168 protein-coding genes, 2 tRNA genes, 2 rRNA genes and 2 riboswitches (2 of these 174 only partly in view) are annotated in these 202,157 nt (G+C 50.9%); of the genes, 143 read left to right on the top strand and 29 right to left on the bottom strand.

Features of this window, described 5'->3' with window-relative positions; all coding sequences use genetic code 11:
- From ACX1C1_RS06130 to ACX1C1_RS06070, 13 genes are all read left to right on the top strand, one after another.
- Nucleotides 1-440 (top strand): 23S ribosomal RNA (locus tag ACX1C1_RS06130); it begins 2,497 nt to the left of the window's first position.
- Between the two features lie 91 nt (nt 441-531).
- Nucleotides 532-648: ribosomal RNA gene (gene rrf / locus ACX1C1_RS06125) — 5S ribosomal RNA — on the top strand.
- Between the two features lie 342 nt (nt 649-990).
- On the top strand, nt 991-2,193 hold the full coding sequence (locus ACX1C1_RS06120; protein WP_458956244.1) for a GNAT family N-acetyltransferase: 1,203 nt from the start codon (nt 991-993) through the stop codon (nt 2,191-2,193).
- Between the two features lie 143 nt (nt 2,194-2,336).
- The gene (gene guaB / locus ACX1C1_RS06115) at nt 2,337-3,794 is read left to right on the top strand and encodes an IMP dehydrogenase (RefSeq protein ID WP_458956243.1); all 1,458 of its coding nucleotides are present in this window, start codon (nt 2,337-2,339) and stop codon (nt 3,792-3,794) included.
- A gap of 213 nt (nt 3,795-4,007) precedes the next feature.
- Nucleotides 4,008-5,306 carry a D-alanyl-D-alanine carboxypeptidase family protein gene (locus ACX1C1_RS06110; protein WP_458956242.1) on the top strand — a complete coding sequence of 433 codons (1,299 nt, stop codon included), beginning with the start codon at nt 4,008-4,010 and terminating at the stop codon, nt 5,304-5,306.
- Nucleotides 5,307-5,445: 139 nt separating this feature from the next.
- Complete coding sequence (pdxS, locus tag ACX1C1_RS06105) at nt 5,446-6,327, top strand: pyridoxal 5'-phosphate synthase lyase subunit PdxS (RefSeq protein ID WP_458956241.1); 882 nt, start codon at nt 5,446-5,448, stop codon at nt 6,325-6,327.
- A gap of 61 nt (nt 6,328-6,388) precedes the next feature.
- Complete coding sequence (gene pdxT / locus ACX1C1_RS06100) at nt 6,389-6,979, top strand: pyridoxal 5'-phosphate synthase glutaminase subunit PdxT (protein WP_458956240.1); 591 nt, start codon at nt 6,389-6,391, stop codon at nt 6,977-6,979.
- Between the two features lie 76 nt (nt 6,980-7,055).
- Nucleotides 7,056-8,336 carry a serine--tRNA ligase gene (gene serS / locus ACX1C1_RS06095; protein ID WP_458956239.1) on the top strand — a complete coding sequence of 427 codons (1,281 nt, stop codon included), beginning with the start codon at nt 7,056-7,058 and terminating at the stop codon, nt 8,334-8,336.
- A 97-nt stretch (nt 8,337-8,433) separates the two neighbouring features.
- Nucleotides 8,434-8,522 (top strand) — tRNA-Ser (locus ACX1C1_RS06090).
- Nucleotides 8,523-9,337: 815 nt separating this feature from the next.
- Nucleotides 9,338-9,685 carry a hypothetical protein gene (locus ACX1C1_RS06085; protein WP_458956238.1) on the top strand — a complete coding sequence of 116 codons (348 nt, stop codon included), beginning with the start codon at nt 9,338-9,340 and terminating at the stop codon, nt 9,683-9,685.
- Between the two features lie 11 nt (nt 9,686-9,696).
- Nucleotides 9,697-9,873, top strand: a complete 177-nt coding sequence (locus ACX1C1_RS06080; RefSeq protein WP_458956237.1) for a hypothetical protein — start codon at nt 9,697-9,699, stop codon at nt 9,871-9,873.
- Between the two features lie 66 nt (nt 9,874-9,939).
- Entirely contained in the window at nt 9,940-10,092 is a 153-nt protein-coding gene (locus ACX1C1_RS06075; RefSeq protein ID WP_458956236.1) for a small acid-soluble spore protein P, read from the top strand.
- A 194-nt stretch (nt 10,093-10,286) separates the two neighbouring features.
- Nucleotides 10,287-11,348 (top strand): hypothetical protein, encoded by a 1,062-nt coding sequence (locus tag ACX1C1_RS06070; protein WP_458956235.1) that lies wholly within the window; start codon nt 10,287-10,289, stop codon nt 11,346-11,348.
- 87 nt (nt 11,349-11,435) lie between these two features.
- Here ACX1C1_RS06070 and ACX1C1_RS06065 read toward each other — a convergent pair whose 3' ends face one another.
- Genes ACX1C1_RS06065 through ACX1C1_RS06050 form a run of 4 tightly spaced genes read right to left on the bottom strand, consistent with a single transcriptional unit; the run spans nt 11,436 to nt 15,734 of the window.
- Nucleotides 11,436-12,203: a PHP-associated domain-containing protein gene (locus ACX1C1_RS06065; RefSeq protein WP_458956234.1), complete on the bottom strand. Its 768-nt coding sequence runs from the start codon at nt 12,201-12,203 to the stop codon at nt 11,436-11,438.
- Nucleotides 12,203-13,051 (bottom strand): energy-coupling factor transporter transmembrane component T family protein, encoded by an 849-nt coding sequence (locus ACX1C1_RS06060; protein ID WP_458956233.1) that lies wholly within the window; start codon nt 13,049-13,051, stop codon nt 12,203-12,205. The genes ACX1C1_RS06065 and ACX1C1_RS06060 overlap by 1 nt, the downstream gene beginning before the upstream one ends.
- Complete coding sequence (locus ACX1C1_RS06055; RefSeq protein WP_458956232.1) at nt 13,039-14,967, bottom strand: ABC transporter ATP-binding protein; 1,929 nt, start codon at nt 14,965-14,967, stop codon at nt 13,039-13,041. The genes ACX1C1_RS06060 and ACX1C1_RS06055 overlap by 13 nt, the downstream gene beginning before the upstream one ends.
- Entirely contained in the window at nt 14,859-15,734 is an 876-nt protein-coding gene (locus ACX1C1_RS06050) for a cell division protein FtsQ (RefSeq protein ID WP_458956231.1), read from the bottom strand. Before ACX1C1_RS06050 ends, ACX1C1_RS06055 begins: the two co-directional genes overlap by 109 nt.
- Before the next feature lie 201 nt (nt 15,735-15,935).
- On the opposite strand from ACX1C1_RS06050, the gene ACX1C1_RS06045 reads away from it, so the two are divergent.
- The 3 genes from ACX1C1_RS06045 to ACX1C1_RS06035 all read left to right on the top strand — a co-directional run bounded on the left by ACX1C1_RS06045 (nt 15,936) and on the right by ACX1C1_RS06035 (nt 19,219).
- On the top strand, nt 15,936-16,793 hold the full coding sequence (locus ACX1C1_RS06045) for a MurR/RpiR family transcriptional regulator (RefSeq protein WP_458956230.1): 858 nt from the start codon (nt 15,936-15,938) through the stop codon (nt 16,791-16,793).
- A 288-nt stretch (nt 16,794-17,081) separates the two neighbouring features.
- Entirely contained in the window at nt 17,082-17,768 is a 687-nt protein-coding gene (locus ACX1C1_RS06040; RefSeq protein WP_458956229.1) for a hypothetical protein, read from the top strand.
- Nucleotides 17,768-19,219 (top strand): polysaccharide deacetylase family protein, encoded by a 1,452-nt coding sequence (locus tag ACX1C1_RS06035; RefSeq protein ID WP_458956228.1) that lies wholly within the window; start codon nt 17,768-17,770, stop codon nt 19,217-19,219. Before ACX1C1_RS06040 ends, ACX1C1_RS06035 begins: the two co-directional genes overlap by 1 nt.
- A gap of 383 nt (nt 19,220-19,602) precedes the next feature.
- On the opposite strand, the gene ACX1C1_RS06030 is transcribed toward ACX1C1_RS06035, so the two are convergent.
- Both ACX1C1_RS06030 and ACX1C1_RS06025 read right to left on the bottom strand, forming a co-directional pair.
- Nucleotides 19,603-19,679: transfer RNA gene (locus ACX1C1_RS06030), tRNA-Arg, on the bottom strand.
- A gap of 94 nt (nt 19,680-19,773) precedes the next feature.
- The gene (locus ACX1C1_RS06025) at nt 19,774-20,316 is read right to left on the bottom strand and encodes a hypothetical protein (protein ID WP_458956227.1); all 543 of its coding nucleotides are present in this window, start codon (nt 20,314-20,316) and stop codon (nt 19,774-19,776) included.
- Between the two features lie 113 nt (nt 20,317-20,429).
- On the opposite strand from ACX1C1_RS06025, the gene ACX1C1_RS06020 reads away from it, so the two are divergent.
- The 4 genes from ACX1C1_RS06020 to ACX1C1_RS06005 all read left to right on the top strand — a co-directional run bounded on the left by ACX1C1_RS06020 (nt 20,430) and on the right by ACX1C1_RS06005 (nt 23,333).
- Nucleotides 20,430-21,011 carry a TetR/AcrR family transcriptional regulator gene (locus tag ACX1C1_RS06020; RefSeq protein WP_458956226.1) on the top strand — a complete coding sequence of 194 codons (582 nt, stop codon included), beginning with the start codon at nt 20,430-20,432 and terminating at the stop codon, nt 21,009-21,011.
- Nucleotides 21,012-21,093: 82 nt separating this feature from the next.
- Complete coding sequence (locus tag ACX1C1_RS06015; protein ID WP_458956225.1) at nt 21,094-21,426, top strand: PadR family transcriptional regulator; 333 nt, start codon at nt 21,094-21,096, stop codon at nt 21,424-21,426.
- Nucleotides 21,423-22,784 (top strand): FtsW/RodA/SpoVE family cell cycle protein, encoded by a 1,362-nt coding sequence (locus ACX1C1_RS06010; protein WP_458956224.1) that lies wholly within the window; start codon nt 21,423-21,425, stop codon nt 22,782-22,784. The genes ACX1C1_RS06015 and ACX1C1_RS06010 overlap by 4 nt, the downstream gene beginning before the upstream one ends.
- 165 nt (nt 22,785-22,949) lie before the next feature.
- Nucleotides 22,950-23,333 (top strand): nuclear transport factor 2 family protein, encoded by a 384-nt coding sequence (locus ACX1C1_RS06005; protein WP_458956223.1) that lies wholly within the window; start codon nt 22,950-22,952, stop codon nt 23,331-23,333.
- 555 nt (nt 23,334-23,888) lie between these two features.
- Here ACX1C1_RS06005 and cuyB read toward each other — a convergent pair.
- Both cuyB and ACX1C1_RS05995 read right to left on the bottom strand, forming a co-directional pair.
- Entirely contained in the window at nt 23,889-24,608 is a 720-nt protein-coding gene (cuyB, locus tag ACX1C1_RS06000) for a cysteate racemase (protein ID WP_458956222.1), read from the bottom strand.
- Nucleotides 24,609-24,672: 64 nt separating this feature from the next.
- The gene (locus ACX1C1_RS05995; RefSeq protein ID WP_458956221.1) at nt 24,673-26,163 is read right to left on the bottom strand and encodes a UDP-N-acetylmuramoyl-L-alanyl-D-glutamate--2,6-diaminopimelate ligase; all 1,491 of its coding nucleotides are present in this window, start codon (nt 26,161-26,163) and stop codon (nt 24,673-24,675) included.
- Between the two features lie 332 nt (nt 26,164-26,495).
- On the opposite strand from ACX1C1_RS05995, the gene ACX1C1_RS05990 reads away from it, so the two are divergent.
- Complete coding sequence (locus ACX1C1_RS05990; protein ID WP_458956220.1) at nt 26,496-26,693, top strand: Spo0E family sporulation regulatory protein-aspartic acid phosphatase; 198 nt, start codon at nt 26,496-26,498, stop codon at nt 26,691-26,693.
- Nucleotides 26,694-26,700: 7 nt separating this feature from the next.
- On the opposite strand, the gene tadA is transcribed toward ACX1C1_RS05990, so the two are convergent.
- Complete coding sequence (tadA, locus tag ACX1C1_RS05985) at nt 26,701-27,165, bottom strand: tRNA adenosine(34) deaminase TadA (protein WP_458956219.1); 465 nt, start codon at nt 27,163-27,165, stop codon at nt 26,701-26,703.
- A gap of 207 nt (nt 27,166-27,372) precedes the next feature.
- On the opposite strand from tadA, the gene ACX1C1_RS05980 reads away from it, so the two are divergent.
- The 3 genes from ACX1C1_RS05980 to rluF all read left to right on the top strand — a co-directional run bounded on the left by ACX1C1_RS05980 (nt 27,373) and on the right by rluF (nt 30,694).
- Complete coding sequence (locus tag ACX1C1_RS05980) at nt 27,373-29,193, top strand: PAS domain S-box protein (protein WP_458956218.1); 1,821 nt, start codon at nt 27,373-27,375, stop codon at nt 29,191-29,193.
- Nucleotides 29,194-29,273: 80 nt separating this feature from the next.
- Nucleotides 29,274-29,951, top strand: coding sequence for an NAD(P)H-binding protein (locus tag ACX1C1_RS05975; RefSeq protein ID WP_458956217.1), 678 nt, complete (start codon nt 29,274-29,276; stop codon nt 29,949-29,951).
- A 41-nt stretch (nt 29,952-29,992) separates the two neighbouring features.
- Entirely contained in the window at nt 29,993-30,694 is a 702-nt protein-coding gene (rluF, locus tag ACX1C1_RS05970; RefSeq protein ID WP_458956216.1) for a 23S rRNA pseudouridine(2604) synthase RluF, read from the top strand.
- A gap of 109 nt (nt 30,695-30,803) precedes the next feature.
- Here rluF and ACX1C1_RS05965 read toward each other — a convergent pair whose 3' ends face one another.
- Complete coding sequence (locus ACX1C1_RS05965) at nt 30,804-31,649, bottom strand: flagellar motor protein MotB (RefSeq protein WP_458956215.1); 846 nt, start codon at nt 31,647-31,649, stop codon at nt 30,804-30,806.
- Complete coding sequence (motA, locus tag ACX1C1_RS05960; RefSeq protein WP_458957604.1) at nt 31,633-32,433, bottom strand: flagellar motor stator protein MotA; 801 nt, start codon at nt 32,431-32,433, stop codon at nt 31,633-31,635. The genes ACX1C1_RS05965 and motA overlap by 17 nt, the downstream gene beginning before the upstream one ends.
- Before the next feature lie 239 nt (nt 32,434-32,672).
- Here motA and ACX1C1_RS05955 point away from each other — a divergent pair, with 239 nt between their 5' ends.
- Both ACX1C1_RS05955 and ACX1C1_RS05950 read left to right on the top strand, forming a co-directional pair.
- Nucleotides 32,673-32,966: a hypothetical protein gene (locus ACX1C1_RS05955; protein WP_458956214.1), complete on the top strand. Its 294-nt coding sequence runs from the start codon at nt 32,673-32,675 to the stop codon at nt 32,964-32,966.
- 141 nt (nt 32,967-33,107) lie between these two features.
- The gene (locus ACX1C1_RS05950; RefSeq protein ID WP_458956213.1) at nt 33,108-34,349 is read left to right on the top strand and encodes an EAL domain-containing protein; all 1,242 of its coding nucleotides are present in this window, start codon (nt 33,108-33,110) and stop codon (nt 34,347-34,349) included.
- A 28-nt stretch (nt 34,350-34,377) separates the two neighbouring features.
- On the opposite strand, the gene ACX1C1_RS05945 is transcribed toward ACX1C1_RS05950, so the two are convergent.
- Nucleotides 34,378-34,911, bottom strand: a complete 534-nt coding sequence (locus tag ACX1C1_RS05945) for a GNAT family N-acetyltransferase (RefSeq protein WP_458957603.1) — start codon at nt 34,909-34,911, stop codon at nt 34,378-34,380.
- Between the two features lie 64 nt (nt 34,912-34,975).
- Here ACX1C1_RS05945 and ACX1C1_RS05940 point away from each other — a divergent pair, with 64 nt between their 5' ends.
- Complete coding sequence (locus tag ACX1C1_RS05940) at nt 34,976-36,226, top strand: MFS transporter (RefSeq protein WP_458956212.1); 1,251 nt, start codon at nt 34,976-34,978, stop codon at nt 36,224-36,226.
- 128 nt (nt 36,227-36,354) lie between these two features.
- Here the strand turns inward: ACX1C1_RS05940 and ACX1C1_RS05935 are convergent, their stop codons facing one another.
- Nucleotides 36,355-36,840: a C40 family peptidase gene (locus ACX1C1_RS05935; RefSeq protein WP_458956211.1), complete on the bottom strand. Its 486-nt coding sequence runs from the start codon at nt 36,838-36,840 to the stop codon at nt 36,355-36,357.
- 4 nt (nt 36,841-36,844) lie between these two features.
- A riboswitch (cyclic di-AMP (ydaO/yuaA leader) is annotated at nt 36,845-36,996 on the bottom strand.
- A gap of 293 nt (nt 36,997-37,289) precedes the next feature.
- On the opposite strand from ACX1C1_RS05935, the gene ACX1C1_RS05930 reads away from it, so the two are divergent.
- The 5 genes from ACX1C1_RS05930 to hisC all read left to right on the top strand — a co-directional run bounded on the left by ACX1C1_RS05930 (nt 37,290) and on the right by hisC (nt 41,923).
- Nucleotides 37,290-38,963, top strand: a complete 1,674-nt coding sequence (locus tag ACX1C1_RS05930) for a glutamine--tRNA ligase/YqeY domain fusion protein (protein WP_458956210.1) — start codon at nt 37,290-37,292, stop codon at nt 38,961-38,963.
- Between the two features lie 145 nt (nt 38,964-39,108).
- A complete protein-coding gene (gene mobA / locus ACX1C1_RS05925; protein ID WP_458956209.1) occupies nt 39,109-39,768 on the top strand; it encodes a molybdenum cofactor guanylyltransferase in 660 nt (219 codons plus the stop codon).
- 71 nt (nt 39,769-39,839) lie between these two features.
- Nucleotides 39,840-40,358, top strand: a complete 519-nt coding sequence (locus ACX1C1_RS05920; protein WP_458956208.1) for a GNAT family N-acetyltransferase — start codon at nt 39,840-39,842, stop codon at nt 40,356-40,358.
- 27 nt (nt 40,359-40,385) lie between these two features.
- Nucleotides 40,386-40,856, top strand: coding sequence for a VanZ family protein (locus tag ACX1C1_RS05915; protein WP_458956207.1), 471 nt, complete (start codon nt 40,386-40,388; stop codon nt 40,854-40,856).
- On the top strand, nt 40,853-41,923 hold the full coding sequence (gene hisC, locus ACX1C1_RS05910) for a histidinol-phosphate transaminase (protein ID WP_458956206.1): 1,071 nt from the start codon (nt 40,853-40,855) through the stop codon (nt 41,921-41,923). The genes ACX1C1_RS05915 and hisC overlap by 4 nt, the downstream gene beginning before the upstream one ends.
- Nucleotides 41,924-42,178: 255 nt before the next feature.
- Here hisC and ACX1C1_RS05905 read toward each other — a convergent pair whose 3' ends face one another.
- Nucleotides 42,179-43,414, bottom strand: a complete 1,236-nt coding sequence (locus tag ACX1C1_RS05905; protein ID WP_458956205.1) for a nitrate/nitrite transporter — start codon at nt 43,412-43,414, stop codon at nt 42,179-42,181.
- Between the two features lie 250 nt (nt 43,415-43,664).
- A complete protein-coding gene (locus tag ACX1C1_RS05900; protein WP_458956204.1) occupies nt 43,665-44,231 on the bottom strand; it encodes an ANTAR domain-containing response regulator in 567 nt (188 codons plus the stop codon).
- A 361-nt stretch (nt 44,232-44,592) separates the two neighbouring features.
- On the opposite strand from ACX1C1_RS05900, the gene nirB reads away from it, so the two are divergent.
- From nirB to cobA, 4 genes are read left to right on the top strand one after another with little or no spacing between them, the layout of a single operon-like run.
- Nucleotides 44,593-47,043, top strand: coding sequence for a nitrite reductase large subunit NirB (gene nirB / locus ACX1C1_RS05895; protein WP_458956203.1), 2,451 nt, complete (start codon nt 44,593-44,595; stop codon nt 47,041-47,043).
- Nucleotides 47,044-47,064: 21 nt separating this feature from the next.
- Nucleotides 47,065-47,397, top strand: a complete 333-nt coding sequence (gene nirD / locus ACX1C1_RS05890; protein WP_458956202.1) for a nitrite reductase small subunit NirD — start codon at nt 47,065-47,067, stop codon at nt 47,395-47,397.
- Between the two features lie 27 nt (nt 47,398-47,424).
- Nucleotides 47,425-48,309 (top strand): uroporphyrinogen-III synthase, encoded by an 885-nt coding sequence (locus ACX1C1_RS05885; RefSeq protein ID WP_458956201.1) that lies wholly within the window; start codon nt 47,425-47,427, stop codon nt 48,307-48,309.
- A 2-nt stretch (nt 48,310-48,311) separates the two neighbouring features.
- A complete protein-coding gene (gene cobA, locus ACX1C1_RS05880; RefSeq protein ID WP_458956200.1) occupies nt 48,312-49,079 on the top strand; it encodes a uroporphyrinogen-III C-methyltransferase in 768 nt (255 codons plus the stop codon).
- Nucleotides 49,080-49,264: 185 nt separating this feature from the next.
- Here cobA and ACX1C1_RS05875 read toward each other — a convergent pair whose 3' ends face one another.
- Both ACX1C1_RS05875 and ACX1C1_RS05870 read right to left on the bottom strand, forming a co-directional pair.
- On the bottom strand, nt 49,265-50,479 hold the full coding sequence (locus ACX1C1_RS05875) for an acyltransferase (protein ID WP_458956199.1): 1,215 nt from the start codon (nt 50,477-50,479) through the stop codon (nt 49,265-49,267).
- A gap of 296 nt (nt 50,480-50,775) precedes the next feature.
- On the bottom strand, nt 50,776-50,985 hold the full coding sequence (locus tag ACX1C1_RS05870; RefSeq protein ID WP_458956198.1) for a hypothetical protein: 210 nt from the start codon (nt 50,983-50,985) through the stop codon (nt 50,776-50,778).
- Nucleotides 50,986-51,247: 262 nt separating this feature from the next.
- Here ACX1C1_RS05870 and ACX1C1_RS05865 point away from each other — a divergent pair, with 262 nt between their 5' ends.
- The 15 genes from ACX1C1_RS05865 (at nt 51,248) to prmC (ending at nt 69,645) form a co-directional block, all read left to right on the top strand.
- Nucleotides 51,248-51,667, top strand: coding sequence for an RrF2 family transcriptional regulator (locus tag ACX1C1_RS05865; RefSeq protein ID WP_458956197.1), 420 nt, complete (start codon nt 51,248-51,250; stop codon nt 51,665-51,667).
- Between the two features lie 73 nt (nt 51,668-51,740).
- Nucleotides 51,741-52,052: a thioredoxin gene (trxA, locus tag ACX1C1_RS05860; RefSeq protein ID WP_458956196.1), complete on the top strand. Its 312-nt coding sequence runs from the start codon at nt 51,741-51,743 to the stop codon at nt 52,050-52,052.
- Between the two features lie 551 nt (nt 52,053-52,603).
- On the top strand, nt 52,604-54,658 hold the full coding sequence (locus ACX1C1_RS05855) for a glycosyl hydrolase (protein ID WP_458956195.1): 2,055 nt from the start codon (nt 52,604-52,606) through the stop codon (nt 54,656-54,658).
- A 338-nt stretch (nt 54,659-54,996) separates the two neighbouring features.
- Nucleotides 54,997-56,328 carry an ABC transporter substrate-binding protein gene (locus ACX1C1_RS05850; RefSeq protein WP_458956194.1) on the top strand — a complete coding sequence of 444 codons (1,332 nt, stop codon included), beginning with the start codon at nt 54,997-54,999 and terminating at the stop codon, nt 56,326-56,328.
- A gap of 124 nt (nt 56,329-56,452) precedes the next feature.
- The gene (locus ACX1C1_RS05845) at nt 56,453-57,313 is read left to right on the top strand and encodes a carbohydrate ABC transporter permease (RefSeq protein WP_458956193.1); all 861 of its coding nucleotides are present in this window, start codon (nt 56,453-56,455) and stop codon (nt 57,311-57,313) included.
- Nucleotides 57,314-57,336: 23 nt separating this feature from the next.
- A complete protein-coding gene (locus tag ACX1C1_RS05840) occupies nt 57,337-58,215 on the top strand; it encodes a carbohydrate ABC transporter permease (RefSeq protein ID WP_458956192.1) in 879 nt (292 codons plus the stop codon).
- A gap of 293 nt (nt 58,216-58,508) precedes the next feature.
- The gene (locus ACX1C1_RS05835; RefSeq protein WP_458956191.1) at nt 58,509-58,769 is read left to right on the top strand and encodes an acyl carrier protein; all 261 of its coding nucleotides are present in this window, start codon (nt 58,509-58,511) and stop codon (nt 58,767-58,769) included.
- A gap of 3 nt (nt 58,770-58,772) precedes the next feature.
- Nucleotides 58,773-59,972: an aminoacyl--tRNA ligase-related protein gene (locus ACX1C1_RS05830; RefSeq protein ID WP_458956190.1), complete on the top strand. Its 1,200-nt coding sequence runs from the start codon at nt 58,773-58,775 to the stop codon at nt 59,970-59,972.
- Nucleotides 59,962-60,444, top strand: coding sequence for a GNAT family N-acetyltransferase (locus ACX1C1_RS05825; protein ID WP_458956189.1), 483 nt, complete (start codon nt 59,962-59,964; stop codon nt 60,442-60,444). The genes ACX1C1_RS05830 and ACX1C1_RS05825 overlap by 11 nt, the downstream gene beginning before the upstream one ends.
- A 13-nt stretch (nt 60,445-60,457) precedes the next feature.
- The gene (locus ACX1C1_RS05820) at nt 60,458-61,330 is read left to right on the top strand and encodes a hypothetical protein (RefSeq protein WP_458956188.1); all 873 of its coding nucleotides are present in this window, start codon (nt 60,458-60,460) and stop codon (nt 61,328-61,330) included.
- A 97-nt stretch (nt 61,331-61,427) separates the two neighbouring features.
- Nucleotides 61,428-62,597 carry an MBOAT family O-acyltransferase gene (locus ACX1C1_RS05815; RefSeq protein ID WP_458956187.1) on the top strand — a complete coding sequence of 390 codons (1,170 nt, stop codon included), beginning with the start codon at nt 61,428-61,430 and terminating at the stop codon, nt 62,595-62,597.
- Between the two features lie 47 nt (nt 62,598-62,644).
- Nucleotides 62,645-65,725 carry an FG-GAP repeat domain-containing protein gene (locus ACX1C1_RS05810; RefSeq protein WP_458956186.1) on the top strand — a complete coding sequence of 1,027 codons (3,081 nt, stop codon included), beginning with the start codon at nt 62,645-62,647 and terminating at the stop codon, nt 65,723-65,725.
- A gap of 140 nt (nt 65,726-65,865) precedes the next feature.
- The gene (gene ychF / locus ACX1C1_RS05805) at nt 65,866-66,966 is read left to right on the top strand and encodes a redox-regulated ATPase YchF (protein WP_458956185.1); all 1,101 of its coding nucleotides are present in this window, start codon (nt 65,866-65,868) and stop codon (nt 66,964-66,966) included.
- A gap of 553 nt (nt 66,967-67,519) precedes the next feature.
- The gene (gene prfA, locus ACX1C1_RS05800; RefSeq protein ID WP_458957602.1) at nt 67,520-68,596 is read left to right on the top strand and encodes a peptide chain release factor 1; all 1,077 of its coding nucleotides are present in this window, start codon (nt 67,520-67,522) and stop codon (nt 68,594-68,596) included.
- A 116-nt stretch (nt 68,597-68,712) separates the two neighbouring features.
- On the top strand, nt 68,713-69,645 hold the full coding sequence (gene prmC / locus ACX1C1_RS05795; RefSeq protein ID WP_458956184.1) for a peptide chain release factor N(5)-glutamine methyltransferase: 933 nt from the start codon (nt 68,713-68,715) through the stop codon (nt 69,643-69,645).
- A 194-nt stretch (nt 69,646-69,839) separates the two neighbouring features.
- On the opposite strand, the gene ACX1C1_RS05790 is transcribed toward prmC, so the two are convergent.
- Together ACX1C1_RS05790 and sigJ are read right to left on the bottom strand one after the other, a co-directional pair.
- Nucleotides 69,840-70,280, bottom strand: a complete 441-nt coding sequence (locus ACX1C1_RS05790; RefSeq protein ID WP_458956183.1) for a carboxymuconolactone decarboxylase family protein — start codon at nt 70,278-70,280, stop codon at nt 69,840-69,842.
- A gap of 53 nt (nt 70,281-70,333) precedes the next feature.
- The gene (gene sigJ, locus ACX1C1_RS05785) at nt 70,334-71,290 is read right to left on the bottom strand and encodes an RNA polymerase sigma factor SigJ (protein WP_458956182.1); all 957 of its coding nucleotides are present in this window, start codon (nt 71,288-71,290) and stop codon (nt 70,334-70,336) included.
- Nucleotides 71,291-71,428: 138 nt separating this feature from the next.
- On the opposite strand from sigJ, the gene spoIIR reads away from it, so the two are divergent.
- The 12 genes from spoIIR (at nt 71,429) to ACX1C1_RS05725 (ending at nt 84,000) form a co-directional block, all read left to right on the top strand.
- Nucleotides 71,429-72,166, top strand: coding sequence for a stage II sporulation protein R (gene spoIIR, locus ACX1C1_RS05780; protein WP_458956181.1), 738 nt, complete (start codon nt 71,429-71,431; stop codon nt 72,164-72,166).
- A gap of 196 nt (nt 72,167-72,362) precedes the next feature.
- A complete protein-coding gene (locus tag ACX1C1_RS05775; protein ID WP_458956180.1) occupies nt 72,363-73,427 on the top strand; it encodes an L-threonylcarbamoyladenylate synthase in 1,065 nt (354 codons plus the stop codon).
- Nucleotides 73,428-73,581: 154 nt separating this feature from the next.
- Nucleotides 73,582-74,142: a manganese efflux pump MntP gene (locus tag ACX1C1_RS05770; protein ID WP_458956179.1), complete on the top strand. Its 561-nt coding sequence runs from the start codon at nt 73,582-73,584 to the stop codon at nt 74,140-74,142.
- A gap of 78 nt (nt 74,143-74,220) precedes the next feature.
- Nucleotides 74,221-74,811 (top strand): low molecular weight protein arginine phosphatase, encoded by a 591-nt coding sequence (locus ACX1C1_RS05765; protein WP_458956178.1) that lies wholly within the window; start codon nt 74,221-74,223, stop codon nt 74,809-74,811.
- A 73-nt stretch (nt 74,812-74,884) separates the two neighbouring features.
- A riboswitch (ZMP/ZTP riboswitch) is annotated at nt 74,885-74,965 on the top strand.
- Between the two features lie 260 nt (nt 74,966-75,225).
- Nucleotides 75,226-75,684 (top strand): ribose 5-phosphate isomerase B, encoded by a 459-nt coding sequence (gene rpiB / locus ACX1C1_RS05760; protein WP_458956177.1) that lies wholly within the window; start codon nt 75,226-75,228, stop codon nt 75,682-75,684.
- Nucleotides 75,685-75,711: 27 nt separating this feature from the next.
- Entirely contained in the window at nt 75,712-76,320 is a 609-nt protein-coding gene (locus tag ACX1C1_RS05755) for a TIGR01440 family protein (protein WP_458957601.1), read from the top strand.
- A gap of 30 nt (nt 76,321-76,350) precedes the next feature.
- A complete protein-coding gene (locus ACX1C1_RS05750) occupies nt 76,351-77,598 on the top strand; it encodes a serine hydroxymethyltransferase (protein WP_458956176.1) in 1,248 nt (415 codons plus the stop codon).
- A 720-nt stretch (nt 77,599-78,318) separates the two neighbouring features.
- A complete protein-coding gene (locus ACX1C1_RS05745) occupies nt 78,319-80,001 on the top strand; it encodes a peptide ABC transporter substrate-binding protein (protein ID WP_458956175.1) in 1,683 nt (560 codons plus the stop codon).
- Between the two features lie 116 nt (nt 80,002-80,117).
- On the top strand, nt 80,118-81,050 hold the full coding sequence (locus tag ACX1C1_RS05740; RefSeq protein ID WP_458956174.1) for an ABC transporter permease: 933 nt from the start codon (nt 80,118-80,120) through the stop codon (nt 81,048-81,050).
- A gap of 3 nt (nt 81,051-81,053) precedes the next feature.
- On the top strand, nt 81,054-82,010 hold the full coding sequence (locus tag ACX1C1_RS05735) for an ABC transporter permease (protein ID WP_458956173.1): 957 nt from the start codon (nt 81,054-81,056) through the stop codon (nt 82,008-82,010).
- 29 nt (nt 82,011-82,039) lie between these two features.
- Complete coding sequence (locus tag ACX1C1_RS05730) at nt 82,040-83,041, top strand: ABC transporter ATP-binding protein (RefSeq protein ID WP_458956172.1); 1,002 nt, start codon at nt 82,040-82,042, stop codon at nt 83,039-83,041.
- Entirely contained in the window at nt 83,038-84,000 is a 963-nt protein-coding gene (locus ACX1C1_RS05725; RefSeq protein ID WP_458956171.1) for an ABC transporter ATP-binding protein, read from the top strand. Before ACX1C1_RS05730 ends, ACX1C1_RS05725 begins: the two co-directional genes overlap by 4 nt.
- Before the next feature lie 112 nt (nt 84,001-84,112).
- Here ACX1C1_RS05725 and ACX1C1_RS05720 read toward each other — a convergent pair whose 3' ends face one another.
- Nucleotides 84,113-86,326: an Ig-like domain-containing protein gene (locus tag ACX1C1_RS05720; protein WP_458956170.1), complete on the bottom strand. Its 2,214-nt coding sequence runs from the start codon at nt 86,324-86,326 to the stop codon at nt 84,113-84,115.
- 301 nt (nt 86,327-86,627) lie between these two features.
- On the opposite strand from ACX1C1_RS05720, the gene upp reads away from it, so the two are divergent.
- The 31 genes from upp (at nt 86,628) to murA (ending at nt 119,119) form a co-directional block, all read left to right on the top strand.
- Nucleotides 86,628-87,257 (top strand): uracil phosphoribosyltransferase, encoded by a 630-nt coding sequence (upp, locus tag ACX1C1_RS05715; RefSeq protein ID WP_458956169.1) that lies wholly within the window; start codon nt 86,628-86,630, stop codon nt 87,255-87,257.
- Nucleotides 87,258-87,309: 52 nt separating this feature from the next.
- Entirely contained in the window at nt 87,310-88,458 is a 1,149-nt protein-coding gene (gene wecB, locus ACX1C1_RS05710; RefSeq protein ID WP_458956168.1) for a non-hydrolyzing UDP-N-acetylglucosamine 2-epimerase, read from the top strand.
- Between the two features lie 191 nt (nt 88,459-88,649).
- Nucleotides 88,650-88,883, top strand: a complete 234-nt coding sequence (locus tag ACX1C1_RS05705) for an AtpZ/AtpI family protein (RefSeq protein WP_458956167.1) — start codon at nt 88,650-88,652, stop codon at nt 88,881-88,883.
- A 65-nt stretch (nt 88,884-88,948) separates the two neighbouring features.
- Nucleotides 88,949-89,242 carry an ATP synthase subunit I gene (locus ACX1C1_RS05700; protein WP_458956166.1) on the top strand — a complete coding sequence of 98 codons (294 nt, stop codon included), beginning with the start codon at nt 88,949-88,951 and terminating at the stop codon, nt 89,240-89,242.
- Nucleotides 89,243-89,268: 26 nt separating this feature from the next.
- On the top strand, nt 89,269-90,042 hold the full coding sequence (gene atpB / locus ACX1C1_RS05695) for a F0F1 ATP synthase subunit A (RefSeq protein WP_458956165.1): 774 nt from the start codon (nt 89,269-89,271) through the stop codon (nt 90,040-90,042).
- A 107-nt stretch (nt 90,043-90,149) separates the two neighbouring features.
- A complete protein-coding gene (gene atpE / locus ACX1C1_RS05690; protein WP_308095994.1) occupies nt 90,150-90,368 on the top strand; it encodes a F0F1 ATP synthase subunit C in 219 nt (72 codons plus the stop codon).
- A gap of 169 nt (nt 90,369-90,537) precedes the next feature.
- Nucleotides 90,538-91,020: a F0F1 ATP synthase subunit B gene (gene atpF, locus ACX1C1_RS05685; protein WP_458956164.1), complete on the top strand. Its 483-nt coding sequence runs from the start codon at nt 90,538-90,540 to the stop codon at nt 91,018-91,020.
- Nucleotides 91,017-91,556 carry a F0F1 ATP synthase subunit delta gene (locus ACX1C1_RS05680; RefSeq protein WP_458956163.1) on the top strand — a complete coding sequence of 180 codons (540 nt, stop codon included), beginning with the start codon at nt 91,017-91,019 and terminating at the stop codon, nt 91,554-91,556. Before atpF ends, ACX1C1_RS05680 begins: the two co-directional genes overlap by 4 nt.
- A gap of 25 nt (nt 91,557-91,581) precedes the next feature.
- Complete coding sequence (atpA, locus tag ACX1C1_RS05675) at nt 91,582-93,087, top strand: F0F1 ATP synthase subunit alpha (RefSeq protein WP_458956162.1); 1,506 nt, start codon at nt 91,582-91,584, stop codon at nt 93,085-93,087.
- A 168-nt stretch (nt 93,088-93,255) separates the two neighbouring features.
- Nucleotides 93,256-94,116 carry an ATP synthase F1 subunit gamma gene (atpG, locus tag ACX1C1_RS05670; RefSeq protein WP_458956161.1) on the top strand — a complete coding sequence of 287 codons (861 nt, stop codon included), beginning with the start codon at nt 93,256-93,258 and terminating at the stop codon, nt 94,114-94,116.
- Between the two features lie 44 nt (nt 94,117-94,160).
- A complete protein-coding gene (gene atpD, locus ACX1C1_RS05665) occupies nt 94,161-95,564 on the top strand; it encodes a F0F1 ATP synthase subunit beta (protein WP_458956160.1) in 1,404 nt (467 codons plus the stop codon).
- Nucleotides 95,565-95,588: 24 nt separating this feature from the next.
- Nucleotides 95,589-95,984 carry a F0F1 ATP synthase subunit epsilon gene (locus tag ACX1C1_RS05660; protein ID WP_458956159.1) on the top strand — a complete coding sequence of 132 codons (396 nt, stop codon included), beginning with the start codon at nt 95,589-95,591 and terminating at the stop codon, nt 95,982-95,984.
- 296 nt (nt 95,985-96,280) lie between these two features.
- Nucleotides 96,281-98,509: a methyl-accepting chemotaxis protein gene (locus ACX1C1_RS05655; protein WP_458956158.1), complete on the top strand. Its 2,229-nt coding sequence runs from the start codon at nt 96,281-96,283 to the stop codon at nt 98,507-98,509.
- Between the two features lie 173 nt (nt 98,510-98,682).
- The gene (locus tag ACX1C1_RS05650; RefSeq protein ID WP_458956157.1) at nt 98,683-100,359 is read left to right on the top strand and encodes a spore germination protein; all 1,677 of its coding nucleotides are present in this window, start codon (nt 98,683-98,685) and stop codon (nt 100,357-100,359) included.
- Nucleotides 100,356-101,621, top strand: coding sequence for a Ger(x)C family spore germination protein (locus ACX1C1_RS05645; protein WP_458956156.1), 1,266 nt, complete (start codon nt 100,356-100,358; stop codon nt 101,619-101,621). The genes ACX1C1_RS05650 and ACX1C1_RS05645 overlap by 4 nt, the downstream gene beginning before the upstream one ends.
- Before the next feature lie 13 nt (nt 101,622-101,634).
- On the top strand, nt 101,635-101,874 hold the full coding sequence (locus ACX1C1_RS05640; RefSeq protein ID WP_458956155.1) for a hypothetical protein: 240 nt from the start codon (nt 101,635-101,637) through the stop codon (nt 101,872-101,874).
- A gap of 2 nt (nt 101,875-101,876) precedes the next feature.
- A complete protein-coding gene (locus ACX1C1_RS05635; RefSeq protein ID WP_458956154.1) occupies nt 101,877-103,019 on the top strand; it encodes a GerAB/ArcD/ProY family transporter in 1,143 nt (380 codons plus the stop codon).
- A gap of 174 nt (nt 103,020-103,193) precedes the next feature.
- Complete coding sequence (locus tag ACX1C1_RS05630) at nt 103,194-103,559, top strand: NADH-quinone oxidoreductase subunit A (protein WP_458956153.1); 366 nt, start codon at nt 103,194-103,196, stop codon at nt 103,557-103,559.
- Nucleotides 103,550-104,068 carry a NuoB/complex I 20 kDa subunit family protein gene (locus ACX1C1_RS05625; RefSeq protein WP_458956152.1) on the top strand — a complete coding sequence of 173 codons (519 nt, stop codon included), beginning with the start codon at nt 103,550-103,552 and terminating at the stop codon, nt 104,066-104,068. The genes ACX1C1_RS05630 and ACX1C1_RS05625 overlap by 10 nt, the downstream gene beginning before the upstream one ends.
- On the top strand, nt 104,065-104,691 hold the full coding sequence (locus tag ACX1C1_RS05620; RefSeq protein WP_458956151.1) for an NADH-quinone oxidoreductase subunit C: 627 nt from the start codon (nt 104,065-104,067) through the stop codon (nt 104,689-104,691). The genes ACX1C1_RS05625 and ACX1C1_RS05620 overlap by 4 nt, the downstream gene beginning before the upstream one ends.
- A gap of 7 nt (nt 104,692-104,698) precedes the next feature.
- Entirely contained in the window at nt 104,699-105,799 is a 1,101-nt protein-coding gene (locus tag ACX1C1_RS05615) for an NADH-quinone oxidoreductase subunit D (protein ID WP_458956150.1), read from the top strand.
- Complete coding sequence (gene nuoH, locus ACX1C1_RS05610; RefSeq protein ID WP_458956149.1) at nt 105,799-106,809, top strand: NADH-quinone oxidoreductase subunit NuoH; 1,011 nt, start codon at nt 105,799-105,801, stop codon at nt 106,807-106,809. Before ACX1C1_RS05615 ends, nuoH begins: the two co-directional genes overlap by 1 nt.
- An 11-nt stretch (nt 106,810-106,820) precedes the next feature.
- Complete coding sequence (nuoI, locus tag ACX1C1_RS05605; protein WP_458956148.1) at nt 106,821-107,279, top strand: NADH-quinone oxidoreductase subunit NuoI; 459 nt, start codon at nt 106,821-106,823, stop codon at nt 107,277-107,279.
- Nucleotides 107,280-107,798: an NADH-quinone oxidoreductase subunit J gene (locus ACX1C1_RS05600; RefSeq protein ID WP_458956147.1), complete on the top strand. Its 519-nt coding sequence runs from the start codon at nt 107,280-107,282 to the stop codon at nt 107,796-107,798.
- 4 nt (nt 107,799-107,802) lie between these two features.
- The gene (nuoK, locus tag ACX1C1_RS05595) at nt 107,803-108,105 is read left to right on the top strand and encodes an NADH-quinone oxidoreductase subunit NuoK (protein WP_458956146.1); all 303 of its coding nucleotides are present in this window, start codon (nt 107,803-107,805) and stop codon (nt 108,103-108,105) included.
- 7 nt (nt 108,106-108,112) lie between these two features.
- Nucleotides 108,113-110,002, top strand: coding sequence for an NADH-quinone oxidoreductase subunit L (gene nuoL / locus ACX1C1_RS05590; protein WP_458956145.1), 1,890 nt, complete (start codon nt 108,113-108,115; stop codon nt 110,000-110,002).
- Nucleotides 109,999-111,627, top strand: coding sequence for a complex I subunit 4 family protein (locus ACX1C1_RS05585; RefSeq protein WP_458956144.1), 1,629 nt, complete (start codon nt 109,999-110,001; stop codon nt 111,625-111,627). Before nuoL ends, ACX1C1_RS05585 begins: the two co-directional genes overlap by 4 nt.
- A gap of 3 nt (nt 111,628-111,630) precedes the next feature.
- Nucleotides 111,631-113,184 (top strand): NADH-quinone oxidoreductase subunit N, encoded by a 1,554-nt coding sequence (locus tag ACX1C1_RS05580; RefSeq protein ID WP_458956143.1) that lies wholly within the window; start codon nt 111,631-111,633, stop codon nt 113,182-113,184.
- Nucleotides 113,185-113,898: 714 nt separating this feature from the next.
- Complete coding sequence (locus ACX1C1_RS05575) at nt 113,899-117,093, top strand: S8 family serine peptidase (protein WP_458956142.1); 3,195 nt, start codon at nt 113,899-113,901, stop codon at nt 117,091-117,093.
- A 44-nt stretch (nt 117,094-117,137) separates the two neighbouring features.
- Entirely contained in the window at nt 117,138-117,389 is a 252-nt protein-coding gene (locus ACX1C1_RS05570) for a DUF1146 domain-containing protein (RefSeq protein WP_458956141.1), read from the top strand.
- Between the two features lie 287 nt (nt 117,390-117,676).
- The gene (murA, locus tag ACX1C1_RS05565; protein ID WP_458956140.1) at nt 117,677-119,119 is read left to right on the top strand and encodes a UDP-N-acetylglucosamine 1-carboxyvinyltransferase; all 1,443 of its coding nucleotides are present in this window, start codon (nt 117,677-117,679) and stop codon (nt 119,117-119,119) included.
- A gap of 118 nt (nt 119,120-119,237) precedes the next feature.
- Here murA and ACX1C1_RS05560 read toward each other — a convergent pair whose 3' ends face one another.
- Nucleotides 119,238-120,272, bottom strand: a complete 1,035-nt coding sequence (locus ACX1C1_RS05560) for a response regulator transcription factor (RefSeq protein WP_458956139.1) — start codon at nt 120,270-120,272, stop codon at nt 119,238-119,240.
- Nucleotides 120,269-122,044 (bottom strand): sensor histidine kinase, encoded by a 1,776-nt coding sequence (locus ACX1C1_RS05555; protein WP_458956138.1) that lies wholly within the window; start codon nt 122,042-122,044, stop codon nt 120,269-120,271. Before ACX1C1_RS05555 ends, ACX1C1_RS05560 begins: the two co-directional genes overlap by 4 nt.
- Nucleotides 122,045-122,281: 237 nt before the next feature.
- Between ACX1C1_RS05555 and ACX1C1_RS05550 the strand changes: the two genes are divergently transcribed.
- The 13 genes from ACX1C1_RS05550 (at nt 122,282) to ACX1C1_RS05490 (ending at nt 146,113) form a co-directional block, all read left to right on the top strand.
- Nucleotides 122,282-123,187 carry a carbohydrate ABC transporter permease gene (locus tag ACX1C1_RS05550; RefSeq protein ID WP_458956137.1) on the top strand — a complete coding sequence of 302 codons (906 nt, stop codon included), beginning with the start codon at nt 122,282-122,284 and terminating at the stop codon, nt 123,185-123,187.
- A gap of 41 nt (nt 123,188-123,228) precedes the next feature.
- Nucleotides 123,229-124,122, top strand: coding sequence for a carbohydrate ABC transporter permease (locus ACX1C1_RS05545; RefSeq protein ID WP_458956136.1), 894 nt, complete (start codon nt 123,229-123,231; stop codon nt 124,120-124,122).
- A gap of 122 nt (nt 124,123-124,244) precedes the next feature.
- Nucleotides 124,245-125,642 carry an ABC transporter substrate-binding protein gene (locus tag ACX1C1_RS05540; RefSeq protein WP_458956135.1) on the top strand — a complete coding sequence of 466 codons (1,398 nt, stop codon included), beginning with the start codon at nt 124,245-124,247 and terminating at the stop codon, nt 125,640-125,642.
- 97 nt (nt 125,643-125,739) lie between these two features.
- Nucleotides 125,740-127,188, top strand: a complete 1,449-nt coding sequence (locus tag ACX1C1_RS05535; protein ID WP_458956134.1) for a sulfatase family protein — start codon at nt 125,740-125,742, stop codon at nt 127,186-127,188.
- 32 nt (nt 127,189-127,220) lie between these two features.
- The gene (locus tag ACX1C1_RS05530; protein ID WP_458956133.1) at nt 127,221-130,505 is read left to right on the top strand and encodes an alpha-mannosidase; all 3,285 of its coding nucleotides are present in this window, start codon (nt 127,221-127,223) and stop codon (nt 130,503-130,505) included.
- Nucleotides 130,506-130,547: 42 nt separating this feature from the next.
- A complete protein-coding gene (locus ACX1C1_RS05525; RefSeq protein WP_458956132.1) occupies nt 130,548-135,782 on the top strand; it encodes an S-layer homology domain-containing protein in 5,235 nt (1,744 codons plus the stop codon).
- Between the two features lie 133 nt (nt 135,783-135,915).
- Nucleotides 135,916-138,717 carry a CBM96 family carbohydrate-binding protein gene (locus ACX1C1_RS05520; protein WP_458956131.1) on the top strand — a complete coding sequence of 934 codons (2,802 nt, stop codon included), beginning with the start codon at nt 135,916-135,918 and terminating at the stop codon, nt 138,715-138,717.
- Nucleotides 138,718-138,911: 194 nt separating this feature from the next.
- Nucleotides 138,912-140,366, top strand: coding sequence for a sulfatase-like hydrolase/transferase (locus tag ACX1C1_RS05515; protein WP_458956130.1), 1,455 nt, complete (start codon nt 138,912-138,914; stop codon nt 140,364-140,366).
- A 38-nt stretch (nt 140,367-140,404) separates the two neighbouring features.
- A complete protein-coding gene (locus tag ACX1C1_RS05510) occupies nt 140,405-142,330 on the top strand; it encodes an ADP-ribosylglycohydrolase family protein (protein ID WP_458956129.1) in 1,926 nt (641 codons plus the stop codon).
- A gap of 11 nt (nt 142,331-142,341) precedes the next feature.
- Nucleotides 142,342-143,745 carry a sulfatase-like hydrolase/transferase gene (locus ACX1C1_RS05505; RefSeq protein WP_458956128.1) on the top strand — a complete coding sequence of 468 codons (1,404 nt, stop codon included), beginning with the start codon at nt 142,342-142,344 and terminating at the stop codon, nt 143,743-143,745.
- The gene (locus tag ACX1C1_RS05500; RefSeq protein WP_458956127.1) at nt 143,742-144,716 is read left to right on the top strand and encodes an aldose 1-epimerase; all 975 of its coding nucleotides are present in this window, start codon (nt 143,742-143,744) and stop codon (nt 144,714-144,716) included. The genes ACX1C1_RS05505 and ACX1C1_RS05500 overlap by 4 nt, the downstream gene beginning before the upstream one ends.
- Before the next feature lie 338 nt (nt 144,717-145,054).
- On the top strand, nt 145,055-145,417 hold the full coding sequence (locus ACX1C1_RS05495; protein WP_458956126.1) for a hypothetical protein: 363 nt from the start codon (nt 145,055-145,057) through the stop codon (nt 145,415-145,417).
- Nucleotides 145,418-145,681: 264 nt separating this feature from the next.
- Entirely contained in the window at nt 145,682-146,113 is a 432-nt protein-coding gene (locus tag ACX1C1_RS05490) for a DUF3459 domain-containing protein (RefSeq protein ID WP_458956125.1), read from the top strand.
- Here the strand turns inward: ACX1C1_RS05490 and ACX1C1_RS05485 are convergent.
- The gene (locus ACX1C1_RS05485; protein WP_458956124.1) at nt 146,098-147,648 is read right to left on the bottom strand and encodes a sensor histidine kinase; all 1,551 of its coding nucleotides are present in this window, start codon (nt 147,646-147,648) and stop codon (nt 146,098-146,100) included. The two genes, ACX1C1_RS05490 and ACX1C1_RS05485, sit on opposite strands and share 16 nt — an antisense overlap.
- On the bottom strand, nt 147,645-148,319 hold the full coding sequence (locus ACX1C1_RS05480; RefSeq protein ID WP_458956123.1) for a response regulator transcription factor: 675 nt from the start codon (nt 148,317-148,319) through the stop codon (nt 147,645-147,647). The genes ACX1C1_RS05485 and ACX1C1_RS05480 overlap by 4 nt, the downstream gene beginning before the upstream one ends.
- A gap of 219 nt (nt 148,320-148,538) precedes the next feature.
- Here ACX1C1_RS05480 and ACX1C1_RS05475 point away from each other — a divergent pair, with 219 nt between their 5' ends.
- The 10 genes from ACX1C1_RS05475 (at nt 148,539) to ACX1C1_RS05430 (ending at nt 158,540) form a co-directional block, all read left to right on the top strand.
- Nucleotides 148,539-150,104 carry an efflux RND transporter periplasmic adaptor subunit gene (locus ACX1C1_RS05475; RefSeq protein WP_458956122.1) on the top strand — a complete coding sequence of 522 codons (1,566 nt, stop codon included), beginning with the start codon at nt 148,539-148,541 and terminating at the stop codon, nt 150,102-150,104.
- On the top strand, nt 150,104-150,880 hold the full coding sequence (locus ACX1C1_RS05470; protein WP_458957600.1) for an ABC transporter ATP-binding protein: 777 nt from the start codon (nt 150,104-150,106) through the stop codon (nt 150,878-150,880). The genes ACX1C1_RS05475 and ACX1C1_RS05470 overlap by 1 nt, the downstream gene beginning before the upstream one ends.
- Nucleotides 150,822-151,994, top strand: a complete 1,173-nt coding sequence (locus ACX1C1_RS05465) for an ABC transporter permease (protein WP_458956121.1) — start codon at nt 150,822-150,824, stop codon at nt 151,992-151,994. Before ACX1C1_RS05470 ends, ACX1C1_RS05465 begins: the two co-directional genes overlap by 59 nt.
- Nucleotides 151,995-152,282: 288 nt before the next feature.
- The gene (gene spoIID, locus ACX1C1_RS05460) at nt 152,283-153,623 is read left to right on the top strand and encodes a stage II sporulation protein D (RefSeq protein ID WP_458956120.1); all 1,341 of its coding nucleotides are present in this window, start codon (nt 152,283-152,285) and stop codon (nt 153,621-153,623) included.
- Nucleotides 153,624-153,802: 179 nt separating this feature from the next.
- Nucleotides 153,803-154,534 (top strand): peptidoglycan DD-metalloendopeptidase family protein, encoded by a 732-nt coding sequence (locus ACX1C1_RS05455; protein WP_458956119.1) that lies wholly within the window; start codon nt 153,803-153,805, stop codon nt 154,532-154,534.
- Between the two features lie 176 nt (nt 154,535-154,710).
- A complete protein-coding gene (gene spoIIID, locus ACX1C1_RS05450) occupies nt 154,711-154,998 on the top strand; it encodes a sporulation transcriptional regulator SpoIIID (RefSeq protein WP_458956118.1) in 288 nt (95 codons plus the stop codon).
- Between the two features lie 149 nt (nt 154,999-155,147).
- Nucleotides 155,148-156,137 (top strand): rod shape-determining protein MreB, encoded by a 990-nt coding sequence (mreB, locus tag ACX1C1_RS05445; RefSeq protein ID WP_458956117.1) that lies wholly within the window; start codon nt 155,148-155,150, stop codon nt 156,135-156,137.
- Between the two features lie 187 nt (nt 156,138-156,324).
- On the top strand, nt 156,325-157,188 hold the full coding sequence (locus ACX1C1_RS05440; RefSeq protein ID WP_458956116.1) for a flagellar hook-basal body protein: 864 nt from the start codon (nt 156,325-156,327) through the stop codon (nt 157,186-157,188).
- Between the two features lie 33 nt (nt 157,189-157,221).
- The gene (locus tag ACX1C1_RS05435; protein WP_458956115.1) at nt 157,222-158,061 is read left to right on the top strand and encodes a flagellar hook-basal body protein; all 840 of its coding nucleotides are present in this window, start codon (nt 157,222-157,224) and stop codon (nt 158,059-158,061) included.
- A 20-nt stretch (nt 158,062-158,081) separates the two neighbouring features.
- Nucleotides 158,082-158,540 carry a DNA-directed RNA polymerase subunit beta gene (locus ACX1C1_RS05430; protein ID WP_458956114.1) on the top strand — a complete coding sequence of 153 codons (459 nt, stop codon included), beginning with the start codon at nt 158,082-158,084 and terminating at the stop codon, nt 158,538-158,540.
- A 467-nt stretch (nt 158,541-159,007) separates the two neighbouring features.
- Here ACX1C1_RS05430 and ACX1C1_RS05425 read toward each other — a convergent pair whose 3' ends face one another.
- Nucleotides 159,008-160,465 carry an MDR family MFS transporter gene (locus tag ACX1C1_RS05425; protein ID WP_458956113.1) on the bottom strand — a complete coding sequence of 486 codons (1,458 nt, stop codon included), beginning with the start codon at nt 160,463-160,465 and terminating at the stop codon, nt 159,008-159,010.
- A 53-nt stretch (nt 160,466-160,518) separates the two neighbouring features.
- On the bottom strand, nt 160,519-161,118 hold the full coding sequence (locus tag ACX1C1_RS05420; RefSeq protein WP_458956112.1) for a TetR/AcrR family transcriptional regulator: 600 nt from the start codon (nt 161,116-161,118) through the stop codon (nt 160,519-160,521).
- Between the two features lie 204 nt (nt 161,119-161,322).
- Here ACX1C1_RS05420 and ACX1C1_RS05415 point away from each other — a divergent pair, with 204 nt between their 5' ends.
- The 17 genes from ACX1C1_RS05415 to ACX1C1_RS05335 all read left to right on the top strand — a co-directional run bounded on the left by ACX1C1_RS05415 (nt 161,323) and on the right by ACX1C1_RS05335 (nt 192,681).
- Complete coding sequence (locus ACX1C1_RS05415; RefSeq protein WP_458957599.1) at nt 161,323-161,850, top strand: CDP-alcohol phosphatidyltransferase family protein; 528 nt, start codon at nt 161,323-161,325, stop codon at nt 161,848-161,850.
- A gap of 286 nt (nt 161,851-162,136) precedes the next feature.
- Nucleotides 162,137-162,568 carry a 3-hydroxyacyl-ACP dehydratase FabZ gene (gene fabZ / locus ACX1C1_RS05410; RefSeq protein ID WP_458956111.1) on the top strand — a complete coding sequence of 144 codons (432 nt, stop codon included), beginning with the start codon at nt 162,137-162,139 and terminating at the stop codon, nt 162,566-162,568.
- 39 nt (nt 162,569-162,607) lie between these two features.
- Nucleotides 162,608-164,317 (top strand): phospho-sugar mutase, encoded by a 1,710-nt coding sequence (locus ACX1C1_RS05405; RefSeq protein ID WP_458956110.1) that lies wholly within the window; start codon nt 162,608-162,610, stop codon nt 164,315-164,317.
- Nucleotides 164,318-164,354: 37 nt separating this feature from the next.
- Nucleotides 164,355-166,475: a DUF5693 family protein gene (locus tag ACX1C1_RS05400; RefSeq protein WP_458956109.1), complete on the top strand. Its 2,121-nt coding sequence runs from the start codon at nt 164,355-164,357 to the stop codon at nt 166,473-166,475.
- The gene (gene csaB / locus ACX1C1_RS05395) at nt 166,439-167,698 is read left to right on the top strand and encodes a polysaccharide pyruvyl transferase CsaB (RefSeq protein WP_458957598.1); all 1,260 of its coding nucleotides are present in this window, start codon (nt 166,439-166,441) and stop codon (nt 167,696-167,698) included. Before ACX1C1_RS05400 ends, csaB begins: the two co-directional genes overlap by 37 nt.
- A 7-nt stretch (nt 167,699-167,705) precedes the next feature.
- Complete coding sequence (locus ACX1C1_RS05390) at nt 167,706-168,464, top strand: WecB/TagA/CpsF family glycosyltransferase (RefSeq protein WP_458956108.1); 759 nt, start codon at nt 167,706-167,708, stop codon at nt 168,462-168,464.
- A 231-nt stretch (nt 168,465-168,695) separates the two neighbouring features.
- On the top strand, nt 168,696-169,838 hold the full coding sequence (locus ACX1C1_RS05385) for a glycosyltransferase family 4 protein (protein WP_458956107.1): 1,143 nt from the start codon (nt 168,696-168,698) through the stop codon (nt 169,836-169,838).
- A gap of 315 nt (nt 169,839-170,153) precedes the next feature.
- Entirely contained in the window at nt 170,154-174,320 is a 4,167-nt protein-coding gene (locus ACX1C1_RS05380; protein ID WP_458956106.1) for an S-layer homology domain-containing protein, read from the top strand.
- Between the two features lie 548 nt (nt 174,321-174,868).
- On the top strand, nt 174,869-177,658 hold the full coding sequence (locus ACX1C1_RS05375) for an S-layer homology domain-containing protein (RefSeq protein ID WP_458956105.1): 2,790 nt from the start codon (nt 174,869-174,871) through the stop codon (nt 177,656-177,658).
- A gap of 177 nt (nt 177,659-177,835) precedes the next feature.
- Nucleotides 177,836-180,337: a hypothetical protein gene (locus ACX1C1_RS05370; RefSeq protein WP_458956104.1), complete on the top strand. Its 2,502-nt coding sequence runs from the start codon at nt 177,836-177,838 to the stop codon at nt 180,335-180,337.
- 69 nt (nt 180,338-180,406) lie between these two features.
- Complete coding sequence (locus tag ACX1C1_RS05365) at nt 180,407-180,943, top strand: hypothetical protein (protein ID WP_458956103.1); 537 nt, start codon at nt 180,407-180,409, stop codon at nt 180,941-180,943.
- A 163-nt stretch (nt 180,944-181,106) separates the two neighbouring features.
- Entirely contained in the window at nt 181,107-181,385 is a 279-nt protein-coding gene (locus ACX1C1_RS05360) for a small, acid-soluble spore protein, alpha/beta type (protein WP_458956102.1), read from the top strand.
- 384 nt (nt 181,386-181,769) lie between these two features.
- A complete protein-coding gene (gene metK / locus ACX1C1_RS05355) occupies nt 181,770-182,978 on the top strand; it encodes a methionine adenosyltransferase (protein ID WP_458956101.1) in 1,209 nt (402 codons plus the stop codon).
- Between the two features lie 173 nt (nt 182,979-183,151).
- Nucleotides 183,152-187,582, top strand: a complete 4,431-nt coding sequence (locus ACX1C1_RS05350) for an Ig-like domain-containing protein (protein WP_458956100.1) — start codon at nt 183,152-183,154, stop codon at nt 187,580-187,582.
- 237 nt (nt 187,583-187,819) lie between these two features.
- A complete protein-coding gene (locus tag ACX1C1_RS05345) occupies nt 187,820-190,537 on the top strand; it encodes a stalk domain-containing protein (protein ID WP_458956099.1) in 2,718 nt (905 codons plus the stop codon).
- A 253-nt stretch (nt 190,538-190,790) separates the two neighbouring features.
- Nucleotides 190,791-191,978 (top strand): sensor histidine kinase, encoded by a 1,188-nt coding sequence (locus ACX1C1_RS05340; RefSeq protein ID WP_458956098.1) that lies wholly within the window; start codon nt 190,791-190,793, stop codon nt 191,976-191,978.
- Complete coding sequence (locus ACX1C1_RS05335) at nt 191,959-192,681, top strand: response regulator (RefSeq protein ID WP_458956097.1); 723 nt, start codon at nt 191,959-191,961, stop codon at nt 192,679-192,681. The genes ACX1C1_RS05340 and ACX1C1_RS05335 overlap by 20 nt, the downstream gene beginning before the upstream one ends.
- A 291-nt stretch (nt 192,682-192,972) precedes the next feature.
- Here ACX1C1_RS05335 and ACX1C1_RS05330 read toward each other — a convergent pair whose 3' ends face one another.
- Entirely contained in the window at nt 192,973-194,064 is a 1,092-nt protein-coding gene (locus tag ACX1C1_RS05330) for an LPXTG cell wall anchor domain-containing protein (RefSeq protein WP_458956096.1), read from the bottom strand.
- A 348-nt stretch (nt 194,065-194,412) separates the two neighbouring features.
- Here ACX1C1_RS05330 and ACX1C1_RS05325 point away from each other — a divergent pair, with 348 nt between their 5' ends.
- Complete coding sequence (locus tag ACX1C1_RS05325) at nt 194,413-194,874, top strand: hypothetical protein (protein WP_458956095.1); 462 nt, start codon at nt 194,413-194,415, stop codon at nt 194,872-194,874.
- Nucleotides 194,875-195,024: 150 nt separating this feature from the next.
- Nucleotides 195,025-196,983 carry a hypothetical protein gene (locus ACX1C1_RS05320; protein WP_458956094.1) on the top strand — a complete coding sequence of 653 codons (1,959 nt, stop codon included), beginning with the start codon at nt 195,025-195,027 and terminating at the stop codon, nt 196,981-196,983.
- A 57-nt stretch (nt 196,984-197,040) separates the two neighbouring features.
- On the opposite strand, the gene ACX1C1_RS05315 is transcribed toward ACX1C1_RS05320, so the two are convergent.
- On the bottom strand, nt 197,041-198,228 hold the full coding sequence (locus ACX1C1_RS05315) for a site-specific integrase (RefSeq protein WP_458956093.1): 1,188 nt from the start codon (nt 198,226-198,228) through the stop codon (nt 197,041-197,043).
- A gap of 156 nt (nt 198,229-198,384) precedes the next feature.
- Complete coding sequence (locus ACX1C1_RS05310; RefSeq protein ID WP_458956092.1) at nt 198,385-198,888, bottom strand: helix-turn-helix domain-containing protein; 504 nt, start codon at nt 198,886-198,888, stop codon at nt 198,385-198,387.
- A 160-nt stretch (nt 198,889-199,048) separates the two neighbouring features.
- Between ACX1C1_RS05310 and ACX1C1_RS05305 the strand changes: the two genes are divergently transcribed.
- From ACX1C1_RS05305 to ACX1C1_RS05275, 7 genes are all read left to right on the top strand, one after another.
- Nucleotides 199,049-199,270 carry a helix-turn-helix domain-containing protein gene (locus tag ACX1C1_RS05305; protein ID WP_458956091.1) on the top strand — a complete coding sequence of 74 codons (222 nt, stop codon included), beginning with the start codon at nt 199,049-199,051 and terminating at the stop codon, nt 199,268-199,270.
- Nucleotides 199,271-199,322: 52 nt separating this feature from the next.
- Nucleotides 199,323-199,568 (top strand): helix-turn-helix domain-containing protein, encoded by a 246-nt coding sequence (locus ACX1C1_RS05300; protein ID WP_458956090.1) that lies wholly within the window; start codon nt 199,323-199,325, stop codon nt 199,566-199,568.
- Between the two features lie 87 nt (nt 199,569-199,655).
- Nucleotides 199,656-200,078 (top strand): hypothetical protein, encoded by a 423-nt coding sequence (locus tag ACX1C1_RS05295; protein ID WP_458956089.1) that lies wholly within the window; start codon nt 199,656-199,658, stop codon nt 200,076-200,078.
- A gap of 13 nt (nt 200,079-200,091) precedes the next feature.
- Nucleotides 200,092-200,484, top strand: a complete 393-nt coding sequence (locus ACX1C1_RS05290) for a helix-turn-helix domain-containing protein (RefSeq protein ID WP_458956088.1) — start codon at nt 200,092-200,094, stop codon at nt 200,482-200,484.
- 37 nt (nt 200,485-200,521) lie between these two features.
- On the top strand, nt 200,522-201,475 hold the full coding sequence (locus tag ACX1C1_RS05285) for a replication protein (RefSeq protein ID WP_458956087.1): 954 nt from the start codon (nt 200,522-200,524) through the stop codon (nt 201,473-201,475).
- Complete coding sequence (locus ACX1C1_RS05280; protein WP_458956086.1) at nt 201,393-201,866, top strand: hypothetical protein; 474 nt, start codon at nt 201,393-201,395, stop codon at nt 201,864-201,866. Before ACX1C1_RS05285 ends, ACX1C1_RS05280 begins: the two co-directional genes overlap by 83 nt.
- Nucleotides 201,853-202,157 carry the 5' portion of an RNA polymerase sigma factor gene (locus ACX1C1_RS05275; protein ID WP_458956085.1) on the top strand. The gene runs 370 nt beyond the window's last position, so 305 of the gene's 675 nt are visible here — the first part of the coding sequence; the start codon lies at nt 201,853-201,855; its stop codon lies off the right edge, out of view. Before ACX1C1_RS05280 ends, ACX1C1_RS05275 begins: the two co-directional genes overlap by 14 nt.

Raw genomic sequence — 202,157 nt, 5'->3', positions numbered from 1 at the left:
CAGGCTTATCTCCCCCAAGAGTCCACATCGACGGGGAGGTTTGGCACCTCGATGTCGGCTCATCGCATCCTGGGGCTGAAGTAGGTCCCAAGGGTTGGGCTGTTCGCCCATTAAAGCGGTACGCGAGCTGGGTTCAGAACGTCGTGAGACAGTTCGGTCCCTATCTGTCGCGGGCGCAGGAAATTTGAGAGGAGCTGTCCTTAGTACGAGAGGACCGGGATGGACGTACCGCTGGTGTACCAGTTGTTCCGCCAGGAGCACCGCTGGGTAGCCAAGTACGGACGGGATAAGCGCTGAAAGCATCTAAGCGTGAAGCCCCCCTCAAGATGAGATTTCCCAGTATGTAAGACCCCTTGAAGACGACGAGGTTGATAGGTTCGGGGTGGAAGCACAGCAATGTGTGGAGCTGACGAATACTAATCGGTCGAGGGCTTATCCTACACGCTTATCTGTTCATACAAACGGTAAGCAACAGCTTTAAGGTTCAGCAAACCTTTCGTATCCAGTTTTCAGCGTGCAACACACGCTACGTTTGGTGGCGATGGCGGAGGGGAACCACGCGTTCCCATACCGAACACGACCGTTAAGCCCTCCAGCGCCGATGGTACTTGGACCGCAGGGTCCTGGGAGAGTAGGACGTCGCCAAGCACGAATGACCAGCCATATGATATGGCTGGTTTTTTGTTGTGCCTGGCGACGTTCCTCTCCCTATTGGGAGAGTGTATGAACCTTGTTATCGAAGCAAATCGGTGATGTTGGCCCGGCATTAGAGGTAGGTTCAGACGCCGACCGGCGAAGCTGATGCTAACGAAGCGAATTCAAAGCCGGTGCGGTATGGCCATCGCCAAGCACGAATGACCAGCCATATTTGATGGCTGGTTTTTTGCAAAGCCGGTGCGGTTTTTAATCGTTTGCGGTTGATCCGGCTTCGTGGTACATTAGCGTGTACAAACATACATACAGACTTTTACATTAGCGGAGGGATTACGGATGGAACAGAAGGTAAGGATAGACCGACTCGGTCCTGATCGATTCGATGAGAGCATGGAACTTTCGCAGTTTGCGTTCCAATACATTCGTTCAAAGCAGGAACTTGAAGAGACCAAAAAGAAGCTAGAGGACGAGCCTGCCGACCGCTGGGTTGTACTCGTAGACGATAAGCTTGCGGCACAAGCAGGTGTACTAGAGCTACAGACGTATATTGGGGGCAAAGCCTATGCGACGGGTGGCCTTGCCGGAGTTGCAACGTGGCCGGAATATCGCAGGCAAGGATTTGTTGGCCAACTGCTTCTTCATTCACTAGAAGCGATGAAGGAGAAGGGGCAGACGGTATCATTCCTGCACCCGTTCGCGTTTGGTTTCTATCGGAAATTTGGCTGGGAGACGTACACGGAGTATAAGAAGTATACGCTGCAATCACATCAGCTGCCGCCTCGTATTGTGAGTCCGGGACGTATAGAAAGGGTAAGCGACTACTCTCTTTTATATGATGTCTATGAAACGTTTGCTTCCAGATACAACGGAACGTTGAAGCGAGACGAGAAGTGGTGGAAGTATCGGATTAACGTTCAAATGCCGACTAAGATGGTGATTTATCGGGATGCGGCAGGTATTGTGCAAGGGTATTTGATCTATAAAGTAGCTCAGAAGGAATTGAACGTACGTGAACTCATACATTTGAATGATGACGCTAGAGCTGCCTTGTGGAGCTTTATCGCTCAACATGATTCTATGATCGAGACGGTTACGTTAAACGCCCCGATCGACGATCATTTAACGGACCATCTGATTGATCTTCGGATCAAGCAAGAGATTGTGCCGTATTTCATGGCGAGGATCGTCGATTTGCAAGCGTTTATTAAAGATTATCCGTTCTTGCCGGGGGCAGAATCGCTGACTCTGTCGATTCATGTGACGGATGAGCAGGCGGCATGGAACCACGGGACGTTCCTATTACGTATTGAGGAGTCCGGCCAAGCATCTGTTGTGCAACAATCGGATGGGAATACTAGTGAGAATGATGCCGATAATGAAATAACAATTGGAATTGGCGCGCTGACTATGCTGCTTATGAGTTACCGTTCCGGTCTTCAATTATCGGGTTCAGGGCGGATTAAGGGCTCATCCAAACTAATAAATCGCTTACAAGCGCGTATACCCGAACGAACAACGTACCTCCCTGACTTTTTCTGAAGATTGGGAACTTTCGGTATTCGGAAAAAGGCAGGAAATGTGGGATTTATCGCCGTTCAGCTAACCTTGACAGCCCCTACCCCCTCTGCTAATATTGCAATAATATATTTGAGAGGCACTGAAAATAAGGGAGGAAATTAGTCGTGTGGGAAACGAAATTCGCTAAAGAAGGGCTAACGTTTGACGACGTATTGCTTGTTCCGCGCAAGTCCGAGGTACTACCAAGAGAAGTGAACATCTCCGCTCGTTTAAGCGCAGGCATCAAGCTTAACATCCCGCTAATCAGCGCAGGCATGGATACCGTAACGGAAGCAGCTTTGGCGATTGCGATTGCTCGTGAGGGCGGAATCGGTATTATTCATAAGAACATGTCCGTAGCGCAACAAGCCGAAGAAGTAGATCGCGTTAAGCGCTCGGAGAGCGGAGTCATCACGAACCCGTTCTCGCTCACTCCCGATCATCATGTCTATGATGCTGAGGAGCTTATGGGCAAATACCGTATCTCCGGTGTACCAATCGTAGATGCAGACAAGAAGCTTGTCGGTATCTTGACGAATCGCGACCTTCGCTTCGTTCATGACTACTCGATCAAAATTAGTGATGTCATGACACGCGAGAACCTTGTTACGGCGCCAGTCGGAACGACACTGCAAGAAGCCGAAGGCATTCTGCAGCGCCACAAGATCGAGAAACTTCCTTTGGTTGACGAAGAGAATACACTCAAAGGTCTAATCACGATCAAGGACATCGAGAAGGCGATTCAATTCCCTAACGCAGCGAAGGATTCGCAGGGCAGATTGTTGTGCGGCGCTGCTGTAGGCATCTCGAAGGATACGATGGATCGTGCCGAAGCACTTGTGAACGCTGGTATCGATGTACTGGTTGTTGACTCCGCTCACGGTCACCATATCAATATTCTTGAAGCGGTTCGCAAACTGCGTTCGGTCTATCCGGATCTGACGATTATTGCGGGCAACGTAGCAACAGGCGAAGCGACACGCGACCTGATCGAAGCTGGCGCTTCCGTCGTTAAAGTAGGTATCGGCCCGGGCTCCATCTGTACAACTCGCGTAATCGCGGGTATTGGCGTACCGCAAATTACGGCAATCTACGATTGCGCTTCGGTAGCTCGTGAATATAATATTCCGGTTATCGCGGATGGCGGAATCAAGTATTCTGGCGATATCACCAAAGCGATCGCAGCCGGCGCAAGCGCAATTATGATTGGCAGCTTGTTTGCAGGAACTGCAGAGAGCCCAGGCGAGACGGAAATCTTCCAAGGTCGCAGCTTCAAGGTATACCGTGGTATGGGTTCCCTCGGTGCTATGAAGGAAGGCAGTAAGGACCGTTATTTCCAAGAGAACGAAAACAAACTTGTTCCAGAAGGTATCGAAGGTCGCGTTCCTTACAAAGGACCACTAGCTGACACTGTACACCAGTTGCTTGGGGGACTTCGTTCCGGTATGGGCTATTGCGGAACATCTTCTTTGGAAGAACTGAAGAATGATACACAATTCGTACGCATTACGGGATCCGGACTTCGTGAGAGCCATCCGCATGATGTACAAATTACCAAAGAAGCACCTAACTACTCGTTGTAATTCGATTGAATACCCGTCGAACGGGATTCCGAACCAGACAGAGCGGCTGCAACAATCGGCTGCATTGTCTGGTTTGTTGTTTTGTCAGCATATTGAGCTAGCTGCGGGATGAATGAATCCTAATTTTGCCCCCCCATGACAAAGGTTTAACTGAGCAGCCATCCTATGTTACAATTATGAACGGATAAACCAATGGGAAATGGGGAAAAGAGTGTGAAAGTATTGGGAAGGCCGATTCGATTGTTGACAATCGTTGCAACTAGCCTGGCAGTAGGTATCTCGTCGTTGTCGTTAGGCGCATCCACTGCATTAGCCGTAGGGTTCGATAATAGACCAAGTACAGAGAATTCACTTGGACTGCAGGTTAAGTCTGCGATCCTGATCGAAGCGGAGTCGGGTCAAGTCATGTACGAGGTTAATCCGGATCAACCTTTGCCTATTGCGAGCATGACCAAACTCATGACGGAATACATCGTACTCGAGGAGATTACAGCTGGTCGTCTTAAATGGGATCAAATGGTTACAGTTACACCGGAGGCGGCTGATACGGATCCATCGGAATCTCAGATTTATTTGGCAGCTGGCGATCAGCATACGGTTGAGGAATTATATCTTGCTATGGCGGTTGGTTCCGCTAATGACGCTACAAAGGCGTTAGCTTCTATCGTCGCGGGCAGCGTGGCTGCTTTCTTGGAGAAGATGGATGAGACGGCAGATAAATTGGGACTCGACAGCGCAGTATTCACGAGCGTAACAGGTTTCGAGGATACGACGGTCATGTCTGCGGCGGATGTAGGCAAGCTGGCAAGAACGATTCTGCTGGAGCACCCCGAATTTCTGAAGTATTCGAGCATTCAAAGTTATAAATTCCGTGAGCGCGACACACAGCCGATGATTAACATTAACTATATGCTAGGATCTAATGTCAACGTGCAGAACTTCAAGAGCATGGCTTATGAAGGCGTAGATGGCATGAAAACGGGCTTCATTAATGCGGCAGGCTATAACTTTACGGGAACGGTCAAACGCGACGATCTGCGTTATATCAGCGTTGTAATGGATACAAGCTCCAAGAATACACGTTTCTATGAGACGGCTAAGCTGTACAACTATGCGTATGCCACATTCGAGAAAAAGACGGTATTGCCTCCGAAATCTGTGGTAGAAACGCTCGAATCGGTCAAGATTAAGAAGGGTGTTCAGAAGTCCGTTCCAATCGTGACGGAAAAGGATATTACGTTCATGGTTCAGAAGGGCGTTGAGCCTGAAATTACGATGACGAAGTCTGAGCTGCTGCCCGAGGCTGAGCTGGTAGCACCGATCGAGGCAGGTACGAAGGTCGGTACTGTGACTTATACGTACAAGGACACGTTGACGAATAAGGATCTTAACTATACCGTGAATCTGATCACAACCGAGGAAGCGGAGAAGGCAGGTTGGTTCAAGTTATTCTTCCGCGCGATCGGCGATTTCTTCGCAGGTTTGTTCAATAGCATATTGGATTTGTTCTAAGTGTATTAGCGGCGTTATTCCGACCTATTGGCAAGGAATAAATGCTTGTCGATTGATCGGCATTCCTGTAAAATAAATGGTTAGTACTACTACGGTATCATACATTCCAGAATGGATGACTAATAGGAGGAAGAAACAAATGGAAACAGGTACTTCGCGTGTTAAACGCGGTATGGCAGAGATGCAAAAAGGCGGCGTAATCATGGATGTCATGAACGCTGAGCAAGCGAAAATTGCGGAAGCGGCAGGCGCAACAGCGGTTATGGCTCTTGAGCGCGTACCTTCGGATATTCGTGCAGCAGGCGGCGTTGCCCGTATGGCTGACCCGACGATTGTTGAGGAAGTTATGAAAGTTGTTTCCATCCCGGTTATGGCGAAAGCTCGTATCGGTCATATCGTGGAAGCAAGAGTTCTTGAATCGATGGGCGTTGACTACATCGACGAGAGCGAAGTTCTGACACCTGCGGACGAAATATTCCATATCAGCAAGAACGAGTTCACAATTCCATTCGTATGCGGAGCCAAGGACCTGGGTGAGGCGCTTCGCCGTATCCAAGAAGGTGCGGCTATGCTTCGTACGAAGGGCGAGCCTGGAACAGGCAATATCGTAGAGGCTGTACGTCATCTCCGTATTATCAACGGTCAAATCCGCAAGGTACAAGCCCTGTCGAAGGACGAGCTGTACCACGAAGCGAAAGTGCTGGGCGTGCCATACGAGCTTCTGCTCGGCGTACACGAGAGCGGCAAGCTGCCGGTTGTTAACTTCGCTGCAGGCGGCGTAGCAACACCATCCGACGCAGCGTTGATGATGGAGCTGGGTGCTGACGGCGTATTCGTAGGCTCCGGTATCTTCAAGTCCGACAGCCCTGAGAAGTTCGCACGCGCAATCGTAGAAGCGACAACTCACTACCAAGACTACAAGCTGATCGCGGAAGTATCCAAAAACTTGGGTACACCGATGAAAGGGATCGAGATCTCTAAGTTGGATGCCGCATCCCGTATGCAAGACCGCGGAATTTAATTTATGCAACCGGCCAAGCCATTAGGCTTGGCTGGTTCTCTAAAGGAAGGCGAGAAAAGGTATGAAAATCGGCGTACTGGCGCTGCAAGGCGCTGTGGCGGAACATATTCGCAGCCTGGAAGCGGCAGGTGCGGAAGCAGTAGCAGTTAAGCGCGTCGAGCAGCTCGATGAGCTTCATGGTCTTGTCATTCCCGGCGGCGAAAGCACGACAATCGGTAAGCTGATGCGCAAATACGGATTTATGGATGCCATCCGTGCTTTCTCGGCACAAGGCAATCCGATCTTTGGCACGTGTGCAGGACTGATTGTGCTCGCGAGTGAAATCGAGGGGCAAGAAGAGGCTCATCTGCAGCTGATGGATATGACGGTTGCACGCAACGCATTCGGCCGTCAGAGAGAGAGCTTTGAGACCGATCTCCCGGTCAAAGGCATCAACGAGACGGTGCGCGCCGTCTTTATTCGCGCCCCGCTGATCAAATCGGTGGGTCCTGACGTCGACGTCTTGTCCACGTACAATGACGAGATCGTTACAGCAAGACAAGGTACATTGCTTGCGGCATCCTATCATCCCGAGTTGACGGATGATTATCGTCTGCATGCTTATTTTGTCGAAATGGTCAAGGAAGCAGCCGCTGCAGGCTCCAAGATATAACATCATCGTATACTTATAGCGCGATATGGGTAATACTCGGTAGACGAGACTACTCCTACGAGGGGAGCAACAGAACGTGTTAGATGTTAAGATATTGCGTTCGGACCTTGCGAAGGTCGAACAAGCACTTACGAATCGTGGTGCATCGCTAGAGCTGGTATCGGGATTCACTGAGCTTGATGTGAAGCGCCGCGAAATGATCGGTGAAACGGAGCAACTTAAGAATCGCCGCAACGTCGTATCTACCGAAGTCGCTAAGCTTAAGAAGTCGGGCGGCGATGCAGAATCGCTTATTCTGGAGATGCGTGAAGTCGGCGACCGGATTAAAGCGATCGATGAGGAGCTGCGCGAGATGGATGCAGCGGTAGAGCAAGTACTGCTATCCATTCCGAACATCCCACACGAAAGTGTGCCTGTTGGCAGCTCGGAAGAAGAAAATGTAGAGATTCGCCGGATAGGCGACGTGCCTGCATTTGGTTTCGAGCCCAAAGCACATTACGATATAGCTGCTGAGCTGGGCATTCTCGACTTTGAGCGTGCGGGCAAAGTGACGGGCTCGCGCTTCACCTTCTACCGCGGGCTTGGCGCACGTCTCGAGCGTGCACTGATCAGCTTTATGATGGATCTTCATAGCGACAAACATGGTTACGAAGAGATCTTGCCTCCTTATATCGTCAACAGAGACAGCTTGATTGGTACGGGACAGCTGCCTAAGTTCGAAGAGGACTTGTTCAAGCTGAAGGATACGGAATATTATTTGATCCCGACAGCAGAGGTACCGGTAACGAACATACATCGCGATGAGATTCTGGATGCTGAGACGCTTCCCAAGAATTTTGTGGCTTACAGCGCATGTTTCCGCTCTGAAGCAGGTGCTGCGGGACGGGACACACGCGGCCTGATTCGCCAGCACCAATTCAATAAGGTCGAGCTGGTGAAGCTGGTGAAACCGGAGGAGTCGTACGACGAGCTCGAGAAGCTCACGACCGAAGCCGAGAAGGTGTTGCAGCTGCTTGGGTTGCCATACCGTGTTCTGACGTTGTGTACGGGCGATATGGGCTTCACATCGGCTAAGACTTACGACATCGAAGTGTGGATCCCAAGTGCGAACACGTACCGTGAGATTTCCTCATGCTCGAACTTCGAGGATTTCCAGGCGCGTCGTGCGGCTATTCGTTTCCGCAGAGATCCGAAGAGCAAACCGGAGTTTGTGCATACCCTTAATGGATCGGGACTAGCGGTAGGTCGTACGGTCGCGGCTCTTCTGGAGAACTTCCAACAAGAAGACGGCTCTGTCGTTATTCCTGAAGTGCTTCGTCCTTATATGGGCGGGGTAGCCGTCATTCCAGCACCATAATTTTAGTACGAGAAGGAAGATTCGTGCCACGGGGCAAAATAGAAGTTGATATTGGATTTTGTCCTGTGGTACAATATCTTTTGTTACGCTTATATGTGGAGAGGTACCGAAGCGGTCATAACGGGGCGGTCTTGAAAACCGTTAGAGCGCAAGCTCACAAGGGTTCGAATCCCTTCCTCTCCGCCAGTATATAAAATTAGCAGCCGCTTGGACGAGTCATCGTTTAGGCGGCTTTTTATATACTGGCGAGGATGGGATTCGAACGGGCCGTTAAGCGAAGATGCCCAAAGGCATGTTCGTAGGCCCCGGCGTGATAGTCGCATAGCCATGACCGTTTATACGGTCATTGTGCGACGGAGCGAATCCCTTCCTCTCCGCCAGTATAAACAATCTCAGCCGATTCCTGTTCACAGGGATCGGCTTTTTATATACTTGCGAGGAAGGGATTCGAACGGGCCGTAAAGCGAAGATGCCCTAAGGCATGTTCGTAGGCCCCGGCGTGATAGTCGCACTACCGTGACCGTGTATACGGTCATTGTGCGACGGAGCGAATCCCTTCCTCTCCGCCAGTATAAACAATTTCAGCCGATTCCTGTTCACAGGGATCGGCTTTTTATATACTTGCGAGGAAGGGATTCGAACGGGCCGTAAAGCGAAGATGCCCTAAGGCATGTTCGTAGGTCCCGGCGTGATAGTCGCACTACCGTGACCGTGTATACGGTCATTGTGCGACGGAGCGAATCCCTTCCTCTCCGCCAGTATAAACAATTTCAGCCGATTCCTGTTTACAGGGATCGGCTTTTTATATACTGGCGAGGATGGGATTCGAACGGGCCGTAAAGCGAAGATGCCCAAAGGCATGTTCGTAGGCCCCGGCGTGATAGTCACATAGCAATGACCGTATATACGGTCATGGTGCGACGGAGCGAATCCCATCCTCTCCGCCAGTATAAAAGGTGATCCAACTTCGCATCTTAACGAGTGTGGAGGTGTTATCAACCATGGCCAAATCAAATGAGCTTCGTGTCGATCCGCATCAGCTTGCGGAAGCTTGGAGTCGCACACTGCCAAAGACAATGAATGCCTCTGACCGATGCGAAGTGTATGAAGACGAATCAGATGCAAGCGCATTACGTGTAACCATTCATTCGGCAGGACATCAGATGTACGAATTCGACTTTAAAGTGACGTATGTAGACAGTCGCGAGGTGCGGGTGGAGTTAATCGACGTTGAGAAGGACAATGTGGCGATCGATGAACGGCCGGATTCGATTCAGCAATTGATTCATGATTATAAGCGGCATATCCATGAGTGCGCGCAAGCACTGCAGTCGTTAACTCACGCATAGGAGTGATGGGGATGACCAAAGCGAAGGGTTCTGTCGACAAAAACCTGTCGAATGTTGTGGAGGCTCTTGAAGTTGAGCCGGTCAACAGCCACCATGCGCAACAGCTTCAGCAAGACAAGAATGACCGCAGGCATCAGGATTCGCTTAATTTCGACCAACCGTCAGACTTAAGCCATCCGCGCAGCTGATTGGTAGTTGATCCGTAGTGCCAGACCAGGCCTAGTGCCATCTAACCTTCTAGGAGGTAATTAGCCATGTCAAAGCCGGATTCGTATCCAAACCCTGACAGTGTGCCTCATAATCAGAAAAATCGTAAGGAGCATGGCGGTGGTGGTCAAGCGCCCCTGTCCGGCTCCAAGAAGACGAAGCAGCGTAATCATGTGGATCATCACAATCCGCAGGGTTAGCCGCATGACGATGTATTAAATTAAACGCGAAAGCCCGGTCCGGCATGTTGCTGGATCGGGTTTTTGTTGCGGGACATAGCAGATTGCAAATCTGTGTCTTCGGAACGAATTATCGATGATTGCTTCTAAACTTCCTTATTTTCGTATAAAATGGAGGTGCTGTAAAAAATATATATGATTTATGGAGGGGAACCATGAAACAAGTACAACGTTTAGGGGTCATCGCACTACTTTTACTTACTATGATAATTGCTGGATGCACCAACAATACGCCGCCCAAAGAAGCGCTTCAGCTAGCCATGGTCAAGACGATGGAAGCCGATTCTTACAAGCTGTCCATGAACATCCAGATCGATGAGCTGGAACTGCCTTCCGTTCCAGAAGCCGAAGCGAGTGGATTGCCGATTTCTAGTCTGAACGGCATGTTCCAGGATGCTATCATTAAAGTAGACGCTATCTATGCCAAAGATCCCATGCGAATCGATATGAATATGGAATTTGTGCTGCCGGGCATGATGGAGATGAAGCTCAACTTGCCCATGATCATGACGAAGGATGTACTGTACGTGAAGCCGCCGGAAATTCCGATGCTTCCGTTGCCCGAAGAGACGAAGGGCAAGTTCGTTGCCATCGATCTCAAGGAGCTCGCTGCGCAACAAGGCGCAGAGCTCAATATCGACCCTGCTGCACAACAGAAGCTTGGACAGGATCTGTCCAAAGTTGTACTTGAGGGCTTCGACGAGAAGACTTATTTCAGCGAAGTGAAAGCATCGGATGCGGGATTGCCGGAAGGCGTAAAGGCTGATCAAATCGTGAAGTTTGCGATTACCGAGGAGAACTACCCTCAGACAGTTGAAACGATCGTTAATGATGTGTTGCCACAGGTGCTTGATGTTCTACTTGCCAACGAAGCATATCTGACGGCACTGCAAATAGATAAAGCCGATCTGGAAGCAGCTAAGGCTGACTGGGAGACGAACAAGACAGAATTGCTGAATTTCCTTCAGAACGATCTTAAGGTAACGACGTTAGAGATGACTGGCGCTATCAAGGACGATTACATGGTATACCAAAGCGGTAAGATTGGTCTTGATGTCAATGATACGGATAGTGGACAGAAGGCGAAGGTAGGCGTTTCGTTCAGCGGTACGTATTCAGAGGTAGGCAAGTCGCCTGCATTCGAGCAAGAGTTGCCGACGGATACCGTGACGTTAGAGCAATTAATGGGCTTGTTCGGGGCTCCGACAGGTTTGTAATCATTCATCAAAAAAGCAACCCCGCCTCGGCGCGGCGGGGTTGCTTTTTTTCGTTGAAGGACTTACGGCTCGGCCCGGGTCAAGCCATCAAGCCACCACCATCGATTGCTTCAGCAGCTCCTTCATCATCTGGGCGGCCCTTACCTTGACGGCAAGGCAAGGAGAGATCTCTAAAGAGCAGCGATGACTGCGAATTAGCTCTCGAAGCTCTTCGGCCGTCTCGCAGGTTTCGGGCAGCGTATTCGTCACGCTGCCGAACTGGAGCGGCTGATGGGAATCGCTGCCCGCGGTAACGGGCAGCTCTAATTCAAGCGCCAGTTGGCGCACCTGATCGGCCATATCGAGGCCGAATTCATACAGATCCTTGGCGTTGACGTCGAGACTGTCCAGACGGCGGAGCAGCTCGGGAGGATGCTGGGTCAGCGGCGTGCTGGCGCGTTTCGGGTGAGCGCCGATGCGAAGGAAAGGCGCTCCGTCCGTATGATCGAGCAGTTCGGCAAGGGAAATGAACGAATCCTTGTCGACATGGGCATCCAGGTCGCGCCGCAAGGAACGGACGAGCTCTCGATTGCCGATCGCGAGAATATGGCCACGATCCCGTATGTCGATTTCCATGCCGCTGAATACGCGAATGCCTTCTACGACATAATAGTCTCCGCGATATTCAAAGCTGGCGTCGAGCACGTCCATCATATCGAAGAAGTTGCGCGTGTTAAAGTGTTCCGTGAGCGCAATGGCGTCCAGCCCGTTGCTCTTGGCTTCGAGCGCCATGGCCGTAAAGTAGTCTAGCGAAAACTCGGTTTTTTTGGACAGCTTGCCATGCGTATGCAAATCGATCGTCATCTGTTTCGTCATCAATGTCCCATCTCCGATCCGTTGAACTGAATATAATGTCCCAAAACAAGCAAGCCTGCCATATAGACAGCGGATACGAGCAGGAACGCGTAGTCCGCCCTGGCGATTTTCAAGTAAGCCAGCTTCAGCCGCTTCGCTTCGCCGCTGACCATGGAATACGTGAACCCTCGCACCTCCAGCGCCTCGACGGTCGTTCTCGTGCGCTTCGCCGTATTCAGCATGAGGGGGTAAAAGGCGATCATCGACAGCTTGATCATGTACAAAAGCGAATGGACGCGCAGCGGTCCCTTGCGTTCCGGCGCCTTGCCCCGAAGCCGGTACGAGTGAATTAAATTGTGGTATTCCTCGATTAATATGGGCAGCATCCGGTAGCCGTACGAGACGCCGAAGCTGAACTGTGCGGGCATGCCCAGGCTGAGCATCGCGTCGCTTAGCTTCTCGGGATCCATGCTCGAGAAGACGGCGATGCTTGCGAGCGAGATCACGAGAATTTTCATGGTCAAGGTCAGCAATGCAAATGCTCCGGCAAGGCTGCCGCCGAACAATAGCGATGTGAGCACGATGTACGTCATTTCGCTGAGCAGCCCGATGCCCATAATGATGAGGACCAGCGGACTGACCTTGGAGGTGATGGTCAGCACGATCATCGGAACGAGCATGCCGAGCAGCACAAGCTTGTTGTCGATAAACCAGGGAGCGACGGCGAAGAAGCAATACCAGACGATGAGCATCCGCGGGTCGAAGCGGGACAGAAACGTCGATTGCCTTCCGAAAGCGGTCCTCATGAGCTCGAGCTTGATCTGCTCGACGCTTAGCTTGTCGAGCATGGATTGTTTTAAGGCCTCCATGCGGACTCCTCCTTTATCACCGATGCGGCGGTGATGTCATGGGCCGCCCCGGCTAGTTGTAGTTGCGAGACAAATTGGTCGACGGACAGCGGAGCGGGCATCATGCCCAGCTCGGCGGCCATCGTCGTGATTTGCGGCGGCACGAGCCCCGCCCGGCGCAGCAAGACCGGCTGGGCGAACAACGTTTGCGGATCCGTATCCATTAAGATGCTCCCTTGATGCAGCACGATGACGCGCGTCGCCCATTCCGCGACAAGCTGCATATCGTGCGTGGCGATCACGCTAAGCTTGACGCGTCCCTGCAGCTCGGTCAGCATGACGCCAAGCTCGCGGCGGCTCGAGGCGTCCAGGCTCGCGGTCGGCTCGTCGAGCAGCATGACCTGAGGCAGCGTGGCCAGACCGATCGCCATCGTTGCCCGACGCTGCTGGCCTCCGCTGAGCAAACGTCCGTCTCTATCCTGCAGATCGACGAGCCTCATGCGATTCATAATATCGTCAATAAAGGCGGCATCCTGCGGCGAGAGCGACTTTTTCCGGGCTTTCATGAAATATTCGACGTCCTTGCGGACGGTATCTTCGATAAACATCTCTTCGGGGTTCTGGTGGATAAACGAAACGTAGTCCGCCAACTTCTCGGGGCCGGCTTTGGACGTCTGAAGTCCGCATACTGTCACCTCTCCGCCGCTCGGCTTGCGAAGTCCAGAGATAAGCTTGAGCAGCGTAGACTTGCCGGCGCCGTTGTTGCCAACGAGCGCTACGCGTTCGCCTTCGCGCAGAATGAGCGATAGCTTGCGGAGGACGGGATGATGATTCCGCGAGATCGTTTTGTAGCCGCAGGAGACTTCGTCGAGCGTAACGAGAGAACCCGAGGCTGATTCCTCTTCGACAGAAGCTTGCGGTTGGATTGATTCATTGAGAGCTCCTCGATCCGTCCGATTACGAAAATAATCGATGCCCTCCGCAATCGTTACCGGATGGATCGCGGCTTGCGGATGCACGGCGTACGCGGCCTGGGTCACCTGTGGCGGCAAAATATGGAGCGCGGAAAGCTCCTCCACGGCGGACAGGGCTTCCTGCGCGGGCTTGACCCATCGAATCTCCCCGCGGTCCATCAGCACGACTTTGTCGCAGTAATCCGCGATAAATTCGGTGTGATGCTCGATCACGATGACGGTGAGGCCGTGCCGCTCGTTCAGCATTTTAAGTTTGTCGTAAATCAGCCTGGCATGATAAGGATCCAGTTGGGCGACAGGCTCGTCGACGATCAGAATGTCTGGACTCAGCGACAAGGCGCCTGCGAGTGCCGTTAGATGCTTCTGACCGCCGCTCAGCTGCCAGATCCATTGATGCTTTAAGTGCTCGAGCTCAAGCAGTTCAAGCGCCTTTTCGCCGCGGTCCTTGTAGTCCGAGAAACCGAAGTTCAGCGGTGCGAAGATCGCTTCGTCGTAAACGGTTGGTCTGACGAGCTGATTCTCGAAGTCCTGAAAGACATATGCCGCCTTCCGCGACAAGGTCGAGACCGTCTCGTCTTTGGCCTTAAGGCCAGCTACCTCGATTTCGCCTTCCAGATCCCCGACATAATAATGGGGAATAAGGCCGTTGAGGAGCTTGCATAACGTCGATTTGCCGCTGCCGTTGGTCCCGGCGATCGCCACGAAATCCCCGGCCTCGAGTGTGAGATTGACGTTGCGCAGAGAAGGCTGCTCGGCGCCGGGATAGCAGAAGCTGACCTGCTCCAGCTTCACGATGGGAGCCGCGCGGAGCGGCTCCTCTCCGATGGATGAAGCCTGCGTTGCCATGGCGCTTCTCATGGGGTTACGTCCCGTGGAGCCGTCTTCTTCTTGCTTCGCATCATGGCGAACAAAGTGGCCACTAACACAAGCGCCGCCGCCCCGGCCGACACCCAGATGAACCATCCGCCGAATTGCTCCAGGAACTCGGGCTCCCACACGGCGAAGTTAATGTCGGATTCCGCCATAAATTCCGCCGCCGCCGCAATGACCATAAGCAGCACGGCCGCGATAAGAAGCCGCGGACGCAGCAGCTCTCCCAAGGATAACTGGATGCGGCTGTCGCGGGGTTTCATGCCGAGAAGCGGCTCCAGCTTGCCGTATAGCCGAGGCACGAGATACAGGACGGGAAGCAAGGAGAAGAAGATGCCGGTAATCAGAAGAGCGTTCAGGAAGCCGATCCCTTCGATAAGCAGAATGCTCTCGGGAATGCCCGGCAGCGCTTCGAGATCCTCAATGCCGATCCATACCTTGCCCATATCCACGAGCGCGCCAAGCAACTGGTCGATGCCTACCGCCGTGAATGCCGCAAGCGCTAGCTGTTTCGTATTGCGCGGATTCGTGACTAGCATGCCGGCGATGTACATCGCGAGTGTAAATTCGATGAATTTCTCCAGCTCGCCGATACCTCCGAACTGACCGAGCAAAAGCTCGCCGAAGATCACCTCGCCAAAGGAGGCGCCGATCGCGGCATACAGCGGGTGGAACAGAATGCAGAGCGTCAGCGGAATAAACGCGAAGTATTCTACCTTCAGCTCCATCGGCCCGACCTGAATGGATGGGATCAGCTCGGAGAACATGTTGGAGATTCCGTACAGCGACATCGACAAAATAAAGACCATCAGTTTCTGGGATTGCGTAAGTTCGTACCGGCGCTTCTGCGCAGCGAGCATTGAAATTCCTCCCTATCGGCTTGTTATTCTTCTCCAATATAGGGGCGGACTGTTATGCGACGATCAACGTTTCGTATCGATATTGTAAAATTTATTTCATAATATTAATAATGAAATATAAATTTCATATTGTTTCATCGTATGGTATACTGACACCGACTAAGAGAGCGAGGCATTACGCACACGGAGGCTGAAGCACATATGAATGGATTTCAATTGCAAGTGGAAGTAGGAGGATTGTCGAAGAGTCAACAAGCGATCGCCAACTATATCGCGGGATCGTTGCAACGCATTCCGTATTGCACGGACGAGGAGATCGCCGGGCAGGTAGGCGTCAGTAAGGCTACTCTGTCCCGGTTTTGGCGGGCAATCGGCTATCGCAATCTGAAGGACTTCAAGAAGGCGCTTCAGCTAAGCGGGCAGAACGGGACCGCGGCGACGCCCGCGGGCAAGATGGAGCAGATTCTGAGCCAGGTCGAGGAGCGCGAGGCGGACATCGTGGACGAGCTGACCGGGCTGGCCTCCTCCAATCTGACCGAGACGGCGAAGCGAATGGATCGGAAGCAATTCGCGGGGGCGGCCGAGACGATCCACCGGGCGGGCACGATCTATATTCATGGGGGCGGCGCGGCGGCGTTCCTAACGGAGTTGTTCGCGTTCCGGCTGGCTCGGATCGGCTTGCAGGTTAGGACGCTCGCGGCGAGCGGCAGCAACATGTTGGAAGGACTGCTCCATATTGGCGCGGGGGACTGCGTGGTGTTGTTCGCATTTGTGAAACGGACGCCGGAATTGACGGTGCTGCTGGAGCATAAGAGGGAAGCGGGATATACGATCGTCATGCTTACGGATCTGTTGCTGTCGGACATGCTGGAGGAGAGCGACTATGTGCTGCAATTGGACCGGGGAGCGTTAGAGGGCTTTCACTCCATGACGGCGCCGGTCGCGATCGTCGAAGCCTTGACCGTTGCCGTGACGCAGCTTCGGGGGAAGGACGGCATGGCCAAGCTGGAGAAGCTGCATGTTTTGCGAAGACGTTATGCCGCACAATTGCCGAAGTGACATAGATGGAGCAAAGAGGATGCAGACCTTCCTGTGTTGGCGGAGGTCTGTTTTTTGCCGTATTTGAGCTAGTCGTTCAAGTCCACTACCGCAGCTGACAGGAAGATGGCGAGCTTTTAATAGGGACAATTACCCATAATATTCTCTATATATCCCGACGATAGTCCAAAAGTTCGGTTTCTTGAAATTGGATATATAGTCCCACTAATAAAAGGCCGTAATCTTTTATAATAGACTAAAATAGTTCGACATTTTCCAACATAATCCTTGAAAAGGTGATGATAATCTATGATTTCCCCTTTTTTTCGCAAGAAGGGTACCCAAGAAAGTCAGGAGGATCGGTCGCAAGAACTAGCGAAGCAGGAAGTCGCAGCGCCTAGTCCCGAAGAGCCTTCCTCGCCTCCGGCCCAATCACCTCAGGATTCGATCTTTATTCAGAAGTCCCGCATGGACAAAAAGTCTCTGGATCTGGTGCTCGCCGTAGAACAAATGATTCAGGCCAAACAGCATACGGAGATGCAGAATAGCGAGCTGCAAGATCGTCTCACGCATTCCGGCGGCAACATCGATCGGCTGAATCGCGATGTCAAGCATTTGACGCAGGTGATCGACGAGCGGGAGAAAAGCATCCTGGATCTGGAGCAGAAGATCGTCGACAAAAACATGAAGGTCGATCAAGTGGCCGAGGATTATCGGGAGCTGGAACGGCGGCTGACGTCCGAAATCGAAGAGCTCAAGAGCGTAATCGAGCTGGAGAAGCAGAAATACATATCGCTGCAAAACAAACATAACGATGTCTTGGCGGACAAAAACAAACGGGTGCACGAGCTGGAAGAGAAAGTGAACCGTCAGGAGGTCGAGCATCAGCATCTCAAGCAGAAATACGAGTCTACGCATCAAGAGAAGGTTTATCTCGCCAATATGATCAGCGACTTCACGAACCGGATGTCGGCGCCGATCGGAAGAGAAGGTTAATGATGAGAATCGACTCCTTGCAGACGATTGAGCTATTGTCGCTCGAAGACAGACATGACCGCTACGTCATGAAGCTTGGCGTAGGCCTGGATAATGGACAGAAGGGAGCGCTGACCGAGCTCGAAGCCGAGCTGGACGAGGCGACCTATCTGCAGCTTCAGCAGCTTGCTCCGCTCTCCGATGGGCGAGTAAGATTATCGCTATATACCAAATATGATCCATTCCGCCGTACGTACTTCGGCAGCATCGTGAAACTGGATAAGTCGGGGGGCCGGTTATATTATTTTGACTGCTCTGCGGAATTTGAAACTATGCTGGCCCGTTTCAGGAACTGTGAGTGGATGGAACTCACTAGCGCCGAGACTCCTGAGTCTGCAGTACCATCGGTCCTCGTTAATGGATCTGTGGAGACGACTGTTATGTGGAGTTCGGTCTCGCACGTCGTGAATGCCTATGTACGACCGCGGATGATTCGCTATTCGCTCAGTGCGCTTCGCTTACTTGTGTTGTCACTTGTTCTTCTTCTGGTGTGGTTCGAGGTAGAGGGGCAAATCTATATTGATGATGCCAAAGCACTCAGCGAAAATCAGCCCGTCGTGGTGGAAGGCGCTGGTGAAGGTGCGAAACAGGCAGGATCCCTTGCAGATTCGGCCTTCCTGACCACGGGCGCGGGTATCGCCACAAACGGCGGGCAGGACTTAGCAGTGGTTGCGAAAGCTGATTTGTCTGTCACGCAACCAAGCGACCATGCTCAACAAGCGAAAGCGAAAGCGGAAGCGGGAGCGCCGGAGCAGGAGAAACAACCGGAAACGGGTATGCTGAAGGAAGAAGAAACGGCTGCATCGTTTGATGAAGAAATCGTAGAGCTGATCACATTAGATGGAGATACGCCCCTTTATAAGCTGCCGGACGGATATGTGGCACTCACATTCGATGATGGTCCATCCGATTACACGAAGGCTATTGTCGATTTGCTCAAGGAGCGGGGAGTTGCGGGTACCTTCTTGTTCATTGGGCGGAATGCCGAACATTATCCAGAGGAGGCAGCTTACGCGGCCGAACACGGAATGGCTGTCGGCAATCACTCTTGGGATCACAGTAAGCTGACGAAGTTGCAGGTCGATGATATTTCCGCGAACCTGGAGAAGGCTAATCAGGTTATCGCCAAGCAGAGCGCAGCACCAGTATCGGTATTCCGTCCCCCTTATGGCGCGACGAATGATGATGTGGAGATTGCGACGGCAGAGCTTGGGATGAAGACGTTAATGTGGAACCGGGATCCGGAGGACTGGAAGGCGGACACTTCGGAGGATATTGTTGCGTACTTCAAGCAGCTTAGCAACTCAGGCGGCATCTACGTGATGCACGAGAAGAAGGCTACGCTGGATGCGCTGCCGGAGATTATCGATTATTTGCTGGAGCAGAAGCTGAAATTTGCTGTTTTTCAATAGGCAGGGTGAGGGTCGGAGCCGTTATGGTTCCGACCCTTGTGATGTTATAGGCGGTTCGTTTTTTCATTGATATAGATATCGAGTGCTTTGATTCCGCGATGAGCGAGCTTGATAAAGAGGACTAGGCAGTAGATGCTGATCCCGAACAATATCAAGTAAAAAAAGATTAATAAAATTGAGAATATGGAAAACGTAGACGATATGTCCATAATCGGCGAAGGCTCCTTCTAGAATAGATTATTAAACCATTATAGAATACCAAAAAATCCTAAAAATGAAAACCGTATATAATATCTTGCAGATCATTTATTAATGCAATGTGTTTAATAAGATATTGGCAACAAAAGAACCACACATTTGTGTGGTTCTGGGCTTTCTATATTTGGCGCGCCCGATACGATTCGAACGTACGACCTGCAGTTTAGGAAACTGTCGCTCTATCCTGCTGAGCTACGGGCGCGCAACGGTGTTTATTATACCATCGATGTCTTTTGTGGTGCAACATGGAAAGAGTATACAAGATCTTTGACGCCATCGGAAGGAAGACAACGGGTCTAAACAATCTTCTCCTTACGGGGCCACAGGCTGAAGCTGAAGCTGTACGCGAAATCTATGGCGACAATGATCGACCATAGGTGTATCGTACCTGAGAGAGCTTCTGTGCGAGCGACGTCGTCGACATAGCTGATCATGCCATAAAGCGAGAGACAGCCAATTGCCCATGCGAGCAAATGATAGAACCACATGCGGCGCTCGTAGGCGGCATGCGCCGGGCCGTGCTTCGGCTTGTGAGCCGGCGCTGGTCCTCCCGCAAATCGAAAAGCAAACCGTTCGTCCGCCCAGCGGATCATTTTGTGGCCGTAGGCGATGGATACGCCTATATAAATCGCCGAGAGGCTGTGAACGAGACTAGCGGTGGCGCCGTCACGCAGGTCGATCACCGTAGCAACGATGAGGATGAAATCTACAATTGGCGTCAGGATGAGGAGGAAGCCTCCCAACTTCTTTTGTCTCAGCAAGTAACGGCAAGCGAGGCCGGCCAGCACGAGCACCCAGAAGCCGATTTCGCAGCAGATAATGATGGCGGTTAGAAGCATCAAAGTCAGTCCTTTCTCATTAAATAATACAGTCGTGCTAAAAAGATAATGTTATTTTCGCACAACTGTATTAAAAAATCAATCCGTGCTACACTAAGGACATGCCTAAAATTGTGAATCATGAAGAACGTCGGAAACAGCTGGCAGAAGCGGCTTGGCGCGTTATACGCCGGGAAGGGCTGGAGGGAGTGTCGGTGCGAAGTGTTGCAGACGAAGCCGGGATGTCGCTCGGCTCGCTGAGACATTATTTCGTAACGCAGTCGGAGCTGCTTGCTTTTTCCATGCGGCTTGTTTCCGAACGTGTCGAGAAGAGAATTCGAAGCAAAACGGGGAGCGGGGACCCTTTTAAGGATATTGAAGTCATCATTCGCGAGCTTGTGCCGCTGGACGAGGAACGTCTCGCGGAGTGCGAGGTATGGCTGGCGTTCATGGGCGGCTCTATGGCCTATCCAGAGCTTCGTGCGCTTTGCGAGGAAGTGCATGACGCTCTATTGTCCGTGTTCCGCGAGATCGCTTATGCGCTGCAGCATCTCAAGCTGGCTAAGCCGGGAATCGATCCGGATCTCGAAGCACAGCGGCTGCATGCGCTGATCGACGGACTGGTTGTGCACGGAGTCACTCGGCCAACGAAAACTACTCCTGATGAGCTGCTGCGAGTGGTGTTCTATCATTTGAATTCAATAACCATTCATTGACAGTTACCTAGATTTCCGATACATTAGTATACAACGCTATTATACATAGATAATCGATGTATAGGGAAACGAGGTATACGTAATGATCATTAACAAGGAGTTAATGAAGGGCAGCACGGTTATCCTGATCTTAACGCTGCTGGACCGCAAAGCGATGTATGGCTATGAGATGACGAAGGAAATCGAGCGGAGCTCCGCGGGCGTATTCTCGTTTAAGGAAGGCACGCTGTATCCGATCCTGCATGCACTCGAAGCGGACCGTCAGGTGGAAGCATATTGGAGCGAGGAAGGTGCGCGCAAACGCAAGTACTATCGTATTACGGATCATGGCCGCAAGCAGTTGGAGCATAAGCGGGAGGAGTGGACGTTGTTCCGCACCTCGGTGGATCGAGTAATTGGGGAGGGCGGCGTATGAATAAGCCGAAGTATCCGATTATGGAGCACCCTGCCGTCCTGCGTTATTTGGACGATGTATGCGCACCGGTAAAGGCGAAGAGCGTCCACGAAGATATTCGACTGGAGATGGCGGGGCATCTGGAGGAGATTGTAGAGGAGTATATGGAACAAGAGGGGCGCGGATTGGACGAGGCTGTCGCGGCGGCGCTGAGGCAGATGGGCGACCCCCATGTCGTTGGCGAAGGGCTTCATGCCGCGCATCGGCCGCGTACGGAGTGGGGCATGATTGCTATGCTTACTCTACTGGTAGGTGTTGCTCTTGTCTCGATGTTCTCGCTTCAATCGTCCTCCATGGAGCAGAACACACTAGTAGTGAAGTTGATTTCGGGATCGCTGGGGCTTGTCTTCTTGGTTGTCATATACTTCACGGATTACCGCAAGCTGCTTCGCTTGTCATGGCCATTATATGGGGGGACGTTGCTTCTGCTGGTCATAGCACAGGTTCAGGGAACTCAGATCAACGGTGCAGACCAATGGATTGTTGTCGGGAATATGGGCCTCAATGTATACAGTATGTCGCCGTACTTGTTCCTCATTGCATTTGCAGGTATCCTTCAGCTGGATAAGGAGCGGCAGGCCCCTACACGATGGGGCAGGAGGTTATGGTTGCTGCTGAGAGATGTAATTGTATACGGGAGCCTGCCAGTGTATTTCTATATCATTGCGCCATCCATGGCGCAGTTCATGATATATGCAGCGGGCTTCATGATTTTGATGGTTTTCTCGGGTCGCATGAAACAAGTAATCGTTGTACTGTCCGGTCTAGCGGCAACAGCAGCGATACTGATCTACTCATTTAATTACCATCAATACGTGTACATATGGGACCGGCTATTCGGCGCTCTCAGCAAGAGCTCCGCGGGATACTATGCGAGTGGGCAAATGCTCGAGGCTATCCAATCCGCGGGACTATGGGGGCATGGATTCGGGAGTCACACCATCGATATTCCGTTCGCTAATTCTGATATGATGTTCGCCTATTTGATCTACAGCATGGGGTGGGTGTTCGGGACGGGATTAGCTGTCTTGGCTCTACTGTTAGCATACCGGATGATAGGGATCGGTCTACGCCTTAAGGATGGTTATGCGAGCAAGCTTGTGATCGGGATAACAGCTGTGCTCGCGCTCAGACTCGTCTGGAATATCCTGATGTGCCTCGGCTTGCTTCCTATACTTGGAATATCCATGCCGATTGTCTTATGGAGTTCGGGGTCTATCGTGGAATTTGCCGCCATTGGACTCGTATTAAGTGCCTACCGAAGGAAGGATATGATGAGCTCCCGCGATTATACAGGCTCGGCGACGGTGCTTCACTGAGAACTGATACGTACAAGTGTTAAAAGAAAATACAGTTTAGACTGAGAAAATAAAGTGTTAGACAGGCAACGCTCCATTAAACTAACTGGAATTAATTCCCATTATGTGGTAGTATTGTGTTGGGAATAAATCTTCTATATAAGGGTTAAGGAGAGGATTATGGTAATGGGTAACAAAGAAATAAGAGATTTAATTGATAAGTATCTTGAGGCATACAATTCATTTGAAATTGAAGGCATGGTTAAGCTCGTAAACGAAGATATAATATTTAGGAATATTTCTAATGGAGAAATCACCACGGAAACCAGAGGAATACAAGATTTTAGAGAATTGGCAGAACAGTCGTCATCGATGTTCTCCAGCCGTCGTCAGATAATCAACCAGTACAGCGTCATAAATGACAAAGTAGAGGTTGGAATTGATTATGAGGGTATTCTTGCTATTGATTTTCCTAACGGCTTAAAAATGGGGGATAAGCTTCAACTGAATGGAAAGTCAGTATTCGAGATTAAGGAAGGTAAGATATCATTAATTGAAGATTATAGTTAAGTAACATTCTAACGGGTACGTTAATTTAACAACGAACCACTCATATTGAGCGGTTTGTTGGCTATATTCATCTCAGCAGTCTCTCATTCGTTCTACGGTCGTAAAACTCACCCGCTTGCAGGTATCCAACAGCATTTTCTTCTGTTTGTCGGCATGTCGAGATCAGCATTTACAAATTTATACATACAATGCACTCCGCCCCGATCATGTGGCCTTAACGTAAGAAAATGGTTGTTACATATTCAGACCTTATTGATAAGGGGACCACAACCGAATTGGCTAGGTTTTTAAACCCCGACGATGTTGACGTTCCGGATTGGGTTGCAGATGATTTAATACGCAATTATAAACAATTATAAAAATTTCTTTAAACCCGATAACATGCCAGTCCATAATAATAATCGGTTTAATTTCGTAATAGAGGACTGCAATGGTAAAACACACGAAATTGAAGTGATTTACGATGCTGTCTAACTGGGAAATTTAGTTAAATAAAACAGCGGCAGTCTAACACTTGTTTTTCTTATGACAACAAGAACAAGAAAACCATCGACGCTATCCGTCGATGGTTTTTATTTGTTTGCCCGATAATGTTATGGCCTTCTCCACCAGCACTTGCATGGCGTCGACGCTGACTTCGGCCGCTCGGCTGCTCAGCTTGATGCAGGAGAGCTCCGTGCACGCCAGGATCACGCAGCGGCAGCCATGCTCGGTGACGAGCTCGTCGATCAGCGCTTCTAGTTCGTCGGGTGAGAAATCCATGTTGCTTTTGACGTTGGTGTAAATAATTTTCATCGCTTGGTCTTGAATACGATCATCGTGAGCGAATAACTCCATGTCGTATTGTTGACATACTTTGGCGTAGATGCCAGTGCGCATCGTACCGTTTGTTGCAAGAATGCCAATGCGACTGCCTGCACCGTAGCGTTCGCGGATGAGCTTAATCGTCTCTTCGACCATATGAATGATCGGAACGTTGGTCATCGCTTGCATGTCGTCATAGAAATAATGGGAGGTATTGCACGGAATCGCGATATGAGACACCCCGGCGAGCTCAAGCAATCGCAGATCCTTGGTAATGGCCTCGAGAAACAGCTCCTCTTTGCCCTCCAGGATGACGCTCGTACGATCAGGTGCGGTTGCGTGGTTCAGGATGACCATATCGATATGCTCCTGATCGCGGTCCGCTTTGGTGTTCTCGATCACTTTATCAAAAAAAACAGCGGTAGCTTTGGGTCCCATTCCCCCGAGCACGCCTAAGCTTGTATATTTCATAGGAGGTTGACCTTCTCTTTCGTCAAATAGCCCGAACGGGCGGGCACGCGGGGCAGCGACCGCATTAGGCTCTGCTGCTCATAATGTCGCATACGATCTCAGATTCGTTGAAGGGGATCTCCGTCTTGCCGATGACTTGGGTCGTCTCATGGCCTTTGCCGGCGATGAGAATGACATCGTCCTTCTGGCTCATCTCAATTGCGAATTCGATCGCCTCGCGACGGTCGACAATACCGCAATAAGTGCCGCCTGCCGCTTCGACAGCTGCGGCTACTTCGGCAATGATGGCGTCGGGATCCTGGTTCTTCGGATTGTCCGACGTGATGATGCAATAGTCAGCGTGCTCTGCGGCGATCTTGCCCATCGCTTCACGCTTGCCGCTGCCATCCTTGCCCGGTGCCGCATAGACGCCGAATACGAGGAGGAGCCGTCCTTTGGTAAATGGGCGCAGCGTCGAGAGCGCCTTCTCGAGACTGTCCTCGGTATGGGCGAAGTCGACGACAATCTTGCGATCAGCATCCTGGTAGACGACCTCAAGCCGTCCCTTGATACGCTCTACAGCACGGATGCCAGAAGCGATTCTCTCCAAGGAGACGCCTTCGCAATAGGCGCACGCAATAGCGGCGAGACTGTTATACACATAGATGAGGCCGGGCAAATTAACGCGAATATCAACGGTTCCTGCAGGCGTATGAGCGACATACGTGGTGAAGTCTGCTTCGTATTGAATATTTGTCGCGTACACGTCCGCCGAGCTTTCGCCTACGCTGTACGTGACAAGCTTGGCATCATAATGACGAACCTTGTCCGCCAACCGTCTTCCGTACTCATCGTCGACGTTGATGACGTTGTAGTCGCTAGTCAGGTCGAACAGCATAGCTTTCGCTTCGTAATACTCCTCCATCGTGCGGTGCAGCTCCAGATGATCCGGCGTCAGGTTGGTGAATACGCCAATGCGGAAGCGGGATGACGCCGTCCGGTGCAGACTCAGCGCATGCGAAGAGACCTCCATGACGCAGTAGTCCACGTTAGACTCCGCCATATCCGCGAACATATGCTGCAGATGAAGCGCTTCGGGAGTAGTCGGCGTGGTCGACTTCGTCGCCATCGCTTGATCGCCGATCATGGCGCCAATTGTTCCGATGACCCCAACGTTCGAGCCTAAGCCTTCTAATATCGATTTGACAAAATAAGTGGTCGACGTCTTCCCGTTAGTGCCCGTAATGCCAATCAGGCTCAGCTTCTCTGTCGGTTTGCCGTAGAATCGCGAGGATAAGAGCGCCAGCGCCTTGCGGGTATCCGGCGTCTTAAGCACCGTAACCGAAGGAGGGAAGTCCGCGAGCGGGATGTCGCGTTCCACGAGAATAGCAGCGGCGCCGCTCTCCGCGGCCTTGTTAGCATAACTATGGCCATCAACGGTGAAGCCTGCGATCGCGACAAACAGACCGCCTTCTGCGGCCTCGCGGGAATCGAAGGCGATCGACGTGATGTCGACGTCCAGTGTGCCCTGAAGGGCGACATAGTCCAGTTCTTCCAATAAGGAACGAAGCAGCATGTAATCAGCCCCTTTGTATACTTTTATATTACCACATTGGCTTTTATGAATAATTTAAGGTTTTCTAATCCGTTTCCGTATGTATATGAAGTCATTTTACTGCATCGCTTCTTATAATACAATTGCGAACGGACCCAGGGGGCCGAAGGTACGGTGTTGAGTAGGTCGAAAGTGCTATCTTGAAGACGAATCAGCCCTTAGCTGTCGAAATGTGCATGAAAATTATTGCCATTCGTCGACAAGTTTTTACAAACTCCTTGGTAATCAAGGAGTATAATGGAACTATTCCCTTGCCAAGTCTTCTAAGATAAGGAGTGTGCCTCGAAGCGAGTATGGATAAACAACTTCTGCTGACTCAGTTGCAATCGCTTAGGCTCAAGCTTCACGAGATTGCCGAAGCGCGAGGCAGTTTAACAGATCCGGCCGTGATAGCCATTAGCGAAGAGGCCGATCAACTCATCGTGGCGTTGCAATATTTGCAACGAGATGAGATTCAACACACGTCCAATCTAACAGATATAAAGAAATAGATGCTTCTCAACGATTTCGTAACCTACGGAAGAACCGGGTAAGCAGCATAGCGCATTCCGCATGCAGGACGCCGCTTGTGAGCTCCGTTTCGTGATTGAAACGGGGCTCTTGTAGTAGGTTCATAAGTGTCCCAGCGCAGCCTGCCTTGGGATCTGTTGTTCCGTAGACAACGCGTTTGATGCGCGATTGGACAAGCGCTCCGGCGCACATGGGGCAAGGCTCCAGCGTGACGTATAGCGTACAGTCCAGCAGCCGCCAGGCGCCGATGTTGTTACAGGCATCGCGAATGGCGACGAGTTCCGCATGGGCGGTAGGGTCGTGAGTCGTTTCTCTGAGGTTATGTCCGCGCCCGATAATTTCGTTATGCCGGACGATAACCGCGCCGATGGGAACTTCGCCGATCGCCTCCGCCTTCTCGGCTTCGGCAATAGCTTCCATCATCCAGTCGCGATCTTCTAATTCTCTTCTCATATTTAGTCTCCTATGCTCGGTTTATACAACGAACAAATATTCTTCTGTTAACAGGTAGTGGATAACAATGTGGATAACTAGCGTGTTATCAACAGAGTTACGCACATTCCATCCACTATTGTATATATATTCTGTGTATACTGTGAATAGATTGTTGATAATTGGGAGGGGGTCTTCTCGATTATCGCGAGAAGGGTGGGTTATTCCTTGTCGATCAAGTTCAAATTGACAGCAGCAATCACGCTTATGCTGGTATCTGTAGTCTTTCTCTATCATTTGGTGAACCAATACTCCATGATGCAGGGTCATGAGGAGTTGATGAAGGAATCGATGCACCATGCGTCCGTTCAAGCGAATCAAGCCGTAATCGACTACGAGGGACGTTCGTTGGTGTACAATATCGAACGAGTGGCAAGCCCGGACGAGAGCTTTCTTCAAATTAGTAAAGTGAACCCCTTTGTGAAAGAGATAACCGTATTCAAGAACAACACGAATAGTGTTGCCTACGGTAGTTATGTTTATATTGATGCTAACAACGATGCGCTCATTGCGCAAGCGCAAAAGGACAAGAAGCTGCACTATCAAACGATCAAATACAATGGAGAGCCATATTACCGCAGCTTCATGGCAAGCCCGGGTGTTAACGGCTATGTAATCAGTGTTGTTTTCGATCAATCCAGTGTTCGATTGATGCTTGGCATGAATAACACGAATGCCCTCCTCATTGCAGGCGTGTTCCTCCTCCTTATGGTGGTGCTTACCTATGTACTTGTTGGGGTTATGATTCGACCGCTCAAGGATATATTATGGAAGGTCAATGAAGTATCGTCCGTACGGTTCCATAAGCCGATCTTGATCAAACGCAAGGATGAATTCGGTCTGTTGGCGCTTAAGATCAACGCGATGTCCCAGAATCTCAGTATCTATATGAGCAAGCTGAGGAAGGCGTTCGAAGAGAACCGACAGATGAAAGAACATCTGGAGTCGTTTATCAACCACTCGAACGATGCCATCCACCTAATGGATCTCGACGGCAAGGTCATTCAGATCAACCGCGCATTCGAGCAACTGTTTGGGTATACGGAGGCCGAGGCGATGGGCATGCGCTTCCCGACTGTGCCGGATACTCACCGTATAGAGAAACGGCAGATGATTGGTTTGCTGCTCGCTGGCAAGAAGCTGCCGGCCCAAGAGACGGTTCGAATAACGAAGTCCGGCGAAATTATTCCGGTGAGTGTCATGGTGTCGCCGATTCGTGACTCGGATGGAACGATTCGAGCGTTCGCGAGCATCTGCCGCGATATGAGAAGCCGCAATCGGATGGAGGAGCTGCTGCGCCGATCAGAGAAGCTGACGACCGTAGGCCAGCTCGCTGCAGGCGTTGCGCACGAGATTCGCAATCCGCTCACAACGCTCAGGGGATTCTTGCAGCTGCAGCAGCAGAGCCAGAAGCTTAATCTGCAGCATGTCAATCTGATGTTGTCAGAGCTGGATCGCATCAATTTGATCGTGGGCGAGTTCCTGATATTGGCGAAACCCCAGGCAACCAAATTCGTAACGAAAGATGTCCGGAATGTCCTGAACGATGTCCTTGTTTTTCTTAATAGTGAAGCGCATCTACATAATATTGTGTTCCATACGGTCGTAACGGATGAAGAATGTCGCATCTCTTGCGAGGAGAATCAACTGAAGCAGGTGTTCATTAACTTGCTCAAAAACGCAATCGAAGCGATGCCGGGGGGCGGTCCAGTCCATATCTCCATCCAGCGCAAAGGCGAACGGATTGCGATTTCTATAACGGACGAGGGAGTCGGCATCCCGGAAGAGTTTATATCCAAGATCGGAGACCCATTCTTTACCGCCAAGGAGACGGGTACTGGGCTTGGTATCATGGTCAGCCAGCGGATTATTAACAGTCATAGCGGTACGTTAGATATTCAGAGCCAAGTCAACGTGGGCACATCCGTGAAGGTCACATTGCCGGTGCTCAAGCATGAGCCGGAGAAAGAGCTGCCGGCGGCGCAATAACAAATGAGACGAAGTGATGATCCTAACATAGTCCAGATAGGAGTCAAGCTCTAGCTTATGATAGAGAGAAAGAGGGGCTGATGATGAAGCGAAGAGCCGTCATAGCAGGTGCAACCGGATTGGTGGGCGGGGAGCTGGTCAAGCTGCTGCTTGGATCCAAAGATTACGAAAGCGTCACAGTACTCGTGCGAAGAAGAATTAATCTTGCACATCCGAGACTGACTCAGCTTGTGATTGATTATGAGGGAATCGGAGAATTGCCGATCGAAATGTTCGCAGGAGCGGATGTCTACTGCGCGCTTGGAACGACAATGAAGAAGGCAGGCTCCAAGCCGAGCTTCGAGCGGGTCGATTACCATTATCCCATGGAGCTGGCGAAACTGGCGAAGCGTGCCGGCGCGGAGAGACTGATGCTTGTGTCGTCGATCGGTGCGGATCCGGATTCACTTTTCTTCTACACCAAAGTCAAAGGCAGGCTGGAGCGCGACTTGCAAGGTTTATCGCTGAAATCGCTGCATCTGTTCCGGCCTTCGCTTATCTTAGGGAACAGGGGAGAATTCCGGTTAGGAGAGAGAATGGCTGCGGGTCTGTCCCAGTGGGGCTCCTTCTTGTTCGCGGGTCCATTAGGCAAATATAAGCCTGTACATGCAGAGCGGATTGCACAGGCCATGGCAACGGCCGCGTTGACTGGTCTCGCGTTCCCGACGATCATTACGTCACAAGATATCGAATCGATGGCTGGCCAGTTGCGGAAATAGAAAAGTTAGTGTAGGATACGCTACAACGAGGTGAGACAGCAGTGAGAATCAATAAATTTATAAGCGAAACCGGTTTCTGCTCCCGCAGGGAGGCGGATAAGCTGGTTGAGTCCGGCAAGGTGACGATCAACGGCGAGATTGCAGTATTGGGCAGTCAGGCCGAGCTTGGAGACGATGTTCGTGTAGAGGGCAAGCGGATCGGCGAGCAGAGACGACATGTCTATATTGCGCTTAACAAGCCGGTTGGCATTACCAGCACATCCGAGAGCCATATTAAGGGCAATATCGTCGATTTTGTAGGTCATGCCGAGCGGATTTTCCCTATCGGACGACTGGATAAGGATTCGGAGGGGCTCATACTCATGACGAATGACGGAGATGTCGTCAACCCCATCTTGCGATCCGAAGGGAAACATGAGAAGGAATATATCGTAACCGTGGACAAGCCGTTGACGGAAGTGTTCGTAAGAGGGATGTCAGAAGGCGTTAAAGTGCTTGGAAGCTTGACGCTGCCGTGTACAGTAACGCGTGTGGCTGAGCGGACATTCCGCATTATACTGACGGAAGGGCGCAATCGGCAGATTCGTCGTATGTGCGAGGCGTTCGGATATCATGTGCGCAAGCTCAAGCGCGTCCGAATTATGAACATCCATCTTGGCGAGCTGCCGGTAGGCAAGTGGCGTGACCTCTCGGAGGTCGAGCGAAGCGAGCTGTTCGGGCTGCTGCAATATCAACCGAGATAAATGGCTGCTGCAATAATAGCATTGAACCGGCATTGCAACAAATGATGTTGATCTTACATAGAAAAAGCCACATCCGCTACTTGAAGCAGCGAATGTGGCTTTTTTGTTGCTATTGTGCAGCCGGAGCGGCGGCGCCGGTCGCGGACAAGCTTTGCACATTTTGAGGATTCACGTAAGTGTGCAAGATCGAAACCTCCACGCGGCGGTTCTTGGCTTTGTTCGCTACCGTGTCATTATCTGCTACAGGGTGGTTCTCGCCATAACCGACGGCGCTAAACCGTTTGACGTCCAGAGACTTGTTCTCTAGCATCACGTCCAGGAATCGGATCGCTCGCATAGCGCTGAGATCCCAGTTGGATCTGAACTGTGAGTTATTAATTGGCGTGTCGTCGGTATGACCCGCAACAATAACATCATAGTTCGGGTATTGCGTCAGCATCGTTGCGATCGCGGTTGCAAGCTCTTCGGATTCTGGTTTGATTCTCGCTTGTGCAGGCGCGAACAAGGCGTTATCGCTAATCGTAATCAGTAGCTGTGACATGTTGAGTTTGGTCTCTAGGTCGGAGGTAAGTCCGTTCTTATCGATATAGGCGTCGATCTTTTTCTTGAGATCCTCTAGCTCTGCCTGCTCCCGCTTAATAAGTTCTTCCAGATCGGATTGGCTCTGTTGTTCGTTGTTCTCTTTATTTTCTTCCTTCTCATCACCAGCTTTGCCTTCCTTAGAAGGATCCTCGCCATTCTTGATGACAGCCGGCATATCAAGCACCCCGCTGCCATTGCTTAACGCAAGGCTGAACGCCTGCGACATCTCTTCGAACTTCTTGACGTCGACGGAGTTCATGGAATACAACACGATGAATAAGGCGAGAAGCAGCGTCAAGAGGTCGGCATAAGGGATAAGCCACGATTCGTCTACGTGTTCTTCATGATCGTCATGCTTATGCTTTCTGCTCAACGGCCCTCTCCTCCTTCTCTTTCATCAGCTTACGCTCTGTTGGTGTCAGGAAGACGGACAGCTTCTGGTTGATTGCGATTGTAGATACGCCTGACTGGATAGATAACAAACCTTCGAGCATCATGAGACGGATTTGAATCTCTTCTTTGGAAATACGTTTCAATCGATTGGCAATCGGATGCCACAATACATAACCTGTAAAGATACCAAGCAGCGTTGCGATAAACGCACCCGCAATCGCGTGTGCAAGCTTGTCCATGTCACTCATCTCGGATAGCGCCGCAACGAGACCGACAACCGCTCCGAGTACGCCGAGCGTAGGCGCATAAGTACCTGCTTGCGTAAAGATCAAGGCGCCCGCTTTGTGTCGATCTTCGGTTGCGGAGATATCTTCGAGCAGAACATCGCGTACGAGATCTTGGTCGTTACCGTCGATGATCATACGCATGCCGTTGCGGAGGAACGTATCTTCGATCTCGTCGACGCGAGCTTCAAGCGCAAGCAAACCTTCGCGGCGCGTAATGGATGCCCACTCCATGAAACGTGTAATAAGCTCCTCGCGCGAAGCGAACTTCTGCTCGGTGAATACAATCTTGAATAGTTTGCCTACCTTCTTAAGCTCTGACATCGGGAAGGCGATCATGACAGAGGCGACGGTACCCAAAATAATTATCATAAAGGCAGCTGGGTTGAGGAGCGACGATAAGTGAGCGCCTTTTACCACCATCCCGCCAAGCACTGCGATTAAACCTAATACAAGACCAATAATTGTAGTGTTCTTCATCATGCACCCCGTCCAGTTAAAATTCTTCGTGCATCGCGAGCAAGCGGAATCAGCGCTAAAGTCATCGTTTGCACTTGTCTACTTCTATTTATATCGACAAAAGGGTATTCTGAGATTATAGAGGTTGTTCAAAAAGTGAGCTTTCCATTAAGAAGCAGCTCGAGAAGCATTCCTGATCTTTTGAACACGAACTAATTGTCATTGGCAGTGAACCATAATATTAAGGAGATGTGTGAGAGATGGGTGTACGTCACGCACGTGAATACGCGGATATATTAAAGGAATTGACGCAAGCGGTTGGAGATATCGAGGAAAGCTATACGTTCTTCGAGATGGAGGAAGGCGAGTGGGATGCGCTGCCGCCGTCGGATCGACATGAAGTTATGGAGGCGCTCGCCGATGATGTTTTCTTTGGGCTGGGCGAGGATCCCAATATAAAGGTCGGGCAAGGTGGAGTTGTATACAACAACAAACATCATATTATTGAAGTGATGCAAGGAGATAATGTGATCCATATTATCCGTTTGATCTAGTTGCCCCACTTGGTGTATAAAAAGCGACATATCGGGATCGAATGCTGTCGAAAATCTTTACTTTAGTAAAGCTCTCCAGTAGAATAGAAACAAATCGAGTGGTAGTATAGCTGACATGATCGTAACATTGGGGAGAACAAAATGACAGGTACTCATTCGGCGGATTCGCTGCCACTAAGCCTGCGATTGGATGGAGAATCCATAGCGGCCTACTACCAGCCTATTATTGCGCTAGATACCAGGCGAATCGCCGGGTATGAGGTGCTGGGCAGGGCGGTAGGCAAAGATAAGGAGAGACCTCGGAGTCTAGGTCCTTTCTTTGGCGATCATTCTATTCCGATGGAAGAGCATTTGTTTGTCGATCGTCTCATCCGGGAACAGGCGATTGCGAAGCATGCGCAAGAAGAGGAACCATCGCTGCTATTTCTGAACTTGAAGCCGGACTGGATATACCGGCAAGCCGAGAGCGGAGAGTTGTATACGCTGGACCTGATCACGAAGTATAACGGCGATCCTTCTCGGATTGTCATTGAAATTACGGAAGAAAGTTTCAACGGATCGATGGATGTGCTCCGGAAGGTGATTGATTATTATCGCTCATACGGCTGTCTAATTGCGATCGATGATGTCGGCAGCGGATTCAGCAGTGCGGATCGTATCGCGCAGATTCAGCCGAACCTGCTTAAGATCGATATGCACATGGTCAAGAAGAGCGCAACGCATAACGGATATTATGGTGTGCTTCGATCCTTCTCTGAGCTTGCCGAGCAGATTGGCGCTTCCCTGTTGTTCGAAGGGGTCGAGACCAAAGAAGATCTGGAGCGGGCGATCCAATCGGGGGCCCGATATGTACAAGGTTTCCTATTTGCGCAGGCACAATCTGACTTTCTTGCGCCTTCAACCTTCGCTCCCTTCATCGAGAGTGGTCTAGAACGTAATCTGAGGCGATTGGCGGAGATCGAGAAGCAATGGCAGCACGAAGCAGAGGAGCTTGCCGAACGGATACAGACGATAGTGGGCGGAGTTGGGCACAACGAGAGTCCAGAGAATGCGGATGATTGGTTGGAGTGGCTGCTTCCGTTCTTGAGTGAATCCTGCACCAAGGTGTACATATGCAATGAAGAAGGGATTCAGCTGTCGGCCAATTTCAGCAGAGGCGAGGATGGCGGCTGGAGGCGTGAAGAGGAGTACAGGCACGCTAATTGGAGTTGGCGACCGTACTTCGTACCCAATCTGGTGCAGTTGAATGAGACAAGACGGGCTATCGTGTCCCGCTCGTATACGGATCTCGACTCCAGGGCTTGGATTCGGTCAATCTCGGTGCTGGTCCGTCCCGGCATTATCCTGTTTGCGGATAGCAAGGACGGAGTAGGTCCGGTATAGCCATCTGACCAGCGCCTGATTATCCTCGTTAATAGGAAGGCTCGTACACCATGCAATGAAACAGCTCCGGATCGCCGCCTGTTAACGAAGGGAGCAGATAGGTGTCCGTAATCCGAAATCCTGCCTTCTCATAGGCGCGGATCGCTCGCTCGTTCCAGATCAACACCTCCAGATCGATCTCGTTGCCGGGCATCCGGCGCAGCGCTTCCTCCGCCAGCATGCGAACGATGGATGCGCCAAGTCCCATCCCACAGAGATCTGGACGAAGTCCCAGTCCCAGCCTCGTGACGTTCCCCAGCGGGAAAAACTGGACATAGCCAATCAAATCATGCCGTTCGTCAAGAATGGCTCCATATTGCTGTATGCGCAGGACGGGATCACCGAATTCGATCTCGTCCTTTTGCATGGCATCCCAATCGGGCCAGTTGAAGCGCTCATAGGGGGCGCTGTACGTCCAGTCGCATAACTGGGCAGCATGGTCTAATTCCAGCGGCACGATAGTCATCGTTGATGTGTTTGGTTTATAATGAATAGGGTTCGGTTCAATCTCTTTATTGTTCATCATAATTGGATTATATCAGATAGGCGCTTGCTCGCGCGTATGTATCATAAGGGGAATTATCAACGTGAAGAAGCTGTTATGGATCGGTTGTTTATCTTATCTGGTTATAGGCATCGCCCATGTGGTGGGCGGTTCAATATTAGAGCAATTAATGGACTATTATGACGTCACCTATAAGGATGGCGGGCAATGGATCATGAATCAATTCCTCGGGTTTATGGTAGGGGTGCTGCTTGCGCCAAACTTGACCGCTCGGATTGGCAAACGTGGTGCCGTTCTGCTCGCTATGGGGTTGTTGACCATCAGCGAAGCGGCATATAGCTTACTCTTGCCATGGGGCTGGATGCTTGCGTTCGCCCCGATTGCAGGTATCGGGTTCGGGATGACGGAAGCGATCGTGGGAGCGGTGATCCTTGATACGATGAAGGGGAAGGCTTCGGCGATGAGCCGGCTGGAGACATTCTTTGGCATTGGGGCGCTTATTATACCGGTTACGGTGGCTTACTTGATACAAGAGCATGTCTGGCAGCTCTCATTTCCAATCCTCTCGGCAATGGCGGGAATTACGTTTGTATTGTGGTTGACCATGTCCTTTGGCGAGCTGGATGACAAGCTCGGCATAACGGCGGCCAAGGAGTCGGCGGCTGCAGCAGAACGGGCTGAATCGAGTCATTTGATTACCAGTAATATAACGGCAGGGTCGAAGAGGGGATGGCTTGGGTATACAGGCAAGCTGTTGCCGTTCTTGGTTCTTAGCGCGTTGTTCTTTATGGTGTATGTAGGGATGGAGATGAGTTTCTCCAACTACCTGCCTTCGATATTAATTGCTCGTACCGATCTTGGAGAAGCCGCTGCTGCTGCCTCGCTCAGCTTGTTCTGGGGAACGGTGGTGCTCGGACGATTGTTTGCCGGAATAATCGCCGATCGAATCGGCTATGTCCGATACTTAGCGATTGCAGTGACGGGAGCGTTAGTTGTTTTTGGTGTGATGACGTTGACCGGGCAGTTGTATTGGATGATGGTGCTAATCGCGCTTAGTGGTCTGTTCTTCTCCGGTGTATTCGGGATCGCTCTTGTCTACGCCAACAGCCTGCTCCCAGGCATGACGGAGCGGACGACGAGCCTGCTTGTCGCATTCGGTGGTATTGGCGGGGCGTTGTTCCCGCGAGTGACAGGCTGGTTGATGGATCGATTCGATGTAGAACTGACGATTAGCTATCTGGCCATCTTAGTTGTCATCATGTTGCTTCTGCTTGGAGCCATGCTCCTTCAGGGGCGCCGCATCGCGCGGTTCGAAACGAAGGAACAGAGCTAGGGCAGGTCGTACGACATACAAAAGGACCTCAATCTCCATGTAACAGTGGAAGTTGAGGTCCTCTTGTATGTGTGAGGCATATGTCCATTAAATACGCGTACGTTAGGGACAGTCCTGAATCACATCTCTTACTTGGCTGCTGCGACAGTCAGAGCTTGATACTCCTTCTCGTCCATTACGCGGCGCGCTGTTACGAAGCGCGACTTGTAATACGAGCCGTTCAGAGGTTCGATCGTAACGCCGTATCTCGTGGAGGCGTGGGCGAAGTTGCCGTCGCCAACGTAGATGCCTACGTGCGAGATGCCGCCGTTTATCTTGCCGCTTGTGTCGAAGAAGACTAGATCGCCCGGCTGAAGATCCGCCTTAGCGACTTTCGTGCCTTGCGTTGCTTGGTCTACCGATCTGCGAGAGAGATCAATACCCATCTTCTTGAATACGTAGCCAGTAAATCCGGAGCAGTCAAAACCTCTTGTGGTGGAACCGCCGTACGAATAAGGAGTTCCGATAACACCATCAATGATGCCGTCCATCTCGGAGCTTGCGAAAGCGCTTCCTGCCTGGAATGCAAGCAGAAGCACAAGCCCCAGCAATACAGAGCTAATCTTCTTCTTCAACTTGTAGTTCTCCTTCCGGTGCCGACGAGGTTAGCTGTGGGGTTCGGTTGAAGGTTCCCTATGACTTCACAGGCGCTGTATGGAAACAGACGTCGAAGCCAATTCACCCAGAGTGGTTCCCCCGTTTCCCTTGCGGGAATTAGGCAATATCATCCAAAGTTATTAACTAAGCATTATAATAATAGGAAAATGTTGATTCGTGTTGAATATGAGAAGATATTAATAATAGAGTGATAATTTTGGTGTTTAAAAGTGAAATTACTGGGTATAAGCGTACTGCCAAGGCGTGTAATTTGGCTGAGTTTTGTGTAAAATAAGGAGATAACAAAGTGGAGCGAGAGGCCGCTAGACAGGGTGTATCTCGCGTACTCACGGTAGAATTGGCGCTGCAGTGATAGGGATACCGTAATTCCCTTCAGGGGCGCACGAGTGGAAGGGGTAGGTCGCTAGTGGAGAACGTGCAGGAGAATAAGACATCATCCTCCAATTTCATTAAGAATATTGTCGTAGAAGATTTGAAGAGTGGGCGCGTGCAAGAGGTCATTACGCGTTTCCCGCCGGAGCCGAATGGTTATCTGCATATCGGACATGCCAAGTCGATCTGCCTGAACTTTGAGCTTGCCGACGAGTTCAAGGGCAAGACGAATCTGCGATTCGACGACACCAATCCCGTTAAGGAAGATACGGAATATGTGGATGCAATCCAAGAGGACGTGCGTTGGTTAGGCTTCGAGTGGGAGGAGCTACGCTTCGCTTCGGATTACTTCGAGGAGCTGTACAACCGTGCAGTGCTGTTGATTAAGAAGGGCAAAGCCTACGTTTGCGATTTGACTGCCGATGAGATGCGGGAGACAAGGGGGACGTTGACAGAACCAGGCAAGGAAAGTCCGTACCGGAGCCGCAGCGCGGAAGAAAACCTGGATCTATTTGCGCGGATGCGCGCAGGTGAGTTCAAAGATGGCGAGCGAGTTCTGAGAGCGAAGATCGATATGGCTTCGCCTAACATTACACTTCGTGATCCTGTGCTGTATCGCATCTCGCATTCGCATCATCACCGCACAGGCGACGCATGGTGCATCTATCCGATGTACGACTATGCCCATCCGCTTAGCGATGCAATCGAAGGGATCTCGCATTCGATCTGTACGCTGGAGTTCGAAGATCACCGTCCGCTCTACGACTGGGCTATCGCCGAATGCGAGATGGAGAGCGTGCCGCATCAATACGAATTCGCGAGACTCAACATCACGAATACGGTCATGAGCAAACGGTATCTGAAGCAACTCGTGGACGAAGGCGTCGTCGATGGCTGGGACGATCCTCGGATGCCGACGATCAGCGGGATGCGCCGCCGCGGCTACACGCCGGAAGCGATTCGTGCGTTCTGCCGCGAGATAGGCGTAGCGAGAAGCAACAGCGTTGTAGACGAGCGCAACCTCGAGCACTTTATCCGCGAGGATCTCAAGCTGAAGGCGCTGCGTACCATGGCGGTTCTGCGTCCGCTCAAGGTTGTCATCACGAACTATCCGGAAGGACAGACAGAGCTGCTGGATGCGGAGAACAACTCGGAGAATGAAGAGATGGGTATACGCCAAATTCCGTTCTCCCGTGAGATTTATATCGAACGAGACGATTTCATGGAAAATCCGCCGAGCAAATATTTCCGGTTGTTCCCTGGCAACGAAGTGCGTCTCAAGCATGCATATTTCATCGTTTGCCAAGAGGTCGTGAAGGACGAGCATGGCGAGGTGACCGAGCTTCGCTGTACGTACGATCCCAAGACCAAGAGCGGAAGCGGCTTTACCGAACGTAAGGTGAAGGGCACAATCCACTGGGTGGAGGCATCGCAGGCGGTACCCGCGGACTTCCGGTTGTTCGAGCCGCTTATTACAGATGAGGCGAAGGACGAAGGCAAGTCGTTCCTCGAGTGCATCAATCCAGGTTCGATGCAAGTGGAGAGCGGATATGTGGAGCCGAACATGAAGGAAGCTGTCGGAGGAGATAAGTTCCAGTTCTTCCGCCATGGCTACTTCAGTGTTGACGCCAAGGATTCGAACGGCGAGAAGCTGGTATTCAACCGTATCGTGTCGCTCAAGAGCTCATTCGACCCATCCAAAGCCTAGTAAGCCAAGTGGCAGCGGATATCGTTGACCTCTAGGTCGAGTATCACGATAACGAATACGATTCTGTATATGTCGAAAGCCGGTCAAGCTGAAATGCTTGGCTGGCTTTTGTTGGAGTGGGGAAGCGGGTCGGGAGGGCAAACGGATGAGTAACACGGACACTCGGGATGGACAGCCTCCCTTCTGCCATGGCTTGATCCTTGCCGGAGGGCAAAGCTCGCGTATGGGGCAGGACAAGGCACTGCTAGTCATAGACGGGCATACGCTGCTCGGCAGGTTGATCGGCGCAATGCGAGTGGCTTTATCTGGGGATATCGTCATTGCCGTTCATTCGTCGGAGCGAGAGGCGCTGTATAGGGAACGTCTTGGTACGTTGCCGCAAGGTGTGCGATTTGTCTATGACCGGATTCCAGAAGCGGGTCCGTTAGGCGGACTTGCTGCCGGTCTCGCATCGTTGCCGGCAGGGTACGCGTATGTGGCGGCTTGTGACTCTCCGGAGTTGTCTCCGAGCTGGGTGGCGAGACTGCTGGCTGAGGCTTCTGCCGAACAAGGTGTGCGGGTCGTTGCTGCAAGGGGCGAGCCGCTGCACGCGCTCTATCATACGGAAGCCTTCGGGCTAGCGGAGGAAGCGCTGGCCCTTGGCGATTACCGGCTCAGATTGCTGCTTCGGCGGCTTAACGCGAAGGAGCTGGAGCTTGGCGAGAGAGAGAAGGCGGCGTACGGATTGTTCAACTTAAACACGCCTGAGCAATTTGAGAGTTATTTGGCAGGTCGGAATCATAAGGATCCTATAAAAGATATATAGATCGTATAGACCACGATCACAGCAAACATCATGAACAATCAACAGCAGATGGAAGGCGGAGAAGGTCGGCAATGACGGATACAACTGATCGTTACGAAATGATGGATGCGACCGAGAAACATCTGGGGCGTATCGTGGAGATTTATAATTCGACTATCGCGGGTCGACGTGTGACGGCGGATTTGGAGCCTGTCTCGGTGGAGAGCAAGCGGGCCTGGTTCGATGCCCATTCGCCGAACGAGCGGCCAATCTGGATCGTGCGTGAGAAGGAGAGCGGCGAGATCGCAGCGTGGTTAAGCTTCCAGTCGTTCTACGGGAGACCGGCGTATCAGGCAACGGCGGAGATCAGTATCTACATCGCAGAGGAGTATCGGGCGCAAGGTCTCGGATCCTATTTAATCAAGCAGGCTATCGATGCTTGTCCGCGGCTCGGGCTTACAACGCTTGTAGGCTTTGTCTTCGGCCATAATGAACCTAGTCTCGCGTTGCTTGAAAAGTTTGGTTTCCAGCGCTGGGGGCTCTTGCCGCGTGTTGCCGTATTGGATGGTGTGGAGAGGGATCTCGTCATTACAGGCCTGCGCGTTTCGTAATATCCGTCTTGCTGAACAGGGAGGGAGGTGGCGGCAATTAAGTTATTCCGTCATGCTCATAGCAGCAATGTATGGTTTAACCTGTTTGTCCTTATGTGCGCGCTCGTATATTCGGTCATTATGTTATATTTGCTGTTCTACCGTCATCGCGATTTGTACGGCGATTATGCGTATAATCTGGTCCCGTTCGACACAATTGAGAGGTATGTCGTGTATCGTGACCACTTCAACTTCGATACCTGGTTCAAGAATCTATTCGGCAACGTTGTGCTCTTTATTCCGATAGGAGCTTTCCTGCCTCTGTTTGACAAGCGGTACCGGTCCGGACTATTGATGGTGACGGCTTGTGTGGCGATCATCGGATGTGTAGAGCTGGCGCAAATGCTGCTTCGGGTCGGAAGCTTTGATATCGACGACATCATACTAAATACGGCTGGCGCTTGGATCGGATTAATGCTGGTGCGGCCGTTCATGAAGGAAGGAAGACTGAAGCCATGAGCAAGTTTTGGAGTCCGCTTGCCGCATCTCTTGTGCCTTACGTGCCGGGAGAGCAGCCGAAGGACAAAACCTACATTAAACTGAACACAAATGAAAATCCGTATCCGCCATCTCCGTCCGCGCTCCGAGCGATGTATGACGCGGTTAACGATGATTTGCGATTATATCCAGACCCTGCCTGCGATGAGCTTGTTCGAGCTGCGGCTAGCTACTATGGGCTTGTGCCGGAGCAGACGTTTGTGGGCAATGGCTCGGATGAGGTGCTGGCCTTTGCTTTCGCCGCCTTCTTTGACCCTGCGAAGCCGCTCTTGTTCCCCGATATTACATATAGCTTCTATAAGGTATATGCCAAGTTGTACGGCTTGACGCCGAAGCTTATTGCGCTCGACGACGCGTTCAATATTCCGATGGAGCAGTTCGAGGGCGAGCATGGGGGCATCATTATGCCGAATCCCAATGCGCCGACTGCGCAGCTCATTCCGCTTTCCGAAATTCGTTCGCTGCTGGAGCGCAATCCGGACAATGTCGTCATCATTGACGAAGCCTACATCGACTTCGGCGGGGAATCGGCAGTTAGCCTTGTGCCGCAATACAACAACCTGCTTGTTGTGCAGACCTTATCCAAATCTCGTTCTCTGGCAGGACTTCGCGTCGGCTTCGCCTTCGGATCCGAGGAGCTGATCGACGGTCTTAACCGGATCAAGAATTCGTTCAATTCCTATACGATGGACAGAGTTGCCCTGAGCGGAGCGGTCGCCTCGTTGAAGGACGAGACCTACTTCCGCGAAACGACAGCAAAAGTTGTGGAGACGCGCGATAGAGTAATGAAGCAGGTGCTGGAGCTAGGTTTCCGATCGACTGATTCTAAAGCAAACTTCTTATTCATTGAACATCGTTCCATTCCGGCAAGCGAGTTGTTCGCTGAGCTTCGTGAGCAGGGGGTGCTGGTGCGGTACTTCAATTCTCCGCGCATCGACAATTACTTGCGTGTCAGTATCGGTACGGATGAAGAGATGGATGCTTTCATCAAGGCGCTTACAGTGATCGTGCAACGAAAATTAGCATAAAGTGTATCATGAATCAAAAGAAAACAGCCATGCAAGGCTCCCGGATGGGACGGGGCTTTGCATGGCTGTTTTCGATAAGGCGGGCGCCGGCGGCGCATTGTTCGCGGGAGTGTCGGTTATCTCCTGTAAACTCTGCCGCGCGCGTGGCGCCCGCATGACGGGCTAGTCTGTAGATATTCCCATATCGACTGAGGAGGTCGGCATGGAGATGAGTGCTATAAGGTGCTGCAAGACTTATGCCCGGATTACCTTACGTTACTGTGTAATTGTTGTCGAGTCTTGCGTACGAGCTCGGCCGCCTTGGCCGATCCACGTCCGTTTCCAGCTGCCTTGTACGAGAGCAATCAAGCCGATACATGCTAGCGCGATGACGCTGAGGATGAGGAATCCTGACGTGTAAGAGCCTGTGGACAGCTTCAGATTGCCCAGAATTTTGGGTAGGAAGAAGCCTCCTACGCCGCCGGCCGCGCCGACAATACCTGTCACGATGCCGATTTCCTTCTGGAATCGTTGGGGCACGAGCTGGAAGACTGCGCCATTGCCCATGCCGAGCGCCATCATCGCTACGAACAACAGAACGATCATTGTTCCGAGCGAAGGGAGTGACGAGACGCTGGCAAGCATGATGCCTACAATTGCGTAGAGCACAAAGAGCATGCGGACGCCGCCGAAGCGGTCTGACAGCCAGCCTCCAACAGGACGGAAGAAGCTGCCGGCGATTACGCAGATCGTTGTAAAGTCAGCTGCGCGGATGGGGTCCAGCCCGTACTGCGTATTGAAGAAGATCGTCAGATAGTTCGACAAGCCGACAAAGCCGCCGAAGGTCACGCTGTACATGAGACAGAACATCCAAGCATCGCGCTGCTTCAGGATAGTGCCATAATCACGCAGCTTCTTGGGAGCGGGTTGGTCCGGGCTGTCCTTGGCAATGATGCTGAAAATGATAAAGACGATGACGATAGGAATGAGTGCGAGACCAAATACGGCCTGCCAGCTGCCATAATATTCAGCGATCCGGTTAGCGAACAAGGTGGCGAAGACGGTACCGCTATTGCCGGCGCCGGCGATGCCCATAGCAAGTCCTTGATACTGCGGTGGATACCATCGGCTCGCGAGCGGCAGAGCGACTGCAAATGAGGCTCCGGCGACGCCGAGCAGCATAGCTACGACGTACAGCTCAGATAATGAAGTGACGAACTGCCAGCCGTAAATCAGCGGAATCATCGTGATGATCATACCGAGCTGTCCCGTACGTTTCTGGCCGATCCGATCAGCGAGGAAGCCGAAGACAAGTCGCAGAATGGAGCCGCCAAGAATCGGTAAGGCTACCAGGTTGGCCTTTTGGGCCGCGTTCATCTCGTATTCGCCCATAATGATGACTGCGAGTGGTCCGAGCAACACCCAAATCATAAAGCTGACATCGAAATACAGGAACGAGCTAAACAGGGACGGGGTGTGACCGCTTTTCAAAAATCCGTTACGAGAAACCATCTTACACATCTCCTCTCCAATGTGGAACTTTATCTCTACACATAAAAAGCCGCACGCAATCCCAAAGGATTGTTGTGCGGCTTCATTGCCACGGCGGCACGTCTTTGTGCTCGCTCGATATGAATAGTGGGAAAGTGTTCTCTCCGTGAGGCAACCTTCATCATTGAAAGTCGTCATGAAGCTTTCTCGCTTATCTATTTGCATTATAGGGGGCAAGTTAGATCTATGTCAATATACCTGACATAAAAAATTATCCGTGAATCAGCTGATATACTTTCACGATATTGGCGGCTACTTCCCCGATCCGTTTCCGTTCGTTCATGGCTTGCTTGCGGAGGAAGTCGTAGGCTTCGTTTTCTGTGATGCCTTTAATCTCGCTAAGTACGGCCTTCGCTTGGTCGATCCACTTACGCTCTTCGATCCGAAGCAGTAAGCTTTCCTTTTCTTCCGCCCACCGTTTGCGCTGCATCCAGCTATGCACGCCAAAGCTTAGCGCCTGACCCATTTCGGCAGGGAGCATGGAGCCGAATAATATCCCATCGAGGGAATAGCCCCACTCTTGTTGTCCGTGCTTCACGCGATTGTCCCGATCCGAGCTCAACCAGAAGATAGGCACCTTCTTGGCTCTTGTCACAGCGTACTGCAGTCCTAACATCTCATCCGCCGGGGCATGGATGACGACTGCATCCGCGATCATGACAAGCCCAAGCGCCTCGGCTTCGCTCTCGACGCAGTGCAGCTGCTTGCAGTTCTGCCGGAGGGCCTCCTTGGCGGCTCCTAAGGGCTTAGGCTCGATGAGCAGAATAATTGTCAGCATGATTAACTCCACTCCTTCAACGCCCGTTTCTTCTCTCTTGGGAAATTTGTAAGTTAATATAACACAGCATATGGACTCTGTCGATGGGATGGAAGGGCTGTTTACGATTAAACGGGGCAAAATCCTGAAGAAAAAATCCGCTTATATGTAAGGTTAAGTGCTACAAGGGGGTTATGTGAAGTTTTAACTATTTTAATGTCAGGTATATTGACATAAGTGAAAACCGCAGGTATACTTGCAATAATTATTCCAAGTCGACACAACGGCGTGTCGCATCCTATTTGGCAATGTAGCCTATTCCGTCATGTATCTTGCAGGCGGGGTAGGCTTTTTATGTTTATGAACGTAGGAGGGGACCACGATGAAGAAACTGGTGATGGTTGGCAATGGTATGGCGGGCGTGTCCTTTATAGAACAGCTGCTCAAGCTGAATCCAGGCAGGTACGACATTACGATTATCGGAGCAGAGCCGCATCCGAACTACAATCGGATTATGTTATCATCCGTGCTGGCAGGCGATGCCGACATGAAAGATATTGTTTTGAACGAATATAGCTGGTACGAAGAGAACGGGATTAAGCTGCACACCGGGCAACTGGTAACAGATGTCGATACAGAGGGCAGAGTAGTAAAGACGGATGGCGGGCTTGTCATCCCGTACGATGAACTGGTGCTGGCCACCGGCTCCCTCCCGTTTATGCTGCCTTTGCCGGGAGCGGATAAGGAAGGCGTTATCGCATTCCGGGACATGAAAGACTGCGAGACGATGATGGAGACGGCTAAGAGCTATCGGAAGGCGGTCGTCATCGGAGGAGGGCTTCTTGGTCTGGAGGCCGCGCGGGGGCTGCTCAACCTGAATATGGACGTTGAAGTCGTCCACTCAACGCCTTATTTGATGAACCGTCAGTTGGACAATACGGCATCCGTCATGCTTCGCGAGGAGCTGGAGAGCCAAGGGATGCGGTTCCTGCTTGGCAAACAATCGGAACGGATCCTCGGCGGGAACCGCGTAACCGGCCTTAAGTTTAAGGACGGAACGGAGGCGGCGGCCGATCTCATCGTCATGGCGGTCGGCATCGTGCCGAACGCGGAGCTTGCGAAGCGAAGCGGCATTAGCGTGAACAGAGGCATACTAGTCGACGATTATATGGGGACAAACGTACCTAACGTGTACGCCGTCGGCGAATGCGCCGAACATCGTGGCATCTCGTACGGACTGGTCGCTCCGCTCTACGAGCAAGGAGCGGTACTCGCCAAACGGCTTGCGGGCGTTGACAGCGCGGGATATCACGGCACGGTCCTTTCTGCCAAACTGAAGGTATCCGGAGTAAATGTGTTCTCTGCGGGCATCTTCTTGGACGAACCGGGAACGAAGGCACTAAGGGTACAGGATGACTTGGACGGCGTTTATAAGAAAGTGGTTTTCAAGGATGGAAAAGTGATTGGCGCCGTCTTGTTCGGAGACACGTCGGACAGCTCGCGCGTTTTTTCCTACATTAGAAGCGGTGAAGATTTTAAAGGTCGGGAGAAGGAGGTTCTGTTCGGGAAGTCGGGCGGCGATCAAGCGAGCGAAACGGATTTGGTAGCGGCGATGAGTGGTGACGAAATCATCTGCGGCTGTAACGGCGTGACCAAGGATACGGTAGTCGAGGCCATTATGGAGAAGGGTTGCGTCAGCATTGGCGAGATTAAAGCCTGCACGAAAGCGTCGGGCTCATGCGGAGGCTGTAAACCGCTCGTCGAGGCGATATTGACGGCGACAGTCGGGGTCGACAATGTGGCGGCCGCCAAGGATGGTATTTGCGGCTGCACGACGCGATCCCGTGACGAAGTTGTGGAAGCGATCAAGGACATGCGCCTGACGACGACCAAAGAAGTGATGCACGTGCTGGGATGGCACAACCCGGAAGGCTGCTCGAAGTGTCGCCCGGCCGTCAACTACTATCTCGGCATGATCTACCCCGATGATCACGAGGATGAGCCGGAATCGCGGTTCGTCAACGAGCGCAACCACGCCAACATTCAGAAGGACGGCACTTACTCCGTCGTGCCGCGGATCTACGGCGGGGTAACGACGCCGGAGGATCTCAAGCGGATCGCGGACGTGGCGCAGAAGTACGACGTGCCGCTCGTCAAGATAACGGGAGGACAGCGGATCGACTTGCTTGGCGTCAAGAAAGCGGATCTTCCGAATATGTGGAAGGATCTCGACATGCCTTCGGGTTACGCCTACGGCAAAGCGCTGCGTACCGTGAAGACGTGCGTGGGCAATACGTTCTGCCGGTTCGGCACGCAGGATGCCATCAAGATGGGCGTCGACATGGAGAAGAAATTCGAGCGGCTAAGCACGCCACATAAATTTAAGATGGCCGTATCGGGTTGCCCGCGTAACTGTGCGGAAGCAACGATCAAGGATCTTGGCGTCGTCGCTATCGACGGAGGCTGGGAGATCTACGTTGCCGGTAATGGCGGAACGCGTGTGCGCGCGGCCGATCTGCTCGTCAAGGTGAAGACGGAGCAAGAGGTGATGGACTGGACGGCGGCCTACCTGCAATATTATCGGGAGACGGCGGACTGGGGCGAGCGTACAAGCGAATGGTCTGTCCGCGTCGGACTGGACACGATCAAGGAAGCACTGGCGAATAAAGAAGACCGCGAAGCGCTCATCGCACGAATTGACAAGGCGCTTAGCACGGTTCAAGTGGATCCTTGGAAACAAATTATCGAAGATGACGGCCTGCGCAAGGCGTTCGACGCGCTTAGCGGACCTGTAAGCCCGGAAGCTGCGGCAGCCGGCGAAACTAACATTTGAGAATAGATGGGGGAATGGAAGATGACGGAACTTATGGTCGCCCATATATCGGAATTTCAAGAACGCCGTAGCAGGGTGTTGATGCTGGAAAATATCGAGATCGCGGTGTTCAAGCTGTCGGACGGCAGCTTGAAGGCGATCGAGAACAGTTGCCCGCATAAAAAAGGAAAGCTGTCGGAAGGTATGGTGTGTGATCATCACGTATATTGTCCGCTGCATGACTGGAAGATCGATCTGAACGATGGCAAGGTGCAAGCCCCGGACGATGGTTGCGTGACTGCCTTCCCGGTACGCGTAGACGAGATCGGCAACGTGCTGCTGACGGTTAATCTTTCGAATATGCGCGCTTCATAACAAAGTAGGCAGAATGGGGGGCTGGCGATGGGGACAGCTCGATTGGAAGGCATCAGGATTGCAATAACGGGTCCGCGCAAAGCGGAGGAGATCGGGCGGATGATCGCCAAGTTCGGAGGCGATACGCTGGTTCGTCCCGCGCAAGGAACGGTATTTCTGGACGATACGATGATCGAACAGCAGCTTAGAGATTTGATCGAGCAACCAGCCGATTGGCTTCTGCTGACGACGGGTGTCGGGACGGAGGCGTTGCTTCAGACGGCTGAGAGACTGGGGTTGTCGGAGCCCTTTGTCGAGGCGCTTGGCCAGATGAATGTAGGCGCGCGAGGGTATAAGACGGTGAACGTGCTGCGTAAGCTCGGTGTGACACCTCTGATTCGGGATAACGACGGGACTACGGCTGGGATGCTGGAGGAGATGCGTGATATTGATCTGCGGGGCAAACGAGTTGTGCTCCAGTTATATGGAGATCCGGCTCCCAAAATAACCGCTAAGCTGCTCGAACGCGGGGCGATCTGTGAGGAATTGCTGCCATATCGACATGTACCCCCGATTGGCGACTCCGTCGAGCAATTAATCGACGAGGCGCTGCAAGGTGCAGTGCATGCGATTGCGTTTACAAGTACAGTGCAAGTGCGATGTGTCTTGCATATCGCGGATACGCTTGGTAAGCGGCAGGCGCTGCTGGATGCATTTGGAGATAGCGTACTTGCGGTTGCGGTAGGTAAGGTGACGGCAGAGGCCTTGTCGGAGGAGGGCGTGGAGCGAGTGCTCTATCCGGAAGAGGAACGTATGGGCAGCATGGTCGTGGCGATCTCCAAATATTATGGAAGCAAGTCGGCGGGGGGCGAAGAATCCGAGGTCGCTTACGTGTCCGGGGATTGCGCGGCTTCCGATACAGAGGCGGGATGAGTATGGCAGATCAAGGGTTTGTGTATCTGACCGGGGCGGGACCAGGAGATCCCAAGCTGATTACGATCCGTGGGCTGGAGTCGATCCGGCTGGCGGATGTTATCATCTATGACCGTCTTGTATCCGAAGAGCTGTTGAAGGAAGCGCGGGTGGACGCCGTATTGCTGTATGTGGGCAAAGCCTCTGGGCATCATTCCATGAATCAGGATGACATAAACGCTCTAATCTATGAGCATGCGGCTAGAGGGATGACGGTAACGCGTCTTAAGGGTGGCGACCCCTTTGTATTCGGGCGTGGCGGTGAGGAAGCGGCATACCTGGCGGAGAGAGGGATCGGATTCGAGGTTGTGCCTGGCATATCTTCTTGTATTGCCGCACCTGCATTTGCAGGGATCCCGGTTACGCACAGGAAGGTCGCGGCGTCATTCGCTGTCATAACGGGACATGAGTGTGTGGACAAAACATCTGCATCGGTGGACTGGGCTTGGGCGGCAGGGGCGGAGACGCTTGTCGTATTGATGGGGCTGCAGCAACTGCCTCGCATCGTGGGGGAATTAATGGCCAATGGCAAATCTCCGGATACGCCGATTGCCCTCATCCAAAGCGGATCTCGGGAGGAGCAACGCGTCGTGGTCGGATCGCTGCGTGGCATTGAGGACGAGCCTGGCACTTCGCAGCTCAAGAGTCCGGTCGCCATCATCATTGGGCCTGTGGTCAACCTGCGTGGGCAGCTAGCATGGCGGGAGACATTGGCGGCGGTGGGCGTCTAGGGAAAGATCCGCTCTGCGGGAAGGGGGGCGGTCTGCCCCCCGCACCCCGCACCCCGCACCCCGCACCCCGCACCCCGCAAAAATCGGTTTTGCAGCGCCTCGCGGCGCGCTAGGTCTAGAACTAGGAAAGGCAGTGCCTGGGATATTGCTCAGGCGCTGTCTTTTCGGTTCCGCACAGGGGAGCATCAATCAAGCGTTATATTTGGATCAAGCTTGTTGTTCCGGCCCGACCGGAGGATCGTCCTGCCTGCGTCCGCTAGACGAGATCGAGGTGCCGGTATTTGGCCGAATAACATCCAGGCAAACGGGACGAAGCGGGAAGTCAAAGAAACAGTCATCCAAGATGCGCCCAGCATGAAGATCGAGCTGACCAGATAGTATACATGTAGTGCGCCGGCGTCGGTAGGTGCTGGCATCAGTTTGGCGAAGAGCGCTTGATACAGCAAATGTATGAGATAGACGCCGAACGATAACTCACCCAGACGATAGAGAGTGGCTGAAACTCTCGCAGGCAAATGACGATGGATGAAGAATGCTGCATGAAGAAGGACCAGTGCCGCCAATACGGCTTGCGCATTCCATAATAGCTCGTATAGTTCAGCGGGATAGAGCGTTCCGTGCAGCCGCGCATTGTACCAGATTGTCACATGTACGGCGGAGACAACGATCCAAGCTCCCCAGACGAGCAGCCATAACATGGCCCGCTTGGTATTCCAATTATCTTTGGTCATTGCGAGCCAATTCTTTATTCTAGGGTAATAGATGCCGAGTGCGGCGCCAAGGAAAAATAGGGAGAAATAAGTCGGCGCCCAGCTGCCTTTGTTGGGAAGCTGCCACTGATACAGATTGAGCAGTACAAAAACCCACTGCAGCACAAAGCCGAGCGGCACAAACCAGAGAGTCAGCTTCTCCCAGCGTTTGGCTGCCCAGAGCACAACGGGAAATAACAGATAGAACTGAATGCTAATGAAAACGAAATACAAATGCGCATAAACCTCGCCCATCAGCAGCTTACGCGTAAATTCGTTTAGCGATTCGAAGCTCCATAGCGGCAAGCCGGTCACATTCTTTACATATGCAAAGTAGATCGCGGAGAAAACGACATAGGGAATAAGAATGAACAAAAGCCGTTTCTTATAGAAGCCGGCGATCAACTTCCCGTTTAATGGCTTCGTGTAATAACGATAGAATAGAACAAAACTGCTGAGCAGTATAAAAGTCGGGGTGCCGAAGCGCATGACGGTATTGATCAAGTTATAAAAGTAATAATAATTTGATTCCTTCATGGTGATGGTGGCGATCGCGCTAGCATGCACGGTCAGAACGCCAAGGATGGCGAGAGCGCGTACGAGCTGCAGCTCCGGGATATGCGTTCGTGCCGATTGTGCGGCCTTTGTCATTTTCCAGGGTCCTCCATTAACTTGGTTATCTTAGTTATGTATTCATACTATATCTATAAACAATTGAAGTTCAAGTGAAGCGAGTATCATTTACAATAACAATAAATGTAACATTAAAATATTATCAGAATTAATGTTGTATTCATTTACGTGATATTCATATTATATTCATATTATTTATTGATTATATGTAAAAAACAAAACAGCAACGGCGCATGCACCGCTGCTGTTTTGCTCGTTGAGATGAACAACTCCGAGTTTTATCCCACATCTTGAACGAATTCGATCGAAATCCGTTAACGCTCTTGTTCGAAGACGTCAATCAGCTCCTTCGCGCGTTCAACATCTTTTGTGGTGACCTGGATCTTCTTGAGATGGCTGCCTTCCAGCAAAATCTTCGATTTCAAGCCATTGGACTTGAACACCGCTTGTAGTCGGTCGATGTCGTCCGCCTTAGAACCGCTTTCCGTCCGGACTGTCACCCATCGTTTCCCGAACAATCCCATTATCGTCACCTCCTCAAGGCGCGTAGCCTACGCGCATGGATTGGAGATCCCCTGCCCTCGGAACAGGTACTTAATATGTATTCGGGACAAGAATATGTTCATGACTGAGATTGGCAAAAAAATGTCGCCAAAGAGCGTTCCAATCCGTGTATAAGCATCGATACGCCTTCGCATCTTATAAGAGCGATCCCGAATGACGCCTCTTGACAAGAATAACTGTAATGGATATTATTACAGTAAGAAGCAAGGAGGCCCGCATACCGTGAACAGTGAATTTACGATTGCCGTACACAGTCTGGTTTACTTGGCATACCTGCCGGAGAAGATGGCGAGCAGTGACATGATTGCCGAGAATGTAGGCACGCATTCTGCGAGGGTACGCAAGGTGATGAGCGCATTGCGCAAGAGTGGTTATATCGAGACGCGCGAAGGTTCGGGAGGCGGGTATCGCCTGACAATTGATCCGGAGTCGGTCACGCTTGCCGATATCTACCGCGTGATGGCGCAGGGCTCATTGATTCCAAGCTGGTGTTCCGGCGACCCGTCCATGGATTGTAAGGTCGGCTCTAACATGACGCAGGTCATGTATGGTATCTTCTGCAAGGCGGAGAAGAAGCTGGAGGAGCACTTCCTAGGCATTACGATCCGCGATGTGCTGCGACAGATTCACGCCTGCGACTAGCGGGTAATGAGATGATGGTGATACGGGATACTTCCCTTTGATCATATATATTACTTAGAGAGGATGATTAACAATGGCAGTAGCACTGACGAAAGACAACTTCACGCAAAGCGTGGAAAGCGGCGTATCGCTTGTAGATTTCTGGGCACCATGGTGCGGCCCTTGCAAGATGCAGCTTCCAATCGTAGAGGAGCTTGCTACCGAGCTTGAAGGTCAAGCAACAATTGCAAAGATCAACGTAGACGAAGAGCCGGAGCTTGCCTCCAAGTTCGGCGTTATGAGTATCCCGACTCTGATCCTGTTCAAGGACGGACAGCCGGTTGACAAGATGGTTGGCTTGCAAAGCAAGGACGCTCTTAAAGCGAAAATTTCGGGTCAAATGTAAGACCAACAGAACCGCCGGTGCAGGCAACTGCAGCGGCGGTTTTTTTTGTGAACAGAAACTCCATTACACACTCAACTGTTGCCGGTCGATCCAGGTGCTAACGGCAGCTAACCCTAGCGACGTAAAGGACCAATCCCCCTCGCCGTTATTCGATGGACACGCTGTCACTCGATGGACACGCCGTCACTCGATGGACACGCCGTCACTCGATGGACACGAATGATGTAATACATACAGTAAAATTCTACGATTAGGAGCCTATTTGGGACGATTGATGTATTTGGTACAGGAATAAACGGGACAGGGTGAGCAATTAAGAGTTACAATCAAGGATTGATGTACAAAATGCAGGAATACTCATATTTTCGAGGTTTGAAGCTAGGAATGCTGTATGAAATACAGGAATGAGTGTTCAATATGTTCAATATAGGATGAAGGGATCATGTTTCCGCGCTTGGAATAGGAGGATTATCCCATATGAGGGCGAATATAGTGTGAGCACGCATCGAGGTGTGTGTCTACACGACTAATGGATATGGGGGAAGGGCAAGTTGGCGAATAGGTCTGTAAGCATAGGAAGAGGAAAGTGGTTTGTCTTGATTATGATGGTGCTGGCGCTGTTGACGGTGGAGGCTGCCCCAGTCGCTGCGGCAAACGTCTGGCAGGTATATAAGGAAGCGGAGCAAGCTAGAGCAGCCGACAAACATCAAGAGGCGATCGGCAAATACAAGACGAGTATCGAGCTATTCACTCAATCCAACGATTATACCAACGTAGCGCTGATGTATAACAAAATGGCTGAATCTCAGCTAGCGCTAGCGTTATATGATGACGCGGTCGTCAGTTGGGGAGCCGAGGCGACTTATTGGAGCAAAGGCGGCAAAACGCAAGAGTCGCTCGCGGCGCTGCGCAAGGCGGACTGGGTACGCAGCCGAGTGGAGTTGTTTGTTGCCCAAGGCGAAGGTGAACAGCTCAATACGATCTATCACGGTGCACCTTACGAGCCCAAAGTCGGAGCTTACATCGGCGCATATGCGGAAGCGGATGCCAAGGTACATGATCCGAAAGATGCCAATCCGCATTATATGTCTGCTTTCCCCGAGCTAACGGGCAAGAAACACGCGATGTATCTCTTATATACATCTTGGGGCAGATCGTTCTTCCAAGATTATAGCGGACACATTGCGCGTGCCAAGGCGGCAGGTGTAGGTCTTCAAGTTGCGCTGCAGCCGGTGAAAGGGCTGGACGAGGTGAAGGACGGGGAGTATCTGCGCTCGCTTGCCCGCGAAGCGAAGGACATCGGCATCCCGATCTTCTTGCGGTTCGCCAATGAGATGAATGGCGGCTGGATCGAGTGGTACGAGGAGAATCCGCAGGATTACATCGATAAATTCCGTCTTGTTGCGAAGGTATTTGAGGAAGAAGCGCCTAACGTGGCCATTGTGTGGTCACCTGCGTATTTCCCTATTGAAAACATAGAGGATTATTACCCTGGAGACGCTTATGTGGATTGGGTTGGCGTCAGTATGTATCAAGCCTACAACGGGACGTTAGATCCGCTGAAGAGGGGCGTGGATCGCTCCAGCTTCATCGAGAAGTTCGAGAATATCTACAAGCTGTACGGCAGCAAGAAACCGGTGTTCATCTCCGAAGGAGGCATCTCTTACTCTGATCCTGTTGCGCATACAGACAAGACGGACTGGGCGGTGTATCAGATCGAACAGTTTTACGCCAATCTGCCTATGCTCTATCCCGGAGTGAAAGGCGTGTTCTGGTTCGATACGACACGCAAGGAGTCGGGGCGGCTGAACTCGTACACCTTGTCGGATAATGCCAAAGTGCTGGCTGCATACAAGAAAGCGGTGAGCAATCCCTTCTATCTGTCCAGCGTAGGGGATGAATCCAAGGTTTCGTACAAGCCGCTCGGTGCAACAGTAGCGCCCAAGCAATTGCAGCTAAGCGCTTATGTTCGGACGGTCGAGCCGATGCTCTCCAAGGTGGTGTATTCGATTGGAGGCAAGGCGGTGGCAACGGCGACCAAAGCGCCGTGGACGTTCTCGTATGATTTTGCCCCGCATCTTAACAAAACGGTAAGCTTGAAGGTGTCGGCATATTCCGCCGCCGGTGCGCTGGTATCGGAGAAAACGGTATCCATCGCGGTTAAGCAGCCAACCGTGCCGGCTTCGCCGAGCGCATCGAGTGTACTGGTTAATGGAATCCATACTTCGTTCGAAGCTTATCAGATCGGGGGCAGCAATTACTTCAAATTGCGTGATCTCGCTATGGCGCTGGACGGAACGGCCCACTCCTTTGATGTAGGCTGGGACACAGTCAAGAAGGCGATTAGAATGACTTCGGGAACGGCGTACAAGCCGATCGGGGGAGAGTTGGCTCCTAGAAGCGGGCCGGCTGCCACAAGCGCGATTCAGACAAGCTCCAAGTTGTATGTGGATGGACGAGAGGTTGCGCTCGCCGCTTATAACATCGGAGGCAACAACTACTTTAAATTGCGTGATATTGCGAAGCTATTTGATTTTGGCGTGACATGGGATCCTAAACGTAATTTGGTTGGCGTAGATACTTCGATTCCGTATACGGACATCTAGGGATACAATTGGATGATCCACTTATGTCGATCGCAAAATAATACCCTACCTCCGGGGACGGTCATATGACCGGCAAGCAGATGCTCTAAGCAAAGGACGATTCGGACATTCCGGATCGTCCTTTGCTGTATTTGCCCCATATTCCGAGCGGTTGGATAAAGAGAAATGTACCCCTTAAACGAGTAGAAATGTGCCCCTTTCGATGAGATGAATGTCGCCCTTCTATCCATTGAAAGTATCCGCGGAAATGCCCTAACATTCAGAGTGTAAGGCAATCGTGATTCGGTTAACCTAACTGAAGCTGCGGTAGAGCCAATAAACTCGAGGGGGATTCTCAAGTGAAAAAATCAGCATTGTCAATCCTAAGCGTATTGCTCGTCATGACGATGTTCCTAGCAGCATGCGGCAATAACAACAGCAACAATACGGGCGGCAACGCAACAAACGCGCCATCCGAAAAGCCAGCAGAAACAGAAAAGCCAGCTGAAAATGTTGAGCTTCGCGTATTCTCGACATTCGGCGGTACTGACGCTGCTAAGGACGCTTTCCAAGCAGTAATCGACGAGTTCACAGCAGCTAACCCTAACGTTAAAGTCGTAAACGACGTCATGTCCGCTAACGACGACGGTTTCCGTACGAAAGTTAACACAGACATGACTAGCGGCAACGAGCCGGACTTGCTGTTCTACTTCGTAGGCGCTGACGCTAACGAAATCATCAAAGCAGGCAAAGTTGTAGCCATGGACGAAATCCTTGATGGCGACGCAGCTTGGAAAGGCGGATTCGCGCCAGCAGCTCTGGACTTCGTGAAAAACGCTTCCCCTGACGGCAAAACGTACGCTATTCCATTGACTGGTTTCTTCGAAGGTCTGATGGTTAACAAAAAGCTGTTCGCTGACAACGGCGTAGAGCTTCCTACTGACTGGGAAAAACTTAAAGCAGCTGTAAGTGCATTCGCTGCTAAAGGCATCATTCCTTTGTCCGGTCCATTTGACCAATCCCACTACCTGATCGAGCACTTCGTATTGGCTGCAGCAGGCGCTGAAGGCCAAAACAAAGGTCTGAAAGACGGCATCGACCCGAACTGGGAAAAAGGCTTTGCAGCTATGAAAGAATTATATGACCTGGGCGCATTCCCTAAAGATGCAGCAACAATCGATCTTGGTATGGCAGCTAACTACTACTCCGAAGGTCTTGCAGCTATGATTCTTGAAGGCTCGTGGGCAATCGGCGGCTTCTCCGACGCTGTAAAAGCTGAAACAACAGTTCTTCCTTTCCCTGCAATCCCAGGTGGAGCGGGTACTGGTAAAGACGTAGTTGGCGGCTTCGGTACTGGCTTCTACATGTCGAAAGCAGCTTACGACAACGCGGCTAAAAAAGATGCTACAATCGCGCTTCTGAAACACCTGACTTCCGCAGCAAGCATCAAAACAATTGCAACTGCAAACGGCGGTACTCCTGCAGCAGCTGGCGTTCAACCTGAAGGCTTGGCACAAGCTGTTCTTGACGGATTCAAAATGGTGTCCGAGTCCACTTCTGTAAATGGTCCAGTTGACTCCAAAGTTAAACCTGAGACATTCACAGAGCTTCGTAAAGTACAGCCAATGCTGACTGGCGAGAAAACGCCTGCAGAATTGCTGGAAGCAGCAAAAGCAATCGAATTGCAGTAATTCGAATCAGCTAGATCATTCGAACGCATGACCGTCATAATAGTCGCCGCCGCTCAGTCAGACTGGAGCGGCGGCGTTATTTCAAAGGCTGATGTGCGCCAGAAAATAAACATCAAAGGTGATAATGATGAAGGGCGACCGTAAGTATATCTTCTTATTTCTGCTGCCGGCAGCAGTCTTTATGTCGATATTCCTGTACTACCCGTTCTTTAAGAGCATGTACTTAAGCTTCTTCAGAACGAGTGGTTTCTTCAGCAAGACGTTTGTCGGTTTCGACAACTACGTCCGGATGTTCTCCGACGAACTACTAGGGGCTGCCACGCTGCACACGCTAGAATTGATGTTATACGTTATCGTGTTCCAAGTCGGCATCGCGTTGATTCTGGCCGTACTCGTCGACAACATTACGTGGGGCAAAGGGTTTTTCCGGATGGTGTTCTTCTTCCCTGTCGTGATATCCGGCACGGCCATCGCATTACTGTTCGTGTTATTTTACAATTACCAGTTCGGCTTGCTTAACAACATTTTGCAAAACTTCGGGTTAGAGAAAGTATTATGGCTCAGCGAAAATAACGCGCTTAAAGCAATTGCAGTACCAACTGTATGGCATTATGTCGGCTTCTACTTCGTATTGTTCCTGACCGCTATGGCCAAGATTCCATCTGACTTCTATGAGGCGGCTAAGCTTGAGGGCATTACGGGCATCAAAAAGACGTTCCTACTCACTATTCCGCTCATCATGAGCGACATCAAAGTCGTGATTACGCTGGCGATTACGGGTACGCTAAAGGTGTTCGAATTCATCTTCGTCCTTACCCGCGGTCAAAGCGGCACGGAAGTGCTTGGAACGTATATGTATAAGAAAGCGCTCGTGGACCAGAACTTCGGTTACGGTTCGACGATTGCCATCTATATCGTGGTGTTCGGCGTATTGCTGTCTCTGCTTGCCAACCGTCTGATGAAGAGAGACGAAATCACATACTAAGCTGGTATTAGGGGTGTACGATCATGCAACAAACAGTCAAAGGCGGGCCCGTATCGCGTCCGGTCAAGCTTAAGAGACGGAGCGTTCCAATCGGCACGATCCTGATGTATACGGTGTTATTCGGATGGTCGCTTACGACAATCTATGCGTTGTTCTGGATTGTCAACAACTCGTTCAAAGTGTCCAGAGAAGTAATGAATAACTCGTTCAAACTCGCAATAGATCCTGTAATGGTTAACTATACAAACGCGTTCGACCGCATCAGTATCGGCAAAGGGTATCTGAACAGCTTGATCATGTCGGGCAGTACAGTGCTGCTGGTGCTGCTGTTCGGCGGATTGGCGGCTTATGTACTTTCCCGGTTCCAATTCCGCGGAAGAAAGACGATTTTCTCCATCCTATACGCAAGCTTGCTTATTCCGGCATTTGCAACAGTCGTGCCTGTGTACGAGCTGCTGATCAAATGGAACTTGGCTAACACTTACGGAGGGTTGATCTTCCCGCAGACAGCGGGCAACCTGACGTTCGCAATCCTCGTGCTTGCTGGTTATATGGCTACGATCCCTAAGGAGCTTGAGGAAGCGGCCTTTATCGACGGCTGTAACCGCTGGACGATGTTTATCAAGATCTTCTTGCCGGTCGGCCGACCAGCGTTCGCTTCGGCGAGCATCTTCGTTTTCTTGTGGTCGTACAACGACTTGTTCTCCGCTTTGATCTTTGTCAGCAGAGAGAATGTACGCCCGATCGTGTTGCTGCTCAGCGAAATCAGCTCGCAGTATGGGACTGACTTCGGGCTGATGGCTACGGCTGTATCGATCACCGTCGTACCTGTGCTTGTGATTTATCTGTTTATTCAGAAGTACATCGAGAAGGGTCTGACGGAGGGTGCGGTTAAGGGGTAAGCATTCGTAATTGGTTCAGATAAAGCTAAGTGGTGGAACGCTTGCAGCCACGCCGTAATCCGGTCTTACCGGTTATGGCGTGGCTGCAGGTGTTTGTTACAGCTTCTAGGTATTAGTTGTCGGTAGTATGACCGTGTCGATTCGGCGGTACGCATATCGGAATTTCGCGCAAATTGACACCCCTGTACATTTCCATTATCATAAATTAAATTGCAGACATTTCAGTACTGGGAGTCTGCCTATAAACGCGTCATTCTATAGAATGGCTCAGGATAGGAAGGAGCATGACTACTATGACGGTGGAACAAATCAAAGCCAAGCTCGTGGAGCATATTATGGATAGGTTTCAAATTGATTCCGATGATGACGAATTTCATCCGGATGTACATTTGTTTGATTATGGCTATATCGATTCCTTTGGCGCGACGGAGCTTATTGCATATATAGAAACGGAATTTGGGATTGAAGTAACGAAGAAGGACTTGATGCTCCATTCACTCAATACCGTGAATGAAATCGTCTCGTTTATTCAGATGAAGATAGGAGACCGCTAAGGAATGAGCACAACATGGGTTGAACTAGGTGATCTGAATCCGGATGTAGCAAAGCAATTGATCTATTCATCTTATTTCATCGACGAGGGCATCACGTTGGTCGAGATGGACGGAAACAAGCTGAAGGTCGAGCATCATGATGGAGTGGACACCGCCAAACTAATCGAGCAGGTTAGCAAGCTGCATCAGCGATTCTCGAGTCACGAATATGCTTTCAAACAAGCGATCTACTTCACGAATCGTGTCGAAACGCCTTATCGCGGATCGATCGTGTCCGAGATGGCCGACAAAAAAATTATTCGCGAACTTGATCCGGGCGTATATATTTTCCGCGAGCCTTTCACGAATCTGGTGAGGTTCCTAGATGACAGCATCGTACGGAAGATCGCTGCGCCATTCCAGGCGAAACATGAATACTATCCTGTTGTCATTAGCGGGCAAACGCTAAACAAAACGAATCACTTCACTTCTTTCCCTGAGCATATTCAATTCGTTACGCATCTCAAGGAAGACTTGTCGGTTATCGAAGCCTTCTCCTCTGCAATCAGAGAAGCGGGCGGTTGGAGCGCCGATACGAGCTTTGATATGAACAACGATGCGGCTAATCCAGCCTACATGATCAATCCGGCGACTTGCTATCATTGTTATGAAGGAATGCAGGATGAGCATCTGGAGTCGGATGGGACAATCGTTACCGCTGTATCCAAATGCCATCGCTTCGAGTCCAAAAATCATCGTGATTTCGGCAGGCTGCTTGATTTTACGATGCGGGAAGTTATCTTTGTTGGCAAGCCGGATTTCGTCAAAGAAAATCGCTTGAAATCGATCGAGATGCTGAAGCAGCTCGTTACCGATTGGGAGCTGGATTGCCATCTGGAGAATGCAAACGATCCGTTCTTTACGAGTGACTTTGAGGTGAAGGCTTCTTTCCAGCGTCAGCAGGAAATGAAATATGAGCTGCGCATGACGATACCGAATTTGGATACGACCATTTCTGTGGCATCATCCAACTTCCACAGCAACACGTTCGGCAATGCATTCAATATTAAGGCTGGCAAGCGCCCGGCGGTAACAGGCTGCCTGGCTTTCGGTCTTGAGCGCTTTATCTTGGCTTTCCTTGCGCAATATGGTTTGGATCAAGCCGCTTGGCCGGCTGGTTTCCTTCAAGATTATAAGGAATGGGAGCTTCGTAATGGAGCCTAGACTTCGGATTCGTGAGATGACAGCAGATGACCTATCTGCTGTCAAATCTCTTTATATCGGGATGTACGAGGAGCAGAAGTCCTTCGGCATGGTCATGGAGCTGAATGTAGGTGAGGTTGACCACCTGCTTGAGGCGCAATTAAAGTCGAAGATGTACGTATCGCAGGTTGCCGAGCTTAACGGGGATATTGTTGGTTTTGCTGTCGGCGCCCTTGTCAGATACCCGAAGAAGTTTCTTCAGCTCAGCGAAGAAGCCTCGTTTATCGGATTTATCCATGAGCTTTTTGTTGCAGCGGAGCATCGGGGAGCTGGCTTAGCCGGAAGGCTGTTGTCGAAGATGGAGGAGCAATTCAAGGAGCATGGCGTGGATTATGTTGAATTGCATGTGTTAAATGATAACGAGCTAGGTCAAGGTTTCTGGGAAGCCAATGGCTTCCGGAATGTGCTGCAAGTCAAGTTCAAACGACTATAAGTTGGTGAGTTACATGATCAGAAAGAACATATTTATAATCGGGTTATTGTGCGCATTCCTCATAGCGGAAGCGTTGCTGACGTATTGGAATCCCGTTGGCAGATACGAGATTTTCGCCAAAAATGATTTCGAGCGGACCGTACATGCACATCCCGAACAAGAATGGTCTAAAGTGATCTTTGGCAATTCTTCCGTTATTGCCAGTTACGATGAGGAGGCAAGCACCTCCGGATATGTGAACCTTGGCATCAATTACGGCAAGTTGACCGACTTGGACGCGATGCTGAAGAAGGGCATGGTCACGATCCAAGATGAGCTTGTTCTTGGTCTCAATTTATTCACGTTTATGGATGAGTTGCCGACCGATCCTAGCTATGGCTGGTACAACTCCTGGTACGAGCCCTATTTGTATTTCTACCGCGATGCGATAGACGGGGCGATCGACCGTTACTTTATTCCTTGGCTGAAGGGCGAAGGCGTTACGATTGACCGTCAGAGGTTGTACGGCAAGGACTTGTATTACGGGACGCTGAAGCCGGATGAGCTGGAGCAAAAGATCACGGAATACAAGGAGAAATATTATGTCTTGACGCTGAACGACTTCGGGCAAAATCTGAAGGCGCTTGATAACATTATTCGGTACACTGAAGCTCATGACATCCGTCTTAGGGTGATGTGGATGCCGTGGAATCCGACGTTCGAAAGTCCGGCGTATGTGAACGAGCTTAAAGAGCAGACGGCGGCAAAGTTGGCGCAAGTCGGCATAACGGCAACGGACTGGATGGACAAGTATGCGCCGGAGCAATTCCATGATTTGGGCCATCTCAACGTTCAGCGAGGTCGGCCATTGTTTACAAAGGAGCTGGACCAATGGTTCAACGAGTAGTCAAAAAAACAATAGAAGTGCTCATCTATTTGATTATGCTTCTGTGCGTGATCGCCTTCTTCACGGGTAATGGCACTTTTATTTATGAGGGATTCTAATGTGGTATCTTAACGCTTATTCGATCGTGTCGCTTGTTGTTATGGCGGCACTGCTTGCCGTGCTAGGGCTATTCTCGTCAAGTATTCGGAAGCCGCTGCGCATGCCGCTCATTCTGCTGTTCAGCGTCGTATTCCTATCTGTATACAGCCTCAAGCTTGCGGTATTCTCGATCCTTTACGTGATCGGGAACTACATTCTGTTTCGGTGCGTGCTGGGCAGCGCGGGCTGGCTTCGCAAGCCGGCGTTTGTAGGAGCGATCGCCGCGAATATCGTGGCGCTGTTCGTTCTGAGATTGTATGCCAAGGGCGAGTTGACGCATGCGTGGTTTGATGCTGTCCTGCTGCTGGGACTCGTGTATACGCTTCTGAAAGTGATCAATACGTTTTATTACGCTTATTATGTGGCCGAGAAACCAGGGCCTTCGTTAGCGGAATATGCGTGTTATTTGTTGTTCATCCCGACTTTCACATCGGGACCGCTGCTGAAGTTTCATGAGTTTCTGCGCGATCTGCGATCCGATTATAGATTAGACGGGGAGCTGCTGGAGTGGTCGGTCAAACGAATTATTAGAGGCTTATTCAAGAAGCTTGTGCTTGTCAGTTTGCTGATGATGGTGTACAAAGAGCTGTTGTCCGGCGACTTGAATGCATGGCAGAGCGCCGCGGTGTTATTTGTTTTCTACGTATTGTTATATTTCGACTTCTCGGGCTACTCGGATATTGCGATCGGCTTTGGACGGCTGATGGGTATACAAGTGCCGGAAAACTTCAAAAAACCATTTTCCTCTCCCACGATGACGCAGTTCTGGCGCAATTGGCATGCGACGCTCGGAGACTGGTTCCGCGAGCATGTCTTCCAGATGATTGCCCCAAAAGCGGGGTCCCGCATATATGCCGCATTTATTTCTTTCTTCATCATGTTTCTCGTTGGTCTGTGGCATGGCATCTCTCCGCTCTTTATTCTGTGGGGTATCTATCATGGCGTATTGTTGGCGCTGGAAACGTTGCTCAAACAAACCATGGTTAACAAACGGAAGGTTTCCAGAGCACAATTTGTAGCTCGTTGTGTGATGGTGAACATATTTATCGGATTCGGAACCATCTTTTTCAGTGAGAATACAGAGGTTGCGATGAAAATTCTTCGAGGCTTCAGCGTGTGGAATGGATAACGGCGCAGACATGAGGCGAGGATGCTGAAATTTGGAGGGGAAAGTTGTTGAAGAATAGGATTCTTGCCGTCATTGTACTGCTGGTTATTATCGTTTCTGCATCAAGCTTCGTAAGCTGGAAGTCGAATGCGTCTTCGCTTAAGGTTCTGGTTCTATATGAGAACGGTACAGATACCTACTATGATATTGTTCAGCATTTGAATCAGACGTTGGTCGTGGATGTCGAGATCGAATCGGCTGCATGGCCGGTGTCGAAGGGTGAGCTTAAGCGGTACGATGCCGTCTATCCGGATCGGAGCCTTGCAGCTTCGGGATTCACCGAGGCTGACAAATTGGCGAAGCTTCTCGAGTCCTATACCGAGCAAGGCGGCACCGTTTTTGCGGAAAATGCCTTTTATACCGTGCTGCCCAAAGAGCTGATCGGAGCGCAATCCTTTGTACAGCTGGAGGAGCTTCAAGGTGAGCTCGTCTATCCGGAGACTAATGTCGACACAGCGGGTCTGCAAAGCGTGATCAAGCAATTCCATGGGGATATGGCGGAGTTCTATAACAAGAAGAGATTGGACGAGCTCCAGCTGGGTGTGGGCGTTGTTCCGTCTACATCCCAGGCACTCGCGGCACTGGGCGATGGCACGGCGTTATATACATTGAACCCATATGGCAAAGGCTATGTGTTCTTCTCCAGCGCATGGATGCCGAATGCCGAATTCATCACTGGCTTTGATATGGAGCCTCGTACGGGCGAAGATGAGCCGTATTTCAATTTCATGATGGCGACATCCAGCTATCAGCTTCGCAATGAGTTTCTTTCGTTCCTCTCCAAGGAGAAGCTTGGTTATGTCGTAACTAAGGTGCTTGGTACGAATGGCCGTCCGGCGATGGCCTGGCAGAACCACTTCGAAGCTGTGGCGTCGATCAAGGATCAAGGGATGGAGAAGTGGATTGATTACTTGAAGGAATACGATCAGATCCCGTCCTTCTCGCTTGTCCGTGAGACTTATGATTGGGGAGTTTGGAAGGAAGGTCTGGCCTACTACCCGAATATAGGCAGCCAAGCCGCGCCCCTCTTTGAAGGCGAGAAGGCAGATTCTCAGTATTCGTCTGGCAACATTGTCCGGGATGACAGCGGGTCTGCTTTCCAGATGGAGCCTTATCCCGAGTACAAAAGTTTATCCGAGGAGCTGACTCTTCCTTACAGAGCGTATGCCGAAGGGGTGGATATGAATGGAGACGGCGTCCTCGATTTGATTGCCGGCTCCGGTTCTGGCGCGATCCAATTGTATCTGGGCAGCGTGGGTGCGGATCGATGGATGCTCGGCAAGGGAGAAGTATTGCTCCTCGAGAACGGGCTCGAGCTGCGTCAGGAGGGCTTCGCGGCGCCGACGACAGGCGACCTCAATGGAGATGGTACTCCGGATTTGATCGTAGGCAAGGCTTCTGGCGGTCTGGACTTCTATCTGAACATAGGGGACTCTCGTTTCCGCAAGGTGGAGAGCGCCATGTTGCCCGAGGATGAAGCGGAATACACGGCTCCGGATGTTGGTGATCTAAACGGAGATGGCATCCCCGATCTGGTCGTAGGGGGCGGGGACGGGCAATTGATGTTCTATGCAGGCGCCTTGGAGGGAGAACAACTGCAGTTCGCAACCAGCGGCGCTGTACTGCGCGAAGGCTCGGATAACAAAGACGATCGATATGCAGCTCCGCGAATCATCGCTGTTGAGGGCGGGAAGCCGGGATTGCTCGTTGGCGGCAATGGCGGCTTCATCCGCAGGTACGAAGCGGAAGCGAGCGCGGATGGTCATGTCACGCTAACCGATAAAGGATTTGTGGAGGGTCAGACCTACAACCCGTTCGGGGACAAGAGGTTGTGGGGCGGCAGGAATTCCGTTCCGGTGATGGGTGATGTCGGCGGAGACGGGATCGACGATCTCATCGTCGGCCAATCGATATTTGGTTATCCGGTAGCAATCGATGATCCCTCCTTCCTCTATCGGGAGGAACTGGAGCAATCACTTGCTTATGCCAAAGACAATCATATCGATATTCAGCCTCATCTATTCTTCCATAGCTACGAAAGCGCCGAACGGGAAGCGGAGGAAATTGAGCTGCACCGCAAAGCGTTCGAAGCGTATGGATTGCCTTGGACGCCATCAGGCACAAATCAGCATACATGGCGCGTCAATAATCTGGATCCGACACAAACGATTGAGGAGCAGCTGAAGGCAGGGATTTGGTGGAACTCCGGTTTCCGTCCGCCTTCCAACCCCTACGAACCATCGCTTGCCGGAGAATATTTGTGGACGATGCCGTTCCTCCTTGCGGATAAGGAAGGGGTAAAGCCGTTTGTCGTAGCGAATCCTTCGCCTGAGCTTTCCATCTTCTCCAAAGTGTATGACTCGTATGCCGTGCTGGATATGCCGATTACGCATTTCTATCATATGGAGTATGCCATACTGAAGCCGGAGAGCGAGGCTGGTTACGCCAAGAAGGTGAAGTTCCTCGATCAATTCCGTGATCAGAACGATTATAACTTTATGACGGAGGAGCAGCTGTTCCGCAGCGTGATGGCTGTGTATCAGGCGGATTCGGAGCTTCGTGAGCCGCTTATAAGCCGAGCTTGGAATACGATCAGCAATCGCATCCGTACGAAACAATCGCTCAGCATAACGGTTGGAACACGCGGGCTTCGCGAGATGAATTGGAGCGTAGAGCCAGAGGAACAGCTGCAAACGACCGTAGCCTCCTATCTTCCGGCGGTTGGTTATAAGGTGGAGCTGGGAAGCAAGTATCGTGGATATGTGCCCGTTGTAGATGCGCCGATTCAGATGTATAAGGAAGAAGCGCTATATTTCGGCGGCGATAGCCAGTTTAGAATTGAGCTGGCCACCGCATATCCGGAGTCCGCTCGAATCGAGCGTGTGAACGTGCCTGCAGATGTGCAACAAGACGGCTCCAGCGTAAAGGTTCACTTGAATGGCCCGGGCATGCAGCAAGTGAAGATCTATGCGCCGAACGGAATCACGGTACACTCGGAAGGGTGGAAGCTCGAAGAAAGCGCGGAGGAGCATCGTTATACTTTGACGCGATTCGGCGATAAGGCGACTTTGTCCTATTCTTATCGGTGAGGCTGGAAGTGAGAGAGGAAAATGCTGATAGGTAAGAAGTCGAGTGTTTTTCTTTTCTTGCGCATTCCACTAGGGTATAATGACTGAAGTTGCTTGCATTACGGAATACTTACTTTACAGAATATAGGGAGTGTCTATACATGGCTTTGAAAGCGGGAATCGTCGGTTTGCCGAACGTCGGCAAGTCGACTCTATTTAATGCGATTACGCAAGCGGGCGCGGAGTCCGCGAACTATCCGTTCTGTACAATCGACCCTAACGTTGGCGTTGTAGAAGTACCGGACGAAAGACTGGATAAGCTAGTCGAGCTTGTAGTACCGAAGAGTATCGTCCCGACGGCTTTCGAATTCGTTGACATCGCAGGTCTAGTGGCTGGCGCGAGCAAGGGTGAAGGACTTGGCAACAAGTTTCTTGCTCATATCCGCGAGGTTGATGCGATCGTTCACGTTGTGCGTTGCTTCCAGGATGAGAACATTACGCATGTATCGGGTAAAGTGGATCCGATCAGCGACATTACGACAATTAATCTGGAGCTGATTCTTGCGGATATCGATTCCGTCGACAAAAAGATCGAGCGCTCCCGTAAGAACCTGAAGTCCGGCGACAAGAAGATTGCGCAGGAAGTTGCTGTGCTGGAACGTATCAAAGAAGCACTCTATGACGACAAACCGGCACGCAGCCTCGAAATGACGGACGATGAGAAGCTGCTGGTTCGTGACCTTCACTTGCTCACGATGAAGCCTGTGCTGTATGCGACTAATGTGAGTGAAGAGGAAGCTGCCGATACAAATGGCAATGAATTCGTTCAAATCGTTCGCCGCTTCGCTGCTGAACAAGGTGCAGAAGTTGTGCCGATCAGCGCAAAGGTGGAGTCCGAGATCGCAGAGCTTGAAGGTGAAGATAAAGCCATGTTCCTAGAAGAGCTAGGCATGGCGGAGTCCGGCTTGAACCGTCTCATCAGCGCGGCTTACAAGCTGCTGGGATTGTACACCTACTTTACGGCAGGCGTGCAGGAAGTACGCGCTTGGACGATTCGCCAAGGAACGAAAGCTCCTCAAGCGGCAGGTGTTATCCACACCGATTTCGAACGCGGATTTATCCGTGCAGAGGTCGTATCCTACGATGATCTCGCTGCGGCGGGCTCGATGGCTGCCGTTCGTGAGAAGGGTCAGCTTCGTCTTGAGGGCAAAGAGTATGTTGTGCGTGACGGCGATGTTATGCATTTCCGCTTCAACGTGTAATCCCAATATGGATGGATGAAACGTCCGAAATCTGGCTTTGAGCTGGATTTCGGACGTTTTTTTGACCGCAATAGGATGGCATGCTCTACATTTCTCGGAATGATACGCGCCCCGCCGCCGAAGGACGGCGCAGCCGTTATATGTGGATCATTTATTTTGATCGACGGAGAACTTTGTACACATGTTAACTGGTTTGCGTTGAGTGTTCATATGTATAGGGAGCCTCGGACTTAAGGGTGAATGATTTCATCATTTTTAGACGTTAAAATACACACAATACGCTTGTCCGATACAGGTTGCGATGCCGCCTGAAGCTAGTCGTGGAGCGGGTTCTCGCCGTGATGTGGACAAGATGTGCACATTCTGTGCACACGCTGTGGATAAATCAGCTATTTGATGTGGATAAAAGGTATTGTTTTGTGGACAAGTTGTGATTAAATTCAGTGGGCACGATTGGTAGAGGAGATGTTAAAGTAAACCACATATCGATCATGCGGGCACGATATGGTATACTAATGAATAATCTAAAGGAAATTAAACCGAGGTGACGAACGTGTTTGACCGTTTACAAGCACTGGCCGACCGATATGAGAAGCTGAGCGAGCTGTTATGTGATCCTGATGTATCCAGCGATCCCAAGCGGCTGAGAGAGCTGTCCAAGGAGCAGTCGGATTTACAAGAAGCGTATGAAACTTATACGGAATATAAACAAGTCGCGGATCAATTGGAAGACGCCAAAGGGATGCTAGGCGAGAAGCTTGATGATGAGATGCGCGAAATGGTGAAGATGGAGATCGATGAACTGGCTCCGCGCAAGGAAGAGCTGGAGGAAAAGATCCGTATCGTACTGCTGCCGAAGGATCCTAATGATGACAAAAACGTTATCGTTGAAATTCGCGGCGCTGCCGGCGGAGATGAGGCTGCCTTGTTCGCGTACGATCTTTACCGCATGTACACCAAGTTCGCAGATACGCAAGGTTGGCGCGTGGAACTGATGGACTTCAGCGAGAATGACCTCGGCGGGTTCAAAGAGGTTATCTTCATGATCAACGGTAAGGGCGCATACAGCAAACTGAAGTACGAAAGCGGCGCGCATCGTGTACAACGTATTCCGGTAACGGAGTCCGGCGGGCGTATCCATACCTCGACATCGACGGTTGCGGTCATGCCGGAGGTCGAAGATGTGGAAATCGAGATTCACGACAAAGATATTCGTATCGACACGTTCTGCTCCAGTGGCGCAGGCGGACAGTCCGTCAACACGACGAAATCCGCGGTTCGTGTGCTTCACGTTCCAACGGGAATTATGGCGACTTGTCAGGACGGCAAGTCTCAGAACGATAACAAAGCCAAGGCGCTGCAAGTATTGCGCGCGCGGATCTTTGACATCAAACGTCAAGAGGAAGAAGCAAAGTATGCGGGCGAGCGGAAGAGCAAGGTTGGTACGGGCGACCGAAGCGAACGGATTCGCACATACAATTTCCCGCAAAGCCGCGTAACCGATCATCGTATCAACTTGACGCTTCACAAGCTGGATTCGGTCATGAATGGTGATATGAACGAAATTATCTCATCCCTGACGATCGCTGAGCAGGCTGATCTTCTGGAACGCGAGACGATGGGTATATAATCGCCTAAGATAAGACGCGAGTAACGAACGGATGAACGCCGCTGAGAGCAAGTTGCTGTCGCGGTGTTCATCTTTTTATTTTGTGAGGACAGACGATGGTAGAGGAGTGGACGGCAATGGAGCAAGGAATGAAGGCGGATGAGGAGTGGTACGAGCTGCCGATGACGCTTAGGCAGGCTTGCATTCGTGCAGGGGCGTGGCTTGAGGCACACGAGGTCGAGGACGGACGCAGCCATGCGGAGCGTCTGCTCCTGCATGTGCTGGGGATGGACCGCGCGGCGCTGCTGCTTGCCTGGAACGATGCTCTCCCCGCTGACAAGGGGGAGGAGTGGCAGGCGCTAGTGCGCCGCCGCGCAACAGGTGAGCCGCTCCAGTACGTGATCGGCGAAGAATGGTTCTACGGCCGCCCGTTCGCGGTGACACCGGCCGTCCTGATCCCTCGCCCCGAGACGGAGCTTCTCGTCGAGGGGGTGCTTGAGGCCGCCGCACGGCTATGGCCGGCGGCCCCAGGCGCTCCGCTGCAAGCGCCGACTGTCGTAGACGTCGGCACCGGCAGCGGAGCCATTGCCGTGACGCTGGCTGCGCAGCGTCACGATTGGGGCGTCAGCGCGTCCGATCTGTCTCCGGACGCGCTTGAGGTCGCCCGCGCGAACGCGGTCCGCCATGTTGGGGCGGACCGCGTTACGTTCGTGCAGGGCGACCTGCTGGCTCCCTTCATCGCGAAGGGGAGCCGCATCGATGTGCTCGTGTCCAATCCGCCGTATATTCCGGTGGCGGATATGGACGGCTTGCAGCGCGAGGTGCGCGACTATGAGCCGCATCTCGCGCTGGTAGGCGGGGCGGACGGGCTGGACCCGTACCGCCGCATGCTGGAGCAGCTGAGGCTGCTCCCCGCGATGCCGCGCATCGTGGCGTTCGAGCTTGGTATCCACCAGCCCCGCGTCGTCGCGGAACTGATGGAGGCAATCGGGGCATGGAACGACATTGCCATCATAACCGACTACAACGGCATCGAGCGCCATATCATCGCAACCCGGACGAATGAGTAGCTTGGCTCGTTGTCATTAGATAGCAGCTTGTAGTATATGCCATAATCTCAAGTAAACTGTCGAAGAGAGGTTGGATCCCGTATGGCAACCGCCACCTGCCTTTCGCAGCTAATAACATGGCCCCGCCGTCACAGGACGGCGGGGCCATGCACTTCACACTGGCAGTTGTACGAACCGTACGCGTCCAACGTTCCTTAAGCCGGAGGCATCAAACCCGTTGTGATCGCGATGCGGTTCCATGCATTGATCGTCACGATGGCCATCAATAGCTCGCTGATCTGCGTTTGGTCAAAGTGGCGTGCCGCTTCCTCATACACATTATCCGGTACATGATTAGCGGATACGAGCGTGACGGCTTCCGTCAGCGCCAGCGCAGCGCGTTCCTGCGGGGAGAAATAGGATGTTTCGCGCCAAGCAGGCAGCGTGTAGATGCGAACTTCCGTTTCGCCGAGCTTACGAGCATCGATCGCGTGCATATGGAGGCAGAAGGCGCAGCCGTTGATTTGCGAAGCACGAATTTTGACGAGCTCCTTCAGCTTTTTATCTAGACTTGAACCAGCGAGAAATTTCTCTAGTCCGAGCATCGCCGCATAAGCCGTCGGGTTTACTTCATTCAGTAGCATTCTTGGTTCCATTGTCAATCACTCCTTAGATAGTTTCGCCGACCGCTTGCATCGGCTTCTGCTATCTATGACAAAGTAGAGTATCGATTTGTGACACCCTCGAGCTTGTCTGGATTTACAATGATATAAATTTGCGAAATCCGCTTCTCCGCATTCCACTCAAACACCATGACTTTGGCCGGTTCGCCGTTCCTGATGACCACAATGCCGGGCTGGCCGTTGACGTCGACCTGCAGGAAGCGGTCGCCCAACGTTCCTTTACGCGCAATACCTGTGAAGAAGGCTGCAATACGCTCGCCGCCCTCGATTGGATTAATGGCTGCATGGGCTTTGCCGCCGCCATCGGACACCAATACGGCGTCATGCGCAAGCATATCCACGAGCGCGGTTGAATTGCCGGTCTCAGCCGCTTGGATGAAAGCCTTGGCGAACGCCCAGGCTTGTTCTTCATTTCCCTCAGCCGTGCTGTCTATGCCCTCGTGTTCCATTGTCGCGGATGCTTGGAGCTTTTCTTTGGCCCGACCAAAAATTTTACGGCAGTTTGCCGCGGATTTCTGAACGATGTCCGCAATCTCCCCATAGTCGAAGTCGAGCGTTTCGCGAAGCAAGAAGACGGCGCGTTCGACTGCCGTCAACCGCTCCAGCATGACGAGCATGACGTAGGTCATATTTTCTTGCCGCTCTATGTAGTCGGCGGGGTTGTCGTAGACGTTGTCCCTTAGACTGAACGTGCTCGAAGCGTCAAAGGCTCCGATTTCGCGAACGGCAGGTTCGGGGAGCCACTGCCCAACGTAGACTTCTCGTCGCTTGCGGGCGGATTGCTTCAAATTCAAGCAACGGTTCGTAACCATTCGTACCAGATAAGCCTTTTCATACGTAATTTCGGAGCGGTTGGTGGACATCGTATAGTCGGCAAGTGTATCCTGCACAATGTCCTCCGCATCGCTCAGCGATCCCAGCATTCGGTAAGCGAGCGTCGTGAGCAACGGACGATACGAGTTCACTATCGTGATATCTAGCAAATCATTCAACTCCTAGTTATCTATTAAAAACTTCAATGTGATAGGTTTATAGTTTCAATCATGCGGACATAATGACGGATAGAGACGTTCCGGAACGCAAGCAGACGCACTGGCAGGTGCGCGAGAGGAGCTTGTGTGATGTCCCATTATTATACCACTTCCTTCCATCATTCCGATCGACCTTATCGCATTCCATACCGTCATTCTTATGCTTTAATTGTATTTGCTATTATTGTGCTCATTATGAGCTGGGAATCACACCGCATGGATGCCGCCCTCGCAACGGGAGACATTCCAACTGAAGCGATCCGCTTGCGTATCTTGGCCAACTCGGACAGTGCCGCCGATCAGCTTGTGAAACGTATCGTGCGCGACGAAGTCGTCAAAGCGATGAATGGCTGGGCGACAGGACAGCAAAGTATCGAAGAAGCCCGATTGACGATTCAGTCCAAGCTTCCTGAGCTGCAAGGCATCGTAGCCGATGTGCTTGCAAGCAGAGGTTTCGCATACACATCTTCTTCGGAGCTGGGTCTCGTCGACTTCCCGACGAAGATGTATGGTAACAAAGTGTATCCGGCTGGTCAATACGAGGCGCTGCTCATTACAATCGGCGAAGGTAAGGGTCAGAACTGGTGGTGCGTGCTGTTCCCGCCACTATGCTTTGTCGACGCGGCGACTGGCGAAGCTTCAGCAGCGGAAGCTACTGTAGCCGATGACTCGGCTGCTGCTGATACGACTCTTAAAGCAGGTGCAGATGAGGCTGATGCAGGATCTGCTGCTGAGCAAACGGCGGATTCTGGCGAAGCGCCAAAAGCGAAATTTTTTATCTGGGAAATGATCGAGAAGCTGATCAACTGGATCAAGTCATTGTTCTAAGTGGTCATTGTTCTGAGGCGATCAAGAAGTGATAGCAATGTATAGAAGAGGCGCCTGCTGTCCCCCGCGGACAAGGCGCCTTACGTTGTTTGGGGGAGCTATGGAAGCCGGTGTTCGAACGCCGGTCCCGGAGATGGATCGATATGTTATAATAGCGGGAGAACAACTATTAGTCGCCATGAGGATAGAATATAAGATGCGAGATACAAAAGTATGGGAAGTAGAATACATGAACGAAGCAGAGGGCGGATCGCCTCTCGTGCAGGCCGCGAGTACGCTCCGCAGCGGAGGGCTCGTCGCTTTCCCGACGGAGACGGTATACGGTCTAGGTGCGGATGCGCGCAGCAATGAAGCGGTGGCCGGGATCTTTGAGGCCAAGGGAAGACCGTCTGATAATCCGCTTATCGTGCATATTGCGGACCGAAACCAGCTTGGTGAGCTGACACTGCCGCATTCTCCGCTTGTAGACGAGCTTATGGATCGCTTCTGGCCAGGTCCGCTCACGGTGGTGTTGCCTGCTAGAGAAGGTGTGTTATCGCCTTTGGTAACGGCCGGTCTCGCCACTGTCGCCATTCGAATGCCGGATCATCCCGTAGCGCTCGAACTAATCCGTTTGGCCGAATGTCCGGTAGCGGCTCCTAGCGCCAATCGTTCCGGGCGTCCAAGCCCAACGACAGCAGGACATGTGCTGGAGGATCTCGCGGGGTGTATTGACGGCATTGTGGATGGCGGAGCGACGGGTGTCGGGCTGGAGTCTACAGTCGTGGAGCTCGAGGGAGAAGAGATCATTCGTATCCTAAGGCCAGGAGGCATCACGGCAGAGGCGCTGCAAGCTGCTTTGCCCCATGCGGACATTGTAACGGACGACGAACTTGTTCATGGCTCGGCCCCTCGTTCGCCAGGCATGAAGTACACCCATTACGCGCCGCAAGGCGAGTTAACGCTTGTGAGCGGTGAGCGTGCTTTGGTTTCAGCCGTCATTCAATCAGCGATCGAAGATAGCCGCGCGGGCGGCTTTACGACAGGCGTACTCGCATTCGACGAACGTGCTGCTCATTATGACGCAGATTTAGTTATTGGCATGGGCAGCGAAACAAGACTCTCAGAAGCGGCACGGGGGTTGTATGCGGCGTTACGGCAATTTGATTCGGCCGGTATACAGCGTATATGGGCGGAGTCACCAGGCGAAGCGGGGATCGGGGCGGCTTTGCTGAACCGGATGGCCAAAGCGTCTGGAGGTCGACTTATAATCGTCCCTTAAGTCCGATAAAACGGATGTGCTTGACGCATCAGCCGTTTCATCTTGCACGTTTAACAAACGATTAATTGAATGATCATCCATCATTTGGTATGTATTGCTCCCTTGTCCGCATATGTTGATTAAAGAACTCGCGGCGGACTTGGGGGAGATGGTAGTGTGGGATGCGAATGTATATACAGGACAAGTACTGACGCTGCTCTGCATTGCGGCGGCGTTGGGGTTTGACGCTTTCTCGTTGGGGCTTGGCATAGGACTTAAGGGTATTAGACTGCGCGAGATTGTGAAGCTGGGCTTCGTTATCGGTTTGTTCCATGTTCTTATGCCGATCGGAGGATTGTTGACGGGTCAGCTCGTCAGTGGTTTATTGGGACAAGTAGCCTCGATCGCGGCGGGGATTCTGCTCATTCTGCTTGGTGGTCATATGATTTATAACTCGTTTAAGGGAGAAGAAGCGTTATCGTTTGATCATCGTTCTCTCTGGGGGTTGTTAGTTCTGGCGCTCAGCGTGAGCATCGACGCTTTTTCGGTAGGTATCACGCTAGGGATGTTTTCTGCTGATTTATGGCTGACCATCATGTTGTTTGGTCTCACTGGCGGGATCATGTCGATGCTGGGTTTGTTTCTGGGCAGGAAGGTAAGCGGCAATCTAGGAGAATACGGAGAGGCGTTTGGCGGGGCGATACTGCTCGTATTCGGCGTTCTATTCGTCCTATAGAGGTTGTTCATGAAGTCCCAAGGACGGCGTAGCCGTTTCGCCTTAACGAATATCGTAATAGAGAGGGGAAAAACCAATATGAAACGTATCTTGTTTGTGTGCACCGGCAATACTTGTCGTTCTCCCATGGCGGAAGCGTTGCTTCGCGTCCATGCGGCGAAGAGGAGAATGACCGTTGTTGTACGATCCGCTGGCGTGTCGACCGTTGATGGGTTGCCGATCTCGGGCAATGCGCTTGCGGTGCTTGGCCGGAGAGAGGTCGCACATCAAGGTTCGTCCCGTGCGCTAACGGCAGAAGCGGTTGATTGGGCCGATCTCATCCTGACGATGACCTCGGGTCACAAGAGCGACCTGCTTCACGTCCACCCGGAAGCCGTGGACAAGACGTTTACGCTGAAGGAATTTGCCAACACGGATCCGGATGTGCTGCGCAATATCGAAGAGCTGGAGAGCCTATACAGCGACATGCAGATGAAAGGAGCGCTTGGTCAGCAATTGACCGGTGAGGAGCGCCGCCGTTTGCTGGATCTGGAGCGGAGTATTCCTAGCTTTGATATCGCTGATCCGTTTGGCGGCTCGCAGTCCGTTTATGAGAGCTGCTCCCAAGAGATCGAAGAGGCGATCGGGAAACTGCTGGACAAGCTGTCAGTTAAGGGAATGTCGCGTTAAAAATAGGCGATAAGGAAGAGAAAACCGGATTGCTTTCTGATCGTTCTTGCGCTATTATGAAGGTACAAAACATGGTTTCCGATGTAACTGGCGACGGAAGTGGGTAACCACGGTGGAGCATCGGAATATACGGCCGGTCGCCTGGGCAAAGAGCATCATGCTGAACGTAGCATGTCTGCTCTTTTTTTGTTTTTTTTCAAGGTGATAACGTTGTGTCGAAGTTCGAGAAACGCTGAATTGTCTTGTATTTCTTCGCCTTTGCAAGTTCGGCAATGTGTGTGATCTTGGCCCTTTGCCAGGTTGTTACGCTTGGCCGATAGAGGTTTTTCCGCTGGAGAGGTATACTAGCACCATAGGGTGATTTGCTACGTGCAAGTAACCGGGCAAGGAAATTCTGAAGAAGAGGTGTTGGCATTGAAGATTGTTATTGGAGCCGATCACGCAGGCTACCGTCTGAAAGATGTAATCGTGCCGTTCTTGGAGTCGCTTGGACATGAAATCGAAGATGTAGGATGCGACTGCAATCAATCGGTCGATTACCCGGACTATGCATTGCCTGTCTGTGAGAAAGTTGCTGCAGGCGAAGCGGATCGCGGTATCTTGATCTGCGGCACAGGCATCGGGATGTCGATTGCTGCTAACAAGGTGGCTGGCATTCGCTGCGCGCTTGTTCATGATCTATTCTCGGCCAAGGCGACTCGCGAACACAACGACACGAACGTGCTGGCGATGGGTGAACGCGTAATTGGACCTGGAGTAGCTGAAGAGATCGTAAAGGTGTGGCTTTCTACCCCGTTCTCGGAGGGCGAGCGACATGTCGGCCGCGTGAACAAAGTGCTTGAAATCGAGAAAAAATACAACGCGCGCGCTTAATTGGCGGGGGCTGGAAGGCGGTGTATGATGACCACAGTTGATCGGAACAACGATTCGTCTTCATGGTCAGTCTCCGTCGAGACCATTGTTCGGGAGCTGGCTGCTGCCGGACGCCTTCGCGAAGGCCAACTGCTTATTATCGGCGCTAGCACCAGCGAAGTAATCGGTGAGCGTATCGGTACAGCAGGAGCGCTGGAGACGGCAGCCGCCATCTATGCCGGCGTCGAAGCCGTTAGAAGGGAAATCGCCTTTATCCCGGTGTTCCAGTGCTGTGAGCATTTGAACCGGGCGCTCGTGATCGAAGAAGAGGCGGCTGCGCGGTACGGATTGGAGCTCGTCCATGCCGTTCCAGTGCCAAAGGCTGGAGGTTCCATGGCAGCGTATGCGTATGACCAATTGGAGCATCCTTGTTTAGTGGAGTCGGTTGCCGCTCATGCGGGTATTGACATTGGAGATACCTTTATCGGCATGCATCTGAAGCGGGTAGCTGTACCCGTTCGACCTTCGATCCGTTCGATCGGTGAAGCGCATGTCACGATGGCGATCACAAGACCTAAACTTATCGGGGGCGCAAGAGCGGTATATGAACCGCTTAAGACCCTGCCTGCCGAACAATCTATGCATCATTGCGAATAATCATTATTACATTTGGGAGGAATTATCGTTATGGAAAATCTACGTAAACAAGATCCGGAAGTACTAAAGGCGCTTGGCCTTGAGCTGCAACGTCAACGCGACAATATTGAGCTGATCGCATCCGAAAACATCGTTAGTGAAGCTGTGCTGGAAGCAATGGGCTCCGTTCTGACGAACAAATACGCAGAAGGTTACCCTAGCAAACGCTACTACGGTGGATGTGAGCATGTCGATATCGTAGAAGATTTGGCTCGCGAACGCGCGAAGGAACTGTTTGGCGCAGATCACGCTAACGTACAACCGCATTCCGGCGCACAAGCGAACATGGCCGTATATCTGGCAGCCCTTCAGCCTGGAGACACTGTGCTTGGCATGAACCTGGCTCATGGCGGACACCTGACGCACGGTAGCCCGGTTAACGCATCTGGCTTGCTTTATAACTTTGTAGCTTACGGCGTTCAAGAGGATTCCTTCACAATCGATTATGAAGAAGTTCGCAAGCTGGCGTTCAAGCACCGTCCACGTATGCTGGTAGCTGGCGCAAGCGCATATCCGCGTACTATCGACTTCGAGAAGCTGGGTCAAATCGCCAATGAAGTTGGCGCACTCTTCTTTGTCGACATGGCACATATCGCAGGATTGGTCGCGGCTGGTCTACACCCGAGCCCGGTACCGCATGCACACTTTGTGACAACAACAACGCATAAGACATTACGCGGTCCTCGCGGCGGCATGATTCTTTGCCGTAAGGCATGGGCAGCTGCTATTGATAAAGCTGTATTCCCTGGCTCTCAAGGCGGCCCTCTGATGCACATCATTGCAGCTAAAGCAGTTGCACTTGGTGAAGCTCTGCAGCCAGAATTCAAACAATATGCACAAAACGTTGTGAAAAACGCAAAAGTATTGTCCGAAGAGCTGCTTTCCAGAGGGATCAACATCGTCTCTGGCGGCACAGACAATCATCTTATGCTGATCGATACGCGCAGCCTTAACATCACAGGCAAAGCGGCTGAGCATGTGCTTGACGAAGTAGGCATCACGGTTAACAAAAATGCCATTCCATTCGACCCTACAAGCCCATTTGTTACAAGCGGCATTCGAATTGGTACTCCGGCTGCAACAGCACGCGGCATGAACGAAGAAGCGATGAAAGTGATCGCCGAAGTGATTGCACTTGTGCTTAACAATCCCGAGGATAGCGCGACTTTGGAGCAAGCTCGTGTCAAGGTGCGCAACCTGACGGCTCAATACCCTCTTTATCCGAACATGACATACTAATATCTGCATACGAAAAGCACCGCTGTGGCACAATGCTACAGCGGTGCTTTTTTTGTTTTTTGGAAAATGATGTGTGACAGATCAATGAAAGGAACAAGTGATTATATGCCAATCATTTTCGGCTGTTACAAACAACTAAATTGATGATAAAAACAACATTATATAATTATAATATTCATTATTGTAAAAAGTAAAAAAATAACTTTTATGTATCGTTGATTTAGGAGATCTTGATCAAAATTACGATTATTTCGATCATTTTATGTGGTATAAAGTTTCAAAATGATAGGGTCACTCCGTATGATACTTACAAATTTTATATGAATTTGTGCCATGATATGAGGTTCTTCGCGAAAGTTCGTGCATGAAAGTGCAAGTAATGACGCATTAAAATGGTATTACAATAGCGTATTAGCACATAAATACAGTAAATATTAAACGCATTAGTGCAAATGTGCGTTGTCGTGTTAAAGCTTTGGGAAATTTTAAGAATAGCGGCAGGGCTCATAATTTTCGAGTCTCAAGGAAATAGTAAATGTGTCGCTGGAAAGTTTTACGGGTAGTTATCTGTTGACAATTATTAATTTTAAGTTGTATATTGTTTAACGTCGAATAAATAATTTTTCATGTGAGAAATTATGACACTTCATTAAAATTCATCTTTTGCAACTCTTCAACACGGTTTTAAAAAATTATATATAAAATTAGGAGTTGATGTATGTGAAAGGGAGTTTCAAAAAGCCAGCCCAATTCATGCTAGTCCTCGTTGTTGCATTCAGCATGTTGTTAACCGCTTGTACAAGCAATAACAACAAGAATGCTGATCCAGCCAACAACGGTGCGAACAACGGTGGAGAAGAAACACCAAGCACTCCACAAGAATTCCGATTCACTCTTGCAAGCGAACCGCCGAGCTTGGATCCCGCATTGATGACAGACGCTCAGTCCAGCATCGTAGCTGCAGGTCTGTACGAAGGTCTTACTCGCCTGAACACAAAAGGTGAGCCTGAGAACGCGATTGCAAAAGAACTGACTGCATCTGAAGACGGCAAGACATACACAATTAAACTTCGCGACGATGTGAAGTGGAGCAATGGCGACCCTGTTACTGCTCACGATTTCGAATATGCTTGGAAACGCAGCTTGAACCCTGAAACAGCTTCCGAGTATGCATACATGTTGTTCTACCTTGAGAATGGTGAGAAATTCAATGCAGGCGAAGCTTCCGCTGATGATGTAGGCGTTAAGGCAACTGACGACTACACGTTGGAAGTTAAACTGTACACACCAGCTCCTTACTTCCCTAGCTTGCTTGCGCACTACACGTACCTGCCCGTTCATCAGGCGACTGTAGAAGGCAACGAAGCATGGGCTGCAGAAGCAAAAACAATCGTATCCAACGGTCCTTTCACTCTGAAAGAGTGGGCTCATGCGGACAAGCTGGTTCTTACGAAAAACCCTGACTACTACAACAAAGACGCTGTTAACTTCGACACAGTAACGATTTCTCTGGTTGAAGACGAGAACACGGTTTACCAATTGTTCGAAACAGACAAAATCGACTGGATCGGCGCGCAAGCAGGTTCCGTACCTACGGACATGACGAAACAGCTGATCGAAGAGAAGAAAGCAGAAGTAACATCTGTTGCTTCGACTTACTACTATCTGTTTAATACAGAGAAAGCTCCTTTCTCGAACGTGAAAGTTCGTAAAGCTTTCTCGATGGCGATTGACCGTCAATCCCTGATCGACAATGTTGCACAAGCGAACCAACAACCGGCATACGGTTTGGTGCCGCCAAGCATCGCCGGTGTCCAAGGCAAGATGTTCCGCGAAGTGTATCCAGATAACTACTTCACAGAGAACGTAGAAGAAGCTAAGAAACTTCTGGCTGAAGGTCTTGCTGAAGAAGGAATGACTGCACTTCCAGAAGTAACATTGCTGTACAACACAAGCGAAGGCCACAAGAAATTGGCTGAAGCAGTTGTTGACATGTGGCGCAAATCGCTCGGCGTAGAAGTGAAACTGGCTAACCAAGAGTGGGGAACATTCCTTGAAACTCGTAAAGCTGGCCAATTCGACATCGCACGTTCCGGCTGGGGCGCTGACATCAACCATCCAATCAACTTCACGTATGACCTGATTCATCCGAAATCCGGTAACAACGACGGCCGTTACAACAACCCTAAAGTGCAAGAGTTGCTTGACGGTTCGCTTGTAGCAGAATCCCCTGAGAAAACAGTGGAAATGCTGGCTGAAGCTGAGAAAATCGCAATTCAAGACGACATGGCTGTATTGCCGGCTTACTACTACACAACGGTAACGATGGTCAAGCCAGGCATCGAGAACGTAGTATCCGACTATGCAGGTCATATCGACTGGGTGTTCGGCAGCAAGAAATAAGGATCGCCTAACCTAAACAAGACTGCTTAGAGTAACTGTCCAAAAGGGTATATATAGTCTCTCTATATATACCCTTTTGAAATGCAAATAAAGATTGTGAGAGAGTGGGTGATCGTATGCTCCGCTACATTTCAGGCAAGTTCTTATTTATGATTCTCTCCCTGTTTATCTTGGTAACGGCAACATTCATGCTGATGAACGCAATACCGGGCAGCCCGCTGCAATCCGAGAAGGCTACTAGCGAAGCCGTTCAGAAAAACTTGGAAGCGTATTACGGTTTAGATAAGCCCCTGTACGTGCAATACGGAACGTATTTGAAAAACCTTCTTCAAGGTGATATGGGGATCTCCATGAAGAAAAAATTCCAGTCCGTGGATAAAATGATTGCACAATCATTTGGTCCTTCGCTTAGACTGGGTATTTCCGCTATCATCACCTCCGTGATTGTAGGCTGTATTTTGGGCATACTCGCGGCGATGTACCATCGGAAGTTTATCGATAATTTAGCAATGATCATTGCAGTAATTGGTCTGGCGATACCGAGTATCGTGCTCGCTCCCGTTATGCAATATTTTTTGGCCACGAAGTTAGGCTGGTTTGAAGTTGCGGGCTTGAATGGCCCAATGGACTATGTATTGCCTACGATCGCGCTGGCATCCGGCCCGATCGCTTTTATAGCACGACTTCTTAGATCGACCATGATCGAAGTACTGAACGCTGATTTTATTAAAACCGCCAAATCCAAAGGGCTTGCCGGTTATGTCATCGTCGCGAAGCACGCGCTTCGGAACTCTATGCTTCCAGTTGTCACTTATTTGGGTGTTCTGGCTGCTGGCATCATTACAGGTTCTGTTGTTGTCGAGAAAATTTTCGCGATCCCAGGCATTGGCAAGCACTTTGTTTCTAGTGTCATAGATCGGGATTATCCGCTTATTATGGGCATTACGATTTTCTACGCCGTTATATTAATGGTGTGCCGCTTCTTGTCGGATGTTGCTTATGTGCTTGTGGATCCGCGTATGCGCGCCGGCGGAAAGGTGGGGAAATAATCGATGTCTAATTCCAATCCGAAACCGCTGGGCAAGGAACGCTCGGACACGCTTACTCCCGATATGTTCCAGAAGCTGCGCCGCGATGAGGTTCGCGTCGATGAAGTCGGCCGTGCCACACTGACGGCTTGGCAGGATATCCGGATGCGGCTTACGAGCAACAAGCTGGCTATGCTTGGCTTCTGGATTATCGCAGTGTTTGTGCTCTGTGCCATATTTGTGCCATGGGTGTGGCCATATGACCACTTTACGAATGAATTAACGAATACGAACAAGCCGCCAGGAGGCGCACATTGGTTCGGTACAGACGATCTTGGACGTGATATGTTCGTGCGTGTCTGGAAGGGCGCGCAGATCTCTTTGTTCGTCGGTGTCGTAGCGGCATTGATTGACCTTATTATTGGTGTCATCTACGGAGGCATCATGGGCTACTATGGCGGCAAAGTCGATGAGGTCATGAACCGTTTTGCAGAAATTCTGTACTCGATTCCTTATCTGCTTGTCGTGATTCTGCTCTTGGTTGTCATGGAGCCAAGTATTACGACGATCATCGTCGCGATGTCCATTACAGGCTGGATCAACATGGCCTGGATCGTACGCGGACAGATTATGCAGCTTAAGAATCAAGAATATGCGCTTGCATCCAAGTCTCTTGGCGCTGGCGCGATGCGTATTATTTTCCGTCATCTGGTACCTAATGCGATGGGTCCCATTCTAGTTACATTGACGTTGACGATTCCTAGCGCGATATTTACAGAAGCGTTCCTTAGCTTCCTCGGTCTAGGCGTTCAATCGCCTGCCGCTTCATGGGGAACGATGATTGATGACGGAGTTGGCGGTATTTTCAACTACCCGTGGCGGCTGTTCTTCCCGGCTATTTTCCTCAGTGTAACGATCTTTGCATTTAACGTCTTCGGGGATGGTCTGCGTGACGCATTCGATCCGAAGCTCAAAAAATAAACAATCTAGCCGAGAGGAGGTCATTGTTCATGAAGACCTTGCTGGAAGTGAAAAATCTTAGCGTTTCCTTCGACGTATACGGAGGAGAAGTACAAGCGATCCGCGACATCAGTTTCGATGTCAAGGAAGGCGAATCCGTGGCGATCGTAGGCGAATCCGGCTCAGGCAAATCGGTTACCGCGCAGTCTATTATGAGATTGAATCCATCTCCGCCAAGCCGTATCAAGAACGGTTCGGTCAAGTTTGATGGACAGGAGCTGCTCTCTCTTTCGGAGAAGGAAATGCAGACAGTGCGCGGCGATAAGATCGGAATGATCTTTCAAGATCCCATGACATCGCTCAACCCTACGCTTACAGTCGGCGCTCAGATCACGGAAGGTCTGATCAAACATCAAAACGTAAGCAAGTCGGAAGCGATGGCACGGGCAATCGAGATGCTGCATCTGGTAGGCATTCCGAATCCTGAGCAACGGATCAAACAATATCCGCATCAATTCTCAGGGGGCATGCGTCAGCGCGTGATGATCGCAATCGCGCTTGCGTGCAATCCGAAGCTTCTTATCGCGGATGAGCCGACAACGGCGCTGGATGTTACGATTCAAGCTCAAATCATGCGAGTGATGAAGGATCTGCAACAGAAGATGGGAACTTCTATTATTCTTATTACCCATGACCTCGGCGTCGTTGCCGATGTCTGTGATCGTGTAATCGTTATGTATGCAGGACGTATTGTTGAGACGGGGACAAAGTGGGAGATCTTCCAGAATCCACAGCATCCGTACACGAGAGGACTGCTGCGTTCCTTACCGCGTCTCGATCAGAAGAAGGACGAGCCGCTTATCCCGATTCCGGGCACGCCACCAGATCTGATTAAGCCGCCAGCAGGCTGCAGCTTCTGCGCACGCTGTGATGAAGCGATGAAGGTGTGCGTCGATAACGATCCTAACCTGCATGCGATTAAAGGCAGCGAGTCACACGCAGCTGCTTGCTGGATGCTGCATGAGTACGCTAACCGGGAGGTACCGGTATGAGCAAGAACACTCCATTAGTAGAAGTAAACAACCTGCAGAAGTTCTTTAATCTTGGGCAGGGTAACATATTGAAGGCTGTCAACGATGTTTCGTTCTCGATTGCACGAGGCGAGACGGTTGGCGTTGTAGGTGAGTCAGGCTGTGGCAAGTCCACTGCCGGGCGTACCATTCTGCGTCTATACGAGCCAACAAACGGCGGCGTAAACTTTGACGGTAAAGATATTTATAAGATGCGCGGAGCGGAGCTTAAAGGTCTTCGCCGCAACATGCAGATGATCTTCCAGGATCCTTATGCATCTTTAAACCCGCGGATGACCGTTACCGATATCATCGGCGAGGCGCTGGACATTCATAAACTCGCTGGTAGTAAAGCTGAGCGCAAGCGTAAGGTCGAGGACCTGCTTGATCTCGTTAACTTGAACCCGGAACATGCCACGCGTTATCCGCATGAATTCTCCGGCGGTCAACGTCAACGGATCGGCATCGCGCGCGCCCTGGCTGTGGATCCGAAATTTATCATTGCCGATGAGCCGATCTCCGCTCTGGACGTATCCATCCAAGCGCAAGTCGTCAACCTGATGCAGGACTTGCAGCGTAAGATGGGTCTGACTTACCTGTTCATCGCGCATGACTTGTCCATGGTTAAGCATATTTCTGACCGTGTAGCGGTTATGTACTTGGGCAAAATCGTGGAGCTCGCAGAGTCGAGCGAGCTGTACGACAACCCGCGTCATCCGTATACAAGGGCGCTTCTGTCTGCGATTCCGATTCCGGATCCGCAGGTTGAAGCAACTCGCGAACGTATCGTGCTTAAGGGCGATCTGCCGAGCCCGATCAATCCGCCAAAGGGCTGCCAGTTCCATACCCGTTGCCCGCTCGCAACGGATAAGTGCAAGACGGATGAGCCGAAGCTGGTGGAAGTAAGCAAAGGTCATTTGGCATCGTGCCATTACGCTTAGACTATCGTCATCTAAATATGCAACACACAAAGCCCTTCTAGGCGAACTGAGTTCGATAGAAGGGCTTTGTGATGTTTGATGCAAGTGACTAACTGCGGTTAAGATGCCATGTTTATTTTACAGTGACGCGGAATGTGGTGCTCTTGCCGCCGTAGGCTACTTTAATCGTGGTCGTCCCTTTCGCTATAGCCTTTATTGTACCATCCGTTACTGTAGCGACAGCTGTCTTGGATGAAGTCCATACAGCACTGCTCGTGGCGTCAACCGGACTGCCTGTGTAGTAGATGGCTTGGACAGTCACGCTGTACGAAGCGCCTACGGCAAGCTGAGTCGACTTGGAGGATAGCTGCAAGGATTTCAGCTTAGGCGTTACAATAATTTGAATATCGACCGGCTTGCCTTGGTAGGAGCCGCTTACCTTGGTTGCTCCTACTCCAATGGCTTTGACAGATGAGGAGCCGCTTACGGTTGCGACGTTCGTGCTCGCGATCGTCCAATTCATCTTTGATCCGATGGATACTTTCTTGCCGTCTTTGTAATAGCCATATACTTTAATCGATTTGGAACGGCCAGGGTTCAACTCGATAACCGTCGGTTCCACAACAAACTTTACGATTTCTTCTTCGATTTTCACGCGGACCGAAACGGTTTTGGACAAATAAGTTCCTGTAAGTGTAACGGTTGACGCTTCGAGTCCTTTCATCGACTTCTCCAATAAAAGGATGTTATCCGAAGTTGTTTTCCATTCGATCTTTTCGGAGATATCCGCTTCCTCGCCGTCTTCGTAGATGACGGATACGGTTGGAAGATCGGTCGATTTGCCGGTGATGATACTGAGATCCTTGGCTTCGGCGATTAATTTGACCGGCTTCAGATGAACGGTTAGCTCGACTTCGATTTCAAAATCTTCTACCGCACCTGTAAGGGTGGTCTCTCCGAGCGCTTTTGCCGTCCACTTCGACTCTTCTATTGTAGCGATCTCTTCATCCCCGCTGCTCCACTTCACAAGCTTGGAGACATCAATGGTCGAACCATCAAAGGTGGTAGCTGTAACCTTTGGCAGATCGCCAGAAATGCCCTTAAAGGCGTCGATCGTTGTCTTCTCGGCTGTTAGCTTCTTAACACTCGGATAGACAGTGACATCGATGCTGCGGCTGATGCCTTTGTATGCTACTGTAATTTTGGCTGTGCCGACACCCTTTGGCGTTACTTTGCCTTGCTGCGATACGATAGCGACAGATACGTCGGATGAGGTCCATTCGCCTTTTGTTGTAATGGTTTCTTCATCATTCGAATTCGTCAGCACTTTCGCTTGAATTTGCAAATCCCCGTCTTGCAGCTGCATGTGATATTCTTTCTCCGGAGACAGCTTAATCGATTGGTACGGCGTGCGTACGACGATACTGATCGATGCGGATACGCCAAGGTGGGAGACGGTGATGGTCGTCTTGCCAGCGCCTACAGGCGTTACGACACCCTTGTCTACTGTTGCGACCTTTGTATTGCCGCTTGTCCATTTGGCGCTGTCCGTTACGTCCGTAATGTTACCGGTCTTCGGAGTTGCCGAAGCGCTCAGGTTAACGTCGGGATCGCCAACCTCAAGATCGAGCAGGTTGCCCTCGGGCTTCGGCGAAATTTCAATCGATTTATACGGTGAGGATACGGTTAGTTTGATCGAATCGGATTTGCCCTTGAACTTGGCTGTAATCGTTGCTGTACCCGCGCTGACTAACGTAACTTTGCCATTATCTACTGTAGCGACGGATGCGCTGGAAGTGGTCCATACGGCATCGGAGGTGATGTCGATGTTTTGAGCGCTTCCCTTCTTGCCGAAGAGCTCCAGCTCTAGCGATTCGCCCAGCTTGATATCAGCGATCGTCGCTGGCGCGTCGTCGTTTCCTTGGGTCAGTATAACTTCATCGTAGACGAAGTCGGAAGTTGCTTTTACAGTTGCGCTATACCCTTTATAAGTAGCGGTAATGGTCGCTGATCCTGAGCCGACCCCCGTCAATATGCCTTTGTCTACTTTGACTACGGAGCTGTTCGATGTTTTCCATGCTGCTTCGGCCGTCACGTCTTTCTTGGATGCGGAGCCCGAGAGGGAAGCCAGTACGGAGACGACAACTTTATCGTCTTCAACGAACATTTCGAGCGAAGAGAGCGCGTTATTATAATCGGCCTCCTCGTATTCGAGTTCGATTCCCGTCGTAGTATCCTCCGCCGCATTCGCTATCCCGCCGAACATTCCCATCAAAAGGGTGAACGCCAGTGCGGCCGCCAGCCATCTGCGTGCATCTTTGAACGACAAGCTCCAACTATTCTGCAAATTCACTACATCCCTGTCCTTTCATATGTGGATTATTATTCCTTCTCTACTATTAACGGCATCTCGTCCCTGAAAGTGAACAACGGATGGACGAAGGGTGATTAAGATGCGCGGAAGACAAGCGGCGGTCTTCGGAGAAAAGGCATGTTTTGAGACCGTCATAGATGCATTTATTTTTTTGCGGACCAGGATGCAAGGCCCAAAGTACAGTGCTATAATATACTGGATTGTGACCGTGATAAAGTTCGGGGTTCATTGCCACAATAGAAGGTATAAGGAAACGTAGGAGGAATTATGCTCCATGAGCAAATTGGTTATTTGTGATCACCCGTTGATCCAGCACAAGTTGACTTACATTCGCAACAAGAATACAAATACGAAGGATTTCCGTGAGCTGGTCGACGAAGTCGCGACATTGATGGCTTACGAAATTACGCGGGAAATTCCACTCGACACCATTAAAGTAGAAACCCCTGTGGCAGAAACAGAAGCGAAAGTTGTGTCTGGCCGAATGCTCGGACTCATCCCGATTCTGAGGGCTGGTCTTGGTATGGTTGACGGCATCCTGAAGCTGATTCCTTCGGCGAAGGTTGGACATATCGGACTGGCACGCGATCACGAAACGCTGCAGCCTAAGGAATATTATATAAACCTGCCGACCGATGCGCAGAACCGACTGCTTATCGTCATCGATCCTATGCTGGCTACTGGCGGATCGGCTATCGCAGCTATCAACTCGCTTAAACAGCGAGGCTGCGACCAGATCAAGCTGATGTGCCTCATTGCGGCTCCGGAAGGCGTACGAGCATTCCAAGAAGCGCATCCGGATATCGACATCTATATTGCGGCGATGGACGAGCGCCTCAACGAGAAAGGGTATATCGTACCTGGACTTGGAGATGCTGGAGATCGCATGTTCGGCACGAACTAATAGATTTCGACATCGGATTTTTTTGAACGACACCATATGGGAGTGGAATGAATTGTCTAAACTAAGAGTAATGACGATTTTCGGCACACGGCCGGAAGCCGTCAAGATGGCTCCGCTCGTGCTGGAACTGCAGAAGCGGGATCGCGATATCGTGTCCATTGTATGCGTGACGGCACAGCATCGCCAGATGCTGGATCAGGTGCTCGATTTCTTTGAGATCGAACCTAATTACGACTTGAACGTGATGAAGGACAGGCAGACGTTGACAGAGACGACTGTTCGCGTGCTGGAAGGGCTGGAGCCCGTGCTTGTGGAAGCCAAGCCGGATATCGTGCTGGTACACGGCGATACGCAGACGACATTCCTCGCGAGCTACGCTGCTTTCCTGAAACAGATCAAAGTCGGTCATGTCGAAGCGGGTCTGCGGACTTGGAACAAGATGTCGCCGTACCCGGAGGAGATGAACCGCCAATTGGCCGGCGTCTTGTCAGACATCCACTTCGCTCCGACGGATTGGTCGGCGAATAATCTTCGCAAGGAAAACAAGTCGGAAGAGACGATCTACGTGACGGGCAATACGGCAACGGACGTGTTCCAATACACGGTAGACGACTCCTTCACCCATCCCGTCATCGAGTGGGCTAAGGGCAAACGGATGATTCTGATGACCGCCCATCGGCGCGAATCGCTTGGCGAGCCGCATCGCAATATTTTCCGAGCGGTCAAACGTATCGCAGACGAGCACGAAGATGTCGCGATTGTTTACGCCGTCCATCCGAATCCGGCTGTACGGGAGCCAGCCAATGAGCTGTTAGGCAATCATCCGCGCATTCGGCTCATCGATCCGCTGGATGTATTCGAGTTCCACAACATCTATCCCCATGCCTATATGATTATGACCGACTCCGGGGGCATGCAGGAAGAAGCGCCATCCTTTGGTGTTCCTACACTCGTGCTTCGCGATACGACGGAGCGTCCGGAAGGAATCGAAGCGGGTACGCTGGAGCTTGTTGGCACGGATGAAGAACGTGTGTATGAGCGTGCTAAGGCGATTCTGGGCGACACGTCCCTGTATTGTCGAATGAGTCAGGCGGCTAATCCTTATGGGGACGGCAAGGCCTCTGAGCGCATTGTAGATGCGATCCTGCATCATTTTGGCAGAAATCAGAATCGGCCGCAGCCGTTCACACAAAGTTCATAGTTGCCATGGCCATTGCGGCTTGAATGCCAAATATACAGCATACAGTAGTACTGTACGGTTTTGAGGGTGGAGGAACCCATGTAACACAAGGGTTTTTCCACATCTATTGGCAGAAAATTAGATGCTCTTTTAATTGACAAACCTTGCGACGCTTCGATAAAATAAATGAGGATTGACAGGGGTTGGGCGGTATGAATGAGAAGAACAATCAAGACAATCCATGGAAGGCAGCGGCAATGGTCGGAGCTATTGGCGTGGATGTCGGATTTTGTGTTTTCTTGGGCTATTGGCTTGGCTCTATGGCTGGGGAGAGCTTGGGCGATCCCAAGGCCTGGACGGTCACAGGACTGTTCGTTGGTCTGGCTGTCGGTATCCTTTCAGCCATTCTGATCGTCAGGAAGGTGTTGAAGGGAAGCGATGGATAATATTTTTAGAACGGCGATGCGCGGGGCGCTTTTTTTTTGCGGCCGCATGTCTGCTGCTTTGGGGCGTGTTCCCGGAACAGAAGGCTATATTTGCCGGACTGCTGCTGGGCGCTTTCGCAAGTTTCATGAATGCGCTTTTGTTAAGGCGGAGAGTAGAAATCGTTGGACAAGCAATAGCGGGCCGCAGCGTCCGTAAGATGGGTCTTGGGCTGGGCAGCCGTATCGCTATGGTGCTGCTGGTTGCCATGATTGCGCTCAAGAATCCGGATATGCTTAATCTGCCGGCTACACTGGCTGCCTGTATGATGATGCCGTTCATGATGTTGGTATCAGCTTTTCTTCATCATAAACGACTTTAACTGCGGAAAGGGGTGAAATTTTTTCAATGCATGAATTTCCCATTATTCCCATAGGGGACTTTAGGATTGACTTGTCCACTTGGGCGACGATCATTATTACGATGATCATCACTCTCGTGCTTGCTCGTCTGGCGGTTCGGAATTTGTCCGTAGAGAATCCTTCGAAGATGCAGAACTTCATGGAATGGGTCGTTGAGTTCGTGCACAACACGATCGCAAGCACCATGCCGCTGGAGAAAGTAAAGCGTTATCTATCGCTTGGTCTGACTCTGATTCTGTTCATCTTTATCTCTAACTTGTTGGGTCTGCCTTTCGGCGTCGTGTTCAACGTTCATGAAGTGACGCCTTGGCTTGGTGTAACGGAAGCTTTGCTGCATGAACAGCATGGTCACGTCCACATCGCGCTATGGAAGTCGCCAACTGCGGATCTTTCGGTTACGGCGGGTCTGGCTGTGACAGTTATCTTCCTGGTCCACTATCTCGGACTTAGAGACAACACGAAGCATTACATCAAGCACTATATCGAGCCGTTCCCGGTCTTCCTTCCTTTGAACCTGATTAAGGAAATCTCGAAGCCGGTAACACTGGCACTTCGTCTCTATGCGAATATATTCGCGGGCGAGGTTCTAATCTCCACGATTCTTATGTTAGGTTGGGCGGGTATTCCGTTCCTGGCCGCATGGCAAGGCTTCAGCGTATTCGTTGGCGCGATTCAAGCGTTCCTGTTTACGATTCTGACGATGGTATATATCTCGCAAGCGACGATCCACCATCACGACGAAGAAGCAGCGCATCATTGATTTAAGGTTTGAGACCCGGCTAAGGATCGAATGGTTCCGATACGGGATTGAGTTATACAAGGCAATGAAAACCAACTAATAAACCCTATTTCGAGGAGGATTTTTCAATGGATTACGGAGTTTTGGCAGCATCTTTGGCAGTAGGTTTGGGCGCACTTGGCGCAGGTATCGGTAACGGTATGATCGTTAGCAAGACAATCGAAGGTATCGCTCGTCAACCAGAACTGCAAGGCAAACTGCAAACAACAATGTTTATCGGCGTTGGTATCGTCGAAGTTGTGCCTATCATCGGCGTAGTTATCGCGTTCCTGGCGTTCTTCGGTTAAGCAACAATTTACATGAAATGGCGGGGAAGGCCTAGCCCTCTTCGCCTTCGTTTTGATTTCAAGCTTTAACGGATGTTCAAAAAGCTCGCTTTTGATCATGATGTATGACCAGAAGCGACTTCAACACCGAACTTTTTGAACTCTCATTTTACAGGAAGGAGTGGCAGCTATGGATTTTGTTTGGGAGAATACAGTGTTCGCGATCCTCGCGTTCCTTATCTTGTATTGGCTGTTGAGCAAATACGCTTTCGGGCCGTTGTTCTCCATTATGGAGCAGCGCCGCAAGCTGATCAGTGAGCAATTGAGCACGGCAGAGAAGAGCCGTCAAGAGGCTGCATCATCGATGGCAGCTCAGAAGGAAGCGCTCGACGAGGCGCGTAAGGAAGCTTATGCGATTATCGAACAAGCGAGAACAACAAGCACGAAGCAAGCGGACGATATCGTTCAATCCGCGAAAGGTGAGGCATCCCGCTTGAAGGATGACGCGCTTAAGGATATCGAGAGCGAGAAGAACAAAGCGATTGCCGCGCTTCGTTCCGAAGTTGGCGGTATTTCGGTGAAGATCGCTTCGAAGATTATCGAGAAGCAGGTTGACGAGAAGTCGCAAGAGCAGATCGTTAACCAATACCTGAAAGAGGTAGGAAGCAAATGAGCCGCGATACGGTCGTAGCGAAGCGCTACGCTAAAGCGTTGTTCGAGCTTGCATCTGCAGAAGGTACAGCATCAGAAGTCGAGGCGCAGCTGAAGCTGATCGCCGACGCATTGAAGCAGGACGCAGGAATTGAGAAATTCCTTTCGCTGCCTAATATCGATTCTGAGACGAAGCTGGCTGTACTGAAGTCTGGGTTTGGGGACAAGGTTTCCGTTCTTGTGCTGAACACCCTGCAAGTTATCGTTTCCCGCAGACGTCAATCGATTATTGGCGAAGTATATGAAGCATACACCAAGATTGCTGGCGAGGCTCTTGGCCAAGCACATGCAACGGTGTATTCGGCTAGTCAACTGACAGCCGAAGAATTCGCTGGCGTCGTTGCTGAATTCAGCACGATTACAGGGAAAAAAATTATAGCTGAGCAATCCGTCGATCCATCGCTGCTTGGCGGCATTCAGGTTCGTATTGGCGATCGTCTGTACGATGGAAGCCTGTCCGGCAAGCTGGATCGTTTACAAAAAACGTTTAAATTCTAAAGTACTGTAGATTGGGGTGAACGAATTGAGTATCAGACCTGATGAAATCAGCACGCTGATTAAACAACAGATCGAACAATATAAATCCGAAATTCAAGTCGTGGATGTCGGCACGGTCATCAATGTCGGTGACGGTATCGCTCGCGTACACGGCCTTGAGAACGCGATGCAAGGCGAGTTGCTCGAATTCGCGAACGGTGTCGTTGGCATGGCCCTCAACCTTGAGGAAAGCAATGTCGGCGTCGTTATCCTCGGTCCTTACACGGATATCCGTGAAGGCGACCAAGTGAAACGTACAGGCCGTATCATGGAAGTTCCAGTAGGCGACGAGCTTCTGGGACGCGTTGTAAACTCCCTGGGTCTTCCGCTTGACGGCAAAGGCCCTACGAACACAACGCAGACTCGCGCGATCGAATCCCCGGCTCCGGGCGTAATCGACCGTAAGTCCGTTCATGAGCCAATGCAAACAGGTATCAAAGCGATCGACGCAATGGTTCCAGTTGGCCGCGGCCAACGTGAGCTTATCATCGGCGACCGTCAAACAGGTAAAACTGCGATCGCGATCGACGCGATCATCAACCAAAAGGGCAACGGAGTTAAATGTATCTATGTTGCCATCGGACAAAAACAATCCACTGTTGCGAACGTTGTGGAAACACTTCGTCGTCACGGCGCTATGGAATACACAATCGTTGTTACAGCGAGCGCATCCGAGCCGGCTCCACTTCTGTTCTTGGCTCCTTACGCTGGCGTATCGATGGCTGAGTACTTCATGTACAAAGGCGAGCATGTCCTGATCGTATATGATGACTTGTCGAAGCAAGCAGCTGCATACCGTGAGCTTTCCTTGCTGCTTCGCCGTCCACCGGGTCGTGAGGCTTACCCTGGTGACGTATTCTACCTTCACTCCCGCTTGCTAGAGCGCGCAGCGAAGTTGAGCGACAAGCTGGGTGGCGGCTCTATTACGGCGCTTCCATTCATCGAGACACAAGCATCCGACGTATCGGCTTACATTCCTACGAACGTAATTTCGATCACAGACGGACAGATCTTCCTGGAATCCGACCTGTTCAACTCCGGACAACGTCCGGCTGTTAACGTTGGTATCTCCGTATCCCGTGTAGGCGGCTCCGCTCAGATCAAAGCGATGAAGAAGGTTGCGGGTACACTCCGTCTTGACCTTGCGGCTTACCGTGAGCTTCAAGCGTTCTCGCAATTCGGATCCGACCTTGATAAGTCGACGCTTTCGCGTCTGAACCGTGGTGCGCGTACAATGGAAATTCTGAAGCAAGGCGTTAACGTGCCTATGCCGGTTGAGAAACAAGTTATGTCCATCTACACAGCTGTTAAAGGCCACCTGGATGACGTAGCACTTGAGAAAATCGGCCGCTTCGAGCGTGAATTCCTGGCGTTCCTGGATTCCAACCATCCAGAAATCGGCGCTTCGATCCGCGATACGAAGGACCTGGTTGCTGACAACGAGAAAGCTCTCGTGGCAGCGATCCAAACATTCAAGAAAAGCTTCGCTTAACGCATAATGGATGCTCAAGAAGCCGTCAGCATACATCTAGAATCCACACATTTGCGGCTTCTTGAACAACATCTTCATAGAAATCCCTGCGCTCGGCCATGTGGTCCGAGCATAGGCCCTTACCACGCCCCGAACCGGTTCGGGGCACACGAAGGCGGGTGAAATCAATTGGCAACAAACATGCGTGATATTAAGCGTGAGATTAAGAGCAAGCAGAACATGAAGCAAATCACGAAGGCGATGGAGATGGTTGCAGCTTCCAAGCTAAGAAAGGCTCAGGAAGGCGCAACAGCCGCTCGTCCTTACGCTGATAAGCTCAAAGAGGTTGTTGCGAGCATCGCCGCTGGTACAAAGGATGTGAAGCATCCTATGCTGGAGACGCGTCCCGTTAAGAAGACAGGATATCTTGTCATCACGTCGGACCGCGGTCTTGCAGGCGGATACAACTCCAATATCTTGCGTAAAGTGACGCAGACGATTAAGGAGAAACATCAGTCTACGGACGAATACGTACTGTTCGTGATTGGACGCAAAGGCCGGGATTACTTCCGCCGCCGCAACATGCCGATCGTCGAAGAAGTTATCGGTCTTCCGGATGCGCCTACGTTTGCGGACATTAAGTCCGTGGCGACAGCAGCTGTCCAGAAGTTCGCCGAGGGCGTATACGATGAGCTGTATCTGTACTACAACCAATTCGTCAACGCTATTACCCAGATTCCAACAGAATCCCGCTTGCTTCCTCTGGAAGAGATTAGCGAAGGTACATCTGTGTCGGCTTACGAATATGAGCCGTCGCCAGAGGGTGTACTGGAAGTGCTGTTGCCGAAGTATGCAGAGACGCTGATCTACAGTGCCGTGCTGGATGGCAAGGCTTCTGAATTTGGCGCTCGTATGACTGCAATGGGCAGCGCGACGAAAAATGCTACGAAGATGATTAGCCAGCTGACGCTGACGTACAACCGTGCACGTCAAGCGGCAATCACACAAGAGATTTCCGAGATCGTTGCGGGAGCTAACGCACAATCTTAAACTTTATAGGTTTGTATAAACCGAAGGAAGCAGGAGGGAAAGCAATGAAAACAGGACGCGTTGTATCCGTCATGGGTCCGGTCGTCGACCTTGAGTTCGAACGCGGCAGCTTGCCGGAGATTCTGAACGCGGTTAAGATCAGCCAAAAAGCAACAAATGGCGGTGTCGACATTAACCTTACGCTTGAAGTTGCCGTTCATCTTGGCGACAACATGGTTCGCGCAATTGCGATGAGCACAACGGACGGTCTGGTTCGCGGCATGCAAGCCGTTGATTCCGGCGCTCCGATTACAATCCCTGTAGGCGCTCCGACGCTTGGCCGCGTATTTAACGTACTCGGCGAGCCGATCGACGAAGCAGGCGATGTTACATCTGAAGTGAATCTTCCAATTCACCGTTCTGCTCCAGCGTTCGACGAGCTGTCCACGCAAGCAGAAATTCTTGAAACTGGCATTAAAGTTATCGACTTGCTTGCTCCTTACACCAAAGGCGGCAAGATCGGCCTGTTCGGCGGTGCCGGCGTAGGTAAGACGGTAACGATCCAAGAATTGATCAACAACATCGCACAAGAGCATGGCGGTATCTCCGTATTCGCTGGTGTAGGCGAGCGTACGCGTGAAGGTAACGACTTGTATCATGAGATGAAGGACTCCGGCGTACTGAGCAAAACAGCGATGGTATTCGGACAAATGAATGAGCCGCCAGGAGCGCGTGCGCGCGTTGCTTTGACGGGTCTGACAATGGCTGAATTCTTCCGCGACGAAGAAGGCCGTGACGTTCTATTGTTCGTCGACAACATCTTCCGCTTCACACAAGCAGGCTCCGAGGTTTCGGCCCTTCTGGGACGTATGCCATCGGCGGTAGGTTACCAGCCAACGCTGGCAACTGAGATGGGTCAACTGCAAGAGCGTATCACATCGACGAAAAAAGGTTCCGTAACATCGATCCAAGCGATCTATGTTCCAGCGGATGATTACACGGATCCGGCTCCAGCTACGGCGTTTGCTCACCTTGATGCAACGACGAACCTTGAGCGTAAAATTTCCGAGATGGGGATCTTCCCAGCGGTTGATCCGCTTGCATCCTCTTCCCGTATCCTGTCGCCAGAAGTTCTTGGCGAAGAGCATTACAATGTAGCTCAAGGCGTGAAGAAAATTCTTCAGCGCTACAAAGAGCTTCAAGATATTATCGCGATTCTTGGTATGGACGAGCTGAGTGAAGAAGACAAAGTAACAGTTGGCCGCGCACGTCGTATCCAATTGTTCTTGTCCCAACCATTCCACGTAGCAGAGCCATTCACAGGCAACAAAGGCGTTTACGTTCCTGTTAAAGAATCTGTACGCAGCTTCAAGGAAATTCTCGAGGGCAAACATGACAATCTTCCGGAAGAAGCTTTCCGTTATGTAGGTGTCATCGAACAGGCCGTGGAGAAAGCCAGCACGCTTTAATAGCGAAAGGCGGGAGGAATCCACATGAGTACCTTTTTGGTAGAAATCGTAACGCCCGAGCGCAAAGTGTACGAAGAGACTGCGAACATGGTGAGCGTAAAAGGTTCGGAAGGCGAGTTAGGCATACTGCCTAACCACATTCCGCTCGTAACGCCGCTTCGCATTGCTCCGGTTACGATCAAGCGCGGAGGAGTTGTAGATGTTGTTGCCGTGAACGGCGGCTTCATCGAAGTCCGTAAGGATAAAATCGTTATTCTGGCAGAAAGCGCTGAGCTTTCGAGGGATATCGATGTGAAGCGTGCAGAAGCGGCTAAGAAACGTGCGGAGGATCGCCTTGCTTCCAAGCAGGACGAATTCGACTATCGTAGAGCTGAGCTGGCATTGCAACGCGCGATGAACCGTCTGAACGTAGGACGCTAATCGGTTTGAATGAAAAGGAAGCAGGGACAATCGTCTCTGCTTCCTTTTTTTGATATTTGGGGGATTATACAAATCTATAAAAAGATTGAGCGTTGGCTAGCAAGTTATTTTTATATAATTATTTGCATTATTATGATTGATAATATCAAAAAGTATATATAAACACGCATAATAATTATTAACTAAATTATTTTAATTCTTTTAGTTCTGTTGCCCTATTTTATTATCCAATTGTCGATAATTGTATGTTAATATAGTTGACATCAGAGAGACGAATAGGAGATCGGGGTGCTGCTATGTTTGATTGGCTCGGTATGAAAGAAGGTTTACCGCTTTGGGTTTCGTGGCGACTGAACAAAGACATCAAGGCTGATGTAGAGCAAATTTTTGAAGGCTTCGCAGAAACGCGCAAGGAGCTGCTGATGAATTGGGCAGAGGACCAGTGGCGCCAGATGGAGCGGCTCTGCACGGCTGTTGTTGGTGTATTAGATGGTAATCCCGAGAACATCCAATCCGCAGCACAAGCAGAGCGGCTGATGGCACAGCTGGATGTTGCACTTACTAGAGCGATGGATATGACTGAGATTTTTATAATAGATGGAGAGCGTAAGGTAGCTGCTACTACAAAACGCAGTCATCTAAACACATCTTATGGTGTTGAGAGCGTACTACATACGGGTTTAAATGTAGTCAATCCTTTAGGGCAAAGCGGTAAACCTTGTTTGTTCGGACCTTATCATGATGAGCTGACTCAAACCATCGGCCCTCGTTCGTCATCATTCCACGATGCGATGACGCTGATGTTCATGCTCCCGATCGAGATTGGCGGCAAAACAGTTGGTATCTTATGTGGACGAGTGCCGAACGATGTGATTGGCGACTTGATTCAGCGCGAATCCGGTCATATCTATCCCGATTCTGGCGACAACTATCTCTTTATGGCGGAGCCTGGACTTAATGTTCATATTAAGCCAGGTACGGCACTTTCGAGAAGCCGCTTCGAGGATCGTACGTTCACGCATGGCGAGAACTTGAAGGATGGCGTTACGACGAAATGGGGAACCGTATCCATCAAGGATCATACGGAGCTCGAAATTCTGTTCACGGATCCTGCGACCGGAGAACTACATCCCGGCGTATCCAATACAATCAGAAACGGGAGCAACCTGTTTGTCGAGTTTCCTGGTTACTCCGACTATCGCCACATCCCCGTTATCGGGAAAGGTGTTACTTTCCAGCTGCCGCATTGCCCTGATAAGTGGGGGATGATGTGCGAAGGTGATCTCGAAGAGGTGTACCGCATTCGCAGCATTGGCTGGAGACAACGTAAGCTGCATCTAGTCACGACCATCGTCGCAAGTGTGCTGACAGTCGTGTTGATTGCTTTAATCGCCAAGCAGGGATCCCCATGGCTGATCGCGGCGGCCGCAGGTGGATTCAATCTGTTGTTCGGACTTCTCGTGAGCGGTGCGTTCAAGCGCAAGGAAGAGAACCGAGTCATCCAGCATCTGCGGTCAGTGACGCGGTTCATTCGGATGAATGCAGAGGGCAAAGGTGACTTGACCCAACGGCTGCCGCTAGAGCAATTCGACAATGATGAGCTTAAAGATATATCCAAATGGCTTAATAATATGATGGATTCTCTGGAGGGTATCATGCTTCAAGTGAAGCTGGCAGCGTCGGACGTTACAACAAGCCAGCGTACGCTGCATGAATCAGCTGCAATGACTACCAGCTCGACTGGGCGAGTGAGCAGCCAAATTACGGATATGATCGGCAGTATTCGGTTGCAGCTGAAGGACATCGATATGGCTAAGGAAACAGCCGATACGATGAGGGATACGCTGCAGCAAATGGAAGAGGAAGCGGAGCGACAAATTCTGGTCGCACAGTCCGAGGTCGATCGGATCGGAGATAAGATGAAACATATCTCCGAAAAGGTCGGAGAAACTAATGTGACCATTCATCATTTTATGAACACTGTGGAAGAAATACAGAACGTGTTGCAAGTCATAGAGCAAATTTCGTCTCAGACGAATTTGCTTGCACTCAATGCTTCGATTGAAGCGGCTAGAGTAGGCGAGCAAGGCAGAGGCTTTGCCGTTGTTGCAAACGAGATCAGGAAGCTTGCGACGATGACGAAGGAATCTACCGAAGAAGTGCACGCGATTACTCATAATATCTACACAGAAGCGAAGAAAGCATTTGTCTCCATGGAAGAGGGTACACAAGTTGTCGAAGAGGGTAATAAGCTCGTTGCGGCTGCGATCGGAACGCTAAGCGACGTAAGTAATCGAGATGCTCGCAAATCGGCTGTCGTCGAAGAGGTCGTACAGCTGCTCGAGAACATCGCGCTCGTGAGCCGGAAGAATCGCAAGGTGTCTGCCGAAGTGGAAGGTCGCGTTAAAGAGCTGATCGGCGAGATGGACAATGTCCAGCAAACCTCGCAACATGTAGAGTCGATTACGTCGCTTATGCACCAGCTTGTCGGTCAATTCAAGTTAACGGAATCACGAGCTAGATAACAACATAACAAGATAAATGTCAAAAGCCTGCTAGATGCCGTCGGTGTCTCGCAGGCTTTTTGCAATTCTAAGAGAGTATAAGAACCAGCGGTGTTATGTGCATGCGCGCACATAATTTTTCCATGGATGAGTTATCCTATGTAAAGTCAGATCCTGAAGAACGGAGGGTATCCATGTTCGGAACGTATATGTCGAAGAAAGCCAAGAAGGGTCAAGTCAAATCGGAGGACAAGGAGCGCCGTTCTCCGGGAGCGGATCAGCTGGTCGAGAATCAAATGAAAGCATATGAGAAACAGCCATTGCTCCCCGACTTGCCGCGATTAATCGCAAAGCTGAAAGAGGAGATGGGAGAAAGCTCCGATCTAACAATACGCGGACTCAATCTGACTGAACGCAAAGGCAAGGATGGCGATAAGGATATCGCCATCGTCTATATACAAGGTATGGTGGAAGACGAACGTCTGGATGAATATATTTTAAGCCCTATTCAACACGACGAGGAGCTTCTTGATCGATTGAAGATGCTGAAGTCGCGTGTGCGGCCGGCTGATGCGAGTACGCTAGATGAACCGGTGCTAAGAAGGATCAAAGGGCATCTTTTGTCGATAGGACTTATGGTGGAGATCGAAAATTTTAAGGATCTGTTCGAACGACTGTTTCTTGGCTATGCGGTGGTGCTAATCGACGGAAGCAGTGTCGGGATCGGGTGTAATGTATATGGCGGACCGAAGCGGGGCGTTGAGGAACCGAAGACCGAAATGCTGATTCGGGGGCCGCGTGAAGGTTTCACGGAATCGATTCGCGTTAATACGATCTTGCTGCGGAGGAAGATCCGCAGTCCGAAGCTATGGCTCGAGCAGCATAAGGTTGGGGAAATCACGCAGACACCTGTAGCATTTGCTTATATTAAGGGTCTTGCAGACGAAGACGTGCTTGAGGATTTGCGCAATCGAGTTCAGAGTATCAACATCGACGGCATTCTGGAGTCGAGTTATATCGAAGAGCTTGTTGGCGATCAGAGATGGACGCCGTTTCCGACGGTGATCAGCCACGAGCGACCCGATGTCATTGCGGGCAATTTGCTGGAAGGGCGAATTGCAATCATCGTGGACGGTACACCGTTTGTCCTGGTGATACCATCGACACTTAATATGTTTTTTCAAGCGGCGGAGGATTATTATCAAACCTATCAGATGGCTACGTTTCTGCGTATGCTGCGATTCGTTTCGTTTTTTATCGCGCTTCTTATGCCATCCATCTATGTGGCGATCATCGGCTATCACCAGGAAATGATCCCAACACAGCTATTGCTTAAGCTGGCCGCCCAACGAGAAGGCGTGCCTTTCCCAGCTTATATGGAGGCCTTCATTATGGAGCTCGTATTCGAAATTTTGCGCGAAGCTGTACTTCGGATGCCTAGCACCGCCGGCAGTGCGATCTCGATCGTTGGCGGTCTCGTTATCGGTCAATCCATTGTTGAAGCGGGTATCGTGTCGTCCGCGGTTGTTATCGTTGTTTCGTTTACGGCGATATCCAGCTTCGTTGCTCCCGTATATAGCTTGGGGATTGCAGCGAGACTACTGCGATTTCTTTTGTTGCTTGCAGCATCGACGCTCGGCTTCTATGGCATTGCGTTAGTTATGCTGCTCATCCTGCTCCATCTAAGCAATTTACGTTCATTTGGGGTGCCATACCTGAAGCCGTTTGGTCCTTTCTTCTGGAAGGATTTGAAAGATACATTTGTTCGGGCTCCGCTCTGGAGGATGAAGGAACGGCCAAAGGGGCTGGCTCTGAACAATCCGCAGCGGGAAGATTCTCCAGTGCAGCCGAGAAAGGAGCCGTCCCAATGATCGGGGAGAATGGCGGCGCGGGGATATTCAAGATGCAAGGATGGACTTGGCGTGCGCTTCGTCGTATGGCTGTTACGATACTCGGTATTGCCTTGATCCTTCCGCTCGCAGGCTGCTGGGATATTCGTTATCTCGATAAACTTGGCGTTGTTATCGCGCTTGGTGTGGATGATGACCCGAGCGAGAAGTTCCGATACGAGCTTACGGTACAAGTTGTATTGCCGCAGAACGCCACGACTGGAGATGGAGGCGGAAACGGAAGCCCCGTCATGACGTTGACCGAGAGAGGCGATACGTTGTTCGAGGCGATCAGGAAAATGTCGGCAAAAACGTCCAGGCGGTTGTTCTTCTCCCATACACAGCTGCTCGTCATCAGTGAGAAAACGGCACGTAAGGGCATCTATCCGCTCATGGATCTGATCGATCGCAATGCAGATATCCGTGCCGACATCAGTATCGTCATCGCCCGCAATGTGAGCGCGGCTAAGCTTCTTAAGATTCGCACGCAAATGGAGTCGGTACCGGCTAATCAGATGAAAGAGATGATTACGGTCGACCAGAAGGCCAAAGGGCAAGTGTACAGTATGCTCGTCAGGGACGTGACGAGAATCTCGAATTCGCCGAGTCAGGCGTTTGCGTTGCCTGCAATGGGTGTAGATGGTGATCCCGATGCAGGCAGCACGAAGGAAATTGTGGACCGAATCGATCCCAAAGTATTGCCGGAGCTTACAACCATGGCGTTATTCGACAAGGGTAAGATGATTGGTTACATGTCTCCATCGCAATCTCGCGGGTTGGCTTGGGCGCTGAACAAGCTGGAGAATACGGTCGTCAAATTTCCTTGCTCCAACGGCAAGGGGCATTACATGACCGAGGTTATTCGTACGGCGACGGATATGGTTGCACAGAAACCCAAAGACGGTGGTGATCTGCCGGGGATCAAAATCCATGTGAGGTTAAACGCCAGTGTCCATGAAGTGACCTGTCCGGGACTATCCACGCATGCCGAGCAGACACTTCAAACAATAGAGGAGAAGTTAGACGGTGCAATTGGTGCCGAGATAGAATCGACCATCAAATGGCTGCAACAAAAAAATGTGGATGCGATGGGATGGGGCGAACAAATCTATCGTAACGAGCCTGCTATATGGCGTCAGATCAGCTCCAACTGGGATTCGTTGTTTAAGCGAGTGCCATATACCATTGAGATTGTCAGCCATGTCGAATCCATGGGGTCCAGAACAGATTCTGTCACGAAATGAGGGATAGCGCAGCATGCTGGAAGAGCTCTTGATCGCAGGTTTGATTCTAATCGCCACGATCGTCATACTTAAGCGGAATTTGGCCAAGAAGCAGACCAAAGAAGCAGTGTGGGCGGTTCTCATTCTGTGGGCGGCGGGCTGCTTGCAGGCAGCCATCTCGCTCCATTTGCCTATCAGCTTGCCGACGGATTGGATCGAGAATGTGACCGCTCCGATTTATGTCCCTATTTTAGCTTGGATAAAGGGAGGGTAACGATGTCCATCAAACAAATGTTCTCGAACGGAGAAATTACTGCGGGCCAGATGTCCAAGATTGTCTATCTTTTTTCACTGGGGAGCGCGGCGCTAATTGTACCGTCGGCTGTTATTTCCATCGCGAGACAAGACGGATGGGCGTCGATGCTGCTTGCCATCCCGGTGCAATATGCAGTCTTGTTGGTGTACCTAGCCTTGATGAAACGATTTCCCCGGTTATCCATTGTACAATATTCGGAGATTATTGCAGGTAAGTGGATTGGAAAGGTAATCGGGCTGACGTTTATATTCTTTTTTCTGACGCTAAGTATGCTTGTGCTGCGTAATCTGGTCGACTTTATGAGCAAGACCGTGCTGCCCCAGACACCGACTTGGTTTATTAGCGCTACGTTTATGTTTGTTATCATCTACGGTGTGTATCTAGGGATAGAAACAATCGCTCGCACGGGTGAAGTATTGTTTATATGGAGTCTATTCGTCCTTGTCATCATCACGCTCACCTTGCTTAATCAAGTGCATTTCGAGTACTTCCAGCCTGTTATGGGGGAAGGGGTTATGCCTATGCTCAAAGGCCTATATCCCGTCTTAGGTTTCCCTATTACGGAATGTGTCATAATTACAGCCATACTTCCTATGGTCGCGAAGTCGGAGCGAGAACAGCTCAGAAGCCGCATCTTCGGCGCGGTAGCAATGACCGGCGGGATCAGCTCATTGATCGTTATGCTGCTGATTGCGGTTATGGGTGTTGAGGAGACTAGCCGCAGCCCGTTTGCTGTCTACGAGATGGCAAAGATCATAAACATAGAAGAGATCCTGGTGCGTGTGGAAATTCTATTCGCAGTCGTTTGGGTGGGTACGGTGTTTATGAAACTGGCGTTATGCATGTACACGCTGTCGGTTATGCTTGGTCAGTTGCTCCAGCTTAAGACGTATCGCCCGCTTGTGTTCCCGCTTGGCATGCTGATTGTGCCCATGTCTCTGGTGATCTATCGCAATGGCGTTCACGCATCGAACTTTGCGATGAACGTCTGGACGGTATACAGTGCGGCGCAAGGTCTGATTATTCCGCTGTTATTATGGCTTGCTGCAATGATATTCCGTAAGCGGAGCAGTATCGACGGGAGGTTCTCTCCGAGAGAGTAACGGACATCTCGTTGCCTATAGCCGACTTTGATTTTCAGATTAAGGGGGTTGCGATGGTCAACTCCGTCATAGACGGTCGTGGAAGCATTTGTTATAATTGTGAGGAAAAATGAACGGTACCTTTCCTAGCATATAGAGCAGATCCCATACCACCCTTGTGACGGAGGCGATCATGTGGAGAATTACGTCAACCATTATGTTGTCGTTGCGATCTTTCTCGTGCTGGGCATTCTGTTGCCCGTAGTTGCTTTGCTGCTAGGCAAGGCGCTAAGACCGCACAAGCCGACTGAGCCTAAGAGCGGCACGTACGAAAGCGGCAATGAACCAGTAGGCGATGGTCAGGTCAGATTCAATGTCCGGTATTATTTGTTTGCACTTATGTTTGTGATCTTTGATGTGGAAACCGTTTTCTTATATCCGTGGGCCGTTGCATATAATAAGCTCGGCCTTTTTGTTCTGGTCGAAATGGTCATTTTCGCGGGAATGCTGCTCGTTGGACTCCTATATGCCTGGAAGAAGAGGGTGCTCAAATGGAATTGAACCTGGGATCGATAAGTATCGAGGAACGCAAGGAATTGGAGCGCAATGTTTTTTTCGGTACGCTGGAGAGCTTGAAGGCATGGGCACGAAGCAACTCGTTATGGCCGCTGACGTTCGGTCTTGCCTGCTGCGCCATCGAGATGATGGGCACGGGCGCGTCGCATTACGATCTCGACCGGTTCGGCGTCATGTTCCGCACATCGCCGCGGCAGTCAGACGTCATGATTGTATCGGGTACGGTCACGAAGAAGATGGGACCGCTGCTTCGCCGTCTGTACGATCAGATGCCGGAGCCGAAGTGGGTTATTGCGATGGGCTCCTGCGCAACCGCGGGCGGTCCGTACGTGAAGTCGTACGCCGTCATTAAAGGGGTCGACCAGATCGTGCCTGTAGATGTCTACATACCGGGCTGTCCGCCCAATCCCGCTGCGCTTATCTATGGCATCAACAAGCTGCAGGAGAAGATCCGATATGAGGCGAAGACCGGGAAGCAGGTGACCGGAGGATGAGTGAAGAGGAGCGCGAAGCCAAGCTGAAGGTAGCTGCTGAAGCGCGCGCCGCGAGAGCCGCCGCCAAGGCGAAAGCAGAAGCGGAGGCGGCAGGAGCGGGTGCCGGAGGAGAAGTCCCACCAGAAGCTGAGCCAAAGCCGCCGTCGATCCGCCTGCCTGAGCTGGAGCGGCTGCAGGAAATTCTACGGGGCGCAATCGCGGAGGATGCTTGGGACGAGGCTTACCTTAATGAGTTGAATGACGATATGCCGACAATTGTTCTTAAAGAAGGGCATTGGTTGGAAACAGCCAAGCTCCTAAAGTCGCATGCCGAGCTTCGGTTCGATTACTTACGTAACGTGACCGGAGTCGACTACGAGACTCATCTCGAAGTGGTCTACCATCTGTTGTCGCTCACGAGCAAGCAGGTCGTTGCCATTAAGATCCGTACGGATCGGGAGGCCGCTTCTGTATCGTCCGCTGCACCGGTATGGAAGTCGGCTGAGTGGAACGAGAGGGAAATCTATGACCTGTTAGGCATCGACTTTCCCGGACATCCCGATATGCGCCGCATTATGATGCCGGATGACTGGGTCGGCCATCCGCTTCGCAAAGACTACGAACCGCTCGATTCGGAGGTGTAGCCAGTCGATGATTCGCACAGAGGAATTGCTGCTTAACGTAGGGCCACAGCATCCCAGTACGCACGGCGTGTTCCGCATTGTCGTCAAGCTCGACGGAGAAGTCATCACGGAAGCGACGCCTGTCATGGGTTATTTGCACAGAGGTACGGAGAAGCTCGCAGAAAACTTGAATTATACACAAATTATTCCTTATACCGACCGGATGGATTACGTCTCGGCCATGACCAACAATTACGTACTGGTTCATGCCGTGGAGAAAATGATGGGGCTAGAGGTGCCGCTTCGCGCAGAGTTTATGCGGCTGATCGTCATGGAGCTGCAGCGTGTAGCGAGCCACCTCGTCTGGTGGGGCACTTACCTGCTCGACATCGGTGCGATGAGCCCGTTTCTGTATGCGTTTCGAGATCGCGAAATCATCATTAATTTATTTAACGAGCTGTGCGGGGCGCGGCTTACATACAATTACATGCGAGTAGGCGGCGTCAAGTGGGATGCTCCACCGGGGTGGATGGATAAGGTCGAAGCGTTTCTCCCATACATGGAGAAAAAGCTGGAAGAATACGACAAGCTGGTGTCCGGTAACGAAATATTTCTGGCGCGCATCAAGGGGGTCGGACGTTACGACGCAGAGACTGCGATAAGCTACGGGCTGTCAGGCGCGAATTTGCGCTGTACAGGCGTCAAGTGGGATCTGCGCAAGGATGAGCCGTACAGCCTCTACGACCGGTTCGAATTCGACGTGCCTGTGGGTACGAACGGTGATTGTTATGACCGTTACCTGATTAGGCTGGAGGAGATTCGCCAGAGTCTGCGAATACTTAAGCAAGCGGTTGCGCAGTTCCCTCAAGGCGGGGAGACCATGGGCAAGGTGCCTCGCGCGATTCGCCCGCCCGCCGGCGAAGCTTATGTCCGCATCGAATCACCGCGTGGCGAGATCGGCTGCCATATCGTGTCCAAAGGCAAAGCCGAACCTTACCGGCTCAAATTCAGGCGTCCTTCATTCGTTAACTTGGGTATTTTGCCGAAGCTGCTTGTCGGGGAGTCGATGACGAATCTCATTACGATTCTTGGAGGCATCGACATCGTAGTCGGGGAGGTGGACTGCTGATGGGCGCTTGGCTGAATGAGACATTGACTTGGGGCAATGCCTTTATCCTGTTCCTCTGGTGTATGGTCTTCCTGCTCATCGTATTAGGTTTTGTTACCTACGCCATCTACTACGAACGCAAAGTCATCGGCTGGATGCAGCTCCGGATCGGACCGAACAGGGTCGGACCGCTGGGACTGCTTCAAACAGTCGCAGATATTCTAAAGTTATTGATCAAAGAAGATACCATCCCCCGTAAGGCAGACCGAGTACTGTTTATACTAGCGCCTGCTCTTGCATTCGTACCGGCTTTTGCAGTGCTTGCGGTCATTCCGTATACGGAGCAGCTTTATTTCGCCGACCTCAACGTGGGGCTGCTCTATTATATCGCGCTCTCCGGCATCACAACGCTTGGTATGGTGCTCGGCGGCTGGGCATCCAACAACAAATACGCCTTGCTGGGCGGCATGCGCTCCGCGGCCCAGATGATCAGCTACGAAGTGCCGCTCGTCATCTCGGTTGTCGGCGTCATTCTGCTTAGCGGTAGTCTTAATCTGAAGACGATTGTTGCGGCGCAGGGCGATTGGTTCTGGGAGTGGAACTTTCTGCCGCAAATCATCGGCTTTGCCGTTTTCTACATTGCGGCTGTGTCGGAGCTGAACCGGACGCCGTTCGACCTGCCGGAGGCCGAATCCGAGCTGGTAGCTGGATATCACGTCGAATACAGCGGCTTTCGTTTCGCGTTTTTTATGTTATCAGAGTACGTATACGTCTACGCGATCGCAGCGCTGACCACGGTACTTTTTTTGGGCGGATGGCATCCGCCTGCACCGTTTCTTGATTTTGTACCTGGTTTGATCTGGTTTCTGCTCAAATTCGTTGCCGTCGTGTTCTCGTTCTTCTGGATTCGCGCTACGTTCCCGCGTGTTCGCGTCGATCAATTGATGGGTCTTGGTTGGAAGGTGCTGCTGCCCGTCGCGCTGCTTAATGTCTTCCTGACGGCGCTTTATCTGGAGTTGTTCGTCAAATAAGGAGTGGAGGAATGACCATGCTAAGCGGAATGCTGCAAGGCCTTGGCGTCACGTTGAAGTCGCTGACGGCTCCCAAGGTTACGACGTCTTATCCCGATGAGCCGATTCTTATGCCGGACCGGTTCCGGGGCATTCAACATTTTATCCCCGAGCTCTGCATCGTCTGCAACCAGTGTGCGAGGATCTGCCCAACGGACTGCATTACGCTGACTGGCAAGCCGAACCCGGATCCCGAGAAGCGAGGCAAGGTGATCGACACATTCGATATTAATTTCGAGATCTGTATTCTGTGCGATCTGTGCACGGAGGTGTGTCCGACTGAGGCAATCGTCATGACGAATGAATTTGAGCTTGCCGCTTACAGTCGAGACGAACTATATAAGGATGCGCAGTGGCTGACGGACAACAATTCGCTTGTGCGCAAAGACAATAACAACATCGGAGCACCGGCCAAAGGAGGCGCCAAATAATTGTTCAACCTAGATATTACCGGACCTCTCGTCGCGTTCTTCATCTTCGCCGCTGTCATGATTGCCGGCGCCGTGCTGATGATCAGCCTAGAGAAGGTTGTCCATATGGTCGTGTCCATGGCGGCGGTCTTCCTGGGACTGGCGGGAATGTACGTGCTGCTGGACGCCGAATTCGCGGCTTTCGTCCAGGTGCTCATATATGCAGGTGCGGTATCGATCTTGATGGTCTTCGGTATTATGATGACCAAACACAATGCCGAGAAGGAGCCGGTGCGAGCGCTGCACGAAAGCTTGGCCGCTGCCGCCGCCCTCAGCTTATTCGGATTGTTGTTCTACGCCATCCGGACTACGGATATGCCGCAGCAGGGAACGATTAGCTTGGATACACAAACGGACAATACACTGGCAATCGGTGAGCTGCTATATACCGGTTATATCGTGCCGTTCGAACTGCTATCCATTCTGCTGACCGTGGCCTTTATCGGCGCCATCTCTCTGGCGAAGAAGGAGGCGGAATAACGAGATGCTGCCATCTTATCTGACCCTAGCCGCTATTTTGTTCTGTATTGGGCTGTACGGCGCTCTTGCGAAGCGGAATGCGATTATTGTGCTCTTGTCACTGGAGCTAATGCTGAATGCCGTTAATCTGAACTTGGTTGCATTCGCCAAACATGGCGCGCTGCCATCGTTGACGGGTCAAATTTTCTCAATCTTTACGATTACGGTCGCCGCGGCTGAGGCCGCTGTCGCTGTAGCGGTGTTGATCGCGTTATTCCGGGCGCGCGGAACCGTGGATGTCGAACAGATGAATGCCATGAGGAGGTGAAGCGGATATGGACTTTTATACGAAAGCAGCATGGATCATTCCGTTCATTCCGCTTGCCGCGTTTCTTATGCTCACGGCGCTGGGAAGGAATTATCGCAAGGCTGGCGTCTTGATCGGATCACTAGCTTCGCTGATCTCGTTCGTGATGTCGATCCTAGTGCTGATAGAGCGGCTGGGACCGAACGCGATCGACTACGAATACAGCTTCGATTGGATCTCGATCGGTCGTTTTACGCTTGAGATCGGCTTCGAGGTAACAAATTTAACTACACTAATGCTGATTGTCATTACGTTCGTCGGGTTGCTGGTCAATGTGTATTCGTCCGGCTATATGAAAAACGACGATCGGATTACCGTGTACTACGGCTACATATCGTTATTCACATTTGCAATGTTAGGTCTTGTACTTTCAGATAACATGTTGTCCTTATATATCTTCTGGGAGCTTGTTGGCGTGTGTTCATTCCTGCTGATCGGCTTCTGGTATACCAAGCCCGCAGCCAAGGCCGCGGCCAAAAAGGCGTTTATCGTCACTCGTATCGGAGACGCAGGGTTATTGATTGGGATTCTGCTGTTGTTCTGGTATATGCCGGATCATGCGCTGGGCTTTACGATGATCGAGAGCGTGTTTGAAGGTCAGGGAGGCATTATCGCTTCGGGTATCACGACCGTTATTGCGCTGCTTATTTTCCTTGGCGCCGTAGGCAAATCGGGTCAATTCCCGCTGCATGTGTGGCTGCCGGACGCCATGGAAGGGCCAACGCCGATCAGTGCACTGATTCACGCCGCAACGATGGTAGCCGCTGGCGTTTATTTGCTCGCACGCACATTCCCCATTCTGGAGGCATCCTTGTTCGCGAGTGACGTAGTGGCGTACACGGGCGGCTTTACGGCGTTGTTTGCCGCAACGATCGCGCTTGCGCAAACCGATCTCAAGCGTGTGCTGGCATATTCGACGATTAGTCAACTCGGGTACATGATGATGGCGATCGGTCTTGGTTCTTGGACCGGCGGCATCTTCCATCTATTCACGCATGCATTCTTCAAAGCGCTGCTGTTCTTGGCAGCGGGGAGCGTTATTCATGCCGTTCATACGCAGAACATCAAGGAGATGGGCGGTCTCTTTACACGTATGAGGGTAACGGCGGTGACCTTCGGCATCGGGGCGCTCGCGTTAGCCGGCATCCCGCCGCTTGCAGGCTTCTGGTCGAAGGATGCCATATTGGCTGTCGCACTGGAGCAGAACCCGTTCCTCTTTGCAGTAGGTCTAGCTGCGGCGTTATGTACGGCACTGTATATGACCCGGACATTTGTACTCGTATTCCTTGGCAAATCGGCGTCGAGCGTGGAGAGCGGCAAAGCTCCGTCATTGGCAAAGGAATCACCGCGTACGATGACCGTGCCTCTGATCGTGCTGGCGGCAGCGGCGATCGTCGCCGGTTTTGTAGAGACGCCTTGGAACGGTTGGCTTGGCGGCTGGCTGACTGGCGAAGAAGCCTCGGAGCATGGCAGTGCGGTTGCCATGGTGTTATCGATTGTGGCCGCCGGAGTTGGCGTTTGTCTAGGCTGGCTATTCTATGGCTCGGGGAGACTGCGTTCCGCTTCTGTTAAGGAGAGCGCCCCTTGGCTCGTCCGTCTTCTTGAGCGGGGTTATTATATCGATGCGGCATACGAGCTTATTGTTGTCCGCGGACTACGAGCGCTTGGCAGCGTTCTCGCCTTGTTCGACACATACATCGTCGGCGGATTGGTCAAGCTCGCAGGTTCCGCTGCGGATTATTCGGGCAAAGTCGCGCTGCGTCTGCAGAACGGGCACATACAGACCTATAGTCTTGCCGCCATCATAGGCGTCATCGTGTTGGCTGTCGCAATAATCGGAAGGAGGCTGCTGTCATGAGCGTGCTATCCGATATTCCCATTTTGTCAATCTTACTCGTGACGCCCCTAATTGGAATTATCGTCCTATTGCTGTTGCCCAAAGAGCGTCAGCGCTGGATGACGGTCACGGCGATCCTCGCGACGTTCATTCCATTGGTGTTGTCGCTTTGGTTGTATGTGGATTACGACAAGCATAAGGGCGGAGTCACGTACGGCGAAGATGCGACTTGGCTCGAAGTGCCGATCAACAGCGATTTGCAAAGCGGAACAGACATCCTATTTTCGTTCCGTTATACGCTTAGTGTCGACGGCCTGTCGATGCCGCTGCTTCTGCTGACGGCGCTCGTAACGGCAATGGCGGCGCTCGCAGCCATTCATGTCAAGAAACGCAAGAAGGCGTTTTTTGGATGGTTCTTGCTGCTGGAGACTGGTATGCTTGGCGTGTTTATGGCACGCGACTTGTTCTTATTCTTTATTTTCTTCGAAATCACGCTCGTTGCGATGTATTTCCTTATCGGTATTTGGGGGTACTACAATCGGGAACGGACAGCCAATCAATTCTTGATCTACAATGGCATAGGCTCCGCGCTGATGCTGATCGCATTTGTAATACTGGTTAGCACGGCGGGCTTCCGCATCGAGGAGGCGGCAGGCGGCTTCGAGATGATTTATAGCGGCAGCTACGGTGATATCGCTCGTAATTTGGCCGATCCCAGCGCTTGGGTCAATCTGAGCGATGCGGCGGCAGGCGGCTTTAATCCGTTCGAGATGAGCGATGGGATGGCTTGGACGATTTTTATCCTGCTGCTGATTGGCTTCGGTATCAAGCTGCCTGTGTTCCCCTTCCATTCATGGATGCTCAAGGTACATACGGAAGCGCCGCCGGCGATTGTCATGATCCATTCAGGTGTGCTGCTGAAGATGGGGGCGTATGGCTTGCTGCGCTTTGGGCTGCTGCTCTTCCCCGAGCAAGCGCGGGAGTCGGCAGTCATGCTCGCCACACTCGGACTCATCAGCTTGCTGTACGGCGCGGTTCTTGCGTTCCGCCAGACGGAGTTCAAGCTTGTGCTCGCCTATTCGTCGATCAGCCACATGGGAATCGTTCTGCTGGGATTTGCGGCATTTAACGAAATTGGTTTACAAGGCGCGGTATTCCAGCTTGTCTCGCACGGCTTGATCTCGGCGCTGCTGTTCTTGATAGTGGGCAGCTTGTACGAGCGGACGGCGACAACCGAGCTCACGAAGCTGGGCGGACTGGCGAGGTCAATGCCGTTCATGAGCGGGATGCTGCTCACGGCGGGACTTGCTTCGTTAGGGCTTCCGGGTCTATCCGGCTTTGTCGGCGAGCTGCTTACACTGCTGGGATTATTCGAGTCGATGCGCTGGCTTACAGCTGTTGCGGTAATCGGCATTATATTAACCGCGGCGTACGTGCTGCGGAGTGTGCTTGGCATTACGTTCGGCACGCTGCGCGAAGAGCATATCGTGCTTAAAGACGCCAGGTTTATCGAAGCACTGCCGATGATCGTACTGCTTGCGTTTATCATCCTGCTTGGCTGTTACCCATCCGTGCTTACGGATACTTTGCAGCTTAGCGTTAGCGGATTTATGGATCAATTATTCACAATCAGGTCAGGGGGTTAACCGATGCCGGATAATACGGGATTTGCGCCGTTGACATGGCCTGACGTGCTCCTGATGGCTCCCGAGCTGCTGCTTGGCTTATGTTTTATCTTGCTCGTTTTGTTGGATCTGTTCTTGCCTCGGCGTGTGAGCAGATCCTGGATTGGAGGATTAACGTTTGTCAGTCTGTTGGCAGCAGGGCTGCTTGTCGCATTGCGAATGATTGACATGAACGAAGGAGCAGGAGCGGCAAAGACCTTGTCGTTGCTCGGCGATAGCTATCGAATCGATGATTTCGGCAGTCTGATGAAGCTGATCTTCTTGCTTGGGACGTCGCTAGTCGTGTTGCTTGGCTTAGGGACGGCTTCGCGAGACGAGGCGATTACGGATAAAGGCGAATACTTCTATTTGCTGCTGCCGGCCGCAATCGGTGCGATGACGATGGCTTCATCAGGCAATCTCGTCACGTTATACATCGGTCTCGAGCTGCTCAGCATTACAAGTTATATCCTTGTTGCGATGCGCCGCAAGAACGAGCTGTCTGCCGAAGCGGCGTTCAAATATGTTGTGAGCGGCAGCATATCATCGGCCTTTATTTTATTCGGAATGTCGTACCTGTACGGAATAACAGGCTCCGTCACCTTGAGCGGGATCGGCGAGGCGCTCCCGGCCGCTGTTCAGCAGTACGAAGCGTTTGTTTATGTGGGCTTCGGTATGATGCTTGCGGGCTTTGCGGTTAAGATCGCGGCAGCGCCGTTCCATGCTTGGTCACTGGATGTGTACCAAGGCGCTCCGACTCCAATCGCTGCGCTGCTGGCCGTTGTATCCAAAGGCGCTACGCTTGCGGTTGCGCTGCGGATCCTCTATTCGACGGAGTTATTCGCGGCGATTGATGCATCGGGCAAGGGTGTGAGCGATGATATATTCTTCGCCTTGCTGCTTGTTGCGGTCATTGCAATGCTAGTAGGTACGCTTGCTGCACTTCGGCAGAAGCAGACGAAACGTCTGCTCGCGCTGTCTGGTGTGGCGGGCGCCGGCTACATGCTCGTGCCAATCGGTCTGTCGATTACTGCCGTTCATAGCAACAATGTAACGGAGCTTATCTTCTATCTCGTTGCCTACTTGCTGATGACGATAGGCGCGTTTGCGGTAGTGACGGTTGTTAGCCGATCGGCGGGACATGAGGAGCTTAAGGGGTTTGCGGGTATGTACTACCGTGCGCCATGGACAGCAGCAGCGATGGTCATATTAGTATTATCCCTTGCGGGATTGCCGATATCGGCAGGTTTCTTCGGTAAGCTGTTCATTTTGCTTGGCGCGGCGAGCGCAAAAGCGTACTGGGTCGTTGCGGTGATCGTGCTCAGCAGCGTCATCTCTTATTATTTTTACTTCGGGCTCATTCGTCAGATGTTCATGCGAAGTGGCGGTGAAGCACCTATGCAGGTCTCGCCGCCTGTCGGCATCGTGATCTGGTTCTGCGCAGCTGGCACGCTGCTGCTAGGTGTTTATCCCGGGCTGCTAGTCAGCGGTATCGACAGCGTGTTCTCATTCCTCGGCGATTTCATTGGTGGGGGATGAAGGGCATGATGAAGAGATGAAGAGATGAAAGGTGATACCACTCGTCATTGGTAGGCGGTCAAAACAAATAACGTCATTTTAAACGCTGCTGGCGGGTTCGTTATCGTGTGATAACGAGTTCGCTGGCGTTTTTTAAATTCTAAGAATTTATAAGTTTTTGCATCTTATCTGAGCTTAGAATTCTCGGAATGAAACGCGCTGCGCCGCCAAAGACGGCGATAGCCGTTTCACCTTGTGTGTTTCGGAGCTGGTGCATATCTAAAACTTTGGATAAATACGCGCATCAAAATGGGTGAAGAAGGATTGTACGGCTGTACATGAGAGACCAGGGGAGTATGAGAGAAACGATACGGAGTAAATCAGATTCTATCAGGTCACGTTACGTCACAAAAGAATGACAATACGCCAAACTGATTAGCAACGCATGCATGATCTTCGAACATAATATTTTCTCGCGAGTACGTGGCTCATAACGGCAGTTTAGTAGTGGCGGAATAAATAGTTGATGACGGACCGAAACCTTGTGGAGTGAACGAAGGTATAAAGAAGGGAGAGTATTTATTATTAGATAGTGCGCTTCTTGACCCTCAGGCTAGGCACAAGAAAGTTGAAGTCAGGCTAACCCGTCTGCTTCCTGTTTTTGTGCGACTAAAAGAAGGGGTTGCGTGTGTTGAAGTCGAATGACTACAGAAATACGCAAAAAGGCAGAACAAGATGATTATATTCCGTAATTGGGTGAAGCATACACAATCGAATTCGATGACACAGCTGCGCCACGAGCGCCTCACACTCCAGGGAGGCGCTCGTCGTCTTGTCCACGAAGCGCGAGGCGGCGTTCGCCGCAGCTTATTCGCGCTGCTCCTCGCGAGCGTCGCGCTCGCAGGGCTGGCGTCTGCCAGCCCTGCCCCCGCGCGAGCCGCGCAGCCAGCCGCCGTGCTTGCTGCAGGCGGCGCGGCAAGCGCTGCAGAGCAGCCGCAGAGCTGGCTGCTCCGCTGGGACGATCCCGCGCAGGCGCATGAGCTGCGCGGGACAGAGGTGCTCCGCCGCCAGCCGGACGCGGCGGTGGAGGTCGTGCGTCCCGCCGCGTCGGCTGGCGAGGACGTGGAGGCTTGGCTGCGCCGTCTGCGCGGCGAGCCGGGGGTGGCTTACGTGCACCCGAGTGGCGGGGTGCACGTGCTTGCTGAAGCTGCAGCGACATCCGCTGCTTCAGGGAGCGCTCCTGCCGAGGCACCGGAATCCCACACATGGATTCCAGGTGGAGGTGGGCAGGAGACAAGCGAGAGCGCCGACGTCCCTGACTCTGATGTCTCTGACTTTGATGTTTCATACGTCCCTGATGCTTCTGATGTCCCTGACTCTGATGTCTCTAACTCCGATGTCGCCGCGGCTCCGGCGTCGACGCCGGATATCGCGAAGGCGGCAGCCAGACAGCAAACCATCAAAGCCAACGATCCTGAGCTGGCGAAGCAGGCCCATTTGGCTTTAATCGGCGCCGAGGAAGCATGGAAGACAGTACGCGACCATTCTGGTATTACGATAGCGTTGATCGATACCGGCGTGGATCTTGACCACCCGGATCTCAAAAATAACTTGGTAGAGGGCGTCAATCTAGTCGAACGCGGCACGCCGCCGGAGGATGACAACGGTCATGGTACTAGCGTGGCTGGCGTTCTCGCCGCATCCGGCAATAATGGCGTCGGTGTGTCGGGCGTCTTATGGAATGCTAAGCTCATGCCGATCAAGGCGCTTGATGAGTGGGGAGACGGGACAGAAGAGGATCTTGGAGAGGCTATTCTGTATGCCGTCAAGAAAGGAGCCCGGATCGTGGTGTTGTCCGTCGGTCTGCATCGTGAATCTCCTTATATGAGAGATATCGTTAATTATGCGGAGAAACAAGGGGTATTGCTCGTTGCTGCAGCTGGCAATGACGGTGTTACTCTGGGGTCGAAGGCCTCGGTCAAATACCCTGCTGCTTATCCAACTGTGCTCGCTGTAGGCGGCGCGAGGGCGGATCGCACGGCTGATCCGCGCTCCAATCCCGGATCGGAGCTCGACTTGATGGCTCCCTGGAACGTTTATACAACGGCGCTAGGCGGCGGCTATAAGTATGAGGAAGGTTCATCGATGGCGGCTCCTCAAGCTGCCGCTGCTGCTGCGCTTGTCATGGCCCAGAATCCGACCTTAAAGCCTCATGATGTCAGAGAGCTGCTTCGTCAGACTGCAAGGGATATGGGACCGGGAGGCTTCGATAACAAATCCGGCTACGGCTTGCTCCAAGTTGGCAAGGCAGTTACCGCCGTCTTGTCCAAGGATGCGCATGAGCCCAATAATTCGAGTGCAACGGCTGCTGTTTTGCCGATTGGCGCCATGTACGGTGCCGCGCTGAATACAGCCAAGGATGAGGATTGGTATACGGTCGATATCCCTTACGACGGCAAGTTCATCCTTCAATACGAGGGTCTGGTCGCTGGCGGTGCATCTACGCCTGCTGTACGTATTGGCTATTATGAAGGCGGTAAGCTGGTGCGCGAAGAGGATACCAAGCTTGCTAGCAAATCGATCGAGTTCAAAGCCAAGAAGGGCAGAAGTCTCGTTAAGGTTCAATTCAGCAACCCGGCTCAGAATCAGTCCATGTCATACACCTTGACGACATCCCTCGTCATCGCAGAGGATGCTTATGAGCCGAACGATCAGCTGGGCAGCGCTTATTCGATTCAGCCTCGAAGCGGGTCCATATCAGGGACCTTTCACAAGCAAGCCGATCGCGACTGGTTTGTCGTGGATTTCAAGCAAAGTGGACAGCTTCAATTGTCTGTCAGCACCAATACGGCGCGAATTGATCCTGGTCTGTCCTTGCAGAAGGACGGTCAAGCGTTGACCGTCTATGATGATCGCGGAGAAGGCGCTTCCGAAGAAACTCCGGTCATATCTGTCACTCCGGGCAAATATTATATTCGTATTCACAATGGGATCGCTTTGGACGCAAGTCCGGTCCTGGGTACATACACCCTCAAGCTGGACTTCTTGCCAGCATTGACTGATCCTAACGAGCCGAATGATAAGTCCTATGAAGGACTGCTGATGAAGGCGGGAACAGAGTATGTAGGCGTGATCGATAAGATCAATGATATAGACTGGTTCCAATTCCGATTGACGAAAGAAAGTACTGCAGGGTTAACCGTTACAGGAGTGCCGGAAGGTGTGAAGCTCAAGCTGGAGTACTACGACAAACGGATGAAATTGGTTGGCTCGGGACAAACGGAAGGGCGAGGCAGTATTCAGACGAGGAGCGGGGTGCTTGCCACTGGCGTTTATTACGTAAAGATCACGGCAAACCAAGTGTTTCAGAATGATTACTACCGTGTAAAACTAAAAGTAGATGAGCTGGTAGCGGGTTTTCAGGACATATCGAACCATTGGGCGAAGGACGCTATCGTCAGTCTGAAAACAAGGGGCATCATAAATGGAGCTTCTCCTTACCGATTTGAGCCGGATCGAACCATTACAAGGGCAGAAGCCGTCACGATGGTCGTCAAGGCGTATAACCCGATTGTCATGACGTCAGCGGGCACCTCATTAAAGGATGCCGGCTCGCACTGGGCCAAGGATGCCATTGCCAAGGCTGTGGCCAAGGGCTGGGTCAAAGGATATCCTGACGGGACGTTCAAGCCTGATGAACCGATTACTCGGGCAGAGATGGCCATCATCATCGGCAATGCCGAAGGGTTGAAGACACAAATACAGAACGTACGCCCGTTCTATGATGTGTCTCCGTACGATTGGTATGCCCCCATGCTGGCGGCTATGAAGCAGGACGGCAAGCTCACGGGCGTAGGATCTAATCTGTATAAGCCTAACGAAACGGCGAGCAGGGCATCGTTCGCGACGCTGTTAAATCGATATGTATAATGTGATATCCGGAAAGGCTCTGGATGTTTGATGGAGGGATTGTTGTGACGGAATGGTCTGGGATGTGGGAAACGGGAATTGCGGGGCTGTTCTCGATCGTTGTGGAGCTGCTGAGCATATTTTTGGCTTGGTTTCTGCTTCAAGAGGTCAAGTGGGAAACCTTCTTCCAATTTCCCCGCCGGCCTAAGGCCAGAATGCTGCAGGTAGTGCTTGCTGTAGCCATTGGTCATTTGTTTGCCGGGTTCATCCTCCAATATTGGGGCTATAGCATCATGCTGCGCAGCTTTGTCGAATAACAAGTGCGAAACATGTCAACAATGGGTAATACATAACTTCAAATGTTGACGGCATATGTCGATAACCTTTCTAGGCGGTAACCTTATCCGGTATTAGGAACTGGCGAACTCCCCATAACGGCGGTAAACCAGGGGCGGAAGGGTAAAAAGTTGGAAATAAATATCCCCTTGTCGATTCATGCGGACAGATGTTAAGATGAAGTTTAGTGATTACTCGAAGTCTGTCAAATGATGACTTTAACAATGAGTTTATGATTCAGAATTTGCAATTCGCGGAGGGACACAAGATGACCAAAATTATCGTCCGCGGAGGCCAGCGCTTATCGGGTACGGTCCGCGTCAGCGGAGCCAAAAATGCAGTGCTCCCCATTCTTGCTGCCTCATTATTAGCGACGGAAGGAGACAGCGTCATCTGTGACGTGCCCCTCCTCGACGACGTTATGACGATTCAGAGCGTTCTGGCTTCATTGGGCGCCAGTCTTACTTATAACCAAGAAACAATGCGGATTTCCGCACCGATTATTCAATCTTACGAAGCTCCTTACGAGCTCATCCGCAAAATGCGCGCTTCTTTCCTTGTTATGGGACCGCTTCTTGCCCGTATCGGCAAGGTTCGAATTTCGTTGCCAGGCGGCTGCGCGATCGGTACCCGTCCTATTGACCAGCACTTGAAGGGCTTTGAGGCCATGGGTGCAGAAATTACGTTAGGCCACGGCTTCATCGAGGCTAGCGTAGAGGACCGCTTGAAAGGCGCCAAAATTTATCTCGATGTGGCAAGCGTTGGAGCCACCGAAAATATTATGATGGCTGCCGCTCTTGCTCAAGGTACGACCATTATCGAAAATGCGGCGAAGGAACCGGAAATCGTGGACCTCGCTAATTATATTAACGCGATGGGCGGCAAAGTTCGCGGCGCAGGTACGGGCATGATTCGTATCGAAGGTGTCGATCGGATGTATGGTGCCAAACATAACGTTATTCCTGACCGAGTAGAAGCCGGAACCTACATGATTGCTTCTGCGATCACAGGCGGCGACGTATTCGTCGAAGGAGCAATCGCGGATCACCTGATGCCGGTAATCTCCAAGCTGCAGGAAATGGGCGTCGAGATTACGGAAAGCGACAATGGCATTCGTGTTAAGGCGCCGAACGCGCTTAAGGGCGTTGACGTCAAGACATTGCCGCATCCAGGTTTCCCAACCGACATGCAGTCCCAAATGATGGCACTGCTGCTAGTATCGGAAGGAACCAGTGTTGTGACCGAAACCGTCTTCGAGAATCGTTTCATGCACGTTGACGAGTTCCAGAAGATGAACGCCAACATCAAGGTAGACGGTCGTTCGGCTATCGTCACAGGAGGCCTGCCGCTTACTGGAGCGAAGGTAACCGCAACCGATCTGCGCGCGGGCGCGGCTCTGATCTGCGCGGCGCTGAGAGCTGACGGAGAGACGGAAGTGACCGGCCTGCATCACGTCGATCGTGGATATGTTAACATTACGGGCAAGCTTGCAGCACTTGGCGCAGATATTCGTCGTGTTGCCTCCGAAGCTGAGCCGGCTAGTCTTGCAGCGGATATGAAACGCGCTGAGCCTGTCGCTGTTGCGACGGTCTCTGGAGCAACTGCCGTTGTCAGCAAGGCTGCGACAACGGCTCCGGCCATCGAACCAGCCGCTTCATACAAGCGCGAGAAAGAAGTCGCTGTGCTTAAGGTGCAGCCGACCTGGGCTTAAGCCCGAAGCACAGCGCTTGCTGTCAGCCGTCGATTCCTTCATCCGGAGGGATTGACGGCTGTTTGTTGTCTGATGCTGGATCAAGTACCCTTGATAGCTGACCTAACAATCAGACGCCTTAATGCTTCTCCCTATATTCTTGAGGAGAGACATTGTAGGCTTTTTTAAATGTTTTTGAGAAGTAGGGATAATCGATAAATCCACATTCCTCCGAAATTTTGCTGATACGAGTATTCATATCCGACTGCAGTCGCTCCTTAACCTTCTCCAGTCGCAGCTCACTGATATAATGTGTAAGGGGCTGATGCATTATTTCCCGAAACATTTTGCTCAAATAAGGGGCCGTTACTCCAGCTCGTTCCGCCAATGTATGAATGGACAAGTCGATATTGCCATATTGCTGCTCGATTTCCTGAAGCACCTGGGCCACAATTTTTTTGTTTCTCGGGACGCGATTAAGCGAGATCGTCCCAATATGCTGCTGAATCTGTGCGTTCCACTGCTCGAACAGCTCCTGTGAGGATTGCGGGCTTCTGGATTCTGTATGTCTGACAGGTTCTTGACCAAGGTGATGCAATTCGGATTGATACATAAGACGGAAGTGCCCCATCAGCTGTTTCAGCTCTGTAAGGCTTAATCCCCAGCGCTCGCATTTGCTCCGCCATTCCTCCAGGTTGTTGCGAGCTTCCCCGGCGTGCTCAGCCAGCACCTGACGAGCGAGCTGAGCGATATGCCTGCTCATCTCCACCACGACATCCGTATCCAGCTGCTCGGCCCATTGCGCCGGATTTTTGAACAGCGCTTTGGACAAGACGCCGTCTATGCTCTCTTGTGTAATCGGCTTAATAATATAATCCATGACCCCAAGGCGAATCGCATGCTGGGCATATTGGAAATCGGCATATCCGGTTAGCAGCACTTTATCAATCTTTGGATAATGAGAGCTGACATACTCCATGAGGGATAAACCATCCATGACCGGCATCCGAATGTCCGTGAAGATTAAGTCGGGCTGCTCGGCTTCGATTAATGCAATTGCCTCCTTACCGTTCTTGGCTTCTCCAATAAGATCGACAATAGAGTTGTTTTTTACCAGCAAGGCTGCAATACCCTTCCGAATGACGACCTCATCATCCACAATAAGAATCTTCATGTCCTCATCTCCTTTGGGGGTAACGTAATGACAACACGAATGCCTCCAGATGCGGAATGGGCGTAGGTCAAGCCGTACGGCTCTCCATAATGCATTCTCAGACGAGCATGCACATTACTGATCCCAATGCCGCTGCTATTGCTGTAGGGCTCAATGGGCATCTCCGTGTTTTGATGCAAATAGGCATTCAGCTTCTGCAGAGCGTCATCCTCCATCCCCTCTCCGTTATCCTCGACAATGATTTGATAGCTCGTTAAGGAGTATCCCGAAGAAATTTGAATGCCGTATTCACGATCTCCTCTGAAGCCGTGAGCGTAACAATTCTCTAATATAGGCTGAAGAACAAGCTTGAGAATCGAATAGGACAAGAGCTCCTCCTGTACACGAATATCGATTTCAATATCCGGATAACGTTCTTGCTGAATTTTCAGATACGTTTTGACATGCTGCAGCTCTTGGAACAGCGATACTTCGATCTGATGGTTCTCGATGGAGTATCTGAAGAAATCAGAGAGCGCCTTGCTCATCTGGCTAATACTCGGTATATCGTGAACGATCGCATGACAATTGATGACCTCGAGCGTATTGTACAGAAAATGCGGATTGATCTGATTTTGCAGCGCCTTAAGCGTGGCTTCCTTCTGCTGCAGCTGGGACTCCATATGCTCCATCTTAATGACATATACCTCATGGATAAGCTCGGATACACGAATAACCATTTGATTAAAGCCATGTCCAAGCAAGCCTACCTCATCGGAGAAACGAACGGGAAACCGCACGTCGAAATCCCCTTTTTCTACCCTTCTCATTAGCCGAAGCAGCTTTTTTATCGGTTTTACCAACGACAGGGCTAACGCGCTTGAAAATAACAAGGTAAAAATGACAACGGTTACAATGACGAATATATTAATCGTTTTCATTTGATGAACCTTGTCGATGATGGATGCCCGGTTCATGGTCATCCTGATTTCGAACTCCGATTGCTCCAATCTGGAGCTCATGACGATATAATCGGCTTGACTGGCAGCGGCGGGAGTGGATTGCATCGTTGCCGACGTATAGATAAGCTGTCCCTCTTTATTCAACAACTGAATCTGGACATCCTCGCTCTCCAGGTGGACAAACGCATCGCGAAACAGCTTCGCGCTTAGTCGGACGACAAAAATCCCGTCCCTGGTGCCCACATTCTTGAGACTCATGCCAGCCAGAATGGTCGGCTGCTTCTTATCCTGGTAGAACAACGTTTCCGTTGTCGGTTCTGTCCAAAGCTCTGACGAGCCCTCTGTGAAATGGCGGTACCAGGCTTGCGAGGAATAGTCGATATTCCGGTCAATGGTCAGACTGTAATCATGAAAGAAATGATCATCGTCGCGGTAGAAAAAGACAGACTCGATATCGCCGGGATAACGTTGGCGAAAGGCTCCTAATACTTTGGCGGCATAGGCCATGTCGGGCGTAATATTAAAGGGGTCCAGGGTTGCCTCCAGCAATCGCGGCCCATTATCAGAATAGGCGAGAAAGTGGAACATATCGTTCTTAAGCTCGATCAAGCGATTGTCCAAATTGACCCCCGTTTGATCTACCCCTCGTTGAATGGCCTTTGTCTCTATATCTACCAGAATGGATTGGAATAGCTGCTGCGACAACGTGACAACAATCAAGATGCCCATCACCGAGACAATACCCATAGACAAAAACATTCGAATAAAGATAGAGCGATTCATGAACAGCCTCAGGTAACGTTCCTTTATGTCGGCTTCTTTTTTTTCCACAGCGCGGCTCCTTCATGTCTTAGGACTGATGATGTCATTTTACACTTATAAATCCATGAACTGTCAATAGAAAATATATGTATGTTCGCAGAATGTAACCGCATCAATTATTTGTTTTTGTAAGACAAGGAGCGGTGTTCAAGGTCATGGTGCAATTGTTCTGTATCTTGTTAAATGAAAACAAGACATGGATCCGATCCGTCGTTTCTCACATTCTAAGACAGGAGGACATTCAAGATGCGAACGATAAAACCGAAATGGGTGAGGCGGGAGAATGCGACAGCCTATGCCATGCTTGTTCCGGCCATTATTCCTTATCTAATGTTTAATCTGATCCCGATTCTCTGGGTTGTTTATTTGAGCTTCACAGAGTATGAGGGATTTGGAACGCCGAGCTGGGTAGGTCTTGAAAATTATTTTGTAGTATGGGGGGATGCTTTCTGGTGGAAGTCGGTCGTCAATACGTTTATATTTGCCTTTGGCAAGCTAATCATTGAGATTCCGCTGGCATTGGTAATGGCGGTCATTCTGAATCGGAAGCTGTTTGGATCCAACTGGTTCAGGGCGATCATTTTTTTGCCGCATGTGACGAGCATGGCGGTAATGGGTTTAATCTTTTTCTTCCTGTTCCGCCCGTTTGACGGCATTCTCAATGGATTATTCCTCTCGCTCGGACTGATCAATGCACCGTTCGATTACTTGGGCAACTCGGTATCCGCGATGATTTGCGTCATACTCGTAGGCGTGTGGCATGGCATGGGACTGAATATGATTTTATTTATAGCAGGCTTGCAAACGATTCCAAAGGATATTTATGAGAGCGCAGCTATGGATGGAGCGGGAAGCATGAAGCAATTCACGCATATCACGCTGCCGATGCTTGGCAACATTATCAAGATTGTTGTCATGCTGGCGATTGTTTTTACCTTGAAGTCGTTCGATTTGATCAAGGTATTGACAGACGGAGGTCCGTTCGGCAAGACCGAGGTAATGTTCACCTATGTATTCAAGTATTTCTTTAGTAACGAATATTCGTCACAATACGGATATGGATCGGCTCTTGGAGTAACCGCAGCGATCATTATTCTGCTTGTCTCCTTTGTCTATTTCAAGCTGTCAAGAAATCTGAAATCACATCACTGAGGACATTCCTCTATCAGCAATGAACCGGAAGGGAGTTTACGATGCGCACGGATACTGGAGCAGGAACAGAATTAAACAGACGTTCCATTATAAAATTGACAAGCCAACCGTTTATGCAGGGCATCATGTATGTATTTATTATTCTGATTTGTATGCTTGCTTTGCTTCCTATTGTTTATGCCGTCTTTGCTTCGGTGAAGCCGCTCGATCAACTGATGGCAGACGGCGCAAGATTGCTGCCGCGCATATGGCGGTTCGAGAACTACTCGGAAGTATGGGTGTTGGGCAATTTTTCCCGCTATTTTCTTAATAGCATCATAGTCGCCGTCTCTGTGGTGACGATTGATGTCCTGTTTTCCTCGATGTTTGGTTATGTGCTGGCGCGCAAGCAAATCGCCGGACTGCGGATGATTGAGGCGACCTTTGCAGCAACGATCTTTCTCGGGGTGGGCACGGTAACGTTATACCCGCAATTTTTAATTGCGAAGCAATTTGGGCTTCTTGGCATACCCGGCATTGTGTTGGTTCAGCTGGGAGGTATGATGGTTGTACACATCTTTCTGATCAAATCATTTTGCGAGGGGTTATCGCGCGAGATGGATGAAGCCGCCAAGATGGACGGCTGCGGATTTTTTTCGATCTATTGGCGCATTGTATTCCCGCTGCTGAGACCTATCCTTTCGACAGTGGCTATACTAGGCTTCCAAGCCTCCTGGAATAACTTCCAGGTACCATTCGTATTTACCATGTCGCTGCCAGAGTTCAGAACTCTTATTATTGGCGTATACGCACTTAAGAGCTCCGGAGAGGCGGCAGGCGCGTGGAATTTAATGCTGGCCGGGACAATGCTGTCCTTGCTGCCAATCATTCTGTTGTTCCTGTTTATGCAGAAGTATTTCATGAAAGGTTTGACAGAGGGTTCGATCAAAGGGTAATAGAGTAGTTTTTGTAAGACAACAGATTCTAGTTTGAACCATTTACCCTCAACAATCGATCTATTAGAATGAACATTGTCAAAATGAAATCGTTACCAAAAAATTATTTCGGGGGGACAGGTATGAGAAGAATGAGTGCAATGTCAAAGATGATGATGGCGGCCATGACCGCAACCCTGCTCTTAACAGCATGCGCAAACACAGGGAACAATGAACCGGCATCAACAGCATCAACAGCATCAAAAGCACCGGCAGCAACACCGGAGCCGACTGTGAAGAAGCCGGTTGTCATCAAGATGTGGGACAAAAATGGTGGTTTGGCAGAGGATGTGAAGCAAGCGGTAGAAAGCTTCAATGCGGCGAATCCGGATATTGTCGTAGAGCTTAACTTATTGGCCTCGGATGAATATGAAAAAAATCTTCCCATTGCTTTCTCGACCAATGAAGCCCCGGATATTCTGGCCGTCGGCGATGGTGTAAAGATGGTAAGAGCCAATCAGCTGATGCCGCTTGACGATCTTGTAAGCGCTGAGCTTGTAGAAAACTACAAACAATATTTGATCCCCAACGCATCGATTATTGATGGCAAGCTGTATTCGGTTCCTACTTATGCAACAACAATTCGACTTGTCTACAACAAAGAGCTGTTCAAGAAAGCGGGCCTGGATCCGGAACAGCCTCCTGTGACATTCAGCGAATTCAGAGAAGCGGCCAAAAAGATTACAGAGGCATCCAACGGGGAAGCATACGGCTTTGGAGCAGCCTTTAAATGGAATCCGGTAGTCGGTCTGCAGCTGGAGCCGCTGTCCTTGACCTCAGACGCTGATTTAACACGTAATGGTTTGTTCAATCTGACGACGGGTCAATATGAATCCATCAAGTATAAACCGGTTATCGAGCTGTATCGTTCCATGTTTAAAGATGGCTCGATGTTCCCGGGAACAGCGAATTTGGATAACGATCCGCTGCGCTCGGCTTTCGCAGAAGGAAAAATCGGGATGTACATTGGCGCGTCATGGGATATCGCTACGCTGAACACACAATTCAAGACCACTGTAGACTGGGCTCCTGCTATGTTGCCTGTCGAGGACGGCAAGCAGCTCGTCAATAATATGTTGACGACAGCTAAGCCGTGGGGAATATCCGCCCAGACCAAGCATCCGGAAGAAGCGGCAAGAGTATTGGAGTATATGCTTGGAGCCGACGTCATTACCAAGATGCAGAAAGCGGGCAAAATTAATGCCATTCTGCCTGCCGCCCAAACGGATGAGTTCCTGCCGGAAGGGGTTACGCAGTTCAAAGGCTTTGTACCTGGAGAGCTTGATAAGGTAGTGCAGCCGGACCCTACTGGATTCTTGAAGCTGCAGGGTCAAACGATTAAAGACACGCTAATCGAGCTTATCTTTACAGACAAAGCGATTGATCCGACATTAAATGAGCTGAGCGACAAGCTGAACGCAGCCTTCAAGCAAGCTGTCACAGACGGCTCGGTGAAAGCAGAGGACTTCAGTAAAAAGTAAATGGATATGAACGAAGAAGGCGCCCTCAAGACGCCTTCTTTTTCAAAACAATTGAAATAACAGGGTAATTTCGATACGTGCGAAAGGAGCTCAGGTGATGGAGCGGCGGAAACCGAATCTGATCTATATTCTTGCTGATGATATGGGTATCGGCGATATGACATGCTTCAATAACAACTCCAAGATACGTACAAGGCGACTTGATCAATTGGCCCAGCAGGGAATTGCGTTTACGGATGCCCATGCCTCGTCATCTGTATGCACGCCATCCAGGTACAGCATTATGACGGGAAGGTACAACTGGCGCTCCCGACTCAAGAAAGGTGTGACCTGGGGGTATTCAGCCCCTCTGATCGAGGAAGGCAGAATGACGGTTGCCTCGCTCATGCAGCAGAACGGCTACAGCACCTCCTGTATAGGCAAGTGGCATCTTGGTATGCACTGGAGCAAGCAAGGGGAAGGCGAGGATGAGGTGGATTTCACAGGACCGATCCTTGGCGGACCTACATCATACGGCTTCGATTATTTCTACGGCATCAGCGCTTCTCTCGATATGCCTCCGTATGTGTACATCGAAAACGATCGAGTGACAGAGCCGCCTGATCGTCTGACTAGCTGTGATGATCCGAAGGGTTATTGGCGCGAAGGACCTACTGGAGCCAACTTCAAGCACGAAGAGGTGCTGCCAAGGTTCACGGAGAAAGTGCTGCAGACTATCGAAGAAAGCGCTGAGGAACCGTTTTTTATCTACTTTGCTTTGCCGTCGCCTCATTCGCCAATCTTGCCTTCTGAAGCCTTTCAGGGAAAGTCGGGCATAGGAAGCTATGGCGATTTTGTGCTGATGACAGATGACGTGGTGGGACAAATCATGGATAAGCTGGAGGAGCTTCACCTAACTGAGCATACGATTGTGGTGTTCACAAGTGACAACGGCTGCGCTCCTGTAGCTGATTTCGATGAGCTGGCTTCTTATGGACACTATCCGAGCTATGTCTATCGGGGGCATAAGGCAGATATCTATGAAGGCGGACATCGTATCCCGCTTCTGGTGCACTGGCCTGCCCGGATCGCAGCGGGCAGCGTCTCGCAAGAGCCTGTATGCCTAGTCGATCTACTGGCGACAGTGGCAGACATTCTTCATCTACAGCTGCCCGACAGCGCCGGAGAAGACAGTGTCAGCAACTTGCCGGAATGGCTTGGTGAGGCAAGGAAGGGACCCCTCCGCGAAGCCATTGTACATCATTCGGTATTTGGTTGCTTCTCTATTCGTCAGGGGAATTGGAAGCTGGAGCTCTGTCCAGGCTCGGGGGGCTGGAGTGCGCCGCGCCATGGCGATGAGGAGAAGGACGCCCCGCCGATACAGCTCTATCAGTTAGATCAGGACATTGGCGAGAGGGACAACGTCTATGCGCTTTATCCCGATGTCGTGCAGCATCTGCGCGAGCTATTGAAGGCGTATGTTGCAAGTGGCAGGAGCACGCCGGGCTCGCCGCAGCAGAATGACGGGTCAGAACACTGGGATGAGCTTCATTGGATGTATAGCTGACTTACAAGCTGCAAGGAAGGAGATCGTTACGAATGTTGAATATATCTGTACCGACCAAGGAACAGCAAGGCAAGCTGACGGAGGAAATGATGGAGCAATATCGACAAGGCAGTCTTGCCCTGGTCAATGGCCATCAGTGGCTGGATGGACATATTACCCCGCACTTTCACTTCACGGAGGCTGAAAAACAGGTGATTGTGCTGTTGAATAGAAGGAGACACCGCATATTATTTGAGGTCGACCGTATGGCTTACGCGCCGGAGTGGAAGCATGGCATGGAAGCGGCGGATCACCCTGATTGGTGTGGTGAAGACATCGGTGTCGGAGAGGCGGGCAGGGGAGGCAGGTTTACTGTAGAAGGCTATAGCTTTGAGCTTCCTCCACTGCAGCATTTCGACGGCGAAGCAGGCGAGCTGTTTTTTGTCCTTCAGCCTTTGGATTTCAGCAAGGACGGCTGGCCTGAGACAACCATATATGTCAATGGTCAAGCCCAAGCAGCATTAGGCCGTTGGCATCACTATTGGGCTGCTGAGCAGCTGCTGGATCAGGATGCCCCTAATCGGGTGGTGCTGAAATCATTTGGCATCTATGAGCAGCCCAAACGAGGATATTCCAGAGTCGCAATAGCTGCAAGAGATCCATTCGTTCACGACTTATACTGGAATTTCCGGACGCTTGTTGAAGCAAAGTCGATACTACCTGAGCAATCGGAGACGTATAAGCAATTAAGTGAGGCTTTGCATACATGCGTAGGGCTGTTCATGGATAACGACAATGCAGAGCGTCTGCACCGAAGTCGCATGGAGCAGGCCGCCAAGGTGCTGGATGAGGTGCGGACAACAATCGCGGAAGCAGGCAGCACGCCTTCCTTTATATTGGATACGATCTTCCATGGCCATCATGATACTGCTTGGCAATGGACAGTTGCTCATTCGCGGGGGAAAACGGAACGAATAGCGCTCAACAATCTGTATCTCATGGACCGCTATCCGGAGTTTCAATACTTGTATACTGCCCCTTACCATTACGAGACGTTAATGCAGGATCACCCGGACTTGTATGCGAGATTGAAGGTCAAGGCCAGGGAAGGAAGATGGCAAGCCAATGGAGCCATGTGGGTGGAGCCTGATCTTCATTTTCCATCGGGAGAAAGCTTGATTCGCCAGCTCCTGCTTGGCATGAAGTTTTTTGAAGAGGAGTTTGGAGTGAAAGAGCATGTACTGTTCTTGCCTGATTCCTTTGGCTTCACTCCCGCGCTTCCGCAGCTGATTCGCGGATTTGACCTGATCCCTGTGCTCTATGCGATGAGAACGACCGACAAAACAAATCCTCATCAGCTGTTCCGATGGAAGGGGATTGACGGCAGCGAGGTACTGGTCAACAGTATTACGACCCCTGCCTGGGAATATCCCTACATACCGGAATTTCATCCGGCCAGGGGAGACAGAGACCCGCTCTCGTACTGCGCCCCGGATGCCGGTCCAAGACGTATATATGGGGTTGCGGAGACGTTTCTGCATAAGAAGCAGACCAACAGACAGATTTTCCCTGTCGGCTGGGGCGATGGCGGCGGAGGCGGTGTAGAAGATTTTCTGGAGCAGATCCGTGCCTTGGGCCAAATTCCTGGTCTGCCGAGGATAGAGCTAACCGATCTGCCCACGAGCGCCAGGAAGCAGCTGGAGAGCTTTGATAGCTTTCCCGTCTATGAAGACGAGATATACGTCGATTTCAGTACGACGTTCCGTCATGCTCACCGTAACAAAATGGAGAATAAGGCTGCTGAGCGACTGCTGCATCAAATTGAATTTATGGGAGCATGGCTGGAGAGGCAGGGTCAAGTCTATAATCGTCAACGAGTCGAAGGGCTATGGAAGCAAGTGCTGCTCAATCAATTCCATGATATTATTACCGGCCAAGAGCAATCCGTCAAAGAAGTGCATGTGGAGGCTGCCGAGCGTTATGCCGAGGTTCGATCGGAATTGGAGCAATTGCAGCAACACGCATTGGATCAGCTCGCTGAGCTCATTGGGGCGCCGCAGCATGCCGTAATTATTGTCAATTCTTCATCGGCAGCCGTAGCTGGTGTCCAAGAGATTAGTCTGCCCTCTGGCGTATCGGGATGGCGTGATTCGGATGGCAAATCATTGAGCATCCAGCAGAGCACTGTTCATGCCGATTCGATACTGGTTGAGCTACCATCTATTCCGGCATACGGATATACCGTGCTTCAGCCGACTTCATCGGAGAACTCGGAGACATCGGAGACATCAGGGACATCGGGGGCGGAGTCGGTACGGGTAGACGAAAGACTGCTAATTGGTGAACGTATGATGGAGAATCGATATATCCGGCTGACTGTGGATGATCAAGCCCGCATTGTGTCGTTGTACGACAAACGAGTCTGCCGCGAGCTCGTACCGCAAGGACGAAGGATGAATACGCTGATGCTCGAGCATGGCCCTAGCAAGTTATATGATGAGGCGGCTGTATCTATCGAAATTGTGGAGACAGGACCGCTCAGAGCGGGCTGGAAGATCACTCTTCTGTACGGAGCATCGCGCATCGTGCAATACATGCTGTTATGTCAGGATTCCGCTCAATTGCGATTTGATTGTGATATCGAATGGCGGGAGGCGACGTCGTTATGGGCTGACTTCCCGATTCAACTCACATCCCGATATTGTAGTCAGGGCATACAGTTCGGCTACCATACCCAAACCAGATCAACCAACAATGAGCTGGACGCAGACCGCTCCCATCTATGGGCGCACGGCTACGTCGACGTTTCTGAGGATGATTACGGGATCGCCTTACTAAATGATATTCGTTATGACCATATGATGAAGGAAGACAGTATAAGGATCAACTTAATGGCGGATGCAACCGTCCATAATGCGGTGTATCAAGAAGGCGCCGGCCGCTTCACTTACGCGCTGCTTCCTCATCAGGGACGCATGACAGAGGGCGGAGTCATTCAGGAATCGATCTTGCTGCAGAACCGGCCGCTTGTCGTTCAATCCCGGCAGTCTGCGCCAAGCAGTGCTGTTCTCCCTCCTCAATGGATGTCTGTGGGCAGCGACAATATTCTGATCGATACCATTAAACCGGCAGAAGACGGGAGCGGCTGCGTCATCCGACTATATGAAGCCTACGGCAGAACGACGAATACGCAGCTCCAGCTGTTTGATTCGGTGAACCGTGTGTACAGGACGAATATGAGAGAGGAGCAGGCTGTAGAGCTTATCGCGGATCAGAATCAGCTTGCATTGACGTTTAGACCCTTTGAGGTAATGACGCTTAAAGTTCTATACGCATAGCAACACGTTATGAATCCAATTTAAGAAATCGAGGTGAACAGTGTGAGAAGAGTAGACAAGCTGCTAAAGGTAAGTATTTCATTGCTGTTGGTATGTTCCTTCTTTAACGGCATTGTGGGTGCTAATATGGCGTTTGGAGCGTTGTCAGACCAACCGAGCAATGAGGGGACCGTGGAGCCTTATGAATATGCGGATCTGACGGAAGCCGTTGCGGCAGGCTGGAATTTCGGCAATGAGACAGCTGCAGCGCCGTGGTCGATCGTTGACGAAGAAGGAACTAATGACACCAAAGCTTTGTATAACAGCAATGCAAGCGCAGCCTATTCGCCAGCCTATAATAACAGCAGCGTCTCATGGAACACTTGGACCGATTATGCCGCTGAGGTGAACGTGAGAGTGCCCGCTTGGGCAGACAACACGATGGAGCGTGTAGGGATCATTATACGAGGAGATATGAATGGGAAAAGCTCCTATTTGTTGGCCTATGACCATAAAGGCGGGAACGGAAATCAGGCGCTGTCCATTCAGAAGAGAGATTCGAACGGATATGGAACAGCTTTGAAGACAGTATCAGGTGCGAATGTGCCTGATCTGGCGCCTGATACGTATTTTAATCTGAAGCTTGCAGCGACGGGGAGCCAGCCAGTTGTGTTGAGGGGTTACCTGAACGATGTGGAGCTGTTGACCGTTGTAGATGACTCGGATACGCCTTATACATCGGGGCGCCCGGCAATTATGACCAACAAGCAGAATGCTTACTTCGATGACTTATTTATTCAAGCGGTCACCGTCAATCAAGCGCCTTCCTGGGCTAGCGGCGCACTTACTTCGGAGCAACACATGGATCATCTTCGGTTAAGCTGGTCCGGTGCTATCGACGATCAGGGCGTGTCGGGGTATAAGGTATATCAGGACGGCCAATTATTGCAAACGGTTACAGAGTCGACGTATGCACTGTACGATTTGCAAGAGGACCAATCCTATACGTTTAAGGTTGAGGCTGTCGATGCCGAGCAGAGCGAATCTTCGGATGGTCCCAGCTTGACGGTGACCTACGGGCAGCACATCCAGCTTGCCGCTCCGGAGCAAGTAAGGCTGAATGCAAGAACGGATACTGCGGCGCTATTGACATGGTCTCCGTCTGAGGATGAGATAAGCGGCTATCATATTTATCATAACGGTGTTCTCATTGACGATGTGGATGCCGCGACGACCCGGTTCACCCTAACGGGTCTTACGGCAAATGCGGAACAAACGATTGCGGTAACGGCCTATGATCCATATGGCCATGAATCGGAGCCGGGCAGCGTTGTTTTTGTAAATCATGTTTCGCAGCAGCACGAGGAGGGCTGGGAAAGCCTCCATATGGGAGCTGGAGGTCAGATTCAAGGTCTTGCCTTGGATCCCAATAGACCCGGCCGCATCTATCTGCAGAGTGATATGGAGGGCAACTATCGAAGCGATGATTACGGCAGAAGCTGGCTGTACATTGGCGCAGACCTGAATAACGGGCTGTCGCTTACGGCTGCGGTGGAGCCGGGCGATGCTGACCGGGTATACGAAGGCGGCATTATGGGCATGAACATCTCGGATGACGCCGGCTTGTCCTGGAGAGAGGTGCCGGAGCTTCGGGCGGTTTCCATTGCTTCCATCGTGATTGATCCTCACAATACCAATAACATCTATGCGGCGACAGGCTGGCATAACAAGACAGCAAGTCAGCTCTCGACCTTCTCCCAGCCCGCGCAGAGTATGACAGGGGCAAGAGTGGTCTATATGTCGAAGGACCGCGGAGCCAGCTGGACGACTGTGCCTTATGAACAGCAGTCGGGTAATAAGCATGTTTATTCTCTTGTTATTAACCCCGCTGATGGGGATGAGCTGTACCTTGGAGGCGATGCAGGCGTATACCGGTCAATCGATGCAGGGCAGAGCTGGAGCAAAGTAGCACCTCCCGCCGATTCAGTCGCCTACAGCGGTATGAGTCAAGGCGTTGCAGTATCGCCGGACGGTCAGTATATCTATGCAACTTATAAAACGGCTGACGAAGTGAAAACGAACGGAAGCATTACAACCCCCTTGACCTACAGTGTGTTTGTCGCCCGCACGGATAGTCTGGAATGGACAAAGCTTGATGAGGGCCTTACATTTGCAGTTTCCGAAACCACCGACATTGGAGGCTCAGTCACTTATTCTGCTGCCGGAATGGATTTCTGGAAGCCGGTCATGGATCCCCGTTCTACCGCGACGCAGCATAAATTAATAATAGGCACATTAAACAAAGCGTCGGCGGTGTACGAAGGAACATTCGAGATTGATCAGGATGGCCATGCAACGGGAAGCTGGAAGAAGATCTATCATCTTGATGGCATTGTAAATGCGGAGGACTCCAATCAAGCCTGGCAATATGATATGGGATTGGCGACATTCTGGGGAGCCGGGCCGCTAAGCCGCCATTATACGTATACCCCTGCCTCTTGGCCGGACAGAGAAGTGCTGCTGGCTGAGAGACAAACCGTATATGGAGGCGATCCTGATTCTCCATATACAAGCTGGGAGCTGATAAGCAGCAAGCAAGCGTATACGTACACAGTGGGCAATGAATCGTTTACCTCGTATACCTCAAGAGGCGTACAATCTACATTTAACTGGAATATGGATACCTACGGCAATTATGTCGTACAGGCGCAAGCGGATAATGCCTGGCTGGAGAGCTGGGATTACGGATACTCATGGACACAGCCGGCCGAGGATAATCGCAAGGCGAATGCAGACTCGGTAAGAATTATTCCGTTAGAGGAACCAATCGTTCTGGTAGGCGCGGCGCTGGGAGCGGTGACCAACCGCAACAACAGCACCATGTACGGCAAGCGATTGGGTGATCTCACGCCTAACAATGAGCGCTGGGAGCAATTATCCGGACAGACAAGGGATGAGCTCGGCAATACTATAACGTTAGCTACCGTTCCCTATAAGAGAATCAACAGTATTGCATACGATCCGTTACAGCCCAAGCGTGTAGTGCTCGGCACCGACGACGGGTTGTATATGACAGAGGATATAGAAACGTTTATGGATACGCTGGATGTGAGTCAATACGACTTCACGCCGGAAGCGCCTTTTGTCGAAATTAATGACAGTCAGGTGGATCAAACCTCTGTCCGCTATGTTGAATTTGATCCATACAATAGCAATGTGTTGTATACAATGGCAGGAAGCAAGGGGATATTCAAAGGAGAATACGCCAACGATAGCTGGACTTGGACTCGCGTATTTGACAAAGGCGGCTCAGGAGGCGATCTTCGCTTTGATATGTCCGTATGGGGATATCAAGGGGCTACGTATATGCTCGTCAGTCACTTGGATACGCTCTACTTATCGACGGACGGCGGTGCAACATGGACCGAAGTGATGAATGATAAACAAATTATTGCATCCAAGAGCAATATCTGGTGGGATACTTCGATTATGACGCTTGATTTGGGAACAGTTGCGGGATATGAAGACTACTTGTTCGTATCGTCGGGGACTAAGGATTCCAAAAAAGGGTATGCAGCGTTTATTGGAAAGCTTCAGCAGGATGGAACCGTTATATGGAGGGAATGGACAGGGACGCCGGGAGAGGAAGGCTACCTGGAGTATCCGCATGGTCGAGCAGCCAGCTTCCATGAGGTGGATGATAAGGTGTATGTCTATATTGCAACAACAGGAGCAGGCTTGTGGCGCAAGGAAGTGATCGGGCAGGCAGTTCGTTCACCTCAGCCGGAGGTGCCGTTTACGATTGTTCGAGTTTCGCCACGCGGCTCGGCGGAATGGGTGGATGTCAACGATACGATTGTCATCTCTGCGAATAAAGCTATTGCTCATGTCGACATAAATAGTATTCAGATTCAGGGACCGGATGGCAATGTGCCGTTTGCGTATTCGATAGCCGGCAAGCAAGTCACAATGACGCCAAGCCGTCCCTTGACCGGAGAAGCACGTTATATCGTCCATCTGGACGCAGGTTCGATCACTGACTCCAATGATAAAGGATTGACCTACAAGCTTTCCTTTGCCTTTACAACCAAGAAGGCGCCAGCGACAGAAGGGGGAGGATCCTCCGGATTAATTGTACCGCCTGCGCAACCCCCGCTAGTCGTCGAAGTGGGGGCCGACGGCAGCATGACCCTTCGAGTGCAGACGACAATAAATAAGAATCAGGTAGCAGCAGCCAAACTGTCCGCGGAGGATTGGGGCAAGGTGCTGCAGCAGGCACAATCGAATGGCAATCAACAAATGACGATACAGCTGCCACCAAGCGAAGGGGCAGAGGGATATGCCTTAGAGCTCCCTGTGGCGTTCTTTCACTCAGATATTCGTGTGGAGCTTGCCACGGCAGTCGGCACGCTTCGACTACCTGATCATCTAGTAGACAGCCAGTCGATTCAGGAATCAGATTCCATTACGATATCGATCCAAGCAAACGAAACAAACGGCAAGCCGGCGATTACGCTGCAATGGACGACAAGCGAGCTTGCGGAGCTTGGACCACTCCTAAGAGGAGTACCGGTTGCCATGCAATATCAACCAACGGGCACTGAGCTGGCCAATCCGGATTGGATTGTTGTTCAACGAATCGATAGCGACGGCGTGCGGTCGCCCGTGCCTTCTGGTTATTATGATCCGGAAGCAGGAGTGATCCGATTTATATCGGATGGCTCTGGCACCTATGTTGTTTCGTATGTCAGAAAGTCGTTTGAAGACATCAGCGGTGTTGCCTGGGCGGAGCATGCTATCGAGGTGCTTGCGGCAAGAGGCGTAACAAATGGAGTAAGCAGCCAAGAATTTCATCCCCATGCACCAGTTACAAGAGCTGACTTTATGGTCATGCTGGTGCGGGCTCTCGGACTTAAGGCGCCAGTAGATCATTCCTTTACTGATGTTGCCGAGGATGCCTATTATTACGAAGCGTTAGGCATAGCCAAAGCGCTGGGTATTGCACAGGGCGGGGTTCAAGCTGATTATCGTCCCAATGAGACGATAACCAGGCAGGATATGATGGTGCTGGTGGATCGAGCGTTGCGTTTGGCCGCAGATAGGCCACCCGTCACAGGCTCTGATGAGCTTGACCGGTTTACCGATGCGGATAATGTAGCCGATTATGCTGTGAGCAGTGTTGCAGCGTTAGTGCAGGCGGGGATCGTCCAAGGCTCCGGTCAGCAGCTGAATCCACTTCATACTGCAACCAGAGCGGAGGTGGCGGTGTTAATCTATAAGTTGATCCGGTCGCTCTAGAGACGACTTAGGCAAGATGCAGGAAGTACGATTGTATTTCCTGCATCTTTTTTAAGAGAACGCTAGGGATGCATAAGCTTCTGCAGCTTATCCGGATTTCGTGAAAAGACAAGACAATAATAGGAGGAATGAAATGATGATCACAAAAGCGTTCCGTATTTGGTTAGTTGTTCTGTTGCTGCTGTCTACCAGCGCAAGCTTGGCGTCTGCCACTGGCTGGGAATCGCTTAATCCTGGCGGAGGCGGGCAGGTGCAATATGTATATCCGGATCCCAATACACCCGGAAGAGTGTTCTTCTTAAGCGATATGGAGGGTCTATATAGAAGCGATAACTACGGCGCAAGCTGGACCAATGTCAATCATACCTTGAAGCACAATATGGTATTTGTGATAACAGCAGTGCCGGGACAACCGGACAAGTACTTCCTTGGCGGGATGAATGGATTGTTTGTATCGAATGACGGGGGGATAAGCTGGGCCAAGGTCATGTCGCCTAATCTCCCGGATCCGCTTGCCGTGGCGGCTATTACCATTGATCCCAATCAGCCCGACCACATTTACATCGGCCATAGCTGGTATAACAAGGACGGTCAGCTGGCTTCCTTTAATGATCCGGATCAAGTAAAAGACGGACCGAGATATGTCTATTACTCCAAGGATGGAGGAACAACCTGGTCCAAAACCAAATATGAATCAACGGATGGCTACAAGCAGCTCTACCAAATAGCTACCGATCCGGCGAATAGCGATATCGTATATTTAGCTGCGGATGCAGGTGTGTATCGTTCCACGAACGGCGGCACAAGCTTCTCTCAGATTACAGCGCCAGCGGGCACATCTGGTCAATCCAGAGGTCTTGTATTATCTCCGGACGGACAGTTCATCTATGCCGTGTATGTAGACCAGTCCGATCCGAAGCTTAACAGGCTCTACTCTGCTGCAACGTCAACCACTGCCACAGCATATGCCTGGACGGACCGGTCGACCGGATTGGCTACAGGCAACAGCAATGGCGATGATTACTGGATGCCGGTCATGGATCCACGCTCCACCAATAGCGAGCATCATATTTTGCTCGGTCAGTTATATGGGACAACAGGACTGTACGAAGGGAGCTTCGCGGTGAACGCGGGGGCCATTACGTCCCATGCCTGGTCACTGGTGTTCGATCAATCCGGCAGAAACGGCTTCTCCTATGATATGGGATGGAATACCAAGATCTCTACGCCGCTGGTGCGACACTATCAATACACGCCAACAAGCTGGCCGACGCGGAGGCTGTGGATATCGAATCGGCAAACGGTATTCGAGGGGGATCCCTCCCAGCCTCTTACAAGCTGGACCTACAAAACTACCGCATTGTACAACACAACGAACGGGGTAGACACGTATCAATCGACCGGCATAGAATCGACCTTTAACAACGATTTTGTCATGTACAACGATTATATGATACAAGCGCAAGCGGATAACGGTGTAGTTGAAAGCTGGAATGCCGGCGTATCCTGGGCGCAGGTCCCTCCCGTATCCCCTAAGCTGGTGAGCAATGGCGACTCCCTTGAGATTACAAACACGACACCGCCGCTTGTTATTTTGGGAGGCGGAAGCGGCTACGGGGGGAATGTGACGGAATCCTATATTCATATCAAAAAACTGCAAACGCTTACTCCGAATGACACCTGGAGCTATGCTGCCGGCGGATCGACCAATAAAGCGGGCATCAGCGGCACGGCGCGCACCTATTCCATTGCAGCCGCCCCAACGAATCCAAGCAAGGTCTATCTAGGCAGATCCAATGGTGTATTCATGACGGGCAACATTATGGGCATCGCCAACGGAACAGGATCGTTCTGGAGTATTGGAGGTACTGCGCTAACGAATAAGAACGTTCGCAGGCTTGAGGTGGATCCCGCCGATGAAAATATACTGTATGTGCTTTCTTCTGCGGGGACCTACAAGGGAGTTAACCAATCCGGCACCTGGACCTGGAACAGCATTCATCCGACAGCCGGCTCAGGCGGCACCCATACCGATATGGCGGTATGGAGCGATGGAACGACTACGTATATCGCGTTATCAAGCGGCACGGCTTTATATTTAAGCAGCGACGGGGGAGCCAGCTGGGAAACGATATTGATGAATTCCGATATCCCTGCACTCACGGCGCGCTCCTGGTGGGACAGCGACAACATGTTATTGCAAATGAATGGGCTGGCCGGCTCGGGCAACCGTATATTCATCCATGCTGCGGTGTACAGCTTCAAGAAAGGTTATGCCTCCTTGCAGGGAGTGATCGGTACAGATGGATCCGTGACCTGGAGCGATATAACGGGTCAGTACTCGGATGGTGAATATCTATATATGCCAAGTGCCAAGCGGGCAAAGGTTATTCATGCCAATAACAGCGACTATTTGTTTGTATCCACACAAGGCAGCGGGCTTTGGAGAAAAAATATAAGTGCAGTGACTACTGAAATCATGCCGACAGATGACGCCAAAGTACAAAATGGTTCCAATGCAAACAGTAATTATGGATCCGGCAAGCTGCTTGAGGTGAAGAACGGGAGCAATGACAAGAGGATGTCTTATTTGAAGTTTACGGTTTCCTCCGCATCTGCGATTATAGAAGCAAAGCTGAGGCTCAAGGTCAGTTCAGTATCGGCGAACGAGAGTCTGGTTGTGTCGCGGGTAAACGATAATGGATGGACGGAGGGCGGCATCATCTGGAATAACAAGCCGGCCGTGAGTACGCCAATTTACACGCATCCGGTCGTCACAGGCGATGTAGGAACGTGGCTGACAATTGATGTATCCGATTATGTGACGGGGAGCGGGGTGTATAGCTTTGCACTGGAGGGGGCAGCTGGCGGACTGTTGAAATTTGATTCCTCTGAATCGTCGGGCAATAGCCCGGTGCTTATTATAACGGAATAACGATAGAGAAAGCAGACCCTCAACCATGTCGATTGGCATGGCTGAGGGTCTGCTTCATGCAATGAGGTATTGTGCAGTCAACAGAAATCAGTTTTCTGAGGACAAGAACTGTAATCCACGCACATCGTCATTCCGGCATTCTCTTTCTATAATTTAAGGGTTAACAGAATGGATATAGAAACCGTGGAAGGGCTGTGATTCATATAGACACATTGTCGAGACCGAATATTGTGCTCATCACCATGGACGAATGCAAGTACAACATGCTTGGCTGTTATGGGAATGAGGATGCCGTTACCCCGCATATGGATCACTTGGCAAAGGAGGGTATGCGCTTCCAACATTCGTATTGCACATTTCCTAAATGTGTGCCGTCTCGCGCGGCATTAATGACAGGCAGATATCCCCATGTAGAGGGGCATCGAACGTTGCCTGGATTTGAAGTGAGCCGGGGGGAGAATAACCTTGTTCAAGAACTGAAGAGGCTTGGATATCGCACCGCTATGTTCGGCAAGAATCATACGCTTCAAGCTGATTATTGCAACGAATGCTTTGACGAGTGCCATACCAAGCAGCCGGGTCTGGATGTGCCTTGGGAGCGGCGCTTGGATGAAGTAGACGATGGTTTGTTCCGTGCTTTTTATCGCGGTCCCTTTAATGTGATCGATGAGATGACGGATACCATAGCGACCCGAGCGGGCATCGCTTTTCTCAATAAACAGACATCATCAGAACCCTTCTTCTTACTAATGAATTACAATGCGCCGCATCCTCCCTATACAGACATCGACCCTTTTATCGCCTTGATTCGAGACAAGAAGATCAAGCTGCCGGCTAGAGAACAGCTGGATGCCGCACCGGATCTCTTGAGAACGTACCGACAGGTGTATGATCTTGAAGGACTCTCCGAGGCCGACTGGCGCAAGGTGGTGGAGGCCTATTACGGAATGGTCAGTTATGTAGACGATCAAATCGGGATGCTCCTGCAGCAGCTGGAAGATAACGGGATGAGAGATCAAACCATTGTAATTCTAACATCTGACCATGGCGATTTCGCAGGGGAGCATGGCGCTGTGGAGAAGTGGGATACCATGTTCTATGACTGCCTGATCCGCGTACCTTTGATTATTCGATATCCCGGACAGCTTCTGAGTGGTCAAAACACGGATGCCATGGTTGAGAATATCGATATTGCGCCTACTATTCTGGATCTCTGTGGCTTGGAGGTACCGGATTGGATGCAGGGCCGTTCGCTCCGCGGTGTACTTACGGGAGCTGAGACCAGCCATCGGGATGCGGTGTTCTGCGAAGGCGGCGTAGAAGAGAAGGCGCTTGTAAGAACGGCGGCGTTGGACAGCGAAGAGCATGCCAGAAGACATCCCAATTACCATTGGAAGCAGCAGCTTCTGGTAGAGCATCCTTGGACCTTGAGTCGCTCAAAGATGATTCGTACGCGCAAGTGGAAGCTGGTATACCGTGTCAATGGCATGAAGGAGTTGTATGACCTGGAGCATGATCCAGAGGAGTGGCACGATATTTCGGGCTTGGAGGGCAGCCAGCCGATTATCTATGCTTTAATGGAGCAATTGCTCCATTGGGCCATAACAACTGAAACGGATTACCCGCCTATCAAGAAATTAAATTCATAACATGTTGGATCCATTAGATTTAATAAGGAGGTTGTATTGTGGGCTACGCAACCATCACGTATAAAGACTACCTGGATAAGGTATATGGCGGCTGGTATGGCAAATGTCTCGGCGGTGCAGCAGGTGCACCCGTCGAAGGGATTAAGAAGAAGATTGAAATTGAGGATTTCAGAACGATTATGAAGCCTGAGCTTCCTAATGACGATCTCGATTTGCAGCTATTGTGGCTGGATGTCATCGAAGAGAAGGGGCCGCATCTGACTTCGCGGGATTTGACCGAGGCATGGCTCGCAAAGTGCTGGTATCCGTTCAGCGAATATGGGTATTTTATGAAAAATGCACGCAGAGGCATCGCGGCGCCGCTGTCAGGGACCTTCAACAACAGCTTCTTCAAGGAAGGCATGGGGTGTCCCATCCGGTCAGAAATTTGGGGCTTTATTTATCCCGGACAGCCGGCACTTGCGGCGGCGTTTGCCAAGCTGGACGGAGAATTGGATCATGCGGATAATTCGGTATGGGCCGAGCAGATGCTCTCTGCTATGGAGAGTATGGTATTCCTGGAGTCGGACATCCACGCCCTGCTGAATATCGGGCTTGCTTATGTTCCGGAGCATAGCACCTTGTCCCGCTGTATTCGTATGGTTATCCGTTATCATAACGAGCATCCTGAGGACTGGGAAGGCTGCCGCATGCGAATTCTACGCGACTTCGGGCATCCCGACTTTACCAATGTAACTCAAAATATCGGCATTACCGTACTGGCCTTGCTGTACGGCAATAAGGATATGAGCAGGACGATTCAGATCGCCTTGCAATGCGGATATGATGCCGATTGCACCTGTGCGACGGCTGCGGCCATTCTGGGCGGCATGATCGGCTTTAAGCAACTGGATGCCGAACTGGTTGCCCTGATTCATGATCGGTTTGTGTGCGGCATTGATGTGCAGAGACGAAGCGACAGTGTATATGATTTGTCCGAGGATACTTGCCGTGTCGGGGTATCTCTGCTTCAGGCGGACTCCCCTTTGCAAATAACCGATATACCAGACGGTCTGTCTGTATGGCAATGGCCGGCGCCGGCGGTTGAAGGCATTGCCCTGCAGGTGGAGTACGGAGGCGTGCCGTCAGTCGGAGCGGGCGACAGCGTACCCCTTACTATTAAAGTAAAAAATAACACTTCCGCCTTAATTGAAGGCTCCGTTGTTGTCGGCCAATTGCCGGTCGGGTGGCACACCGAAGCTGACAGACAAGCGGTAAGTCTCCAGCCTGGCGAGGAAGCAGTCTTGACGAACCGGGTTTATTGTCCTTCACATGTGACGGAAGTAAGTCAGAGCAATCTGCTGACCGCAGACTTTTATCATCATTCCGGTTCTCGGCTATCAGGGTTAACCTTTGGCATTGCAGGTTCGTCGGTATGGAAGGCATACGGTCCCTATTTCGATATGCTGGACAAAGAGGATGATCCAGGAACGCCATCCCCGCACGGAGAGGGCTGCGTGTTGCCGACTCTGGAATGTATGGTTAATAATGAAGCCTCGCTGGAGAAGCCTTATTTGGAAGAATCGTTTGAAGCTAGTATTGCTGATGCGCCTGCCGCGCGAGTCCACGCCCATGAAGACAAGCTGCCTATCGAGGATTATTTCCAACTGGCGGGCCAATATTGCTTGTATCTGGAGCAAGAGCTGCTCTCGCCCGATGCCAGAGTGATATGGCTTGTCATTGGTAATTCCGACGGCTTCAAGCTATGGGTCAATGGAGAGCTATATTTGGCAAAGGATGAGACTCGGTTATGGACCCCATACAACAATGCCGTCAGGGTAAAGCTGCAGACAGGCTCCAATCGAGTGACGCTTAAGCTGCTTAAGCGGACTAAGGAATTGGAATTTAGTATCGGGGCTAGAAAGTATGAAGGCGATCATTGGCATAAGAAAGAATGGATAACAGATCTCAGCTATGGCATGTAGGGGGGGCGTCCATGACAAACGCGAGGAAGCAGCCTAATATCGTCATTATAATGGTTGATCAGCAGCGATACGATTGTTTGGGTTATAGTAAGGATTATCCTGTGCACACGCCTCATCTCGACGCGCTCGCAGCTCAAGGGATGTGGTTCGAGCAAGCTTACACTCCCATTCCGCTATGCAGCCCGGCGAGGCAAGCCTTTATTGCCGGCAGGCGGGCCGAGGCGCTGGGGACGCTGTGGAATTACGACCTCGGACCCCGGATTCCGCCGCTGGAGCCTGATGTGTATGCATGGCCGCGTGGTCTGCAGGCGCTGGGATATAAGAACGGTTATATAGGCAAGTGGCATGTTCATCCTGCCGCTTCGCCTGCTGCATTCGGCTACGATGAGTATATTAGCGAATTTCAATATGAACAATATCGCAGAGAGAAGTATCCAGATACAACATGGAAGGAAGGTTTTGTTGGCGAGGTGGATCCTGTCCCGCTAGAGGACACAGAGACGCATTGGCTGACTCAGCAAGCCATTGACAGGATGAAGAACTATGCGGCAGATGGAGGTCCATGGCATCTTCGTCTGGATTTGCGGGAGCCTCATCTGCCTTGCCGTCCTGCAGAGCCGTTTGCTTCGATGTATCATGCTGAAGAGATTCCGATGTGGCGCAGCTTTGGGGATACCTTTGACAATAAACCATACATCCAGCTGCAGCAATTGATCAATTGGGAAGTAGAAGACTGGACTTGGGAGCAATGGGCGCCTATTGTCGCCAGGTACTACGGAATTATCTCGCAGGTGGATGATGCGATTGGGCGGTTTATATCCGAGCTCGATCGTCTGGGACTGCGTGAAGATACTCTCGTTATCTATACAACGGATCACGGAGACATGTGCGGTGGTCATCGTATGATGGATAAACACTATGTGCTGTATGATGATATTGTGCATGTGCCCATGATTGTCAGATGGCCAGGCGTTGTGACTCCAGGCAGCCGATGCGACGCATTTGTCTATAACATGCTTGATCTTCCTCCGACACTGCTCGAGGCGGCAAACTGTGAGCGGGTGCCGGACTTTATGACTGGCCGCAGTCTGATGGACTTGCTGGAGAAGGGGCAGGCCAAGGATTGGAGAGAAGAGGTTGTCGCAACCTATAACGGCCAACAATTCGGGCTCTATACCCAGCGCATGATTAGAACTAAGGAATGGAAGCTAATCTGGAATTTAACCGATGTGGATGAGCTCTATCATCTTACGGATGATCCAGACGAGCTTCACAATAGCATTCATGACCCGGCCAACAAAGAAATGATCGCCTATTTGCGTCACCGGCTATACGATATTCTGAGCAGCGAAGGGGACACGCTTGTACAGAATCAGTGGATGAGAGACCAGTTGTTGCGGGGGCGCAAACGATGACGCAGCCCTTCAGCTGGCAAGTTATGACCAAAGGCTCCTACACAAGTGTAACTTTATCCAACAACAGCACTGGCGCAAGTGTCACTCTTGTACCTGAGCTGGGCTTCCAGGCCGTGTCCTATCAGGTTGACGGGATGGAATGGCTCCAAGCTCCGCAGGATCTGGAGGAGCTTCAAGCTTCCCCTACGAAATGGGGCATTCCCATTCTGTTTCCTCCCAATCGTGTCAGCAAGGAAATCGAAGTAGAGGGCCGGAGATTCTGCTTTCCGCAGCCAGCAGAGGGCGTATATATGCATGGCGAGCTATGCAAGCAGGCATGGCCGATTGTAGAGGTGGGATTGTGTGATGCCGAGGGCGTCGCCGTTACAACCAGACAGACCTTCCATCAGTATCCCGGAACGCAGCCACCGATGCCATGTCAATTGGATATTGTTTTTACCTATCGGCTGAGCAATAGCGGGCTCCGCCTGGAAGGAAAGCTATGCAACCATGGAGCGTACGGACTTCCCGTTGGCGTAGGTATGCACCCCTACTTCAGGCTGCCCGATGCTGGAGCGGAAAGTGTTCAAGTACAGATTCCCGCCATTGCGGAATGGCCGATTGGACATAGCGGGTTTATCGAAGGACAACCGCGGCATACCCCTCTTTGCGAGCAATTGCATACAGGAATCATGTTTAACGATCTCCCGCCCCAAAGCGGCTACAGGCTGTTCTCGATGAGGGACGGCGTTAACCATAGTCATATTTCATATAATGAGCGGAAGAAATGCCTTAGGCTTACAACAAGCGAGCAGCTGAGCCACATTGTATTGTTTGTTCCGCAATGGACAAGGGCCATATCATTAGAGCCATACAGCTGTGTGACGGACGCGTACCATGTGCCGCTGCCTTGGGAGGACACGGGAGCTCGTCTATTACAGAAGGGCGACTCGCTATTATTTTTTATGGAGATAGCTGTAGAGGATATGTAAGATTTGCGGCAGTCGGCGGTCTAAGAATTACCGAAAGTTGCAGCTGAATTCGACCTAATAAGAAGACATACAATCCCGGAAGATGGGAGTGAATGTCTTCTTTTTTGTTACGCGAACCGCCAAAGAAAAAAGCGTAAGTTCTTCAGTGGCCTCATAGGAAGCGGTGTCTTTTTTCACGAATAGGGAAGCATATGGCGTGGAGCCCCTGACTAAAAACTGTCACCCTAAACAACAAAAAGCGTCATACGCAAGGCTTCTTCTGATGGGTTATGATAGAAGTGGCGAAGTGTATCCGCTTGCCTCATAGTCAACCGGGAAAGGGCTGAGCTTCCGCGCTTATGGTAATGAAACGGCTGAATAACGTCACCTTCAAGAATAGAATTATCCTTATTTTCCTAATAAGCAGTTTGGCTCCGTTTATTTGCTTGGGCCTAATCTCCTTCTACACGATCGACTCCATCATCGGCAACAAGGTGGAGAGCGCGCTCCAAAGCAATCTCAAGCAGGATATCATTACGCTTGAGAATACGCTCAACAACTTGAATCACGTCTCGCAGCAGCTTGCATACGGTGGCAGCACGAACCGCTTGATCGAGGAGCTTGTGGCTGTGTCGGAGCCGTACGAGCGTCTGCGTCTCAATAACGAAATTCGGAGCGAGCTCAATAATATTACGTTTTCCAATCCTAATATCGGTCTATGATGTATTACGATATGGATATCAATACGTACGAGTTCGAGAACTTCGGAATTCGAGGTGACTTCGATCCCGCCAAGCTGCCGATGCTGGCGGAATATCCGGAAATTACTTACTACGGGCAACAAATGTAAGCGACAATGGTGCGTCGAGGCGGCAAGGTGAGCGAATGAAGCACAAATGTAAGCTATAATGGTGCGTCGACCCGCTAAGGTGAGCGAATGAAGCAAAAATGTAAGCGACAATGGTGCGTAGACCAAAGTCAAAAGCATGGCGGCACTATCCTTCACATTGCCGGGTATGCCCTTGATCTATTCCGGTCAAGAGGCTGGGCTTGATCGAAGACTGCTGTTCTTCGACAAGGATGAGATAACGTGGGAAGACTTGCCGCTGCAATCCTTCTATCAACATCTGATCCAGCTCAAGCATGACAATCCAGCACTGTGGAACGGCAGCGCGGGAGGCGAGTTTCACTCGCTGGAAACCCTCGACAAAGGACTTCTAGCCTTCGAGCGCAGCAAGGATGATAACTCGGTTGTTGTCATTATGAATTTGTCCGCCGAACCCGTCGCATCCACAGTAAAATTAGGCAGTTCGGCGGGCAGCTATCTGGCGGCAAGCGACGGCTCCATTGTTACGCTTGCAGCGGAACATGCTGTAACGTTCGCGCCATGGGCATACGAGATTTATATAAAGCAGTAGGCATTCTGTGTTTCGTGACTCAGGGCATGTTTAGTCGGCAGCTTAACAATAAAGCAGGCGCCCTGTGGACGATCTACCAGGGTCCCTGTATTGTGTTCTTGCTGAAGCTCGATGGTGCCCCCGTGCAGCTCGACAATCTTGCGGGTAATGGCGAGGCCGAGACCGCTGCCGCCGACGGTGCGATTGCGCGAAGAATCGGCCTTGTAGAATCGCTCGAACACGCGCTCACTCGATTCGGACGAGATGCCGGGACCGGTATCCTGCACGGTCACGAGGATGTGCTTCTCCGACGATGCCATGCTTATTACAACCGCTCCGCCTTCCGGCGTGAATTTAATGCCGTTCGTCAGCAAATTGGTCCAGACGACGCTCATTAATTCCGCGTCCGCTATGAGCGTCATCTCCTCCGCGCGCAGCTCCACATGGAGTGACTTACTCCGCCAAGCCGGCTCACATGCGAGCAAAGCTTCCCGCAGCTGGCGATCCAAGCGGTACGGCATGGGACGGAATGGATGCTGCTCGGCATCCAGCGCCGACAGCTTCAGTAGATTCTCGCTGATCTTCGATAACCGATTGCTCTCTTGTTGGATAATGCCGACGTAGCGCGACTTCTCATCTTCCGTAATGTCGGTTGAACGAAGCGCTTCTGCAAAGCCGTGAATCGAGGTTAGCGGCGATTGAATTTCGTGAGAGACGTTGGCGACAAAATTCTGCCGCATCGTTTCGATCCGCGATAAACCATCGGCCATCGTATTCATGCTATATGCAAGCGCCCCTAGTTCGTCCTTGCGCCTTACCGGGAGACGAACGCTGAAGTTGCCCGCGGACATCTGGAGCGCGGCGTCGTTGATTGTCTTGATTGGACGGACAAGGAAGCGGGCTGCGAACAGGATGAGGATGGAGCCGATGATGAGTAGTGACATCAGCAATGCGGCGGCTGTTAGGATGAAGTTGCTGTTCCGCGGATAACGGTTATGCTGCAAGAAAATCGACCATTGCTCGCCTCCCTGCGTCACCAGCCTGCCAATCGCTTCGCCTAGCGACGGTGACGGTAACGGCATTAGTCGACGAACACCCCAGGACCATACAGGCTTGTCGCTGTTAGTATCACTAGTATCGCGTTCAACCCGATCACTTTCCTCAGTCGCGTCTAGCGTCCACGCCTCCCGCAGTCCGTCCTCGCTTTTGTTATCTGATTGCAGCCATTCCATTTTTCTGGTCGATTGTATGCCTTCAATCCGCCTTTGGAGTTCTTCGGCATGTTCGCCTACGGCGATATGCTCCCCTGTTGTACTGACGGCGAGTATCGATACTTCCTCCATGTCAGCGATTTCTTCGAGAAAACGGGGCAACGAAGAAGGTTCCGCTACATTATGCAGCTGCCGGATCCGTTCGAAGGCGTCGTGATAATTTTGATTGGGTGATCCATGTGATTGTTGAAATATCTGGTTCGTGAGCAGAAAGGCGAGAGCGATGCTGAGCACGACAACCAGCAAGAAGGTGGCGACGATTCGGACGTAGAGACTGCGTATCATCCAGCGTGCTCCAATCGGTAACCTAGCCCTCGGACGGTTTCAATCCGGAAGCCGAAGCGCTGTTCGGGGAATCGGTCGCGGAGCCTCTTGATATGCACATCGACGGTACGCTCATCCCCCTCGTAATCGACCCCCCATAGCTGCGTAATGAGATCCTCGCGCGAGAAGGTTTTGCCCGGATAGCTGGCCAGCCTGAACAGAAGCTCGAATTCCTTGGGCGGCAAGGATAGGGATGCGCCATCCGAGCAAATGCGGAAATCCGAATAGTTCATACGAATACTCCCCAGCTCCACGCTCTGCGAAACGGTAATCCGGTATCGCCTCAGCAGCGCCTTCACACGGGCAATCAGCTCATGCGGATCAAACGGCTTGACCATATAGTCGTCCGCTCCGAGCTCAAGCCCCTTCACTTTATGTACGGTCTCGCCTTTGGCTGTAAGCAGAATAAGCGGGATGTCGTACGCCCCGCTGATCGCAGAGCAAAGTGACCATCCGTCCATTCGAGGCATCATAATATCGATAATGGCCAGATCCGGGCGGATAGACTCCAGCCTCTCAAGCGCTTCGACACCATCCGCCGCCTCCACAACCTGATGACCGTCTCTGCGCAGGAACAAGCCGATTAATTCGCGTATGTGGGGATCATCGTCGACAACAACGATTTTGGGCATCGTACGTCCTCCGCTCTATGTGGTCTATAACAAATGGTATATTTTTCGGACTGAATCGAGCGTACACGAACAAGCTTAGACAAAGCTGAACGCAAGATGAAAGGAAGCTGAAATTAACAGATATTCTCCCTAAGGCTGCCGCTTCTTATCGTTCATATACCGTTCATGAACCCATGCTATAGTCCCTCTTGATAGCGAAAGTCGGAAGGTGGAGTGGACATGAAAAAATGGATAATTGGCGTTGGCGTTGTGCTTATAGCCGCAGCCGCGGGCACCGGCGGTTATTATTACTGGAACGGGCAGCAGTCGGAGGCGGAGACAGCTAATGCGAATTCGATCACGGCGCGGGCGACCAGGGGTGCAATCGAAGTGAAGGTAAGCGGTTCCGGTTCGGTTGCGGCGGATACGAGAGAGACTGTAGTGGCGGGACAGAACGGAACCATTGCAGAGCTTGGCTTCATGGTAGGCGACAAGGTAACGGCTGGACAGGTACTGGCTGTCTTTGAGCAAGAGGATGTCAGCGGCAAGATCGATCAGCTTACGCTGAACATCAAGAAACAACAGCTGCAGATGGATCAATATGAGACGCAATATAAGGAAGCGGCTTCCGCGGAGGAACCCAATGCCTCATCCCTTGCATCCATCGAGCTTAATATCGAGATGCTGAAGCTGGAGATGGCAACGAACGAGAAGGAGTTGTCCGAGCTTCGCGAGCAGCAGGAGGAGAAGCTGGAAGTGAAGGCTGCCGTCGACGGCACGGTGACAGCGAGCGAAATTGCCGTTGGTGACACCGTGCAAGCCAATACCGTTATTGCGGAAATTGTGAATTACGACACGCTCACCTTCAACGTGCAGGTGGATGAGCTGGACATGCCGCAAATTAGCGAAGGGCAAGGGGCGGAGGTGTATTTGAGCGCTTATCCGGACCAAACCTTCCAAGGCGACATTAAGGAATTAGCGCAAGAAGGATCCGTATCCGGCGGTGTGGCAGCATACGAGGTCTCGATAGCGTTAAAGGAGCATGAAGGTGTTCTTGCGGGAATGTCTGGCCAGGCGGACATGATTATTGCCTCGCGTGAGGATGTTATTGTCGTTCCTGTCGATGCGGTTGTCGAGTTGATGGGCAAAACGTATGTGCGCGTGCCCGAAGAAAGCAGCTCCAATGCTGACGCCGCAGAGGGAGAAGGAAGCACGGGTGCTGGCGAAGGAGCTGGCACTACGGGGCAAGCACAAGCGCCGGCGCAGGGACAAGCACCAGCGCAGGGACAAGGCGGTGGCAGACCGCAAGGCGGATTTGGAGCTAGCGGCGGTTTCCAAGGCGGCGGCCGCGGCGCGGCGCAAGGGGAGGCGGCTGCGACGCAGAACGGCCGAAGTCAGACCGCGACGCAAGAAGGAGCAGGAGCCGCGGGGCAAAGTAGCGGTCAGTCCTCAGGCGGCGCCGCCCCAGAAGGCGCAACAGGCGGCGGACAAGGCGCTATGGGTGCTGCCGGCGCAGACCGGATGAGTGCGATGGCGGAGAGGCTTGGACTGGGCGGGCAACTGAAGGAAGTAACCGTCGGCATTAGCGACGAAAACTATGTGGAGATCGTGTCGGGTCTCGCGGAGGGGGATACGGTGTTGTTGCCGCTGCCGCAAGGTACGGTGGGAGCGGCATCGGGCGCGCAGACAGAGATGGCGTTCCCTGGCGGCTTCGGCGGGACGGGTAATTTCGGAGGCGGCGGCTTCGGGGGAGGTCAAGGACAAGGCATGCGCGGAGCTATGACACAAGGCGGCGGTGCGCGATGATGGGCGGTAATAGAGCAAATAGAGCAAATAGAGAACCGCTTATCCACATTCAAGGGTTGTCCAAAAGCTATATGATGGGCAAAGAGAGCGTACAGGTGCTGGACAACGTGTCACTCCAGGTTATGCCCGGTGAATTCGTAGCGATTGTTGGTCCTTCGGGCTCCGGCAAATCTACGCTAATGAACGTCATCGGATGTCTGGATACGCCGACGGAAGGCAGCTATATGTTGGACGGCACCGAGGTGAAGGGCCTGAGCGACAATAAGCTGGCGACGATTCGTAATCGGAAGATCGGGTTCATCTTCCAATCGTTCCATCTGTTGCCGAAGCTCTCCGCAGCCGAGAATGTGGAGCTGCCGCTCGTCTATCGCGGCATGTCGTCCAAGGAGCGGCGCGAACGCTCAACCTTGGCTCTCCAGCAGGTTGGCTTGGCGGATCGGATGTACCACAAGCCGAGCGAGCTGTCGGGCGGTCAGCAGCAGCGCGTGGCGATCGCGCGGGCGCTGGCTGGTCATCCGCCGATTCTGCTCGCAGACGAGCCTACCGGCGCGCTCGATACGAAGACAGGCCATGAGGTGCTTGCCTTAATCGATCAGTTGAACGCGGAGGGTCATACGATCGTCCTGATTACACATGACAAGGAAGTCGCCAATCGCGCCTCCCGCACTGTCGTCATGAGGGACGGTCGTCTAACCGAAGAGGAAGGGGGAGCAAAGCATGAAGCTGTCTCAAGGCTTTCGGATGGCGTTCTCCAGCATCCTGTCGAACAAGCTTAGAACCATTCTGTCCATGCTTGGTATATTAATCGGGGTAGCAACCGTCATTGCGCTGGTCGCGATGGGCGAAGGCTCGTCGAGACAGGTGGAGGCGCAAGTATCCTCCCTTGGCACCAATATGTTGTCCGTGACGATTACCGGGCGTGGTACAGATACAACTATGTCGAAGGACGAAGCGTTGGCGCTTGCCGAAATCGAAGGGGTAGCTGGCGTCTCTCCTGTTGTAAGCTCTTCTGCATCTGCCAAATACGGCAAAACCAGCACAAACGTCACCGTAGACGGGATCACGCCCGAGTACGAATTTGTGCAGGACTTCAGTGTGCAGAGCGGGCGTTATATTACGGCCATGGACGAACGCAACAAAACGAGAGTGGCGCTAATTGGGGTGACAACGGCGGATGATCTGTTCGGGAACGATGATCCGATTGGTGGGATCGTGTTGATTAACGGCATGCGATTCACCATTGTTGGTCTTCTGGAGCCTAAGGGAAGCTCGCTTAGCGGCTCTAATGATGAGAAGCTGCTTATCCCGCTATCTGTAGCTCAGCGTATTTTCAATAGCGAAGGTGTTCGCTCCGTCTATCTCCAGACGACGGATATGGATGTTATGGACGCTGTGACGGCGAAGCTGGAGAATGAGCTGACGGAGCTGTTCCGCGGCGACACGGACAGCTATCGTATCTTTAACCAGCAGGACGCCATGGATACATTGAACGCGGTCAACGAAACGATGAACACGATGCTGGTCGGCGTTGCGGCGATCTCGCTTGTTGTAGGCGGCATCGGCATTATGAATATTATGCTCGTGTCGGTGACGGAGCGTACGCGCGAGATTGGCATTCGCAAGTCGCTTGGCGCGAAGCGCCGCGATGTCATGTTCCAATTCCTGATCGAATCGATGTCGATCAGCGCACTGGGAGGAGCGCTCGGCGTCGCGTTAGGATATGTAGCGGCAATCGTAATCGAGTATGCGATGGATTCGCCAACGGCTGTAGCTTCGGATATTGCGATTTATGCGTTTCTGTTCTCGGCTTGCGTCGGCATTATTTTCGGGCTTTTCCCGGCTTACAAAGCAGCGGGCTTAAAGCCGGTCGAAGCGCTTAGACACGATTAACCATTCTCTAATTCTATAGTTTAAGAGAAGACTTCCCCTTGCCAGCGGGAAGTCTTCTCTTTCTTTTTTTGCCTCCTCCGCGCGATTCTCTTAAGACTTAATAATGGCTCCAACCCTTTGCTATTTGGGCTTAGGACCTGCTTCTAGCATCTGGTTGAAGCGTGTTTTGATAAAAATGAAAGTAAATTCATTTTGATTCTACCCTACCAAATCGGCTCATAGAATGGAGTACAGGCGGGGAGGCTCTCTCATCCGCTTAACAAGGAGGAGGGCTGCGTTGAGAGCTGCGTGGCCGATTCGGAAGGAGCGTTGGAGGGCATCAAATTCAAAATAATAGACAAGCGCGGCAAGCAATGGTGGTATGTATTCGGGGTTGGCATTACGCTTGGCTGCGTCGTATTCGGAATGCGATTGCTCCTAGTGGATGCAAGCGCGAATGGCGGAACAACGAACAAGTTTGCGTCAGCTGATCGAATAAGCGAACAGGGGCTCGGCATGGTGAGCGACTCGCTATCCGGCAGTTCGATTGATGCGGATGACCCAATGTCGGAGAAACCCGGTACGATCGGAAACAATGGGGCAGGTCAGCTATTGCCGCAGACTCAGCATATAAGCGACAACCTGAAAGAACCACCTTCCATTACGGACAAGACTGACAAGCCCCCAGACCTAGAAGCGCAGGATAAGCCGGAAAGCAGCGTACAGGACAGTCCAGACGACAAGAGGGATGATTCGGCGCAAGCAGCAGCATCCGTAGGCCAGAGCGCGCTGGAGGGCGTGCATGTTCGCGTCTATCTGAGCGGTCAACGCAAGGTCGAGAAGGTGCCGATTGAAACCTATGTCATGGGCGTGCTTGCCGGCGAGATGCCGATCGACTTTGAACTGGAGGCGCTTAAGGCGCAAGCCATTGCGGCGCGTACATATATCGTGCGAAGGATGGCCTCGGGCGAGAACGACATGGCAAGCCGAGGAGCCGATGTCAGCGATACGATCCGGCATCAGGTGTATGTCTCGAAGAAGGAGCTGGCGAGTCGCTGGTCGGGCAAGGACAAGGCAGTCAATCTGGCGAAGCTCGAGCAAGCGATCAGAGAGACGCGCGGACTAATCGTCACGTACGAAGGTCAGCCCATTGAAGCAGCTTTCTTCTCGACTAGCAATGGGTTCACAGAAAATTCCGAGGATTATTGGTCGCTGGCGCTTCCCTATCTGAGGAGCGTCGCAAGTCCTTGGGACAAGGAGCTGTCGCCGCGTTACGAGCAAGAGCTGACGTTCAAAGTCTCGCAATTCTATTCGGCTATCGGTCTATCGGGCAAGAGCGCAAGCGCCAAGAAACCATCTATTAAAGTTTTGGACAAAAGCGATGGCAACCGGATTATGCTGCTTAGTATTAACGGTCGATCCTTCACCGGCAGAGAAGTGAGAGAGCGTCTGGGACTAGCTTCCTCCCAATTCAGCTGGAAGATTAGCAAAGGGTCAATTACGTTTACAACCTACGGACTCGGACATGGCGTTGGTATGAGCCAATGGGGAGCGAACGGGATCGCCAAGGATGGCGGCCGCGCGGAGGATATTCTCCTTCACTACTATACGGGGACGAAGGTTGAACAAGCCTCAAAGCTGCCGACGTGACAACTCTCCATTAGGATAACTAGATTACCGAGATTGTTCGGCGGTATAACGTACTTCATACAGCGAATGATAGGACAAGTATGGCGAATGACCGGGGTTTTCCTATTATCTCAAAAAAAGCTAGACCTCACGTATAAACCTAGTAGATCTGGCAACAATGGCTAGTGAGGTGATAGCAAATGAATGAACAAAATCAGAACAAAAACAAGCAAGAAACTCCCAAAAATAATCTGGGAGGCGCGTCTGCCGCAAACTCTAGCAGCGGACTGAGGAAGCTTTTCGCAAAGCGATGGGTTTCTCCAGCGATCTTCATGGCTGCGGCAGCAATTATCGTTACTCTAATGTGGATCTATCAGGGCGCAGGTGACACGGAACCTACAATGGGTCCGGACAACGGCACTGAAGTTTCGCAAGGTAACGAAAAGGATCCAGGTACAAGTGAAGAGATTGTAGATGTTATCGCAAGCGGTGAGAAAATGCAATGGCCGGTAGCCGATGCCAGTGCGCTTCAGAAAGAAACGCTTTATTATGATGAGAACGCGAGCGAAGCCGAGAAGGAAGCGGCGCTTATCCAGTACGACTCGACGTTCACGCCGCACACGGGTATTGATTTCGTTGACCCGAACGGCGCAGCATTCGATGTCATGGCGGCATTGTCGGGTACCGTAACGCAGGTGACTCAGCATCCGTATAACGGCAACGTTGTCGAGATCAGCCATGGCAATGGTCTTGTGACCGTGTACCAAAGCCTCTCGGACGTACAAGTCGAAGAGGGCGACGAGGTTGAGCAGAACACGATCATCGCGAAAGCGGGTCGCAGCGATCTGGAGCGCGATCATGGTATCCACCTCCACTTCGAGGCGCGTCAGAATGGTTCCCCAATTAATCCGAACGATTACATCGCCGAGTAACTTTCTCTAGGTAGAAAGTCACCCCGGAAGCGCGGCAGGCAAGGGATTTATCCCTTGCCTGCTTCTTTTTGTGCAAAAATATTCACTTTCAGGGCTTGTCACACTCGGACATAACGAATATATACCCACTCGACTCATATAATGTACCAAACTATCTCGAGTAGGGAGGCGGGAACGTGCACGATTACATCAAAGAGCGAACCATTAAAATAGGCCGCAGCATCGTGGAGACGAAACATACGGTGCGGACGATCGCGAAAGAGTTCGGCGTGTCCAAGAGTACGGTGCATAAGGATTTGACTGAACGGTTGCCCGAAATAAACCCGGACCTGGCCGACCAGGTGAAGCACATTCTCGAGTATCACAAGTCCATCAGGCATCTGCGGGGAGGGGAAGCGACCAAGATCAAATACAAAAAAACGAGCTCAAAGAAACGCGAGGTACTCGCAGCGGGAAAAGTCTGACCTTTCTGCGCAAAAAGGATTATTTTTCGCTCGGCATATAGAGGATTTTGGTCTATTTTGGCGAATAATGTACGTTAGGGGTTTTTCCTTGTGGGGGAAACCAAATGGAACGCCTTCGTACAAATTATTGGTTGGGGGACTTACACCTTATGCTGAGCAAGGATATCGGAATTGATCTTGGGACGGCTAACGTTTCCATTCACGTGAAGGGAAGAGGCATTGTGCTTGACGAGCCTTCTGTCGTCGCCATCGAAAGCGACACGAAGAAGGTGCTTGCAGTCGGCGAGGATGCGCACCGCATGGTCGGAAGAACGCCTGGCAACATTGTGGCGATTCGTCCGCTGCGAGACGGCGTCATCGCCGACTTTGAGATTACGGAAATTATGTTGAAGGCGTTTATTGACCGGGTCGACGGCCGGAAGTGGTTCAGCCGTCCCCGGATTTTGATCTGTGCGCCAACGAATATCACGTCGGTCGAGCAGAAGGCGATCAGGGAAGCGGCGGAGCGCAGCGGCGCGAAGGAAGTATACCTGGAGGAAGAACCTAAAGCAGCGGCCATCGGGGCCGGGATGGACATCTTCCAGCCGAGCGGCAACATGGTTGTGGACATCGGCGGAGGCACGACGGACATTGCGGTATTGTCCATGGGCGATATCGTGACGGCTTCGTCCATTAAGGTGGCGGGCGACAAGTTTGACGATGCCATCATGAAGTACATCAAGAACAAGTACAAGCTTCTGATCGGCGAGCGGACAAGCGAGGATATCAAGATCAAGATCGGAACGGTCTACGAGGCGGATCGAAATGATGAGATCGATATTCGCGGCCGTGATATGGTGTCCGGCTTGCCTCAGACCATCACTATTCGTTCGGGTGAAGTGCGTGAGGCATTGTGGGATTCCGTTATGTCGATCGTTACTTCAGCCAAGTACGTGCTCGAGCAGACGCCGCCGGAGCTGTCAGCGGATATCATCGATCGTGGTGTGATTCTGACTGGCGGCGGCGCGTTGCTCGGCGGAATTGACGCGTTGCTAGCGGATGAGCTGAAGGTGCCCGTCCTGATCGCCGAGAACCCGATGCATTGTGTTGTTAAGGGGACAGGCATTCTGCTCGATCACTTGGACAAGCTGAAGAAGTAGGTTGTGGATGCACGAGAGAAAAGCGGGTAAGGCAAGCCCGATTTCCATAGGTAGGACGCCTTAGGGGGGCGTGCCGAGGTGGAAGTTAAGTCTATGGTCCCAGGCCACGCTATTCAGCCGTGCCGATGAAGGGCCGATATATATAGAAGAAGAGTGCGTACAACGTGCAGTTCCTAGGAGGAGTACAGTGCTAAGAGGTCTATATACGGCAGCGTCTGGCATGATCGCGCAGCAACGCCGACACGATACGGTAACGAACAATATATCTAATATTAACACCCCGGGCTACAAACAGACGAACGCCGTGACGCGTTCATTCCCGGAGATGCTGCTTCAGATGACGGGCGTCGAGAACGCAGAGCGCACAGAGATTGGCCGGTGGACAAGCTCCGTATTTGCAGAGGAAAGTCTGTCTATTCATTTGCAAGGCGACTTGACGCAGACGAACCAAGCCTCTGACTTCGCGCTGATTTCCAACATCGAAGTAGCTGGCATGGCATTTGACGCTTCGGGCAAGTCGGTATCCGAAGACGGCGAGGTCGTGTTCCAGCCTCAGGCTTTCTTTACTGTGCAGGATCCAAGCGGAGAGGTTCGTTATACGCGCGGCGGCAAGTTCACCGTGACGGGTGACGGATTCCTGATGACTGGCGATGGCTCCTACGTGCTCGGCACGGATGGACAGCCGATCTCGCTGCCGCAGGGAGTAAGTCTCGACAGTCTGGTTCTTACGCAGGATCAACGCTTTATCGATGCTGCAGGCAATGACATCGGCGTGCAGATGCTCATCTCCCGCATCGAGAATCCGAATGATCTCATTCGTGAGGGTAATGGCAACTTCCGCTTCAAGGATAACGAAGGCGAAGTAATCGCCATCGCTGCCGGCGACCGGATCGAAGTTAGACAAGGTTACGTGGAGCGGTCCAACGTGGATGCGGCCCAAGCCTCGGTTGATCTGATGTCGGCGCTCCGTGCGTATGAAGCAAACCAAAAGGTGATTCAGTTCTACGATCAGAGCTTGCAGAAGGCGGCAAACGAGATTGGCCGCGTCTAGAGATCATGAGACCTTAAAGAGGAGTGACGCGGCATGAACGCTTCGATGATCAACGCTATGGTGTCGATGAATGCGCTCCAGCAGAAGCTGGACCTGCTATCGGACAATATCGCTAACGTTAACACAGTAGGGTACAAGAAGAAGGAAGCATCCTTCGAAGACCTGCTGACCAATATGAAGAATCAGCCAGACTCGATGAGTCAGCCGGGTCGTCTGACGCCGCTCGACTTCAACCAAGGATGGGGCGCGCGAGTCAACCTGATTCAACCCAACCTGACGCAAGGTCCGCTTAAGGCGACGGAGAGTCCGAGCGACATTGCGATCGAAGGCAATGCCTTGTTCGAAGTCGAAGTGGATGGCGCGGGTAATCGCGCGTACACGCGTAACGGAGCCTTCCAGTTGACGATGCGTGCAAACGGTGATACGATTTTGGCAACGGAAGACGGTTATCCTGTCGTGGCAAGCGTGCCTGACGGCAACGGTGGATTTGTGGATGGCAACATTGTGGTGCCTGAGGGCTACAGCATGCTCGTGAACGCGGATGGCACTGTACTCGGCGTGTCCTCTGGCGATACAATCGCGCTTGGCAGCATCAAGCTGCTGCAAGCTTCCCGGCCTGCGGCGCTGACGCCAGTTGCCGACAATCTATTCACGATCGCCGGCGGCATCAATGTTGATGATGTCGTACAAGAGATTGTGCCGACGATGGATAATCGGATCGCTCTGCGTCAAGGCTATCTAGAGCAGTCGAATGTGCAACTGACTGACGAGATGACAGAGCTAATCAATGTCCAGCGCGCTTATCAATTGGCAGCAAGAGCGTTATCGTCCAGCGATACGATGATGGGTATTGCAAACACGATGCGCGCGTAGGATGGAATGAAGGTGATAGTATGGTCGACGAGCGAAGGGATTCGAGTCGTACCGAATTGGAAAGCAGGCCAACTGGCGGAGTCAGAGCAGGCGGAGCAACGTCTGAGCTGAGATCGGCAGGCGGCGGCTTGTCTCGCATGGAGCGGCATGGCGGGGGTTCCTCCGCACCTGTGGCTGCCAAGTCAAAAGTAGTTCCAAGCAAGACAGCCAAGCTGACATTCGAGAAGAAACCCGAAAAGCCCGTAGAAGCCGATGATGCTTTGGAGACGAACGAAGATGTCGAGGAGCGCGAGTATCCCAAGTGGGCGACCGTGTCATTCTGGCTGTTCCGCAAAAGTATCGTACCTGTCGTGATGATCGTCATGTTAGCGGCGGGGTTATATGTTGGATACGTGATTATGGGCAAGGCTCCTGAGGACGAAGTGTTCGACTGGGCGACCTGGCAGCATCTTTACGATCTCGTATTCGCGGAATCTTAATCGGTTATCAATCTAATCATTCAGGCGATTGCCTATTTTTAGTCCTCCATTATCGGGGGGCTTTTTTCAATTTCAATTTTTAAGAATCTATAAGCTATGATCGAAAAATCGATTACATGGAGCCGTGCCGTCATGCGAATGATGTAAACCGTACAGTAAAATTTTCCGATTAGCAGCTCTTTGGATTGATTGATGTATTTGATACAGGAAAAATAGGGATATGAAGGGGGAATAAGAAAGGACAACGGAGAATTGATGTACAAGTGCAGGAATACTCGTATTTTCGAGGTTTGAGGGTAGGAAATGCTGTATGAAATGCAGGATTGATCATTGATGTCTCTAGACGCGGCCGAGGGGAATTCGAGTGTCCTGCTGGCGATCAAAGTGGGGTGAAGAGCTAGCCTTGAGGGATTGTCTGAATCCCTCAAGGCTAGCTCTTGCAGTATGATTGGTGTGAATGGTTACGATTAGTTAGCTTCCTTTGGAGCGCTCGACTTCCGAATGAAGAAGGAAAGGACAAGCGCCACGATCGCGAAAATCATGCCAAGTTGGAAAGCATCATGGATGCCGGCGTTAAGCGCAAGCGGTGCATCGGCAAGCGGGTCAGTGGACGACTTCAGGTAGTCCTTCGTTCCCGAAGACATCACGCTGACGAAGAATGCGATACCGAGTGCGCCAGCAACTTGCTGCAACGTGTTCATGATCGCTGTACCATGCGGGTAGTATTGACGAGTCAGCTGATTCAGACCGTTGGTCTGTGCAGGCATCATGATCATGGACATGGCAATGCTCATCGCGCAGTGAAGCAATACGATTGTAGATGTGCTCGTATCGAGTGTAATTTTCGTAAACAGATACATCACGACTACAAGGATTGCACTGCCCGGAATAACGAGCACACGCGGACCGAACTTATCGAACAGCTTACCCGTTACAGGTGACAAGAAACCGTTCAGGATACCGCCTGGCAGCAACACAAGCCCAGCTGCGAAAGCCGTCATGCCCATACCTTGCTGCATCAGAATAGGCAGCAGCATCAATGTGGAGAACAACGACATCATGACGATAATGACTTGCACAGTCGCAAAGGAGAACATTGGCGCCTTAAAGGCGCGCAGATCCAATATCGGCGACGAGGATACGAGCTGACGCCAGATGAACAAGGCAAGCGCAATGCCGCCGGCTGTAACGAATGCGTAGACGCGCGGGTTGGCCCAGCCGTTCTCGACTTCGCCTAAACTGCTAAAGCCGTAGACGATGCCGCCGAAAGCAATGGTGGAGAGCAGAATAGACAGAATATCGACGCGTGGTTTGGTCACGTCTGTTACGTTCTTAAGGAAGATGAACGCGAACACAACCGCAAAGATTGCGAAAGGAAGCACGAGGTAGAACAACCATCTCCAGGACAGCGACTCCAGAATCAAGCCGGACAATGTTGGTCCGATCGCTGGCGCGAACATGATAACGAGACCGATACTGCCCATTGCCGCGCCGCGTTTCTCAGGCGGATACAGGACAAGGATCGTGTTCATCATAACCGGAAGCATAAGTCCCGTGCCGAAGGCTTGGATGATACGTCCGCCAAGGAGGAACGAAAACCCTGGCGCAGCGGCGCAGACGAGTGTGCCAATGGAGAATAGAATCATGGCACCTAGGAACATTTGTCTTGTCGTAAACCATTGAACAAGCAAGGCAGAAGCCGGAATCAGGATAGCCACAACAAGCATGTAGCTTGTGGACAACCATTGAATAGTTGTATAGGCGATTTCGAATTCCTTCTGAAGATCAACAAACGCGATGTTCAATAATGTTTCATTCAGTATGGAGAAGAATGCGCCGATGATGAGTGAGATCAGTATCGGCAATCGTTTGATATTGCCCAGATCGATCGATCCGGGACTTGGTGCGGCTGATGCGCTTTGCATGGATGATGCCCTCCGTATCCGTATAAAAAATATGATCTGTGTTTATTATAGCCTTAGCGATCCTTCGCGATTCCATGCAAAAGAAGCTGGATGGCGGCACGATAAAGTTCGAGCGCCTCCCATGGATCCATACCGTTTGTTGTTTCTCCAATACCTCGCAGCATACCTTCAAATACAATGCTGTATTGCTGGGCGCTTCCTGCACGGAACTCCCCATTCGCGATACCGTCTTCAAACAGCTCCTCGTAGAACTGGCGATTTTTCGCAATTTTTGCCGCTATAACTTCGCAGACGACTTCGGATGCTTTTGCGTTATCGGCCATGAATTCACAAGTTGCTTTTTGCAGAGGGTGGGCAAGCCCATGTCTGATCGAAAATTCGATGACACCAAACAACTGCTCCGTAATTGTAGGGTAGTTCGAGCGTTGCTCCGACCACATCTCGTACCACTGCTTCTCGTGAAGGGCTGCGATGTGGAGAAACAACTCTTCCTTGCTCTTGAAGTGGTAATAAATATTGGCTTTACTGCATGACGAAGCGGCAGCCATCTCTTCGACCGAAGCGGAGTTATATCCCTTCTTGGCGAACAGTTCGCATGCGACTTCTAGAATACGTTGTTTGGTATCCTCACTTTGCTGTTGTTTTTTGTTCAAATTTCACCTCATTTTCCGTGTGTAAATTGGGGCCGACACACTTTACTGAACGCTAAGTCAGTATTCTATCACGAGAGATGTTTTTAGGCAACGGTCTTGGGGCTGAAGAGAGATGGATTTGTTTTCATTTTCGGAGAGGTAGTTTATAATAGTTGGGAACCAGGGTAGACCATGTACGGATAATTCGCCGGGAGCGTGATGAGCCTGAATCTGCCGAATGTATTGACGTCACTGCGTTTCGTCTTAATTCCTGTTTATATTGGAATTTTCGTTAGCGGTCACATGATTCCTGCGTTTCTCGTTGTGGTTGCCGCCGGAGTTACGGATGTGCTGGATGGCCATATCGCCAGAAGATATGGGCAAGTCACTCCCACAGGCGAGATGCTCGATCCGCTTGCCGATAAGTTGATGTTATTCACCGTTATCGTATCACTGCTCGTATCGGGACATATTTCCTGGTGGGCGGCTGGTGCGATGTTTCTGCGTGATATCGGGATGATAGTCGGAGGTTTGGTCGCACATTTCCGCAAGAAGAGAAACGTCCCGGCCAATTGGATGGGCAAGCTAACGACGGTCATGTTTTATGCGGCGATCATGTTCATTTTCTTCGAGGCTCCGTTTGCGGACGAATATCTGTGGGTTGTGATCACGTTTTCGTTCATTACAACATTTGTTTACATGGCTTCGTACCGTTCGCTTAATGCGTCTGAGTCAGAATCGCCGTCTATGTAACGAAAGCTGGCGAGTTAGCCTAAGGTGATCGATGAGTTAAGGCAGATTGTCATACATATTAATGATAGGATCAGCGTTATCTAAGCTGTAAGGGCAGAAAGAGGCTTGGCTTCCGAACGCTTCAGGTTCGATTGCCAAGCCCCCTTATCTTAACCTTGGCGAACTGCAGTTTCGCGAAGGATATCTACAGTGTTCCTGTATTACTAAGATTTTATAAGTGAAACCTTAAATTGTGGACTGAGATTGTTTGTTATGAACGAATGTATACCTGAGAGGAGATTTAAGAATGCTCGATATTAACCAAATTCAAGAGATTATACCGCACCGCCCTCCGTTCCTGCTCGTTGATCGAATCCTGGAGGTGGAGCCGGGCGTCAGAGCCGTGGGCATCAAAAATGTGACGATGAATGAGCCTCATTTTGTCGGTCATTTCCCTGGATATCCAGTAATGCCGGGCGTGCTTATCGTCGAGGCGCTTGCGCAAGTGGGCAGTGTAGCGATGCTGATGGTTGAGGCGAACAAAGGCAAGCTGGGTTTCTTTGCGGGCATTGACGGATTCCGTTTCCGTGATCAAGTTAAGCCGGGCGATACACTAACGTTAGAGGTGCAAATTACACGTCTCAAAGGACCTATCGGCAAAGGACAAGCTACCGCGAAGGTTGGCGACAAGGTTGTAGCGGAAGGCGAATTGATGTTTGCTCTGTCGGAACGGGCGTAGACCATAGAAATAAAATAAAGAGTAGCGGGAGAGATCTGCATGAAAACCAATCAGGAAATCAACGAACAATACCAAGCATGGCTGGCTGATGCGATGATCGACGCGGAAACGAAGGCTGAGCTTGCCGCGCTTGATGGACAAGAGAAGGAAATCGCGGATCGTTTCTATCGCAATTTGGAGTTCGGCACAGGTGGTTTGCGCGGCGTTATTGGCGCAGGCACGAACCGAATGAATATCTATACGGTTGGCAAAGCGACGCAAGGTTTCGCGAATTGGCTGCAGGGGCAGCATGAATCGCCGTCTGTCGTTATCGCTCATGATTCTCGCCGGATGTCACCGGAATTCTCGTTAGGTGCTGCGCTTGTGCTTGCGGCCAACGGCATCAAGACGTACCTGTTCCGCTCGCTTCGCTCGACGCCGCAGCTGTCCTATTCGGTTAGATCGCTTGGCGCAACAGGCGGTATCGTTATCACTGCGAGTCATAATCCACCCGAATATAACGGGTACAAGGCATACGGCTCTGACGGTTGTCAGCTGATCCCCGAGGATGCGGAGCAAGTCATTGCGGCGATCGCGGGCATCGAGAGCTTGGGTGATGTAAAGCGATTGACGCAAGAGGAGGCCGAAGCTAAAGATCTGCTCGTATGGCTAGGTGAGGAAGCGGATCGCAGCTACATCGATACGGTTGTTGGCGAAAGTTTGAATCGTGAGCTTCTTCAAGGCGAGCTAGGCGAGAAATTTAATGTTGTGTTCACCCCGCTGCACGGAACAGGCAATGTGCCTGTCCGCGAGGTGCTGAAAGGCGCAGGCTTCCGCAACGTACATATCGTGGCCGAGCAAGAGCAGCCTGATGGCAATTTCAGTACGGTGAAGTCACCGAATCCCGAGGAGCGCGAAGCGTTCACGCTTGCCATTGAGCTGGCGAAGAAGGTTGGCGCGGATATCATTATCGGCACTGATCCTGACGCGGACCGGATGGGCGCCGTTGTGAAGAACAATAATGGAGAATATGTCGTACTGACAGGCAATCAATCCGGTGCGATCATGGTTTATTATAAGCTGAGTCTGCTCCGTGAACGTGGTCTGCTGCCGGATAACGGCGTTGTGATCAAAACGATCGTGACAAGCGAGATGGGCGCGGATATTGCTCAATCCTTTGGCGTGGAAGTAGAGAATACATTGACTGGCTTCAAATATATCGGGGAGAAAATGACCCGTTACGAAGGGACGGGCGAACGCGCCTTCCTATTCGGATATGAAGAAAGTTACGGCTATCTGGGCGGCACATACGCGCGCGACAAGGATGCGATCGTTGCTTCTCTGCTCATCTGCGAGGCAGCCGCTTACTACAGCAGTCAAGGCAAGACATTGTATGATGTTCTGCTGGAGCTGTACGCCCAGTATGGCAGTTATCTCGAAGGGCTCGAATCCAGAACGCTTAAGGGCATCGACGGCGTGCAGCAGATTGGCGCGATCATGAGCGATTGGCGCAACAATCCGCCTGCCGAGATCGGCGGCATCAAGGTGACGAACGTGCTGGATTATAGCACCGGTCTAGATGGATTGCGTCCTGAGAACGTGTTGAAGTATCTTTGCGCGGACGGATCATGGTTCTGCTTGAGACCTTCGGGCACGGAGCCGAAGATCAAGGTTTATTTTGCAGTGAAGCAGGAAAGTCCGGAAGCGGCCGTGGCATCGCTCCAGAACATAAAGGTAGCCGTAATGTCCCGTGTAGACGGAGCACAATAAATAGGCAGCAAGCTAAGAGTTGGAAAGAGGGATTTATGTGCGTACGCAATGGCAACGTTGGAATCGGAAAGCGAAACTTTGGTTATGGGTCATTACATTAATTGGCGTCGTAGCGGCATTGCCGCTCGGAGCGCAGAGAATGGTGATGGAGGACTCGGCCAATACAGTCGAATACGCATTCGATTATCGGGATATTGTTGAGGTTTCAGAGCATCAGGCGAAGCCTGCGGCATTCTTGAAGGAGCAGTTGTCCCTGCTTAAGGAAGCGGGCATCAACACGATGGCCGTCTATGAGAGCACGCTCAAAGAGCTTGGACAAGCAGGCAGACTTACGTTCTATAACGAGAAGGATGCCGCTTTGCTGCAAGGCAAGCTACCGGACGACCGGGTGAACTACACGTATATCCTATATGCTGGCGAAGAAGAAGAAGAGAAGATAGGCAAAGTCGTTCGCGAAGCATTGGATCGGACGGGCGTCACGTACCGCGATTGGTCGTTCGGCGATCGTAACGGTATTGTGGTTGAGCAATCGCTGACGTCCATGCTGCTTAAGACGATGGACTTTGATCCTATGTCGCTCGAAGCTATTCGTGATGCGGGCTTCCACATTATCGCGAGATTCTCTGATCGTATCGTTCCTTACGACGCCGCGAGAACGGATGCTCAGATGGCCATGCTGAAGGAGTATGGCGTAACAAGACTGCTGTTCGACGGCGAGAAGGCCAAAGGCGCAAGCAATCAGGGCGATCTGAAGAGCTTGGACAGCTTTGGCGAAATGTTGAAGCAATACGATATTGGTTTGACTGCGATTGAGAATTTGAAAAAACCGCAGCAAGGCATTCATAAACTGGCTTATTTGACGGATTATAACGTAGTAAGGGTATATTCGTTGTCGCCGGAAGACAGCATCGAGATGACGAAGGCGGGAATTGCGGATCGTTTCCTATTGGCCGCGAAGGACCGTAATATTCGGTTGTTCTTCCTGAATACCATGTTGCAGTCGAGCATGGATATGGGCAAGCTTAATCATTCGGTGGACAAGCTTGCGCTTGCGATGGGCGGTCCGGACGGAGTAATCGCGACGCTTGAAGATGGCGGCTTCCCTTCTGGTGAAGCACAGCCGTTCGAGTATGAAAATGCTTCGTGGGAGAAGCCTGCTCGCGGCATCGTAGCTCTTGGCGCTATTGCATTGATCACGCTCTTGGTCGCAGCGTTCTTGCCTACTGTAGCTATTCCTGTCTTTTTATTGGGACTAGTTGGTTCTGCAGGCTTGTACGTGCTCAATAGTTCGTTAATGGAGCAGGCGCTGGCGCTTGGCGCGGCGATTGCTGGTCCGACACTTGCGATGATTTGGGTCATGAACAGAATCTATTCTCGTACCGTAGGCGAACGTCGCATGGTCGGCGGAGAAACGTGGAAGGTCGGCGGCGCTTCGTACGAAGGTGAAACCAAGACACAGTGGGTATTCCCTAGCGTGTCTATTGGACGCCGGATCGGCATCGCGCTTAATTGGTTTGTTGTAGGCACATTGATTACGTTATCGGCGGTGCCGCTTGTGTTCGGGTTGCTTCACAACATCACTTACAGCTTGGTGCTGGAGCAATTCCGCGGAGTAAGCGCATTGTTCTTTGGTCCGTTGTTCCTGGTAGCGATCTACGTCTTCCTATATGAGAACAGCGAAGGACAAGGCGTCATTCGTCGCGCGGTGGGCATACTGTCTCGCCCGCTCACACTTTTGTGGGTTGTAGGAGCCGTCGTAATCGGCGCAATTGGTTTCTATTACATTTCCCGTTCGGGCAATGCCGGACAGGTCTCTTCCATCGAGCTTCTGTTCAGGGGTTGGCTGGAATCGACGTTTGGCGTACGCCCTAGATTCAAGGAATTTATGCTGGGTCACCCGCCACTGTTGCTGGGCTTGTTCCTTGCGATTCGTTATCGCGCGGCGTGGGTACTCATTATCGTAGGCACGATGGGGCAATTGTCGATGGTGAGCACATTCACTCATCTGCACACACCGCTCTACATCTCCATCATCCGTACGTTGCTAGGACTTGGCGCAGGCTTACTCATTGGACTTGTCTGCATCGGTGCGTGGATTGTATTGGAAGGAGCTTGGCGCAAATGGGTTCAGCCTCACATTCGCAAACCGTTCGTATAGCGATATCCGGCTTTTACGGATTCAGCAACAGCGGGGACGAAGCCGTTCTTCGTTCCATTCTGCTGGCGCTCGAGGAGCAGGGAGCCTTGCAAGGCGTGACCGTAGAGCCGGTCGTGCTTAGCGCGGATCCGGCATGGACGACCGCGATGTACGGCGTCGAGTCGGCTCATCGCATGCGCCCGGCCGATATCCTGCGGACGATTCGCGGCTGCGACGGCTTAATAAGCGGTGGCGGAAGCTTGCTTCAGGACGTAACTGGCGCAATGACGATTCCGTATTACACCGGAATCATGAAGCTTGCACAGCTGCTCGGCAAGCCGACGTTCGCCTATGCGCAGGGCATAGGTCCGGTGAACCGCCGCTGGATGGACCCGCTTATCCGCAGCGTCATGCGGCGAAGCGCGTACGTGTCCGTTCGCGACGCCGAATCTGCGGCGCTGCTGTCACGCATCGGCGTAGCCGCGAACCGGATCGAGGTTGTACCCGATCCGGTGATGGGGCTGCCGCTGCCAGCGGGCGCGGCGGCCGCAGTCATTGCTGCTGCGAGCGAGGCTGCGCCGCAGCTGGCAAGCGCGAGCGCGAGCGGCCCGGCAAGCTCGCTGCAGGCAGGCGCAAGCGCCGCGGCAGCCGCGCAGGCTCCGGGCGCCGGACGCGCCGCTGCCGAGCCGCCGATCGTCGGCGTCTCGCTGCGCAGCTGGCGCGAGGACGGCGCGGACATGGCGCGCGCCGCGGAGGCGCTAGTCGCGCTCTCGAAGCGCCAGCCTGTGCGGCTGCGCTTCCTGCCGTTCCACACCCCTTCCGACAGAGTCACGTCGGAAGAAGTGATGGAACGGCTGCGCGGCAGGCTCGGCGATGGCAGCAGCGCCGAGCTGGCCGAGCCAGGCGACGACCCGCAGCAGATGCTGCTGGCCGTAAGCGAATGCGACTTGCTTTTCGGCATGCGCCTGCATGCGCTGATCTATGCGGCCAATCGCATGGTTCCGATGCTCGGTCTGTCGTACGATCCCAAGATCGATCAATTCCTACAGCGAATTGGTCTAACGGCAATCGGTACAACAGAGCAGCTGAACCCTGATATTTTCGCGGAAGCAGCTTGCGAGCTGCTCTACAATGCTGACGATTGGCGGAGGCAACATGCTCCATCCATCGACCTTTTGAAACAACAATCGCAACAACCGGCGCAACAAATCATCACTACCTTGCGTCAATATAGATCGAGGTGATTTCCTCATGTCGAAACAACTGCCAACCGTGCCGATCTTTGGCATACCGTTCTCAAAGATGAGTATGGACGAAACTGTCCAGTATTTGACAACGGCTATCGAGGAAGGGCGTCAGACGCATGTCATTACGGCTAATCCGATTATGATTATGGCGGCACTCGACAATCCCGAATTCGCAAACATCATGAATAGAGCCGACTTGATCGTACCGGACGGTGCGGGAGTCGTATGGGCTGCAAAGTACGGAGGCAACCCCGTCGCTGAGCGTGTAACCGGCTTCGATCTGATGCACCGCCTGCTGGAGCAGGGGGAGAAGCGGAGATGGAAGGCGTATCTGCTCGGCACATCGCAAGAAATTATTGAAGCGGCAGCCGAGAAGCTGCAGCTGCAGTATCCGCAAGTGAAGATCGTTGGTTATCGCAACGGATTTTTTGGTCCGGATGACGATGCTGAGATCGTGCAAGAAATTAAGGAGCTCCAGCCGCACCTGCTGTTCGTGGCGCGAGGTATGGATAAGGAAGCTTGGAACATCGAGTTTAAGCAAGAGCTTGGCGTACCGTTCATTATGGGAGTGGGAGGCAGCTTTGACGTTGTTTCTGGTAAACTCAAGCGAGCGCCGATGATCTACCAACGCCTTCGTCTGGAGTGGCTGTATCGTTTGCTTCAAGAGCCGACTCGTTACAAAAGAATGCTTGCTTTGCCGAAATTCGTCGTGAAAGTGCTGCGGAACAAAGAAAATGTAACAAAATCCCGTCCAATTGGTTAAAACCACGCTTTTTTAATGAAAATTGGTTGAAAACGGAGTTGGTATTTCTTTTTCGAACGGAGTATAATTCACTCTGGAGCAAAAACGAGGACGCATGCGGGCGTCAGCCAGAGTCGATTGTACCCGGCTTGTCCGCATAAGGTATCGTTTCGCAGTGAAAGATAAGCGGAGAATCGCTGGACAGAATGGACGGCTGCCGTTTATGTTTTCGGAAAAAGGAGAGTTGCACACATGCCTATCGGCTTACTGTATACCATTGGATTTATTATCGCATTATTACTAGCGCTCGGGATGACCCCGCTCGTCAAGAAGTTCGCGTTTAAGATTGGCGCGATCGATAAACCGAATCATCGCAAAGTACATACGCGTATTATGCCGCGTATGGGCGGACTCGCAATCTACGTCGCATTCGTAGGCGCCTTCCTGCTCGTTCAGCCGTTTATCCCTGAAGGACTGCTTCGTCCGCGTGATGTCAACATGATCAACGCACTGCTGGTCGGCGGAACGATCATTATTATCTTAGGCGCACTGGACGACCGCTTCGAGCTATCTGCTAAGGTTAAGCTGCTTGGTCAGATCGCAGCAGCATGCGTAGTCGTATTCGGCTTCAACGTGCATATTGACCTCGTTAATGTGCCATTCGGCGAATCCATGCAACCTATCGCGCAATGGATCGGTATCCCGCTCACGATTCTATGGATCGTTGGTGTAACCAACGCGATCAATTTGATCGACGGTTTGGACGGCTTGGCTGCTGGCGTGTCCGGTATCGCTATTGCCACTATCGCAGTAATGGCATCGTTGATGGGCTTCCAGCCGGTCATCTTGCTTAGTACGCTGCTTCTAGGCGGCATTATTGGTTTCTTGGTCTTTAACTTCCATCCGGCCAAGATCTTTATGGGTGACTCCGGTTCCCTGTTCCTAGGCTTTAGCTTGGCGACATTGTCGATGCTGGGCTTCAAGCAGGTAACGATTGTATCGTTTGTGACGCCTTTGCTAATTATCGGCGTGCCGCTGTCGGATACGTTCTTTGCCATCGTACGCCGTTGGGTCAACAAAAAGCCGATTTTTGCACCTGACCGTGGTCATCTGCATCATCGTTTGCGTGATCTTGGCTTCAGCCATCGCCGCACTGTTTTAATCATTTGGGGTGTCGCTGCCGTATTCGGCGTCATTGCCATTGTTCAATCAGCAGTTGTACAGTCGAGCGCGGCCAACTGGATTACTTTCGCCGTTATCTGTCTGCTTATGTTCTTCTTGCAGATCGGGGCTGAGCTCACAGGTATCGTTGACAAGACGCGTCGTCCTCTTATCAACTTCCTTGCGCGTATTGGCTTGGTACGAGCTGCGAAGACACAAGCTCGCGGCAAATAAGCTATTATTCCAATATTGTTTTACTTTCAAGCTCCGGGCTTGCCAATATGGCGGGCTGCGGAGCTTTTATTATGCCTACATAGAGAAGTAGTTCTAATTCACCGTATCCCTAAACATCTGAATGACAAACACCGATAAATAAAGTACGGAACTTTTCTGGCGTCAGTGCGTCTAATAATAGCGAAATCTGACTAAAGTGGAAGAGGGAGGAAATGCGATAGATGAGGTTCGACATGAAATGACAAGATGACAAGATGGACAAGCAGGACTATGAAACATGAATAAAGATGGACTATATAAAAGGAGGAACATGTTTTGAAAAGAGCTTTAGCCATTATCCTGACCTTCGCCTTGTTCGTCACTCTGCTGCCGAGCTTTGCAACCACGCAGTCTGCCTCGGCGGCAGGTTCGTACTTTTTGTTCCCGACAGAACAAGATACGATTTCGAGCCCGAGAATCGTAACGACGCCTACCGTGTCGCTTTCCGGTACAATCAATGGTGTTAACGGCTCTTCGATTTCGTATCATGTCGATCAAGTAACGCTTGACGGAAGAGTTTTGAACTACACACAAGAGATCAGCACAGGTATTAATACGACGAACGATAACCGAATTACGGTGAGCGGCGTTACTCTGTTCGCAGGTCTTAACAAAATAACGTTCAAAGGGATTGCGGGAACATCTGAGGTATCCGAATCCATTTATATCGAGTATCGTAACAGCCCAATGCTGTATGACCTAAAGGTATCCTTCGAGAACAATCTCTACGAAATGCAGGAAGCAACTCCTACGATGCTGTATTCGGCAACAACCAATCAGCAAACAACGGGCAACATTGTCATCACGGGTAACGCCCCTAACGCAACCAAAGTGACCATTGTAATCAATGGCCGCAGCTTCGACTTTAACGTATCTTCAAACGGTGACAGCAGATTCAGTACATCGCAACTGTCGATTGACAAGGGCATGAACACAATCGTGTTCAAAGTATACAACGGTGGTCAGATTATTGAATCCACACGTGAAGTGGCATACTATAACGGTGATATTACGTTTTATAACTTGAAGATGGAGGATTCACAGACTACTCCTCAATCGTCCAAGATCGAGAATAATATGAACTTCTTGACCAACAGCAATGCTGCAGGCGCAGTCAATGTTAAGGGCTCAGCTATTATTCCATTACCACTTCGTTCGTTGAACCATTCCGTCCCGGCTCAACAACAAAACGTAATTGAACTAAATGATGCTGATTTCACCAACAAGCTTGCAGCATTGCTCACCATGCAGACCTCCATCAAGGATGGCTCCGGCAACAATATTAATGTAAGCCCTGCTACAGTCAATAATTACGCGGTTGATAGCAGCGGTCAGTTTCTAACTGTTAACTTTACCTTTGCTTTGCCAGCCTTCGCATATGACACTTCTTATCGCGTTCGATTTGAGGCTCCTAACAAAACGGCATTTGGTTATTCGAACTGGTACAATTTCACAGTGCGTAACAGTACACTTGCATATATCCAAGACATTAACTACTTGTCTGGATTCGATTCTTCGATTGCTGGTAATCCGTCGCGATTAATTGGTCTGCAAGGCGTAGATATCCCGGCTGAAGGTGTTAATGTGTACTCCATGCCGATGGCAGTTGAAGTTTTGATCGGGAACTATAGTACATTAGGGGCAGATCTCAGCAGCTTATTCAAAGTGAACGGGGCGACAAGCGGAAGCTTCAGCCAGATCGGCGGCCCTACGCCAACTAGCGAAGTGGTGTATCGCACGATTAATAATGTCGACACGCCGTTCTTAAGAGTATTTGTGCAAATTGATCAGCTGCCGAAATCCGGATCGAATCAAGTTTCGTTCCAACTGAATAAGAATTCTGGTATTGCATCGCAAGAGGTTGTGAACGTGTTGGCCAAGCTGATGTATGGCCCGCATGCGAAATTTGAAGCAATCTCAGATGGTATGAAAGTGGATTTCGATACGGTGCGCAACGACAAAACGTATTTGATTAACACAGACCTCGGAAGACTTGCTGGTCAATTGTTTAACGTAACGAACCAAAACGAAATCGTGTATGAAACAGTAACTGGTGCAACATATAAACAAAGCGTCTTTATGTACATCAATAATGTTGAGATTCCGCTAGAGAGAAATGGGACTATCACAAAGTTCAGGCCAAAAAATATCGATCATGGAACGGAATCCGTTCGAAATGCAGTACGTGAGAATATTTTCAATGTCCTGAACAAATCAGGCGAGAACACATTGAAAATCGTGTTCCGTTCAGGCGGAAATCTGTATGAAAACACGATTAAATTCAGTATCGTGCCTACAAACTTGCCGATTATTCCGGCTCCTGGAACAGAAGGTGTATATCCTTACTCAAGCGGATATGATAATCCATTGCCGAATGATCCAAGCTTTGTGAAGCAAGGCACTGTGTTTGCAACGAAGGAAGCTGACTTTAATGTGTTCGGTACTTTCGACTTCGTCGATCTAGGCAATGAAACAAATATGGCGAGCGTACTGGGGAATATCGGGAACCCCGAGGATTACATCGTTACGATCAGTTCCCCGGATTGGAAAGAAACTGTCGAGTGGAATCTCGGTATGCATTTGTACCCTACCAAGGGCGGTACAGCAGTGCCTGGGTATGAGACTAACCCATTGAATTTTGACATAGATGATGAGTCGGCCGGCGCAGTCAAATCAATTGATGCAGCAATAAAGTTCTATTACGATGTCGACAAGCAAAGCTTCTATTTCATCATGAAAGATCAGTCCATGCCAATTGACGGCAGCTCGCAGGTATTCGTTATTACAGTGTTTAATGCGGGTGTTGCTGGTCCAAGGGCAACTTATCGTTTGGAAATCAACCCGATTTCCATTCCGTATACAATTAAGTCTCCTATGAAAGAAGAACGTATCACCAACCAGAATTTCGTCGAGGTTATCATTAGCTCGCCTGGCGCAGATTCGATGGTAATCGGCAAAGAAGTAGCTGAGAAAGTAAGCTATATCGAATATGTGGGCGGTATCGAAACGTACAAAGAAGCATTTAGGGCCGTCTACAAGGGGCTTCGTGAGAACAGGGAAACCAAAATCCCGTTCACGATAACTAGAGGTGAAGATACGATCAAGCAAGAGCTTGCCGTTAAGTACGTACCGGCTACCATTCCTGGAGCTCAAATGCTTGAGACAATGGGCAGCTCGCACAAGCTGTTCAGCAATGCGTTGGAGCTAACCTTTAGTAAAGGCACGCAGCTGGTAAGACCGAATTACAATGCACAGAATAGCCAAGCGACGCAAGTATATAATGGAAACGAAATCTTGTTCGCCATTGCCAATCCTAACGATGGCATTGTCAACAGGCATATGTATGAAGGTCAACCGCCGAACTATTCGGCGAATAGCCAGGCCGAAGGAAATCTGCACATCGGCTATCGATTCCAAGATATTGCTCGCCAGTATATTAAGGCAAGTCCATTGTTCTGGATCGATGCAGGTCTCGCAGACAATCCTGATCCATCATCGCCAATCTATGATCCGATCAAGACTGGTCTAGATCCGTTCCCGTTCCCGAACATCGCAGGCAAATACACGGGTTCGTTCGCAAGCCGCTGGAATCTGTTTAATCGTGAGTTGGTTCCAACGCAACCAGGTGAATTGACGATTGCATACGATCAGAACATCGTTCAGACAGCAGGCACAACAATAACGGTATTCCGCTTCGATCCATACAACAGCACGTGGGAGAACGTTGGCGGGGTTGTCGATGAGAAGAAACGGACCATTACGGTATCGTTCTCGAAATTCGGTTACTATGTTGCGGCTAAGATGACCAAAGGCTTCAATGATATTACGGATCACCCGTATGCACGTGAAGCGATGGAAGCCATCTATGCGAAGGGTGTAATGAACGCTGTAGATCCGGTTGGCGTATTCGGCACAGACCGTTATGTTACACGTGGCGAGTTCACTCGTATGATCATCCGTGCGCTGGATTTGCCGCTGAATTACGGTGGAAACATGCATTTCACGTATTACCCTGAAACGATTACAAATGCGAATAATGCGAATGCCATTTATGACTATCGCTATATCGAAACCGCTGCTCGCGCAGGCATTGTGCGCGGGACAAGACCTGGCTTCTTCGATGAGGATGTCGAGTTGTCTCGCCAGGACGCATCAGTTATGCTAGCGCGGGCCCTCGACCTCAAGCTGGAGACCGATTCGGTTAAGGCTGTGAAGTCGCTTGAAAAAATCTTCAAGGATTCGGGCATATTCGATTACTACACGGTGCCTTCGGTGCTGGCAATCGAGAAGAAAGGCTTCATTAAAGGGCAGCTGGTAAATCCAAACGAACCGAAAGAAGGTTCCGTATTCCTACCGAAAGCGCGCCTGCTTCGCAGTGACGCCTCGATCATCATGTCCCGAGTCATGAACGACATGAAGAAGCTTCCGAAGATCTACAATTAATGTAACTTCAATTGAGCGTAAGGACCGGCTGCCAAGCCGGTCCTTTCCATTTACATAATCAGGATTCATAGCAGCGCAGATCGGGTATAGAAGCTTGTACGAGATTCATAGGAGTAAAGGAGCAAACTTATCCATGGAAAATGTTTTGCATCGACTCTATGCATATAAACAAGCTATACTAACAACGTACCCGAGAGTGTGCGAGAAAAGATGAGACGATCCTCAAAAAACTTTTTTGCAGGAATCGCAACTTTTCCCTGAAACTAACGTTTAAATACATGACGTTGTCAAAGGGCGCGCAAATGATGTCCAAAATGACATTATACGAGAATCAATTGCCATGTTTTCTCAAGTTCCTCTTTACGCTGGCAATAGCCCATTGTATAATGTTATAGTGATGCAGCTAGTCTAGCATCTATTCTTTCATGGTTTACAAGTTTCTACAGTTTACAAGTTTCTACGACATTGGCTTACATAGGGTTAACCATGTCTGTAGACATCATTTATACAAAATTTACGCTCAACTCTGGGAAGGGGGTGAATCGGCTATGAGGGAAACGAGCAATTCATTATCTGTACAAAACTCTCAACAACCGAAGCAATTTAGAGGAGGAGAAAAAAAGGTTATGAAGAAAAGTTTATCCTTGCTTGTAGCCATCGCAATGGTATTCTCGATGTTCGCATCGGTAGCATTCGCGGCTGACGAGCTTACAGCAGAACAAAAGTATGAAGCACTTGTAGAAGCAGGTATTTTTGATGGTATGGATGACGGTGAAGCTCACCTTGACGATGCTATGACTCGCGCGCAAGCAGCGAAAATCATCGCTTTGTTGACTGGCTACACTGAAGGTACTGAAGTTGAAGATTACGGCTTCAAAGACCTTGTAGGTGCTGGTTGGGCAACTGACTACATCAACTACGTTGCAGGACTTGGCATCGTTGACGGCATGGACGGCGTTAACTTCGCACCAAGCGCTGAAGTAACGATCGAGCAACTTGCTAAGATGGTTGTAGAAGCACTTGATCTTGAAGTTGACGAAGAAGCAACTGTTGACGGCGAAGTTAGCGACTGGGCAGTAGCTTATGTTGCAGCAGCTGTTGAAGCTGGCCTTCTTGCAGCTCAAGAAGACTACACAGTATCCGCAATTCGTGAACTGCTTGTAGTTTCTGCTTACACTGCTTACGAAATCATCTCTGTTCCAGCTGAGCTGGGTCTTGGCACTGTTGCACAAACAGGCGCTAAGAAAATCACTGTAAACTTCAACCGCGCTGCTACTGCTGAAGAGCAAAAAGCAACTACAGTTGAAGTGAAAAACGGAGTTGTTCCTTACACGTTCACAGCTACTTGGGCTGAAGACGGCAAATCCGTTGTTCTGACTTCGACATTCTTGCCAGCTGGCGAGTATGACGTAACAGTTAAAGGTTTCGAAGCTGTTAAAGTAACAGTTGCAGCAGAAAAAGTTTCCAAGCTTGAAATCGGCGCAGCTGCACTTCAAAAAGGTGCAAACCAAGCACTGGGCATCAAAGCTCTGAACCAATTCGATGAGGAAGTTGCTGGTGCAATCTCCAACTCTAACGTAACTGTATTCAACACAAAACTGGGCTCCCCAGTAGGAACTCCTGTTAACCCAACTAGCGATTTCAAAATCGACCTGAGCGGCGTTGACGTTGATTCTAACACTGTTGTAACAGTATTCCACCCAGCAACTGGTCTTTCCCTGACTAAGACTTATAAAATTGTAGCTGCAAGCGGCGTTACTTCGATCCAATTGGGTGCTGTAACTCCACTGAAAGATGAAGTTCGCATCGAAGTTAGCAAAACTGGCTATGTGCTTCCTTACACGCTTGTTGACCAATACGGCAACAACGTTAAATTCACAGCTCAAGCTACTGTAACTAACGAAACTTACAAAACAAGCAGACTGATTGACGGTCTGAACTTTGTTTCCAGCAATGGCGACATCGTTGACCTGCAAACTGTAGCTGTTGACGCTGACGGCGTGCTGACATTCAACACTGGTTCAACTTCCGGTACTGTAGTACTGACAGTTGTTAATCCTGCTACTGGTGCAACTGCATCCGTAACTGTTAAAGTTGAAGCAGCTGCTGGTCTGAAAACATTCACAGTTCAACACCCTGGCGTTCTTGTAGTAGCTGGCGAAGCAGTTAAAGTTCCTTACGCTGCAGCCGACACTTATGGTGCTGCAATTGCTGCTAAAGACGTTCCTGCAAAAGCAATTGCTCTTGGCGATAACTTCAACATCACATCTTCTAACCCTGCTGTAACAGTAGTAGATTCCTTTAACTCCAAAGGTGAACTGAGTCTGACATTCACAGGTAGCGGTTCAACTACAGTATTCGTATGGGTTAATGGCGCTATTGCTTCCCAATTCAGCGCTGATGTTAAAGCAGCTGTAACTTCTGTTAAAGTAACTGGCTTCAAAGCTTCTGCTAAGACTACTCTTGGTGTAGCTGGTCAAGCTGATCTTGGTCTGGGCCAACTGACTGTTGTGGACAACTACGGTCGCGTTCTGACTGCACTTCCAGCAGGATTTGAACTGGTTATTACTGAAACTGCTGAAAACGGCAATACTTCCTTCGATGGAGAAAAAGTAACTGGTCTAGTAGTTGGTACAGAGAAATACACAGTTGGTATCGACAAAGCAGTTGAAGGCGAATTCGACGGAACAGCTGAAGCTGGTACTTCTGTAGAGAAAACTTACACAGTTGTAGCTGTATCCGATATTAAATCGTACGCAATTTCTGATCTCGGCACAATCTACGGTTATGGCGATCTGCTCAACGACATGTGGAATGAAGTTAATAATAATCAATTCTATGACTTCGATGAGCACCCAGTAACAGTTACGCTAATTGGTAAACTTGCTAACGGTACTGAAGTTGCAATTGCTCAAGATACAATTATCACTTCTATCACATCTTCTGACATTGACGTAGCGTTGGTTGAGGGCGATGTAGTAATGGGTGGTAAAAAAGGTACTGCAACAATTACAGCTTGGAAAGGTGCTACTAAGCTTGCAGAAGCAGTAGTAACTGTATCCGATGTTCGTCCAGTTGTAACAACTGTTTCCTTCGAAGAAGCTGTAGTTACTCAAACTGGTAACTCTTACAATGCAGCTGGTAACCTGGTTGCTGAAGATCAATACGGCGCTCCTATGGCTTGGGGTACGTATTCTTCCTCCGACGAAGATGTAGCTATGGTTAACGGCAATGGCACAGTAACTAAAGTCGATAACGGTGAAGCGACTATCACATTCGTATCCGTTAACGGTCTGGTTGCTACATTCACAATTGAGTTTGTTGAAGAAGAAGTTTAAGAATTACTTTTCTTCTAAAGGAAAGAAGCCTGGCATATGCCAGGCTTCTTTTTATTATATGGTTATGAAGTTCATCCCCTGTTCACAGAAATATATTATAATCGCGTATAGATTAGGCAGAAACAAAATTTTGATATATTACGTCTATAATAGTAACAAGAACAGGAGGGCTTTAACATGAACAAGACATGGGCCAAAGTGGGTGTAGTTATGCTCGCTTCAAGTACGCTTTTGCTTCAAAATCCCATCTTTCCTTCAAACTCGCAAAACGTTTATGCTGCGGCTGCTGTGGGTGTTTCGAATCAGGTTATCAAATTAAATGCTCAAAACACATTGACGATTACGGATGCGCAGTTATTAATGCAAGATCAAGGGCGTGTACTTGCCTTTGCTATAGAGATTAACAATAAAGGGAAGACACCGCTCTCGCTGAACGATTACTGGATGAAATTGAAGAATAAATCAGGTCAATCCTTTAGTGTGAAGCTGATTGATGGGGATAAAACTAAAAAATCTGTAGCGGGTTCCTCCACACAAACGCTTACATATTATGCTGTAGTAGATAATGCTTCCAAACTATCGGACTTTGTATTTGAGGCCATCGCTTGGGATTTTAGTGCTAGTAACTACGAAAGAAAGTTAGGTTCGATCCAATACCCGCAGGGATCAACCAATGTTACGAATGTCGGTGCAATTGACAATTTCACCTATTCTACTTCAAAGCTGGCAGGCAAAGCATCCGATCATGTGTTGACGGAAGATCAGAACTACGAGTATTTGACTATGAATTATACGATTGAGAATAAAGGGATGAGTGTTGCGGATCTATCCGGATTGAATTTATTCCTTCAATCATCCGATAACAAGTCTTACTCAGTGAATACTGAGGGACTCAAAGAAATTAAGTTACGTGCAGGCGAGAAGAAAACGGTAACGATTCGCTCTATGCTGCCGAAACAAGTAAAAGGCAAAAGTTTGGTGTTAGTGGCTGCTTCTTATGACGATTCCTCCAAGTTGTATATTCCATTATCAGCTATAAACTTGGGAGCGTTCAACCAAGGTAAAACAGTAGCTGCGGGAACAGCGAGCGTACTGGCAATGAACGGGCAGCGTGTGAACACGTTTATCGATGCTACCTTTATTAGCGGGGTTTCGGAGAAAAAGGAATTATCGCTTGAATACGCATTACGGAACGTAGGAACGGAAGCCGTGTCAGGCCCGTCTCTAACATTCTATCTAATGACATCCGACAATACGTTATATCCATTAACTACGAGTAAATCTCTGAATGATGTAACCTTGCTGCCAAACTTGCGTGAAGTAATTTCGGTTACAGGTATGATCCCTGCAACGGTTGACACCGAAACGGCTAAGTTAGTAATTAAATCAGCGGATGCGGCTACTAAATCGGAGTATGTGGTGGCTGTCCATAATCTTAATGTGTCCTCACAGAATGCTACTATGGGCACCGCTTATACCTATAACAATTATAGTATTAAGTTGAATTCGATTCAGAGCTCAACATCGGAATCGAATGATCTGCTAGTCGCCGACTTAACTGTGACGAATAAAGGCAAAGAATCCTCAAGTATTCCTGAATTAAGTGGATATTTCTTGTTGAATGGCGTAAAGCTTAATGTTGAAACCAAGAAAGTGGCTCTGGAGAATAAACTTATCCTGGATTCGCAGGATTCAAGCCAATTCGTGGTCTATGCGAAAGTGCCTAATACAGTAAATATGAAAACTATATCGTTTGTATTAACCGAAAAGGGTAGCGAATCAACTTCGACCGAGAAAACAATCACCAAGTTCACCACTGATAAACTGAGCTCGGTTCAAACGCTAACACCGGACAAAACGTATGAAGTATTAGAACCCGGAAAACGAACTTCTGCAAAGTTGAATAAGGCTAATATATTTACTGGTGAGAATGGGCGTTACTTCTACTCCGAATTCGAACTAACAAACAAGGAAGCTAGATCTGCCGTCTTATCCTCCTTAGGCGGATATGTGAAGGATGTAAACGGAGAAACATCATTCCTAAACTTCTCGAACTACGAAAAACGTATTCTAAGTAACGGCAAAGTATTGTTGTCTGCTTGGTCGGAGCTCTCCGAGAGCTTTGATGAAACCGACTTCGACTTTATCGTAGGACGATCCATGAATGTGGCTGCCGGAGAAGCAGGCCAAGCAGCAGAGACGCTAATTATCAAGCCAATCAATTACGCGCTTGATATTGATCAAGTTGTAGAGCCGCAAACGAATCTGACGAACATACCATTCGCTGGTTATGATTTGTCCATGCGTAATGTATATGCAACGTTCTCCGTGTTAGGTCCTAATGAAGTGAATGGGATTAAGCTTACCTTTAATTATGATCTCGAGAAAGATAAGCGGTATACTGCCGTTGCAACGGACAACAAGATCATGCTTGAATTCGTAGACCAAGGGTCCGGTAAAGTAGCCTATACCAAAGTCTTATCTTTAGGTACTGGTGAAAGCAATGAAACGATTTTGAAGGAAGCATTGAACGGGTCATCATCTATTGTATTTGAAGATCCGGACTTCCAAGTGAAAATTCAAAAATACGAGGACTATGTTCTCAATGTGTATGATGTATTCCAAGATGCTAGAATACTCGTCGCTACTAAACCGCTGAAATGGTTTATGACACAGTAACCCCTACCCATCCAACCCCAAATCTAGTATCCTATTAAAAGACTACTAGATGGAGAGGAGACTTCATAAGTGAAGCAGAAGGTATGGAAGCTCGCCGGGGCGGCGGTTGTAGTGGCAGCTGGCGTATGGGTGGGTATGGTGGCGGGCAATCCGCTGGCAGCGAACTCCAATGCGGCGTCGCCTGGCACGATAGAAGATCCCGTCGTGACTAAGAGCTACGTGGACGAGCAAATTGCTAAGTTGGCCGGCGGCGGCTCCGTTGGTAATGGATCCAGCGGCAACAATGGCAACGGCTCGAATGGTGGTCAGACCGGCTCTGAAGACGGGCAGTCCACTAAGCTTGAAGTTGTTGAATTGCCAGTAGGGAAAACGCTCATGGCTCCAGCAGGCACAGAGGTGGTTGTGCGTGTAGGCAAAGCCGTTGCTTATAGCTCCGACGAGAACGGAATCTCTGATCTAACCGGCGGTACGGACATCAAGAGCGGCAAGGATGTGCCGACCAATCACTTGATCTGGTTCCCGAGAGATGGACGCGGTATCAAGGGTCACGCAGACGAGAAAGCTCCGCTTACTCTAATTGTTAAAGGTCCTTATACCATTCAATAAGTTATACGAACAAGCCGTCTTGCGCCAAGCAAGGCGGCTTTGCTCTTTACTTGCCACGCATGACATATTCTGCACGCATTGACAATAGGTTATACGCTTGAGCGGCAGCAGCTCGTCGCACACTATAGTCGTAATACTTAATCTTCTATGGAGGTGCTCCATTATGAGCCGTTCAAGCAAAGTAATCGTACCGCAATGCAAATCCGTGTTGAATCAGATGAAATATGAGATTGCAGCCGAGTTCGGACTGTGCAGCAGCGGGTATGCCGGCGGTGGTGAGGATACGGAGTTTGCCGGTGAGTTAGGCGCAACCAGCGCAAGCAACGGAAGCGTGCAATGGTCGACACTCGCGACAAGGCAAGCAGGTTCGGTTGGCGGCGAGATGACACGTCGTTTGATCCAACAAGCCGAGCAAGTTTTGGGCAATGGATTCTCGCTGTAAATCCTCACCATACTCAGGTTTCACTTATATTGCCAAGACCGGCGTCCATTGACACTAAGCGACATTTTCGGTATCATGTTTTTTTAGAAGAAGAGTTGTCTGTCAGCCTTTTCCTTCGGGGAAAGGTTGATTTTTTGAATTCTAAGCATTATACATTTCAAACTTATTAAGAACTTAGAATTCTCGGATGGAACGCGCTGCGACCGCAAAGATGGTGTCAGCTGTTTTTCCATGAAATATAGGAATGTATATATTTATGATCTGGCATTCTCTATATTTCTCGGCATGAAACGCGCCCCGCCGCCAGAGGACGGCGTAACCGTTTCACCTTGTGTAATACAGGAACTCTTATTGAATACTAAGGTTTGTAGGAGGTTGATACGGATGTCGGTAAAAGGACGCCACTTATTCACATCGGAATCAGTAACAGAAGGCCACCCGGATAAGATTTGCGATCAGATCTCTGACGCGGTTCTTGACGCTTTTCTCGAAGCTGACCCTAATGCTCGCGTAGCTTGCGAAGTTTCTGTTGCAACAGGGCTCGTGCTTGTTATTGGTGAAATTTCAAGCCGCGCAGACTACATCGATATCTCTGCGATCGCTCGTAAGACGATCAAAGAAATCGGTTATACACGCGCGAAATACGGCTTCGACTCGACGACTTGCGCGGTACTTACTTCGCTTAACGAGCAATCTGCGGATATCGCACAAGGTGTTAACGCGGCTCTAGAAACGCGCGAAGGCAAAGACATGAAGCAAGAGAACGAAGATATTGGTGCAGGCGACCAAGGTTTGATGTTCGGTTTCGCAACGAACGAAACGCCGGAACTGATGCCTTTGCCAATCGCTCTGTCGCACCGTATCGCTCGTCGCTTGGCTGAAGTGCGCAAGAATGATACACTTGGGTACCTTCGTCCTGATGGCAAGACGCAAGTTACGATCGAATACGTGGACGGCAAGCCTGTGCGCGTTGATACAATCGTCGTTTCCACGCAACATGCCGAAGAAATCACGCTGGAGCAAATTCAGCAGGATATTATGGAGCATGTTATTAAGCCGGTTGTTCCTACAGAGTGGTTGGATGGGGAAACCAAATACTTTATTAACCCGACTGGCCGTTTCGTAATCGGCGGACCGCAAGGTGACGCTGGCTTAACTGGTCGTAAAATTATCGTCGACACTTACGGCGGTTACGCGCGTCATGGCGGCGGCGCTTTCTCCGGCAAGGATCCAACAAAGGTTGACCGTTCTGCAGCTTACGCAGCTCGTTACGTAGCTAAGAACATCGTTGCTGCTGGTCTAGCTGAGAAATGCGAAATCCAATTGGCTTACGCAATCGGTGTAGCAAGACCGGTATCCATCAACGTGGACACATACGGAACAGGCAAAGTATCCGAAGAGGTATTGGTTGATCTGATCAATACAAACTTCGATCTTCGCCCAGCAGGCATTATTAAGATGCTTGACCTGCGTCGTCCTATCTATGCTCAAACGGCTGCATACGGTCATTTTGGCCGTACTGACGTGGATCTTCCTTGGGAACGCGTAGATAAAGCTGAAGTGCTGAAGGCACAGGCTGGCGCTACTGTATAATAACCTCTGGCAGTTTTGTCTGCTTAGCGTATCATATCGCAACCTTAACGCCGTTTTTCCCGTTATGTTCCATAGCGGGAAGAACGGCGTTTTTTGTCGTTAACCTAAATTTTTCAAGCGCAAAAGCCGACAAATAGGGTACGAGCGTTTAGCCTAAGGAGTGAATAATAATCATGAAAGTATCACGCAAGCTGTCTCTTCTACTTGCATTTGCTTTATTGTTGCAGCTTAGCTTGCCGGCAGCGGGATGGATAGGCCCTGTGGCAACCGTAACAGCCGCTCCAAGCGGTCCGGCAGCGGTGAGCATGTCCCCGGCGGACAATCTGACAGAAGTGCCTCTCGGCGCCAATTTAGTGCTTACATTCGACGAAGCCGTAAGAGCAGGGGCTTCTTCTGCCTACATATCGATTTATAGATCAGCGAACAACGCCTTGGTGGAACAAATAAGCGCAACGACGTATGGTCAAGTGAGCATCAGCTCCAATACGGTCACGATTAATCCGTCCGCTAACTTTGCGCTAAACACTGATTATTACGTATTGGTAGATGCGGGGGCATTTCTGAATGTGTCGAATAGCGCGGCCTACGGGGGAATTCAGAACGCGACGCGTTGGAATTTCCGTACTGTCGCAGTTGTCGACAATGTGAGGCCGACGTATGAGACACGCTCCCCAGAGGGAAGCGGACATGCGATTACATCGGGGCTCTCCATACGATTCAATGAGCCGGTCTTCGCGGCGGGAGGCTCGATTGAACTGAGATCCGCAGACGATACAAGACTGATTCCTGTAACGTCCGGCGGAGTAACGGGCAGCGGCACTCAGACGATCTCTATCGTGCCCGGAGGCGCCTTAATGCCAACTACAACGTACACGGTTACGGTAGCGAACGAGAACTTTGAAGATAGCTCGGGCAATACCTTTGCCGGCATGTCTTGGACATTCACAACCGCTGCAGCTCCAGTTAACCTTGCAGCGGATTCATTCGCTCCAGCGGATAATGCGACGCTGGTTCCGATCGATAGCAACCTGACGGTGAGATTTGATCAAGCGGTACAAGCAGCATCCGGCAAATACATCGAAATCCGCCGTGTCAGCGACAATGCGTTAGCTGAGCCGCGAATTGAAGCGAATTCGGGCAGAGTATCGCTTACGAATGGCAACACAACAGCGGTTATCGATCCGGCTTCCAATCTTACGGCAAGCACGGAGTATTACGTTCTAATCGAGCCAGGCGCCTTCACGCGCCCAAGCCCAAACACGGCAGATTGGTTCTATGGCATCTCCGCTGCGACGATCTGGAACTTCAAGACGGGATATGGGAATGATACGACGCCCCCTTCCCTGACTGCAACGACGCCGGTGAACGGCGGTACGCCGAGCGGCACGAATACACTTTTCACCATGACGTTCAACGAAGCGGTATTCCCGAATAGCGGTAATATCGAGATCAGGCAATATAATGGCGGTGGTCTGTTCCGTTCGATTCCGATTACTTCAACTCGTGTAACCGGCGGTGGGACGAATCAGCTCGTCATTGATCCGAACAAATATATTTCATCGTCAGATCCCGCGAAGTCGTTCGTCAACAATACGCGGTATTATGTGACAATCGGCGACCGTGCGATTCGCGATGGCGCAGGCAATTTCTATGGCGGTCTATCGAGCAGCAACTCCTGGTCTTTCACCGTGACACAAGATGGAGTGCAACCTATGCTCAGCGCTTTAACGCCTGCCAATGGTACAACAGCAGTCGCAACCGGCGCGACGTTCTACGCAACGTTCGATAAGCCGGTCATGGCCGGACCAGGAACGATTACGTTCCATCCATCAAGCGGCGCGTCAGAGACGATCACGGCATCTTTCTACGTCGATCCGTCCAATAACAAGAGGATTGTGATTACGCCTCCGGTTAATTCGCTGGCCTCTAATACGAATTATTACGTGAATATTTCCGATAATGCCATACTGGATTTGGTAGGCAACTCATTCGCAGGCATTCTCAATACGTATCAGTGGACCTTCTTGACGATGGGAGGCGATCGGACGGCTCCTACAATTACCAAGTCCGAGGTTAGCGGTGCACTAATCCGTCTTATCTATAACGAACCGCTTAACAACGATCTAAGACCTTCACCGGCAAGTTATTACGTAACGGTGGCGGGAGCGCCGCGCAACGTGTCCTCCGTCAAGGTTGAGGGCAACATGGTCGTATTAACGCTCGCAAGCTCGGTTGGCAGCAATCAGAAGGTCGTTCTCTCCTATACAAAGCCGGGTACGGGGCTCGTACAAGATATCTCCGGCAATGAAGCGGCTACGATTACAAATCTGGAAATTGCCAACGGTTCGTCGAGCAAAGCACCTGAAGTGACTAGCGGCAGTGCATACGGCAGCATGGTATACCTGAATTTTAGCGAAGCGCTTATGTCTGTCAACACATACGCCTATACGCAATTCACGGTCAATGTAAACGGCGCGAATTACAGCCCAACAGCCATCTGGCATAGCGGCAATATTGTACAGCTTACTGTCAACGCATCAATCACGAGCGGTCAGACGGTGAGGGTATCTTACAATCCTATCGGTTATCCGCTGATCGGCGTATCCGGCAATACAGTGGGATCGTTCAGCAGCTATAACGTAAACGGAACGGGAACGGGTACGGGCGGCGGCGCTGGGGATGTTGTCGCGCCAGTTGTATTGAATATTACAGCAAGCGGCACATTGGTGGCGGTCAAGTACAATGAGCAGCTCAACCCTAACAATGCGCCAGCAAGTTTCCAATATAGTATTACGGCAGACGGAAGCGTCAGGCAGATTAATAATGTGATGCTGGCAGGAGACACTGTATACTTGACCTTGTCTACGAGTGTATCGACGAATCAAAACATTCGAGTATCGTATTACGGCACAAACACAACACTTACAGATTACTCCGGTAATGCAGCGGCATCCTATACGAATATCGCGGCCAATAGCGGTACAGGCACAGGGGGCGGTGGGCAATCGGCAGCCCTGCAGGGTGCGATTCTGAAAGGGAAGACGTTAACCCTAACGTTCGGTACGGCGCTCAATCCGGCATCGATTCCTACTACAAGCATGTTCCTCGTGCGGATTAAGGATTCGATCAGATCGATCTCGCAAGTGACCATTGCAGGGCAGTCAGTCATACTGACGCTATCTACTCCCGCTAATGTTGGCGAATCGGCTACGGTGTCGTATTTTGACAGCGGATCGGGCTTGACTACGCTCACGGGACAGTCTGTCACAGGTTTCACCAATACGACTGTTGCTAACCAAACGACGTTGCTCGATTCGCTGACAGGCGATTATGAGGCTTCAGAGGGCGGCGGCGTAGGCATCAAATATACAGGTGCGACGACCTCTACAGACACTTCACCTGCGGGAGTGAGCGCGAACCGGTATACCGTACAGAATGACAAATTAATCGCAGCGGTAACGACAGCCCGCAATGCTGGTTTGACGAATCCGCGTGTTGCGTTCAAAGTGCCGGATTCCGAACGCGCAGGACTCGTAGCAGTGAACCTGATTGCGCTCGAGATGGCGAGCAAGCAAGGCGGAGATGTGACATTCGCTGTTGATTACAACGGTACCACCTTCGAGCTGCCGCTTAAATTATTGAACTTTAACGAATTGTCCACGATGGCGGGCGGCAACGGCGTGAACAGCTTCTTGCTGATTGCCATCGACAAAGGGGCAAATAACAAAACATCAGCTTTGTCGACAGCGCTAAATTCTGCAAATGCAACAGTCATCGAGGGACCAGCGAGCTTTGAAACATTTATTGTGAATGGATCGACCAAGGTTCCATTAAACAACTTCAGCGGTTATGTGTCTCGTACATTCAAGACGACTTCGAGCTTGAATGCAAGCCAATCCTCAGTCGTATGGCTGGATGCCGTAACAGGAACGTTGTCTTATGTGCCGACGACGTTCAAAACCGCGAATGGCGCGACGTATGCGACATTCAAGCGTAAGGGTAACAGCTCCTATGCGCTCGTGAGGAATACATCAAGCTTTGGTGATCTTGGCACACATTGGGCGGCTGGAACCGTACAAATGATGGCGCGCAAGTTTATTGTCGAAGGGCGCACAGTAAGTAAATTTGAGGCGGACAAAGCCATTACACGGGGCGAATTCGCTACCTATATTGCCAAGGGTCTGGGTCTCACGGGAGACCGTACGGCAGCTGCGAAGTTCTCTGATGTTAACAAAGATACGGTAATGGGCGCCTATATTGGCGCAGCTTCTTCGGCTGGTATCGTAAACGGCGTCAGTGCTACAACCTTCAAACCAAATGATTTCATTACCCGCCAGGACATGGCAACGATGATGATGCGCGCTGCAAAGGCGGCAGGAGTAGATTTGACGCTTCCGAAATCGGTTGATTCGTACTTGCAGGATTTCACGGACCGCAGTAAGGTGGGTTCGTATGCCAAGACAAGTATGGCGCAAGCCATCTATCTGGGCATCATCAACGGCAAGACGGCGACGACAATCAGTCCGACGACAAATGCATCCCGGGCGGAAGGAACCGTCATGATTCAGCGTCTTCTGGTAAAAGCAGAGTTCTTGACACCGTAGCCTAACGTCGATTATAAAAACGAAAATAAGCATTGCAGCTAGCGCGATTCGGATAGCTAGGCATGGGCGGAGCTTCGCTCATGCCTTTTTTCTTTTGATAGGATAGCGTTTAGGATCATCAGGAGATTAACATTTCTTTTCGGAATATATGAAGTGATAGTAGTCTTTTATATCGAAAAACGTAACTTTTATACCATTCTTGTAGTCTATTATAGATAGACACATAGGATGGGAGAGTTGCAAAAGATCATGGGCAAGTTGAAGGGAAACGAAGGGCAGAAGAGGAGAGGTCACTTAGGGACGAAGGTTATTATCATAGCGATGAGCGGCATACTTATTGCGGGACCGGTTGCATCGATTGCGCCGGATAGCTTCCGCACTTTGCTGACGCAAGAGGTTAGCGCCTCGACCGCGGCCTCGTTAAAGCTGAAGTCTCAATCCATGTTAACATCTGGCGCTAAGCGCATGGACTATACATTTACCACGACTAGAAGCAATAAGAGCGTTCAAACGGCTGTACATGTCATCGAAGTGGATTTGACCAATCCATACGTATCGCTCGACACGATGAGCGGCAAATCGAACAGCGTTGGCCAGCGTAACAATATCTTGAATATGACGAAGGAAAACGGAGCTATTGGCGGCATCAATGGCGATGTTTTTATTATGTCGAATAGCGAGGGCGCGCCGCTTGGGGCTCAGGTTCAAGGAGGAGAGCTGACTTCGAGCACGTCCAGACTAAAGGGAATGTATGCTTTCGCGCTGACCAAGGACCGTAAGCCGGTAATCGACTCATATTCGTTTATTGGCTCTGTTACGGCTGCGAATGGCAACTCGTTTGAGCTGGAGGGCTTAAACAAGTCGGCGTATTATCCAGAAGATGCTGGCTTCACCTATAGCCATGCGAATAAGCTGTACATCTATACCGATGCCTGGGGCGGGGCGGAGCGGCCGATGAATTCGGCGACGAAGCCGACTGAGGCGTTGATCATTGATGGTGTGGTTGTAGAAACGAAGGTGAATGAAGCGATTCAAATGCCTATTCCTGAGAACGGTTATATTTTGCGTGCGGGACAGGGAGAAGCGGCTAAGTTCATCCAGGATAATCTGAAGGTTGGAGATGCGATCACGGCCGATTATGCACTTTCGTCCAAGACTCAAGGGGTAAAAGTCGACCCTGCCTCGTTCTCCATGATGGTTGGGGGACACACGCTGCTGGTAGATAACGGTGCGGCTGCTGCATTCTCGCGTGATATCGCGGGAGTAAGCGGCAATTCGTATACATCCAGATCCGGCATTGGTTATTCGAAGGACGGCAACAAGGTGTACCTGATTACGGCTGAGAAGTCGGGTAGCAATACTGGGCTTAGCTTGAAGGAGTTGCAGCAGGTGATGGTGCAGCTCGGTATTCAGAAGGGGATTAATCTCGATGGCGGCGGATCCACTACGATGACAGAGCGTCCGCTCGGCAGCACCTCGTTGCAGCTTGCACACCCTACACAAGAGAGTTCGCAGCGCGCCGTATCGAATGGAATCGGGGTGTTCACGAACGCGCCGCAAGGCAAGCTCAAGGGGATGCTGGTGAACGGACCGAACATTATGCTGCTTGGGCAGAGCGCGACCTACTCCACCAGTGGCTACGATACGTATTATAACCCGATGAGCATCGATTCATCCGGTCAAAGCTGGAAGACGACAGCGGCGGTGGGAACGTTTGTCGGCAATGTGTTCACTGCATCTAAGATCGGTAAAACGCAAGTAACGGTGACATCGGGAGATGTAACGTCGAGCTACGACGTCGAGGTCATCGGCCAAGATCAAATCGCTTCCATGCGGATTAATGCGTCAGCGGGCATGCTGACCAAAGGCTCCAGCTTGCAGGTGCCGATTACGGTCAAGCTCAAAAACGGGAGTACGTATAACTTGTCCGGCGATTCGTTCGTGTGGGAGTTTGTCGGCTTCGAAGGCGAGTACAAAGCAGGAGCGGTCACGGTTAATGAGCTGCTGCCAGACTCGACGACTGGTTACGCAATCGCACGTTATGACGGCTACGGCACAATGGTGCCATTCGTCCAGGGTGAGGAAGCGAAGACGATTGAGGACTTCGAGGTTGCTCGTTATCTGATTACATCACAAGTCACGCCAGCCGACACGACGAAGGGTACAGTGAAAATGGTGAGTGATTTGCCTGAGCAGAAAAGCGGCAAGGCACTGCAAATTTCCTACGACTTCACGTCCGGAACGGGCACGAGAGCCTCTTATGGCGTTCTGGGCAACGGGCTTACGTTGTCGGGAACACCATCCTCGCTGACTATGGATGTATACAGCGATACAAGCAATAATTGGGTACGCGCAGAGATCGTGGATGCTGCTGGCAAAGTGCATCTGCTGGACGTAGCCAAGGAGCTTAACTGGACAGGCTGGAAAAATGTCAAAATCGACCTTGCCGGAGTCACATTCCCTGCCAAGCTGAAGCGTGTTTACGTGGTGACGCTTGGACAAGCCGATGTCGAGAAGATACCGGTTGGAGCGATTGCCATCGATAATCTCACGCTAAAGACAGCTACTACCGTGAAAGAGCCGGCGCGCTCATCAATCGTGATGACGATCGGCAGTGCCAAGGCGACGGTAGACGGCAAAGGAACAACGCTTGAAGCGGTGCCAGTGCTGCAAGGGGACTCCACTTATGTTCCACTGCGATTCGTAACAGAAGCGATGGGAGCGCAAGTCCTGTTTAATGACAAGACAAGAAAAATAACGGTGCTCCGAGGCTCACAGCTGCTGGAGATGACATTGGGACAAAAGGATTATACGCTGAATGGCGTGAGATACACATCCGATGTAGCGCCGTTTATTCAAAATAACAGATCGTTGATTCCGATTCGATTGTTCTCCGAAAAGCTCGGATTCAAGGTCAAATATGAGGATAAATTAAGACGAATTACAATAGATTAGGCTGGACGCCATAGGGCTATAGTGTGGTATGATAGAAAAGAATATTCTATAGGTTTGTCTTAATGATAACGACAGCTTGCAAAACTCTAATAAGATAGTTCGTATGTCCCGAGCCGTGCAGCAGGACCAGCAGCCATTGAACCTGCAGGTTCAATTGCGCGGCTCGTACGCGCGACCTACATCGTAGAGTATTAGGCTAAGGCCGATATGGAGTTCATGAAACCTCGTAAGGGATAGGGGAGTGCCAGGCTGCGTGGATCACCTGACAGTGGACATCAACAGAGTTATATCCAATGCCATTAAGGTGATGGAGGACAGCAAATATCAGATATATGAAATATGCGAATCTGCCCGTTCCGAGCTGGAAGCGCTCGAGCAGGAGCTGGAGCAGGTCATGCAAGAAAATCTCCGCACCATCGATAAGGTAGATAGGCTGGAGCAGGAGTATCGGCTTGCACGGATACGCTTGACCGAGGTTAGCCGCGACTTTGTTCGCTATAGAGAAGAGGATATTAAATCCGCTTATGAGAAGGCGACTCAGATTCAGCTGGACCTGATGGTCTATCGGGAGAAAGAAAATTATTTGAAGACTCGTCGCGACGATCTTCAGAAGCGAGTACGCAATGTGGAGAAATCCGTTGAGCGTGCAGAGATGATTGGTTCGCAGATGAATGTCGTTCTCGAATATCTGACTGGTGACTTGAATCAGGTGACAAGGATTCTGGAATCAGCCAAAACAAGACAACTGCTGGGGCTTAAGATTATTGTAGCCCAGGAGGAGGAACGCAAAAGAATCGCAAGAGAAATTCACGACGGCCCCGCGCAGTCGCTTGCGAATATCGTATTGCGAACCGAAATCGCCGAACGAATGCTCATCAAAGGGCAATTCGAGCTGGTGCAAGATGAGTTAGTTGATCTCAAGGGCCAGGTCCGCTCCGGTCTGGAGGAAATCCGTAAGATCATCTTCAATCTTCGTCCGATGGCGCTTGACGACCTAGGACTTATTCCTACGCTTCGGAAGTTCGCCCAGGACTTCGAGGAAAAGGCGAAGGTACTCACCAAATTCGAGTTGAGCGGCAAGGAAATTCGGTTGCCGTCAGCGATGGAAGCCGCTATATATCGCATGGTCCAAGAAGCGTTCTCCAATGTGCTCAAGCATGCAGGCGCTTCACATGTTTCCCTCGAAATTTGCTTCAAGCCTCAAGTTATAACGATTACTATTCAGGATAATGGTGCAGGCTTCCGCTTAGAAAGTATGAATCAGCCGGCGACACGTAATGCTCATTTTGGCCTAGTAGGGATGAGGGAGCGGGTGGAGTTGATTGAAGGAAGGTTGGAGATAGACTCAAATCCGGGACAAGGTACGAAGATTGTAATAGATATTCCCACGACTTCTGAACATAGAAAGGAGACTGAGACTAATGAATCAGACCACACCTAACAACAAGATCAAAATCTTATTGGCTGATGATCATCAGCTGTTTCGCGAAGGGTTAAAACGTATCCTTAATATGGAGAACGACATTGAGGTCATCGGAGAATGCGGGGACGGCATTCAAGTCATGGAATTCTGTAATCATACGTTGCCTGAGATCGTGCTTATGGATATCAATATGCCCATCGAAACAGGTGTCGTTACGACAGAACGTCTGAAGACGATGTTCCCTGATGTAAAGGTCATTATCTTGTCCATTCATGACGATGAAAGCTATGTGTTCGAAACTCTTCGCAAGGGCGCGACGGGTTATTTGCTCAAAGACATGGAGGCGGAGGCGCTTATCAATGCCATCCGTTCCGTACAGCAAGGCTACTCCTACATCCATCCAAAAGTCACGGGCAAGCTGATTAATCAGTTGCGCCGCATGACCTATTTGGACGAGATGGGCGTAGCTACAGGCGCTGCGGCAGCCAAGGAGGCAGGCGTGAAGTATCACGCAGCCGAAGAGAGCCCGCTGACTAGACGTGAGGCAGAGGTTCTTCGTTTGATGGCGGAGGGCAAGAGCAACAAGATGATTGGGGAGTTCCTCTTCATCAGTGAGAAAACGGTCAAAAACCATGTCAGCAGCATTCTGCAGAAGATGGAAGTCGACGACCGTACGCAAGCCGTTATCAACTCCATTAAGTTCGGTTGGGTTACGCTGTAGTTTGTCGTTGGGATGTAATTAGAGACCTGAGATTCGCGGATACGCGGGTTTCGGGTTTTTTTGTTTAAGGCAGCGCCTGATGAGGGCGGGCTGCTGCGAGCAATAGCCCGATTTTCTTTTTCTCGGGCTATTGCGCACGTCGCTATACGTTCTCTATATTCTTCGGAGCGTAACGCGCCCCGCCGAGGCGAATGTATGTGAAAAATCACACGGCGGTGTCGTACCATGAAACAAGAATAGCCAAACAGAAAGAAGCACAGCCGTCTGTAAGAGGGCTGTGCTTTTTAGTAATTATTTTTGCTGGCGATGACGAGATCTCAGGACAATGAAGCCGGATACCGCCATAAAGCTGCCGAGCAAGTAATAAGGCATAGGGCTGGTGTCGCCTGTCTTTGGTAGTGTACTGACGTTAGGGATAATCTCTTCTGTCGAATTGTTAACCTCTTCATTCGGGTCACCTTTAGGTACTTCTTCCTCCTCTACGATGATCTCAGTAGGCGAAGGAGTAGGTGATTCGGACGGCGATGCTTCAGGTGTAGGTGATGGTGTCGGGTCTGGAGTCGGCGATGGTGTTGGATCTGGAGTTGGCGATGGTGTTGGATCTGGAGTTGGCGATGGTGTTGGATCTGGAGTTGGCGATGGTGTTGGGTCTGGAGTTGGCGATGGTGTCGGGTCTGGAGTTGGCGATGGTGTCGGATCTGGAGTTGGCGATGGTGTCGGATCTGGAGTTGGCGATGGTGTTGGTGTTGGTGTTGGTGTTGGTGTTGGTGTTGGTGTTGGTGTTGGTGTTGGTGTTGGTGTTGGTGTTGGTGTTGGTGTTGGTGTTGGTGTCGGTGTTGGTGTTGGTGTCGGTGTCGGTGTCGGTGTCGGTGTCGGTGTTGGTGTCGGTGTTGGTGTCGACACGGTACAGCCAGTTGCTTTATGGTAGGTATATTTGATTAGCCAATCATGTCCGGTACCTGGCTTTAATTGCGTTTGGACAGGTCCCAAATAAAGGTCTAATTGCGTATTGCCGCACAGCGGAAGGTCGATTGTGATAGAGTATTTGCCGGGCGTATCGGCGTAGAATGTTTCGGTATCAAAGATTTGTTGCTCCTCATAAGGCTGAGGCTGCGAGACATAAGTATAGTCCGAGAAAGTGACCTCGACACAGCTCATGGTCGTCTCGAAGTGGACAGTCGCCGTCCCGTTGTCATTTATATCGAATACGACTTCGTCCCGTTTGATGGAATTAATGTTTTTGATATAGTTCTGGCAGATCTGGATGGAGTCGTTTTCTGGATCTTCATCGCGACCCTCAGCAAACACTAACGACCCTAGCGGTAATGATACAATTAGTATCATTACAACTAGCAATGAGAGTCTCTTTTTTACACTCGACATGAATTCACTCTCCTCTTATTATTGAACTGCTCCCCTTAGATTGTACATATCCCTCCCCTAACCAATGGGTTGATTGAAACGCTGCGCACCTTTGGTCAGTACGGACAGGCATTCCTTTCTGAGATGAAGTCATACCAAAGAGTCATTTGAATATATGCATATAGGTTGTACAAAAATGATAGCACAATTTGGAAATTCAACAAGGGTGTTATTTTGGGAGAAGTTGTTAGTTTGCGTGAAATGATTGTCGAATCTTGAGTCACAGTCCAAATCCTCTCCTTGTCCCTTGATTCCCGTAACCGATGGGCGCCGCTCGGCATATATTGTCACAAAGAGGAGGTGGCTGATATGTTAGAGCTTCTGCTGCTGATCATCGGTTGTTATGCGGCCGCTGCACTTCTAGTACATGTGACATTCAGGTTCGGGAAAGAACGAAATAAGTCACGTAAACATTATGTGTTGATAGCGGACGGCAGGCAGCCCCATATGGAGTGGTACTTAAGATCGCTTTATTCGTTCTCGAGATGGTCGGGGAATGATATACGGCTTACGGTGCTGGATCGTGGACTTTCGGAGGAATCGAAAACGATCGTAGATCAATGGAATCGCAATCATGATAGGGCCAAACTGCACCAAGACGATTGGCAAAAGGACGAGGATGGCAAGGTGAGTAAGCGTTATCCCTCTGGCTCGGAAGGCGCCGTCCACTTAATGTGGATGCTACAAACAGAGGGGATCGTTTCAGTCGCTGATCATGCGATCTTAGTAGATTTACAAAATCCTGAAGACTTGTCTAAGATGCCCTTTTAGCTTATAATCGCAATATAACTTAATGAACGTACGAAAAAAGTATAAGAATACCAAGTGAAGCACACTTGATGATCGCCGTTTAACGGCGTCGTCGGTGTGCTTTTTTCGTGTCTGGCAGGACGGTGAAGATGAGAATTGGGGGGATGATAGATGAAAGCATATGTGTATGTAAGGAGGAAACGCGATGAATGGGAGGCGTGGATGACGCTGGCCCCGGATGTGGATTACGCGTATTGGCTTGATCATCGCTATGCGAAGGAGGAAGCGGAGTGCATCTGGATCTGGAGCGAGGAGCTGCCGCTTGGACAAGCGGCAGAGGCGGTCGAGCGATGGAGGGCACGCTCTACTCGTATCAAAGCGTTAGCTGATGTTGGGCGGAGATTAGGGATAAGTTCAAAAGGTGGATGGACTGTGCGAGGAGCCACACCTTACGAAACGTTAAGCGAAGCCGAGGCTGTGCGATTGATGTCACGTTGTATAGAAGAGTCAAAGGAGCTGGAACCCCGAAGCCGCTTCCGAGCGATGTTGGGTTGGGCTCGCAATGCGATTGGTTATAGAGAAGTCGAGGATAGCAGGGAAAGCAGGTTTAGAACAATGCAAAAAGAAAGGTCGGAAGGGAGCGATACAAAAGTGGAAATAGATCTGGTGGAGAGCGGAGTGACGGAGTGGGAGGGGAATGTGGTTAAAGGTAAAGCGGGGAGTGGGAAGATGAGGAGCGATGGGAGAGGGGTGGAGGAGCGGGTGATGAACAATGCAAAATCGATGAATGAACAGAAGATGGCAGGGCAGCAGGGGAGTGATGCAAAATCGATAAATGAACAGAAGATGGCAGGGCAGCGGGGGAGTGATGCAATTTCGATGAATGAACAGAAGCTGGCAAGGCAGTTGGGTAGTGATGCAAATTCGATGAATGAACAGAAGATGGCAGGGCAGCGGAGCAGTGATGCAAATACAATTGATGTAAAGGCATGGGCGGCGCATACAGGACGTGTTAAGGATGTTCAAGAGAAACAAGAACACAGGTGGCAAGAGTCAGAGGATGCACAGCATGATTGGCAGCATGGCCTAAAGGCCAGCGCCGAGTTGCAGGTCAGGGGGCTGTGGGATATAGGTGGGCAGCAACCCCATGAGCGGACCAAACCTGCGGTCAGACGCCAAGGCGTGGTGCGCTGGAGCGCAGGTGACGGTCGGCGCGCCATGGACGCCGACCGCTGGAGTCACGCAGCGGCAATAGCGAAGCTTGCCGCCACGCTCATGCAGGGACGCGCGCTGCTTAGCGCAGAAGCGCGCGCCCTGCTAGCTAGCGCGACCGTGCCCGGCGCCGAAGAGGCCAACTGGCGTGAAGCGTTCCAGTTGGCGGCGCTTCACGGGCAGGTGCGCCTCGGCGGAGCGGTCGCTGCCCCTGTGGGCAAGCGGGCGGACGCTCGGCGCCGGCTTCGCTGCCAGCGTTGCGGCAGCGGGGAGGCGCAGCTGCGGCGCGCGGCGTGCTTGGCATGCGGGCGCGATTGCGCATATTGCGAGGCCTGCATTCTGATGGGCCGAAGCCGAGAGTGCGAGTTGCTCATTCGCGGCGTCTACGACTCGCCGGTCTGGAAGGAGCATGGCCTTGGAAGATGGAAGGTTATGCGAAAGCAGAGCACGCCTGAGAGATTGGGACGGTGGTCGTTAAGTCCAGCTCAAAGGGACGCGACGGCAAAGGCGCTGGACTATCTGGAGGAACGCCCGACTATGCGGCGGCAGCAAGAGAAGTCTCAACGGTTCAGAAACTCCATCCATTCGGCGCTCGCACGGTTCGTGTCTCCTGCGGGTTATCGAGAACGGAGCAAGGAAAAACATGCGTCCGAGTCGGCACAACGCGATATCGGAGTTTCGATGTCCTCACGGGATTCGCAGTCTATGGTAACGTCGCATCGAGTGGGACAAGTCGTAGAGCATACTGGAGCCAAGCAATCTGTAGCGTCTATAGAAGGTAACAAGATGAAGACGCGTTCCCTCTCAGATTCCTATGAAGCTAAGGGGGGACAGCAGCTTGTCCAAAGTCCCATGTCCGACCGTAAATTTCTCATATGGGCAGTCACCGGAGCGGGCAAAACAGAGATGGTTTTATAATAAACGCTGGAATTCCTTATAAAATGGGGATAGTCGGTGTTATAAATATGGTTATGCTCACATTTTGACAACTTTGTTCATGAGCTTGCTGAATTTCTGAGCAGCTCCACGCTTCATCGATTTGGTCACATGCAAGTATACGAGCCTAGTCGTTTTATCGTCCTTATGACCAAGCCGTTCCATTGTCTCGGCTAACGTCGCCCCAGCCTCTGCAAGTAGCGTTGTGTGCGTATGCCTGAGTGAGTGAGGGGTAAACTCCGTATTCATCTCTCCAAGTTCTAATAGGCGCCTCATGCGCTCCTCGACCGTCTTCTGCACCAACGGATAGCCGGGATATTTGGGCCCGACATTCGGGAACACGAAGTTTTTATCGTAGAACCTGTTCCGGTACCTCATTTTCTTTTCTTTCAGATGAACAGCGTGCTTTTCAAATACAGTCTTTAGAGTTTCATCAAATTCAACAACGCGGATGCTGGCCAGTGTCTTGGGCGGCACTAGCTGATACGCCTTCGTATTGTTGTTTTCGTTGTCGTACGTCTTCGTGATGCTGATGGTCATGTTTTCGAGATTGATGTCGCTCCACTTCAGTGCTATTAGTTCGCCGACCCGGAGCCCCGTGTAAGCAAGCACCATAAATATGGCATAGTCAAAATCACGACCATGTTCCTTCGCGGCGGCGAGGAAGCGGGCGAGTTCTTCTTTCTCCAGATACTTAGGGATCTCTGTTGCGTTTTCAATGTCATCAACGGTGACTGCATGCCGCGGAACCTTCGAATAGTCAGTGGGGTTATGCTTTATCAAATTGAGCTCCATGGCTCTTTTAAAGATCAGTTTGGCAGTGGCGTGCGTACTCATGATGGTTTCGTTTGCCAATCCTTCTGATTTGAGGGATATAAGCATGTCCTGATACTGCTGGCGTGTTATAGAGGTTAGAGGAGCCGCAGAGAAGTACGTTAACAACTTGTTAACTCTGGATTTACGTACCCGTACACTTCCGTTCTTCACCTCTCCGGTTGCCGCATAATACTTGAGCCATTCCTCTGTGAACTCCTTGAACGTTTTCCTTGTTGGCTTTACATAGGTGCCGTCCTCCAGCTCCGTTTCTACACGGGCTGCAGCTACTTTTGCATCTTCTTTTGTACGGAAGCCGCCTTTTGTGATCTGCTTTCTTTCTCCCGTTACTGGATCGCGCTGGCCCTCGACGGTATATGACCACGTTTTGCCTCGTTTTCGGTATGATGCCATGCCATGAACCTCCTTATTGTTGGATGCCACTGAGCGCTTTGATGCAACTGTGGCGACGATCACCAATTTTGGTGAGCGTTTGAATATGCCGTGATGACATCGTTAGGGTTACTGAAAACTTAGTAATCGACCAACGGAAAATTGCGCTGGTTAGCATTACTGGCCTCGGAATATGATGCCCAGCATTTCTTTAATTCGCTGCCGGTCTTCGAGAGAGATGCTCGCCCCGTTATAAGTAAGATCCGGACGATCGAGGTAATTTGTAATCTCGGCCTCGCGTTTCTCGCGCTGCTTTTTGCGGAAGTATTCCAACGCTTCCTGGGATGACATAAAGGTCCCGTCAATGGTCAGGCCGTCCGTGGCACTCTCAATCATCTGTTCGATGGCAGATTCCGGGGAACTTAAAACACCGTTGATTAATATACTGCCGTCTTCCATATATCCAGCTTTATACATGAGCTCACTATACGATGCAGTTTTAATGTGTTTTGCGAGAACGCGTAGCGTTTCGGGCAATGCTTTTTGAGTTCCGCCCTCAATCCTGGCGATCGTACCGTTGCTGATTTTGCTCTCAAGGGCGAGCTGGCGCTGGCTTTTATATCCACTTGCAATTCTATGTTGTTTAAAGAATTTACCGAATTCTACTAGATCCTTATCCAATTTGAGCACCTCCGATTTCCTACATGATACCATAAGCGTTTCGAGGATAAAACACTTTTGTGTAGCCTGCGAAAAGTTTTTGTTGCATATGTCTGGGATATGCGTTATATTGTGTGTAGAGTAATACACATTCAATCAACACGAAAGGAGATGAGGCCGAGTGAGGCTACAGGCAGATAAGCTGGAGGAAGCTCAAAAGGAAAAAGGTTGGAACGAAAGCGAAATGGCTAGAAGAATGGGGATTTCTCGAAGTCGATTGTGGCGGGCCAAGCTGGACGTAAGTCACCCATCGTACTGTTCGCCGGGGCCGACATTAATTGCGGGGGTGTTGAAAGCTTTTCCAGAAAAGGGGTTCACACATTTTTTTGATCGAAATGTGTAGTGCAATACACAAAAAAAGGACGTAATGCCTAAATCAGAAGGGAGACCGTAGCATGAGCAAGTATCAATTAACGCTTAAGCAGTACCGCGATAACACTGGCCTTGACACTAAACAAGTAGCCGAACAGACGGGAATCAACGTTCGAACGATCAAGCGTTATGAGGAAGACAGTACGAAAGCGAATTTATTTTACCTTGCGAAAATCTGCCGCGTTTACGGCTTACTTGGTTGGCAACACGTTTACATCGGTCGGACGCCAGGAGGTCGGATCCCATGCAACATCGATATTACGGCGTGACTGTCAACGGCCGGCTTTACGTTCGGACTCGTAATAAAAATTTAATCGAGCTGCGCTTGCTGGCAGCCAATTGAGAGGGGCCTAATCATGCAGCAAATTGAGATCAAACAGCGATATCCAATGGATCCCGACATTCATCCATCCGATACCGATTACCCGCAAATCGCCTTCCTGATCGAGCCGCAATTCGCAGTTGTGAGCGAGGGCTTCGAGGTCAACTTGGTCAAGGTCGTTCCGGATGATCAATTCCCTGCAGCTTATAAGATGGCCGACGATTGGGATAGCTTCATTTCAATCGGTATCGACGACAAGAGGACCGTCGCGGGGCTTGCTGAAATTGTGGAGCGGCTGAAGACAATCAGCGCTTACGACATGCTGACCAGGCATTTCAATTACGGATACCTTGGCCCGACGTTCTATGTGAACAGGGATAACACGTTCATTGCAAACTACAGCGAGACAGTCCCTCCGGTTAATGAACAGGCGCCGCCAAGCGGCGGGGACTATTGAGGAGGGATAGCTAATGCAGACCTTGCAAATTGACTTGAAGCCGTCTCCTGAACTCTTGCTGGAGATGCGAGAGCTCTTCCGCGCCGAGTTGGCAACCGTACTGGGGGAGCGAGAAGCAGCCCCGACGGCAGAAGCCAAAGCACCAAAGCGCCGGGCGCCGAAGAAAATTCACCGCGCCGAAGACCTACCGGACATATGCTCGCCGCAAATCGCTGCTGACTTCCTCGGGATTGGCCGTCAACGGGTGTATGAATTCTGCCAAAAGAATCCGGAGTACGGAGGAATCAAAAGTTATACGATCGGCGGTCAACGAAAAATTGATCGGCCGGACTTGATCGAGTGGAAAGAACGCCAGAAGCGTGATAATGCGATTCAATTTGCGGAGATGCAACGGGGGCGTGCGTGATGAGAATTGCCGCTGCGCTGAATGGGACGTGAGGTGAATGGAAGATGCGGAACACAAAGGTAATTTCACACAGATCGGCAATGATGTGCTTGAGCATGTAGCGAGATCAAAATTCAACGGTACACAATTTAGTATAATCCTGGTGATCTTGCGGTACACCGATGGATTCCATCGAAATGAACACGAATTTTCCATTGGCTACTTAGCAAAGGCCATTTGTGCCAATCCCGTTCAAGTTAAGAGGGAAATCAAGAAGCTAATCGAGATGAACGTAGTTCATGTCATCAAGTCTGGAGATAACACAACGCCAAGAACACTGGCTCTTAACAAAGAATTAGGTGCGTGGCGTGTGGGAACTAATCCGCTCCCACTAAATAAGAGAGGTGGGAACTATTTAGATACCACCGAGGGAACCGATTTGCTCCTACATGTGGGAACTGATCCGTTACCACGAGTGGGAACTAATTCGCTCCCCAAGAAAGAAAGTATTAAAGAAAACTCTAAAGAAAGTATTGAAAGAAAGACTCGCAATAAGAAAAACACTTATTCCGAGGATCACCCTTACTACCAGATGGCTGTTTATTTTCATCAAAAGATAATGGAGCATGCAGAAGCCAATGGTAAAGCGCATCTTGTAAAAAATAGAGATATGCAGAAATGGGCGGATGAGTTCAGGTTGATTATCGAAATTGACAAGCCGGACAAGCAGGAACTAAAGAGGGTAATCGACTGGAGCACATCAGACCCCTTTTGGCAACTCAATATATTATCTCCAAGCAAACTGAGAGATAAATACGTCGACCTTGCAATGCAGATGGATTTAAAACATAAAGGCCGGCCGCAAACAGGCAACCGCCAGCTCAGCCAAAACGAGCAACTAATGCGAGAAATCAGAGAGGAGGAACTACGTGACAAAGACGGAACTCAAGAAGCTTTTTCTAATCATCAACAATTTCTATTCGAGCTTCCAGATCGACGACCTGAAAACTGAGATGTGGCTCGTGGTGTTAAGCGACTACCCGTTCGAAAGGGCTCAAAAAAATTTAATGGAGCACATAAAAACGAACAAGTTTGCGCCGACGGCCGCTGAGATCATCGATTACGACTACATGGAATGGACTGTGGAACTCTACGAACTCAAAGAGGGAAAAGACGAAGCGCTCTACACCTTTATTAAGAGTGGAGGGCAGCCAGAGGCGTTTGATTCTTCTATGTGGGACAAGCAAATAGAGGAACTTGAGCGCATCATGCCTCCAAAGAAGCCGGCTCCATGGGAAAAGCTCCAAAACCGTTCTCGTGACAAAGAAATCGTTGCTCGAGATAGGGACATGGCATTACAGCGCTGGGTGGAGGAGGGGAAGGATCCAGATGAGTTCAGATAAGGGAAACAAAACGAAAAGCGCGCCCAAGGGGCACTACATTGTGAAGCATAAGGGATTCGCGCTCGAACTTTACACCGAATACACGGTTCCCCAATCGCTCGAGAAGCTGCTGTCGTTAATTTTGAAGGAATTCAGCCGGCGCAGCCCCGACAAGCTGCAGCAATACATTGATTTCATCAACGCAGAGCATAAATGGTTGGTCAACAAGGATTGGGATGCGCTAGACCTGGCGGAATCCATAAAACTCGAGACGGGTCCTGAGTTCTGGAAGGCGCTCATGGAAAGCCCGTG

Source organism: Paenibacillus sp. strain BS8-2 (genome assembly GCF_054483835.1).
Note: the sequence above shows the minus strand (reverse complement) of the source record. Positions and strands in the feature narration are given on the sequence as shown.

Coding starts and splice junctions, on each gene's coding strand:
- ACX1C1_RS06120 (WP_458956244.1), top strand. CDS start 991: ATGGAACAGAAGGTAAGGATAGACCGACTCGGTCCTGATCGATTCGAT.
- pdxS (WP_458956241.1), top strand. CDS start 5,446: ATGGAAACAGGTACTTCGCGTGTTAAACGCGGTATGGCAGAGATGCAA.
- pdxT (WP_458956240.1), top strand. CDS start 6,389: ATGAAAATCGGCGTACTGGCGCTGCAAGGCGCTGTGGCGGAACATATT.
- ACX1C1_RS06085 (WP_458956238.1), top strand. CDS start 9,338: ATGGCCAAATCAAATGAGCTTCGTGTCGATCCGCATCAGCTTGCGGAA.
- ACX1C1_RS06080 (WP_458956237.1), top strand. CDS start 9,697: ATGACCAAAGCGAAGGGTTCTGTCGACAAAAACCTGTCGAATGTTGTG.
- ACX1C1_RS06075 (WP_458956236.1), top strand. CDS start 9,940: ATGTCAAAGCCGGATTCGTATCCAAACCCTGACAGTGTGCCTCATAAT.
- ACX1C1_RS06070 (WP_458956235.1), top strand. CDS start 10,287: ATGAAACAAGTACAACGTTTAGGGGTCATCGCACTACTTTTACTTACT.
- ACX1C1_RS06065 (WP_458956234.1), bottom strand. CDS start 12,203: ATGACGAAACAGATGACGATCGATTTGCATACGCATGGCAAGCTGTCC.
- ACX1C1_RS06060 (WP_458956233.1), bottom strand. CDS start 13,051: ATGGAGGCCTTAAAACAATCCATGCTCGACAAGCTAAGCGTCGAGCAG.
- ACX1C1_RS06055 (WP_458956232.1), bottom strand. CDS start 14,967: ATGGTTCATCTGGGTGTCGGCCGGGGCGGCGGCGCTTGTGTTAGTGGC.
- ACX1C1_RS06050 (WP_458956231.1), bottom strand. CDS start 15,734: ATGCTCGCTGCGCAGAAGCGCCGGTACGAACTTACGCAATCCCAGAAA.
- ACX1C1_RS06045 (WP_458956230.1), top strand. CDS start 15,936: ATGAATGGATTTCAATTGCAAGTGGAAGTAGGAGGATTGTCGAAGAGT.
- ACX1C1_RS06040 (WP_458956229.1), top strand. CDS start 17,082: ATGATTTCCCCTTTTTTTCGCAAGAAGGGTACCCAAGAAAGTCAGGAG.
- ACX1C1_RS06035 (WP_458956228.1), top strand. CDS start 17,768: ATGATGAGAATCGACTCCTTGCAGACGATTGAGCTATTGTCGCTCGAA.
- ACX1C1_RS06025 (WP_458956227.1), bottom strand. CDS start 20,316: ATGCTTCTAACCGCCATCATTATCTGCTGCGAAATCGGCTTCTGGGTG.
- ACX1C1_RS06015 (WP_458956225.1), top strand. CDS start 21,094: ATGATCATTAACAAGGAGTTAATGAAGGGCAGCACGGTTATCCTGATC.
- ACX1C1_RS06010 (WP_458956224.1), top strand. CDS start 21,423: ATGAATAAGCCGAAGTATCCGATTATGGAGCACCCTGCCGTCCTGCGT.
- ACX1C1_RS06005 (WP_458956223.1), top strand. CDS start 22,950: ATGGGTAACAAAGAAATAAGAGATTTAATTGATAAGTATCTTGAGGCA.
- cuyB (WP_458956222.1), bottom strand. CDS start 24,608: ATGAAATATACAAGCTTAGGCGTGCTCGGGGGAATGGGACCCAAAGCT.
- ACX1C1_RS05995 (WP_458956221.1), bottom strand. CDS start 26,163: ATGCTGCTTCGTTCCTTATTGGAAGAACTGGACTATGTCGCCCTTCAG.
- ACX1C1_RS05990 (WP_458956220.1), top strand. CDS start 26,496: ATGGATAAACAACTTCTGCTGACTCAGTTGCAATCGCTTAGGCTCAAG.
- tadA (WP_458956219.1), bottom strand. CDS start 27,165: ATGAGAAGAGAATTAGAAGATCGCGACTGGATGATGGAAGCTATTGCC.
- ACX1C1_RS05975 (WP_458956217.1), top strand. CDS start 29,274: ATGATGAAGCGAAGAGCCGTCATAGCAGGTGCAACCGGATTGGTGGGC.
- motA (WP_458957604.1), bottom strand. CDS start 32,433: ATGAAGAACACTACAATTATTGGTCTTGTATTAGGTTTAATCGCAGTG.
- ACX1C1_RS05955 (WP_458956214.1), top strand. CDS start 32,673: ATGGGTGTACGTCACGCACGTGAATACGCGGATATATTAAAGGAATTG.
- ACX1C1_RS05950 (WP_458956213.1), top strand. CDS start 33,108: ATGACAGGTACTCATTCGGCGGATTCGCTGCCACTAAGCCTGCGATTG.
- ACX1C1_RS05945 (WP_458957603.1), bottom strand. CDS start 34,911: ATGAACAATAAAGAGATTGAACCGAACCCTATTCATTATAAACCAAAC.
- mobA (WP_458956209.1), top strand. CDS start 39,109: ATGAGTAACACGGACACTCGGGATGGACAGCCTCCCTTCTGCCATGGC.
- ACX1C1_RS05920 (WP_458956208.1), top strand. CDS start 39,840: ATGACGGATACAACTGATCGTTACGAAATGATGGATGCGACCGAGAAA.
- hisC (WP_458956206.1), top strand. CDS start 40,853: ATGAGCAAGTTTTGGAGTCCGCTTGCCGCATCTCTTGTGCCTTACGTG.
- ACX1C1_RS05905 (WP_458956205.1), bottom strand. CDS start 43,414: ATGGTTTCTCGTAACGGATTTTTGAAAAGCGGTCACACCCCGTCCCTG.
- ACX1C1_RS05900 (WP_458956204.1), bottom strand. CDS start 44,231: ATGCTGACAATTATTCTGCTCATCGAGCCTAAGCCCTTAGGAGCCGCC.
- nirB (WP_458956203.1), top strand. CDS start 44,593: ATGAAGAAACTGGTGATGGTTGGCAATGGTATGGCGGGCGTGTCCTTT.
- nirD (WP_458956202.1), top strand. CDS start 47,065: ATGACGGAACTTATGGTCGCCCATATATCGGAATTTCAAGAACGCCGT.
- ACX1C1_RS05885 (WP_458956201.1), top strand. CDS start 47,425: ATGGGGACAGCTCGATTGGAAGGCATCAGGATTGCAATAACGGGTCCG.
- cobA (WP_458956200.1), top strand. CDS start 48,312: ATGGCAGATCAAGGGTTTGTGTATCTGACCGGGGCGGGACCAGGAGAT.
- ACX1C1_RS05875 (WP_458956199.1), bottom strand. CDS start 50,479: ATGACAAAGGCCGCACAATCGGCACGAACGCATATCCCGGAGCTGCAG.
- ACX1C1_RS05870 (WP_458956198.1), bottom strand. CDS start 50,985: ATGGGATTGTTCGGGAAACGATGGGTGACAGTCCGGACGGAAAGCGGT.
- trxA (WP_458956196.1), top strand. CDS start 51,741: ATGGCAGTAGCACTGACGAAAGACAACTTCACGCAAAGCGTGGAAAGC.
- ACX1C1_RS05845 (WP_458956193.1), top strand. CDS start 56,453: ATGATGAAGGGCGACCGTAAGTATATCTTCTTATTTCTGCTGCCGGCA.
- ACX1C1_RS05840 (WP_458956192.1), top strand. CDS start 57,337: ATGCAACAAACAGTCAAAGGCGGGCCCGTATCGCGTCCGGTCAAGCTT.
- ACX1C1_RS05835 (WP_458956191.1), top strand. CDS start 58,509: ATGACGGTGGAACAAATCAAAGCCAAGCTCGTGGAGCATATTATGGAT.
- ACX1C1_RS05830 (WP_458956190.1), top strand. CDS start 58,773: ATGAGCACAACATGGGTTGAACTAGGTGATCTGAATCCGGATGTAGCA.
- ACX1C1_RS05825 (WP_458956189.1), top strand. CDS start 59,962: ATGGAGCCTAGACTTCGGATTCGTGAGATGACAGCAGATGACCTATCT.
- ACX1C1_RS05820 (WP_458956188.1), top strand. CDS start 60,458: ATGATCAGAAAGAACATATTTATAATCGGGTTATTGTGCGCATTCCTC.
- ACX1C1_RS05815 (WP_458956187.1), top strand. CDS start 61,428: ATGTGGTATCTTAACGCTTATTCGATCGTGTCGCTTGTTGTTATGGCG.
- ychF (WP_458956185.1), top strand. CDS start 65,866: ATGGCTTTGAAAGCGGGAATCGTCGGTTTGCCGAACGTCGGCAAGTCG.
- prmC (WP_458956184.1), top strand. CDS start 68,713: ATGGAGCAAGGAATGAAGGCGGATGAGGAGTGGTACGAGCTGCCGATG.
- ACX1C1_RS05790 (WP_458956183.1), bottom strand. CDS start 70,280: ATGGAACCAAGAATGCTACTGAATGAAGTAAACCCGACGGCTTATGCG.
- spoIIR (WP_458956181.1), top strand. CDS start 71,429: ATGTCCCATTATTATACCACTTCCTTCCATCATTCCGATCGACCTTAT.
- ACX1C1_RS05775 (WP_458956180.1), top strand. CDS start 72,363: ATGCGAGATACAAAAGTATGGGAAGTAGAATACATGAACGAAGCAGAG.
- ACX1C1_RS05765 (WP_458956178.1), top strand. CDS start 74,221: ATGAAACGTATCTTGTTTGTGTGCACCGGCAATACTTGTCGTTCTCCC.
- ACX1C1_RS05755 (WP_458957601.1), top strand. CDS start 75,712: ATGACCACAGTTGATCGGAACAACGATTCGTCTTCATGGTCAGTCTCC.
- ACX1C1_RS05750 (WP_458956176.1), top strand. CDS start 76,351: ATGGAAAATCTACGTAAACAAGATCCGGAAGTACTAAAGGCGCTTGGC.
- ACX1C1_RS05740 (WP_458956174.1), top strand. CDS start 80,118: ATGCTCCGCTACATTTCAGGCAAGTTCTTATTTATGATTCTCTCCCTG.
- ACX1C1_RS05735 (WP_458956173.1), top strand. CDS start 81,054: ATGTCTAATTCCAATCCGAAACCGCTGGGCAAGGAACGCTCGGACACG.
- ACX1C1_RS05730 (WP_458956172.1), top strand. CDS start 82,040: ATGAAGACCTTGCTGGAAGTGAAAAATCTTAGCGTTTCCTTCGACGTA.
- ACX1C1_RS05725 (WP_458956171.1), top strand. CDS start 83,038: ATGAGCAAGAACACTCCATTAGTAGAAGTAAACAACCTGCAGAAGTTC.
- upp (WP_458956169.1), top strand. CDS start 86,628: ATGAGCAAATTGGTTATTTGTGATCACCCGTTGATCCAGCACAAGTTG.
- ACX1C1_RS05705 (WP_458956167.1), top strand. CDS start 88,650: ATGAATGAGAAGAACAATCAAGACAATCCATGGAAGGCAGCGGCAATG.
- atpB (WP_458956165.1), top strand. CDS start 89,269: ATGCATGAATTTCCCATTATTCCCATAGGGGACTTTAGGATTGACTTG.
- atpE (WP_308095994.1), top strand. CDS start 90,150: ATGGATTACGGAGTTTTGGCAGCATCTTTGGCAGTAGGTTTGGGCGCA.
- atpF (WP_458956164.1), top strand. CDS start 90,538: ATGGATTTTGTTTGGGAGAATACAGTGTTCGCGATCCTCGCGTTCCTT.
- ACX1C1_RS05680 (WP_458956163.1), top strand. CDS start 91,017: ATGAGCCGCGATACGGTCGTAGCGAAGCGCTACGCTAAAGCGTTGTTC.
- atpD (WP_458956160.1), top strand. CDS start 94,161: ATGAAAACAGGACGCGTTGTATCCGTCATGGGTCCGGTCGTCGACCTT.
- ACX1C1_RS05660 (WP_458956159.1), top strand. CDS start 95,589: ATGAGTACCTTTTTGGTAGAAATCGTAACGCCCGAGCGCAAAGTGTAC.
- ACX1C1_RS05655 (WP_458956158.1), top strand. CDS start 96,281: ATGTTTGATTGGCTCGGTATGAAAGAAGGTTTACCGCTTTGGGTTTCG.
- ACX1C1_RS05650 (WP_458956157.1), top strand. CDS start 98,683: ATGTTCGGAACGTATATGTCGAAGAAAGCCAAGAAGGGTCAAGTCAAA.
- ACX1C1_RS05645 (WP_458956156.1), top strand. CDS start 100,356: ATGATCGGGGAGAATGGCGGCGCGGGGATATTCAAGATGCAAGGATGG.
- ACX1C1_RS05640 (WP_458956155.1), top strand. CDS start 101,635: ATGCTGGAAGAGCTCTTGATCGCAGGTTTGATTCTAATCGCCACGATC.
- ACX1C1_RS05635 (WP_458956154.1), top strand. CDS start 101,877: ATGTCCATCAAACAAATGTTCTCGAACGGAGAAATTACTGCGGGCCAG.
- ACX1C1_RS05625 (WP_458956152.1), top strand. CDS start 103,550: ATGGAATTGAACCTGGGATCGATAAGTATCGAGGAACGCAAGGAATTG.
- ACX1C1_RS05620 (WP_458956151.1), top strand. CDS start 104,065: ATGAGTGAAGAGGAGCGCGAAGCCAAGCTGAAGGTAGCTGCTGAAGCG.
- ACX1C1_RS05615 (WP_458956150.1), top strand. CDS start 104,699: ATGATTCGCACAGAGGAATTGCTGCTTAACGTAGGGCCACAGCATCCC.
- nuoH (WP_458956149.1), top strand. CDS start 105,799: ATGGGCGCTTGGCTGAATGAGACATTGACTTGGGGCAATGCCTTTATC.
- nuoI (WP_458956148.1), top strand. CDS start 106,821: ATGACCATGCTAAGCGGAATGCTGCAAGGCCTTGGCGTCACGTTGAAG.
- nuoK (WP_458956146.1), top strand. CDS start 107,803: ATGCTGCCATCTTATCTGACCCTAGCCGCTATTTTGTTCTGTATTGGG.
- nuoL (WP_458956145.1), top strand. CDS start 108,113: ATGGACTTTTATACGAAAGCAGCATGGATCATTCCGTTCATTCCGCTT.
- ACX1C1_RS05585 (WP_458956144.1), top strand. CDS start 109,999: ATGAGCGTGCTATCCGATATTCCCATTTTGTCAATCTTACTCGTGACG.
- ACX1C1_RS05580 (WP_458956143.1), top strand. CDS start 111,631: ATGCCGGATAATACGGGATTTGCGCCGTTGACATGGCCTGACGTGCTC.
- ACX1C1_RS05575 (WP_458956142.1), top strand. CDS start 113,899: ATGATTATATTCCGTAATTGGGTGAAGCATACACAATCGAATTCGATG.
- murA (WP_458956140.1), top strand. CDS start 117,677: ATGACCAAAATTATCGTCCGCGGAGGCCAGCGCTTATCGGGTACGGTC.
- ACX1C1_RS05560 (WP_458956139.1), bottom strand. CDS start 120,272: ATGAAGATTCTTATTGTGGATGATGAGGTCGTCATTCGGAAGGGTATT.
- ACX1C1_RS05550 (WP_458956137.1), top strand. CDS start 122,282: ATGCGAACGATAAAACCGAAATGGGTGAGGCGGGAGAATGCGACAGCC.
- ACX1C1_RS05545 (WP_458956136.1), top strand. CDS start 123,229: ATGCGCACGGATACTGGAGCAGGAACAGAATTAAACAGACGTTCCATT.
- ACX1C1_RS05540 (WP_458956135.1), top strand. CDS start 124,245: ATGAGAAGAATGAGTGCAATGTCAAAGATGATGATGGCGGCCATGACC.
- ACX1C1_RS05535 (WP_458956134.1), top strand. CDS start 125,740: ATGGAGCGGCGGAAACCGAATCTGATCTATATTCTTGCTGATGATATG.
- ACX1C1_RS05530 (WP_458956133.1), top strand. CDS start 127,221: ATGTTGAATATATCTGTACCGACCAAGGAACAGCAAGGCAAGCTGACG.
- ACX1C1_RS05520 (WP_458956131.1), top strand. CDS start 135,916: ATGATGATCACAAAAGCGTTCCGTATTTGGTTAGTTGTTCTGTTGCTG.
- ACX1C1_RS05505 (WP_458956128.1), top strand. CDS start 142,342: ATGACAAACGCGAGGAAGCAGCCTAATATCGTCATTATAATGGTTGAT.
- ACX1C1_RS05500 (WP_458956127.1), top strand. CDS start 143,742: ATGACGCAGCCCTTCAGCTGGCAAGTTATGACCAAAGGCTCCTACACA.
- ACX1C1_RS05495 (WP_458956126.1), top strand. CDS start 145,055: ATGGTAATGAAACGGCTGAATAACGTCACCTTCAAGAATAGAATTATC.
- ACX1C1_RS05490 (WP_458956125.1), top strand. CDS start 145,682: ATGGCGGCACTATCCTTCACATTGCCGGGTATGCCCTTGATCTATTCC.
- ACX1C1_RS05485 (WP_458956124.1), bottom strand. CDS start 147,648: ATGATACGCAGTCTCTACGTCCGAATCGTCGCCACCTTCTTGCTGGTT.
- ACX1C1_RS05480 (WP_458956123.1), bottom strand. CDS start 148,319: ATGCCCAAAATCGTTGTTGTCGACGATGATCCCCACATACGCGAATTA.
- ACX1C1_RS05475 (WP_458956122.1), top strand. CDS start 148,539: ATGAAAAAATGGATAATTGGCGTTGGCGTTGTGCTTATAGCCGCAGCC.
- ACX1C1_RS05470 (WP_458957600.1), top strand. CDS start 150,104: ATGGGCGGTAATAGAGCAAATAGAGCAAATAGAGAACCGCTTATCCAC.
- ACX1C1_RS05465 (WP_458956121.1), top strand. CDS start 150,822: ATGAAGCTGTCTCAAGGCTTTCGGATGGCGTTCTCCAGCATCCTGTCG.
- ACX1C1_RS05455 (WP_458956119.1), top strand. CDS start 153,803: ATGAATGAACAAAATCAGAACAAAAACAAGCAAGAAACTCCCAAAAAT.
- mreB (WP_458956117.1), top strand. CDS start 155,148: ATGCTGAGCAAGGATATCGGAATTGATCTTGGGACGGCTAACGTTTCC.
- ACX1C1_RS05435 (WP_458956115.1), top strand. CDS start 157,222: ATGAACGCTTCGATGATCAACGCTATGGTGTCGATGAATGCGCTCCAG.
- ACX1C1_RS05430 (WP_458956114.1), top strand. CDS start 158,082: ATGGTCGACGAGCGAAGGGATTCGAGTCGTACCGAATTGGAAAGCAGG.
- ACX1C1_RS05425 (WP_458956113.1), bottom strand. CDS start 160,465: ATGCAAAGCGCATCAGCCGCACCAAGTCCCGGATCGATCGATCTGGGC.
- fabZ (WP_458956111.1), top strand. CDS start 162,137: ATGCTCGATATTAACCAAATTCAAGAGATTATACCGCACCGCCCTCCG.
- ACX1C1_RS05405 (WP_458956110.1), top strand. CDS start 162,608: ATGAAAACCAATCAGGAAATCAACGAACAATACCAAGCATGGCTGGCT.
- csaB (WP_458957598.1), top strand. CDS start 166,439: ATGGGTTCAGCCTCACATTCGCAAACCGTTCGTATAGCGATATCCGGC.
- ACX1C1_RS05390 (WP_458956108.1), top strand. CDS start 167,706: ATGTCGAAACAACTGCCAACCGTGCCGATCTTTGGCATACCGTTCTCA.
- ACX1C1_RS05385 (WP_458956107.1), top strand. CDS start 168,696: ATGCCTATCGGCTTACTGTATACCATTGGATTTATTATCGCATTATTA.
- ACX1C1_RS05375 (WP_458956105.1), top strand. CDS start 174,869: ATGAGGGAAACGAGCAATTCATTATCTGTACAAAACTCTCAACAACCG.
- ACX1C1_RS05370 (WP_458956104.1), top strand. CDS start 177,836: ATGAACAAGACATGGGCCAAAGTGGGTGTAGTTATGCTCGCTTCAAGT.
- ACX1C1_RS05360 (WP_458956102.1), top strand. CDS start 181,107: ATGAGCCGTTCAAGCAAAGTAATCGTACCGCAATGCAAATCCGTGTTG.
- metK (WP_458956101.1), top strand. CDS start 181,770: ATGTCGGTAAAAGGACGCCACTTATTCACATCGGAATCAGTAACAGAA.
- ACX1C1_RS05350 (WP_458956100.1), top strand. CDS start 183,152: ATGAAAGTATCACGCAAGCTGTCTCTTCTACTTGCATTTGCTTTATTG.
- ACX1C1_RS05335 (WP_458956097.1), top strand. CDS start 191,959: ATGAATCAGACCACACCTAACAACAAGATCAAAATCTTATTGGCTGAT.
- ACX1C1_RS05330 (WP_458956096.1), bottom strand. CDS start 194,064: ATGTCGAGTGTAAAAAAGAGACTCTCATTGCTAGTTGTAATGATACTA.
- ACX1C1_RS05325 (WP_458956095.1), top strand. CDS start 194,413: ATGTTAGAGCTTCTGCTGCTGATCATCGGTTGTTATGCGGCCGCTGCA.
- ACX1C1_RS05320 (WP_458956094.1), top strand. CDS start 195,025: ATGAAAGCATATGTGTATGTAAGGAGGAAACGCGATGAATGGGAGGCG.
- ACX1C1_RS05315 (WP_458956093.1), bottom strand. CDS start 198,228: ATGGCATCATACCGAAAACGAGGCAAAACGTGGTCATATACCGTCGAG.
- ACX1C1_RS05300 (WP_458956090.1), top strand. CDS start 199,323: ATGAGCAAGTATCAATTAACGCTTAAGCAGTACCGCGATAACACTGGC.
- ACX1C1_RS05295 (WP_458956089.1), top strand. CDS start 199,656: ATGCAGCAAATTGAGATCAAACAGCGATATCCAATGGATCCCGACATT.
- ACX1C1_RS05290 (WP_458956088.1), top strand. CDS start 200,092: ATGCAGACCTTGCAAATTGACTTGAAGCCGTCTCCTGAACTCTTGCTG.
- ACX1C1_RS05285 (WP_458956087.1), top strand. CDS start 200,522: ATGGAAGATGCGGAACACAAAGGTAATTTCACACAGATCGGCAATGAT.